Annotated in this window: 143 protein-coding genes and 7 tRNA genes; 65 read left to right on the top strand and 85 right to left on the bottom strand. The window is 44.8% G+C overall.

Annotated elements, in window-relative coordinates; translation table 11 throughout:
- Both NXS09_RS02305 and NXS09_RS02300 read right to left on the bottom strand, forming a co-directional pair.
- A partial coding sequence (locus NXS09_RS02305) for an Ig-like domain-containing protein (RefSeq protein ID WP_259290935.1) occupies positions 1-1,573 on the bottom strand: 1,573 nt, incomplete at its 3' end.
- 29 nt (positions 1,574-1,602) lie between these two features.
- Positions 1,603-2,499, bottom strand: coding sequence for an OmpA family protein (locus NXS09_RS02300; protein ID WP_259290934.1), 897 nt, complete (start codon positions 2,497-2,499; stop codon positions 1,603-1,605).
- Positions 2,500-2,948: 449 nt separating this feature from the next.
- Between NXS09_RS02300 and smc the strand changes: the two genes are divergently transcribed.
- The 3 genes from smc (at position 2,949) to ubiB (ending at position 8,912) form a co-directional block, all read left to right on the top strand.
- Complete coding sequence (gene smc, locus NXS09_RS02295) at positions 2,949-6,443, top strand: chromosome segregation protein SMC (protein ID WP_259290933.1); 3,495 nt, start codon at positions 2,949-2,951, stop codon at positions 6,441-6,443.
- 137 nt (positions 6,444-6,580) lie between these two features.
- Positions 6,581-7,117 carry a DUF2059 domain-containing protein gene (locus NXS09_RS02290; RefSeq protein ID WP_259290932.1) on the top strand — a complete coding sequence of 179 codons (537 nt, stop codon included), beginning with the start codon at positions 6,581-6,583 and terminating at the stop codon, positions 7,115-7,117.
- A gap of 283 nt (positions 7,118-7,400) precedes the next feature.
- Positions 7,401-8,912 carry a ubiquinone biosynthesis regulatory protein kinase UbiB gene (ubiB, locus tag NXS09_RS02285; RefSeq protein WP_259290931.1) on the top strand — a complete coding sequence of 504 codons (1,512 nt, stop codon included), beginning with the start codon at positions 7,401-7,403 and terminating at the stop codon, positions 8,910-8,912.
- A gap of 92 nt (positions 8,913-9,004) precedes the next feature.
- On the opposite strand, the gene secF is transcribed toward ubiB, so the two are convergent.
- From secF to yajC, 3 genes are all read right to left on the bottom strand, one after another.
- A complete protein-coding gene (gene secF / locus NXS09_RS02280; protein WP_259290930.1) occupies positions 9,005-9,940 on the bottom strand; it encodes a protein translocase subunit SecF in 936 nt (311 codons plus the stop codon).
- Positions 9,941-9,945: 5 nt separating this feature from the next.
- Positions 9,946-11,796, bottom strand: a complete 1,851-nt coding sequence (gene secD / locus NXS09_RS02275) for a protein translocase subunit SecD (protein ID WP_259290929.1) — start codon at positions 11,794-11,796, stop codon at positions 9,946-9,948.
- 72 nt (positions 11,797-11,868) lie between these two features.
- Positions 11,869-12,165 carry a preprotein translocase subunit YajC gene (gene yajC, locus NXS09_RS02270; RefSeq protein WP_259290928.1) on the bottom strand — a complete coding sequence of 99 codons (297 nt, stop codon included), beginning with the start codon at positions 12,163-12,165 and terminating at the stop codon, positions 11,869-11,871.
- A gap of 184 nt (positions 12,166-12,349) precedes the next feature.
- On the opposite strand from yajC, the gene NXS09_RS02265 reads away from it, so the two are divergent.
- A complete protein-coding gene (locus NXS09_RS02265; protein WP_259290927.1) occupies positions 12,350-13,399 on the top strand; it encodes a histone deacetylase family protein in 1,050 nt (349 codons plus the stop codon).
- A gap of 64 nt (positions 13,400-13,463) precedes the next feature.
- Here NXS09_RS02265 and NXS09_RS02260 read toward each other — a convergent pair whose 3' ends face one another.
- Entirely contained in the window at positions 13,464-14,120 is a 657-nt protein-coding gene (locus NXS09_RS02260; RefSeq protein WP_259290926.1) for a DedA family protein, read from the bottom strand.
- A gap of 229 nt (positions 14,121-14,349) precedes the next feature.
- Here NXS09_RS02260 and hda point away from each other — a divergent pair, with 229 nt between their 5' ends.
- From hda to cutA, 3 genes are read left to right on the top strand one after another with little or no spacing between them, the layout of a single operon-like run.
- Positions 14,350-15,018 (top strand): DnaA regulatory inactivator Hda, encoded by a 669-nt coding sequence (gene hda, locus NXS09_RS02255; protein WP_259290925.1) that lies wholly within the window; start codon positions 14,350-14,352, stop codon positions 15,016-15,018.
- Positions 15,015-15,683 (top strand): histidinol-phosphatase, encoded by a 669-nt coding sequence (locus NXS09_RS02250; RefSeq protein WP_259290924.1) that lies wholly within the window; start codon positions 15,015-15,017, stop codon positions 15,681-15,683. The genes hda and NXS09_RS02250 overlap by 4 nt, the downstream gene beginning before the upstream one ends.
- A gap of 13 nt (positions 15,684-15,696) precedes the next feature.
- Positions 15,697-16,020: a divalent-cation tolerance protein CutA gene (cutA, locus tag NXS09_RS02245; RefSeq protein ID WP_259290923.1), complete on the top strand. Its 324-nt coding sequence runs from the start codon at positions 15,697-15,699 to the stop codon at positions 16,018-16,020.
- 104 nt (positions 16,021-16,124) lie between these two features.
- Here cutA and NXS09_RS02240 read toward each other — a convergent pair whose 3' ends face one another.
- From NXS09_RS02240 to gloB, 8 genes are all read right to left on the bottom strand, one after another.
- Entirely contained in the window at positions 16,125-16,379 is a 255-nt protein-coding gene (locus NXS09_RS02240) for a hypothetical protein (protein WP_259290922.1), read from the bottom strand.
- A 413-nt stretch (positions 16,380-16,792) separates the two neighbouring features.
- Positions 16,793-17,047, bottom strand: a complete 255-nt coding sequence (locus NXS09_RS02235; RefSeq protein ID WP_259290921.1) for a hypothetical protein — start codon at positions 17,045-17,047, stop codon at positions 16,793-16,795.
- A gap of 230 nt (positions 17,048-17,277) precedes the next feature.
- Entirely contained in the window at positions 17,278-17,532 is a 255-nt protein-coding gene (locus NXS09_RS02230; protein ID WP_259290920.1) for a hypothetical protein, read from the bottom strand.
- Between the two features lie 223 nt (positions 17,533-17,755).
- Positions 17,756-18,472: a hypothetical protein gene (locus NXS09_RS02225; RefSeq protein ID WP_259290919.1), complete on the bottom strand. Its 717-nt coding sequence runs from the start codon at positions 18,470-18,472 to the stop codon at positions 17,756-17,758.
- 445 nt (positions 18,473-18,917) lie between these two features.
- On the bottom strand, positions 18,918-19,742 hold the full coding sequence (gene thiD, locus NXS09_RS02220) for a bifunctional hydroxymethylpyrimidine kinase/phosphomethylpyrimidine kinase (protein WP_259290918.1): 825 nt from the start codon (positions 19,740-19,742) through the stop codon (positions 18,918-18,920).
- 330 nt (positions 19,743-20,072) lie between these two features.
- Complete coding sequence (locus tag NXS09_RS02215; RefSeq protein WP_259290917.1) at positions 20,073-20,903, bottom strand: sulfite exporter TauE/SafE family protein; 831 nt, start codon at positions 20,901-20,903, stop codon at positions 20,073-20,075.
- Between the two features lie 60 nt (positions 20,904-20,963).
- Positions 20,964-21,725 carry a CDP-diacylglycerol--serine O-phosphatidyltransferase gene (pssA, locus tag NXS09_RS02210; RefSeq protein ID WP_259290916.1) on the bottom strand — a complete coding sequence of 254 codons (762 nt, stop codon included), beginning with the start codon at positions 21,723-21,725 and terminating at the stop codon, positions 20,964-20,966.
- Positions 21,726-21,876: 151 nt separating this feature from the next.
- Positions 21,877-22,626: a hydroxyacylglutathione hydrolase gene (gene gloB, locus NXS09_RS02205; protein ID WP_259290956.1), complete on the bottom strand. Its 750-nt coding sequence runs from the start codon at positions 22,624-22,626 to the stop codon at positions 21,877-21,879.
- 195 nt (positions 22,627-22,821) lie between these two features.
- Between gloB and NXS09_RS02200 the strand changes: the two genes are divergently transcribed.
- Positions 22,822-23,505, top strand: coding sequence for an energy-coupling factor ABC transporter permease (locus NXS09_RS02200; protein ID WP_259290915.1), 684 nt, complete (start codon positions 22,822-22,824; stop codon positions 23,503-23,505).
- 39 nt (positions 23,506-23,544) lie between these two features.
- On the opposite strand, the gene scpB is transcribed toward NXS09_RS02200, so the two are convergent.
- The 5 genes from scpB to ptsN form a co-directional block, all read right to left on the bottom strand.
- Positions 23,545-24,162, bottom strand: a complete 618-nt coding sequence (gene scpB, locus NXS09_RS02195) for an SMC-Scp complex subunit ScpB (RefSeq protein ID WP_259290914.1) — start codon at positions 24,160-24,162, stop codon at positions 23,545-23,547.
- Between the two features lie 34 nt (positions 24,163-24,196).
- Positions 24,197-25,138, bottom strand: coding sequence for a ribosome biogenesis GTPase YlqF (gene ylqF, locus NXS09_RS02190; protein ID WP_259290913.1), 942 nt, complete (start codon positions 25,136-25,138; stop codon positions 24,197-24,199).
- A 198-nt stretch (positions 25,139-25,336) separates the two neighbouring features.
- Positions 25,337-26,182 carry an RNase adapter RapZ gene (gene rapZ / locus NXS09_RS02185; protein ID WP_259290912.1) on the bottom strand — a complete coding sequence of 282 codons (846 nt, stop codon included), beginning with the start codon at positions 26,180-26,182 and terminating at the stop codon, positions 25,337-25,339.
- Positions 26,163-27,125 (bottom strand): HPr(Ser) kinase/phosphatase, encoded by a 963-nt coding sequence (hprK, locus tag NXS09_RS02180; protein ID WP_259290911.1) that lies wholly within the window; start codon positions 27,123-27,125, stop codon positions 26,163-26,165. The genes rapZ and hprK overlap by 20 nt, the downstream gene beginning before the upstream one ends.
- Before the next feature lie 2 nt (positions 27,126-27,127).
- The gene (gene ptsN, locus NXS09_RS02175; protein WP_259290910.1) at positions 27,128-27,577 is read right to left on the bottom strand and encodes a PTS IIA-like nitrogen regulatory protein PtsN; all 450 of its coding nucleotides are present in this window, start codon (positions 27,575-27,577) and stop codon (positions 27,128-27,130) included.
- A 526-nt stretch (positions 27,578-28,103) separates the two neighbouring features.
- On the opposite strand from ptsN, the gene NXS09_RS02170 reads away from it, so the two are divergent.
- Positions 28,104-29,168: a 2,3-butanediol dehydrogenase gene (locus NXS09_RS02170; protein WP_259290909.1), complete on the top strand. Its 1,065-nt coding sequence runs from the start codon at positions 28,104-28,106 to the stop codon at positions 29,166-29,168.
- A 250-nt stretch (positions 29,169-29,418) separates the two neighbouring features.
- On the opposite strand, the gene NXS09_RS02165 is transcribed toward NXS09_RS02170, so the two are convergent.
- The 5 genes from NXS09_RS02165 to NXS09_RS02145 form a co-directional block, all read right to left on the bottom strand.
- Complete coding sequence (locus NXS09_RS02165; protein WP_259290908.1) at positions 29,419-30,750, bottom strand: transferrin-binding protein-like solute binding protein; 1,332 nt, start codon at positions 30,748-30,750, stop codon at positions 29,419-29,421.
- A gap of 339 nt (positions 30,751-31,089) precedes the next feature.
- A tRNA-Asp gene (locus NXS09_RS02160) sits at positions 31,090-31,166 on the bottom strand.
- 12 nt (positions 31,167-31,178) lie between these two features.
- Positions 31,179-31,254, bottom strand: a tRNA-Val gene (locus NXS09_RS02155).
- 122 nt (positions 31,255-31,376) lie between these two features.
- A complete protein-coding gene (gene ribA / locus NXS09_RS02150; RefSeq protein ID WP_259290907.1) occupies positions 31,377-31,964 on the bottom strand; it encodes a GTP cyclohydrolase II in 588 nt (195 codons plus the stop codon).
- Positions 31,957-32,646: a hypothetical protein gene (locus tag NXS09_RS02145; RefSeq protein WP_259290906.1), complete on the bottom strand. Its 690-nt coding sequence runs from the start codon at positions 32,644-32,646 to the stop codon at positions 31,957-31,959. Before NXS09_RS02145 ends, ribA begins: the two co-directional genes overlap by 8 nt.
- A gap of 158 nt (positions 32,647-32,804) precedes the next feature.
- Here NXS09_RS02145 and NXS09_RS02140 point away from each other — a divergent pair.
- Positions 32,805-32,889: transfer RNA gene (locus tag NXS09_RS02140), tRNA-Leu, on the top strand.
- A 225-nt stretch (positions 32,890-33,114) separates the two neighbouring features.
- Positions 33,115-34,191, top strand: a complete 1,077-nt coding sequence (locus NXS09_RS02135; protein WP_259290905.1) for an ATP-binding protein — start codon at positions 33,115-33,117, stop codon at positions 34,189-34,191.
- A 71-nt stretch (positions 34,192-34,262) separates the two neighbouring features.
- On the opposite strand, the gene ispD is transcribed toward NXS09_RS02135, so the two are convergent.
- Together ispD and dnaQ are read right to left on the bottom strand one after the other, a co-directional pair.
- The gene (gene ispD / locus NXS09_RS02130) at positions 34,263-34,940 is read right to left on the bottom strand and encodes a 2-C-methyl-D-erythritol 4-phosphate cytidylyltransferase (protein WP_259290904.1); all 678 of its coding nucleotides are present in this window, start codon (positions 34,938-34,940) and stop codon (positions 34,263-34,265) included.
- On the bottom strand, positions 34,937-35,656 hold the full coding sequence (dnaQ, locus tag NXS09_RS02125) for a DNA polymerase III subunit epsilon (protein ID WP_259290903.1): 720 nt from the start codon (positions 35,654-35,656) through the stop codon (positions 34,937-34,939). The genes ispD and dnaQ overlap by 4 nt, the downstream gene beginning before the upstream one ends.
- A 328-nt stretch (positions 35,657-35,984) precedes the next feature.
- Here dnaQ and NXS09_RS02120 point away from each other — a divergent pair, with 328 nt between their 5' ends.
- Positions 35,985-38,159 (top strand): malate synthase G, encoded by a 2,175-nt coding sequence (locus tag NXS09_RS02120; RefSeq protein ID WP_259290902.1) that lies wholly within the window; start codon positions 35,985-35,987, stop codon positions 38,157-38,159.
- 105 nt (positions 38,160-38,264) lie between these two features.
- Here NXS09_RS02120 and rpe read toward each other — a convergent pair whose 3' ends face one another.
- Positions 38,265-38,951, bottom strand: coding sequence for a ribulose-phosphate 3-epimerase (rpe, locus tag NXS09_RS02115; RefSeq protein WP_259290901.1), 687 nt, complete (start codon positions 38,949-38,951; stop codon positions 38,265-38,267).
- 194 nt (positions 38,952-39,145) lie between these two features.
- Here rpe and NXS09_RS02110 point away from each other — a divergent pair, with 194 nt between their 5' ends.
- On the top strand, positions 39,146-39,583 hold the full coding sequence (locus tag NXS09_RS02110) for a Spy/CpxP family protein refolding chaperone (RefSeq protein WP_259290900.1): 438 nt from the start codon (positions 39,146-39,148) through the stop codon (positions 39,581-39,583).
- Between the two features lie 161 nt (positions 39,584-39,744).
- On the opposite strand, the gene NXS09_RS02105 is transcribed toward NXS09_RS02110, so the two are convergent.
- Positions 39,745-40,713, bottom strand: a complete 969-nt coding sequence (locus tag NXS09_RS02105) for a bile acid:sodium symporter family protein (protein WP_259290899.1) — start codon at positions 40,711-40,713, stop codon at positions 39,745-39,747.
- Positions 40,714-40,973: 260 nt separating this feature from the next.
- Between NXS09_RS02105 and NXS09_RS02100 the strand changes: the two genes are divergently transcribed.
- From NXS09_RS02100 to NXS09_RS02080, 5 genes are all read left to right on the top strand, one after another.
- Positions 40,974-41,603: a hypothetical protein gene (locus tag NXS09_RS02100; protein ID WP_259290898.1), complete on the top strand. Its 630-nt coding sequence runs from the start codon at positions 40,974-40,976 to the stop codon at positions 41,601-41,603.
- A 78-nt stretch (positions 41,604-41,681) separates the two neighbouring features.
- Positions 41,682-41,996 carry a hypothetical protein gene (locus NXS09_RS02095; RefSeq protein ID WP_259290897.1) on the top strand — a complete coding sequence of 105 codons (315 nt, stop codon included), beginning with the start codon at positions 41,682-41,684 and terminating at the stop codon, positions 41,994-41,996.
- Between the two features lie 123 nt (positions 41,997-42,119).
- Positions 42,120-43,151 carry a Holliday junction branch migration DNA helicase RuvB gene (gene ruvB / locus NXS09_RS02090; protein ID WP_151051080.1) on the top strand — a complete coding sequence of 344 codons (1,032 nt, stop codon included), beginning with the start codon at positions 42,120-42,122 and terminating at the stop codon, positions 43,149-43,151.
- 230 nt (positions 43,152-43,381) lie between these two features.
- On the top strand, positions 43,382-46,207 hold the full coding sequence (gene uvrA, locus NXS09_RS02085; RefSeq protein ID WP_259290896.1) for an excinuclease ABC subunit UvrA: 2,826 nt from the start codon (positions 43,382-43,384) through the stop codon (positions 46,205-46,207).
- Positions 46,208-46,233: 26 nt separating this feature from the next.
- Entirely contained in the window at positions 46,234-47,055 is an 822-nt protein-coding gene (locus tag NXS09_RS02080) for a hypothetical protein (RefSeq protein WP_259290895.1), read from the top strand.
- 140 nt (positions 47,056-47,195) lie between these two features.
- On the opposite strand, the gene NXS09_RS02075 is transcribed toward NXS09_RS02080, so the two are convergent.
- Positions 47,196-47,318 carry a hypothetical protein gene (locus NXS09_RS02075; protein ID WP_259290894.1) on the bottom strand — a complete coding sequence of 41 codons (123 nt, stop codon included), beginning with the start codon at positions 47,316-47,318 and terminating at the stop codon, positions 47,196-47,198.
- Between the two features lie 413 nt (positions 47,319-47,731).
- Here NXS09_RS02075 and NXS09_RS02070 point away from each other — a divergent pair, with 413 nt between their 5' ends.
- The 4 genes from NXS09_RS02070 to NXS09_RS02055 all read left to right on the top strand — a co-directional run bounded on the left by NXS09_RS02070 (position 47,732) and on the right by NXS09_RS02055 (position 52,234).
- Positions 47,732-47,980, top strand: a complete 249-nt coding sequence (locus NXS09_RS02070) for a hypothetical protein (protein WP_259290893.1) — start codon at positions 47,732-47,734, stop codon at positions 47,978-47,980.
- A 171-nt stretch (positions 47,981-48,151) separates the two neighbouring features.
- Entirely contained in the window at positions 48,152-48,682 is a 531-nt protein-coding gene (locus tag NXS09_RS02065; RefSeq protein ID WP_259290892.1) for an REP-associated tyrosine transposase, read from the top strand.
- Between the two features lie 835 nt (positions 48,683-49,517).
- Entirely contained in the window at positions 49,518-50,777 is a 1,260-nt protein-coding gene (locus NXS09_RS02060; protein ID WP_259290891.1) for an MFS transporter, read from the top strand.
- Between the two features lie 74 nt (positions 50,778-50,851).
- Positions 50,852-52,234, top strand: a complete 1,383-nt coding sequence (locus NXS09_RS02055) for a NarK family nitrate/nitrite MFS transporter (RefSeq protein WP_259290890.1) — start codon at positions 50,852-50,854, stop codon at positions 52,232-52,234.
- 198 nt (positions 52,235-52,432) lie between these two features.
- Here NXS09_RS02055 and rplI read toward each other — a convergent pair whose 3' ends face one another.
- From rplI to rpsF, 4 genes are read right to left on the bottom strand one after another with little or no spacing between them, the layout of a single operon-like run.
- Positions 52,433-52,882: a 50S ribosomal protein L9 gene (gene rplI, locus NXS09_RS02050; RefSeq protein WP_259290889.1), complete on the bottom strand. Its 450-nt coding sequence runs from the start codon at positions 52,880-52,882 to the stop codon at positions 52,433-52,435.
- 17 nt (positions 52,883-52,899) lie between these two features.
- Complete coding sequence (gene rpsR, locus NXS09_RS02045; RefSeq protein WP_054599043.1) at positions 52,900-53,130, bottom strand: 30S ribosomal protein S18; 231 nt, start codon at positions 53,128-53,130, stop codon at positions 52,900-52,902.
- 6 nt (positions 53,131-53,136) lie between these two features.
- Positions 53,137-53,433 (bottom strand): primosomal replication protein N, encoded by a 297-nt coding sequence (gene priB, locus NXS09_RS02040; RefSeq protein WP_151051790.1) that lies wholly within the window; start codon positions 53,431-53,433, stop codon positions 53,137-53,139.
- A 7-nt stretch (positions 53,434-53,440) separates the two neighbouring features.
- Positions 53,441-53,839, bottom strand: coding sequence for a 30S ribosomal protein S6 (rpsF, locus tag NXS09_RS02035; protein ID WP_259290888.1), 399 nt, complete (start codon positions 53,837-53,839; stop codon positions 53,441-53,443).
- A 260-nt stretch (positions 53,840-54,099) separates the two neighbouring features.
- Here rpsF and mutL point away from each other — a divergent pair, with 260 nt between their 5' ends.
- The gene (gene mutL / locus NXS09_RS02030; RefSeq protein WP_259290887.1) at positions 54,100-56,043 is read left to right on the top strand and encodes a DNA mismatch repair endonuclease MutL; all 1,944 of its coding nucleotides are present in this window, start codon (positions 54,100-54,102) and stop codon (positions 56,041-56,043) included.
- A gap of 104 nt (positions 56,044-56,147) precedes the next feature.
- Here mutL and NXS09_RS02025 read toward each other — a convergent pair whose 3' ends face one another.
- Entirely contained in the window at positions 56,148-56,444 is a 297-nt protein-coding gene (locus tag NXS09_RS02025) for a DUF2288 domain-containing protein (RefSeq protein ID WP_259290886.1), read from the bottom strand.
- Positions 56,445-56,816: 372 nt separating this feature from the next.
- On the opposite strand from NXS09_RS02025, the gene NXS09_RS02020 reads away from it, so the two are divergent.
- From NXS09_RS02020 to NXS09_RS02010, 3 genes are all read left to right on the top strand, one after another.
- Positions 56,817-57,572 (top strand): metal ABC transporter ATP-binding protein, encoded by a 756-nt coding sequence (locus tag NXS09_RS02020; protein ID WP_434802991.1) that lies wholly within the window; start codon positions 56,817-56,819, stop codon positions 57,570-57,572.
- Positions 57,573-57,644: 72 nt separating this feature from the next.
- Positions 57,645-58,520 carry a metal ABC transporter permease gene (locus NXS09_RS02015; protein WP_259290954.1) on the top strand — a complete coding sequence of 292 codons (876 nt, stop codon included), beginning with the start codon at positions 57,645-57,647 and terminating at the stop codon, positions 58,518-58,520.
- A 129-nt stretch (positions 58,521-58,649) separates the two neighbouring features.
- Positions 58,650-59,579 carry a metal ABC transporter solute-binding protein, Zn/Mn family gene (locus NXS09_RS02010; RefSeq protein WP_259290885.1) on the top strand — a complete coding sequence of 310 codons (930 nt, stop codon included), beginning with the start codon at positions 58,650-58,652 and terminating at the stop codon, positions 59,577-59,579.
- A gap of 104 nt (positions 59,580-59,683) precedes the next feature.
- Here the strand turns inward: NXS09_RS02010 and NXS09_RS02005 are convergent, their stop codons facing one another.
- Positions 59,684-60,310: a nitroreductase family protein gene (locus NXS09_RS02005; RefSeq protein ID WP_259290884.1), complete on the bottom strand. Its 627-nt coding sequence runs from the start codon at positions 60,308-60,310 to the stop codon at positions 59,684-59,686.
- Between the two features lie 389 nt (positions 60,311-60,699).
- Here NXS09_RS02005 and NXS09_RS02000 point away from each other — a divergent pair, with 389 nt between their 5' ends.
- Positions 60,700-61,608, top strand: coding sequence for a LysR family transcriptional regulator (locus tag NXS09_RS02000; protein WP_259290883.1), 909 nt, complete (start codon positions 60,700-60,702; stop codon positions 61,606-61,608).
- A gap of 127 nt (positions 61,609-61,735) precedes the next feature.
- Here the strand turns inward: NXS09_RS02000 and NXS09_RS01995 are convergent, their stop codons facing one another.
- Positions 61,736-62,596 carry a phosphoribosylaminoimidazolesuccinocarboxamide synthase gene (locus tag NXS09_RS01995; protein WP_259290882.1) on the bottom strand — a complete coding sequence of 287 codons (861 nt, stop codon included), beginning with the start codon at positions 62,594-62,596 and terminating at the stop codon, positions 61,736-61,738.
- Between the two features lie 290 nt (positions 62,597-62,886).
- On the opposite strand from NXS09_RS01995, the gene ppk1 reads away from it, so the two are divergent.
- On the top strand, positions 62,887-64,944 hold the full coding sequence (gene ppk1 / locus NXS09_RS01990) for a polyphosphate kinase 1 (RefSeq protein ID WP_259290953.1): 2,058 nt from the start codon (positions 62,887-62,889) through the stop codon (positions 64,942-64,944).
- 337 nt (positions 64,945-65,281) lie between these two features.
- The gene (locus NXS09_RS01985; RefSeq protein WP_259290881.1) at positions 65,282-66,751 is read left to right on the top strand and encodes an anion permease; all 1,470 of its coding nucleotides are present in this window, start codon (positions 65,282-65,284) and stop codon (positions 66,749-66,751) included.
- Between the two features lie 182 nt (positions 66,752-66,933).
- Here the strand turns inward: NXS09_RS01985 and NXS09_RS01980 are convergent, their stop codons facing one another.
- The 4 genes from NXS09_RS01980 to ampD form a co-directional block, all read right to left on the bottom strand.
- Positions 66,934-68,127 (bottom strand): amino acid aminotransferase, encoded by a 1,194-nt coding sequence (locus NXS09_RS01980; protein ID WP_259290880.1) that lies wholly within the window; start codon positions 68,125-68,127, stop codon positions 66,934-66,936.
- Positions 68,128-68,537: 410 nt separating this feature from the next.
- The gene (locus tag NXS09_RS01975) at positions 68,538-70,403 is read right to left on the bottom strand and encodes an NAD(P)-binding protein (RefSeq protein ID WP_259290879.1); all 1,866 of its coding nucleotides are present in this window, start codon (positions 70,401-70,403) and stop codon (positions 68,538-68,540) included.
- 358 nt (positions 70,404-70,761) lie between these two features.
- Positions 70,762-72,033: a cell division protein ZipA C-terminal FtsZ-binding domain-containing protein gene (locus NXS09_RS01970; RefSeq protein ID WP_259290878.1), complete on the bottom strand. Its 1,272-nt coding sequence runs from the start codon at positions 72,031-72,033 to the stop codon at positions 70,762-70,764.
- A gap of 115 nt (positions 72,034-72,148) precedes the next feature.
- Entirely contained in the window at positions 72,149-72,703 is a 555-nt protein-coding gene (ampD, locus tag NXS09_RS01965) for a 1,6-anhydro-N-acetylmuramyl-L-alanine amidase AmpD (protein WP_259290877.1), read from the bottom strand.
- 235 nt (positions 72,704-72,938) lie between these two features.
- Here ampD and mltG point away from each other — a divergent pair, with 235 nt between their 5' ends.
- On the top strand, positions 72,939-73,934 hold the full coding sequence (gene mltG, locus NXS09_RS01960; RefSeq protein ID WP_259290876.1) for an endolytic transglycosylase MltG: 996 nt from the start codon (positions 72,939-72,941) through the stop codon (positions 73,932-73,934).
- 99 nt (positions 73,935-74,033) lie between these two features.
- Here mltG and tkt read toward each other — a convergent pair whose 3' ends face one another.
- Both tkt and NXS09_RS01950 read right to left on the bottom strand, forming a co-directional pair.
- Complete coding sequence (gene tkt, locus NXS09_RS01955) at positions 74,034-76,025, bottom strand: transketolase (RefSeq protein WP_259290875.1); 1,992 nt, start codon at positions 76,023-76,025, stop codon at positions 74,034-74,036.
- Between the two features lie 224 nt (positions 76,026-76,249).
- Positions 76,250-76,813: an NADPH-dependent FMN reductase gene (locus NXS09_RS01950; protein ID WP_259290874.1), complete on the bottom strand. Its 564-nt coding sequence runs from the start codon at positions 76,811-76,813 to the stop codon at positions 76,250-76,252.
- A gap of 345 nt (positions 76,814-77,158) precedes the next feature.
- Here NXS09_RS01950 and tadA point away from each other — a divergent pair, with 345 nt between their 5' ends.
- Positions 77,159-77,887 carry a tRNA adenosine(34) deaminase TadA gene (tadA, locus tag NXS09_RS01945; RefSeq protein WP_259290873.1) on the top strand — a complete coding sequence of 243 codons (729 nt, stop codon included), beginning with the start codon at positions 77,159-77,161 and terminating at the stop codon, positions 77,885-77,887.
- A 112-nt stretch (positions 77,888-77,999) separates the two neighbouring features.
- Here the strand turns inward: tadA and rnr are convergent, their stop codons facing one another.
- Positions 78,000-80,366, bottom strand: a complete 2,367-nt coding sequence (rnr, locus tag NXS09_RS01940) for a ribonuclease R (RefSeq protein ID WP_259290872.1) — start codon at positions 80,364-80,366, stop codon at positions 78,000-78,002.
- A 74-nt stretch (positions 80,367-80,440) separates the two neighbouring features.
- Between rnr and NXS09_RS01935 the strand changes: the two genes are divergently transcribed.
- The 6 genes from NXS09_RS01935 to NXS09_RS01910 all read left to right on the top strand — a co-directional run bounded on the left by NXS09_RS01935 (position 80,441) and on the right by NXS09_RS01910 (position 86,564).
- Positions 80,441-80,527 (top strand) — tRNA-Leu (locus NXS09_RS01935).
- A gap of 64 nt (positions 80,528-80,591) precedes the next feature.
- Positions 80,592-80,678: transfer RNA gene (locus NXS09_RS01930), tRNA-Leu, on the top strand.
- Positions 80,679-80,829: 151 nt separating this feature from the next.
- On the top strand, positions 80,830-81,453 hold the full coding sequence (locus tag NXS09_RS01925) for an NAD(P)H-hydrate epimerase (protein WP_259290871.1): 624 nt from the start codon (positions 80,830-80,832) through the stop codon (positions 81,451-81,453).
- Between the two features lie 242 nt (positions 81,454-81,695).
- The gene (locus tag NXS09_RS01920) at positions 81,696-83,066 is read left to right on the top strand and encodes a murein hydrolase activator EnvC family protein (protein WP_259290870.1); all 1,371 of its coding nucleotides are present in this window, start codon (positions 81,696-81,698) and stop codon (positions 83,064-83,066) included.
- A 220-nt stretch (positions 83,067-83,286) separates the two neighbouring features.
- The gene (locus tag NXS09_RS01915) at positions 83,287-84,747 is read left to right on the top strand and encodes a S41 family peptidase (protein ID WP_259290869.1); all 1,461 of its coding nucleotides are present in this window, start codon (positions 83,287-83,289) and stop codon (positions 84,745-84,747) included.
- A gap of 782 nt (positions 84,748-85,529) precedes the next feature.
- Positions 85,530-86,564, top strand: coding sequence for a formylglycine-generating enzyme family protein (locus tag NXS09_RS01910; protein WP_259290868.1), 1,035 nt, complete (start codon positions 85,530-85,532; stop codon positions 86,562-86,564).
- A gap of 102 nt (positions 86,565-86,666) precedes the next feature.
- Here the strand turns inward: NXS09_RS01910 and NXS09_RS01905 are convergent, their stop codons facing one another.
- Both NXS09_RS01905 and gloA read right to left on the bottom strand, forming a co-directional pair.
- Positions 86,667-87,299: a thermonuclease family protein gene (locus NXS09_RS01905; protein WP_259290867.1), complete on the bottom strand. Its 633-nt coding sequence runs from the start codon at positions 87,297-87,299 to the stop codon at positions 86,667-86,669.
- 173 nt (positions 87,300-87,472) lie between these two features.
- The gene (gloA, locus tag NXS09_RS01900; protein WP_259290866.1) at positions 87,473-87,886 is read right to left on the bottom strand and encodes a lactoylglutathione lyase; all 414 of its coding nucleotides are present in this window, start codon (positions 87,884-87,886) and stop codon (positions 87,473-87,475) included.
- Positions 87,887-88,372: 486 nt separating this feature from the next.
- Between gloA and waaF the strand changes: the two genes are divergently transcribed.
- Positions 88,373-89,383, top strand: coding sequence for a lipopolysaccharide heptosyltransferase II (waaF, locus tag NXS09_RS01895; RefSeq protein ID WP_259290952.1), 1,011 nt, complete (start codon positions 88,373-88,375; stop codon positions 89,381-89,383).
- An 89-nt stretch (positions 89,384-89,472) separates the two neighbouring features.
- Here waaF and NXS09_RS01890 read toward each other — a convergent pair whose 3' ends face one another.
- From NXS09_RS01890 to NXS09_RS01880, 3 genes are all read right to left on the bottom strand, one after another.
- Entirely contained in the window at positions 89,473-89,814 is a 342-nt protein-coding gene (locus NXS09_RS01890) for a glycine cleavage system H protein (RefSeq protein WP_259290865.1), read from the bottom strand.
- 19 nt (positions 89,815-89,833) lie between these two features.
- A complete protein-coding gene (xseA, locus tag NXS09_RS01885) occupies positions 89,834-91,189 on the bottom strand; it encodes an exodeoxyribonuclease VII large subunit (RefSeq protein WP_259290864.1) in 1,356 nt (451 codons plus the stop codon).
- A gap of 170 nt (positions 91,190-91,359) precedes the next feature.
- Positions 91,360-92,103 (bottom strand): pseudouridine synthase, encoded by a 744-nt coding sequence (locus tag NXS09_RS01880; RefSeq protein ID WP_259290863.1) that lies wholly within the window; start codon positions 92,101-92,103, stop codon positions 91,360-91,362.
- A gap of 155 nt (positions 92,104-92,258) precedes the next feature.
- On the opposite strand from NXS09_RS01880, the gene NXS09_RS01875 reads away from it, so the two are divergent.
- Positions 92,259-93,125 carry a phosphatidylserine decarboxylase gene (locus tag NXS09_RS01875; protein ID WP_259290862.1) on the top strand — a complete coding sequence of 289 codons (867 nt, stop codon included), beginning with the start codon at positions 92,259-92,261 and terminating at the stop codon, positions 93,123-93,125.
- Positions 93,126-93,249: 124 nt separating this feature from the next.
- Here the strand turns inward: NXS09_RS01875 and glyA are convergent, their stop codons facing one another.
- Positions 93,250-94,500, bottom strand: a complete 1,251-nt coding sequence (gene glyA / locus NXS09_RS01870) for a serine hydroxymethyltransferase (RefSeq protein WP_259290861.1) — start codon at positions 94,498-94,500, stop codon at positions 93,250-93,252.
- Between the two features lie 397 nt (positions 94,501-94,897).
- On the opposite strand from glyA, the gene NXS09_RS01865 reads away from it, so the two are divergent.
- Both NXS09_RS01865 and NXS09_RS01860 read left to right on the top strand, forming a co-directional pair.
- Complete coding sequence (locus NXS09_RS01865; protein ID WP_259290860.1) at positions 94,898-95,098, top strand: hypothetical protein; 201 nt, start codon at positions 94,898-94,900, stop codon at positions 95,096-95,098.
- A gap of 276 nt (positions 95,099-95,374) precedes the next feature.
- Positions 95,375-97,597, top strand: a complete 2,223-nt coding sequence (locus NXS09_RS01860; protein WP_259290859.1) for a TonB-dependent hemoglobin/transferrin/lactoferrin family receptor — start codon at positions 95,375-95,377, stop codon at positions 97,595-97,597.
- A 179-nt stretch (positions 97,598-97,776) separates the two neighbouring features.
- On the opposite strand, the gene NXS09_RS01855 is transcribed toward NXS09_RS01860, so the two are convergent.
- From NXS09_RS01855 to NXS09_RS01830, 6 genes are all read right to left on the bottom strand, one after another.
- On the bottom strand, positions 97,777-98,436 hold the full coding sequence (locus tag NXS09_RS01855; RefSeq protein ID WP_259290858.1) for a MarC family protein: 660 nt from the start codon (positions 98,434-98,436) through the stop codon (positions 97,777-97,779).
- A 189-nt stretch (positions 98,437-98,625) separates the two neighbouring features.
- On the bottom strand, positions 98,626-99,732 hold the full coding sequence (gene rodA, locus NXS09_RS01850) for a rod shape-determining protein RodA (protein WP_259290857.1): 1,107 nt from the start codon (positions 99,730-99,732) through the stop codon (positions 98,626-98,628).
- Entirely contained in the window at positions 99,729-101,789 is a 2,061-nt protein-coding gene (gene mrdA / locus NXS09_RS01845) for a penicillin-binding protein 2 (RefSeq protein WP_259290856.1), read from the bottom strand. The genes rodA and mrdA overlap by 4 nt, the downstream gene beginning before the upstream one ends.
- On the bottom strand, positions 101,786-102,289 hold the full coding sequence (gene mreD, locus NXS09_RS01840; protein ID WP_259290855.1) for a rod shape-determining protein MreD: 504 nt from the start codon (positions 102,287-102,289) through the stop codon (positions 101,786-101,788). Before mreD ends, mrdA begins: the two co-directional genes overlap by 4 nt.
- An 8-nt stretch (positions 102,290-102,297) precedes the next feature.
- Positions 102,298-103,176, bottom strand: coding sequence for a rod shape-determining protein MreC (mreC, locus tag NXS09_RS01835; RefSeq protein ID WP_259290854.1), 879 nt, complete (start codon positions 103,174-103,176; stop codon positions 102,298-102,300).
- A gap of 27 nt (positions 103,177-103,203) precedes the next feature.
- Complete coding sequence (locus NXS09_RS01830) at positions 103,204-104,244, bottom strand: rod shape-determining protein (RefSeq protein WP_259290853.1); 1,041 nt, start codon at positions 104,242-104,244, stop codon at positions 103,204-103,206.
- Positions 104,245-104,480: 236 nt separating this feature from the next.
- On the opposite strand from NXS09_RS01830, the gene gatC reads away from it, so the two are divergent.
- From gatC to panC, 9 genes are all read left to right on the top strand, one after another.
- Positions 104,481-104,771: an Asp-tRNA(Asn)/Glu-tRNA(Gln) amidotransferase subunit GatC gene (gatC, locus tag NXS09_RS01825; protein ID WP_259290852.1), complete on the top strand. Its 291-nt coding sequence runs from the start codon at positions 104,481-104,483 to the stop codon at positions 104,769-104,771.
- A gap of 75 nt (positions 104,772-104,846) precedes the next feature.
- The gene (gatA, locus tag NXS09_RS01820) at positions 104,847-106,298 is read left to right on the top strand and encodes an Asp-tRNA(Asn)/Glu-tRNA(Gln) amidotransferase subunit GatA (protein ID WP_259290851.1); all 1,452 of its coding nucleotides are present in this window, start codon (positions 104,847-104,849) and stop codon (positions 106,296-106,298) included.
- Positions 106,299-106,412: 114 nt separating this feature from the next.
- Positions 106,413-107,186, top strand: a complete 774-nt coding sequence (locus NXS09_RS01815) for a DpnI domain-containing protein (protein ID WP_259290951.1) — start codon at positions 106,413-106,415, stop codon at positions 107,184-107,186.
- Positions 107,187-107,361: 175 nt separating this feature from the next.
- A complete protein-coding gene (locus NXS09_RS01810) occupies positions 107,362-109,284 on the top strand; it encodes a 3'-5' exonuclease (RefSeq protein WP_259290850.1) in 1,923 nt (640 codons plus the stop codon).
- 45 nt (positions 109,285-109,329) lie between these two features.
- Entirely contained in the window at positions 109,330-110,757 is a 1,428-nt protein-coding gene (gene gatB, locus NXS09_RS01805; RefSeq protein WP_259290849.1) for an Asp-tRNA(Asn)/Glu-tRNA(Gln) amidotransferase subunit GatB, read from the top strand.
- A gap of 255 nt (positions 110,758-111,012) precedes the next feature.
- Entirely contained in the window at positions 111,013-112,029 is a 1,017-nt protein-coding gene (locus tag NXS09_RS01800) for a CDP-6-deoxy-delta-3,4-glucoseen reductase (RefSeq protein WP_259290848.1), read from the top strand.
- 128 nt (positions 112,030-112,157) lie between these two features.
- Positions 112,158-112,233 (top strand) — tRNA-Thr (locus NXS09_RS01795).
- A 118-nt stretch (positions 112,234-112,351) separates the two neighbouring features.
- Complete coding sequence (gene panB / locus NXS09_RS01790; RefSeq protein WP_259290847.1) at positions 112,352-113,137, top strand: 3-methyl-2-oxobutanoate hydroxymethyltransferase; 786 nt, start codon at positions 112,352-112,354, stop codon at positions 113,135-113,137.
- A 71-nt stretch (positions 113,138-113,208) separates the two neighbouring features.
- Positions 113,209-114,045: a pantoate--beta-alanine ligase gene (panC, locus tag NXS09_RS01785; protein ID WP_259290846.1), complete on the top strand. Its 837-nt coding sequence runs from the start codon at positions 113,209-113,211 to the stop codon at positions 114,043-114,045.
- 174 nt (positions 114,046-114,219) lie between these two features.
- Here panC and NXS09_RS01780 read toward each other — a convergent pair whose 3' ends face one another.
- From NXS09_RS01780 to zwf, 6 genes are all read right to left on the bottom strand, one after another.
- Positions 114,220-115,434, bottom strand: a complete 1,215-nt coding sequence (locus NXS09_RS01780) for a sugar MFS transporter (protein WP_259290845.1) — start codon at positions 115,432-115,434, stop codon at positions 114,220-114,222.
- 361 nt (positions 115,435-115,795) lie between these two features.
- Positions 115,796-117,460 (bottom strand): glucose-6-phosphate isomerase, encoded by a 1,665-nt coding sequence (gene pgi, locus NXS09_RS01775; protein ID WP_259290844.1) that lies wholly within the window; start codon positions 117,458-117,460, stop codon positions 115,796-115,798.
- Positions 117,457-118,311, bottom strand: coding sequence for an SIS domain-containing protein (locus NXS09_RS01770; RefSeq protein WP_259290843.1), 855 nt, complete (start codon positions 118,309-118,311; stop codon positions 117,457-117,459). The genes pgi and NXS09_RS01770 overlap by 4 nt, the downstream gene beginning before the upstream one ends.
- A gap of 243 nt (positions 118,312-118,554) precedes the next feature.
- Positions 118,555-119,604: a glucokinase gene (locus NXS09_RS01765; protein ID WP_259290842.1), complete on the bottom strand. Its 1,050-nt coding sequence runs from the start codon at positions 119,602-119,604 to the stop codon at positions 118,555-118,557.
- The gene (gene pgl, locus NXS09_RS01760) at positions 119,585-120,283 is read right to left on the bottom strand and encodes a 6-phosphogluconolactonase (RefSeq protein WP_259290841.1); all 699 of its coding nucleotides are present in this window, start codon (positions 120,281-120,283) and stop codon (positions 119,585-119,587) included. The genes NXS09_RS01765 and pgl overlap by 20 nt, the downstream gene beginning before the upstream one ends.
- Positions 120,284-120,357: 74 nt before the next feature.
- On the bottom strand, positions 120,358-121,815 hold the full coding sequence (gene zwf, locus NXS09_RS01755; protein ID WP_259290840.1) for a glucose-6-phosphate dehydrogenase: 1,458 nt from the start codon (positions 121,813-121,815) through the stop codon (positions 120,358-120,360).
- A gap of 471 nt (positions 121,816-122,286) precedes the next feature.
- Here zwf and edd point away from each other — a divergent pair, with 471 nt between their 5' ends.
- From edd to NXS09_RS01740, 3 genes are all read left to right on the top strand, one after another.
- The gene (gene edd, locus NXS09_RS01750) at positions 122,287-124,119 is read left to right on the top strand and encodes a phosphogluconate dehydratase (protein ID WP_259290839.1); all 1,833 of its coding nucleotides are present in this window, start codon (positions 122,287-122,289) and stop codon (positions 124,117-124,119) included.
- A gap of 137 nt (positions 124,120-124,256) precedes the next feature.
- Positions 124,257-124,883 (top strand): bifunctional 4-hydroxy-2-oxoglutarate aldolase/2-dehydro-3-deoxy-phosphogluconate aldolase, encoded by a 627-nt coding sequence (locus tag NXS09_RS01745; protein ID WP_259290838.1) that lies wholly within the window; start codon positions 124,257-124,259, stop codon positions 124,881-124,883.
- A 190-nt stretch (positions 124,884-125,073) separates the two neighbouring features.
- On the top strand, positions 125,074-125,949 hold the full coding sequence (locus NXS09_RS01740; RefSeq protein ID WP_259290837.1) for an EamA/RhaT family transporter: 876 nt from the start codon (positions 125,074-125,076) through the stop codon (positions 125,947-125,949).
- An 81-nt stretch (positions 125,950-126,030) separates the two neighbouring features.
- On the opposite strand, the gene NXS09_RS01735 is transcribed toward NXS09_RS01740, so the two are convergent.
- The 4 genes from NXS09_RS01735 to NXS09_RS01720 form a co-directional block, all read right to left on the bottom strand.
- A tRNA-Ser gene (locus NXS09_RS01735) sits at positions 126,031-126,124 on the bottom strand.
- A gap of 295 nt (positions 126,125-126,419) precedes the next feature.
- A complete protein-coding gene (gene icd / locus NXS09_RS01730; protein WP_259290836.1) occupies positions 126,420-127,658 on the bottom strand; it encodes an NADP-dependent isocitrate dehydrogenase in 1,239 nt (412 codons plus the stop codon).
- 366 nt (positions 127,659-128,024) lie between these two features.
- Positions 128,025-130,790, bottom strand: coding sequence for a lactoferrin/transferrin family TonB-dependent receptor (locus tag NXS09_RS01725; RefSeq protein ID WP_259290835.1), 2,766 nt, complete (start codon positions 130,788-130,790; stop codon positions 128,025-128,027).
- Between the two features lie 35 nt (positions 130,791-130,825).
- Positions 130,826-132,625: a transferrin-binding protein-like solute binding protein gene (locus NXS09_RS01720; RefSeq protein WP_259290834.1), complete on the bottom strand. Its 1,800-nt coding sequence runs from the start codon at positions 132,623-132,625 to the stop codon at positions 130,826-130,828.
- 423 nt (positions 132,626-133,048) lie between these two features.
- On the opposite strand from NXS09_RS01720, the gene NXS09_RS01715 reads away from it, so the two are divergent.
- On the top strand, positions 133,049-133,618 hold the full coding sequence (locus NXS09_RS01715; RefSeq protein ID WP_259290833.1) for a cysteine hydrolase family protein: 570 nt from the start codon (positions 133,049-133,051) through the stop codon (positions 133,616-133,618).
- A 125-nt stretch (positions 133,619-133,743) separates the two neighbouring features.
- Here the strand turns inward: NXS09_RS01715 and NXS09_RS01710 are convergent, their stop codons facing one another.
- From NXS09_RS01710 to NXS09_RS01665, 10 genes are all read right to left on the bottom strand, one after another.
- Positions 133,744-135,234, bottom strand: a complete 1,491-nt coding sequence (locus NXS09_RS01710) for a DKNYY domain-containing protein (RefSeq protein WP_259290832.1) — start codon at positions 135,232-135,234, stop codon at positions 133,744-133,746.
- A 188-nt stretch (positions 135,235-135,422) separates the two neighbouring features.
- Positions 135,423-135,782: a hypothetical protein gene (locus tag NXS09_RS01705; RefSeq protein ID WP_259290831.1), complete on the bottom strand. Its 360-nt coding sequence runs from the start codon at positions 135,780-135,782 to the stop codon at positions 135,423-135,425.
- Position 135,783: 1 nt separating this feature from the next.
- Positions 135,784-136,443, bottom strand: coding sequence for a hypothetical protein (locus tag NXS09_RS01700; RefSeq protein ID WP_259290830.1), 660 nt, complete (start codon positions 136,441-136,443; stop codon positions 135,784-135,786).
- A gap of 238 nt (positions 136,444-136,681) precedes the next feature.
- Positions 136,682-137,290, bottom strand: a complete 609-nt coding sequence (locus tag NXS09_RS01695) for a hypothetical protein (protein ID WP_259290829.1) — start codon at positions 137,288-137,290, stop codon at positions 136,682-136,684.
- A 2-nt stretch (positions 137,291-137,292) separates the two neighbouring features.
- On the bottom strand, positions 137,293-138,402 hold the full coding sequence (locus tag NXS09_RS01690; protein WP_259290828.1) for a hypothetical protein: 1,110 nt from the start codon (positions 138,400-138,402) through the stop codon (positions 137,293-137,295).
- 147 nt (positions 138,403-138,549) lie between these two features.
- Positions 138,550-139,263, bottom strand: a complete 714-nt coding sequence (locus NXS09_RS01685) for a PoNi-like cognate immunity protein (protein WP_259290827.1) — start codon at positions 139,261-139,263, stop codon at positions 138,550-138,552.
- Positions 139,264-139,320: 57 nt separating this feature from the next.
- Positions 139,321-140,223, bottom strand: coding sequence for a hypothetical protein (locus NXS09_RS01680; protein WP_259290826.1), 903 nt, complete (start codon positions 140,221-140,223; stop codon positions 139,321-139,323).
- A gap of 83 nt (positions 140,224-140,306) precedes the next feature.
- Positions 140,307-141,875, bottom strand: a complete 1,569-nt coding sequence (locus NXS09_RS01675; protein ID WP_259290825.1) for a DKNYY domain-containing protein — start codon at positions 141,873-141,875, stop codon at positions 140,307-140,309.
- A 102-nt stretch (positions 141,876-141,977) separates the two neighbouring features.
- Positions 141,978-142,400, bottom strand: a complete 423-nt coding sequence (locus tag NXS09_RS01670) for a hypothetical protein (protein WP_259290824.1) — start codon at positions 142,398-142,400, stop codon at positions 141,978-141,980.
- Positions 142,401-142,466: 66 nt separating this feature from the next.
- Complete coding sequence (locus NXS09_RS01665; RefSeq protein ID WP_259290823.1) at positions 142,467-144,050, bottom strand: DKNYY domain-containing protein; 1,584 nt, start codon at positions 144,048-144,050, stop codon at positions 142,467-142,469.
- Between the two features lie 337 nt (positions 144,051-144,387).
- On the opposite strand from NXS09_RS01665, the gene NXS09_RS01660 reads away from it, so the two are divergent.
- Positions 144,388-145,770 (top strand): phosphomannomutase/phosphoglucomutase, encoded by a 1,383-nt coding sequence (locus NXS09_RS01660; RefSeq protein ID WP_259290822.1) that lies wholly within the window; start codon positions 144,388-144,390, stop codon positions 145,768-145,770.
- 83 nt (positions 145,771-145,853) lie between these two features.
- Here the strand turns inward: NXS09_RS01660 and NXS09_RS01655 are convergent, their stop codons facing one another.
- The 5 genes from NXS09_RS01655 to argB all read right to left on the bottom strand — a co-directional run bounded on the left by NXS09_RS01655 (position 145,854) and on the right by argB (position 151,344).
- On the bottom strand, positions 145,854-146,375 hold the full coding sequence (locus tag NXS09_RS01655) for a PqiC family protein (RefSeq protein ID WP_259290821.1): 522 nt from the start codon (positions 146,373-146,375) through the stop codon (positions 145,854-145,856).
- Positions 146,375-148,033 carry an intermembrane transport protein PqiB gene (gene pqiB / locus NXS09_RS01650; protein WP_259290820.1) on the bottom strand — a complete coding sequence of 553 codons (1,659 nt, stop codon included), beginning with the start codon at positions 148,031-148,033 and terminating at the stop codon, positions 146,375-146,377. The genes NXS09_RS01655 and pqiB overlap by 1 nt, the downstream gene beginning before the upstream one ends.
- Positions 148,026-149,351, bottom strand: coding sequence for a paraquat-inducible protein A (locus NXS09_RS01645; protein ID WP_259290819.1), 1,326 nt, complete (start codon positions 149,349-149,351; stop codon positions 148,026-148,028). Before NXS09_RS01645 ends, pqiB begins: the two co-directional genes overlap by 8 nt.
- A gap of 306 nt (positions 149,352-149,657) precedes the next feature.
- Positions 149,658-150,341, bottom strand: a complete 684-nt coding sequence (locus NXS09_RS01640; protein WP_259290818.1) for an SIR2 family NAD-dependent protein deacylase — start codon at positions 150,339-150,341, stop codon at positions 149,658-149,660.
- A 106-nt stretch (positions 150,342-150,447) separates the two neighbouring features.
- The gene (gene argB / locus NXS09_RS01635) at positions 150,448-151,344 is read right to left on the bottom strand and encodes an acetylglutamate kinase (RefSeq protein ID WP_259290817.1); all 897 of its coding nucleotides are present in this window, start codon (positions 151,342-151,344) and stop codon (positions 150,448-150,450) included.
- 303 nt (positions 151,345-151,647) lie between these two features.
- Here argB and NXS09_RS01630 point away from each other — a divergent pair, with 303 nt between their 5' ends.
- Positions 151,648-153,054, top strand: a complete 1,407-nt coding sequence (locus NXS09_RS01630) for an SLC13 family permease (protein ID WP_259290816.1) — start codon at positions 151,648-151,650, stop codon at positions 153,052-153,054.
- A 253-nt stretch (positions 153,055-153,307) separates the two neighbouring features.
- Here NXS09_RS01630 and NXS09_RS01625 read toward each other — a convergent pair whose 3' ends face one another.
- On the bottom strand, positions 153,308-154,219 hold the full coding sequence (locus tag NXS09_RS01625; protein WP_259290815.1) for a LysR family transcriptional regulator: 912 nt from the start codon (positions 154,217-154,219) through the stop codon (positions 153,308-153,310).
- A gap of 295 nt (positions 154,220-154,514) precedes the next feature.
- Here NXS09_RS01625 and NXS09_RS01620 point away from each other — a divergent pair, with 295 nt between their 5' ends.
- The 8 genes from NXS09_RS01620 (at position 154,515) to purF (ending at position 162,049) form a co-directional block, all read left to right on the top strand.
- On the top strand, positions 154,515-154,829 hold the full coding sequence (locus tag NXS09_RS01620; RefSeq protein ID WP_259290950.1) for a DUF485 domain-containing protein: 315 nt from the start codon (positions 154,515-154,517) through the stop codon (positions 154,827-154,829).
- Between the two features lie 2 nt (positions 154,830-154,831).
- On the top strand, positions 154,832-156,511 hold the full coding sequence (locus tag NXS09_RS01615; RefSeq protein WP_259290814.1) for a cation acetate symporter: 1,680 nt from the start codon (positions 154,832-154,834) through the stop codon (positions 156,509-156,511).
- A 103-nt stretch (positions 156,512-156,614) separates the two neighbouring features.
- On the top strand, positions 156,615-156,974 hold the full coding sequence (locus NXS09_RS01610) for a hypothetical protein (protein WP_259290813.1): 360 nt from the start codon (positions 156,615-156,617) through the stop codon (positions 156,972-156,974).
- 3 nt (positions 156,975-156,977) lie between these two features.
- On the top strand, positions 156,978-157,415 hold the full coding sequence (locus NXS09_RS01605; RefSeq protein ID WP_259290812.1) for a protein YgfX: 438 nt from the start codon (positions 156,978-156,980) through the stop codon (positions 157,413-157,415).
- Between the two features lie 76 nt (positions 157,416-157,491).
- Positions 157,492-158,784, top strand: coding sequence for a bifunctional tetrahydrofolate synthase/dihydrofolate synthase (gene folC, locus NXS09_RS01600; RefSeq protein WP_259290811.1), 1,293 nt, complete (start codon positions 157,492-157,494; stop codon positions 158,782-158,784).
- Positions 158,785-158,799: 15 nt separating this feature from the next.
- The gene (locus NXS09_RS01595; RefSeq protein ID WP_259290810.1) at positions 158,800-159,996 is read left to right on the top strand and encodes an SPOR domain-containing protein; all 1,197 of its coding nucleotides are present in this window, start codon (positions 158,800-158,802) and stop codon (positions 159,994-159,996) included.
- Entirely contained in the window at positions 159,996-160,493 is a 498-nt protein-coding gene (locus NXS09_RS01590; RefSeq protein ID WP_259290809.1) for a CvpA family protein, read from the top strand. Before NXS09_RS01595 ends, NXS09_RS01590 begins: the two co-directional genes overlap by 1 nt.
- Before the next feature lie 17 nt (positions 160,494-160,510).
- Entirely contained in the window at positions 160,511-162,049 is a 1,539-nt protein-coding gene (gene purF, locus NXS09_RS01585; protein WP_259290808.1) for an amidophosphoribosyltransferase, read from the top strand.
- An 89-nt stretch (positions 162,050-162,138) separates the two neighbouring features.
- Here the strand turns inward: purF and pgeF are convergent, their stop codons facing one another.
- The 4 genes from pgeF to ccoG form a co-directional block, all read right to left on the bottom strand.
- Entirely contained in the window at positions 162,139-162,927 is a 789-nt protein-coding gene (gene pgeF / locus NXS09_RS01580) for a peptidoglycan editing factor PgeF (protein ID WP_259290807.1), read from the bottom strand.
- A gap of 111 nt (positions 162,928-163,038) precedes the next feature.
- On the bottom strand, positions 163,039-163,692 hold the full coding sequence (locus NXS09_RS01575; protein WP_259290806.1) for a YecA family protein: 654 nt from the start codon (positions 163,690-163,692) through the stop codon (positions 163,039-163,041).
- Positions 163,693-163,765: 73 nt separating this feature from the next.
- Complete coding sequence (locus tag NXS09_RS01570) at positions 163,766-164,326, bottom strand: FixH family protein (protein ID WP_259290805.1); 561 nt, start codon at positions 164,324-164,326, stop codon at positions 163,766-163,768.
- Positions 164,327-164,328: 2 nt separating this feature from the next.
- A complete protein-coding gene (gene ccoG, locus NXS09_RS01565; RefSeq protein ID WP_259290804.1) occupies positions 164,329-165,762 on the bottom strand; it encodes a cytochrome c oxidase accessory protein CcoG in 1,434 nt (477 codons plus the stop codon).
- A 260-nt stretch (positions 165,763-166,022) separates the two neighbouring features.
- Here ccoG and NXS09_RS01560 point away from each other — a divergent pair, with 260 nt between their 5' ends.
- Entirely contained in the window at positions 166,023-167,327 is a 1,305-nt protein-coding gene (locus NXS09_RS01560; protein WP_259290803.1) for an aminotransferase class I/II-fold pyridoxal phosphate-dependent enzyme, read from the top strand.
- Positions 167,328-167,529 lie beyond the last annotated feature (202 nt).

The following is a 167,529-nucleotide window of genomic DNA, read 5'->3' as shown; positions in this document are numbered from 1 at the left end:
TCACTTTGGCATCTACAGTGTAGTCACCGTCAGGCAATTCACCCGGTACGTCTACGCTGAAGCTGCCGTCACCGTTTACGGTGGTGGTAACGGTTTGGGTGGCGCCGTTGGCATCGGTTACCACAACGGTTACTTCCGAACCTTCCGGTGCGTCGGTTTTACCGGTAATGGTCGGGGTATTGTCACCGGTGTTATCCGGGGCATCTACGCTGATGCTCGGACCGGTGGTGTCAACCACATTGCCGTTATTGTCTTCGGCAGTGGCGCTGTTACCGGCTTTGTCGCTTACGCTGGCTTTGGCAGTGTATTCGCCGTCGGCCAACGGATTCGGTACCTCTACGCTGTAGCTACCGTCCGCTTTAACGGTGGTGGTGATGGTTTGGGTCGCACCGGTGCTGTCGGTCACCACAACGGTCACGACTTGGCCTTCTTCCACATCTTGAGTGGTGCCGGTAATGGTCGGGGTGTTGTCACCGGTTAAATCAGGGGCTTCTACGGTAATGGATGCAGTGGTGTCTACCGAACCGTTATCCGTAGCAGTACCTTCATTACCCAACTTATCTTTAACGGTTGCAGTAACGCTATACTCGCCATCAGGTAATGCATTGGGCACATCTACACTATAAGTACCGTCTGCATTTACTACGGTACTAACAGTTTGTTTAGTACCATCAGAAGCGGTAATTTCCAATGTAACAACTTGGCCTTCTTCCACATCTGTAACCGTACCGGTAATAGTCGGAGTGTTATCCGTAATATCATCCGGTGCATCTACCGTAATTTGTGCGGTAGTATCAATACTACCCGGATCTGTTGCAGTCGCAGATTGATTTGAAGGAGTGACAACAGTTGCAGTAGCCGTATATTCGCCGTCGGCCAACGGGTTTAACGGCACGACAGAATATTCACCTGTTTCGCCAACAGTTACGGAAACGGATTGGCTAACACCTTGACTATCTGTTAATACGACAGTCACCACACTATCGGGCGCTACATTACTGGCAACACCTTTAATTTCAGGGGTATTGTCATTGGTATTATCCGGCGCATCTACAGTAATGCTCGGCTCACGATGATTATCACCACCGCCATGACCTCCTGATGCGGCTAATGCACCTATCGGCACTAAAGCCAACAACCAAAATGGATTAAATGCCCATGTAGCGGCGATAATTTCCCCACCCAAAGCTTGTCCTGCCAGAACTTCTTCGGCCAACATGGTAACAGCATCAGAAACTTCGGTACTTTCCGGCACATACGGATAGATGTTACCGTTTTCGTGCTGACCGATAAGCAAACTACTTTTTGAAGCACCGGTTTCATTTGAGTAATAGCCTTCCAAAATCAAATCGGGATTTTCAATATCGGTGCCTTCAAAAGCTATGGTGAGGTCATCACCAACGCGTTTGGTCATAATATTTTCCGGAGCAAATTGTGTTAAATCTTCTACAAACTGATAATTGACATCTGCTTGCGCAGGAATGCGTAATACTTCGCCTGAAGCCGTCTGAAATTTAACCGTTTCAATGGTTTGCTTGGCATTATTAATATTTAAAGTAATATTTCTAGACATTTTATTCACCTTATAATGTTTAATTTAATTTATTGTTTTTCACCATGCAGAATCACATCCACACGACGGTTAGGCTGATCACACGCGATACGCGCTTTACTATTGTTTGGATGTTGAACACGGCAATTGTTCACAACCAATTCGCGCTCCCCTCTACCTTCAGCGCTAATTAACCGTTTATCCAATCCGGTATCTTCAAGTACTTTTTTCACGGTAACCGCACGGTCATATGAAAGTTTTTGATTGTATTCCGGTGATCCGGCGGGATCTGCGTGACCCACCACGGCAATACCGCGAATTAAATCAGGATTTTGTTTGATTTCATTAGAGATATTCGTTAATTCTTGCTTACCTTTCGGCAGCACGCTGGCATAGTCCGACCGGTCGAATTTAAATAGTGCGGAAGCTTGCAAGCTGTATTTTTTCAAAACAACCGCACATTTTTCCGAGCTAACTACACGGGAAAGAGTATGATTTTGACGGGGAATCCCTTGCATTTCCTGCTCTGCTTGTTCAGGAGAAACGGCGCGTAACACAGGATTGCCATTACCATCATCCACTACTTTAAAGAAAGATACGGCTGATTCAGGGAGATTATAATAATCACCTAATTGATGTTTGTTGCGATAGCCGATATCTTGTTTGGTAAATTCCGCATAAAACCGTTGGTTCTGCGCACAAACTGTTTCTTGACGATATGCATTAGGTTGCAGAGAACCTGAATATTGGCCGTTTACATAAATATTAACTGTCGGTCCTTCAACCGCACCCGCCTGACGGTAAATTACAACGGACGAACGATTTTCCGGTACAGCAGTGCTGTAAGCAGCCTGTTGAGTATCTACCCAACTTTCTTTAGGATGCGAAACACAACCCATAGCGGTAAGCGGTAATAACATCCACAATAATTTACGATATTGAAACATGACTCAAAACTCCTGATAATTTAAGACGCATCTGCGTTCAGACGCATTTTTGTTATAAACACAAACATCCCCAGTTATTGCTAAACTTTGACACAATATATTTTCATACGGCATAGTACATTGCAATATTAAGATGATATACGCATTACAAAATCTTTCACACACATGCATACCAACGGTATTTTTTTTCGGATAACAGGTATTTTGTTACAGAACAAAGTTTATTTTTTACTTTCCAGATAAAAAAATTAACTCTTTGAATTTTAATAATTAAATAAAAATAAAATGCAAAAAAATATATTAAAACAATAATTACATTAAAAATTATCTTTTTTGCAACACTATGTTTATAAAAAACGATAAAACAATAATTTTTCTATAACTTCTATAAAACACCAATCAGGTTATTTACGCTAAAATATCGGCTTTCCTTTTATCGCTCCTAAATCATGCGCCTTACCCACATTAAGCTAGCCGGTTTTAAATCTTTCACCGACCCCACCACCATTCATGTACCCGGACAGCTGGTCGCCGTTATCGGCCCCAACGGCTGCGGGAAATCAAACGTTATCGATGCCGTGCGTTGGGTTTTAGGCGAAGCTTCGGCCAAGCAGCTTCGTGGTGAAAGCATGCAAGATGTGATTTTTAACGGCGCAGCCACCCGCCGGCCGGCGCCACGGGCTTCGGTAGAACTGGTTTTTGATAACAGCGACCACAGTCTTCAGGGCGCATGGGGGCAATATGGCGAAGTCAGCATCAAACGCCAGCTCACTCGCCAGGGCGAATCGACTTACTACATCAACAATCAAGTGGTTCGCCGACGGGACATTACCGATTTATTTTTAGGAACAGGGGTAGGCGCAAGGGGTTATGCCGTTATCGAACAAGGCATGATTTCCAGAATTATCGAAGCACGCCCCGAAGAGCTGCGCGCCTATATAGAAGAAGCCGCAGGCGTATCCAAATACAAAGAAAGACGCAAAGAAACAGAAGGCCGTCTGAAAGATACGCGCGAACATCTGCAAAGGCTGGCAGACCTGCAAAGTGAGCTGGCGCGCCAAGTCGAAAAGCTCGAAAAACAGGCCGAAACCGCAGAGCGTTATCAAACACTCAGCCGCCAACTCACCCAACAGCAAGACCTGTTGGATTATGTACAATGGCAGCAATCCCTAACCGCTGCCGATAAAGCAACGGCGCAACACCAAGCTTTCCAACAACAGCAAGATGAAACCGCCGCCCAAATCCAAACCCTAACCGACCGGATTCACGCACTACAGGCCACCGAGCAAGCCCAACAACAAAGCGTGCACAATATCAGCAACCAGCGCGGTGTTTTGCGCGAACAAATCGCCCGTTTGGAAGAACAAATCCGACACCAACAAAACCTACACCAGCGCATCGAACGCGACAAAGCCGCCGCACAGGCACAATTGCAACGGATTCACCAAGAACAACAGCAAATCCGTGCACAACAAGAAGAAACCGACTTTCAAATCGAAGAGAAGCAAACCGAACTGGCCGAACTGGCCATGCTGGTTGCCGAGCATGAAGAACGCCTGCCCGAATTAGAAGAAGCCCAAATCACCTTAAACACCGCCTATCAAAACCAACAAGACGAGCATAACCGGCTCAAGCGCGAACTGGCTTTAAAACAGCAACAACTTAGCCATGCCGAACAAACCCTGCAACAACAGCAAGCCCGACAAGGCCGTCTGAAACAAGAAAGCCAAGCCTTAAACCTACCCGACGAACACGAAACAGCGGCAGCCCAAGAACAGGCTGCCCTATTGCAAAGCCAACAAGAACATTACGAAGAACAAATCTTAATCGCCGAAGAGCAACTCAATACCCAACGGGAATACTTTCAGACGGCCTCACAAGCACAACAGCAATTACAACAACAATATATTACCCTGCAAGCGCAGCAACAGGCACTGGCACAATTGCTCGCCCAAGATGAAACCGCCCAAACCGACTTTTGGCAACACACCAATGCCAATCAGGCACCGCAACTATGGCAACACATTAAAGCGCCGGCCGACTGGCAACACGCGTTAGGTGTGATACTGGCCGAACGCTTGCACGCCCGTGCCGTACCCGAATCATTCACCGCCCCCGCCCCACTACCCGAAGGACGTGCGGCATGGATAAGCGACAAACTCTCAGGCGGCCTGAAAAAAACCCTGCTCGCCCAAGCATTGCTAAATCAAATTCAAGCGCAAGCACCGTTTCAGACGGCCTTACATCATTGGCTGGACGGCGTGTTATGCGCCCCCAATCTTGAGTTTGCCATTCAACACCAAAACGACTTACAAGGCAGCCAAATCTGGCTAACCCCCGAAGGCCATCAAATCGACCGTGTCAGCGTTGTGTTATACGCCCAAGCCGCGCAAGAAAACCTCATCGCACGCAAAACACGCTTAGACGAACTTTCAACCGAACTCGAAACCTTAAACCCCAAACTCAAGGCCGCCGAGCATGACTACACTCAGGCACAAAATGCCTTAAACGCCGCCGAACTACACTATAAAAACCTACATCAACAGCAAAAACAACACAGCCAGCAATACCAATCCGCCCAAAACCGCGCCGCCGAACTGCTTGCCCGCACCAATCAAGGGCAAATCCGCCGCGAACATATCGAGCACGAACTGCTACAACTCGAAGAAGAACAAATCATTCTCGAACAAACTTCAGACGGCCTCAGAGACGATATTGCCACGCTAACCGAAGCAGCCGCAGAGCTGGAACAACAGCAACAAAGTATCGGCGGCAACCGCCAGGCACAACAAGGCCGTCTGAAACAAGCCCAGCTCGCCTTACTCGAAACCAACCGCCAATACGGTTTGGTCGAAGTGGCCGTGCACAAACTGCAGCAACAAAAACAAAACTTCCAACACCAGTTAGCCCAACTCGAACAACAAACACTCGACTGGCAGGAACGCCAATCCGAACTGGCGCTTGCGTATGAAACCGAAGCACAAAACAGCGAACAACACGCCAAACTCGAACACCTTACCGAATCCGTGCACACCCTCGACGAACAATACGCCGCGATACAAGAGCAATTGGCGGCTACCCAAGAAGAAGGCCGCGAGCAATACGCCCGCCAGCAAACCCTATCGGCCAAACTGCCGCAATTACAAGCCGCTACCCAAACCGCACTACTGCAACAACAAGAAGCCTTATTAAACGCCAAACGCTTTCATCAAAACCTAACCGAACGCGAAGCCGATCTCGACGCACTGGCAACACTTGCCGCCGAATCGGGCGGATTAAAGTCGCTCAACAATGATATCGGCAGTCTGTCTCAGCAAATCGAAGCCCTCGGCGCCGTTAACCTTGCCGCCTTACAAGAATTGGAAGAAGCACGCGAGCGCGACGATTATTACCGCAGCCAAAGCGAAGATGTACAAGCCGCTATCGACCTACTCGAAGAAGCCATCGACCAAATCGACAGCAAAACCAAAGCCCGTTTCAAAGAAACGTTTGATGCCGTGAATGAAAAAGTACAAACCTTTTTCCCAACCCTGTTCGGCGGCGGCGAAGCCAAACTACATATGATCGGCGACGACTTACTCAGCGCCGGCGTATCCATTATGGCGCGCCCGCCCGGCAAGAAAAACAGCACCATCCATCTGTTGAGCGGCGGTGAAAAAGCCCTAACCGCCATGAGTTTGGTTTTTGCCCTATTCAGCCTCAATCCCGCCCCGTTCTGCCTCTTAGACGAAGTAGATGCACCGTTGGACGATGCCAATACCGGCCGTTTCTGCAACCTCGTGAAAGAAATGTCGGCACAAACTCAATTCCTCTATATTTCCCATAACCGACTAACTATGGAAATGGCCGAACAGCTTATCGGCGTTACCATGCAGGAAAAAGGGGTTTCCCGAATTGTTGCCGTTGATATCCAACAGGCTTTAAGCATGGCCGAACCGGCTTAAATCCCCAAATCCAATACCAACCTGCTAGAAACCTCTTCCCGTTTATGCAATAATCCAGCCCGATTTTGATTACATATAAAATGCTATATAACTAAATTTAAACTTAATACTTAACCTACAAAAAAGGAAATACGAATATGAAGAATAAACTCATCTTAGCCGCGACTCTATTGCTCGGCGCCACATCCGTATGGGCGGCGGAACCATCTACCGAATCTCTGGAGCGCTTAATGAAAGTGCAACAATTTGATAAAATTATGGATGCCTCTTTTCAAAACATACCTAACACTACTCTTACAGACCCTCGCTATCAAGAAGCCATTCAAAGCGTACCGGCAAACAAACGCGCAGCAATAAAGGCCAAACTGGATCAATACATACGCAATCAGGCGGCCGCCATCAACAATGCGCAAACCCGTGCCGACGGCCGACGCATCGCCATTGACGGTATCCGTAAAATCTATACCCAAGAAGAAGTAGATGCCATGATTGCTTTTTACGGTTCCCCCATAGGCCAGTCGATTAACGCAAAAATGCCGCAATACATGGCAGTCGTTATGTTGTCACTCCCCATTGTTATTGAGCGTAACCTGCAACAATATGACAAACAAAATCAGGCCAAACTCAATCGTGAAATCAATCAGATTATTTGTGGTCGGGATACCTGTAAATAAGAAAACAAATAGAATAAAAAGAATTTTTGAATAAACTTTAAATGCCGTCTGAAAACATTGGGCAAAAACTTAGGGCTATCAAATAGCCCAACCATATTTGTTTGAAACAGACGGCATACCTTACTCATAAAATAGCTTACGGCAATCCTCAATACGCCATCTAAAAATAAGGATATGCCATCCGAACGGAAACAATCTATATTTTCAGACCATTTCACCCTATAACCCAAAGCCCTCATGCTTTATAATCCCCCTTTTCGATACGCCGTCTGAAGACAACATCATGAAATGGCTTAAACGCACCCGCACCATTACCCAAACTGTTTACCGTTACGGACTCACCGATTTATTTGCCGGGCACATCCGTCAAAAATGGCTGCAAGCCCTTATACAGAAAATACCGCAGTCATCACAAACCAAAAATGATCCGCTCCCCGTACGCCTCCGTTTGGCTTTAGAATCTCTGGGACCGATTTTTGTGAAATTCGGCCAAGTGCTTTCCACCCGCCCCGACCTCATTCCCGCGCCATACGCAACGGAATTGGCCAAACTGCAAGACCGTGTACCGCCTTTTGATGCTACACTGGCACGAAATCAAATCGAATCCTCCCTCGGCCAATCCATCGAAACGCTTTATGCCGAATTCGAAACCGAACCGATTGCCAGCGCATCCATCGCCCAAGTGCACAAAGCACGTCTGCATAGTGGCGAGCAAGTAGCCGTTAAAGTTTTACGCCCCAATATATTGCCCGTTATCGAGCAAGACTTGGCTTTATTGCGTTTTGCCGCCGGTTGGGTCGAACGCCTGTTTGCCGACGGCAAACGCCTGAAGCCGCGTGAAGTCGTGGCCGAATTCAATCAATATCTGCACGACGAATTAGACCTCATGCGTGAGGCCGCCAATGCCAGCCAGCTCGGCCGAAATTTCAAAAACAGCGACATGCTGATTGTGCCCAATGTTTATTATGATTACTGCAGCCGCGACGTACTGACTATTGAATGGATGGAAGGTACACCGGTATCCGATATTGCCGCGCTGAAAGCCAAAAATATCGACTTATCAACCCTCGCCCGCTATGGCGTAGAAATCTTTTTTACCCAAGTATTCCGACACGGTTTTTTTCATGCCGATATGCACCCCGGCAATATTTTAGTAGCCGACGATGGCCGCTATATCGCCTTAGATTTCGGCATTGTCGGCAGCCTTACCGATTACGACCGACGCTATCTGGCTATTAACTTTCTGGCCTTTTTCAACCGCGACTACCACCGCGTTGCTATGGCACATATCGAATCGGGCTGGGTACCGCCGGAAACCCGTGCCGAAGAATTGGAGGCCGCCGTACGGACGGTGTGCGAACCGATTTTCAACAAACCCTTATCGCAAATTTCATTCGGTTTGGTATTAATGCGCCTGTTTGAAACCAGTCGCCGTTTTAATGTTGAAATCCAACCTCAATTGGTTTTACTACAAAAAACATTATTGAATATCGAAGGCTTGGGCCGCCAGCTTGATCCCGATTTGGATTTATGGGCAACCGCCAAACCATTCCTAACCCAATGGATGGGCGAACAAATCGGCCCCAAAGCCTTTTGGAACAACCTTAAAAACGAAGCTCCCGATTGGGCGCAAATCCTGCCCGCACTGCCGCGTAAAATCAATATGCTGGTGGATGAAAACCGACAACAGGAAATGCGCGATGCCTATATTCATCTGGTTAAAATCCAACAGCGGCAAAGCCTATGGCTGGCGGTAATTGCCATTGCACTACTCTTGATTGTTTTATTCAAATAATCATTTCAATATAGATAATACGCAAATAACGAGGCCGTCTGAATGATTTCAGACGGCCTCGTTAACAACTAACTTTAAATACATCAAACGGATTACACAACTGCTTCTTCTTTTTGCTTCTGCGGTTTGGCCAGATTTTCACGGCTCAAGCCAAACATCAGCAATAGCGGGCTGGCAACCAATACCGAAGAATAAATACCGAATACGATACCGATAGTGAGCGCAAGTGAAAAGCCGTGCAGTGCCGCACCACCGAAAATCAGCATAGACAATACCATCGCTTCGGTCGAACCGTGGGTAATCACCGTACGGCTCATGGTTGAAGTAATAGCATTATCGATAATCTGCGGAACGGTTTTATTACGCATACTCGGTTTACGGAAGTTTTCACGGATACGGTCGAACACCACCACCGATTCGTTTACCGAATAACCCAACACCGCCAAAATACCAGCCAAGACGGTTAAAGAAAATTCCCATTGGAAAAAGGCAAAAAAGCCGAGAATAATCACCACGTCGTGCATATTGGCAATAATGGCCGAAACAGCAAAACGCCATTCAAAGCGAACCGACAAATAAATAATAATGCCGATTACCACCATACTTAAAGCCAACATACCGCCGGTTACCAACTCATCGCCCACTTGCGGTCCGATAAATTCGACTTGTCGCAAAGAAACATCTGAACGGTCTTGTCTGAGCAAGTTCATTACGCTATTAGACAATTGCGCTGCAGCCACGCCTTCTTTATTCGGCAGACGTATCATAATGTGCCGGTTGGTACCCAATGCCTGTACTTGAACATCGCCCAACTGAAGCGTATCCAATTTTTCCCGCATCTCATTAATATCGGCACTTTGTTCGTACTGCACTTCCATAACCGTACCGCCGGTAAATTCGACGGAAAAATTCAAGCCTTTGGTTACCAAGAAGAAAACAGCGGCAATAAACGTAACCAGTGAAATAAACGTTGTGATTTTTCCGTAGCTCATAAACGGAATATCACGTTTCATTTTAAATAATTCCATATTGCTTACTCCTGACCGGCTGCTTTATTGGCAGGCTTCCAAACCGTACCGATGGAAATGTGTTTGAGTTTACGACGGCGGCCGTACCACAAGTTAACCAATGCACGGGAAACCACAACCGATGAATACATCGAAGTCAGAATACCCAAACAGTGCACCACGGCAAAACCGCGCACGGGGCCCGAGCCGAAAATCAGCAACGCGATACCGGCAATCAGCGAAGTAATATTCGAATCGACAATGGTCGCCCAAGCATGCTGATAACCGACGCTGATGGCCTGCTGCGGCGGAACGCCATCACTCAATTCCTCACGAATCCGTTCGTTAATCAAAACGTTGGAGTCAATCGCCATACCTAACGTTAAAGCTAGGGCGGCAATACCGGGCAGTGTTAATGTGGCTTGCAAGGCCGACAAAATAGCCAATAAGAACAGAATATTGGTGCTCAAGGCGATGGTTGAGAATACGCCCATTAAGCGGTAATAGAACACCATAAACAAGGCAACAATGGCAAAACCCCATAAAGTGGAATTAAAGCCTTTTTCAATATTTTCTTTACCTAAAGACGGGCCGATGGTGCGTTCCTCAACGATTTCCATCGGGGCAGCCAACGAACCGGCACGCAGTAATAATGAAGTATCATTGGCTTCTGCGGTCGACATACTGCCCGAAATCATAACGCGGCCGCCGGTAATGGCCGAACGGATAACCGGTGCGGTGACCACTTCCGCCTTGCCTTGGTCGATTAACACCATCGCCATACGTTTGCCGACATTTTGTGCGGTCAGATCGGCGAAAATACTGCCGCCGGTGCCGTCCAAATTAATATTAACAGCAGGGGCACCCTGCTCGTCAAAACCGGGTTGGGCATCGTTGATATTGTCGCCAGTCAGCTCGACTTGTTTGCTCACTAAAGTCGGCTGCGGCATCTCGCCGGCGGTATAAAGCAGGTCGTAGCCATCCGGCACATTACCGGCCAATGCCGCCTGAATCTGAGAAACATCATCCGATACCATACGCACTTCCAAAGTGGCGGTACGGCCGATAATGTCTTTGGCTTTGGCGGTATCTTGTACACCCGGCAATTGCACCACAATACGCTCGGCACCGGACTGTTGGATAACCGGTTCGGCCACACCCAATTCATTTACACGGTTATGCAAGGTGGTGATGTTTTGTTTCAATGCATCGCTGCGCACTTGATCAAGCAATTGCTGAGAGAGCGTCACCACCAAGTTATTACCTTGTTCGGTTAACGTTGCTTCAGGGAAAAATTCGCGTAATCTCGGTAAGGCTTTTTCCAAATCGGCCGCATCACGAAACGGAACGGTTAGGCTGTTTTGGGTACGGCGGATAGTACCGCTGCGGATTTTCTGACGGCGCAACTCACGGCGGATATCGCCCGAGTAACGCTCGAATGTTTTCTGAATCGCCGCTTCCATATCCACCTGCATGGTGAAATGTACCCCGCCGCGCAAGTCCAAACCCAAAAACATCGGATTGGCATTGATTTTGGCCATCCATGTCGGGCTGTCGGCCAACAGGTTGAGTGCAGTGATATAGCCTTCGCCCAAGGCATTTTCCACCACATCGCGGGCTTTTAATTGCGTTTCGGTGTCTTTGAAACGGATTTTCAAAGAATTATCGACAATAAACATGCCATCGGTCGGAATATTGGCCTTCTGAAGGGCTTCGGCGACACGGGCTTGGGTTTGATCATTGATAATAATAGATTGTCGGTTGGTGGATACCTGTACGGCAGGCGTTTCGCCAAACAGATTAGGCAAGGTATAAATAATGCCTAAAATAATGGTGAAAACAACCAGCAGGTATTTCCAAAGCGGATAGCGGTTCATGGTAAACCTTCACTTACTGTATAAAGACAAACAGCCGCAGCAGAAATGCAGCGGCTCTTAGGGTAGAAATAATTATTCAACTTTGCCGGAAACAGCGTTGCGTTCGACTTCAACTTCCACATTACGGGCGATTTCCACAGTAAAAAACTGCTCGCCCACTTTGTTAATCGTACCTTTGAAACCGGATGACAACAACACTTTATCGCCACGTTTCAATTCAGCAATCATCGCTTGATGAGCTTTGAATTTTTTTTGCTGGGGTCGCATAACCAAGAAATAAAATACCACCAGAATCAGCACCAACGGGGCAAATTGCATTAAAATGTTAGGTTGGGCTGCGGCATCGGCGGCATAAGCAAAATCAATCATATTGTCCATTCCTTATATAATGATCGGGGCAAACTGTTTGGATTGCCGTCGGAAATAAGCTATTCTAAAGGGCGGTGCGGATTTTTCCAAGCAGTTTCCGCCCATGATGCGTCATATTTATAACAAGGCCGTCTGAAAAATACTATCTATATATTGTAAAACAATGATTTGCGGAAAAACGTTTATGAACAGAATAATACGGTATATGCGTTCAAAATTACGCCGTTTTATCGGCAAACGGGCAAAAACTACCTGGATAAGCCATTCTATTTTCACAGAAAGCTTAATCGATATTTCACATCCCGAATCACCGCAACGGATTCCGGCCATTGAAAAAGAGTTAAAAAAACAAGGTATCTGGAAAACCCTGCAAAAAATTCAAGCACCTGAAATAGAAGACAGCCGATTGGCTTTGGTGCATCCGCGCAAATACCTTCGTTTTCTTGAATCCATGCAACCGCGCAAAGGTAAAATCTACCGTTTAGACGACGATACGGTTATGTGCAGCCAATCATTGCTTTCCGCCCGTTATGCCGCCGGAGCGGTGGTCAAAGCGGTAGATATGGTGATGAAAAAAGATGCTTTTCATGCTTTTTGTGCCGTCCGACCGCCCGGCCATCATGCGCAAAGCGATAAGGCCGCCGGATTCTGTCTGCTAAACAATGTAGCCATAGGTGCAATGCACGCTATTTCACGGTTTCGCCTAAAACGGATTGCCGTCATCGATTTCGATGTCCATTTTGGCGATGGTACGGCTGAAATTTTTAAAGACGACCCACGGGTATTGTTTTTAAACTGCTACCAACAAGACTTATACCCGTTCCCACCCCAATGTTGCGACGGCGATAATACACATTGTGTCAATATTGGATTTCCGTCACAAACCGGTAGTAGTGTTTTCCGTGAAGCCATCCGTGCGCATTGGCTGCCCAAACTTAAAGCATTCAAACCCGAATTGGTTTTACTCTCTGCAGGTTTTGACGGCCATGCACGGGATGAAACCGGCCATCTGAATCTGAACGAAGCCGACTATGCATGGCTAACCGATAAAATTATTCAGACGGCCTCAAGTTGTAAAGGCCGGATTGTTTCGGTTTTGGAAGGCGGCTATACCTTAGATTGCCTTGCCAAATCAGCAGCGGCACACCTGCATGTATTGGCCGGATTAGGCCAACCGGAATATGCGCTTCAATATGATCGGCTTTTAAAAGATCAAGAAACCAAAAACAACTAAATAAGATTTGTGTATCAAGAAAGCCGTCTGAAAGTTTCAGACGGCCTATCATATACATTTATATTTAATTATCCGACTCACGCTTGGCCGCACGTTTGGCACGGATAACCTCAATAATGCCGGGCAATACCGAAATCACAATAATGGCACCGAGCACCAAACCAAGATTATTTTTCACCACCGGAATATTGGCGAAAAAATAACCGGCATAAGAAAACAATACCACCCACAATACCGCACCGATAATATTAAAGCGTATAAACCGACCATAGTGCATATTCGCCATGCCGGCCACAAAGGGCGCAAACGTACGCACAATCGGCACAAAGCGGGCGATAATAATGGTTTTACCGCCGTATTTTTCATAAAACTGATGAGTTTTATCCAAATAACTGCGTTTAAAAACTTTAGAATCCGGATTGGCAAAAAGTTTGGCGCCAAAATATTTACCAATCAGAAAATTAGCCGCATCACCCAAAACGGCCGCCAAGGTCAGCAACAAAACCATCACATGAATATTCATTTCACCGATGGCGGCAATACCGCCGGACGCAAACAACAATGAATCGCCCGGCAAGAAAGGGGTTACCACCAAGCCGGTTTCACAAAAAATAATCAGAAATAAAATAGCATAAATCCATGCACCGTATTGAGAAGAAAGTTCGGTAAGATGCTGATCAATATGTAAGATAAAATCAATAATGGCAGAAAAAAATTCCATTAGCGTAAGCTTCCGTATAAGTGGCCAAAGGCCGTCTGAAAAGATATAAACGGCATGATAGCGTAAGTTTGGATGGTTTCCGGCCTGATTGGTTTCCCGTATTTTATTAGGCCGCTATGTTAAGCAAAAGCCTGCATTCTACCAAACAAACAGCCGGCAGTGCGGCTTGATACGCTTTGCCGAAACAACGTACAATGCCGTCTGAAAGACATTAAAACAGCCCATTTCCGTGAACCAGCTTATTTTTGATTTTACTACTCAGGATTATCCTTCTTTCGATAAATTCTTGGGTACGGCCAATGCCGAACTTCTGCACGTTTTGCAACAGCAACACGGGCAGTTTCTTTACGTTTGGGGGCATGAAGGATCGGGTAAAAGCCATTTATTAAAAGCATGGGTGGCACAAGCCGTAGCGGCCGGTAAAAAAGCCGTGTATATCGATGTACCGCAAACACCGCTTTCCGAACAAATTCTCGATGCCGAATATGTGGCCGTCGATCAAATCGACAAGCTCAGCGACAACGACCAAGCACTATTATTCGCCCTATTCAACCGTTTCCGAAACAGCAATCACGGCTTTTTATTACTGAGTGCCGATGTGCCGCCGCAACAACTGGCCATTCGGGAAGATTTACGCACACGGGTGGGCTACTGCCTGATTTATGATGTCAAACCTTTAAGCGACGAAGAAAAAATAGATGCCTTGGTCAGCATGGCTGCCGCACGCCAGTTGGTTATCGCACCGGAAATCTTCCGCTATCTGCTCAACCATTGGCGGCGCGATATAGACAGCCTCATACAAATGCTCGACCACCTAGACAATTACGCCGTATCTATGGGCAAGCGCATCACCCTGCCCCTTTTGCGCCAACTGCTGAAACAACAGGAAACAGAATGAAAAACCTTGCTATCTTTGATTTAGACAACACCCTAATCAACACCGATTCCGATCATTCATGGCCGCAATACCTAATGGAAAAAGGCGTGGTTGATGTTGAGCATACCCGCAAACAAAATGATAAGTTCTATCATGACTATCAAAACGGCTGTTTGGATATTGACGAATTTCTCAAATTCCACCTCGAGCCACTAAGCCGCTTCAACCGTGAAGAACTGGCCGCCATGCACCAAGAATTTACCGAAAAGTTTATCAGCCCGCATATTTCCCCTATGGCAAAAATGCTGGTACAAAGCCATCGCAATGCCGGTGACGAGCTCTTGGTGATTTCCTCCACCAACGAATTTATCATCACCCCGATTTGCCATTTATTCGGCATTGAAAACATTATCGGCACCCAACTGGAAACCGATGCCGACGGCAACTACACCGGTAACTATATCGGCACCCCCAGCCTAAAAGAAGGCAAAATCACCCGCCTAAACGAATGGCTGGCAGCACGCGGTGAAACACAAGCAAGTTATGGCAAAATTTATTTTTACAGCGATTCTAAAAACGATCTGCCTTTACTGCGTATCGTTAGCGACCCGGTTGCCGTCAACCCTGATGAAGTCTTGCAACAGGAAGCCGAAGAAAAAGGCTGGCCTGTATTAAACTTTAAATAAAAGGCCGTCTGAAATGCCGCAATTCAAACCCGTCGTCGTGACCACAACCGTACCGAACCGCGAAGAAGCAGAGCGTATCGGCAGTTTATTACTAACTCAACAACTCGCCGCATGTGTGCAATACGAGCCCATTTTCAGCCAATATGTGTGGGAAGGCAGCTTGTGTAGCGATGAAGAAATCCGCATTGTTATTAAAACCGCACGTTGCCACTATAAAGCCATTGAAAAAATCATTGTGCAAAACCATAGCTATGACTGCCCGCAAATTATTATGCAACCGATAAGCAGAGGCTTTATTCCCTATCTGCGGTGGATGAAAACCCAATTAGGTTTGTAATTTCCCAATCTGTCTTTATAAATATTTTCACTTTTATTCCATGCAAAACAGGCCGTCTGAAAGATTTTCAGACGGCCTGTTTGATTCTTTAATGCTATACCGGATTAACGCGGTTCGGTACGGCCTAAATATTCATAACCACTAATTTCTTTGGTATCGGTGTTGCCGGGATAAACAAATCTAACCACATCATCATCTTTAGTAACCACTACCGGACCGTTATGTGGAACTTGCTCTAAACCGGCAATCGAGCCTGAATCATTAGCATGGTTATATGCCGGCATGTGTGCACCTTTGGCAGATGCAAAAGAAGCGGCGAAAGTAGCTAAAGCAACGAAAGTAAGCATTGTTTTTTTCATGATAATTGTCCTCCATTATGTGTTATTTTTATCGGTTAAAAATCAGGCGGTACTTCAAACTTGCCTGCTGTGTTGTTATCTTTATTCTATAAAAATCTAAGCGATTGATAAATATCATTTTTGTTTAACATCCATTTCCTAATAAGAAACCATGTAGCGGTAGGTCGTTTTATACTCGGATTGGTTGAAAGCATCTATAAAAAACCAAACAAGCTTGTTCTGACCGATTTTGGCAGCCTATCCGGCCGGATGGATATTTGGTTTTTCAGGCGACTTCTATTGCCTCAGCCATACATATCTTCACGGTATTGATATCAATATGGTGATTGGCTATTAAAAATAGCCTCCCCATATAAAACAGGCCGCCTGAAAAATTTTCAGACGGCCTGTTTGCTTTCTAATACGGCACCGGATTAACGCGGTTCGGTACGGCCTAAATATTCATAACCAGCAATTTCTTTGGTATCGGTGTTGCCGGGGAAAACAAATCTAACCACATCATCATCTTTAGTAACCACTACCGGACCGTTGTGTGGAACTTGCTCTAAACCGGCAATCGAGCCTGAATCGTTAGCATGGTTATATGCCGGCATGTGGGCACCTTTAGCAGAAGCGAAAGAAGTAACAAGAGTAGCTAAAGCGGCGAAAGTAAGCATTGTTTTTTTCATGATAATTATCCTCTGGTGTATTTTTTATCAGGTTTTTAATATTCAGCAATGTTTAAACTGCTGTTTGCTTTGTTGATGTGTGTATTGTATAAAACAACCAATAATTGATAAATAGCTATTTTATTGAGTATTCGTTTCTTAATAAGAAATCTTAAGTTGCTATTAAAACAGCAATATAAAAGGCCGTCTGATTTTCAGACGACCTGTTCGTTTTTTAATGTGGTACCGGATTAACGTGGTTCGGTACGGCCTAAATATTCATAACCAGCAATTTCTTTGGTATCGGTGCTACCGGGGAAAACAAATCTAACCATATCATCATCTTTAGTAACCACTACCGGACCGTTGTGTGGAACTTGTTCTAAACCGACAATCGAGCCTGAATCATTAGCATGGTTATATGCCGGCATGTGGGCGCCTTTGGCAGAAGCGAAAGAAGCGGCGAAAGTAGCTAAAGCGGCGAAAGTAAGCATTGTTTTTTTCATGATAATTGTCCTCTGGTGTATTTTTTATTGGGTTTTAATATTCGGCAATTTATAAACTGCCGTTTGCTTTATTGATGTGTGTATTATATAAAACAACCAATAATTAATAAATATCTATTTTATTAAATGTTAGTTTCCTAATAAGAAATCTTAAAACCAATATGGAAACACAATATGACAAGCCGTCTGAAATCTTTCAGACGGCCTGCCAATCAATACTCAGTTAAAGCTTAAAACCACGGGATTTTTTATACTCTATAATGAGTTGATTCATATCCGGTTTAAAAAAATCAATATATTCATCGCTAATACCCCCGCGATAAGCCGGATGTGGACAACATACTACTTGGCATTTTTGAAAAGATTGAAAGCGAAATTTGGGCTTTCTATAACCAAATGATTTTTCTGTATAAGCAGATTGTCGTGCACCCATTAAAGCTTCAAATTGTGGCAATACTGCTTTGTTATTCAAAACTTGAATTAATTTACTACCTACAAAAATGATTAATAAAGGTTCATATTGTCTAATTAAATCCAAAAAATCTTCTTGGTTATCAATTAATTCTTGTTTAGTATGGCGCCCATCCATATTATTATTCTGTTCATCCAACCAATTGGTCTGTAAAATAGACTTCTGAAAATCTTGCTCTAATGGTGAATTTTCATTGTCCAAAGGGTGCCCCCAATGCTTAAACCATTTTTTAATGGCTCTGTCATAAGGCCAACTATCAGCATCTTGGCCATAACGCAGGCGCTTATTTGAAAATGTACATTCGATACTATAATCAATTTTATAGTCGGGATTTTCTATATTGTGCTTTTCATCGGATTTACTCTCCCCCCATTCATAGCCGCAAATCATAAGACCCTGTTTATCGTTAAAGCCGGGGAAAATAGAATGACCTACCCGATGTTCCAGATTTCTCGCTTTATTATTCATACAGATTCCCTTATAAAATAAAAAATAATTTTAACAATAATTAATCATATAAAAATCAAATAGATTAATTCTTATATCATAAAGCCGTTTGTAATCTTTTTCAAACTTTAGTTAGCTTGACTATAGGCACAAAAAAGCCGTCTGAATCCAGACGGCTTAATTTTCAAATATACAAAAAGCAATTAAATAGCTTTAAGTATTAAGCGCCTTTACCGGTCGCATGGTTGCTATCATCAGGTTTAGGGGCGTTAAATGCCCGTTTTGCTGCCTGAAAAATAGTTTGACGTCTGCGGTGTTGCATCATCGTCTCCTTTCATTATTGTTGTCATTAATATCGGATTAAAGCAATATAATGGCATTAGACATTTATTACAAGCCTTGTTTTGATAAAGAATGTTTATTCTTGTATAAAGCAGGCAAGATGCAACAGTTTCAGACTATCGGATTAATCACGATATTGTCGCCAAAAATGAGCCAACGGGCCCGACCCTTTACCGACACGCCATCCTGCACCCGCCTCTATTGCACCGTGTAAATAGGTTTTGGCGGCAGCCACTGCCGTACTCAGGCTGGTACGCTGCGGGCGCAAAGCGGCAATGGCTGCGGCAAGCGTACAACCAGTTCCGTGCGTATTTATTGTATCGACACGGCTGCTGCGAAAACATTGCGGTTCCTGATCATCTGCCAATAGCCAATCGCTTGCTTCTTTGCTGTCGACCCAATGACCGCCTTTTAATAAAACCGCTTCCGCACCTTTTTCCATCAACTGCTGCCCCTGAGCCAGCATTTCCTCTTCGTTTTTTGCAAGCGGATTGCCTGTTAGTTTGGCCAACTCATTAAGATTGGGTGTAATCACATCGGCTAAAGGCAAAAGTTCTTCGCACATTACGGCAACGGTATCTTCCAAAGCCAAATTATCGCCGGATGTTGCCACCAATACGGGGTCAAGTACTAAAAAGCCGTTATTGTTGTATTTGCGCAATGCGGCAGCAACCGTTTTTATCGTTTCAATATCGGGCAACATGCCGATTTTAACGGCATCGATGCGGATATCCGAAAATACCGACTCGCATTGTGCCGCTATGATTTCAGGCGGAACCGTATGCACGGCCTGTACGCCCTGCGTATTTTGAGCGGTAACGGCAGTAATCACGCTGGCACCATATGCGCCAAGTGCGCCAAATGTTTTCAAATCGGCTTGAATGCCGGCACCGCCGCCGGAATCCGAACCGGCAATCGTCAGTGCTCTGGTGATTGGTTTACTGGGCATTGTTTTTCCTCATTAATAAAAAATATATTCTTATCGTCGATATAACTTAGAAAATCCGACTCCGCCGAGTCGAATCATATTACCAACCGCTTTGGTTTACGAAATATAGATATTATTTTTTCATTTTGGTTTCCAATACAGTGTGCCGTGCTTCAAGCGGATATTGATATTAAAAAAATTTATTTTTTAATAGCCACCAGTTAAACAGCCATAACTGGAAATAAAAGATTGACCAATCACTTTAAATTCAATCGAACGCCGTCTGAAAACAAAACACTACCCAATATAAAATTAAATAACAAAAATATCATTGAAACAACAATGATAATTCTAAGGATAGATAATTTTAAACAGCATTCTGAATGCAATTACCAGCAATAACATGGCAAATGCCAGTTTAAGTTTGGCCGGCGGCAATTTATGGGCGGCTTTAACACCGATAGGCGCAAAAATAATGGTTGACGCACTTAAAATCGCCACCGCCGGAAGATACCAGAAGCCCAAAGTTCCCGACGGCAATCCGCCAATGTGCCAGCCCGAATAGAGATACCCCAGTGCACCCGACACTGCAATCGGCCAAGCCAAACCGGCCGAAGTGCCGACTGCTTTATGAATCGGCACATGACAATACAGTAAAAACGGCACCGATAACGAACCGCCGGCGATACCGACCAAGCTCGATATAATGCCGAACAAAACGCCGACAACGCTAAGTCCGACCCTACCCGGCAGACCGCGCGACGATTCCGGCTTGGATGTCGGCCGGGGCCGCATATCCAATAAGGTTTTCACGGCCATAAATATGGCAAAAGCAATAAAAAAAATCTGCAAACTTTTATTGGGGATATATTTCGCCACAGACGAACCGGCCAAAGCGCCGATAATCATACCCGGCGCCATGTGTATCACCACTTTCCAATCTACCGCACCTTTACGTTTTTGCGCCATCAAACTGGAAAACGTGGTGAATACCATAACGGCAAACGAAGTGCCTACGGCCAAATGTTGCGCATGCGCCATCTGATCCAAGCCTTGAAACTGCAATACCCACAGCACTGCCGGTACGACAATCATGCCGCCGCCAATGCCGAGCAAGCCTGCAATAAAGCCGGCAAAAGCACCCACCGCAAGCATGACAAGAATCAGTTGAATATCAAACATAAACGCTCTTTTTAGCTATCGCAACATCAATCGGCCGATAATATTTATCGGCCATCATTTTCAGACGGCCTGCTTATTCCGGCGTTTTTTCAGGCATTTCCATAGATACATCACATAGCCCGACAGGCTGTATGCCAAGAAAAACAGAAACAATGCCAATGAAGGCTCCAAAGTCACTACCGCTAAAACCAACATAAACATAATCATGGTATAAAACGGTACTTTTTTGCGTACATTAACTTCTTTAAAACTCCAAAACGGAATCTGAACCACCATAGAAAGGCCCGCAAATAATGTAATCACAAGGCAGAACCAAGAGGCAAAAGCAATCTCTTCATAGCTATGGTTTACCCAAATCATGCCGACAATCAAGGCGGCTGCCGTGGGGCTGGGGATGCCGATAAACCAACGTTTATCAACCTTGCCGATTAAGGTATTGAACAAGGCCAAGCGTAAAGCGGCACAGGCACAATAAATAAAAGCCACCGAATAACCGAGTTTGCCAAACTGCCATAATTGCCATTTATAGGCAATCAAAGCCGGCGCCACACCGAAGCTGACCATATCGGCCAGGCTGTCGAGCTGTTCGCCGAAAGCACTCTGGCTGTTGGTCCAACGGGCAATCCGGCCGTCCATACCGTCAAGCAGCATCGATATAAAAACAGCAATGGCTGCCGTTTCATAATTCCCGTGCATGGCCTGCGTAATAGCAAAAAATGCCGAAAACAAGGCTGCCAATGTAAACGAATTGGGCAGCAGGTAAATGCTGTTTTGCGCAAATGAGTCTCTGAATCGGGGGGGTGGATTTTGCTGAATAGTCATTATTATTCCGTAAGCCGTTTCAAAAATTGAATCAATCTGAGGCCGATTATAACGCAAGCCGGTGCCATGCCGTAAATCTACGCCTGTATCTATCCGTCCGAATATTGATGTTATTTTTATCTATTTGATTTTTTATAAAAACAGATAAAATTTAGCTCTTGTTTTTCATTTCCCTCATTGCCGCAAATACCTCCACCTCGCTATTTAACGGCTGCCCGTACCAATCGGCTACATTAGCAATAATATCTGCCCTATCGGTTCTTAAGAAAGGATTAACTTTTCTCTCATGCGCCAAAGTCACGGGAAGGGTCGGGATATTGTCGGCTTCGGCAAGAGCGGCGACAACATCGGCATTGTCCGGCTCGACACGGGCGGCAAAACGCAGATTGGACGCCGTGTATTCGTGCGCGGGATAAAACAAAGTTTCCGGCGGCAGGCTGTTATAGCGCTGTAAAGAAGTAAACATCTGCTCTGCCGTACCGGTAAACACCCGGCCGCAACCGGCGGAAAACAAGGTGTCTCCGCAAAAAACATGCAGGCCGTCTGAAAGTTTGAGCAGATAACCGATATGGGTATCGGTATGGCCGGGCGTTTCCCATACTTCGGCCTCATAACCGCCGAAAGTTAAGATGCTTCCGTCGCGAACATATTCATCCGCCTCTTGAATATCGCGGTTTCCATAAACCTTGCATACAGGAAAAGCCTGTTTGAGTTCGGCAATGCCGCCCGTGTGGTCGCGGTGGTGATGGGTTATCCAAATTTGCGTTAAGCTTAAACCGTTCTCTTTGAGAAAATGCAATACGGGCGCGGCTTCACCGGGATCAATACAAACAGCTTGCTGTTCATATATCACAACCCATATATAGTTATCATTAAAAGCATTAACGGGGGTAATACGGATATTTGGCATGTTTATTCCTTTTCAGACGGCCTAAATACCGTCGTTTTTTATCAGTTTATTATATTCAAGATAGAACCAATTTGAGCATTTGTGTTCAGAATGGATAGCAACATCATCATACAGCCAAACCTTTATCGTTATCGGAATAGCTTTACGATATAATCAGGCCGTCTGAAATCAAGTTATCGGATATTAATGAATTTTTTAGCCGAGTGGTTCAACCCTATACTGCTTATCGCGGCTTTATTGGTGTGGATAGGCATATTGGTGCTTACTGCGAAATCTGCCTTCACAACGGCAGCGCATAACCCTATCGCTGTTGTGGTATCGGCGTTCAGCCTAACGGCATTATGGTATCTCAATGCCGGAATAGGCAGCGGCCAACTGGCGGGCATGAGCTACCACTTAATCGGTATTAATTTGGTGGTATTGATGCTGGGTGCGCCTGCCGCTTTGTGGTTGGGCACGCTACTGCTGATTCCCTATATCGGCTTTAACGGCACGGGAAATCTGATTTCATTAGGGCTGAATGCACTGTTTCTATTGCTGCCTGCCGTTTCCATCAATATCTTATTCCGCCGTATCGCCGCCCGCCTACCCGCCAACCTGTTTATTTACATCTTTTTAAACGGCTTTCTCGCTGCCGCAGCAGGTATGCTGCTCACCGGCTTATGTATAGTTTTATTATTGGAAACGGTTGGCGCATTTACCCATGAAATATTATGGACATCCGCTTTTCCGGTTTTCTTTTTGCTCTCGTGGGGCGAAGCTTTTTTAAACGGTATTTTTACTGCTATTTTCGTCGCCTTGAAACCGCAATGGCTGGTAACTTTTGAAGATTCGCGCTATTTACAAAGCCATAATCAAATCTGGAAATAACCTCCAAAAACCATTAAGGCCGTCTGAAACGGATATTTGTTATGACAAAGAATTTTCTTGAGACTCAACCTCTTCAGCCTGTACTTCCGTAGTTTCATCTTGGCTGACACGTTCCGCCGCAATCTCGGGTAAAACCAGTTCGCCCAATTCCGTTAACGGCGGCAGCGACTCCAAACTTTCCAACTGCAAATCGCTTAAAAATACCGAAGTAGTTGCCCATAATGCCGGACGGCCTATTGAATCGCGATGCCCGATTACCTCAATCCAGCCCCTATCCTGCAAGGTCTGCATTACATTTTGCGATACTGCCACCCCGCGTATGCCCTCAATATCGCCCCGCGTAACCGGCTGTTGATACGCAATAATCGCCAGTGTTTCCATTACCGCACGCGAATAACGCGGCGCACGCTGTTCCTGCAAACTGCCAAGCCGCTCGAAGGCCGCTTGCGCGATTTGAAAACGCCAGCCTTCATGAGTGTGCACCAATTGCAAGGCTCGATTTTGCCAGCGGTTTTTCAAAGTGGCCAACACATCAATCAGCTTATCTTGTGACAAAGGCGGCACACACAATTCACGCATGGTTTTCTCGCTCAACGGCTCGGTTTGCGTTAACAAGGCGGCTTCAATCAGTGCATCAGGTAGAATTTTTTCAGTCATGATTTAAATCGTGTGCAATAAGGTTTCAGACGGCCTATTTTTCAGACGGCCTATGTCCTTTTCTTTCTGCTTTACGCGCTTCGCGCAGTGCTTTTAACTCGGCTTCTTTCTGGCGGGCTTTCTTGAGCCACGCTTCCCATTGGTTCGGCGTTTCCAGTGTAATCCTACCGATTTGGCCGTCACGAAAATCGGTTAACACATTTTCAGCGGCTTTCTGATAATTAATACGCCCGCCACTTAAAATGGTTCCGCGTTTTTTGGCCACCCATTCCAACCATTCATTATCGTTCCAATGGCTGGAAGCATCTTTATCGGCCTGATAACGGGCTTGCAATAAAGTAAGATAATGGCGGCGCAAATAATCCAGCAATTCCAATGCCACCTCTTCCTCATCCAATGCATTCCTGCCGACGGCACCGCTGGCCGCCAGATTATAGCCACCCTCCTCGACAATAATTTTCGGCCACAACATACCCGGCGTATCATAAAGCCAGAAGTCGTCCGCCAAAAATAATCGCTGCTCCGCTTTGGTAATTCCCGGTTCATTGCCGGTTTTAGCAGATTTTTTCCCGGTCATGCCGTTAATCAATGTCGATTTACCGACATTCGGAATACCGCAAATCAAAACGCGCAACGGTTTATCAATCCCGCCGCGATTCGGCATCATGGCACGGCAGGCACGGGTAATTTTAGCCGTTGCCGCCTTTTCGGAAGAATCCAGCGCAATGGCCTGCGTATCCGGCAGATTGTTATAGTATGCCAGCCAAACCTCAGTGCGCTCCGGATCGGCAAGGTCTTGCTTATTGAGGATTTTTAATTTCGGCTTGCCACGGGAAAGTTGTGCCAATAGCGGATTTTCACTGGATGCCGGCAATCGGGCATCCAACATTTCCACCACCATATCAATACTTTTAATACGCTCGGCAATGGCTTTTTTCGCCTTATTCATGTGGCCGGGAAACCATTGTATGGCCATATTTATTCCCTTTAAAATTTCAAAAAATAGAAGGCCGTCTGAAAACAACGGCAGCACTCATAATAAAGTAACGAATCAGGCAGCCGATAAAGGCTGCCTGCATAGGTTTGAGATTATAACATATTGTATTTAGATTTAATTTCTTCATGTTTTCAGACGGCCTATTTCAGTATGAAGTAAGGCCGTCTGAAAACACTGTCAAATCCGTGTCAGTTGACGGTGGCGAACCAGCAATTCATATTGCCCTTTCAATCGCTCCGCCAAAGTTTCCACAACATAAACCGAACGGTGCTGCCCGCCCGTACAACCTATGCCGATGGTCACATAACTTTTGCCTTCTACCTGCATTCGCGGCAACCAACGGCTCATAAAACCGCTAATATCATCAATCATTTCCCCCACTTCCGCTTGCGCACTCAAATAGTCTTGAATGGGCTTATCCATGCCGCAGTAAGGGCGTAATTCGGTATCGTAATACGGATTCGGCAAACTACGCATATCAAACAAAAAATCCACATTGGTCGGTACGCCGTATTTAAAGCCGAACGACTCTAAAATCACCAATAAACCCTTGCGTTCGAGTTTCAACCATTTTTGTACGGTATAGCGCAACTTCTGGGCATTCATTTTGGATGTATCGATACAATAGGCCAATTCGCGTAAAGGATACAGCCATTCCATTTCTTTTTGCAGGCTTTCCAAAAGTGTAAACGTTTGGCCTGAAAGCGGATGACTTCGGCGCGTTTCGGAAAAACGGCGTATCAGAACACTTTCTTCCGCTTCTAAAAAGAGGATTTCGACGTTATGCCCTTGATCGCGCAATAATTGAAGTTCATGTTGCGCCTCTTTAATATCAATACGGGAACGGATATCAATACTGATACCCAACTGTTGGTTACCGCTGTTTTCATTATGATATTGCACTAATTTGGGTAGCAAGCTGATAGGCAGATTATCAACACAGTAATAACCCAAATCCTCCAAGAGTTTGAGCGCAACAGATTTTCCCGAACCGGAAAGCCCGCTAATCAACACTATTTTCATGATTGGTTTCGTCTTCTTTCAACATACTTTGGTGACGCTCTAAAAATTCTTTGGTGCTGTCTTTTCCGCGTAACTGCAAAATATAATTACGCACCGCCACCTCCACCAATACCGCCAAGTTGCGGCCAATGGCAACCGGCAGCGTTACCGAACGGACATTCACATCCAAAATAGATTCGGTTTCGGTGCGGATACTTAAACGGTCAAGCCGTTTCATGTATTCATCGTCTGCCGGAACCAAATTAATAATCAATTGTAATATTTTTTTCGGTCTGATAGAAGTTTCACCAAAAATATGGCGGATATTGAGTACGCCCAGCCCCCGCACTTCAAGGAAATCACGCAACATCGGCGGGCAGCGGCCATCTAAAGTTTCCGGCCCGGTGCGGTATAATTCGACCGCATCATCGGCAACCAAACTATGCCCGCGTGAAATCAATTCCAACGCCAATTCGCTTTTACCCAAACCGGATTGGCCGGTAATCAACACACCGATTTCAAATACATCGAGAAACACACCGTGTTTTACCGTAGAAACAGCCAATACCCTTTGCAGATAAATCCGCAACACATCCATCAGATACGGGCTTTCGCGCTTGGAAACCAACAGCGGCACATTATTGGTATGACAATAGTCCCGCAAGACAGGCGGTACCGGTAAATCATTGGCTACAATCGCCAGCGCCATCGGCAAATCGAAAAGCGCATCGAATCCAACAGCGGTTTCCCCAGACTCCATGCGCTGAAGATATTCCACCTCTGCCACACCCAATACCTGCACTTGATTAGGGTGGATAAAATTTAAATGGCCGACCAACGCCAAAGTGGGTTTGTCGGCCTTCACATCAATACGGTTATCTGCACCGGCCGTACCGGCTGCCCAGCCCAGCTGCAATTTACGCTGGTTATCCTGATAAAGACGGCGTACTGAAATACTGGGCATAATTAGTCTTCACTTAGCAGCCGTTGCACTTCTTCGGCGGAAGAAGCCGTCATTAAAGCATCGCGCACGGCTTTTTGAGAAAATCTGCCTGCCAGTTTGGATAGCACTTCCAGATGTTCGTTAGTAGCATTTTCAGGCACCAACAATACAAAAATCAGCGAAACAGGTTTGCCATCAGGTGCATCGAAAGGAATAGGCTCTTTGGTACGGAAAAACGCACCTACCGCCTTTTTAACCGAAGCATGGCGGCCATGCGGAATCGCCACACCCTGCCCCAATCCGGTCGTGCCCAATTTCTCACGGGAAAACAAACAATCAAACACATCGGAACGTGCCAAAGACGCCTCGTTTTCCAACAAAAGGCCGGCTTGTTCAAACACACGTTTTTTACTGCTGACATCCAAATCCAGCACAATATGGGATAAGGGCAAGATTTCGCTAATCAGACTCATATCATTCTCTTCAATTTTTTAAAGCAAAACAGGAAGCGATTGTACCCACTGTTGGGTTAAATCTCAAATTTTTACTTTAGGCTTTACACTTTGATTCTTCACTCTCAACAGCTATTCCGCTATCAGCAAAAAACGGTTGGAATAACCACTCGAAAAATCAACATCTAATTAGCAAAAATATAATTATAACAATCTCTATTTTCAAATATTTTTATATATTAATAATATAAAATTACATTTTTATACTGATAAAAAATCATATATTTTATAAAATATAAAAAACCATTTTTTAAGAAAATAACTATTTGTCTTTAATATTATATTCATAATTTCTTACCGCTCACAAACAATCATCAAGCGACCATTTCTACCCGCTTCGTGATTTCAATATTATGTCATACTAAATTTAAAAGCTATAAATATTAAACAATATTTATATTTTATCTCAATTTATACCAATGAAGGCCTAACGGTTTTAATGAAATCGCTTGTTCTAATCCTCAAACCAAACTACTAGGAGGTTATTATGAAAGCAGCGCGTTTTTATGACAAAGGCGATATTAGAATTGAAGACATTCCGGAACCGACCGTAGAACCCGGCACAGTCGGCATTAAAGTTGCATGGTGCGGCATCTGCGGCACCGACCTGCACGAATTTATGGAAGGGCCCATTTTCATTCCGCCCTGCGGTCATCCGCACCCTATTTCGGGCGAATCCGCCCCCGTCACAATGGGGCATGAGTTTTCGGGGGTCGTTTATGCCGTCGGTGAAGGCGTAGATGATATTAAAGTCGGCCAACATGTGGTGGTAGAACCCTACATCGTTGCCGATGATGTTCCGACCGGACCCGGTGATCATTATAATTTATCTAAAAATATGAACTTTATCGGCCTCGGCGGCCGTGGGGGCGGTTTGTCTGAAAAAATTGCCGTCAAACGCCGTTGGGTACATCCTATCTCGGATAAAATCCCACTGGATCAGGCAGCCTTAATCGAACCGTTGGCCGTTGGCTATCACGCATTTGTACGCAGCGGCGCCAAAGCAGGGGATATTGCGTTAGTCGGCGGCGGCGGCCCGATCGGATTATTGTTGGCAGCTGTGCTCAAAGCCAAAGGTATTACCGTTATCCTTACCGAATTAAGTGCCAAACGCAAAGAAAAAGCCAAAGAAAGCGGTGTGGCTGATTACATTCTAGACCCGTCTGAAGTGGATTTAGCCAAAGAAGTGATGAAAATTACCGAAGATCGCGGTGTTGACGTGGCGTTTGAATGCACCAGTGTGAATAAGGTACTGGATTCTTTGGTCGAACTCACCAAGCCGGCCGGTGTTATCGTTATTGTTTCCATATGGAGTCATCCGGCTACGGTAAACGTACACAGCATGGTAATGAAAGAACTGGATATGCGCGGCACCATCGGCTATGTGAACAACCATCGTGATACCATAAAATTGGTTGAAGACGGTCTCATTAACCTTGAACCGTTTATTACCCAACGTATCAAGCTGGATGAACTGGTTTCTAAAGGATTTGAAACTTTGATTCACAACAACGAATCAGCAGTAAAAATTATTGTAAACCCAAATTTATAACATGATCGGGTATATCGAAACACAATAGCGATATACTCTGATGAAATAAGGCCGTCTGAAATATTTCAGACGGCCGTTTCTATGTTTTTAATGATAAAGTCAGATAAATAGCTTTCATCACTTTTTATTTCAGCGATAAATAAAAACCTGCTAATCATTCATTCCCAAAGAAAGAAAAATCAGCAGGCTTATTTACCATTTTATTTTATTCTAAACAATTAAATTTTAAGCCTATTGTTTAAATTAAAATTTATTGACGTTTGGCACCATAACCGCCTATCAACTGTTGAGTATTATTGCTATCTTTCAAGCCATAAGTACCACCGATTTCCGCAGCCGATGTACCAAAGAATTTACCGTTCAATTCACCACTCATACCATTAACGGTATTGGCACTACCTTTAAAAGTATTGCTATTGGCTTGCCAAGAGGCCAAGCCTTTCATATTGTAATCTTCGGCAGCGGTTGTAACGCGGGCATTGTTTTGCAAATCGTGTAATTGCGATTGGCTGGTTTCAAAACGTAGGCTTTTCTTAGCAAAATCGGCTACTGCTTTCACATCGGCAGTTAATTGGCGACTGGTGCCGCCATTAGCCAAATAAGCAGTGGTTAAGCCGGAATAAGTTGCCGTACCGCTCGCAGGCATTGCTCCTGACGGAGTTTCAATACCGATGGTTTGATACGCATCAAGTATATTATTATCCTTATCAGAATAATGGGCGAAAGTTTGATATTTCCAGCCGATAGCAGACGGATCTCGTAAAACAATGGTTATACCGTTTGTAGTACGCACCGCATAAATACCGTCCCATTTACTGTCTAACACTTTTTTATCTTTATCTTGACGATATGCAACTTCACGACGTACATCAATATCAGCTGCATTCTCTTTTCCTGTAGAAACAGTTTCTTGAGAGTTGATTTTACTGATACGCTCTATACTATTTGGGGAATTTCCAGGATTTTCAAAGTCATCTCTAAAAGTCAAGCCCAACAAACCAAGTGCATCTTGTTTAGAAAGATCTGTAGGCTCACCTAAATCATCTACAGCAACTTCTCTAATCAAAACAGATTGATTGCTTAACAGTTCATTATTGACCGTACGCAATTGCATATTAGGATTAAATTGTTGCGCCTTACCATTAATAGCTTCACTTAAAAATGCTGTCGGCGCAGGAGATGGCTCATTTAGAGCAGGTAAAGGATTGTTATCTACAATATCGTCAGCACCACCGATACTATTATTATCACTTGGATTGTTATTATTATTAAAAGCTTGCGAAGCCGCTATCAAGCTATTTAATTTATCTATGCTTGCTTGTGGCACTAAACTTTTTTGTTCATTAGATAATTTCTGATAATTATTAATTGCATTTTGTAATGCTGCAATATCCTCAGGCTTTAAGCTTTCGGCTGCAGGAAGCGCTTCAATTTGATCAATCACGCCTTTAGAAGCAATCGCATTATCAACCAAATCACTACTTACACCGATGCCGCCACCACCGCCTCCGCCGCCACAAGCGGCCAATACGGCAGAACAAATTACAGTTAATACAATATTTTTAGCAGACATATTTTTCATAATATCCCTTTGTTGACAAGTGAGTAACCCAAATTTAGGCAGGCAGCCTAAATTAACATTTAATTTACAATTAACATCTAATTGTAAATATATACACATTGAAATACAATCATCATTAACAAATATAGTTATATTTTTTTAAGAAATATACCCATTTTGCAACAGATATAATAGATTTAAGCTAAAGTAATGCCGGACAACCCGATTGGTTCATTAATTAACGATTAATCGTATCGGTAATATAAAAATTAGGCCGTCTGAAAACGTTTCAGACGGCCTAATAAGAATGACGCAAATAAAAAAACATCAATCCGAAGATTGATGTTTTTTTAATAAGATTGGCGGAGTGGACGGGGCTCGAACCCGCGACCCCCGGCGTGACAGGCCGGTATTCTGACCAACTGAACTACCACTCCGCACAAAAAACTTGGTGGGTGATGACGGAGTCGAACCGCCGACATTCTGCTTGTAAGGCAGACGCTCTACCAACTGAGCTAATCACCCGCTGCAAGAACGTGATTAAACCAAAATTCCTCATACCATGCAAGCATTTTTATCTATATCAATCTATTTTTTAAGCAAACATATGAAATTTAAAAATTAATTTTTAAAAGCTATTTACCTTATTAAAACAGATGACCGAGCTTTTCCGCTTTGGTATTTAAATACCGCTTGTTTTCGATGTTTTCCCCCACTTGCAGCGGCATACGTTGAACCACATTAATACCTGCATTGGTTAGCGACTCTATTTTTTCAGGATTATTGGTCAGCAGCTTCACTTCTTTCACACCTAAATGGTCGAGGATATGTTTGGCCAAAGTAAAATCACGGGCGTCCACCGGTAGCCCCAAAGCCAGATTGGCTTCAACCGTATCCAAGCCGTTATCTTGCAAATGATAGGCGCGAATCTTATTAATCAAACCGATACCGCGCCCTTCTTGGCGCAGATAAACAATCACGCCGCGCCCTTCTTTTTGCACGGCCTGCATGGCGGCCTGAAGCTGCGGGCCGCAATCACATTTTTGAGAAAATAACGCATCCCCCGTAAGGCATTCCGAATGAACGCGTGCCAAAACTGCTTCTCCGTCGTCAATATCCCCCATCGTTAAAGCAACATGTTCCTGCCCGCTTTCTTCTTCAAAGCCGTGCATAGTAAATACACCCCATTCGGTCGGCAACCGGCAGGAGGCGACAAATTTTAGTGGTTTAGTCATTTTTATCTTCTTGTATATCTTCTTGCGAATCTAATTTTAATAAAGCTTTCAATGGATCGATTAAGGCTAAGGCCAAAGCCACCCAATCGGTTTGCACGCTGTCATCTAATACATCTTTTTCGGCATATTCGACATGCACAATACCCAATACCGTACCGTTTTCGGTAGCAACAGGTAAAGTGAGCTGGCTGTTACAACGTAAATTATGATCACCATGCAAGGCTTCCTGTTCCAGCCAGTAAGGTATATCGGCGGCAATATTCGACCAACCCGTTTGAGCGGTGCGCACGGCTAAAGAAGAATCGCTGTTTTCTTCCGTCACATCCAATTTGGATTCAAGCGCCTTCCCTTGCGCAGTTAAAGACACCAAAGAGGGCTGCTTTTCTTTTTCAGACGGCATCAACAAATAAACCGCCGCACTTTGCGGAGTGGGTTGGGTACGGCTGAATACGGAATCTAACGCCATAAAAACCTGCTTTAGCCATTTTTCATTTTCAGAACCCTGCTCAATATGGTCGGACAATGCCATATCATGGTTTTCATACCACAATACCTGATGTTCTATGGCAGCCTGCCCTGCATTCATCACCGTTTGGGCGGCCAAGTGTGCTATTCTAACCTCTTCTTCAGGCAACCGCATTCCTTGAGTTTGCAGATAATCTTTAATCAGTAAAACAGACATGGCTTCCTCTCTTTATTTTTAAACCCCGTTGAGGCCGCCTGAAACATTCAGACGGCCTCAACGGGGTTTAAATAGGTCTTTTATGTTATTTTTCAAGTAAACAATATTGCATCTTATACAACTTACGGTATAATGCGCTTCTTCAAATTTTAAATTCTGCGGAAGTGGCGAAATTGGTAGACGCACTGGATTTAGGTTCCAGCGCCGCAAGGTGTGAGAGTTCGAGTCTCTCCTTCCGCACCAAATCATAAAAAACAGCCTTTTAAGGCTGTTTTTTTACGCCTGATCAAATATACATTTCTACATTAATCTATATTTATCAATAAATTAAAACCAACTCTTCTTTCATTTCGCACATTACCATTTCTTGGCTTTTATTCTTCATTATCCACTTTTATATATTATTTGTATAATTATACATTAAGCGTATAATCGCATATAAAATCATATAACCGAAGGCAGCCGACGATGAAAGATCCTTTATTTTTCCACCGCAGAGAATATGCCTCTAAACTGATAAACAGCCTGAAAGACGGCATTACCCATGCCTTCACTTTATTCGCACCGCGCCGTATGGGTAAGACACAGTTTTTATTGCAGGATGTATTGCCGCTGGCCGAACAAAACGACTTTAATGTGTTCTACTTTTCATTCATGGACAGCACCAACCCTGCCACCGATTTTCAGACGGCCTTGTATCAATTTGCCCAAAACATTCAAACAGGCAACAAAACCAAAACCTTTTTAAGCAGCATCAGCAAAATTGAAATCATGAGTGTGGGTTTGGAGCGCGAGTCGGACAAGCCCGAAATTCCCCGACTATCCGACTTACTCAACCTCATAGCCGCAGACAACCAGCCCAGCCTGTTATTACTGGATGAAATTCAAGAACTGGCACGTCTGCCCGATACAGACGGCTTAATTAGATCATTCAGAACAGGGCTGGATGTTAACCAAAACAAAATCAAAACCATTTTTACCGGCAGCAGCACCAACGGCCTGCGTGCTATGTTTAACGATAATAAAGCACCGTTTTTCCATTTTGCCCATGCTTTGGATTTTCCACTGCTGGGAAAAGATTTTACCGATTTTCTGGCAGACATTTATCAAAACAGAACGGGAAACAGTATAGATAAAACAGCCTTATACGCATTATTCGAACGTCTATACCATACGCCTATGTATATGCGTGCAATCATTCAAGACATGATTTTAAATCCGTCGGCAAGCTTAGAGGAAGCCGCCGCCGGCAGGATAGAAGAATTGAGGGCAAGCCATAACGAAATGAGTTTATGGCAACAAATGAAACCGCTTGAGCGGGCGATTATCAGAGACATTGCAGCCAATCCCTACACCAGCCCGTACAGCAGCGAAAACCGACGCAAATACGCCGCTATGCTTGGCGTAGCGGCAATCAGCACCAGCAGCACGCAGGGCGCGATCAGGCGGATGGAAAGGCATGATTGGATAAGCAGGGATGCGGGCGGCAGGCTGATTATCAACAGCCCCTTATTTAAAACTTGGATTATGGAAAATATCGAATAAGGCCGTCTGAAAAATACTTAGGTATTGAAAAAAATACTTTTTAATAAAGTTAATAAAGTATCAATATAAGATTAGCGTGCCAATAACAACCGCACAATATATTCGTCTTGCGGCAAAGTCAGTTTCAGATTACGGCTGTCCCCTTCAACCAATAACGGCTGAATACCGAGCATTTCAACCGCCGAAGCTTCATCGGTCACCGCATTTAAATCGGCTTCTGCCAATGCCCGTTTTAATAAGGCCGTCTGAAAAAGCTGCGGCGTTTGTGCCTGCCATAAACCGGCACGCGGTACAGTGGCTTGAATGTGTTTATCCGCCTGCGCCTGTTTTAAGGTATCGGCAACGGGTATCGCCAAAATACCGCCTTCCGGCCGGTTCCCCGCCGCTTTCAGCAACCTATCCAGTGCATCCGGCGGCAAACAGCAGCGCGCGGCATCGTGCACCAAAATATTATCTTCAGCTTGAGCCAAACCTTGAGTCAATAAAGCGTCTATACCGTTACGCACGGTTTGCGCCCGTGTCGCACCGCCGCAATGCAATAAAACCACTTTCTCCGAAGCCGTCTGAAAAAACCGGTCTTCCGGTGCCAATACTACGGCAGTCAAATCAATATCACGGTGTTCGGTAAAAATATCAACGGTATGCTGCAATACGGTTTTTCCATTGATTTCAACATATTGTTTCGGTTTACCCGCGCCAAAACGTGCGCCGACACCCGCCGCCGGAATCAAAGCGATATTGCGTTTCATGCCCCCGCTTCCCCGCGCCATAAACACACACCGCCGACCGCTTTATCCAACGCATCCAAATAAGCTTCATGGGCGGACGATTCTGTTTCGTCGGCCTGAATCACTTTCAAACGCGCGGGGCGTTTTATTTCGGCAACCGCATGAACCTGCTCGGCTTCTTCGCTGCCGCCGTCGGCCATTAAATCAAACTGGCCGCGCGTCATGGCAAGATAAACTTCGCCCAATAATTCGCAGTCGATTAAAGCACCGTGATACACGCGTTTGCTGCGATCCACATCGAAGCGGTTACACAAGGCATCCAAGCTGACTTTCTGACCGGGAAACATTTCCCTTGCCATCGCCAAGGTATCGGTAATGGTGCAACCCAATTCATTGATAGGCGGTAAACCCATGCGGCGGAATTCCATATCGAGAAAGCCGACATCGAACTTGGCATTATGAATAATCAATTCGGCACCACGCAGATAGTCGGCAATTTCTTGGCCGACTTTGGCAAAAACCGGCGCGTTTTTTTCTTCTAATTGTTCAATGGTGATACCGTGTACCGCAGCCGCTTCCGCAGGCATATCGCGTTCGGGGTGAACATAAAGGTGTAGCGAGTTTTCGGTAAACTTGCGGTTAATCATTTCCAAACCGGCAAATTCGACCAAACGGTCGCCGCTATTGGGATAAAGGCCTGTGGTTTCGGTATCGAGAATAATCTGGCGGGTATTCATAATAAACAATCATCAAAAGTATGCCGCATCATACTAAAAGCCAAGCTGCTTTGAAAGCGCAAAACACAAGCCAAACCATCAATCGCAGCAAAATAAGTTTATCGGGCAACCCATCAAGCCTCATCTGCAAAAACGTCTGAAAGAAAAATGTAGTCGAATGAAACCGATTGAAGATTAAAACCTTTTTTCATACAGGCACTAATAAAAAAGACGCGCTCTGGCTATGGATTATTCTCAAAATTAATGGTATTTTCACTCTGGCTTTGTTTCAGTCTATACAGCAAAGCATTTATGAGAAAAAAACAGCTTTACTTTAGGAGAAATCAACATGGCATATGACTACACCCGTGCCGCCGGCTTGCAGGTGGACAACCATCTCTACCAATTCATCGAAACTCAGGTATTGCCCAAACACCCGAAAGTTAAATCCGCCGAATTCTGGCAAGGCTTTACCGAATTGGTACAAACATTCGCCCCCCGCAACCGTGAGTTACTCGACAAACGCGACCAAATCCAATTAAAAATAGACCAATGGCACGAACAAAACCCCGGCCCGGTCAAAGACGAAGCCGCTTATCAGGCATTTTTAAAAGAGCTGGGCTATTTGGTTGACACCCCCGCCGACTTCAAAATATCCACCCAAAACGTCGACCGCGAAGTTGCCGAACAAGCCGGCCCGCAGTTGGTGGTGCCGATTAACAATGCCCGTTATGCCCTCAATGCCGCTAATGCACGCTGGGGCAGCCTTTATGATGCCCTTTACGGCACCGATGCCGTCGACCAAAGCGGCGACTTAGCACCCGGCAAAGCCTACAACCCCAAACGCGGCGATGCCGTTATCGCATTCGCGCGCGATTTTCTCGACAACAGCATTCCGCTCACCAACGGCAGCCACCGCGATGTTATCGCCTATCAGATAGTAGAAGGCCGTCTGAAAGCCAAACTGAAAGACGGCAGCGAAAGCGGCTTGGCCTCGCCTGAATTATTCGCAGGCTACAATGGTTCTGCCGAAGCACCTACTTCTTTATTGTTCCTGCACAACGGCCTGCATTTGGATATCTTAATCGATAAAAACAGCCCCATCGGCAGCCAAGACCCGGCCGGTATTAAAGACATTATTTTAGAAGCCGCACTCAGCACCATTATGGACTGCGAAGATTCCGTAGCCGCTGTCGACGGTGAAGACAAAGCACTGGTTTACGCCAACTGGCTCGGCCTGATGGCAGGCACACTCACCGAAGAAGTCGAAAAAGGCGGCAAAACCTTTACCCGCAAACTAAATCCCGACCGCGAATACACCCGCCCCGACGGCAACGGCACATTCAAGCTGCCCGGCCGTTCGCTGCTGTTTATCCGTAATGTCGGCCATCTGATGACTACCCCCGCAGTGCTCGATTCAAACGGTAACGAAATCCCCGAGGGCATTCTTGATGGCGTGATGACCGCATTAATGGCACCGTTCGACCTCGACCGCCGCGACAATAAAAACAGCCGTTCCGGTTCCGTTTATATTGTGAAGCCCAAAATGCACGGCCCCGAAGAAGTTGCCTTTGCCAACGAACTCTTTACCGCTTTTGAAGACCTATGCAAACTGCCCCGCAACACCCTAAAAATGGGCATTATGGACGAAGAGCGCCGCACCTCCGCCAACTTGGCCGCCTGTATTCATGCCGCCGCTGAGCGTACGGTATTCATTAATACCGGTTTCCTCGACCGTACCGGCGACGAAATGCATACTTCCATGCAGGGCGGTGCGTTTATCCGTAAAGGCGATATGAAATCCAGCAAATGGATTCAGGCATACGAATCCAACAACGTGCAAACCGGCCTGCAATGCGGCCTACCTGGTAAAGCCCAAATCGGTAAAGGCATGTGGGCGATGCCCGATTTAATGGCGGAAATGTTGAAGCAGAAAATCAACCATCCGAAATCCGGCGCTACCACCGCTTGGGTCCCATCGCCGACCGCCGCAACGCTGCATGCCCTGCATTATCATCAAGTGAACGTTTTCGACGTGCAGAAAAAACTGCTTGAGCAAACCGCCGTCGACTATACCGATGATTTGCTGACCATCCCGTTCTCGCCCGACCGCAACTGGTCTGCCGCAGAGATTCAGGAAGAATTGGATAACAACTGCCAAGGCATTCTCGGCTATGTGGTTCGCTGGGTTGAACAAGGCGTCGGCTGTTCCAAAGTGCCCGACATCCACAACATCGGCCTGATGGAAGACCGTGCCACACTGCGGATTTCCAGCCAACATATTGCCAACTGGTTATTGCATAGCGTTGTGAGCGAAGCCCAAGTGCGCGAAACCCTCGAACGCATGGCCGGTATTGTCGACAAACAAAACGAAGGCGATGCGGCGTATGTGCCTATGACCGGACGCTTCGACACCTCCCCCGCCTTCCAAGCCGCCTGCGATTTGGTATTTAAAGGTACCGAACAGCCCAACGGCTACACCGAACCATTGCTGCATCACTGGCGCAGAGTAGCTAAAGGCTAAAAAGCCTTATCCATAAAACTCAGGCCGTCTGAAAACTTTTCAGACGGCCTAAATATTAATTAAGCTTTTGAATTAATTAAAATAGTTCAATTCAATACCAAACCATTACTCTTTCGAAGAAGCGGCCAATTCTTGACGCATAGCATCAATCACAGCTCGATAATCCGGCTTGCCGAAAATAGCAGAACCTGCCACAAACGTATCCGCGCCCGCGCGAGCCACTTCGGCAATATTATCTACTTTAATACCGCCGTCGACTTTCAATGAAATCCGACGACCGCTTTCAGCCGCATACATATCCAATAAATCACGCACCTGCCGGATTTTCACCAAAGACTGCGGAATAAAACTTTGACCGCCGAAACCGGGGTTAACCGTCATTAACAGTATCGTATCCAATTTATCCAGCACATATTCCAACAAATAAACGGGCGTGGCCGGATTCAGCACCAATCCCGCTTTACAGCCGGAATCGCGCACCAAGCTTAAACTGCGGTCGACATGGCGGGTTGCTTCGGGGTGAAAAGTAATCACATCCGCCCCTGCCTTGGCAAACGAAACAATCAGATCATCCACCGGTTCCACCATCAAATGTACATCCATCGGCACCGTGGCATAAGGCTTCAACGCTGCACAAATCATCGGCCCAAACGTTAAATTCGGCACATAATGATTATCCATCACATCAAAGTGAATCAGATCGGCACCCGCCTTAATAACGTTGGTTACTTCCTCGCCCAAACGGGCAAAGTCGGCAGACAATATACTGGGAGCGATGCGGAATTGTTGCACAATTTATCCTTTTCTGAAGTATCCTAACTGCGGCAAAGCAGAAAAAATCTGCAATTCATCTATTGCAATACCATGATATTGCGTCATTTTTTAAAGAAAATTTCATCGTCATTAACGAAAGTTAACCACGATTATACCGCGTTTCACATACATATCCGTTATATTTTGCAAATATTGAAACTTGGGAAAACAATATGCTTATCACAATAACATTCAACCGTATGGTGCAAACCATCACGGTGGTTAGTTATATATTATGCTTGGGTACGTCTTTTGTTTATGCCGCTCCAATGACTTCACGCCTAGACGACTTTCACCCTAATTGTGACATTCGCCCGTTAAATCTGAGCCGCAAACAAAGAAGCGAATTAAGTGCCATACGCAAAGAATATAAAAAAGCGCTAGAGAAATCCATGCGTCGAGACGACCGTATTAATAAAAACCGCCGCCGCGATATTATCCACATATTATCCGACGACCGCTTCAATAAAGAAGATGCCCGCGATTACGTTGAAAAACGTTATCTGACCAGTATGGATTTTGCTGTCGACGAATTATCTATCCAACACCGTTTCTACAAAATGTTGACCCCTCAACAACGGCAATATTGGCTAAGCGCCTGCTTAAAATAAAGCATTTAATACAAATATAATATATCCACCAAACCCTAACATATCCATATTTAAGAGGCCGTCTGAAAATACCGATAATATTCAGACGGCCTTCTTATATTATTAAAGACAATCATTAGGCAATATCGTTCCTCATCCGCCAAAGTGAAATACGCCTTAACCTAACCAATATGCGTTTTTTCAGTCTTTTCCACTTTATCCGTTTTCCCCGTTTTTGCCGCCCAATAAGAAGCCAGCAACGATCCGGAAATATTGTGCCAAACACTAAACACCGCACCCGGTACGGCAGCCAGCGGCGTGAAATAAGCCGAAGCCAATGCTGCCGCCAAACCCGAGTTTTGCATACCCACTTCAATGGATAATGTTTTTTGCGCATCATAAGGCAGCTTGAATAACTTAGCTGTAAAAAAGCCCAATAAATAGCCGATAATATTGTGCAAAATCACCACCCCGAAAATCATCAGCCCGCTTTCCACAATTTTTGCTTTACTCGCCCCCACAACCGCAGCAACAATCAAGACAATCGCCACCACCGACACCAGCGGCAGAATATCCGCAACCGCTTCGGTTTGTTTTCTCAATAGCGTATGCGCCACCACACCCAACACAATCGGCAACAATACGATTTTTAAAATAGACACAAACATCGCACCTGCCGAAATTTCCAACCACTGATGCGCCAATAAATAAAACACCGCCGGCGTTAATATAGGGGCTAGTAACGTTGATACCGATGTTACCGCCACCGAAAGCGCCACATTGCCGCGCGCCAGATAAGTAATCACATTAGAAGACGTACCGCCCGGACACGCCCCCACCAAAATCACCCCGACTGCAATCTCAGCCGGCAATGAAAACGCCACCGCCAATAAATAAGCCGTTATCGGCATAATCACAAATTGGGCAACCACCCCGATTAACACCGCTTTCGGATGCCGCCCTAAAATTTTAAAATCCCCCGGCGCCAGCGTCAGCCCCATGCCAAACATAATCACGCCTAGCAACAATGAAATATGCGGCAAAACCCATTGAAAAGCAGTGGGCGCCATAAAAGCAACGGCAGCAAACAAAGCCGCCCACAAAGCAAAAGTTTGGCCGAAAAAACGGCTGAGTTTCGTTAAAATTTCCATTCCAAATAATCCGAATATTAAACAATAAAATAGGCAAAACCTGCTAACCCACAATACCGCCACAGCAGAATATTAACTGCCGACGTCATATATACCAAAATTAAAAGCTTCATACCATATAAAAATAAAACCGTTTCAGACGGCCCAAACAGCTCATAAAATACAACATTTCCTCTTTAAAATAGCTACCAATCCAACTTAATCTATGGCTGTAAACACCCTTATGTTATTATGCCAATAAAATATAAAGGGGAAATATAATGAACAAATTTAAGCTATTGGCATTACTATTCATCACGCTTTTAACGGCCTGCAACCAACAGCAACAAGCAACTTCTACGCCCGTTCCTGCACAAAAAGAAGTAAAAACACCTTCTTGCTTCAAGCCTTTAGGCATATCAACTACCGAATTAAAGAAAAACATCACAGCCGCACTGCTATCATACGAGCAATCTGCTGACCTTCAAAAATCTACGCTATCCGATAATGATTGCGGACAGGAAGAAACAATAACAACGGATTTTGCCACCATACTTATTTATTCTAATAAAGAAAATCAGGCTACCGCTATTGCTATCGAATTTAATCTGATAAAACCGGAAATCGGCAAGCAAACACCGGAAAGTAAAGCAGCTAATCTAAACAATATTTTTTCAGCCATGCAAACGGTTTTATCTATTAACGGCACAACCGATTTCGAGGAATATGAAACCGGCAAGGCATTACTACAAACTTTTTTTAATACGCTGGATGAATCGAATAAAAATGTTCATGCCGAAATATGGAAAGACTTATACAAAGACGGTGTTCTATACAATGTCTCTATTATAAATAACTTTACTATCGTCATATCAGCCGTTAGAGGGCCCGAACCGAAACAAGAAAGTTAATCTGTTTCAGGCCGTCTGAAAAGCGTTATAATCGCAATCACGAACACACCACACACCCCGTTTCAGACGGCCTAAATTATGAATCAAGAATTACTAAACCAAAAAATAAGCAATAGCGATTACATCCGCCTGATTGCAGACCACAGCAGCCGTTTCAGCGATGCCGAAAACAATCTGCTCAACGAAATCCTAACCCAATTTGAATTCGATGTCGTCCAAGCGCAAGCCTTGGCGCAAGCTGTCGCACAACAAGCGCGCTTCGACCCCAACGCCCTGCATATCGAAGATGACGACGAAGATATTACCGGCGTTTGCCCGCACTGCATCAACCCGCCCGCACCGCCCCTGCGCGACTATATTATGTGGCGGCAGGCAGAACGTACCAACCGCTAAAGGCATGGCAACCGGATACTTTATCGGTTGACGGCACAAGCCATCGATTATATAAACAGAGTATCCCCCAAGCCGCCCGAACACCGTTTCAGACGGCCAAACTTTCCGACGAGCTGTTAAACCATGTTGCAAACCGATAACCTCTCCGCCGCCCAACCGCAGCGCATTATTACCGCCCAAAGCATTTCCACACAGGAAGAGCTGCTTGAACGCGCCCTGCGCCCGAAAACACTCGGCGACTATATCGGCCAGCCCAAAGCCAAAGAACAGCTTGCCATCTTTATCGAAGCCGCCCGCAAACGCGGCGAAGCGCTCGACCACACCCTACTGTTCGGCCCGCCCGGTTTGGGCAAAACCACATTGGCACACATTATCGCCAAAGAATTGGGCGTTAACCTGCGCCAAACCAGCGGCCCCGTGCTCGAACGCGCCGGCGATTTAGCCGCCCTACTCACCAATCTCGAACCGCACGATGTATTGTTTATCGACGAAATCCACCGTCTCAGCCCCGTGGTAGAAGAAATTCTCTATCCCGCCCTCGAAGACTACCAACTGGATATTATGATTGGCGAAGGCCCGGCCGCCCGTTCCGTTAAAATCGACCTGCCGCCGTTTACACTGGTCGGCGCCACCACCCGCGCCGGCATGCTCACCAACCCGCTGCGCGACCGCTTCGGCATTGTGTCGCGTTTGGAATTTTACGAAACCCACGATTTGGCCACTATCGTCAGCCGTTCCGCACAATTGCTGCAACTGGATATGGGCGAAGAAGGCGCGTTGGAAATCGCCCGCCGCAGTCGTGGCACTCCGCGTATTGCCAACCGCCTGTTGCGCCGTGTGCGCGATTATGCCGAAGTGAAAAACCAAGGCGTGATTAATGCCGAAACCGCCGATGCCGCCCTCAGCATGTTGGATGTCGATTCGGTCGGTTTGGATGTGATGGATAGAAAGTTTTTAGAAGCCGTATTATTCAAATTCAGCGGCGGTCCGGTCGGTTTGGAAAACATTGCCGCCGCCATCGGCGAATCCACCGACACCATCGAAGACGTTATCGAACCCTACCTTATCCAACAAGGTTTTTTACAGCGCACTCCGCGCGGGCGCACCGCAACCGAGCGCAGCTATCTGCACTTCGGCTTAAACCCCGATAAATAACATTCAAAAGGGCGGATAATCATCCGCCCTTAGTCTATCCGGCAAAGCCCATTATCAGGCCGTCTGAAAAAATACCCTGCCAGCCCAACGGCATAACGCATGCCGTTTCACCAAACCCTATTAGCAAACCTTTTAACCCCAAGTATTCCCTACCGGCCGGATACGGTACTTTTCAGCCCGTAAAATGTTATAATACACGGTTCCCATTCTATTTCAGACGGCCTTCCGATATGAGTAATAACGATACCATCCGCGTCCGCGGCGCCCGCACCCACAATCTCAAAAACATTGATCTCGATATTCCCCGCCATCAATTGGTGGTGATTACCGGATTATCGGGCAGCGGCAAATCTTCGCTGGCGTTCGACACCCTCTATGCCGAAGGCCAGCGCCGTTATGTGGAAAGCCTTTCTGCCTATGCGCGCCAGTTTTTGCAAATGATGGACAAGCCAGATGTCGATCTGATTGAAGGGCTGTCGCCCGCCATTTCTATCGAACAGAAATCCACCAGCCACAACCCCCGTTCTACCGTCGGCACCGTTACCGAAATCCACGACTATCTGCGCCTGCTTTATGCCCGCGTCGGCACACCCTACTGCCCCGACCACAACCTGCCCTTAGCCAGCCAAACCGTATCACAAATGGTTGATCATGTATTGGCATTGCCCGAAGATACCCGCGTGATGATATTGGCGCCGTCCGTACGCGAGCGCAAAGGCGAATTTGTCGATTTCTTTGCCGACCTGCAAGCGCAAGGCTTTGCCCGCGTGCGCGTAGACGGCGAAGTTTACCAGCTGGACGAGGTGCCCAAACTCGAAAAAAACATCAAACACAATATTGATGTGGTTATCGACCGCGTAAAAGTGAAAGCCGACATCAAACAACGCTTGGCCGAAAGCTTTGAAACCGCCCTGCGGCATGGCGGCGAACGCGCCTTGGCGATGGAAATGGACAGCGGCAAAGAACATTGGTTTTCCGCCCGCTTTGCCTGCCCGGTTTGCTCATACAGCCTGCCCGAACTCGAACCGCGCCTGTTTTCATTTAACAACCCCGTCGGCGCCTGCCCCACTTGCGACGGCTTGGGCAGCATGAACTTTTTCGACCCCGAGCGCGTGGTCGCCCATCCCGAACTATCTTTAGCCGCCGGCGCCATTAAAGGCTGGGATAAGCGCAACCAGTTTTATTTTCAAATGATTCAATCGCTGGCACGCCATTATCAATTTGATGTCAACACCCCGTTTGAAGAACTGCCCGAAAAAATCCAACATATCGTCTTACACGGCTCAGGCAAAGAAAGCATTGATTTCACCTACCTTTCCGAAAAAGGCACTGCCTTTAACCGCAGCCATGCCTTTGAGGGCATTATTCCCAATTTGGAACGCCGCTACCGCGAAACCGATTCCGCCACCGTACGCGAACAACTGGCCGAATACCAAAGCCACCAAGCCTGCCCCAGTTGCGGCGGCGCACGCCTGCGCAAAGAAGCCCGTTATGTTTATGTCGGCCAACAACCACTGCACGAACTTTCCGCATGGCCGCTCACCGAAACCCACCGCTTTTTCGAAACATTAGCATTAGAAGGCAACAAACAGCAGATTGCCGAAAAAATCCTCAAAGAAATCACCGAACGCCTAGGCTTTCTGATTAATGTCGGTCTCGATTACCTCAACCTTTCCCGCAGCGCCGAAACCCTATCCGGCGGCGAAGCCCAGCGTATCCGCCTTGCCAGCCAAATCGGCAGCGGCCTCACCGGTGTGATGTATGTACTCGACGAACCCTCTATCGGCCTACACCAACGCGACAACGACCGCCTACTCGGCACCCTCAAACGCCTGCGCGACTTAGGCAACAGCGTGATAGTGGTCGAACACGACGAAGACGCCATCCGCGAAGCCGATTTTGTGGTCGATATGGGCCCCGGCGCAGGCGAACACGGCGGGCGGGTATTGATTGCCGACACCCCCGACAAAGTCGCCCAATGCAGCGAATCCATTACCGGCCAATACCTCAGCGGCAAAAAAAGCATTGCCGTGCCGTCTGAAAGAACCCCCGTTAACCCCGATCGCATGCTCGTACTCAAAGGCGCACGCGGCAACAATCTGAAAAACGTTACCCTAGAGCTACCGCTAGGGCTGATTACCTGCATCACCGGCGTATCCGGCAGCGGCAAATCCACCCTGATTAACGACACGCTGGCCAAAATCACCGCCCGCGAACTCAACCGTGCCCACGAAGACCCCGCACCCTACGACGACATCACCGGCCTCGAACACCTCGACAAAGTGATTAATGTCGACCAATCCCCCATCGGCCGCACCCCGCGCTCCAACCCCGCCACCTACACCGGCCTGTTCACCCCCATCCGCGAACTGTTCGCCGGCGTCCCCCTCTCGCGCGAACGCGGCTACAACGTCGGCCGCTTCTCGTTCAACGTAAAAGGCGGCCGCTGCGAAGCCTGCCAAGGCGACGGCGTGATTAAAGTGGAAATGCACTTTCTGCCCGATGTTTATGTACCCTGCGAAGTCTGCCACGGCAAACGCTACAACCGCGAAACCCTCGAAGTGCAATACAAAGGCAAAAACATCAGCCAAGTGCTCGATATGACCGTTGCCGAAGCCCGCGAATTCTTCGACGCCGTACCCACCGTATCGCGCAAACTGCAAACCCTGATGGACGTCGGCTTAGGCTATATCCGCCTCGGCCAATCCGCCACCACCCTGTCCGGCGGCGAAGCCCAACGCGTCAAACTCGCCCTCGAACTCTCCAAACGCGACACCGGCCGCACCCTCTATATCCTAGACGAACCCACCACCGGCCTACACTTCGCCGATATTGCCTTATTGCTCGATGTAATAGGCCGTCTGAAAGGCAAAGGCAACTCGATTGTGATTATCGAACACAATCTTGACGTGATTAAGACCGCTGACTATATTGTCGATTTAGGGCCAGAAGGCGGCGATGGAGGGGGTAGGATTATTGCGCAAGGGGCGCCGGAGGAAGTGGTTAAGGTTGAGGAAAGTTATACTGGGAAGTATTTGAAAGAAATTTTTATTTGATAATAGTAGAAATCGTAGGTTAAAAGATGTATATACCAACAAATGAATCCAAAAAAACTAAACTTCATCCTGATATTGAAAAAATAAAAATTGGCGAAAAAGATTCTTCAGGCAATATAATTATCGATGTTCTTGCAAAACAAAATGAATTTGCAATCTATGAAATAGATACGATACATATCCAAAATCGGATTAAAGTACTCATTAGTGGTCATACAGATATTAGTGAAAATAAATTAATTGATAGATTTAATAAAATAAAAATGAAATACATAGAAGCAAAAGGAGTTTTGCTACATACAACTAATTTTGAAAAAAATAAGCAACTGATAGCACATACATTATCTGCTCAACTAAATAGTGATTCAGTAGATAATAAATTATTTGATACATTAATTGAAAATATACAAAATGAGCATGAAACCGCTTTACGAAATCGTGTATGTTATTTGCTTCCTAGTATGATATCCACTATATTATTCTTCATAAAATGTATATATATAATCGAAGAAAGATTATTACCAACTACAACCTGGACTATTTGCTCCTCTCTTTTAGCTGCTTCGTTAGGAGGATGTACAAGTATGGTAATAAGCTCTAAGGAATTAAATTTTCAAGAATATAAACAATGGTATTCATATATATATGTTGGATCGGAACGATTGATTTTTTCAATTCTTACCGGCGCAATTTCTTTTATCGTAATTAAATCAGGTTTAATAAGTTCAAATATTCTATCGGAAAGTTATTGGACATTTATAATGATACTTGTTATTGCAGGTTTCTCAGAAAGATTAATACCAAGTATTCTAACTAAATCAGAATCTAGCATTTCTATTAATACTTAAACAAACTATATCCTATATAAGGAACACATTACCTGAATCTACCTTTCTAAACATCAAAGCCGTCTGAAATCTTTCTTTCAGACGGCCTTTTTTCTATCTATATACTTTATTATCCATTCATTAAATCAATATCACACCATTCAATGAAAACCCAACAACCGCGTGCGTGGCTGCGCCACACACCCTACCACAAAACCAACCATGCGTAGGGTGTGTGCGATACGCACGCACGCGTTGCTTAAATCCACTTTGCTAAATATCAAAGCCGTCTGAATACTTCCTTTCAGACGGCCTTATTTCTGCCCATATACTTTTTATTATTCATTCATTAAATCAATATCACACCTCTCAATCACAATCCCAACAACCGCGTGCGTGGCTGCGCCACACACCCTACCGCAAAACCAATCATGCGTAGCAAGCCGTAGCCTGCATCAAACCCATGCGTAGGGTGTGTGCGGTACGCACGCACGCGTTGCTTGAATCCACTCTGCTAAATATCAAAGCCGTCTGAAATCTTTCTTTCAGACGGCCTCATCAATCAATTACTCATGTAGGTCGGATTCTCGAATCCGACATTGACAATATCATCACAATGCTTAAACATTTTCATCATACCAACCCTTTTGTCGGATACAAGTATCCGACCTACGCTTGCTGTATTTGATATTGTTTGATGTTTTTAAAATTAAAAAGCCGGATAGATAGCGCTATGTGTAGGGGCGGATTGCATATCCGCCCGCTGTTTGGCAGCGCACCATCAATAAAATACAACCGCGATAATGTGACTTTGGCATGTGTGGCAAAGGATTGTATTGCCAATGTGCAAACACGGGCGGATATGCAATCCGCCCCTACCAAAGGCCGTCTTAAAACTTTCTTTCAGACGGCCCCATCAATCAATTACTCATGTAGCAAGCCGTAGCCTGCATAAAACCCTAAACCCATGCGTAGGGTGTGTGCGGTACGCACGCACGCGTTGCTTGAATCCACTTTGCTAAATATCAAAGCCGTCTGAAATCTTTCTTTCAGACGGCCTTCCTGTTAATAAATACCTTTGTTATGATTACTATAAATAATAAATATCGGGAAATAAATGTCTTACTATCGCCGCAACTATCTTGCCGGCGGCACGTTTTTCTTTACGGTTAAACTTGCCGATCCGAAGTCGCGTTTATTGGTCGAATATATTCATCTTTTGCGTGAAGCCTATGCTTTCGTACAAAAACGGTATCCGTTTGAAACAGCAGCCATCTGCGTATTGCCCAACCATATCCATGCCATTTGGACTTTACCCGATGGCGAATATGATTATTCTTTACGCTGGCGGTTAATCAAAACCCGATTTTCCAACCATTTCACCAAACAAGATAATTTATCTGCCAGTAAACAACGGCGGCATGAAAAAGGTATTTGGCAACGCCGTTTTTATGAACATACTATACGCAATGAAACGGATTACCAACGTTGCGTAGATTATGTGCATTTTAATCCGGTTAAACATGGTATTTCGACGAATGTAAAAGATTGGCCGTTTTCGTCTTTTCACCATTATGTAAACAACGGCCTGCTTCCGCCAGATTGGGGCGGCACACGGGAAACATTAATAATGCATTTTGCCGAATAGTCTATTTAAGCTGTTATCGGCTTAGCAAGCCGTAGCCTGCATAAAACCCTAAACTCCATCTGTAGGGTGTGTGCGGTACGCACGCACGCGTTGCTTGAATCCACCTCGCTAAATATCAAAGCCGTCTGAATGCTTCCTTTCAGACGGCCTTATTGCTATCTATATACTTTTTATCCATTCATCAATATCACACCATTCAACCACAATCCCAACAACCGCGTGCGTGGCTTTGCCACACACCCTACCACAAAATCAACCATGCGTAGGGTGTAATGCGGTACGCACGCACGCGTTGCTTGAATCTATCTTGCTAATATCAAAGCCGTCTGAACACTTTCTTTCAGACGGCCTTATTGCTATCTATATACTTTATTATCCATTCATTAAATCAATCTCACACCGCTCAACCACACCCCCCAACAACCGCGTGCGTGGCTTTGCCACACACCCTACCGCAAAACCAATTATCTCTACATGCGTAGGGTGTGTGCGGTACGCACGCACGCGTTGCTTGAATACACCTCGCTAAATATCAAGGCCGTCTGAAAACTTCCTTTCAGACGGCCTTTGTTCTATCCGGCTTATGGCTTGATTAACCATAAAGAACTATTCCCCACCCTTTTCTGCTTACTTCCCCTTATGCCAATGCTTTTGCCAAAGCATGCTTTAAGCGAATGCGCGGCGCTGCACAAACAGATAAGTTAACGGTATATCGCTGACTTATCCGTATCAACGATGGTTTTAAATCAAAAAGCTTAAAGCCCGATGTTTTAGGTTGTTCCGATAATCGGCAATTTTCTACCTAATATTATTGATAAAAAGAAAGGGCACTCAAATGGCTTCCGAAACCTACAAACGCTACTCGGTGCTGTTTGCCAGCACACTCTCTTTTACCGTCTGTTTTATGGTTTGGATGATGCTGGCAGTGGTCGGCATTAAAGTTCAGCAGGAAATGGGCTTTAACCAAACCCAATACGGTATTCTGGTTGCGCTGCCGGTATTATCCGGTGCGTTGATACGCGTACCGCTCGGTATTCTGACCGACAAATACGGCGGCCGTATCGTGATGTTTGCGCTGATGCTCATCACGGTTCCGTCTATTTTCCTGATGCGTTATGCCACCCATTATTGGCACTTTCTTGCCATCGGTTTATTGATGGGTTTGGCCGGCGGCTCTTTCTCGGTCGGTACGCCTTATGTGGCGCGTTGGTTTCCGAAAAAGCAACAGGGCTTGGCGATGGGGATATTTGGTGCCGGTAATGCCGGCTCAGCGCTCAATAAATTTTTAGCCGCATGGTTGATTACCACTTATGCCACATGGGAAATCGTGCCGACGGTTTATTCCGCCATTATGTTGGCCACCGCGTTAATTTTTTGGTTTACCAGTTATAGCGACCCCAAACACTTGGTGCCTTCCAGCGTTAAATTGCGCGAACAGCTGGCTTTACTCGCCGATCCGGGCGTATTGCGTTATAGCCAATATTATTCGGTCGTATTCGGCGGCTATGTTGCTTTGGCTTTGTGGATGACCAAATATTATGTCGGCGAATACGGCATGAGTTTGCAAATGGCTGCTTTTCTGGCCGCCTGCTATTCGCTGCCGGGCGGCGTATTGCGGGCGTTTGGCGGTTATCTTTCTGATAAATTCGGTGCTTATAAAGTGACTTGGGCGGTGATGTGGATATGCTGGGTGTGCTTCTTCCTGCTCTCTTATCCGCAAACCAATTTAGCCATTCAAACCAAAACCGGCGTGCTGGATATGCACATCGGCCTCAATGTGGTTTTCTTTACTATTCTGATGTTTATCGTAGGTGTTGCTACGGCCGTGGGCAAAGCTTCGGTATTTAAATTCGTAGCCGACGACTACCCTACCAATATCGGTGCCGTTTCCGGCATTGTCGGTTTGGCCGGCGGCTTGGGCGGGTTCTTATTGCCGATTATGTTCGGTGCGCTGGAAGACTGGACCGGTATCCGCTCCACCGCCTTTATGCTGCTATACGGCACCGTATGCGTTTCGCTTATTTGGATGCATTTTTCTTTCAAAGCCAAGCGAAACAGCGATCTATCTATACAACAAGCGGCTGATCGACCCTAATAAACAAGCCGTCCGAACGCTCAATAATTAACTTTATATCATTTGAAAACTGCTATTTTTACGGAGTACAAACCATGGCCTATCTAATTGAAAACTGGCAGCCGGAAGACAAAACATTCTGGCAGCAAACCGGTAGAAAAGTGGCGACCCGCAATTTGTGGATATCCATTCCGGCACTCTTACTGGCTTTTGCCATCTGGCAGGTGTGGAGCGTGGCAGTGGTTAATCTGCCCAATATCGGTTTTAAATACACTTCAAACCAATTATTCTGGCTGGCCGCCCTGCCCGCCTTATCGGGCGCAACCCTGCGGATTTTCTATTCGTTTATGGTGCCGATTTTCGGCGGCCGCAAATGGACGGCGCTATCTACCGCCAGCCTGCTGCTTCCGGCTATCGGCTTGGGCTTCGCCGTACAAAACCCCAATACCAGCTACATCACCATGATGATATTGGCGCTATTGTGCGGCTTTGGCGGCGGCAACTTCTCTTCCAGTATGGCCAATATCAGCTTTTTCTATCCCAAAGCCGAAAAAGGCACGGCATTGGGTTTAAATGCGGGTTTGGGTAATCTGGGCGTATCCGTCGTACAATTTATCGTGCCGTTGGTGATTACCGCCGGCGTATTCGGCGCACTCGGCGGCGAACCGCAAACATGGGCGAAAGACGGAGTAACCAAACAAATGTGGCTACAAAATGCGGGCTTTATCTGGGTGCCGTTTATTATTCTTTCCACCCTTGCCGCATGGTTCGGCATGAACGACTTGGCCAGCGCCAAAGCCAGTTTTAAAGATCAGGCCGTTATTTTCACCCGTAAACACAACTGGATTATGTGTATTCTTTATTTGGGTACTTTCGGCTCGTTTATCGGTTTTGCCGCCGGTTTTCCGTTGTTGATTAAAAGCCAGTTTGTCGGCATCGATCCGGTAAAATATGCGTTTTACGGCCCCTTTGTCGGCGCAGTGGCACGCCCGTTCGGCGGCTGGATTTCCGATAAAATCAAAAGCGGCGCCTTGATTACCCAAATCGTTTTTATCGGCATGATTATTGCCGTGGCCGGGGTTATCTTTTTCTTACCCAGTGAAAATAGTCAGGGCAGTTTCTGGGGCTTCTTCGTTTGCTTTTTGGCCTTATTCGCCCTAACCGGCATTGGCAATGGCTCAACCTTTATGCAGGTTCCGGTTATTTTCCTCAATATGCACCAAAAATTTGCCGAAGAGGGTAAAGTCAGCTTGGAGCAGGCAAGATTGGATGCAACCAAAGAAGGCGCAGCAGTGATTGGTTTTACTGCCGCCTTTGCGGCCTACGGTGGTTTCTTTATTCCGAAAAGCTATGGCACTTCAATCGACCTCACCGGAAGCGTAAACGCCGCCCTCATCGGTTTTATTATCTTTTATGCGGTTTGTGTGCTGTTAAACTGGTGGTATTACGCCCGCAAAAATGCCGAAGCCAAATGTTAAACAACCCGCGCCAGGCTTAAAAACAAGCCGTCTGAAATCCTGTTGCTATTCAGACGGCTTATATTTCAGAATCAGTAGTTTAGATGACATATCCTTGTTTATTGCTTTTATATTATTCCTCAAACACACATACAACTAAAGGCCGTCTGAAACATTTCAGACGGCCTTTAACATTAATGCTTTTACGAAACAGCCTGATTATTCGGCAGGCACCACGTTAACATTAATTTTAGCAACTGCATCGGTATGCAAAGCCACTTCTACTTCATATTCGCCAACTGCTTTTAACGGGCCGTTGGGCAGGCGTACATTGGATTTAACCGCTTCAATACCGCTTTCCACAATAGCTGCTGCGATATCGGCATTGGTAACGGAACCGAACAGGCGGCCGTCCACGCCGGCTTTTTGAGCCACGGTGATGGTTTGTCCGTCCAATTTTTGTTGGCGTGCTTGCGCATCGGCCAAGATTTCGGCTTGTTTGGCTTCCAATTCGGCACGGCGTGCTTCGAATTCTTTCATATTGGCTTCAGTGGCGCGTTTGGCTTTTCCTGAAGGAATCAGGAAGTTGCGGGCATAACCGTTTTTAACGGTTACGATATCGCCCAAATTGCCCAAGCCACCGATTTTTTCTAACAGAATAATTTGCATGGTTTTATCTCCGTTAATTATTTATGTTGGTCGGTGTAAGGCAGCAAAGCCAAGAAACGGGCACGTTTTACGGCAACGGCCAATTGGCGTTGGTAATGTGCTTTAGTGCCGGTGATGCGTGCCGGAATGATTTTGCCGTTTTCAGAAATGAAGTCTTTCAACAAGTCTACTTGTTTGTAATCGACTTCTTGGATTTTTTCAGCCGTAAAACGGCAGAATTTTCTACGTTTGAATGATTGACGAGCCATTGTCGTTTAACCTTTATATTCTTTAATGTTCTGTATCCGCAACATCGGATTCCGATAACGTTGGCTTCTTTGTGCCAAGAAACCGCTGGCTTCTATTTGAACGCCTTCGCGATGTTGCCAATTAAGCGCTTCCTTACCAATCAGTTTGGCGGGTAGTTCGAACTTCACCAAACATTTCTGCCCGTTTTCTTCCTGCCAAGATTCATGTTGCAACATGATTTCTAAAACCGGAATGCCTGCGGGCGTGTATCTTAATGCTTTGCACTCGATAATTCGGGCGGTAAGGGAAAAAAGATTGTTCAATCTTTAATTACGCTTCGCTGGTTTCTGATTCTGTTTTTGCTGCTTCTGTTTTTGCAGCCGAATTGCTTTCAAGCAGATTTTTAGACTTTTCGTCTTTCATCATCGGAGAAGCTTCGGTAACAGCATGTTTGGTTTTGATGGTCAGATGACGCAATACGGCATCGTTAAAGCGGAAAGCGGTTTCCAGCTCTTCAACCACTTCGGGCGTGGTTTCGATGTTCATCAAAACATAATGGGCTTTGTGGATTTTGTTGATCGGGTAAGCCAATTGGCGGCGGCCCCAATCTTCCAAACGGTGAATAGTGCCTTTTGCTTCGGCAATCATGGTTTTATAACGTTCAACCATAGCGGGCACTTGCTCGCTTTGATCCGGGTGAACGATAAACACGATCTCATAATGACGCATGTTATCTCCTTGCGGTTTTAAGCAGCCTTTTACCATGCGAAGTAAAAGGCAAGGTTGGAAAACGGGAAATTATAACGGGTTTGCGGCGGCAAAGCAATCGAATAAGTTCGCTTACCTTATTTATTGATTAAAACAAATATTCAAACAACCTTACCAAACACACACGACCAAACCGCCATTTCAGACGGCCTGTGGTTTATAATAAGCGCCACTGTTTTTAAAAACAGTCCTATTTCATTGAAACTTCGGAAAATATCATAATGAACCGTATTGCCGCCCTGCCTGATCATCTTGTCAACCAAATTGCCGCCGGAGAGGTGGTTGAACGCCCGGCCAATGCCTTAAAGGAAATTGTTGAAAATAGCATTGATGCGGGGGCGACTGCGATTGATGTCGAGCTTGGCGGCGGCGGTATCCGCCTGATTAGGGTTTGCGACAACGGCAGCGGTATTCATGCCGATGATGTGGATCTCGCCCTACATCGCCATGCCACCAGCAAAATCCAATCGTTGAGAGATTTGGAACGCGTTGCCAGCATGGGCTTTCGTGGGGAGGGTTTGGCCAGTATCGCATCGGTCAGCCGCCTCACCCTCACCAGCCGCACCGCGGAAAGTGCGCATGCCCATCAGGTGAAAGCGGAAGACGGCAAACTCAGTGCCAGCGGCGCGGCCGCCCATCCGGTCGGTACCACGGTTGAAGTGGCCGAATTGTTTTTCAATACACCGGCACGGCGCAAGTTTTTAAAATCCGAAAACACCGAATACGCCCATTGCGCCACCATGCTCGAACGCCTTGCCCTGGCGCATCCGCATATTGCTTTTTCACTCACGCGCGACGGGAAAAGTGTTTTCAAATTACCCGTTCAAAGTTTAAACGAACGCATTGCCGCTATTTTAGGCGATGATTTTCAGACGGCCTCTTTGCCGGTGGACAGCGGTGAGGGAATTATCCGGCTAAGCGGTGCTATTGCCAAACCGACGTTTACCAAAGGCAAAAACGACAAACAATATTGTTTTGTGAACCATCGTTTTGTACGCGACAAGGTGATTCTGCATGCCGTCAAACAGGCTTATCGCGATGTATTGCACAATGCGCTCACGCCTGCTTTCGTGCTGTTTCTCGACCTGCCGCCCGAAGCGGTTGATGTAAACGTACACCCGACCAAAACCGAAATCCGTTTCCGCGACAGCCAAGCCGTGCACCAATTGGTTTTCCATACCTTAAACAAAGCATTGGCCGACACTCGTGCCGACCAAACCGAAAGCGTGAGCAATGCCGGCAGCGTATTGCATGAAATGCTAGGGGTACAAACACCTTCCGAACCGCATCAAACGCCTTCTGCCAGCCCCACACATACGGCGGCAGGCTTCGGCACAAACCGTTTGAACGACCACGGCAAATCCACCCCTGCGCCCTATTCCGCCGCCCGACCACCGCAACAACGCACACTTTCACTGCGGGAAAGCCAAGCGGCTTTAAATACTTATGCCGAGTTATACCGCAGTACGGATACCCCTAAAGAAGATATCGAGCTGGCCCAATTCGAGCAGGCCAGATTGGGCAATGACAGGCCGTCTGAAAACCATAGCGTCGATACCGTGCCGCAAACTGCCGAATTGCCACCGCTAGGCTTTGCTATTGCCCAGCTTTTAGGCATTTATATCCTTGCCCAAGCCCAAGACAGCCTGCTGTTGGTTGATATGCACGCCGCAGCGGAACGGGTGAACTATGAAAAAATGAAAAAACAACGCGAAGCACTCGGCAGCTTAAAAAGCCAACGCCTACTGATTCCGGTTACCTTTAACGCTTCGCATGAGGAAATGGCCGCCTTTAACGACCATAACGAAGCATTACGCGATTTCGGCCTTGAATTGTCGGACATGGGCAACAACACCCTAGCCGTCCGCACCGTGCCGGCGATGTTGGGTAAAAGCGATGTAGCCGAACTTGCCCGCGACATGCTCAAAGAAATCGCCCAAACCGGCAACACCCAAACGGTTGAAGCGCGTGAGAATCAGATTTTATCCACTATGGCCTGTCACGGCTCCATACGCGCCGGACGCCAGCTCACCATGCCCGAAATGAACGCCCTGTTGCGCGATATGGAAAACACACCGCGCAGCAACCAATGCAACCACGGACGGCCGACTTGGGTGAAGCTGACATTAAAAGAGTTAGACGCTTTATTTTTACGCGGGCAATAAGCCAATCATAAAGGGGCATTTGTTTTGCCCCTTTATGATTTATCTTAAATAGTATTTTTGTGATAAGGCCGTCTGAAACACCCTAATCATAAAATGTAGATACATCAATCACGGCAGGGCTGTATCAGTACCCACGGCGCAACCACCACCGCCCACATTTCCTGATTATCCGCCAAAAACCGCCGCGCCTGATCCTCGCTGACCAAACCGAATTTTCCCGCATCCATCAACGTTTTCAGTTCAACCGCATTGTCTTCAGACATCAGGTGTGCAGTCGCAATCAAATCCAATCCGGCATCCACATAAACTGCGGCACCGCGTGCGAAATGCGGCTGGAGTTCCTGCCATGAAATACGCGCCGTTTCTAAATTCAGCTTATCGTTCAACACATCATTATTCATGTGGCTTCACTCTATTCGGTGTTAAAAGATAATATTGTACCGCAATGCCCCTATTCTGCCGCAACCCCATATTCCACATACTTCATATTGTTATCCATTAATGAAACCGAATCAAAATCAAAGCCATAATATTTTGATTAAAACGAAATCTGCATATTGCGGACTATGCCTTTCAGACGGCCTATTGATACGTTGTTATGATTGGTTTTACAAACATAATGTTATACAGTATCATCGACACTTTACCGCTATTCCAACGGCTCCTGAGGCCGTCTGAAACATTAATATTTAAATAAATACGATAATGAACTCCATTTTATTGACCGGCCTATTCCAGCGCCTATTACTTGCCTGCGCCGCACTCATATTATTATGGGGTGTTTATTTTTGGGCGACGGCAACATGAGCATTGTGGTTGACAACCTCACCGTCAGTTACCGCCGCCGACCTGCCGTACACCATCTGGACACCGAGTTTTCCGATGGTTGCATGTGTGCCGTTTTCGGCCCCAACGGCGCCGGTAAATCCACCTTATTAAAAGCGCTGATGGGCTTATTAAAAGCAGATACCGGTAATATCCGCCACGTCGGTCTAAAACGCAGCGACATCGCCTATCTTCCGCAGCAATCCGATGTTGACCGCAGCCAGCCGATTACTGTTTTTGAACTGGCTGCTTTGGGCTTATGGTATGAAATCGGCTTTTTCGGCCGGGTAAATGCCAAACAGCGCGAACGGGTGATGCAGGCTTTAGAACGCGTCGGCATGGCTGAAACCGCCAACCGCCAGATTGCCCATCTTTCCAACGGGCAGTTCCAACGGGTTTTATTCGCCAGAATGCTGGCACAAGATGCCAAATTTTTATTGCTCGACGAACCGTTTAACGCCATTGATGCCGGCACCACCCATGCCCTGCTCGAAGTATTACACGGCTGCCATCAAGCCGGACAATCGGTCATCGCGGTCTTGCACGACTATGATCAGGTTCGCGCTTATTTTCCCGAAACGCTGCTGATTGCCCGCAAAAAAATTGCCGAAGGCGCAACCGAAAGCGTTTTAACCGAAGAAAATATGCAACAAGCCAATGCCGTGATGCAGCAACACGAAATAGAAGCATGGTGTACAGACTAAAATAACCCGCCTTTAGCCAAAGGCCGTCTGAAAAAGAATGATAATTCAGACGGCCCAACCGAAACCGCCTACCTGAATATGTACGAATTACTTGTCGAACCCTTTGCCGAATTTGATTTTATGCGCTATGCGCTCGCCTCGGTGATTTTCTTATCATTGAGCGCGGCGCCTGTCGGCGTATTTTTGGTGATGCGGCGTATGAGCCTGATAGGCGATGCCCTCAGCCATTCGGTATTGCCCGGCGCAGCAGTAGGCTATATGTTTGCCGGATTGAGTATGCCCGCTATGGGCGCGGGCGGTTTTGCCGCCGGTATGATTATGGCGCTGCTGGCCGGCTTGGTTAGCCGCTTTACGACATTGAAAGAAGATGCCAACTTTGCTGCTTTTTACCTATGCAGTTTAGCCATCGGCGTGGTTTTGGTCAGCAAAAACGGTAGTAGCGTCGATTTGCTGCACCTGCTGTTCGGCTCGGTTTTGGCGGTTGACCTGCCCGCCCTGCAAATGATTGCCGTTTGCGCCAGCATTACCCTGATTATATTGGCGGTTATCTACCGGCCGTTGGTGTTGGAAAGTATCGACCCTTTGTTTTTACGGGCGGTAAACGGTAAAGGCGGCTTCTGGCATGTGCTGTTTTTGATTCTGGTGGTAATGAATCTGGTAGCCGGTTTTCAGGCGCTGGGTACATTAATGTCGGTCGGCTTAATGATGCTGCCTGCTATCAGTGTTCGCCTATGGGTGAAAAATATGGGTGCATTGCTGCTGTTTTCGGTGGTGACCGCGCTCATCTGCGGTACCGGAGGATTATTGTTTTCCTATTATGTTGAAATCCCTTCCGGCCCTTCGATTATTTTATGGTGCGGTGTGTTTTATCTTTTTTCGGTTATCTTCGGCCTTGAAGGCGGTGTGATTTCCAAATGGCTGAAACATAAAAAACACCTTGCCGTATGAAGATGATGATTGTGTATTGATACTTTATTGCCGTTCAGACGGCCTATCCCTAAACCGATAGTCAGCAATACATATATTATGTTGTTTAACTTACCTAATCTTGTTATGTTATATCACAAGGAGACTATTATGAAACATTGGAAAATCGGTGTTATTACTGCGTTGTTATCCGGCAGCCTTTATGCGGCTCCCCTGCCTGTTGTGACCAGTTTCAGCATTCTGGGCGACGTGGCTCACCAAATCGGCGGTAATCGTGTAAACGTTCAAAGCTTGGTCGGCCCTGATCAAGACACGCATGCCTACCACTTAACCAGCGGCGATATTAGAAAAATCCGCAATGCCAAACTGGTATTATTGAACGGTTTGGGTTTGGAAGGTGCCGATGTGCAACGTGCCGTTCAACAAAGCCGCGTTCCTTATGCCGAAGCCACCGCAGGTATTACTGCATTAAAAGCCGATGACGACGATCATGACCACGATGACGACCATGACGATGATCATGATGATCATGACGAGCACGGTCATCACCATCATGGCGAATTCGACCCGCATGTTTGGTCTGACCCGGTATTAATGCAAACCTATGCCCGCAATGTTGCCAATGCATTGATTAAAGCCGACCCGCAAGGCAGAACTTACTATCAACAACGTTTGAACAATTATGAAAACCAGTTGAAACAGCTTCATGCCGAAGCACAAAGATCATTCAATGCCATCCCGCAAGCCCGGCGCAAAGTATTAACCGGACACGAAGCCTTTGCCTATATGAGTAAACGCTACAATATCAACTTTATCGCACCGCAAGGCGTCAGCACTTCGGACGAACCGTCTGCCAAAGAAGTGGCTGCCATTATCCGTCAAATCAAACGCGACGGTATTAAAGCCATCTTTACCGAAAATATTAAAGATACCCGTATGGTTGACCGTATTGCCAGAGAAACCGGCGTCAAACCCAGCGGCAAACTCTATTCCGACGCATTAAGCAAAAATGCGCAAGCCGATACATACGTTAAAATGTTCCGCCATAACGTGCGTGCGTTAAGCAATGCTATGAAATAATATATTGCAAAATCATCAGGCCGTCTGAATGTTCAGACGGCCTGATTTTTATAACTGCCGTTTATAGAGATTGTCTTTTGAAAACAACAATAAGCCCATATCCGTTAAACGGTTTCACTTACTTTATTAGAACCGAAAACTTTAAAGCGATGATCTAAAGAATCTAATTTTTTATCCCCCGCTGGCTCGGCTATGCCGCCAAAAACCATTTGGGCGTATAGCTTCCATGAATCGGGAATCGACCACTCGGCAGCCACATGTTCGTCAATAATCGGATTATAGTGCTGCAAATTGGCACCGGCTCCGGCAGACGCCAGTTTCACCCATACTGCATATTGAACCATGGCGTTGGTTTGTGCCGACCAAGTCGGGAATAAATCCGCATAAGCCGGAAAATTGGTTTGTAAATTCCGAACGGCACTCAGATCTTCAAAAAATAAAACCGTAGCGGCAGCTTCTTTAAATTTATTAACCTCTTGTCTTTTTTGCCCGAATTGATCACAGGCAACAATAGAAGTCAGCGCCTCTTTGGCCAGCTCCCATAATTTTTCATGTTCCTCTCCGAACAACACAACAACACGGGTAGACTGGCAATTAAATACCGACGGCGCATGCAGCACGGTATGGCTGATCATTTCGGTAATTTTTTCTTGGTCTAATGGTAGGTTTTTGTCCAATGCATAAACCGAACGGCGGATAGCTTCGGCATGTTGTAGTTCTTGACAAGGCATGATGTTCTTCCTCAGAATTAAGTTATTTTGAATAATTATTAAAGACGTTTTCCTAACTAAATAGAAACTACATTATTGTTATAGATACGGCTGCATTCCTTATGAGTCATGATTTTCTATAAAATACCTAAAAATACTTATTTAGATAACGGTTAAAATCTGGCAATATAGAAAACATGGAAAATTTCTGTAGAGTCGCATAACATTATGTCTAGCAACTTTTATCTAACGCTTCATAAGGAAACAGACGGAAATAAAATAAATAGTCATTTATTTAACTATATCTAATTTTATATTTTTAAATACCCATTTCAGCTGTATAGTATATAACTTTCTCTTTTATTAATATATAGGTACTTCTTTAAAGAAACCTTTCCCGAAAAGAAACCATGGATACCTTATTCAGTTTAAAAGTATTCCGTCAGGTCATACAAAGCGGTAGTTTTACCCGTGCGGCCGACCAACTCAATATTTCCACGGCGATGGCCAGTAAACACGTTAACCATCTGGAAAAAACCGTGCAGGCAAAGCTGTTGCACCGTAACAGCCGTAATCTGCACCTTACCGAAGCCGGCGAAGAATATTATCAACAAAGTGCCTACGCACTTGATATGCTGGAAGCCGCCGCCCGAAAAGCGGCCAGCGGTAACAACAAACCGCAAGGCACCCTTAAAATTACCATGCCGCAATGGTTTGCCAACAAACGCTTCAGCAACTGGTTGGAAGAATACCGCCAACGTTACCCGCAAGTAACCCTGAATTTAGACCTGAGCAACCACCATATCGATTTGATTGCCGAAGGTTTTGATTTGGCCTTGCGCGTTTCCAACACCCCCAATCCTTCGCTGATTGTCAAACCGTTAACCGATATCGAATTTATTATGGTTGCCTCTCCGGATTATCTGCGCCACCACGGCGTACCACAAACACCGGAAGAAGTCACAAACCACCCGGCCATATTGCCTTCTTATGTAGACGTTTCCAACGTGCAAATCAAAGACAAAGACGGCAATACACATGATTTTTCCCTTGATCCGGTAGTATTGAGCAGCAGTACCTTGATGACCGGCAGCCTGATACGTTCAGGTGTCGGTATCGGCTACCAGCCCTTGTGGTGCGTGGAAGACGATTTAAATTCAGGTAAGCTCGTACGCCTGTTCCCTGATTACCAATCACGCATTATCCGCCTATATGCCGCCTATGTGGACAGAACGTTTTTAAGTGCCAAAGTGCGCAGCTTTATCGATTTCCTCGAAGAAAAAACAACCTCTCCGGGCAACCGTCCTAAAGCTTTTTAAAGTGTTTTTTTAATACTTTCAAACAAATGGTTTTAACAACCTGCCCAACAATAAAGGCCGTCTGAAATAATTTCAGACGGCCTTTATTGTTCAATTATGTCTGCACGGCACTTCAGTATTCAATCGATTAACGTGTCAGCAGGCTTAATGCTTCCTGATACTTCTCAACGGTTTTCCGAATCACCTCTTCCGGCACTTTCGGCGCAGGTGCTTGTTTATTCCAACCGCTTTGTTCCAACCAGTCGCGCACAAACTGTTTATCAAAAGAAGGCGGATTGGTGCCGACACGGTATTGGTCTGCCGGCCAAAAACGGCTTGAATCCGGCGTTAACACTTCGTCCATCAACGTCAGCGTACCGTCTTCATCAATACCGAACTCGAATTTGGTATCGCAAATAATGATGCCGCGTATTTTGGCATATTCGGCCGCTTCGGTGTACAACCGAATGGCTTTATCGCGCACTTGGGCAGCCAATTCTTTGCCGATAATTTTTTCGCAGGTTTCAAAACTGATGTTTTCATCGTGATCCCCCACTTCGGCCTTGGTAGACGGTGTGAAAATCACTTCCGGCAGTTGTTGCGCCTCCTGCATGCCTTCCGGTAGCGGAATACCGCACACCGCACCTGTTTTTTGATACTCTTTCCAACCGCTGCCTGCCAGATAACCGCGCACAATCGCTTCTACTTTTACCGGTGTGAGTTTTTTGGCTACTACCGCGCGCTTTTCGAGTGCTTTGGCTTCTGCTTCGGGCAATACATCGTAAACCGTATCGCCGGTAAAATGATTCGGCATAATATGTGCCAGTTTGCCAAACCAAAAATTAGAAATTTGTGTGAGTATTTCGCCTTTTCCCGGAATAGGATCATCGAGAATAACGTCGAATGCGGAAAGCCGGTCGGAAGCCACCATCAACATACGCTTATCGTCTATTTCATAAAGATCGCGGACTTTGCCGGAATAAATTTTTTTCAAACTGATTGAAGACATGGTTTTCTCTTTATCGGAGGTTTTGGATCGGAAAGTATTATTTTAACGGAAATCCCCCTCAAGCGTGCAGATTGTTCACAATCATCAGGTAATCAAGCAACCCGATACCAATCTTTTCCACATTGTTTTTTGTTGTTCGCAAGCTTATATTAATGAACAATGTCTGAATCAAGCCGTCTGAAAATGTTCAGACGGCCTAAACATACCGATTTATCCGTTCACGGGCAAAACACGTTATACTTTAGTCATGACCCTATTTTGCCATTGTTTTCTTCAAGGAACCCGCCATGATGCCCGAACAAAACCGTTTACTTTGCCGAGAATTAAGCCTACTCGCATTTAACCGCCGTGTTTTGGCACAAGCACAAGATACACGCGTACCGTTGTTGGAACGTTTGCGTTTTTTATGTATCGTATCATCCAATTTAGATGAGTTTTTTGAAGTGCGCATGGCTTATCTCAAACGCGAGATGAAGCAAAATCCCAATACTCTGCTTGATAACGGTAAAACACCGGCCGAAACCATTGCCAAAGCGCAACAGGAAGCCCATGCACTGATACGCGAACAATATGCTTTATTCAACGAAGTTTTACAACCGGCGCTAAGTAAAGAAGGCATTCATTTCTATCGTCGCCAAAACTGGACGACCCAACAGCGGGAATGGATCGAGGATTATTTCGACCGCGAACTTCTGCAAATCCTCACCCCCATCGGTTTGGATCCCTCCCACCCCTTCCCCCGCCCACTGAATAAATCCCTTAATTTTGCCGTCGAACTGCTTGGCAATGATGCATTTGGCAGAGCTTCGGGGATGGCGATTGTGCAGGCACCGCGTATTTTGCCGCGCGTGATTAAACTACCGCCTGAAATCTGCAATGGCGAAAGTGGTTTTGTATTCCTTTCCTCTATCCTGCATGAATATGTAGACAAACTTTTTCCGGGCATGGAAGTAAAAGGCTGCCACCAATTCCGTGTAACCCGCGACAGCGACCTAACCGTTGATGAAGAAGACCTGAAAAACCTGCGTACCGCGATTCAAAGCGAGCTGAAAGACCGCGAATACGGCGACGGCGTGCGTCTGGAAGTGGCAGAAACCTGCCCGCCGCATATTTATGAATTTCTGCTCGGCCATTTCAAACTGGATATATCCGAAATGTATCAAGTGAAAGGGCCGGTGAATCTGGTGCGCTTGATGTCGGTGCCCGATATGGTCGACCGCCCCGATTTAAAGTTTCCGCCCCGCACGGCGGGGTTGCCGAAAAGCGTTAGAAAAGGCAAACCGATTATCGAAACCGTTACATCAGCTCCTTTATTGCTGCATCATCCTTATCAGTCGTTTGAGCCCGTTGTCCGCTTTATTCAAGAGGCCGCCATCGATCCCGATGTGGTCGCCATTAAAATGACAATCTACCGCACCGGCAGCAATTCGGAGTTGGTTAAAGCATTGCTACACGCCACTCAGGTAGGAAAAATCGTAACCGTAGTCGTAGAATTAATGGCACGTTTCGACGAAGCTAACAACCTGAATTGGGCGCAGCAACTGGAAAATGCCGGTGCCCATGTGGTTTACGGCGTATTCGGCTATAAAGTTCACGCCAAGATGGCGCTGGTTATCCGCCGTGAAAACGGTGTTCTCAAACGTTACGCACATTTGGGCACAGGCAATTATCACCAAGGCACCTCCCGTATCTACACCGATTTCGGGCTGATTACCGCCGATGAAGAGATTACCGCCGATGTAAACACCCTGTTTATGGAAATCACCGGTTTAGGGCAACCCGGACGTTTAAACAAACTGTATCAAAGCCCGTTTACCCTGCACCCGATGATTATGGACAGCATCGAGCGGGAACGGCTCCATGCCGAATCCGGCCGCCCTGCATGGATTATCGCCAAGATGAATTCGTTAATCGAACCCAGTGTTATCGAAGCACTATATGCCGCCAGCGCCGCAGGTGTACAAATCGATTTAATCGTACGGGGTATGTGCGCCCTACGCCCCGAAGTACCCGGCTTATCAGACAATATCCGGGTGCGTTCGATTATCGGCCGCCAATTGGAACATGCCCGCGTATATTATTTCTACAACGACGGTGAAGAAGATACCTATATTTCCAGTGCCGACTGGATGGGGCGTAATTTCTTCCGCCGCATCGAAACCTGCACCCCCATCGAGCAGCCTGATTTAAAAGCCCGTATCATCCATGAAGGCCTGACTTTGGCCCTGCAAGATAACCGGCAGGCATGGCTGATGCGCCCCGATGGCAGTTATGTCCGTGCCGAACCGGATCAAGACGGTAGCGAACAAAGCCTACAAGACGAGCTTTGGGCGGAATACGGCATTTAATACACCGGCCTTCCTATCTGCATTATAAAAAGCCGTCTGAAACTTTTCAGACGGCTTTTTATAATAATTTTTATCTATAACCAAAAAGTTTATTCTTTTATTAACTTTCTATTTGATTCACATCTATTCTTACTAAACCAACTATTTCCCCCACCACTGCCTATTGTAAAACAAAACACTCATCCTTAGAAAATATAAGGTTATAAAATACATTACCGATATTAAATTTTTAAGTGGAACAAATATACGACCGTCCATATCTAAAAGTATCATCAGGCAGACAATGATTTCCGTCCACTGCGAATCATTTATATATTTATAAATAAGGATAACCAGAATGGAAAATAAGCTCGGCTTCAAACCTATACCGGCGGCAATAGCTGTTGTATTGGCATTATTGATTTGGTTTGCTATCCCCGTGCCCGAGGGGGTGACACCGCAGGCATGGCATCTTTTGGCAATGTTTATCGGCGTGATAGCCGCCATTATCGGTAAGGCTATGCCGATTGGCGCATTATCTATTGTGGCCATTATGCTGGTTGCGGTCACCGGCGTAACCTCCGACAACCCGGGCAGTGCCATTCAAGATGCCCTGAGTAGTTTTTCCAGTTCGCTGATTTGGTTGATTGGTATTTCCATCATGATTTCACGCGGCATTTTAAAAACCGGTTTGGGCGCACGCATCGGCTACTTATTTATTTCGCTTTTCGGTAAAAAAACACTCGGTATCGGCTACAGCTTGGCTTTATCCGAACTGATATTGGCTCCGGTTACTCCGAGTAATACCGCCCGCGGCGGCGGCATTATCCATCCGGTAATGAAAGCCATTGCCTCTAGTTACGACTCCGATCCGGAAAAAGGTACGCAAGGCCGTATCGGCCGCTACCTTGCTCTAGTCAACTACCATAGCAACCCGATTACTTCGGCCATGTTTATTACCGCAACCGCCCCTAACCCGCTGGTTGTGGATATTGTCGCCAAAGCCACCAATTCTAATATCCATCTGAGCTGGGGCACTTGGGCTTTGGCTATGTTACTGCCGGGTTTAGCCGCTATCTTTTTAATGCCGTTGGTTTTATATTTCATTTATCCGCCTGAAATCAAAGAAACCCCCAATGCCGCACAATTTGCCAAAGAGCGCCTGAGCGAATTAGGCAGCATGAACCGCGGTGAAAAAATTATGCTGGGTATTTTTGCTTTATTGCTGATTTTATGGGCAGGTATTCCGGCTATGCTATTGGGTGACGGTTGGCGTGTGGATGCCACAACCACGGCATTTATCGGCCTTGCATTATTATTGCTGTCGGGCGTGTTGTCATGGGATGATATTTTGAAAGAAAAAAGTGCATGGGATACCATCACTTGGTTTGCCGCTTTGGTGATGATGGCAACATTCTTAAACAAACTCGGCCTGATTACATGGTTTTCCGGTGTATTGGAAAGCAATATTCAGCAACTCGGTTTAGGCTGGGTAGGTGCATCCACTCTACTCTTGTTGGCCTATATGTATGCGCATTATATGTTTGCCAGTACCACCGCCCATATTACCGCCATGATGGGGGCTTTCTATACTGCGGGTATCGCACTGGGCGCCCCGCCCATGTTGTTTGCCCTGATAATGGCGGCGGCTTCCAGCATTATGATGACCCTAACCCATTACGCTACGGGTACCTCACCGGTGATTTTCGGTTCGGGCTACACCACATTAGGCGAATGGTGGAAAGCCGGATTTGTAATGAGTGTGGTGGATTTACTGATATTTATCTTTATCGGCGGCGTTTGGTGGAAAGTGCTCGGTTATTGGTAATGCAAACCTTACATAGCCAATTCAGACGGCCTTTCCCGTCTAGCCCGAACTGGTTAAATGTAATATTTAAATGAGGCCGTCTGAAAAATATCGGCTTGATATTATCAAAAAAATCCTCTGATTCTTACTTCATCAATCTAAAGTAAAGAATCGGAGGATTTTAATTGATACAGCAAGTATATTTATAATACTTTCACAATGCTTTCGCACAAATAACGGATATTGTCTTCAGTAATACCTGCCACATTAATGCGGCCGGAACGTACGGCATAGATGGCAAATTCGTCTTTCAGGCGGTCGACCTGTTCGGGCGTTAAACCTGAGAATGAGAACATACCGTTTTGTTTCACAATAAAATCAAAATCCTGCTTAGCACCGTATTCTTTCAACATATCCACGAATTTTTGGCGCATTTCTTTAATGCGGCTGCGCATTTCATCCAATTCGGCAATCCACTGCGCTTTCAGTGCTTCGTCTTTCAACACCAAAGCAATAGTATTGCCACCGTGTGAAGCCGGATTTGAATAAAGGGTACGGATAATGATTTTTACCTGACTAAATGCACGGTTAGCCGTTTCTTCATCCGCAGCCACTAAAGTAAACGCACCGACACGTTCGTTATACATACCGAAGTTTTTAGAATAAGAGCTGGCCACCAATAATTCTTTTTTCACTTTGGCAAATGCACGCAAGCCGTAAGCATCTTCTTCCAAACCGTTGGCAAAACCCTGATAAGCGAAGTCAAACAAAGGCAACCAACCTTTTTCGGCAGACATTTTCGCCAATGTATCCCATTGTTCGGGAGTCGGATCAATACCGGTCGGGTTATGACAGCAACCGTGCAACAAGACTACATCGCCCTCACCTGCTTGGCTTAAATCTTCAATCAAACCGTCCCAATCTAAGCCGTGGCTATTTTTATCGTAATAACGGTAATCGCGGATATTCACGCCTACTGCTTTAAAAATGGCATTATGGTTTGGCCAAGTCGGTCCGGAAATCCAAATATTTTTACTTTCAGTTTGGCGTTTGATAAATTCGGCAGCCACGCGCAAAGCACCTGTTCCACCCAAACTTTGTGCGGTTTTGGCACGTTTATTGGCAATGATTTCGCTATCGGCACCAAACAACAGTTTTTGTGTTTGCGCGTTGTATTCGGCCACACCGTCGATGGTTAGATAATTTTTGGTATCTTCCGTTTCCAGCAGGCGTTTTTCCGCCTCTTTCACGGCTTTCACAATCGGGGTTTTGCCTTGGGCATCTTTATAAACACCGATACCCAAATTCACTTTTCCGGAACGGGTATCGGCTTTAAATGCTTCACCTAAGCCTAAAATGGGGTCTGCGGGTGCGGCTTCGATTTTATCGAAAAACATGCTTATACCTTTCTCAATTATTTTAAATAAACATAACAGGTTATTTACAATTTCTATATCTTACGCTGATTAACAGAAGATGAAAACAACCCTTATCATGAAATTCATAGGTAAATATTCAAATTGATACAAACCGCTATGCTTTTAGCCTTTTCACTGTTTTTTCATAGTCAATCCAATGACCACACTTACCTATCTATTTAAATGAACACTTCGCTAAAATAAAATGAAATAACAAATAAATAATGTTTTAAAGCAACAATCGACAGCTCTTAAAACATTACGTTTCACCTTTTCAGACGGCCTCTGCATCACAATCAAATATATGTTGCTCATAAAACAATCCGCTCACCCCGTTTGTATCAAACAAAACAGATGAGCGGATTACTTATTACCAAGAATTGTTAACCTTATGCTAAAGCCTCACCAACGGCACGATGTGCTTGGTCAATGGCACCATGAACATAAGGCATCCAACCGGAATCAGAACCGGCCATAAAAATATTACCAACTGGCTTTTGCATGGTTCCGGTTGCTTTTTCGGTGCTTTGATCCGAATCCCATAAGCCGGTTTGCTCATAGCTATAACCATGTGCCCAACGGTTAAGGGTTACCGACACCAATACATCATCCAAGTTTTCTCCGGCTACCTGATAAATACTGCGAAGCTGATCGAGCATTTGCTGTTTTAAATTGTCGAAATTCTGCTGATAAAGTGCCATTCGACCTTTTTTATACATTTCACGCGCAGTTTTTCCGGAAAAGTCAGTCGCAATATGCACCATATGGATAATCATAGGTTCATCTGCCGTTTGCGGAAACTGATACCCACCCATGCTGACAGGGTCATCCAATTTAACCAAGCAATATGGCGCATCGGGCGCATAAAGGGAATGTACCCCGAGTTTTTGGAATGCTTGTGAGTTTTTCACCGCTGCTTTGCCATACACCATCGGTATTTTCACATTGGTTGTTGCCGCATTTTTCTGGGCTTCGGGCATTTGCGGTATTACTCTCGCCGCCAATGCGCTATGCCCTGCAAAAATCGCCTGTTTGGCCTGAACCTGTTTAAGATTACCGCCATCACGGGGTAGATAGGCAACAGCAACGCCCTCATCATTATTCTCAAGCAATAAAGCCGTGCTGTTTAAGCGGATACGTATTTTATTTTCCGGCACATCCAATTTGCTGTAATCGAATTTAGCCAACACAATATCTTCCATCGTATCGCCTGTTGCGACGGCAGGAATCATTCTGCGCACCAACATACGCGCAATAGAAGCATTGCCGTCGGGGAAATGATAGATATAAGGCTCTTCTTCGTATTCTTCCGTTTCCAAGCCCAAATTCTGCACACCGGGATAGCCGTCATCCAAGGCCTCTTGTACGGAAATGGCATTAATCGCATGCCCCCAATATTCCGAACTGATATTTTTAAGGTATTTCAACGCACCTTCGGGCAATTTAACGTAATTTTTTAAGAAATCATAATAGCTGGTGTTTTCTGCAAATTCCTTACGTCCGCTTTTGGTTTTGCCTTTAAGGTAGTCGGCCGGCTCGGCATAAAGTGCCATTAATGCCTGTTTGTCTTCTTCCGGTAAAGGAAATTTTTCAATCACAGCCAACGTATCTTCTTCATCCACCACAGGAATACCGCTTACCACAGCATCTTTGCCGAATGCAGCCTGATTAAAAAACACCCCTTCTTTTAGTTTACGCGTTTGCTCGTATAAATCTTGATGAAAATATTGTTCGAATTTGGTGTAGTCAATGCCCAAATCTTCCAGCAATGCCAAAGATTCTTCCGAATATTCGGATTTAGGCGAATCAATCGATTCACTGCCTGCATAAGAAATCAATAAACGACCATCTACCGTAAATTCATTACGCTGCGCATGGCCGCCAAAATCTTCGTGATTATCCAACAATAAAATTTTGGCATCGGGGCGTTGCTTTTGATAGAGATAAGCGGCTGTCAATCCGCTTATGCCGGCACCGACCACCACCAAGTCATATTGCTCCTCAGCTTTGCCCGGTAGCTGATACCCTTTTCCTTGCAGCGCAACACTATGCGCGGCTGTTCGTGCACCATCTGTATCACCGCGCAAACCAAGCAGGGCGGGCGGATAATAATCGGCATTAACCGCTACCGTACCCGAACCTGAATGATTCGGTGAAAAAAGCCGATAAACTTTGTCACAACCACCCAACATTAATGCACCGGCAACGGCTGTCGTACCTTTAAGGAAAGTACGACGTGAGAAAAGACATTTCATATTATGTTCCTAATTTTATTTTAATACGCAGGTAATGCTTTTCGTGATCCAACACCCTAAAATCATAGTTTGAATAAATGTATTGAATCTCTTTCCAAACAGCATATTCTATCAAATAACTAAAATAATAATAAATAATATTATTATAATCAAATAAAATATTTGTTTCCAACGCAAGCAAATGCTATACGATGATTTCCGGTTATTTGACTTGATTACGCTATTTATATAAAAAATAAAAAGTCGAATCCTATTTTTATTAGGATCCGACTTTTTGATAATTAGCCAATGTAATCGGTTTGTTACAGTATATCCGATTTCAGACGGGCTTTATCCCTATTTATAATGTTTTCAGCCATTATGAAAATAAACGTTTGGCCAGCTCGCCTGCCGGTTCGATACCGACTTTCTTCATTTCTTCCTGACGCGCCAAGACATAGCTGCGTACGTCTTTCAGCCATTGGGTAGAAAGTTCTTCCAATTTATCGTTGACCAAATCCAAGCCCAAGGTGCTGGAAAGTTTAACGGCCAAATCCATAAAGCGGTCGAATTGTTTTCCGCCTGCGGGCACATGGGTAATGTCGAACAACATACTAAAACCGCGATAGGCTTGGCTGGAAAGCAGGCTTGATGTAAACGGTGAATTATCGAGTGTTACGATACTGAATAAGGTTTCCCCATTATCATCCGACAAATGGAATGCACCATCGACACCCAATTCAAAACCTAAGTTTTCAACAGCCGAGCGCAATTCCAAACCGCTAACCGTACCGCGTGAAACCAAATGCATGGCAATGGTTTGATCCACACGGGCACAAAGTTCGTCGAGCGGGCGGGCGACATTCAGGAAGGTTTCGATATCGGTCAACATTAAGCCGCCGTCCATTTTTTCGGCAAAACGATTGATTTGTTCGCCGAATTGTTCAAGCTCCTGAACCGTAGCCAAGCCGCTTCTGCTAATGGCCTGAAGGCCGATAATAAAGCCTTGATAATAAACACTCGGAATCGGCTCGGCAATTTGGAAACGGTCGTCCATCGTACAGCCGGCAATTTGAAAACGGTGGCGGCTGGAAAGGCGTGGAATAGCATGCAACTCTTGCGGCTCGCTCAATGAGATATAAGCCATATAGTCGAAACGGGGATCGAACCACGGCAATTCGAGTTTGGTCAGATCTTTTAAATCCAATAGCAGCTTGCGTTTGCCATAAAGCTTGGTTTGTGAAAATACCGGCGCATCCATCCGTTTGAAGTTATATTCGGTATCGGCCTCTTTAATCTCAGGCTCGATAACGGTTTCAGTGAAATCGTCTTCCATTTCGATTTCGACATCGGGTTTGGCAGCCGCAACTTCGGAAACCTTAGCGGCAAACAAATCGTTTTTGCCTTGAAAGGCCGTATCTTCCGAAATATCTTTTTGGCGCAGCGGCCGTATCGGGCTACCATGCTGATCTGATGATTGGCCGTCGCGTACAAAATCGGTTTTGCTGTTTAACAGCGCATCTTTATCGGCATGGCCGAATTGGGCACGCACTTGTTGGCGGTATTTGTTTTCTTGGTACATGTTGTAAACGATAATGCCGAGAATGATGGCAAGACCCAAAACAACAATAATCAGTATTGTTTCACTCATAATAATTTATGAATCCGTATTAAGTTAGTCGGACGGTGTATTCTCTTTGGATTATAACGAAATTTGGCCGGTTATGGCAGAGTTGATACGACTTGAACCATGATTTTTTTAATCTTTAACAGCGTACCACCGGAATACCATACGCATATATACGCTGCCAATCGAAAAAATGGCCCGGATCACTTTTCCTACCCGGTGCGATATCTTGATGACCGGTAACAGCTTCAATCGGATAATGGCGAGCAATTTCTTGCAGCAAAGTTGTTAGGCTTTGATATTGCGCATCGGTAAAAGGTTCGAAATCACAACCCTCCATTTCAATGCCAATCGAATAAAGATTGCATTTTTCACGACCGCGAAACGATGAAACACCGGCATGATAGGCCATATCGTCACATGAAACGAATTGCACGGTTCCGCCGTTTCGATCAATAAAAAAATGGCTGGATACGCGCAATTCGTGAATCACACCGAAAAAAGGGTGTGCTTCAGGATTAATGGTATTGGTAAACAATTTTTCTACCGCACCGTTCCCATATTCAAAAGGCGGCAAAGAAATATTATGTATTACCACCAATGAAACCCGTTCGTTTTCCGGTCGGGCACTGAAATTAGGCGAATCCACCCGTTGCGCAGGCACCCACCAGCCCTGTTGCCATTTTTTTCCCATAAGCTTTTCTTTATATTACGTTTCAGACGGCCTCATTATTAAATAATACTTTATAATGCACCGTCTGCCTGATAGTATTGAGCAATCATGACTGCTTATTCCATCAAAAAACCTTTTATCCGGAAATAAGCCGTAAATGTGGTTATCAGGTAATAATTTAACCGTATTGCCACCGTCGGCAGCCGTTTTTCCGGCTGTACCGGCCGATTGAAATTGTAATAGAACGAATCCTACCATGTTGAAAAAATTGTTTAAATGGCTTGCCGGCCTCTTTATCGTACTGGTTGCCGTTTGGGCGGTTTTATTGTTTATCCCCAAAGACAACGATAAATCTTTCCGCCTCAAAGTAGAAAAAAATCAAGGTATGTCTTCCGTTAGCCGTACTTTGGATGAAAATAACGTGATATACAGCCGCCATGCCCTAATGGCTACGGCTTATCTTTTCGGCGTACACAACCGCCTGCACACGGGCTCATACCGCCTGCCGAAGCAGGTTTCCGCATGGCAGATTCTGCAACGGCTGCGCAGCGGCCGCCCCGACTCGGTAACCGTCCGCATTGTGGAAGGCATGCGTTTTGCCCAAATGCGCAATATCATTAACCAAACCGACGATATCGAGCATGAAACCAAAGGCTGGAGTGATGAAAAACTGCTGCAAACCATCGACCCCGATGCCGTAAGTACCAACCCTGAGGGTTTGTTTTTCCCCGACAGTTATGATATCGATGCCGATAGCAGCGATTTGCAAATCTACCGCACCGCTTACCGTACCATGCAAAAAAATTTACAAGCCGCATGGGATGAAAGACAAAGCGGGCTACCGTATAAAAATCCGTATGAACTGCTGATTATGGCCAGCCTGATTGAAAAAGAAACCGCTCATGAAGACGATCGCCGCCATGTATCGTCTGTTTTTGTCAACCGCCTCGCCATCGGTATGCGCCTGCAAACAGACCCGAGTATTATCTACGGCATGGGCGACAAGTATAAAGGCCGTATCCGCCGCTCGGATTTACGCCGCGATACACCCTACAACACCTACACCCGCAGCGGTCTAACCCCTACCCCGATTGCACTACCCGGCAAAGCTGCTTTAGAGGCTGCCGCCCACCCTTCGGCTGAAAAATATTTATATTTTGTTTCCAAAATGGATGGTACGGGATTAAGCCAATTCAGCCATACTTTGGATGAACACAATGCCGCCGTGCGAAAATATATTTTAAAAAAATAAACCCATCCACCATATTGCAGATTAATAATGAATGAACAAATAAAGCCGTCTGAAAGATTTCAGACGGCCTCTACTATAATATTATAAAATGCCCTAATATTATTTTTCTAATACGGTTTTCACTGTATTTACAACATGTTCAATTGTGAAACCGAACTCTTTAAACAGTAATTCGGCAGGCGCCGACTCACCAAAGCGATCAAGGCCGACAACAGCGCCGTTTAAGCCGGTATATTTATACCAGCCGTCTGAAACCCCTGCTTCAACGGCAATACGCGGTAAATTTTTCGGTAAAACACTTTCACGATACGCCGCATCTTGTTTATCGAACACATTGGTTGACGGCATGGAAACCACGTTTACAAAAATATCCTGCTCCGCCAATACCGTTTGCGCATTCAATGCCAGCTCTACTTCCGAACCGGTGGCCATAATCACCGCCTGCGCATCACCTTCCGTTGCTTTGCTCACCACATAACCGCCACGCTTGATATCGGCCAGTTGCGCTTCGTTGCGTTGGATAAACGGCAGGCTTTGGCGGCTGAAAATCAGGCAGCTCGGATGATCAACTGCTTTCACCGCTTCAGCCCAAGCAACCAACGATTCAACCGTATCGCAAGGACGCCATACGGCCATATTCGGAATCAGGCGCAAGGTAGCGGTTTGTTCTACCGGTTGGTGGGTCGGGCCGTCTTCACCCAAACCAATGGAATCATGGGTGAACACAAAAATCGGATTAATTTTCATCAGTGCCGACATACGCAAGGCATTGCGGGCATACTCGCTAAACATCAAAAACGTTGCGCCAAACGGTTTCAAACCGCCATGCAAAGTCATGCCGTTCATCATCGCAGCCATACCGAACTCACGCACGCCGTAATGGATATAATTGCCACCTTGTTCACGGCTTACCGATACACTACCAGACCAATCAGTTAGGTTAGACGGCGTTAAATCAGCGGAACCGCCGACAAACTCAGGCAATACTTTCGCCAAAATCTCAATGCTGTTTTGACTGGCTTTGCGGGTAGCAATCTTTTCCGCTTTAGCGTTGACTTCTTTCAAGGCCGTCTGAACATATTCATCAAAGTTTTCCGGCAAGGCTTTGTTCATGCGGCGGACAAATTCGGCGGCTTCTTGCGGGAATTTGGCTTTATATTCGGCAAATAGCTTGTTCCATTCGTTTTCCAACTTGGCGCCTTTTTCTTTGGCATTCCAAGCATCATATATTTCTTGAGGTACTTCAAACGGGCCATAATTCCAACCTAAGTGCTTACGGGTCGCTTCCAATTCTTCTGCACCTAAAGGCGAGCCATGGGTTTTATGGCTGCCCTCTTTATTGGCAGAACCTTTGCCGATTAAGGTTTTACAGCAAATAATAGACGGCTTGCCGGTTTCGGCACGCGCCGCTTCAATCGCTGCTTTCAAAGCGGCTGTATCATGACCGTTGACATCCGGCACCACATGCCAGCCGTAGCTTTCAAAACGCTGCGGGATATTTTCGGTAAACCAGCCGTCCACTTTGCCGTCGATAGAAATATTATTATCATCATACAAAAGAATCAGTTTACCCAATCCCAGCGTACCGGCCAGCGAACAGGCTTCGTGAGAAACCCCTTCCATCAGGCAGCCGTCGCCTAAGAATACATAGGTATAGTGATCGACAATATTCAAGCCATCTTTATTAAACTCGGCCGCCAACAGTTTTTCGGCCAACGCCATACCCACCGCATTAGCCACCCCCTGCCCCAACGGGCCGGTAGTGGTTTCCACACCATCGGTATAACCATATTCGGGATGACCGGGGGTTTTGCTATGCAATTGGCGGAAGTTTTTTAAGTCGTCAATCGAAACGTTATAGCCTGTTAAATGTAACAAGCTGTATAAAATCATCGAGGCGTGCCCGTTTGACAAAACAAAACGGTCACGGTTATAGAATTTGGGATTGGCCGGATTATGGTTTAAAAATTCGTGCCACAACACTTCGGCCATATCAGCCATGCCCATCGGCGCACCCGGGTGGCCGGAATTGGCTTTTTGGACTGCATCGGCAGAAAGAAAACGGATAGCATTTGCCAGTTGAGAAGCCATGAGAATACCTTTGTTTCTTTTAGAATGGGAACGGTTGGATTATCACCTGATTCGACTGTTGTTTCAAGGCAGCTTCACATCCCTTAATATTTTACCAAGGCCGTCTGAAAATATTTGATTGTTTGAAATCCACTCTTCACATCTATTATCCGGCGATAGACAAATAAAGAATAAGCAATGAAAAAACCCACTATATAGTGGGTTTACTGTTTATCAATTTCTGTTTATGAATGTTTTTCTACCAACTCAACAAAACGTGTGACATAGTCTTGTAAAAACTGACGGGTTTTTTCTACATTCAGATTACCTTCATCATCGAAATAAGTCGGTGAGTTGCCCAAGAAAATTTCAGGTTGGCCGACTCTCGGCATATCAAAATAAGATAAAGCAAGCCGTAAATTCTTTTGGCTGCTGTATCCGCCCATTTTGCCGACGGAGTGGCTGATAACACCATTCGGTTTATTTTTCCAAGCCACATCACTATTGGGTTTCGAACCGATATCAACCGCATTTTTCAAGCAGGCGGGAATGCTGCGGTTATTTTCAGGAGTGACAAAGAAAATACCATCCGATGCTTTGATGGTTTCTCTAAACTCTGTGTATTCCGGAGGCAGCGTCACATCTGTGACTTCCGGATCATCATAATCGAAATTGTATAAGGGCAAGTGGCGAATCTCAACGATTTTGACATCCCAATCTTTGGGAAACATAGGAATAATGTTGTTTGCAATTTTTCTAGCAAAAGAGCCTTTGCGCAGGCTACCGACCAATATACTTATTTTTTTCATTTTAATAATCCATTTCTCGAAGTAAAAATTTGGGTGTGTTGAAAATCAGCATTATCCACCTTAGAAGAAAGATATATGCTGACAAGTATCGTCCATTCTATTACAAACGATAATTATTATCAATATTTATAAAAGATTCAAAAATTGATAACTAAGCAACAATTATTTTAAAAATCAATTTAAAGAAGACAAATCCACCAAATCAAACACCCAACCCTATCCGCAATATAAAGAATTTTATTTGTAAAAAGCATTCTGCCATTCAAACTATTCATAATATGGCTGAACACACCCACATAGATTACAATAGTTTTCCTTATCTTTCAGACGGCCTATATCACATTTATGCAGCTTACCCATCCGCCTCTTACTGAAAAAGTGCTTGAAACTTTACAGTCTATCGGTATTTATACACTGGCTGATTTACAAGAACATAGTGCGGTAACGGCTTTTTTATTACTCAAAGCAGCCGGACTGACCATTACCCGCAGCACTTTATGGCAATTGGCTGCCATACAGCACAATATCCGTTTGCAAGATTTAGGGCCGTCTGAAAAAACCGCTTTATTAGAAGGTGTTCGGCAACATCCGCCGGTTGCTATTTTCCCGCCCGTGCAGGAAATGGAATATTTTATGAAACTGGCTTTACAACAGGCCCAAGAATCCGCCCGAATCGGTGAAGTACCGGTGGGTGCCGTTGTGGTGAAAAACAGGCAGCCGATTGCTGCTGCTCATAATAGCTGCGTGAGCGGCTGCGATATCAGCCGCCATGCCGAAATTTCAGCCCTAGCCCAAGCCGGCCATAAACTACAAAACTACCGTCTCGACGGTTGCGATGTGTATGTGACCCTCGAACCCTGCACCATGTGCGCAAGTGCATTGATTCAAGCACGCGTCCGCCGTGTGATTTATGGTGCCAAAGAGCCGAAAACCGGTGCTGCCGGCAGCATTATCAATCTATTTGCCGACCGCCGTCTGAACAGCCATACAGCTATAAAGGGCGGTATTCTGGCAGACAAAAGCCAAGATATATTGCAAAAATTTTTCCATAACAAACGCTCGGTATCGACTTAAATTCATAACCATATTTTCTTGCTTATAGCCTAATCATCTTGTTATCAAAAAAAAACCGAACCATTAAAAATGGCTCGGTTTTTATCGGTTTATTCCAACCGGCAATCAAACATCAATGTTTTTTCTTGCCTCTATGTTTAGCTTTGGCCGCAGATTTGCCGCCGTGTTTGACTTCACTGCTTTTACCTTTGCCTTTGGTTTTGTCTTTAGCCGCCGCATGATTATGGCTATGATTACCTTTGGCAGATTTAGCGGCCTTATCACTCGGTTTTTTACCGCGCTTATTGGATTTTTCACCACCGCTGATTAATGTTAAATCAATCTTACTGGTATCCAAATCGGCACGGGCGACTTTCACAACAACCCGATCGCCCATACCAAAGCGTACGCCGCTGCGCTCACCTTCTATGGCCATGATTTCGGGGCGGAAATTGAAATAATCTTCCCCCAAGTCGCTGATATGCACCATGCCCTCGATATGAATATCGTCAAGGGTTACGAAAATACCGAAATTGGCCATACCCGAAATACGCCCGCCGAAGACTTCGCCAACCTTATCGCGCATATAATAGGTTTTCAGCCAATTTTCTACATCGCGGCTGGCATCATCGGCACGGCGCTCGCAGAAAGAGGTATGCACGCCCAAAGCCTGCCAAGATTTCGGCGTATATTTTTTATGCTTTAAAACCGCCTTAATCGCGCGGTGTACCGTTAAATCGGGGTAACGCCGAATGGGTGAGGTAAAGTGTGTGTAAGCCTCATAAGCCAAACCGAAGTGGCCTTTATTATCCGGTTCGTAAACCGCCTGCTGCATCGAGCGCAACATCATTACCTGCAACAACTCGGAATCAGGGCGGCTGCTGAATTGCTCGGCCAGCTTGGCATAGTCTTTAGGCGAGGGATTATCACCTCCGCCCAAGTGCAAACCCAACAAACCGAGCTGTTCGCGCAAGGTAGCCAGCTTTTCAGGTGTCGGCCCCAAGTGATTGCGGAATAAAGCCGTATGTTTGTTTTTCAATAAAAATTCAGCGGCACACACATTCGCGGCCAACATACACTCTTCAATCAACTTATGCGCATCATTGCGGACAACCGGCACAATGCGTTCGATTTTGCCGTTATCATCAAATATCATCTGAGTTTCAAGGCTTTCAAATTCGACCGCACCACGCTGATGGCGTTTTTTCTGCAAAATTTTAAACAGTTTATATAAGGTTTCGATTTGCTGTTTGTGCGGATAATCGCCGCCTTTTTCCAGCCATTCCCACACTTGCGTATAGGTTAACCGCGCTTTAGAGCGCATAACGGCCGGATAGAATTTATATTCTTTAATATTGCCCGCATAAGTTACCACCATATCGCACACCATACATAAGCGTTCGACATCGGGATTCAACGAACAAATGCCGTTGGATAAACGTTCCGGCAGCATCGGAATCACTCTGCGCGGGAAATAAACACTGGTTGCCCGCTCTTGCGCGTCTTTATCAATGGCATCATCCGGCCGAACATAATGGCTCACATCGGCAATCGCCACCACCAAACGATAGTTGCGACCGATTTTTTCGGCATACACCGCATCATCGAAGTCGCGGGCGGTTTCACCGTCTATCGTTACCAATGGCAAATCACGCAAATCAACCCGGTCTTCATCCCAATCTTTAGCCTGAACATGGTCGGGAATATTCTCAGCCGCCTGCATACAGGCCTCGCTGAAAATATACGGCAATTGGTGTTTGCGTACCGCAATTTCGATTTCCATACCGCTGTCGGCATAGTCGCCCAATACTTCAATCAGTTTGGCCACGGCCGGACGGTGTGCATCGGGATAGCTGACAATTTCGGCCACCACAACCTGACCGGATTGCGGATTCATTTCGGTTAAACTGGCAGGTTCCAATATGATGCTTTGCGTTAAACGCTGGTCTTCAGGATCCAATATCGCCACACCGCGCTCGATATAGTATCTGCCGACCACCTGCTTTTGCGCGCGCTCGACAATATCCAGCACCTGCCCCTCACGCCGCCCTCTGCGGTCAACCCCGCCGGGGCGTACGGTCACAATATCGCCATGCATCAACCCACGCATCTGCCGTTCATATAAAACAAAATCACCCTCACCGATAGGAGTGAGGGGGACGGCGAAACCAAAACCATCTCTATGGGCTTCGATACGGCATTTTACCAATGCCAATTTATCTGCCACACATACCGCACCACGGCGGTTAATTAAAACTTGGCCGTCTCTGGCCATTGCCTTGATACGGCGTTCAAAAAATTCATATTCGTCATTAGAAATCGAAAGCTTTTGCGCCAATGCGCCCATTTTTAAAGGCACACCTTCTTGTTCTAAAATATCAATCACCCACTCTCTACTGGGCAACGGATTTTCGTAGCGCTGACGCTCTCTTTCCAGAAAAGGATCTTTCTCTCTTAAATTGAGAAACTTAGTATTTTTGTTCATCTCTATGATTGACAATCTTTCATTTAAATATATAATTCACGTCTCTTTATGAAGTTGATACTTTAGCGTAAAGCATTGATTAAAGCAAAGCCCAGGTGGCGGAATTGGTAGACGCGCCAGCTTCAGGTGCTGGTATCCTCACGGGTGTGGAAGTTCGAGTCTTCTCCTGGGCACCATTTAATCAAATCCCATTGATTTTACCTGTTTTTATTATTCTTTCAACATATTTCAAATGGCATTGCCCAGGTGGCGGAATTGGTAGACGCGCCAGCTTCAGGTGCTGGTATCCTCACGGGTGTGGAAGTTCGAGTCTTCTCCTGGGCACCAGCAGATATTTCCGGTTTGATACCGGATTTTTTATTGCCTGAAATTACCTTATTTATTCATTAACGACTATAAAATCTATTACAATCAAGAGGCCGTCTGAAAGCGTTCAGACGGCCTCTAATCCATTGTAGCCTATAAAAAGGAGAATACCGTGAAAGTCTATACCGCCGACGAAATGCGCCGTTACGAAAAAGCCGCCGTTGAAGCAGGCACCAGCTTGGAACAACTCATGGAAAATGCAGGTCAACGTGCAGCCGCCGAACTACTTACCCGCCGCCCGCAGGCCGGGCGGGTATTGATTGTTTGCGGCAAAGGCAATAACGGCGGCGACGGCTTGGTTATGGCACGGGTTTTGCAAAAAAATCATTGGCAAGTGGATATTGTCTTTATATTGAGTGAAAAGCTTTCCGAGCTGGCCCAATTAAACCGCAACCGCCTAGCAGGCCTACCGGATATCCGTTTTCTCAGCCCCGATAGATTGGCTGAAACACTCGACAATACGGATTACGACATCATTATAGAAGGCATTTTCGGCACCGGTTTTTCCGGCGCCCTACCCGACCAAGTAGCATCCGCCTGCCGTTTACTCAATCATTCAGACGGCCTGAAAATAGCCTTGGATATCCCCACCGGTTTAAACGGCGACACCGGTGAAGCAGATAAAGACACATTCCATGCCGACATTACCTACACCTTCGCCGCTTATAAACCCGCCCATCAAAGCGAGGCAGGTAAAGCCCTATGTGGTAAAATCGTATGCATTGATATTTTATAGAAGCTAAAACAGGTTTATATCCGAATAAAAATAACACAATCCGGTTTATGCCATTGTTTTTAATCACCAAGCCGTATTTGTTATCTTTCCTGTTACCATCAATCAGGCCGTCTGAAACCGATTTCAGACGGCCTATCTTCATCCCCTTTCGGCAGCAATAGGAACCATATTTGCTAAGGTGCTGGAATAGTTAAAGTTATTTGCTATAATTGCGGCTTTCATAAACCATCGCCCAACCCACCATGCCGTTCAAACCGCTGCTGCTTGCCTGCCTACTCTGCCTATCTGCCTCATCTTGGGCAGCCACACAAAACAACACGGCTGAAGCTGCCGGCGATTTGCGCGAAATCAGACAAGCCATTAGTGCCGCCCAAACCGAATTAAAACAAAAACAAGCCGCTCAGAAAAACGCACGCGCCACCCTTGAACGCACCCGTGCCGCGCTGGCCAAAGCACAAAAAGAACTGGCCGACATCAACCGCCGCCAGCGCAATACTTGGCAAAAACTGCAAAAACTGCAAAACGAATTAAACCATCTCAAAACCGAAGTAACCGGAACCAAAGCACAAGTTGCCCGCCTTTTGGCCGGGCAATACCGCAACCAACAGCCCAATGCCGTCGCCCTCTTCCTCAAAAATGCCGAACCCGGCCAAAAAGCCCGTTATCTGCAATACAGCCGCTATATCAATACGGCCAACGAACAAGTTATCAACAACTTAATCCGACAACAAAACGAGCTGCAACAACAAGAAAAAGCCATTGATGCCGAGCTGGCACGCCTCAAAAAAATCAAAGCCCAAAAACAAGCCGCACTGGCCAAACTCGGCCGCAGCCGTTCTGCCGCCCAAAAAGAAAGTAACAGGCTTTCCGCCCAAATCAACAGTCAAACCAAACGCATCAGCAATCTTCGTGCCGACGAACAGCGCTTAAACAAACTCTTGGCCGATGTTGCCAAACGCCGTGCCGAACAACGCAGGCAGGAAGCCGCATCGCGGAAAAAAGCCGCTGAAGCGCGCTTGGCCGCAGCCGAAAAAGCGCGCCAATCATCCGCCTCAAAACCTGCACAAAAAAATACTCGTGTACAAAATCAAACCGCCCCTAAAAACCGTTCCAATACCGCCAAGAAAAATACGCCGAAAAGCAATCCGACACCTAGCACACCCCGTTCCACACTCACGGCGGAAGACCGTGCTTTACAACCCACCGCAACCGCCGACACTAATCAAGGCGGCTTCAGCCGCATGCAGGGACGTTTGCGCCGTCCGGTCGGCGGCAGCATTACCGGGCGGTTCGGCCAATCCCGCCCCGGCGGCGGCACATGGAAAGGCGTCTTTTTCGCCACATCGGGCGCAGCGGTTCGCAGCATAGCGGCCGGAACCGTAGCCTATGCCGGTTTTCTCGAAGGCTATGGAAATACCGTTGTTGTCGACCACGGTGATGATTATGTTAGCGTTTATTCCGGCTTAAACAGCCTTTCCGTCGGCAGCGGCAGCCATATCGGCTCAGGGCAGACCATCGGCTCCAGCGGCAGCCTGCCCTCAGGGGAAAAAGGGCTTTACTTAGAAATACGCTACCGCCGCCAACCGATGAACCCTTTATCATGGATACGTTAAAAGTAGTATTTGAAATACCGGCAATTGCCACAATTTAATATTAAAGCAGTATGTTACACAACCAACCATTTATTGCCGAAAACCGTTGTAAAACATACCCTGATTAGCATTTTTTTACGCCTTCGATATTGCCCGAAACCGATAAATCACATAAAGTTTCGCTATTATTTAAAAAGTACGTCCGGATACCCGACGACACAGCAGAAAGAGAAAACACAAGATGTCTAAAGCCACTTTGAAAAAAGTTACCCTCTACACACTTGGTGCCATCAGTGGTGTTGCACTAAGCCTCAGCGTACAAAGCTACGCTGCGAATGAGAAACAAGACGATGCTTTGCCCGTACAATCCATCCGCACTATGGCGGAAGTATACGGACAGATTAAAGCCAATTATTATCAAGATAAAAAAGACGAAGACCTCATCGAAGGCGCCATGAAAGGCATGGTTGCCGGTTTGGATCCCCATTCCGAATTCATGAATAAAAAAGACTATGCCGATCTGAAAGAGTCCACCAGCGGCGAATTCGGCGGCTTGGGTATGGAAGTCGGCGCCGAAGACGGTTTCGTAAAAGTAATCTCACCGATTGAAGATACCCCTGCCGAACGCGCGGGCGTACAAAGCGGCGACTTCATCGTGAAGATTGACGGCGTTTCCACACGCGGCATGACCGTTAACGAAGCCGTGAAAAAAATGCGCGGCAAACCCGGCACCGATATCGTGCTGACACTTTCCAGAAAAGACGCCAGCAGCCCGATTACCGTGAAAATCACCCGTGCCATTATTAAAGTACAAAGCGTGCGCAACTACCTGCTCGAGCCCGACTACGGCTATATCCGTATCAGCCAATTCCAAGAGCGTACCGTTCCGGCTTTAAACGAAGCAGCCAAAAAATTAGTGCAAGAAAACAAAGGCGTGCCGCTAAAAGGCTTGATACTTGACTTGCGCGACGACCCCGGCGGCCTGCTTAACGGCGCAGTTGGTGTTTCAGCCGCATTTTTGCCGCATGATGCCACCGTTGTCAGCACCAAAGGCCGCGACGGTAAAGAAAATATGAATCTGAAAGCCACCCCTGATGATTATATGTTTTCATCATCAGGCAAAGACCCGTTGGCCGGCTTGCCTCCCGAATTAAAAAGCATCCCTTTATCGGTATTGATTAACTCAGGTTCAGCCTCTGCTTCCGAGATCGTTGCCGGCGCACTGCAAGACCACCGCCGTGCCGTGATTGTCGGTACCCGAAGCTTTGGTAAAGGCTCGGTACAAACCGTATTACCTCTATCCGGCGGCAGCGCGGTTAAACTGACCACCGCCCTGTATTACACACCGAAAGACCGCTCGATTCAGGCGCAAGGTATTGTTCCCGATGTGGAAGTGAAAGACAAAGACCGCCTGTTTGAAAGCCATGAAGCAGATTTAATCGGCCATATCGGCAACCCGCTCGGTGGCGAGGATATTACCAGCAAAGACTATGTGGCGACAGAAAATAACCGTGCCACCGAACCAACACCAAAAACAGAGAAAAAACCCGAAGATTTATCTTCTCGCCGTATTCCGAATCCTGAAAAAGACGAACAGCTGAAAAAAGCTTTGGATTTGGTGAAGTCACCCGGCGAATGGCAAAAATCACTCGGTTTGGCAGCAAAAAAACCGGTGCCGAAAAAAGAAGATAGCGACAGCTAATCGAAGTAAGAAAGCATTGCCTTAACCGGTAATCATCACAGCAAACAGGCCGTCTGAAACATTATCTTTCAGACGGCCTCATCTATCCATAACCCATGCAGGTCGGATTCTCAAATCCGACATTAACACCATGCCAACCGTTTTTCGGATACCAGTATCCGACCTACACTTGTTTTCAGAAGGCCTGTAGGAGCGGATTATATATCCGCCCGCTCCTGCCCATCGACAATGCAACCCTCTACCGCACATACCCAAACCAGACAATCGCGGCTATATTTTACCCATAGCGCAATTCCAACAACGGGCGGATATGCAATCCGCCCCTACAAACATTTCTTAATAACAAAAGGCTGTCTGAAACCTTATCTTTCAGACGGCCTTATCTATCTATAACCCATGCAGGTCGGATTCTCAAATCCGACATTAACACCATGCCAACCGTTTTGTCGGATACCAGCATCCGACCTACGCTTGTTTTCAGACGGCCTGTAGGGGCGGATTATATATCCGCCCGCTCCTGCCGATCGACAATGCAACCCTCTACCGCATATGCCAAAGCCACGCAATCGCGGTTATATTTTACCCATAGCACAATTCCAACAACGGGCGGATATTTAATCCGCCCCTACAAACAACCTTAAACTACCGGCTTTACTTTTACCGTATAGACAGCCCTAAATCATTTTTATATGATTAAACCCACCCATTTGATTAATCACCCATATAAAGCGGGAAACATAAAACACCTTACCGTATTTTAAGCAACGACTTTAGGAGGCCGTATGAAACGCACCCCTTTTATATCCCATACAACCGCACTAACCATACTTGCCATCAGCATCATTAGTTTATCTGCCTGCTCCGAAGCCACCAATTCCGCCATGACACCCGTAAACGCCAATGCCAGCTCGGCCGGACAAAACCGAACATCTAGCGACCATCCGCCCACATTTGCCAAGCCCGACACCACACCGTTCAGCCCGCAAACTGCTCCGCAATCGGCACAAGCCGTACAAAATATGGTGAGCATTCCCGCCGGTACTTACACCATCGGCCGCAATAACGGCCCCGCTATCGAAAAACCGGCGCATCAGGTTACCCTACCGGCTTTTAAAATCGACCGTACCGAAGTAACCAATGCCGCTTTTGCCGAATATCTCAACGCCATGAATATTGCCGTTAACAAAAACTTTGAAGGCGGATATGCCACCCGCGACGACTTACCGCCGGAAAGCGTCCGCCTGATCATGGAAGAAACACGCAGCAGCGGCCTTTATCCCATTATTGCCTTAGATGATCCGCAAGCCCGCATCGGCTATCAAAACGGTAAATTTGTTGTAAACGAAGGCTATGCCAACCATCCCGTTACCGAATCGACATGGGCGGGGGCACGCGCCTATTGCGAATGGCGCGGCGGCCACTTACCGAGCGAAGTGGAATGGGAAGCCGCCGCACGCGGCCAAGATGCCCGTTTATATCCTTGGGGCAATAGCACGCCGAACAGCAGCCGCGTATTCGTATCCGGGCGTACCGGCTTTACCAGCGAAGTAGGCAGCCGTCCGGCAGGCGCATCGCCGTTCGGCGCATTGGATATGAGCGGCTCCGAAGCGGAATGGACATCCTCATTATTGCGCCCCTACCCCTACAATGCCGACGACGGACGCGAATCCGCCGACAGCCTTGACGACCGTGTTACCCGTGGCGGCGATTATATGTATGATGCCAATGCCGACACATTAACCGCCACCCACCGCAACGGCTTTTCTAATCTGCCATATCGTGGGCATCGTCATATCGGCTTTCGTTGTGCAGGTTAATCAGTTGTTGAAATATTAAATATAATCAATTGATAAAAATATATTCATTGCACTACGCCTCATGAGTGCAATGAATATATTGATAAAGTGGTCAATAAGCTGCTAACGGTTTTTCTTATTATTTTCACGCCCTGATTTATTCCCTGCCGATTCCTGCTTTTCCCGTTCCCGACGGCGAAAATCCCACGGTGCTTGCGGATTTCGTTGCCGCCATAATCCTTTTTTATGATAGCGCGCATTCATTTCGGCTGCGGCATAAAGCGCATAACCCGTTTCACTCTGTTGGCGTTTGGCAATCGATACATAATGCCAAGCATGCCCTTGCTCTATTTGTGCGAGATTCAAATCACGGTCGTTTAAACGTATTTGGGCCACTTCCCGTTTATAACGGTCGCGATCAAACACCCAAACCTCAACCGTTTTTCCATAAGCCAAAGCATTTAATGCATCCCGCGCCGCCTTGCCGTGCGCCTGCTGAGACTCCGGAGCATCAATATAGGCCAACCGAATCTTGTGCCTGAGGCCGTCTGAATCGACAACCCAAACCGTATCACCATCGGATACCTTTACCACCTTGCCCGAATATTGTTGAATATTTTGCGACTTTTCTTGAAAAATGCCGACAGATTCGGCTATTTGCCGACCTTTTGACAACCACTCAGCCCAATCCTCCGCCTTGGCTAAAAAAGACATTCCCGCTAAAACACATAAAATAATCAAACCACGCTTTTTCATGAATACCTTCTAAAAACCTTATTGACTATTAACGATATAAGGGCGGATTGCATATCCGCCCGGGCCGATGCCGAAACAACGGGCGGATATTTAATCCGCCCCTACTTATGGCCTTAATAGGCCGTCTGAAAAACCTTTCAGACGGCCTATTTATATAAACCACGACAAATAATTTAAGATTGATAATGAACCGAATCGCTGCCACTACCTTTTTGAATAAATTCGATTTTGTAGCCGTCCGGATCTTCAACAAAAGCAATCACGGTTGTGCCATGCATCATCGGCCCGGCTTCGCGGGTAACCTTACCACCTTTTTGTTTCACTTTTTCGCAAGCGGCATAAGCATCGTCTACTTCAATGGCGATATGGCCGAATGCATTGCCCAAATCATAGCCATCGGTATCCCAGTTATGCGTCAGCTCAAGTACGGTCGTATCGGATTCTTCACCGTAGCCGACAAAAGCCAAAGTAAACTTGCCATCGGGATAATCTTTTTTTCTGAGCAGTTTCATGCCCAAAACATCTTGGTAAAATGCCAATGATTTATCCAGATTGCCGACACGCAACATGGTATGAAGCATTCTCATAGTGTGTTCCTTTCATAAATATCATCTTTTTCATTCATATAAGGCATAGTGGTTTAGGCAGAATGCCTAATTTTGTTTGGCTGTATTTTATCATAATCGGGCTGCTAACCCTGCTTATCAAGAAGCCGTCTGAAATCTTTCAGACGGCCTGTTCAATCAATAATCATCAATGTAGGGGCGGATTATATATCCGCCCGTGTCTGCCTATTCGACAATGTAACCCTCTACCGCATATGCCAACCCCACGCAATCACGGTTATATTTTGCCGATGGCACAATCCCAAACAACGGGCGGATATATAATCCGCCCCTACACATGGTAATAATTGGTTGCCGTATTTGTATTTCCAATATTCAAGGCCGTCTGAAAGATTTCAGACGGCTGGCAATCAATCCATGCTGAAAAGCTATCGCATACCGATGATTCTTTTTACGGATATACCGATTTAACGGTAAAATGGCGTGAATAAAATTCTACAAACCACCATGCCTAAAAAAATTCTGATTATTTCCCCCAGCTGGATTGGCGACTGCGTGATGACGCAACCGCTATACCGTCGTCTTCACGAACTGTATCCCGGCTCTACCATTGATGTTTTCGCCCCTAAATGGTCGATGGCCGTTTTTGAACGTATGCCTGAGATTCATGAGGTGTTTGAAAACCCGTTCGGGCATGGTGCGTTGGAACTGCGTAAACGGATTCAAACCGGCAGGGCTTTGGGGAAACGTGGTTATGATTGGGTGATTGTGTTGCCCGGTTCGCTGAAATCGGCTCTGATTGCCTCGGCAACCGGTATCAAACGGCGGACGGGCTATGTGGGCGAATCCCGCTATCTGCTGCTAAATGATATTCGCAAACTCGATAAGGCGGCTTTGCCGTTGATGGTTGACCGCTACACGGCGCTGGCCTATCCCACTCAAGCCGATTTTAACGGGCATTCCGATAACCCCCTTTTCCAAATCGACCCGGCCAGCCGACAGGCGGCATTAAATCAACACGGCTTGCACACCGACAAACCGATATTGGCATTCTGCCCGGGCGCGGAATACGGCCCGGCGAAACGCTGGCCGGCGGTACATTTTGCCGAACTCGCGCGCCGATATGCTGATCGCGGTTGGCAGATTTGGTTGTTCGGTTCGCAAAAAGATTTTCCGATTGCCGAAGAAATCAATAGCCTTTCAGACGGCCAATGTATTAATTTATGCGGCAAAACCAGTTTATCGGAAGCGGTTGATTTATTATCCTGCGCCGATACGGTGGTGTGTAACGACAGCGGCCTGATGCACCTTGCGGCCGCCTTGGGTCGAAAACTGGTGGCGGTATACGGTTCGTCCAGCGCCGACCATACGCCGCCGTTGAGCGATACTGCCAAAATCGTCAGCCTGAATCTCGATTGCTCGCCGTGCTTCAAACGCGAATGCCCGTTGGGGCACACCGATTGCTTAAATAAACTCACGCCGGATATCGTTCAAGAAGCGATGCAATCCATTGATTAAACATATAACTCGGGCAAGAAAAGGGACAAAATAATAAGGATTCCCAAGACAAAAACGCGCTAAAAAGCGCGTTTTTGTCGATTTTGGTTTCAGACGGCCTTGTAACGTGGGTCGGCTTGCAAAGCGGCTATTAAATCGGACTTATAGGGTTTAAGGGATTCCAGCTTATCCACCGCCTCGGCCACCCATTGACAGGCTTGTCGGTATTCGGCGGCAGGCAGGTGATAAAAGGGCATTACTCCGCCAATAAAACAACCGACAAAACGACCTGCATAGTCTTTATCGGAATTAGGGGTATACGGCCAAGTTTCCTCAAACAATGGCTCCAGATAATCGTACAAATCCAAAACAGCCGCACGGCTTAAATCAACTATGGTAAAAGTTTTATTTTCGGCATCGTAGCTTATGGTTAATCCAAAAGGAACACTCATTTCTTATCTTCTCAAACATCTAAGAATAATCAAACAAATCAGGTTGTTTGTGTTCGCTGGTTACGCGAACATCGGCTTCCCCGTCGGCAAAGGTAATGTGCAGTTTCTGCCCCTGTTTCAACACATGGGCATTGCGTATCACTTGCCCGCGGCTGTTTTTCACCACGCTGAAACCGCGTTCCAAAATATGTTGCGGCGACACCGCTTCAAGCAATACCGCCTGTTTTTCTAAACGTTGGCGGCGGTTATCCAACAAAGTTTGCCGGTTTTGTTTTAAGGCCGTCTGAAACAGCAAAACGTCACGGCGTGCGGCGGCGATATCGGGCTTCAGATAAGCCAGTGCCTGACGGCTGCGCACCCATTGCTGTGCATGAAAGCGGTAGCGGTTCGACATGCCTGTATGCAATAACTGTTTCAACGCCGCCACCTGATTGCGCTGCTCGGCCAATTTCTGCTGCGGATGCCTGATTTGGCGGGCCAGCCAATCCAATTTTTGGCTGGCATCGTAATAACGTTGCGCCAATACCGTTTTCAGACGGCCTTGGGCGTGTTCCAATTTGCGGATGGATTCCATACGGTCGGGGCTGACTAACTCCGCCGCCCCCGTCGGCGTCGGCGCGCGGACATCGGCCACAAAGTCGGCCAAGGTAAAATCCGTTTCATGCCCCACCCCGCTCACCACCGGAATGCTGCAAGCCTCAATCGCCCGCACCACCGGCTCTTCGTTAAACGCCCATAAATCTTCAATACTGCCGCCGCCGCGACACACAATCAGCACATCCGTTTCCGCCCTATCTGAGGCCGTCTGAATCGCCTGCGCAATCTGATGTTCGCTGCCTGCTCCCTGAACCGGCGTCGGATACACAATCACCGGAATATCCGGCGCACGGCGTTTTAAGGTGGATACCACATCGCGCAATGCCGCAGCCGCCAAACTGGTGACAATACCGATACGGCGCGGATGTTCGGGCAAAGCTTTTTTACGCTCGGCGGCAAAAACACCCTCGGCCTGCAACTTGGCTTTTAATTTCTCATACGCCTCGTATAGCTGTCCCAAGCCTTTCAGGCGCACATCGCTTACCGTAATCTGAAATTCGCCGCGCGCCTCATAAATGCCGATTCTGCCCGTTAACTCGATATGGTCGCCCTCTTTCAAAGGTGCGGCCAACTTTGCCGCCGTTCCTTTAAATAAAGCGCAACGCACTTGGGCGCGGTTGTCTTTCAAGGAAAAATAATAATGGCCGCTGGCGGCGCGGGTGAGGTTCGACACTTCGCCCGCCACCCATAAGCCGAATAAATTCTCTTCCAATAAACTTCTGGCCAAAGCATTCAATTCGGAAACGGAAACGGCGGCAGGGGCAAACAATTCGGACATGGCGGATTAACTATATTTGGAAAAAACAAGATTATATATGGAATAACACGACAACCAACACAGTTTCAGACGGCCTTTTTCTAGCGTATAGGCCGTCTGAAACCTCATTATCCATATTTGCAGATAACAATCGTTGCTGAAATCGATATCACCAGTAGGCCGTCTGAAATTTAAAATTTTTCATTCGGGGCAAGATAACGCCATTTCCCCGGCGGTAGTTTGCCCAATTTGACTTTACCGATGCGGATGCGTTTCAAACCGACCACGCGCAGCCCGACCAACTCGCACATGCGGCGGATTTGGCGTTTTTTACCCTGTTGCAACACAAAGCGCAATTGATCTTCATTTTGCCATTCCACTTTGGCCGGTTTGAGTTTTTCACCGTCCAAACTCAAGCCGTGGTTCAGCAAACGTAAACCTTCGTCGCTCAGTTTACCGCGTACACGAACGAGATATTCTTTATCACGGGTACTGTCTTCACCGATAAGTTGCTTGGCCACACGCCCGTCTTGCGTCAACACCAGCAGGCCGACCGAATCGATATCGAGCCGCCCCGCCGGCGCCAATCCGTAACGGTGCGACTCGTGAAAACGAATCCGGCTGGTATCGCCCGACCAATGGTTTTCCGGCGTAATCAGTTCGGCGGCAGACTGATAGCCTTTTTCCGCCTGCGCGCTCACATAACCGACCGGCTTGTTCAATAAAACCGTTACCCGTTGCGCTTGTTTTTCATGGGCTTGTTTATCAAGGTCGATACGGTCTGCTGCGGTCACTTTCTGACCGAGCACAGCCGTTTGGCCGTTTACTTTCACCCAGCCCTGTTCGATATAGCTGTCGGCCTCGCGGCGGGAGCACAAGCCGAGTTCGGCCATTCTTTTGGATAAGCGGACGGTTTCTTGCGGTTTATCAGACATGATGTTTTCAGACGGCCTTAAGATTGATGGGACAAGGCTGTCATTATAGCCCATAAGCGGCGGTTAACGCTTTTCAGACGGCCTTTTCCTTTTCTCGCAAGTATCGGCTATAATCGAAACGTCCGTCTGTTACTAACTACAATAAGGAAATATTTATGTCCGGTTTTTACCCACATCCGATTATTGCCCGAGAAGGCTGGCCTTTTATTATAGGCGGATTGGTTGTCAGTATTTTATTAACGATTTTTGCTTGCTGGTGGTCGCTGCCGTTTTGGATTTTTACCATTTTCGCCTTACAGTTTTTCCGCGACCCCGGCCGCGATGCGCCGCAAGATAAAGATGCCGTATTAAGCCCGGTCGATGGTCGTATTGTGGTGGTAGAAAAAGCAACCGACCCCTACCGCCAAGTCGAAGCCTTGAAAATCAGTATTTTTATGAATGTGTTTAACGTTCATTCCCAACGCTCGCCGATTGACGGCACGGTAACCGCCGTTGAATACAATCCGGGTAAATTCGTGAATGCCGCTTTAGACAAAGCCAGCACCGAAAACGAACGCAATGCCGTATTGGCTACCACCGTAAGCGGCCGTGAATTAACCTTCGTTCAAGTTGCCGGGTTGGTGGCACGTCGGATTTTATGCTATACCCAAGTCGGCGATTCCCTACGCCGTGGCGAACGTTACGGCTTTATCCGCTTCGGTTCGCGCGTAGATGTTTATCTGCCCACCGATGCCCGTGCCGAAGTCGCCATTGGCGATAAAGTCAGCGGTACCAGCACCATTATCGCCCGTTTACCGCTCACGGCACCGAGTGAAAACGCTGATGCCAATGCGGATACTTCCGCTGCACAACAAGCCGAAGAAACCGTTACGCCGGTAGCCGATAACGTAAACGCGACAACAACCCAGCTCGATACAGCGGCAACAGAAAGCACGGCTAAGGTTGAGGTTAGCCAAACCGATATCGAAGCTTCCGCCGAGAAAGTCCGCCAAGCAGTGGAAAACGAATTTTCCAAAGATTAAAGTTTGGCTGAAACAAAACAACCGCCGTTTTTCACAACGGCGGTTGTTTTATTCATTTGATAAATAAAGGCCGTCTGAAAATGTTTTCAGACGGCCTTTGGTTTAATTTATCCGATATTAAATCTTACGCACCATAAACCGGATATTTTGTGCACAACGCCGTAGCGGCTTTGGCAACGCGTTGCAAGGTTGCATCGTCGTTCGGGTTTTCCACCACATCAGCCAACAGATTAGCCAATTCACGGGCATCGCTTTCTTTGAAGCCGCGCGTAGTAATCGCCGCCGTGCCGACACGGATACCTGAAGTCACAAATGGTTTTTCAGGGTCGTTCGGAATTGCGTTTTTATTGATGGTAATGTGTGCTTTACCCAAAGCTTCTTCGGCAGCTTTACCGGTAATGTTTTTAGCACGCAAATCCACCAAGAAAACATGGCTTTCGGTGCGGCCGGAAATAATGCGCAAACCGCGTTTTACCAACTCCTCAGCCATGGCTGCCGCATTGATTTTCACCTGTTTGGCGTATTCTTTAAACTCAGGTTCCAAGGCTTCTTTAAACGCTACCGCTTTCGCCGCAATCACATGCATCAGCGGGCCGCCTTGCAGACTTGGGAAAATCGCCGAATTCAAGGCTTTTTCATGAGTATTGTCACGGCACAAAATCACGCCGCCGCGCGGGCCGCGTAAGGTTTTATGGGTGGTGGTGGTCACAAAATCGGCAAACGGCACGGGATTCGGATATTCGCCGCCCGCAACCAAACCGGCATAGTGCGCCATATCCACAAACAGATAAGCACCCACTTTATCGGCGATTTCACGGAATTTCGCCCAGTCGATTTCCAAAGCATAAGCAGAAGCACCGGCCACAATCATTTTAGGTTTGTGTTCCAATGCCAAACGCTCTACTTCGGCATAATCCAATACTTCGTTTTCATCCAAACCATAAGTAATCGCGTTATACAGTTTGCCGGAAATATTCACTGATGCGCCATGCGTTAAATGGCCGCCGTGTGCCAAGCTCATACCCAAAATAGTATCGCCCGGTTTCAATACCGAAGCATAAACCGCTTGGTTGGCTTGCGAACCGGAATGCGGCTGCACATTGGCATATTCCGCACCGAATAATTTTTTCACGCGGTCAATCGCCAGTTGCTCGGCAATATCCACATATTCGCAGCCGCCATAATAACGTTTGGCCGGATAGCCTTCGGCATATTTATTGGTCAATTGGCTGCCTTGAGCTTCCATAACGGCGCAGCTAACATAGTTTTCAGAGGCAATCAGCTCAACGTGGTCTTGTTGGCGCTGCACTTCTTTGGCGATGGCTGAAGCCAGTTCGGGATCGTATTTCTCAATGGTAACGCTTTTTGAAAACATGGTCTGAAATCCTTGCAATGTTGAAAAAATAGGCGGGAAATGTTGGCTATTGTAACTGAATTTAGCGCGATAGCGGATGAAAAAATCCGATATTGTCAACAAAATTAACTCATATAGCAGGGCGCAATATATAAAGCCGCCTGAAACTTTTCAGACGACCTTATATATAAAAACCAAATATCAAAAACAGTCACACAAACTACCCCGATTTTATCCATTCAAATAAATTCAATATTATTTATATTTAATATCATAATAATTTCAAAAGTTACATATCTTCCATCGAACACTTGAAAGATACCGTCGGGAATAGAAACCCAACTCACTTATGACATTTGCTTTATCCTTTTATAAATAAATCAAAAAACAACCGGCCAAGATGTAAAAGGAAAATGTTATGAATAAAACCGTTGTGATTATTGCCGCATTACTTATCGGTGGGCTGTATTACATTCAGGAAAATCCTGAAATAAAACAAAACATTAGTCAAACTTTCAGCCGCAAAAACTTATTGGAAGCCAAATTTAAAGACCCGGTAAAACAAAAAGAATATGAAGAAAATAGAACATCTTTATTTTTTTCAGATTCAAAACATTAATCATAAATTAATTATAACAAAACCATAAAACATGCCCGATGAATTTTATAATTCATCGGGCATGTTTTATATCATGATTTTTGATAAGTCTTATTCTGTTAACCACACATTAACATACCTTATAAAAAACCATTACTATGAAAAAATACTTTTATCATATTGCTACATTTTATCAAAGTTACTATGATAATCATTCTTAATTGTAAAATTAGCTTTTATTTATTTATATATTATTAACCATTTATAGAGTTTATTCAATCAAGAGAAAACCAAATCATGACTAAACAATCTTTATTGGCATGCACCATTGCAGCCCTCTTCCCTGCCATACCGTTAACGGCATGGGGTGCGCCTAACGATGAAAATACCGACAACAACGCCGAGTTGGATACAGTTGTCGTAACTGCCAGCAGATACGAGCAAACACTAGATAAGGCAGCGCCTAACGTATCCGTTATTTCACGCAGAACGATGGACAGTGCGGCGGCGCATAACCTAGACGACCTTATGATGTACGAACCCGGTGTCAGTGTTACTACCGATAACACCCGTAGAGGTAACGGTTCGATCAATATCCGTGGTATTGAAGGCAACCGCATTTTGATGATGGTCGACGGTATCCGTATTCCGGAATCTTATGGCGGCGGCAATGGCGGCGGCGGTACGATTACAGGCCGTGATTTGGTTGAAACCGACACCCTCAAGCAGGTTGATATTGTTAAAGGCCCTTATTCTGCCTTATACGGAAGCGATGCATTAGGCGGCGTGGTCAATATGAGTACTTATTCGCCTTCTGATTTTGTCGATGCCGACAAACCGGTATATTTTGGTGTAAAACAAAGTTATCACAGCAGCGACCGCAGCTATGGCACCACGGCGACGATTGCCGGCCATACCGATGTGGCCGAAGGTTTATTAATGTATACCAACCGCAACGGTCATGAATACAAAAACCGCGGTAGTTTAGATATACTTGGCGGCCGCCGTTCCAAAAACAACCCTCAAGATATGCACAGCAATAATATCTTGGCCAAAGGCAGTATCGGCAACGAACAACACCGTATAGAAATGCTATGGGAGCGGTTTTCACGCAAAAACGATACCAACGTACTCAATGCGATGGGTTCCTCTGCCCGAGGACCGAGAGTTACCAACACGTCGGAATATTTCGCCCGCGACCGTGCCCGCCGCCAACGTTTAGAATTAGGCTATCGTTACATCGGACAAGGGGGTAGCTTACAAGAAGCCGCTGTTCAACTGTATCATCAAAAACTAACAGCCGAAGATGATGCCGTAATCAGTGAAAGCACTTCTATGAATAACAATATTGTTTCGGCATCCACCCGCTATTCCGACTATGGCTTTAATCAAACCACCAAAGGCATTAATACCCGAACCATATGGGGCTTAAACACCGGTGGAATTGAACACCTTATTGTTGCCGGTGCGGAATACAAGCAAACCAATACCGCCCGTCCACGCGACAGCTTAACGGTTAATGCCGACGGTTCTACCACTAAAATCTACGCAGGTAGCCTGTTCCCCAATAAAACATTCCCCGACAGCCGTCGTAAAACCTTTAGTATCTATGCGCAAGACAGCTTGACTTTCAGTAACGGTATCACACTGACTCCTGCTTTGCGTTATGAAAAAGAAACCTTAACGCCGCAAATTGATCAGGCTTATCTAAATGCCGAACCACAAGAATTACCTCAAAAATTCAACGACCATGCATTTACGCCGAGTCTGCGCCTAAGTGTACCGTTCAATCAAAACTGGACAGGATTTGCCTCTTATTCGCGCGGTTTCCGTACACCTCCGTTCGACAGCGCCACCATGTCGTTTAGTAATAATGCCTTTGGTTACCGTATTATTCCGAACCACAACCTGAAATCTGAACGCTCCGACAGTGTTGAACTTGGTATGAAATTCCGTCATGAGCGCGGTAATGCCCAAATCACCGCTTTCTATAACCGCTATAAAGACTTTATTAATACACGGTTGGCAAGAATTGATAATAGCGGCCCACGCGCCATTCAAATCTTCCAATATGAAAATCTCGATAAAGTACGGACACATGGTATAGAAGCGTCCGGACAACTCAAATTAACCGAAAACTGGCGCTTAAACGGCGGTATCGCTTGGATGCGCGGTAAAGATGGCGACGGTAATAGTTTAGACACCGCCTATCCGTTAAACGGTGTGATTGGCTTGGATTATGTTCAAGATAAATGGGGCATCGGTAGCAAGCTGCGTTGGGCTAAAGCACAAAAACGTGTTAGCAGTGAAAACCGCTTCAAAACACCGGGCTACGGTGTATGGGATGCCGCTGCGTGGTACAAACCCAATAAAAATATCGAATTGGGTTTGAATGTTTACAATATCGGCAATAAAAAATATTGGCAACATGCCGATATGGCCGGTAGAGCCAACCAAGATGTCGATATTTATACCCAACCGGGTCGTAATGTCGCCGCATCTTTACGCGTATCTTTCTAAGCTTTAAATTATTCAGGCAGCCGCAAGGCTGCCTGAATAATAATAACCGTATTTGTCTTATCTGCTATACAAACAATTAACTATGGGTTGCAGCTAAAAACCCGAATCAAATTATTCCGAACATCAATCCTTTCAATCCCATCATCTATCGAATCTTTTCAAGATTAACCAAATCCTCTTTATACGTTCAATTGCGGAAACAAAGCTTTCAATCCGGCCACAATAATTTCAACCGAAACGGCAGCCAACAACATCCCCATTATACGATTAAGAATGATTACTCCCGTATCCCCTAATTTTTGGCTAACCCTTGCCGCTGCCAACAAAATAATATAACAAATCAGGCTGATAAAAAGTCCGGCAATTAAAATTAATATCGTATCACGATAATCTTTAGCAGCAGATGCATAAATAATCACGGTAGAAATCCCACCCGGCCCCACCGTTATCGGAATAGCCAGCGGCACCACTGCAATAGCACCGATATTATGGTTACTGCGATTGGATACTTCCACATCTTTACCTTCTTCCGGCAATGCTTCGGGCTTGGCAGGATTATTGCCGCCATTCATTAACGAAATAGCAATCAACAATACCAAAATACCGCCGCCCACCTGAAACGCGCCGACACTGATACCGAACAGCTTGAGAATCGTACTGCCTGTCAGCGTAAAAGCAGTAATGGCGATCATTACGGCAATAGAAGCATTTTTTGCAACTTTACGGCGCTCGCGCGTACTTAAATTTTGTGTCATTTCAAGATAAATGGACAATCCGCCCAAAGGGTTAATCAATACCATAAATGCCAAAATGATCTTGCCGATTTCCATGCCTATCATGTGCTTATACCTTGTATTATTTCATTCTCTTTGATTCGTACGGCAAATACTGCTGCCAAATTTCAAAGCAATTACCTATATTCATCTATTTAATTAAAGTTATCTATTATATGATTTATATAGAATGTTTCAGACGGCCTTATATGAATAGAGGCCGTCTGAAACATTCCATTCAATAGCATTAACAGCTTAAGCCCGCTGATTGCCGATACCCATCAACAAAGCCAATATCATCATAATAGATAAAGTAGCCGTACCGCCATAGCTTACTAGCGGCAACGGTACGCCGACCACGGGAAGAATACCGCTCACCATACCCATATTCACAAATGCATAACAGAAAAACGTCATGGTTAATGCGCCGGCCAACGTTCTGTTGTATAAGGTTTGCGCCTTGCCTGCAATATAAAGCCCGCGCCCGAGAATCAGCAGATAAACAGCCAATAATAACCCGTTACCGATAAGACCGAACTCTTCCCCGAAAACGGCAAAAATAAAGTCGGTCGTTGATTCGGGAATATAGTCCAAATGGGTTTGCGTACCATTCAGCCAGCCTTTACCCCAAAGCCCGCCGGAACCGATGGCAATCATCGATTGCAAAATATGATAGCCGGCACCTAGCGGATCTTTAGTCGGGTCGAGCAGGGTCAACACGCGGGTTTTTTGATAATCGTGCATACCGTAATTCCAAAGCAACGGCAATGCGGCAAAAAAACCAATCAATGAGGCAAAAATAACTTTCCACGGCAAACCGGCAAAGAAAATCACAAAAATACCGGAAGCCATAATCAAAGTTGCCGTACCCAAATCGGGCTGCTTCAAAATCAGCGCGCCCGGTACCATCACCAAAACCAAAGCACCGATATAGTGATACCACCGCAACGACATTTCATATTTTTGAAAATACCACGCCACCATCATCGGCAACGCGATTTTCATGATTTCAGACGGCTGTATCCGGCCGATACCGATATTCAGCCAACGTGTCGAACCGTTTACCGTGACCCCGAAAAATTCCACACCCAACAATAATACGACACCTATCGCATACACCGGCGGGGCAAGGGCAGACAATGTTTGCGGACGGGCGCGAGCCACAAACCAAAGCAATATAAATGCCAATACCGTGTGCACGGTTTTATTCTGCAATTGGCCGATTTGCTGCCCGTCTGCCGAATACAGTAAAAACAGGCTCATAATATAAACCGCCAACATGGCATAAAACAGCCAAGGATCCATAGGCGCCCAAACAATACGTTTGATTCTGCCTAAAAAAGTCTCTTCATTTATATTCATCGTACCGCTCCGGAAGCCGCCCGAATACCTGCAATATTGTCATAAGCCTGCTTGAATACCGAAGTTTCAGAACGGACAACAGGCGCGCTGGCGGCTGTTTGCTGCATATCCTCATGCTCTTTGCTTTTTAACAACGGCTCTTTAGGTACGGGGCCTGCTAGCTGCCCTGCTTTTAAAGTCAGCAGATAATAATCAGTCAGCGCACGGGCCAATGGCGCCGCACTGGCCCCCCAACCGCCGTTTTCCAATAAAACGGCAATCGCAATCTGAGGCTTTTCAAGCGGCGCAAACGAAATAAACCATGCATGGTCACGGTGCTGCTCGGCCAATGCCGCCGCATTATAGCTGGCACCCTGTTTAATTTGTACCACCTGCGCCGTACCGGTTTTACCGCCCATCGTATATTGCAAACCATATCCTATACGGTGCGCCGTTCCGCCCGGTTTTAACACTTTCGACATCGCTTGTTTGATATATTCAAAATTATCGTATTTAAACGGAATTCTGCGCTCCGGCTCAGGGTCGATTAAGGTAATTTCACGTCGGTCGTGATCCAATAATTCTTTAACCAAATGTGGCCGGTAAACCACACCGTCATTCGCCAATGAAGCGGTAGCTTGCGCCATTTGCAAAGGCGTATAAGCGTTATACCCCTGCCCGATGCTCACCGATACCATTTCCGCCGGCTGCCACTCACGCGACCTTGGGTTTTTAGCCTTAGCAAAGCGCTTGGCTTTCCACTCTCTTGAGGGCAATACCCCTCTATATTCGTGCGGCAAATCAATGCCGGTTTGCGCACCCAACCCGAACTGCGCCAAATACGGCGATACTTTATCGATACCGAGCTCATAACCCAAGCGGTAGAAGAAAGTATCCGACGACACTTGAATAGCCTTGCTTAAATTGGCCGAACCATGCCCCCTACGCACCGAATCACGGAATAAGTGGCGGGAACCCGGAATACTCCAAGCACCCGGCGCGGGCACAATGGTATTTTGATCGATTTTGCCGCTTTCCAATAAAGCCATGCCCATAAACGGCTTAAAGGTAGAGCCCGGCGGATAAAGACCTTGTGTTACTCGGTTAATCAGCGGGCGCTCCCAATTCTCATTCAAACCTTTCCATGATTCGGTATCGATGCCGTCGATAAATAAATTCGGATCAAACGAAGGCTTAGACACAAATGCCAATACCCCGCCGGTTTGCGGGTTCAACGCCACCATCGCGCCACGCCTATCACCCATTAAACGGTCTGCCTCTTGTTGCAGGCGGATATCCATAGCCAACCGTAGAGTTTTGCCCGTTTTGGCCGGCACGCTTTTTAAAACGCGTACTATATTGCCATAAGCGTCTTTTTCGACCTCCTGATAACCCGGCACCCCATGAAGCTGGCGCTCATAAAACCGCTCCAGGCCCGATTTGCCGATATGGGTGCTGCCCCGATAAAGTGCCGAAGCATTTTCTGTTTCCAATCTTTTTTGATCACTATCGCTAATGCGGCCGATATAACCTAAAACGTGTGCCATTAATTCGGGATAAGGGTATGAACGGAACGTGCGTGCATTAATCTCCACCCCTTTAAAACGGTAGAGTTGCGCAGCCAAGCTTGCCGCTTCATCAGGGTTCAGTTTTAACTTTAAGGGAATATTTTCATAAGAACGAAATTCGACACGGAATTTTTTAAAACGCCTCATGTCGCCTTCGGTAATATCAACATATTGGCGTAGTGCTTCTATCGTATCATCCAGCTTTCCTTCAATTTTACTGGGTACGATTTCAAGAGAATAAGCAGGATAGTTGTGTGCCAATACCACACCGTTTACGTCTACGATTTCTCCGCGTATCGGTGCGGTAGGCACTAATGAAATACGGTTGGTATTGGCCCGCACCACATATTCATCATGTTTGACAATTTGCAGATAAACAAAACGACCCAATAACAACAAAAAGAAAATCACAATGAATACGAACGCCACCACCAACCGCAAGATAAAATCCCGTTCGCGATCAGCAACAACCTGATCATATCCGTTGTTTAAATAGCTATTGTTATTCATCGGCGTAATAGACGTGAATTAAGGATAACCAGCATAATCTTACTCAACAGCGGCCACAACAGCGCACCGATAAACGGCGCAATAAACACTTGCCAACCGGTAAAACGGTGGTCATACATCAAACGCACCAACGATAAAACCACTTGGTTGCACAATAAAGCCGCCCAAATAGCCATCGCCTGTACGCCGTAACTGAACAACATAATCCGCTGCTGCCGCTGCTGGACGAAAAACACCATCACCATATACGATAAAGCATGTTGCCCAAGCGGTGCGGCCGTTCCCACATCAACCAACAATCCGGCAATGAAAGCGGTACCTACACCCACCATTTGCGGTCGGTATAGTGCCCAATAAAGCAAAATCAATGCCGTAAATTCAGGTAGCCAGAAAAAAGTATGGAACGAGAACGGAATAAAGTCCAGCAACATGGCAAGCACGAAGCCGGATACGGTGATGTGTTTGGGAACACGCTTATGAAAATCTTCAAGTTCGGTCATAACTCAGACTAAGGCCGTTTTGCTTGGGCTAAATCAGGCGCCGGCGATAATTGTTCAGGTCGTTTTTTCTGCGGCAATACCAATACATATTTGCTGTTGCGAAACCCTGATAAAGGTGCCAAGGTAACACGGTAATAAGGCGTTCCTGCCGCACGGAATACCTGAAGCACTTTGGCAACGGGAATGCCTTCCGGATAAATACTGTCCAATCCCGATGTCACCAAAACATCATCCGGCCGCAAATCCGCATCGGCGGGGAAATAACGCAAATTAATCGAGCCACCGCTGCCATAAAGCAAACTACGCACACCGGTACGCTCTACCATAATCGGAATCACCGTTTTACTATTGGTAATCAGCGTCAGCTCCGCACTCAACGGGTGAACTTGCGTAATCTGGCCGATTAAACCATTCTGATCCACTGCGGCATCACCCACCTTAAACCCGCTTACTTCGCCTTTGTTTAAAATCAATCTATCCGAAAGCGGATCGCGGCCATTTGAAATCACCGTCGCCATCCCTGCAATACGGATACCGCTTTGTTGCAAACCCTGTAATCTTTTTAACTCAACCAGTTCGTTTTGTTGGATACCTGCTTGTGCCAATAATAATTTCAGACGGCCGTTTTCTTCATTCAACCGTTTGCTTTCGGCCACCAAATCAATTTGCGATTGTGCCAACTCACTAATATAACGATAAAAATATACGGGCTGATTGGCAATCCATTGCAGGGGATACAACGCAGTTGCCGTATAGCCTTTGATTTTCTGAACAGCCGAATAACGGCTGTCGAGCATCATCAAAGCCACGCTGACTATAGAAAGAATAATCAGCTTGCTGGAAGATTTCATACCCTTACGGGAAAAATTCAAAGGCTGTTCAGACATATTGAAACGGCATTCCGAAATAATAAATTAGGGATTCGCCACAAAAATCGAGTTCAGTTTGCCAATCATATCTAAAGCTTTGCCCGATCCCCGTGCCACACAAGTCAGCGGATCTTCCGCTATCATCACCGGCAATCCGGTTTCTTCGGCCAACAAGCGGTCAAGCCCTTTGAGCAATGCGCCGCCACCGGTTAACACCAGCCCGCGCTCCGCAATATCCGCACCCAATTCGGGCGGTGTTTGTTCCAATGCGTTTTTAACCGATTGCACAATCTGATTCAAAGGCTCGGTCAATGCTTCCAAAACTTCATTCGAGCTAATGGTAAACGCACGCGGAATACCTTCTGCCAAATTGCGGCCTTTCACTTCGATTTCATTAACTTCCATACCGGGGAAAGCCGAACCGATTTTTGTTTTAATTTCTTCAGCCGTCGCTTCACCGATCAACATACCGTAATTGCGGCGAACATAATTGATAATGCTGTCATCAAACGCATCGCCGCCAACACGAATAGAATGTGAGTAAACCACGCCGCTTAAAGAAATCACACCCACTTCGGTTGTACCGCCGCCGATATCGACCACCATACAACCCGTCGCTTCCTCAATCGGCAAACCCGCACCGATTGCCGCCGCCATCGGTTCTTCAATCAAATTCACAGAAGAAGCGCCCGCAGCAGAAGCCGAATCACGAATCGCTTTACGCTCTACCTGAGTCGAACCGCAAGGCACGCAAATCACAATACGCGGCGGCGCGGCAAAACGGCTGTTGTTTACTTTTTTAATAAACTGTTTCAGCATTTTTTCGGTGACATTAAAATCAGCAATCACACCGTCTTTCATCGGACGGATGGCTTGAATGGTGCCCGGCGTACGCCCCAGCATTTTTTTGGCTTCAGTGCCCACCGCCAAAATGGCACTTTTACCTTGAGCGGCATCCGTCTGCATCGCCACCACTGAAGGTTCATCTAAAACAATACCTTTATTACGGATATAAATCAACGTATTGGCGGTACCCAAGTCAATAGCGAGATCATTTGAAAAATAGCGTGTTAAAAAGCGAAACATAAAATATTTCCCGAACCTTTAAAATCTTGTTAAAACGACAGAAAAAACAGCAATTTGTTTCTTCAGACGGCCTTCCCGCCGGAAAGCGGTATCAATCCGCTGAAATCTGCATGTAGAATACATTTAGAATAACAGCGTTTTCAGTTATAATTCTCTACCCAACGGAACAATAATCAGATAAACGTGTAATAATACCTTAGTTTCGATGTTTACTGAATTAAATTTAAGGATTTTTTATGGCTCTGACCTTAAGTGATGTAGAAAAAATTGCCAAGCTCTCCCGCCTGAGTTTGACAGAAGAAGAAAAACGGCAAAACCTACAAGAATTAAATGATATTTTCGCTCTGGTCGAAAAAATGCAAACCGTGAATACCGACGGCATAGAACCGATGGCGCACCCGCATGAAGCCGCTTTACGCCTACGCGAAGACCGTGTTACCGAAACCGACCATGCGGCAGAATACCAAGCCGTCGCCCCCGAAGTACGCAACCGCTTATATATTGTTCCGCAAGTAATCGAAGAATAAAATTTCAGACGGCCCCTATTATATATTCAAACTTATATAAGGCCGTCTGAATCATATGCCGTCTGAAAGAAGCCCATGACCCAATATACATTGAAACAAGCCAGCGAAATGCTGCAAGCCAAACAAATTTCCGCCACCGAATTGGCACAAGAATACTTAACCGCCATTGATGAGCGCAATCCCGCTATCAACGGCTATATCACTTTAGATAAAGACCTCACCCTTGCCGAAGCCCAAGCGGCCGATGCGCGTATCGCTTCCGGCAACGCCACCGCCCTAACCGGCATACCCATCGCCTATAAAGATATTTTCTGCCAACAAGGCTGGCGCAGCGCCTGTTCCAGCAAAATGCTTGATAGCTTCGTTTCCCCCTACACCGCCACCGTAGTACAAAACCTATTAAACGAAGGCATGGTCACCCTAGGCCGCACCAATATGGACGAATTCGCCATGGGCTCCACCAATGAAACTTCATTCTACGGCGCAACCAAAAACCCGTGGAATACAGAAAACGTACCCGGCGGCTCTTCCGGCGGTTCCGCCGCCGTTGTCGCCGCCCGCCTTGCTCCCGCGGCTTTAGGCTCCGACACCGGCGGCTCTATCCGCCAACCTGCCTCACACTGCGGCATTACCGGCATTAAACCAACCTATGGCATCGTATCCCGTTTCGGCATGGTCGCCTACGCATCCAGCTTCGACCAAGCCGGCCCGATGGCACAAACCGCCGAAGATTGCGCCATTCTGCTGAATGCCATGGCCAGCTTCGACGAACGCGATTCCACCAGTTTGGAACGCAGCAAAGAAGACTACACCCGCGATTTAAACCAACCCTTAAAAGGCTTAAAAGTCGGCCTGCCTAAAGAATATTTCGGCGAAGGCATGAGCGCAGATGTACAAAAAACCATTCAGACGACCATCAACCTACTCAAAGCACAAGGTGCAGAAATGGTGGAAGTTAGCCTGCCGCAAACCGAATTATCCATTCCCGCCTATTATGTACTTGCCTCCGCCGAAGCCAGCACCAACCTTTCCCGCTACGACGGCGTACGCTACGGCCACCGCGCCGCCCAATTCGGTGATTTAGAAGAAATGTACAGCAATACCCGTGCCGAAGGTTTCGGCAGCGAAGTCAAACGCCGCATTATGATTGGCACTTATGTACTCAGCCACGGCTATTATGATGCCTACTACCTGAAAGCCCAAAAATTACGCCGCTTGGTTGCCAACGATTTTCAATCGGCCTTACAGCAATGCGACATTATCCTTGCGCCAACCGCGCCAACTGCCGCACCGAAATTAGGCAGCGATATCAACGACCCGGTACAAATGTATCTTTCCGATATTTATACCATTGCCGTTAACCTAGCCGGTTTACCCGCCATGACCCTACCCGCAGGCTTCTCTTCAGACGGCCTACCAATCGGTGTGCAGTTGATTGGCAATTATTTTGCCGAAGCAAAGATTTTGGGCGTGGCGCATCAGATGCAGTTGAATAGTGATTGGCATAGTAAGCAGCCTACGAGATAAAAAATCATAAGCTGCTTAAAAAACTAAAAAATGACCGTTAAATATCATTTTAGGAAATCCTATACAGGTGCGAATTATGCCAATATCCAAACCCATAAAAGAAACCGCCTCAAAATGAACCTTCACTTTGATACCCATTTGGCTAAAGGCTATAAAAATCCATCTCAAATTGTACGCGTCTTAACGGAAAATTGGATGGCAATAAATATGTATTGTCCAAATTGCGGTTGCAGCCATATAAAAAAAGCACCCAATAATCGCCCTGTACAGGATTTTCTATGCCCTCAATGCAATGAACAATTTGAATTAAAAAGTAAAAATGGAAAATCCATAGGAAAAAAGATTGATGATGGTGCATATCACACGATGATTGAGCGAATTCAATCAAATGATAATCCTAATTTCTTTTTCTTGATGTATAAAAAAGCAGATTATTCTGTTCAACAATTGATATTGGTACCAAAACATTTTATGACTGTCGATATGATTATTCGCCGTAAGCCTTTATCGGAAACAGCTAACCGTAAAGGTTGGATCGGCTGTCAGATAGACATGAGCAGGTTGCCTGAAAGTGGCAAAATTTTATTGATTGATCAGGCCAAAGTCATTGAACCTGAGCAGGTACATCAGCAATGGCAATCTAATCTTTTTTTACGCAATCAGAAAGCTACCAGTAAAGGCTGGCTATTAGCAATCATAAAGTGCATTGAGCAACTTCCTGAGAAATTTGATTTAAAGCAGCTATATAAGTTTGAGGAACAATTAGCTATCCAATTTCCCAATAACCAACATATTAAAGATAAAATCCGCCAGCAGCTTCAAATTCTACGCGACCAAAATATAATTGAATTCTCTGCACGCGGGCATTATCGGAAGCTTCAACCTTAAAAGTATTGTAAATACAAAATATTATTAATATTAAGAAGATGGTTAATTTAATTATTTAAGCATTAAAAATACCCATATTTTTTTATTATAAGTAATTTTTAGATATCTAAAATTTGAAAATAGAAATGATATCTAGAAGTATGATAAATATATATTTAAAAGTATAAGTAAAATTATGGCGCAATTTGTACCAGAGCTAACGCAAGCCGTCCTGAATAATATGGCTACGGCAGGGGAAAGAAAAGTAGCTAAATTTCTCAGCGAGTATTTAGATGATGATTGTATCGTTTGGTGTAATGTACCAATGGGAAACAAACGGCTTTACGCCGATTTTTTAGTGTTGTTCCCAAATAAAGGGTTATTGTGCATAGAGGTTAAAGACTGGCATTTAAAAATTCTACGCAGAATGACTAAAACAGAGTGTGAATTAGAAATTGATGGCCATCGAAAACGTGAAAAACACCCTATGGAACAAGCGAGAAGCTATGTACACACCATCACAAACTTATTATCCTCGGAAAAGCGTTTACAGCAACAAGATGGTGATTACCAAGGGCGTTTAATCCTTCCCTATACACAAGCTGTTATTTTTACGCAGTTTACACATAGTGAAATTAGCAATTTATCTACAGATAAAGCACGTTTAGATATATTAATGCCAATCAAAAATACACTTTATAAAGATGATTTAAAAAGCGGGCAAAGCAAAGAAAAAGTATTGACCAGATTATGGGACACATTTCAATATGATTTTGAATATACACTCAACCGAGAAGAAATTGACTTAATTCGCTGGCATTTATTCCCTGAAATCCGTTTAAATCTACCGGAACAACAAGAACTATTTAATGAACAAAAAGAATTATCTGAACCCCTTCAATTAGAAGAAGCCATACCTCCTAAACCTATTATTGCGCCCGATATCATTAAAATTATGGATATTCAGCAAGAACAGCTTGCACGCAGCATGGGTGGTGGCCATAGGGTTATTCATGGCGTAGCAGGTTCAGGCAAAACTTTAATATTATTGATGCGTAGTCAATACTTAGCCAAACAGGCTAAAAAGCCTATTTTGATACTATGCTTCAATATTGCACTAGCAGCTAAATTACGCACATTCATTGCAGATAAAAAGCTGACTGATAAAATTAAAGTTCACCATTTCCATGGATGGTGTAGTTATCTTTGCAAAGAATATAATTTAGATATTGCACAAAAATATCAAAGGCTACCCCACTACGAACAATTTGTACAAACAGCAATTGATGCAATGCAAGATGGCCGGCTACCAGAAAATATTTATGAAGCAGTATTGATTGATGAGGGCCATGATTTTGATGCTGACTGGTTACGCTTGGCAACCTATACTTTAGATAAACAAAGTAACTACTTACTTTTATTATATGATGATGCACAATCTATTTATAAAAACAATAAGAATTTAGGTTTTAGCTTGGCCAGCGTTGGTATTAAGGCACAAGGGCGTACAACTATTTTACGACTCAATTACCGCAACACTAAAGAAATTATTGGATTTGCTTATTTATTTGCACAAAATAAAATGCGCCCGCGTATTAGCAATGATGAAAACCAAATTCCTTTGGTTGAACCAGAGGCAGCTGGCCTTAATGGTGTTTCGCCATATATAAAACAATGTGCATCATGGCAAGATGAACTTGCTTATTTAGAACGCTGCTTAGATAAATGGTTATTGGAAGACAAAATTCCTCTGCAAGATATTGCCATTATTTGTTATCGAAAAGAACAATGTGATGAGGTTTCTGAATTATTAAAACGCAAAAAAATAAAATATTGTGCCTTACAAAATAGTACTATTCGTAAAAAATATAATCCGAATGACGAAGCGGTAACTGTTTGCACAATGCATAGTAGTAAAGGTTTGGAATTTCAGCGGGTAATGCTGATGGGCATTTACTCCCTCGAAAACAAAAGTAAAGCACAAGAAACTGAATATACCCGTTTACTTTATGTAGCTATGACGCGTGCACAATCTTATTTAATGATTACTTTATCCGGAACCAATATATACAGCCAAAGATTGCTTGAAAGTTATTATCAATTTAAAAATAATAATTAATCAGGCCGTCTGAAACATATTTTTTATTAAAAAGAAAGACCCCTTATGACCTGGGAAACTGTAATCGGACTGGAAATCCACGTCCAATTAAACACTAAATCCAAAATTTTCAGCGGTGCGTCTACCGCTTTCGGTGCCGAGCCGAACGCGCACGCCAGTGTGGTGGAATGTGCCCTACCCGGCGTGCTGCCGGTATTGAATCGCGAAGTGGTTGAAAAGGCCATTAAACTTGGTCTGGCAATGGATGCGACCATTAATCAGAAAAACGTGTTCGACCGCAAAAACTACTTCTATCCTGATTTACCGAAAGGCTATCAAATCAGCCAGCTAGACCTGCCGATTGTAGAGCATGGTAAGCTGGAAATCGTGGTGGGCGACGAAGTTAAAACCATTAATGTGACCCGTGCCCACATGGAAGAAGATGCGGGCAAATCGGTGCATGAAGGTTTGAACGGCGCGACGGGTATCGACCTCAACCGTGCCGGTACGCCTTTATTAGAAGTGGTATCCGAGCCGGAAATGCGTTCGGCAGCCGAAGCGGTAGCCTATGCGAAAGCCCTACATGGCTTAGTGACTTGGCTGGATATTTGCGACGGCAATATGGCCGAAGGTTCGTTCCGTATTGATGCCAACGTTTCCGTGCGACCCAAAGGCCAAGAAGAATTCGGTACCCGCCGTGAGATTAAAAACCTCAATTCATTCCGCTTTTTAGAGCAGGCAATTAATTATGAAGTGGAAAGCCAGATTGAAATCATTGAAGACGGCGGCAAAGTACAGCAAGCCACCATGCTTTTTGATCCTGATAAAGGCGAAACCCGTGTGATGCGCTTAAAAGAAGATGCGCATGACTACCGCTATTTCCCCGACCCCGACCTATTGCCGGTTATTATTTCCGACGAACAGTTAGCCAAAGCGCGTGACAATATGCCCGAATTGCCGTCTGAAATGGCACAGCGTTTTGTATCCGATTACGGTGTTAGCGAATATGATGCACGCCTGCTTACTGCTTCCCGCGGGCAAGCTGCTTTCTTTGAAACAGCGGCCCAAGCCAGCAAACAAGGTAAATTGGTGGCCAACTGGATGAATGGCGAACTGGCAGCCACTTTAAACAAAGAAGGCCTAAGCCTGTCTGAAAGCCCGATTCAAGCCGGCCGTTTAGCCGGATTGGTTGCCAAAATTGCCGACGGTACTTTGAGCAACAAACTGGCCAAACAAGTATTCGAAGCCATGTGGGGCAGTGATTTGAATGCCGAAGCCATTATCGAACGCGACGGCTTGAAACAAATGACCGACAGCGGCGCTATTGAGAAAATCATTGATGAAGTTTTGGCAGCCAATACCAAATCGGTAGAAGAGTATAAATCCGGTAAAGAAAAAGCCTTTAATGCTTTAGTGGGGCAAGTGATGAAAGCCAGCAAAGGCAAAGCCAATCCTCAGCAAGTGCAGGAACTGTTAAAAGCCAAACTGGCTTAACAGACTATACCAATCTGATTTTAAATGATTTTTATACAATAGGCCGTCTGAATATTTCAGACGGCCTATATAAAATACAGTTATTACTTTTTAAACTAAACACATATTATCCGCCATCACCTTATTTTTTCATTGCAAAAAATCGATATAGCGGTTAAAAAAACATTACTGTAAAACAAATATACAAGGCCGAAGCGGTAAAATATTAATTTTTTCAGACGGCCTATCCCATTACCAAAACAACCGAAGCTTATTATGTCGTATACCGTTACCCTCACACCCGATCAAACCACCTTTACCGTTTCAGAAGACGAACCTATCCTCCATGCAGCCAAACGGCAAGGGCTAAACCTACCCCATTCGTGTCAAAGCGGTATATGCGGGCAATGCAAAGCCAAACTGGTGAGCGGCGAAGTTTCCGGGGGGAAATATGCCGAACTGGCTTTAAGCTCGGAAGAAGCGGCGCAAGGCAAAATCCTGATGTGTTGCGCCATTCCCCAAAGCGATATTACCTTAACCGTACCCGGTTATAACGGCGCTTCCGCTCCCCCTGTTAAAACATTCCCTGCCCGTGTTGCATCCGTTGAATACATACACGATGCCGCTATCCTCACCCTAGCGCTTCCCAAAGCACCGCCGTTTGTTTTTTGGGCGGGGCAATATATTGATATTTTATTAAAAAACGGGGAAAGCCGTAGCTACTCCATCGCCAATAGTCCTGACAGCGCGGCCACCCTAGAACTTCATATCAGAAAACGTGAAAACGGTTTATTTTCCAATATGCTGTTCGGTGAGAATGCCGTTGTTAAAGAAAAAGCCATTATGCGTATACGCGGCCCGCTAGGTACATTTACTTTGAAAGAAGAAAGCGACAAACCGATTATCCTGATGGCTACCGGCACAGGATTCGCCCCGATACACAGTATCCTGCAACACTTAATCTACAACAACAGCAAACGCCCTGTACACCTTTATTGGGGCGGCCGCCAAGAAGCCGATTTATACCGTTTGAAAGAAGCCGCCAATATCGTTTCCCTGCTTCCGCAATCAAGCTTTACCCCCGTATTATCCCAACCCAATACCGATTGGCAGGGTGCACGCGGTTATATTCAGGATTATGTGGTTGCCGACCACCCCGATTTATCGGCATACGAAGTTTATGCCTGCGGTTCGCTGCCCATGATTCAATCGTCGCAACAACAATTTATACGGCATCACAACCTCCCCGAAGATGCCTTCTTCTCAGATGCGTTTTCACCTGCCGTATCATAATGCGTAATATTGCAAAACAGTTAAAAAATAAATCTATTTTCAAAACAATAACTTTATTTATTTTTTATACAACAAAAAGGAAAACGCTTGCCAAATTATATAAAAACAATCATAATGCGCACTTCTTCGCCGGTATAGCTCAGTTGGTAGAGCAGCTGACTTGTAATCAGAAGGTCCCGAGTTCGACTCTTGGTGCCGGCACCAGATAAAAAACAGCCTGACCGAACCGGTCGGGCTGTTTTACTTTGCAAATTGAAATTTATTCGGACGCCCCCATTATTAAGCGCACTTAAACTCAAGGCCGTCTGAAACGGAAAATGCTATGGTTACCATCAATACGCTACAAAAAATGAAAGCGGAAGGCGAAAAAATCGCTATGCTGACCGCCTACGAAGCCAGTTTCGCCTCTTTAATGGACCAAGCCGGTGTGGATGCCATTCTTGTCGGCGATTCGCTAGGAATGACCGTACAAGGCCAAAGCTCCACCCTACCCGTTTCCCTACGCGATATGTGCTACCACACCGCCGCCGTGGCCCGTGGCACGAAAAATGCCATGATTGTGAGTGACCTGCCTTTCGGCGCTTATCAGCAAAGCAAAGAACAGGCTTTTGCCGCTGCTGCCGAGCTGATGGCCGCAGGCGCCCATATGGTCAAATTGGAAGGCGGCGTATGGATGGCGGAAACCACCGAGTTTTTGCAATTGCGCGGTATTCCGGTTTGCGCCCATATCGGCCTGACCCCGCAATCGGTACACGCCTTCGGTGGCTACAAAGTGCAAGGCAAAGGCGACAAAGCCCAAGCACTTTTAAACGACGCCAAAGCACATGATCAAGCCGGCGCTTCGATTATTTTAATGGAATGCGTGCCCGCCGAACTCGGCAAACAAGTTACCGAAACCGTACACAGCCCCACTATCGGTATCGGCGCCGGCGTGGATTGCGACGGACAAGTCTTGGTGATGCACGATATGTTGGGCGTATTTCCCGGCAAAACCGCCAAATTTGTGAAAAACTTTATGGAAGGCCAAAGCAGTATCCAAGCTGCCGTTGCCGCTTATGTGGCTGCCGTTAAAAACAAAAGCTTTCCCGCTCCAGAACATACTTTTTAATAATGCTTTCATCTAAGGCCGTCTGAAACTTTTTCAGACGGCCTGATACCGTAAACAAGGACACACCGACCATGCAAATCATCCATACCGTACAAGCATTACGCGAATGGCGCAAAACTGCAGGCAAGGTTGCTTTTGTTCCCACCATGGGCAACCTACACGAAGGCCATCTGGCTTTGGTGCGCGAAGCCGGCAAACATGCCGACCAAGTGGTAGTGAGCATTTTTGTAAACCGCCTCCAATTCGGGCAAGGCGAAGATTTCAGCCAATATCCGCGCACCCTGCAACAAGATGCCGATAAATTAAGCAAAGAAAATGTCGCGGTTATTTTCGCGCCGGATGAAAAAGAGCTTTATCCCCATGTTGAGCAGCGTTATAACGTCGAACCGCCCAGCCTTCAAAATGAATTATGCGGAAAATTCCGCCCCGGCCATTTCCGCGGCGTGGCTACAGTGGTAAGCAAACTTTTTAATATTGTCGAACCCGATACCGCCTGCTTCGGCAAAAAAGACTATCAGCAATTGGCCATTATTAAAGGCTTGGTGGAAGATTTAAATTTTAATATCGATATTGTGCCTGTCGATACTGGCCGCGCTTCAGACGGCCTCGCCCTTTCCAGCCGCAACCAATACCTCAGCGAAGCAGAACGTGCCGAAGCACCACGCCTATACCGCGAACTAACGGCTATTGCCGAAGCATTACGACAAGGCAATCTGGCCTATGCCGAACTGGAAAATGCTGCCATACGGAATTTAACGGCAGCCGGTTGGACGGTTGACTATGTGGAAGTGCGCCATGCCGAAAGCTTGAAAATCGCCCATGCCGGCGATAAAGATTTGGTAGTATTGGCAGCCGCCCGATTAGGTAACACCCGCCTGATTGACAATATAGAAGTACACTTGAGTTAACGCTTATATCTTTTGCACGATATAAATAAAGGCCGTCTGAAAAAAATTCAGACGGCCTTAAGCTTATCAAAACAACTTAAATAACATATTTCAAATTAGATAAGGCTTGATAACACCATAATCCATACATTTGCCGCACTACTCCGTAACAGGAAGCAGCACGGCTTTGTTAGCTTAATCTATTTTATAGCCTTTGGTTGCAAAGAATACGATGTAAACGTAGCACAAAGCAGATACGAAGAACGATACCAGCAAGCCGATATGGTCTGCGAAAAAGCCTTGAACCACCGGAACAATTGCACCGCCGACAATAGCCGTACACAAAATACCCGAAGCTTCACCGGTAAATTTACCCAAGCCTTTGGTCGCCAAAGAGAAGATGGTCGGGAACATAATCGAATTGAAGAAACCGATAGCCAATAGCGACCACATAGAGATAGCACCGCCGCCGGATAGAATCGCAATCACAATCAACACCACGGCAACCGTTGCATTAAAGGCCAAATATTTATTCGGGGCAAATTTGTTCATCATCACCGAACCGAGGAAACGGCCTACCATTGCACCACCCCAATAGAAAGACAAGTATTTCGCACCGGTAGAATGGTTCAAATTAGCGGTTAACTCCATCACATTCACTAAAAGCGAACCAATAGACACTTCGGCACCGACATAACAGAAAATACCGACCGCACCCAATACCAAATGTTTATACTGCCATACACTGGTTTTACCATCGTGTTTGTGCTCGGTTTCTTCTTCGGCAATTTTGCGCGCATCAGGCAATCTGATCATTTTGACAAATACAGCCAATAAAATCAGCACGCCGGCCAAGCCCAAATAAGGAATCTGAACGGAAGAAACCTGTTCGGCAGTGGTAGCAACTTGCCCCGCATCGGCCAAAATCAATATTGAACCGAAAATAGGTGCAATGGTGGTACCCAAAGAGTTAAAAGCCTGCACCAAAGTCAGTGTAGCCGATTCTTTACCCGGTTTTGATAATAAAGTTACATAAGGATTACCGGCTACTTGTAGCAAAGTAACACCACCGGCCAGAATAAATAACGCACATAAGAAAATCGGATAAGACGCACTACCTGCCGCAGGATAAAACAAGATACAACCGAACGCAGTCAGTAAAAAGCCGCCGATAACGCCGCCTTTATAACCGATTTTTTCAACCAATTTACCCATCGGAATAGATAAGATGGCATAGGCAGTGAAGAAACAGAACTGAATCAACATCGCCTGAACATACGTTAAATCGAAAATAGCTTTTAAGTGGGGAATGAGAATATCATTTAATGCAGTGATAAAACCCATCATGAAAAACAGCGCGGTCAATACCGACAGCGCGCTATTATTATTTCGCTGTGACTGCGTAGACATATGTATTTGCCCTTTATCTCAAGTTTACTTGATTGTAATAAAATTTAAATTTACTACATCGTGAAATTAACCTACATAACTCCTAGACCGTATCTTACTGATATTGTTAAGTTTTGCAACTGTTATTTTATTACAAAATATTAATATATAAATTATATAGCCTTTAGAACATCTATTTAATTGAATATAAGTGATAAATAAATCACAATGAATAACTTTAACAATCAGATAAAGTTTTGTAAGATGAGTTTCAGACGGCCTCTGCTATTAACATTAAAGCTTGATAATTCAAGCTTTAATGATTCATTGGCATAAGGCCGGATAATATATATGAATAACCAGTGCTTTTGCCTGACCAGGCTTAATCACATTGCCCGGGCTTATCGCAGTTAGCGTTACGATATAAACGAATTAATCGCTCCGTTGAGCTATCGTGTTCTTGTACGGCGGTTTCACCTGTCAGCTCGCGTAAAATGGTTTTAGCCAATTGCTTGCCCAACTCGACACCCCATTGATCAAAGCTATTAATATCCCAAATCGTGCCTTGTACAAAGGTTTTGTGCTCGTATAAAGCAATCAGGCTACCCATATTGCGCGGATTGATTTTGTTCATCAAAATCAAATTGCTGGGGCGGTTGCCCGAGAAAGTTTTATGCGGTACCAATGCTTCGATTTTTGTATTATCCATTCCCTGCGCTTCCAGCTCTGCGCGTACTTCATCGGGCGTTTTCCCCCGCATAAACGCTTCAGCCTGCGCAAACACGTTAGCCAACAAGATTTCATGATGACCGGGCAGATTACTGCGTTTTTGCAATGATGCAATCAAATCAATCGGGGTAATGTGCGTGCCCTGATGCAATAATTGGAAGAAAGCGTGTTGGCCGTTGATGCCGGTCTCACCCCAAATAATCGGCGCAGTTTCATGTGTTATCGGTTGTCCATCCAAAGTTACTTGCTTGCCGTTACTCTCCATATCCAATTGCTGGATAAATTTAGGCAGGCGGTGTAGGTGTTGGTCGTACGGCGCAATAATATGGCTGCCGCCACCATAATAATTAATGTACCAAATACCGATAAGCGCCAATAAAACCGGCATATTTTGTTCTAATGGCGAATTATAGAAATGCTGATCCATCAGGTGCGCACCATTGAGCATTTCAATAAAGTTTTCTTCGCCCAAATACAGCATAATCGGCAAACCAATGGCAGACCATAAACTATAACGTCCGCCTACCCAATCCCAAAACTCAAACATATTGGCCGGATTAATACCGAAATCGGCCACGGCTTTCTGATTGGTAGAAACGGCGACAAAATGTTTTGCCACCGCCGATTCTTCGTCGGCATGTTGTAGAAACCATTCGCGCGCGGTTAGCGCATTAGTCAGCGTTTCCTGCGTGGTAAATGTTTTGGAAGCAATAATAAATAATGTGGTTTCAGGGTGAACCTGCTCCAATACATCGCGTAATTGCGAACCATCCACATTAGACACAAAATGCATATGCAAACGCGGATGACCATAAGGTTTCAAGGCGGTACACATCATCAACGGCCCCAAATCGGAGCCGCCGATACCGATATTGACCACATCGGTTATTACCTGATTGGTATAGCCCAACCATTCGCCGCTGCGCACCTCATGAGCAAATTCGCCCATCCGTTGCAACACACGGTTTACAGCCGGCATCACATCTTCACCATCCACATAAATCGGCGCATTGGTGCGGTTGCGTAGTGCAACATGCAAAACGGCACGGTTTTCGGTGGTATTGATTTTTTCACCATGAAACATCTGCTTAATACGTTCCGGCACCCCGGCTTCTTTAGCCAGTTTCATTAATAAGGCCAATGTTTCATCGGTAATACGGTTTTTGGAATAGTCCAGCGTTAGCCCGCCAACTTCCAACCAATAACGTTGGGCACGCTCCGGGTCTTGTTTGAATAACTCACGCATATGCAGGCTTTTGGTTGCATCAAAATGCTTCCACAATTCCCGCCAGCTCGGTAAATCCTGCAAATGTTTCATGATTCGTCCTTGTTATATTCGAGATGTTTGTTGTGAATACTGCGTTTACCTTTTTGCAATTGCAAGCTGGCGGTTTCACCCAAATGCAATGCCAAGCCGATGGTTAAGATATCAATCACGGCCAATTGCAACAGGCGGGAAATCATCGGTGTATACAGTTCGCTATTTTCCGAAGACGAAATACTTAACACGCAATCGGTCAGTTGCGCCAATGGCGAATCAGGACGGGTAATCGCAATCACCGAAGCCCCGTTTTCTTTAGCCACGCTTACGGCATCCAACAATTCAATAGAAGAACCGGAATTGGAAATCACAACCAACACATCGTCTTTACTCAATACTGCAGCGGCCATTAATTGGATATGGGTATCGACATAAGCTACGGTTGAAATCCCGAAACGGAAAAATTTATGCTGGGCATCTTGCGCCACAATGCCCGAATTACCCATTCCGTAAAACTCAATCCGCCGCGCATTGCTGAGCATCATTACCGCACGCTCTAAATCGGCTTCTTTCAAAAAGCGGCGCGCCCCTAAAATCGAAGCAGCGGCATTACCCAACACTTTTTCGACGACTACACCCATGTTGTCATCGGCGTTCAATTCTTCATGCACATAAGGCATGCCGTCATGACCGATACTGGCCGACAATGCCAATTTAAATTCAGGCAGCCCTTTATACCCCAAGCTGCGGCAAAAACGGATAACAGTCGGCTGGCTCACGGAAGCACGTTCGGCGATCTCTGCCACTGCGGCATGTACAAACCATTTCGGTTCGGCCAATGCGGACTCTGCCACTTTGCGCTCTGCACCTGACAGATCAGACAATGATTCACTGATTTTGCTTAACATGATTCCATATCCTTTTTCAAAAGCCGGTTCATCCGACTTGTAAACAGTTATCAGGCTTCAGCCCAATTTATTTAATATTATATAGCCCATAAACCTGATAAATGCCTAACCATCATTCTTAGCAATCTTAAATATTCAGCAATCTATCAGGTTGTGTAATACCCAATATACTACCTGATATTCATACCCTGCTAACAATATTTCATTCGCAATCGAATGTTTTGAGTAAATTCAAACCGGCTATTAGCAGCTTTCCTGCGTCCCGCCCAAAGCGGCAGTATTATTGCAGGTACCTTGCAAATGGTTTGACAATGCCACCGCAGCACCGACAATACCGGGGTATTTCCCTAAAACGATATACACAGGAATAGCTGCCAAATAAGCATCAAAACGGCCTTTACTTTCAAAACGGGTGCGGAAAGGCGAATGTTTGAAATAATCGATAAATCGCGGAATAATGCCGCCACACAAATAAACACCGCCGCTCGCACCCAAAGTCAGCGCCAGATTGGATGCCGCCGTGCCCAACATGGCACAGAAAATATCCAAGGTTAGCCGGCAAAGCGGGGAAGAACCGCTTAATGCTTGCGCACTGATTTCAGACGGCCGCAATTTTTGCCGTTTAATGCCTTCTTTGGCCGAAAGTGCTTCATGAATCAGGGTTAAACCCGCACCGCTCAAAAAACGTTCGGCAGACACATGGCCGTATTTTTTGCGGGCATATTGCCAAATCATAATTTCAGCATCGTCAAACGGCGAAAAGCTTACATGCCCGCCCTCACCGGCCAAAGGCACCCACCCTGAATTGCTGGGTATCAACCCGCTCACACCTAAGCCCGTTCCCGGCCCGATAACGGCTTTCGGGGCGTTTTTTACCTGATGCGAACCACCGACTTGAACCAGCTCGTCATCCGACAAACGGGTAATCGCCAAAGCTTGTGCGGTGAAATCATTCAACAAAATCAAGGTTTCCAAGCCCAAAGCCTGACGTGTGGTTTCAATCGAAAACGCCCAATGGTGATTGGTCATCTGCACCCAATCCCCCAATACCGGATTGGCAATGGCAATGGCGGCATGGCTGATTTTCGGATCGCCGGCAAGTTTTAAATAAGCGCGAGCCGCATCCACCACCGTATCGTAATCATTACAAGGCAAAACCTCGACCTGTTCGATTTTTTGCGGCGCCGTTTCCAACGCAAAGCGGGCATTGGTGCCGCCAATGTCGGCCACCAAGCGCGGCCATTCTACCGTTTTTGCTTGAACGGCTGCTGTTTTAATCTGAGTAGTGGACATGGCAGTTTACCTTTTCGTGATTGAGAACATAACTTATCGGAAATTGTTTAGACGGCGCAACGGCGGCCTGTTCAAATATATTTTTTTTGTCGCCGCCCTGAATGGCTAAAAATACCGCAGGTGTTTCGGCAATAGCGTTCAGCGTCATGCTGATGCGCTCGTGTGCGGCGGTGACCGGGGTGGTATGCAGCAAAGGAATCTCGTTTTTCTCATCCAAGCCTTGATCCAATTGCGGCGCTTGCGGAAACAACGATGCGGTATGCCCGTCGCCTCCCATACCCAACACCAACACATCACGGCGGCGGTAATGTTTCAAGGCCGTCTGAACCACGGCTTCGGGTTGCAACGCTTCTGCTTTCAAGTCTGCTTCAACCAACGGAAGCCAACCGGCGGCTTTCGCTTTGTTTTGCAAAAGATATTGGTGAACCAATGCCGTATTGCTATCGGCGTGATCCGTCGGCACTATGCGCTCATCCACCAGCGTGATATAAACGCGCGGCCAATCCAAATCTTTTTGCGACAGCGCTTCAAAAAACGCAATCGGCGAGCGTCCGCCCGATACTGCCAAAACCGCGTGCTCCTGTTGTGCCAATACGGTGTGCAACTTTTCGGCAACCGCATCGGCTAACGCTTCGGCGGCAACAGCGGCATTTTTATGTTGATGCCATTCGTAAGCCATAAATCACCTTTTCTTTCTATTTCTTGGTTTTCAGACGGCCTATAATATATTAAGGTCGTCTGAAAACCTCTTGATTACTGCTCTTCGTGCCACTTATCACCGTTGCGCGCCAACAGTTCGCGGGCGGCTTCAGGCCCCCATGAATAGGCGGGATAACCATGCAGCGTCGTTTTATTTTCCGCCCAGCTTTCCATAATCGGCATTACCCACGCCCATGCTGCTTCCAATTCGTCGCGGCGGTTAAACAACGCCAGCTTGCCGTTAATCACATCCAACAACAGCCGCTCATACGCTTCGGCACGCCGCCCTTCTAAGGCTTCGGCCATATTCACACTTAACGCCGCTTGGCTGACATGATTGCCGCTGCCGGGCATTTTCAATTGGGTATACAAACGGATAGATTCAGTTGGTTGCAATTCGATTACCAAACGGTTGGGGGCTTTTTGGCTGCTGTCAAAAATATGATTGGATACGTCACGAAAATTCAATACGATTTCAGCCACTTTGCCAGCCATATGTTTGCCGGTACGCAAATAAAACGGCACGCCGGCCCAGCGCTGATTGTTAATCTCTGCTTTTAACGCCACATAGGTTTCCGTACGGCTGCCTTCGGGAATATTATGTTCCTGCAAATAGCCGTTAACCGTTTTGCCGTCTTTTTGCGCTTTCGTGTACTGAGCGCGTATCACATTCTCGGCCACATCAGTCGCAGTCAGCGGTTTTAACGACTGAATCAATTTGAGCTTTTCATCACGCACCGCATCGGCATCCAAGCTGGCGGGCGGTTCCATCGCCGTCATGCACAACATCTGTATCAAATGGTTTTGCACCATATCGCGTAAAGCGCCGGTGATATCATAAAACTCACCGCGCTCTTCCACACCCAATTCTTCCGCGATGGTCAGCTGTACGCTTTTAATATATTTGTTGTTCCACAAAGGCTCGAACACCACATTGGCAAAACGCAATGCCAATAAATTCTGCAACGACTCCTTGCCTAAATAATGGTCGATTCGGTAAATCTGATCTTCTTTAAAAAAGCGGGCGACGCCGTTATTGATTTCTTGCGAAGATTGCAAATCGGTACCCAACGGCTTTTCCAACACAACGCGCACATTTTCCGCATTCAACCCTACCGCTGCCAATTGTTCGCAGGTAGGCTCAAAAAACTTCGGTGCCGTAGAGAGATAAATCACAATATTGTCGGTTTCCCGACGCGCTTTTACCTTATCCGCCAACACTTTAAAATCTTCAGGACGGTTCACATTCAGCGAAACATAGGCAATCCGTTTGATAAACGAAGCCCAATCCGCCTCGTTAAAATTCTTTTTAATGTGGATTTTCGAATCGGTTTCCACTTTGGCCAAAAAGCCCGCCGTATCGAAATCACTGCGGCTCACCCCCAAAATACGCCCTTCGGGATGCAATAATCCGGCCACATGCGCCTGATAAAGATTAGGCAGAAGCTTACGCATCGCCAAATCGCCGGTAGCACCGAACAATACAAAATCAAAATTTATCTGCTTATCCATTCTTAGTCTTTCATTCCGGCCCGTACTTTTCACAATGCGAACAAACGCCCGTTGTATGGTTGTTTATCGTGTAGATGACGATATAAACGTTTGCCAAAGGCAGAAACTTTTATAAGGCGGCTACTTAAATCAGTAGTAATCCTACACAGCACTACAGTTTTTGTCTATGCCGTTTTAAATAAAAATTCAACTTAAGTAAATGTAATATAAAAACGTGCCTTGAAAAATAAATTATTTTTCTATCGATATTGCTTCTTTGTTTATTTCACTTTTTGTAATTTAATTACAAAACAAAGTAAATAGATTATAATGAATAAAAAAATGTTCAGACGGCCTCATCTGCTTTTAACCATAAAAACCAGCCAAAACAAAAAATAACATTATAAAACCGGCCTGTTTTCAGCAATATTTCCGAACGGTTTAAGCCGCCGATATCACCGTCGAACGCCATACTAGAAAGGCACAAACACCATGACCACCCCCATTCACCCTACCCTTGCCGCCATCACGCAGCGGATTATCGAGCGCAGCCACCCAAGCCGTGAAACTTATTTGGCACGCATCCGCGCTTTGCAACACAAAGGCCGTGTCGAACGCGACCAATTAGGCTGTTCCAACCTCGCGCACGGCTATGCCGCTATGCCGCAAACCATCAAAATCGAAATGCTCAAACACAGCACGCCGAACTTAGGCATCATCACTGCCTACAACGATATGGTATCCGCCCACCAACCGTTCTTACAATTCCCCGATTGGATTAAAGACGAAGCACAGCAGCACGGCGCCACCGCCCAAGTTGCCGGTGGCACCCCCGCCATGTGCGACGGTATCACCCAAGGCTACGAAGGCATGGAGCTTTCCCTATTTTCGCGCGATGTGATTGCCATGAGCACGGCTATCGGCCTTTCGCATCAAATGTTTGACGGCGCACTCTACTTCGGCGTATGCGACAAAATCGTTCCCGGCCTGATGATCGGCGCCTTAAGCTGCGGCCATCTTCCCGGTATTTTCGTACCGGCAGGGCCGATGCAAAGCGGTATCGGCAATAAAGAAAAAGCCCGCACCCGCCAATTGTTTGCCGAAGGCAAAGTAGGACGCGATGCTTTGCTGGAAAGCGAAATGAAGTCTTATCACAGCCCCGGCACCTGCACTTTCTACGGCACCGCCAATTCCAACCAAATGATGATGGAAATGCTGGGCGTACACCTGCCGGCCGCTGCGTTTTTCCACCCCTACACGCCGATGCGCGAAGCCTTAACCCGATATGCCGCCGCCCATTTGGTTCAAGGTATTCAAAACGGTACCGCCAAACCGCTCGGTGAAATGTTGGATGAAAAATCGTTTGTGAACGCGCTTATCGGCTTAATGGCAACCGGCGGTTCGACCAACCACACCATGCACTTGGTTGCTATGGCGCGTGCAGCGGGCATTGTTTTAACGTGGGATGATTTTGATGAAATTTCATCTATTATTCCGCTACTTATCCGTGTTTACCCCAACGGACAGGCCGATATCAACCATTTTGCCGCCGTTGGCGGACTGCCGTTCGTTATCCGCGAATTGCGCAATAACGGCTTACTGCACGATGATGTCGAAACCGTGATGGGGTACGGCATGGCCGCCTATACCCAAGAACCGTTTTTGGTTGACGGAAAATTGCAATGGCAAGATGCCGTAGAAACCAGCCGCGATGAAGAAATCTTACGCCCGTTCTCAAAACCATTCTCACCCGATGGCGGCCTGCGTCTGATGAAAGGCAATATTGGACGTGGTGTGATTAAAGTATCGGCCGTACGCGAACATTGCCGCATTATCGAAGCGCCTGCGATTGTGTTTAACGACCAACGCGAAGTGCTGGCCGCATTTGAACGCGGCGAATTGGAACGCGATTTTATTTGTGTTGTCCGTTTCCAAGGCCCGCGTGCCAATGGTATGCCCGAACTGCACAAACTCACCCCACCGCTCGGTATTCTGCAAGACCGCGGCTTTAAGGTTGCACTGGTAACGGACGGCCGTATGTCGGGAGCGTCCGGCAAAGTACCCGCATCGATACACATGTCGCCCGAAGCCTTACTCGGCGGCGGTATCGGTAAAATCCGTACGGGCGATATGATTCGTTTCGACTCGGTGAGCGGGGAATTAACCGCACTGGTCGACGAAGCCGAATGGAACGCCCGCGATATTCCCGAACCGTATTTAAGCAAAAATACCCACGGCATCGGCAGAGAATTGTTTGCGGGCTTCCGTGGCATCACCAGCAGCGCCGAAACGGGCGCCATGAGCTTTGGCGGTGACTTTGCCTGATAAGTTTTCAGACGACCTTTCACCTTAGCCGTTACTCATATTAAAGGCCGTCTGAAAAATATCTTTCGGCTTGAAATCATGAAACAAAGATTCAATTTATTTTCAGACGGCCTATCGTCTGAAACATGGAGCAACACATGAACGCACATGATATTTTAAGTGCCGGTGCGGTAATCCCGGTGATGGCGATTGACGATATTGATACCGCCGTTGATCTGGCGCATGCGCTGGTTGAAGGCGGTATTCCGACCCTTGAAATCACCCTACGCACCGAACACGGGCTTGAAGCGATAAAACGGATTAAAAAAGAAGTCCCCAACGCCATTGTCGGCGCCGGCACGGTGATCAACGGCGAACAGCTTAAAGCCGTTGAAGATGCAGGAGCGGTATTCGCCATCAGCCCCGGCTTCAATATCCGTTTTGCCGAAGCTGCGGTAAAAAGCAATATTACCGTGATTCCCGGCATTGCCACACCGGGCGAATTGATGCTGGCATTAGAATATGGCATCAACACCATGAAGCTTTTTCCGGCAGAAGTAGTCGGCGGTAGAAAAATGTTGAAAGCGCTATACGGCCCGTTTCCGCAAGTGAAATTCTGCCCTACCGGCGGCATCAAACTAGAAACTGCGCCCGACTATTTAAAATTGCCGAATGTATTGTGCGTCGGCGGTTCATGGCTGACACCCAAACAAGCGGTAAAAGATAAAGACTGGGATATCATCACCCGTTTGGCCAAAGAAGCTTCGGCCTTAAGGCAAAGCTAATCAAACTGAGGCATATCACGCACTAAAGGCCGTCTGAAAACTAATGCTTATCTTAATAGCAGGCATAGTTTTCAGACGGCCTGATTTATATAGTGCCATTGTATTTAAAGCAAATGCCGCCCTTATGCCTCACTTTCTTGGCAAGGCTTCGACGGTTTCACTATATAATCGGCTTTTTGCCTGAGAAATCATGATTTATCTGATTGCCAGTATCTGTTTCAGCGTTGCCGTATCCATCTTGCTTAAAATTGCCCGCTCCAAAAGTATCGATATCGAGCAAGCAGTCGGCATCAATTATATTGTTGCCGTTGCATTGTGCATGCTGCTTTTAAAACCCAATCTTCAGGCTTGGCAAACATACCTGCCCACTTGGTGGCTGTTTGCCGCGCTCGGTGTTTTGCTGCCATCGGTTTTTATTATTATGGGGCGTGCGGTGGAACATACCGGCATTGTGAAATCCGATGCCGCACAACGCTTATCGCTTTTCTTGCCGATTGCGGCCTCTTTTCTTATCTTCAGTGAAAAACTCTCACAAGGCCGTATTATCGGCTTGGCTTTGGCCTTTACCGCCTTGGTCTGCCTATTATGGAAAGCCCCATCGGGCAGTAAGAAGAAATCAGGCGGTTCCGGTGTGCTATGGTTAATCGGCGTATGGTGCGGCTATGGCGTGATTGATATTTTATTCAAACAGCTCGCTAAAAACGGAGCGGCTTTTTCGGCAAACCTACTGATTGTGTTTTGTCTCGCAGGCATTTTGATGTTCGGCTATTTGTTTGCCAAATCGGTGAAATGGACGGCGGCAGGCATACTCGGCGGCTTAGTATTAGGCACCTTGAATTTCGCCAATATCTATACTTATGTACGCGCCCATCAGGTGATGAGCGATAACCCGACCTTGGTATTCGCCGGTATGAATATCGGGGTAATTGTTTGCGGCACTTTAATCGGCGCTTGGTTTTTTAAAGAAAAAATCAGCAATGTGAATGCGGCAGGCATCGCCATTGCTATATGCGCATTGGCCTGCTTGTTTTATTGGCACATTATTTCAGGCTGGTTGGGTTTATAAAGCGATCCATAAAATAGATTCAGATATTTCAAATCAATAATAAAAAATCCCAAGCTGTTATCGCTTGGGATTTTTTATATTTGGCGGAGCAGGAGGGATTCGAACCCTCGATCCAGGTTTTAGCCCAGATGCACCCTTAGCAGGGGTGTGCCTTCAGCCTCTCAGCCACTACTCCGTAAAGAGAAACGAACTATAATCAAGTATGTTATAGGTGTCAAGCTAATTTCAGGCTTTCCGGCAGATTCAAAATTAAGATACTGAATTTCATTTGAATTCATTTTGGGCGTTTCTCATATCAAAATCCGGGCTAAATGAAAACATCTTCTGCTAGCAAATCATGTTTGATTTTTCTTTTGTTTATTTTTACTATCCCATCTTTCAGACGGCCTAAAGTGCTTTTCTATATTATATTCATGCACAAAAAAACCGTGCATTCCGCACGGTTTTTCAAATCACAAGCAAAATGACGATTACATGCGCTCAATCATAGCTTGGCCGAAGGCAGAGCATGATACTTCGTTCGCACCTTCCATCAAGCGGGCAAAGTCATAAGTCACTTGTTTGTCGCCAATGGCTTTTTCCATCGCTTTAATCACTAAGTCGGCCGCTTCTTTCCAACCCAAATGACGCAACATCATTTCGGCAGACAGAATCAATGAACCGGGGTTCACTTTATCTTGTCCGGCATATTTCGGTGCAGTACCGTGAGTTGCTTCAAAAATAGCATATTGGTCGGAAATATTGGCACCCGGAGCAATACCGATACCGCCTACTTGGGCTGCCAATGCGTCGGAAACATAGTCACCGTTCAAGTTCAAAGTAGCGATAACGTCATATTCGGCCGGACGCAATACGATTTGTTGCAAGAAGGCATCGGCAATCGCATCTTTCACGATAATTTCTTTACCGGTTTTCGGGTTTTTGAATTTGCACCATGGGCCGCCGTCGATCAATTCGGCACCGAATTCATTTTGTGCTACGGCATAACCCCAGTCACGGAAAGCACCTTCGGTAAACTTCATAATGTTACCTTTGTGTACCAAAGTTACGCTGTCACGGTCATTGTCAATCGCGTATTGGATAGCTGCGCGTACCAAGCGGGTAGTACCTTCTTTAGAAACCGGTTTGATACCGATACCTGAAGTAGCCGGGAAGCGGATTTTTTTCACGCCCATTTCATTTTGCAGGAAGTCAATGATTTTTTTAGCATTGTCAGTTTCGGCTTCCCATTCGATACCAGCATAAATATCTTCGGTGTTTTCACGGAAAATCACCATATTGGTTTTGCTCGGATCTTTCAAAGGTGAAGGCACACCTTCAAAGTAGCGAACCGGACGTACACATTGGTATAAGTCCAACTCTTGACGCAATGCTACGTTCAAAGAACGGATACCGCCGCCAACAGGCGTGGTCATCGGGCCTTTGATAGATACGGAATATTCTTTTAAAGCTTCCAGCGTATCTTCCGGCAGCCATACATTGTCACCGTAAACGCGGGTTGCTTTTTCACCGGCATAAACTTCCATCCAATGAATTTTTTTCTCCCCCCCGTAAGCCTTTTCAACGGCTGCATCAATAACCGCTTTCATCACCGGGGTGATGTCTACGCCGATACCGTCGCCTTCGATAAAGGGAATAATCGGATTATTGGGAACGGCTTGACCCGGAACAATTTTTTGGCCCTCTGCCGGTACTTTAATATGACTCATGGTGTCTCCTGTTTAATAAACTTTTTTCTTGACGGATAATCAGAACAGATTGAACGATATCCATGCGGCAACGTCAAAAAAGACAAGTGCAACATAGCTTAAACAAACTATTCTTCATTTATTTTACAAATGCATCAACACGGCCGAACAAGGTTATCTTATCCCACCATAAAGACGCACATCGCATCTACCGATTATGCTTGATTTTTGTCTCTTGCGCCAGCGTTAAACATGAGCAAATTGGTTTAACCGGCATAAATAATAAAAATAAAAAACCCCCTACTTCAGAATAAATTTTTGAAGCAGAAGGCTTTTCAATAACATAATCAATCAACACGCCAACTCAATTAGGATAAACCTCAAAGGTTAGAACTTCATTTCTAACGATAATGCTACGTTTCTACCCGGTGCGGCATAGCGCGCATAGCTACCGACATCGGTTTGACGGTTAACCGCACCGATAGCAGATTGGCGTACAGATTCCCATTGACTATAACGGCGGTTTGCCAAATTATAAATACCGGCACGCAATGTAAACTTGTCTTTCAAGGTAACATAACCACTTAAGTCAAAGGTGTACCAAGATTTGGTTGCTTTATTAGTCGCACTTTCGTTATAAGTACGATAGCCTAAAATATAAATACCTTTCAACTCATCCGGATTTTTAGGTTTTGAGTAAGTGACGGTAGAGTTAATCCCCCATTTACCACTCGGATGATCATAACCTAATCCCAATACATAACGTGACGGTTGAATCGCATCTAACAAAGGGCTGTAAACGTTTTGGAAATAGTTATGGGCCAACTCTGCTTTTTTCAGCTTGATACGGTTGTAAGCAATTGTGCTGTAAAAGCCTTCCGGAATCTTGTCATAAACACCATTCCAGTCGATTTTGCCGATAATATTAATACCATCCAAACGAACATTATGAATATTGCGGTATCCCATACCCCGCTCGCTACGGGCGAATCCGGGCGCATCAATACTGATTGAACTGAGGCCAATCAAATTTTTATAATGATTTCTGAAGTAGCTGGCTTCTAACATTCCCCAGTCGCCTCTCAAATGAACACCCCATTCATTATTCAATGCTTTTTCAGGTTTAAACTTGCCGACATAGTTCGCACCATCGTCTCTACCTTTTTGAAAACCATCGATACGGATACCAAACAGCTCTTGAAAACTCGGCACTCGGAAACCACTTGATATGCGGTGAGAAAAACTTAAAGAGTTGGTTGGTTTAAATACTAAGCCACTGTTCCATGAAAAGTTTTTAAACGTACCTTGCGCAGTCCATGTATCATCCGTCGTCATTTTATGATAGTCATAACGTGCACCTAAGCCCCAATCGAAATATTGGCCCAAAGACATATGGTCACGCAATGAAACATAATAGTTGTGGCCTTTAATTTCACGGGGATCACATCCAATCACACCCACAGTTACACCGTCGTACCGACACAATTGGCTTTGATACATGGTGGTAGGCGGAATCCGATAAATATAAGGATTTGTTTGCGTTCCTCGGCCATCAATAAATTCAGGAATGGCCTGAGCATTTTCAATAAAAAAGTCTTTACGCTGCAAAATCGATTTAAAACGATCAAAGCCCAACCCCAATTGCACATTATGCTGTGTTTTTGAAAAGTCGAACCGTTTATCTGCACTCAATTGGAACATATTATGTTCTTCTTCATAAACGCTGCGTTCAGATTCATAAAACGACCAAGGTTTATCCAAGCTGGCACGGCAAGTTGGGTCAACCGTTGGATAAATCGAACAATGACGGCGTTGGCGATGGCTATCCAAAGAAATATCCTGACGGTCAAAACTTAAATGCAGTCTATCCACCCATCCATCTCTATCAGGATTCTGATAACGGTATTCTAAGCCTTTGCGTGATCTACGGTGCCGCTCATCAAAATAACGTAAGCGTGAATATTGCATACCCGATGCAATAAATTCCCCCTCCGGCACAGCAAATGCACTAAACATGCTATCACCTTGAGCATAAACGCCTTTGGTAAAACCGGTCGGGAAAATATTTCTATTTTCTTGGAAATAAGAAGCCGGCCAATATTTCTCAAAAGTCATATCACGAATATCGTAACGTTGTTTACTGTTCTCATACACGCCGCCAACGTAATGACGATCTGAGAAATTATATCCGCCTTTTAATAACCAAGAACGGCTTTGATAATCCATCGGATCATGTATCACCCGTTGGTTACCAGTATATTCATCGGCCGAAACTCTTTCTTTGATGGTATCGGCTAAGTTACTACTTGCCAAAGGCCGTGCAGCCGAACAATTAGCCGGGTCCGGGCAGTCTCCTTCTAAAATAAACCATGAGTTATTGCCGGGTGTGATATTACCGCTTTGACGTTCTATTTCAGTACTATAATTGGCAGCATCATGGTGTACTTTGGTTTCCGCACCATCACGATGGGTAAAGATAGCAAGCCCTTCCCAACCATTCAGACGGCCTGCGGCTGCAACAGAATGAACCCACTGACGGTTTTTACTGCTATACGAATTTTTAGTATCAAGCCCCCAGTTTTGGCCTTCTTTAATAATATCGTCAGGCTCTTTGGTTCTAAAACTTACCGAACCCCCCAAAGAACCACTACCTTGTTCGGCAGAGTTCGCACCTTTATTAATTTCAACAGATTGAATATTTTCATATTCAATTTCGTTTATTGCACCACTACTCGCACTCGTACGGTCAACCGTATAAGACTGTATTTGCGGCAATCCGTCTACATGCAATCCGACCCGGTTTCTATCCACACCGCGGATAGAAAAACCACTACTTGCACCACGCCCTTGTTCCACTACGGCAATACCCGGATCATAACGGGTTAAGTCACGAATATTTAATACCTGCTCTTTATCTAAAGTATCGCTATTTTTAACGACCTTACCCAAACCGGTTACTTCATTGTCTCTACGCCCTGCTCTTTTCTTGGCTTTAACCAACACATCGTCCAATTGCACCTGAGTATTCTCAGTAGCCTCTGCACTTGGTTGATCTGCCGCCAATACAGAAGTAGATAACAACGTACCGGACAACACGGCCACACACACAGTTTTAGGCTTGAAGGGGAATATATTTTTATATTGATTTGTCATTTATAGGCACCCAATAACAAGGTAATAGGTTTGTTTTAACGATTAGGAACTTGTTTTTTCGCGCCAAAGCTTCCCACTACGCCATCCTCTCCGGCATTATTACTATGAATAATGCCGCCAAGCTCGGAAGCACTCGGGCCATAAAATCCGCCTCTAACATCCGCATTACTAATATTGGCACGCACTTGGTTAGCCGAACTTTGCGGGTCGAAAATAAATCCACTCGGATCCGTTTTAGCTACACCACTGAATCCATTACCATTAATTTGACCATTAATCGTAAAAGTAGGCGAAACACGGTTTTCTGCCGTTAATGTGCCGTTAATTTCTTTTTTAGCGAAATCAACATCAAATACAGCTCTACTACCACCCTCCTCATTATTAGGCGACTCACTCCAAACAAAACCGGCTTTACTGATAATACGTCCCTGCCATGTACCTTGATAACGAACATTGCCTTCAGTCGGTACTTGCGCCAACGGTGTTCTGTCGCCTTGCAAGAAGAACATTACAGAATCTCTATCCGTACCAATCTGATAAGAACCGAATTTGAGATAATCTAAATTGCTACAACATGCCAAGATGGATAATGTCCGGCCATCTGCCAAATCATATTTCAACGACTCCATAAACGGCTTATCTTCCGATGGCATTGCTTCTGTAGGCAATAATGAGAAAACTTGCCCATTCACAACCAGTTGACGAGCATCACCGAAATTATCGGCTTTCGATAAGGTCAAATCGCCGGCCTTCATCACAAAAGCATCTAAAATAGTTTCTGTTTCTTCCTGATCTTGTTTTTCACGCTGTGCACCAAAAACACCAAATAAAGAGCTGTCTCGAGCTAAAAACTTACCAGCCAACTCTTCTGCATCAGGGCCAAAGAAACCACCTTCCAAATCTGCATCTTTGCCAAAATACAAATCAGTTTTATCTTCTGCCAACGCTTCACCACGGAAACGGTTACCCACAAGATTCGCTTTAACGCTATAACGCTTGGTTTGCTCTTGCTCCTGATCTCTTCTCAAACGATGGTTTTTATACAGAGAGCCAGTAAGCGTTTTATTCGCAAAATCCACTTCAAATTCACTGGAGTGACCCACTTTTACAGGTTTACCCGCATGAAGCTCACCTTCCGCCACATCATTATTAATCGGATCATCGGCAGAAGTCGCACCAAAATAGTCACCCGGGCCTGAGTTATTATCGAAAGTAAAGTCACCACTATCCCGACCTTGTTTTGCATCGGTTACAAAATCCCACATCCCTTTATAAAGTGCTTTAGAAGTAACAGGAAATGCTTGAGAAGGTTGAATACCTTTATAGAAAACATACCCCAACGGCCCTGTAATAAATTTTAGCGGACCATTATCTTCATCGAAATTATTATCCCGATAACTTAATACCATCGCATACCCGGTACGGATATATTTCAGGTTGCCACGCTTGTGCGACTCGCCAAAATTATTATTAGAATCAAAAAAATAATCATAAGTATCATCAGCAATCTTCCGCAACTCTTCCGCATGAGGAATCTCTAAATCGCCACCGATAGCAACAATTTGTTCTTCACTCAGAAGAGCAGACTCTTCAATATTACGGGGATGTCTGTTTCTACGAGGAATCGCAATTTCCACTCCCAAACCCGGCTGCATAAAAGCAGAAATTTCCTCCTCAGAGCGCGGAGGAGTCTCTTCATCTTTAAATTCTGGTCCCGGCGCTTCTAATTGAGGTGTTTCGATATCATCGAAACCAAAATCTCCCTTATTGGTTGCACATGCCGTTAAAAATAAAGAAATAAAAATCATTATTCTATTTTTTTTTAAAATAAACATTTGATACTCATTATTTGTTGTTAATAATAATTATTATATTTTATCAAATAGGGCATGTTTGTAAATATAGCGCCGTTGAAAAAATTCAGTGATTTACTTTATATAGATTGATTTTTCTAAAAATTTTTAATTTATAAATATTATTTTATAAATAAAGTTAATATAACATTAAATATTAAATAATTTATTCCAAATTAACGGTTGATAAAAAAATTATTTTTATTACAATGGATTATTGACACATTAATCATGTAGCCCATTCAAACTAGAAAATATGCATTTAAAATATTAACCATTGTTTTATAAAATCTGAATATTTCTGAAGCATATAAAAATGCCATTGCTTTATTTTTTTAACTAAGTAAATAAAATATAGCTTAACTTTTCTAAATAATTTATTTTAAAGCAGCAGAAAGTATAAAAATGAATAATTTGAGAGCAAACAATACAGCTTTAATACTCATTGACATCCAAAAAGCATTTGACAACGAAGCATTTTGGGGCGGCAACAGAAACAACCGCCATGCAGAAGAAAATTGTGCCCGCATATTAGCGAAATGGCGAGAACTTAAATTACCGATTTTTCATATTAATCATAGTTCGCAAAATCCAGATTCTTTACTGCACAAATCAAATCCCGGTTTTGAAATTAAAGATTTAGTTAAACCATTCGCAGACGAACCGGTTATCACCAAAGAAGTGAATAGTGCTTTTATTGGCACCAATCTCAAAGCCCAGTTAGATAATCAAGGAATTACCCATCTTGTTATCGTTGGGCTGACTACTAATCATTGCGTATCCACCACCACAAGAATGTCCGGTAATTATGGCTATAACACTTATTTAATATCCGATGCTACGGCAACCTTCGACATTATCGGCATCAATGGTGAACATTTTGATGCCGAAATTGTTCATCAAATCACCCTCGCAAATCTCAATAAAGAATTTGCTACCATCATCAATACAGACAAACTCTTGGAAATAATATAAATCTATACAAGTAACCATTGATCAAATAACAAATACTTAGGCCGTCTGAAACCTTTTCAGACGGCCTAAATATATTCTCAAGATATTTTATTTTTCATGTTTCTATCAAACAATAAACTAAAATATTACTCAGTTCCTTTTAACTTATCCCTTTTATATTCTTCTGTTTTCCGGCGCAAATATCGCCGTTCTCTTTTTGCCAAATATCCTAATACTATAAACGCCAAAATAATAAGCCATTCATATTTAGTAGCATAATAAGCCGTAGCATCATATATTGTTCTGGCTTCCACTAATTCTTTGTATTTAACTTTTGTAAGCTTTTGGCTTTGCACCAAATTTCTTAATTCATCGAAATTAGGGTTATTCTGTAAAATTTCATCAGCTATTTGTTTGTTGTGGATTTTATAAATTTTTTCGTCAAAACCTTCATCTTCACCACGTTGATTAAAATAAAAATAGTTATTTCCATTTTGCCAAATGGTTGCTGCTGAAACGCTCCCCAAATTTTGCCAACGGCCTATTAAACCCTCATCTAACTCATTAATAAAAGTGGAATGATAATGTATCCCTGATTTAAGAGATCGCCGTATAGATACCTTATGCATCTTAGCATCTACAAAAAGTGTTTTCTTTCCATCCGAAAAAACCAAAGGTGAAATTTCTTCAAACACTCCTTGAGCAAAAACATTATCCCCTGCTCTCTCGATAGATTTCGAATAGCGGTTATAAAAATAAATGCCGTTATCGCTTAAAAATAGTGTTTGATAGGTGTGTTCATCATATTTGCTAATAGGCGTATAAGGTGCGTTTTTATTATCAAATGGCTTATTTTCTAAATAAACCATTCCGTCTTTAGGGTTGATAAGATACAGCTCAGTAGTTAAATGATTTGTATCGAGTGCATAAATTTCATCATTATATTGCAGTGGCAGCTTCTCATTTTTAAAATAAACATTCTTTCCGTCAGTAGAATAGACACTACTGTTGGATACACTATGCCCCGCTGTTTCTGCAATGGGTTTTAATGTTTGCCAATTAGCATCTTTCATTAGAAGCCCATCATAATAGGTTCTAGTACCATTGGTTACGATGCCTTTTGTGATATTGGGCAATACTCTGTAAGGCATCTCGCTTTGAGGCAAAGCCACAATATTATGGATTTCAAAAGGTCTTTTATCGATATTAAAAATTTTGTTTAGCGTAATATCCCAGATCTCATCCCACCATGCCAAATCAGGATTAGGATATCTATAATAAGAGCAATAATAGGTTAAGTTTCCATCTGAATAATAGGAATGAGCAATAGCATGCGTTTTGGTTGGGTCCAAATGAGGCAGAATATTCTCGCCACAATAAACATGATTTTTATCTAAAGCGATATGCCTGTTCCAAATTTCATCATTTAAAGGACGAAATGTCACTCTATCTACTTGCAATAGTTTATATCGTTTTACAAAATAAATATCACCTTTGTATTCTGTATAATGCCCAAAAATCTTTTTCCCTTGAATATATTCTTGCGGTTTTAACAAGAAAGAATACACAAAAAACAATAGGCAAACGATGAAAAAGAGAAGTATTGTAATTCTTAGGGTAGGCTTCTGTGTTTTCATGTTAGTTTAGGTGTTTTATTTTTCAATTTTTTCTTCTTTATTTACAGCTACGGATTTTTGGTACATTAAATTTAGATATTCAAATACTCTATCAAAAAAGCCAAATTGCAAATTTTAACGAATGTACCACTATCTATATTTATTTTTTGAATCTTTAAGCTTATGTTCTTTTGCTTTTAGTGAAATTACTATGCTTCCCACTCTCCATTCTGAAAGTCGTATTTTGCATATTCCCCAGTATCTGTGAATTCGGAAGCTATCATACCTACTTCAAAAATCGAGTCTTCATTAAAACTTGCTGTAACAAATAGTGCTTCTTTGGTTAATAGGGCTGTTCCAAGATCCTCATTTAAATGAGAAAAATGCAATCCAAAATCATCTTCATTTGATATTTCATATTTATATTGCAGCAATCTTTCTTTTAGATTTTGATATTGCTTTGATGTGAATGGCACTAAATTTTCTTTGTTTTCAAAAAAGTTTTCGTCTTTTAATTTCTCTTCGTTTTCTTTTGTTTCAACCCTATATAGTGAAATATCATAACTCATCTTATTTCCCTTTATTTTTTAATGATACATAAATGAAAATGCCAAAGCCAAATAAGGCGATTCCAATTAGTAAGACAGTGAAACTTTCTAATAAATAAAATATATCTTGAAAAGCTCGACTTCCACTTAAATAGAGAAGTTTATTCGAGTAAAACATTTTACTTTCACTGGGGTTGTTTCTATTAACGAAAACTAAAAAATCTTTTTCTTTAATGATTTCAGATAGCTTTTCTCTTTCATATACAGAACCTAACCATAATGAATTTGACCATTTTATAGGTTCTTTTTCTGTTTGTTCATACGCTTTCCCTTTTAGAGAATAGGCGTATTTTATGGTAACGTAAGTATAACGAGGTCGCCGTCCTCCATAATGTAGTTTAGCATCTGTAATTTGGTATTCGGTTAGTTGTTCATAGTTAGGATGAAATAATTGGAAATCTTTGATTTTCAAATAAGGGGAAATGGAAATCAAAAATGCGATGAGAAGATAAGAAATTACAACGGAAACTAAAAAACGTTTTTTACTTTTATCTTTCCCCATTAAAAACAGAAGACTTCCTCCAACAACGCCATAAATAATCCACCTAATAGGATTTCCAATAAATACCAAAATAAGAAATAGTATTCCTAAGATAATAATGAGTTGAATATCTTTTTTCATTGGTTGTCTTCTTTTGTTTTTATCCTTTTTTATTATTTTCTAAGAAAAAAATCAGTCGTATTGTTGCTAAGTTTTACAAATTAACCTACATTTTAACCTACATTGATTGAAGCGAATTATTTATCCTATTTCTGTTTTTCCGAAACTCTTTTAATTTTTTAATAAAAGCAAAACCATTTATTGCCTTATCTTTATTTTTTGGGGTGATTACTATGGCTTATCAAAATTTTTAGGACTTTTATTTATCTATATTCTGATTCAATATTGGAATATTTCTTTCTATTTTCAAAACACTATCATACTTATCAAATTCAGGATAAGGTTCATAGAGGTTTGATATATCAAAGGGTTCTTTACTTTCGTAGTCCATTGTCTTTTGGTTAATTGAATCATACACTCTATAATTTACATTTCCTTCTTCATCAAAAACAAAGTGAATGCGAGAATCTTCTTCCTCTACATCTTCCGATGAAAAATCATAAAACCAAACTTCTCTAAGAAAAAGCTGATCTTCCTGTTTTTCTGCTTTTCTAAAATGATAACTTAAATATTTTCTACATGAATTATCTATAAAATTAACCCCAATATGAGGTTTGCCCATTGAAATAGTAACATACGCATAAGGATATTGTGAGTTTTCATTAAATGCACAAAAGTCATACAACAAGCCATTGGTATGATGGTGTTTTGCTACATCTTTTGAAGATAACTCTCCTTTCTCTACTTTTTTTGAATACTTTGTTTTATCTAATACTTTATTCCAAAGATCCCATCTCCTAACTGTTAACTTTTCATCATTGAACCTTCTTGCAGAATGCCAATATGCTATAAATCTTATTTTACTCATTTTTAACCTTTTACCTTTCGATTTAAAATAATTAATTTTTTATTTTTAGCACCTTGCTCTGTTCTTAGATAAAAAATAACGGTGTAATTATTTTCGGCTGTTTTATGTAATTCTGTGATAATCAAATCCTCATCATCCATTGGTATAAGCTCATCGGTAAGTAGGTTTTTATAACCTTTTTTGCCTTTGTTACCATAAAAGAACTCTAAAAGTTTTCCTTCCCTTATCACAAACCAACCATTGCCAAACTCTTTAACAAAACGAATGGCAAAAGTATTTTCTGCTATCTTTTCAGGCTTAAATGTTGCGTAAATATCATCTTTTATATCTATTAGTTCGCTAACTTCACTCTCTCCATTTTTTGAAACCCTCTCTAAAAAAATCTTTCCTTTTTTAGTCGATATTAGCTGTGAATCTTCTGTAAAAGAGAGGTGTAGTATTTCTCTAAAGAATGGAACTTTTAAGGTTAATTTTCTCTCCTGTATAACATTTGCTTTTATATCTATTTGTCTATGGATAGCACCTTTAGGGGTGTATGCTAATAGATGAATTTCATCACTACCGACATATATTTTATTATCTTTAGGAAGTGGGATTTTAGAATTATGGTCTTTTTTAACCTTTCCATCTTTAAACTCAACCGCACGCATTTTATCCGGTTTATTGTCATCCCAAGTATTTGACCAATTATCATGTAAAATTGAGTAGTTCCCCAATATTCCTGCAAAAGTACCTACAAACGGTCTTTTGCGTTTAGGATACTCATAATTTTCTCTATTAAAAACTGGAATACAAATATCTAAATCCTTATCAGGATCGTAGGGTTGAACATAGACAAAAATATGCTCATCAGGGGATTTAAAAAAATTAGGTAAAATACCTTCTTCCTCAACAAAGCTTTGCATTTGCCCATTTTTATCTATTAAGGTGTATACCAAGGTGGTATATTCATCCCCCATTTCATAAATATCGGTCGCTAAAAGTGTTTTTTCTCCCAAGCAAATCCCGCTCTTTGCAGAGAGATCAAAATCAACTTCTAAAGTGGTTAAAATGCCAAAATCACTCTTTTTAACCGTCGTTTTAAATGGGTTTATTTCTTTAAGATTATTCATACTCAATTTTCTTGTTAATTTACTGGTTTGCTATTTATTATTTCTACTTTAAAAAACAAATTGTGATATTGTTTTTTGTAAATGATTACATATTTCACAAAAGAGCGGTTGAATTATTGTTAAATGTTCTCTTAATTCCATAATCTTTTATTTAAAATGTACCATATCATAAGGATAGTATTGTTGGTCTTTCAAAATGCTATCGTCTAAATTTAAGATTTTAACTAATGCACCACTTTCAAAACTCCAATAACCGAAAAACGTATTTGCTTTACTTTTGTGGTTATCATACCAATAAGTGAGTTTCATACTGTTATACCAATCTTTTTCTAAGTGGTTTTTTAGCGTAGTAATATCTTTGTTTTCTATTAATTTCTTAAAAAAACCAAAGTGTTTTGGATAGGTTAAATCATTAAATATCGTCCTATTTGATATTTTTGCTTGAATAATATATTCCAATAAATAATCACGTCTTTTACTATTGTCTAACACTGTAACAATACGCTGATAATTTTCTATTTCTAAATTTAATAAAATTCCTAAAGACAGCATCCATAGCACTAAAACATAATTATCAAAATGAATATTGTCAGTAGGTGTGTCGCCTTTGTCTTTCCAACCTTTTTCAAATTTCTCAATAACAGATAAAAACTCATTTTTTAGTTTATCTAACTGATATCCCGATGCGTATTTTGCAATAAGCAAATGTAGTGACGTTGTAAAAATCTTTCTTTGAACAGACGCAACCCTATCAGGATTTGTTCTCCCTACCCGAATTCCTTCTTCAAAATAATCAATATCATCAGTGTGTGTTTCTATATATTGATTAAAATATTTCTCATCTTTAATATTTATTCTCATTTTTTTATATTTTTATTCTCTTAAAAAGCGGTCAGATTATCATTAAATTTTACAAATCTATAAATCAAATTCAATCGTAGGATTTTCTTTTTTTAGTTTTGCTTTACATTGTTCTACGATTTCCTCTTTTGGATAGGGGATTATTTGATTAGGAAACTGATTTATTTTAAGAGTCATCAACTCATTATCAGGGGTATAATCTACCAATCCTAAGTCTTTTCTAATGAATAACCACATTAAAATTTCAATAGCAAAAATAAAATAGTCTGAACTTGTAAAATCCGGACTAAACTCATTCCCGTTTTTATCTGTTTTTACATATTCATCGGAATTATTGATATGAAAATCGGATAATTTATCAACCAATTTGTTTAATAAATTACTATCATTAGTATCCCAATTATCGAGTACTTCTTTGTAAATTTTCAAATCAGAAGGATAATACAATTTCTCTCTATCCAACTCTATTTTTTGCCATTTGCAAAACAATTCCAACATAAACCAACTATGAATAGGTTTACTCACTCCGCCTTTGTAGTGTTTGCTATTTATATTTTTAAGTAGAAAATTACCATATTCGATAGCCTTTTCTCTCCAACCTAAATAAAGCATTTGCCCTAAAACTTTGACTGCTTTATGCAAAGGAACAGCTGAATCATAGGTTTCAACCAATTTACCTATAAAAAAATCCCAATTATTGCTTTCGATACTAAAAAGTGTACTTTTCGCTAAATAATTGTAGTCTACACTATCATTGTTTATATAGTGATTAATAAAGTTCCAATGATTCCATACCGAAAGCCTATCAAAAGCAAGAGAGGGGACGCCCCTGCCTTTTTCATTCTCTAAATATAAGTTCAGATTTTGCAGAGGTTGCTCTCTTTTTGATTCTCTTAGCTCTGTCAGTTGATATTCTTTTTTTTGTTTTGTATATACTAATGATTTAGTTAAATTTTTCATTTTGATTTTTTATTCCTTTTTATTCTGTTTAAAAGCGGTTGGATTGTTGCTAAATTTTGCAAATTATTCACTTTTTAGCATTTTTAGTTTTTTCTTTGCTCTTTGCTCTTTTTCTTTTTGCGAAGTCTGTAAAAATTAGCGGCAATTCCACATACAATGATTAACGCAAAAAGATAGGGGAATATAGGTCGATAAAGCACTGTTTTGGCTTTGGCTATGGCTATGGTGTTATATTCCGCTAGTTTAATTTCGTCATTGTCTTCTAAGCGATGAATGAGTTGGCTTGGGGAAAGTCCGCTATCCTTATTGTGTAAAGTATTTTCCGCAATTTGTTTATTTTTAAACTCATAAATGGTGTGACGAAATCCTTGGCTTTCTCCATATTCATCAAAGTAGAAATAACGCTCTCCATTTTGCCAAATAGTGCCACTATTTATTTCACCTAATTTTATCCATTCGCCCTTTAAATCCCCGTCTAATTCATTGATGGAGGTTGTGATAGACGCCAATCTTCCGCCGCCTCTTCTCGCAGAACCACTTGACCAAGTTTCATAAGCATCAATAAATAGGGTTTTAGTTCCATTTGAGAAAACCAAGGGGGCGATTTCAGTATAGTTTTGATTATAAAAAATATTGTCACCCAATCTTTCTATTTGATTTTCATTGTGTTCTAAAACTGCCAAATTTGTAAAAATATTGTCGCCTAAGCTTTCTATGTGTTCTCCCCTTGCGTTGTAAAAATAGATACCATTTTTACTTAAAAATAAGGCGTGATAAGCGTGGCCTGCGTATCGGCTTAAGAGGGTATAGGGGGCATTTTGTTGCTCAAGTGCTCTATCTTCCATATAGACCATGCCGTTCATTGGGTTAAAAAGATATTCCTTTCTAAATCGAGTAGTATTGGGGTTAAAAGAATACAGCTGTTCGTTGTATTTCAAAGGTAATAGCTGGTTTTTATAATAAACGTGTTCGCCGTCGGTAAAATAAAAATAACTTTGCCTATGGCTACCGTCTTCTGTTTGCTCTTTGACTTCCGTTAGCGTTTGCCAATTAGCATCTTTCATCACATTGCCTTGGTAATAAACAAAATGTTCATCAGTGATAATGGTATTGTGCAGATTAGGGATAGCATGATAGGGGGTGTTACTTTTGGATAATTTGCTGAAAGGATAGAACTCCGTTTGAGTTTTTGGAACATCAAAAAATTGGAATTGAATTTCTTCCCAAATCACCTGCCACCAAACTCTGTTGTCTTCATCAATGGTGTTGCTTTGACAATAATAGGTGGCGTTTCCATCAGAGTAATAATTATTGCCTAATGCAACGGTTTTTTGAGGGTCTAAATCAGGCAGTATTTGATTACCACAATAGACGTGATTTTTATCTAAAGCGATATGGTTATCTTCCCGCTTATCGCTAATGGCTCGAAATGTAGCAATATCGGCATCGGGAAGTTTATATTGATGGGAAAGGTAGATTTCCCCTTCGTATTGTGAAAAATTGTCGAATAATTCTTTATCGTCTGCTATTACTCCATTGTTATTAAATGATTTTATTAATAGAATAAACAGTACAATAGCAATACTCCAAATGAATATTGCTAAGGCATAACTAATTGGTTTTTTAATGGGGGATGTAGGTTTTTCTTTCATTTGTTTATTTTTTGATAATAACTAAAATTTATCAATCTCCCAAATCATATATTTTACCTACTGCCTGACCGATGATGTCTATATAGGTTTTGGTATCAACTATCAATTTCTCCAATTTGAACCCAAAAGATATACATACATACAAAAAATACCTGTAATAACTAACAATAGTAAAGAAATAACAAGTAGTATTTTTGCTAATGTATTTTCTTTATCTTTTAAGGATAAGATAGATAATCCTAATGGAATTAGAAAGAGTATTGGAAAAAATATAACAATAATTTCAGGTAAAATGAATATCCACCCTACTAACAATAGGATAGGGGTGATGATTAGCATTGCTGTTAGTATGCTTTTTTTATTTTTTAGAAATAAAAACGATAATAATATTGAAATGATGAATAGAATGAAAAAATTATCGTAGAAAGATATCCCTCTATCTTCAAAAACAGATAGGATATTTTTGAGAATAGCGAGAATAGTTGCTATTGAAACGATATTAAAAATTTTACTTTTATTTTCCATAGTATGATATTTAAAATATAATGATTTTGTGTTTATTCTATCAAGCTGTCGTTGTTGTTTGCATTTTTACAACTTTTTCCGTTTTTTTCTATGCCCTGATATCGTTATTATCACAATGCCTAAGAACATAAAGACCATAATATAATTAAAATTGATATATTTCTTCAAAAAATAAGCCATTTTATCAGGTGTGGAAAAGGCTTCTAACTTTTCATTAAATTTAACAGGGATTAAATCTCCTTTCTCTAACAATTCTTTTGCTTTATTTTCTTCATGACTACTTTGTAATAACTCTTTGGCTATTTGTTCGTTTTTAATTTCATAAATAATGTTTCTAATGATTTCAGCACTTTCTCCTCGTTGTAAATCACTGATTTTCTCACTAATCAATCTCTTTAAATCATACTCGTCAAAATAAAAATAACGACTGCCATTTTTCCAAACACTTCCATTTCTTGTTTCTCCTATTGGCTCCCAATTGTTATTTAATCCTGCGTCTAATTCGCCGATAAAAGTGGCATAATAGGTTGTTCCAATGCCACCATTTTTATAAGCATGGTAGTGTTCTTCTTTGGTGCTTATAAAAAGTGTTCGTTTGCCATCTGAAAAAACCAAAGGGGCGATTTCTTTAAAATGTTGATTAAGGAATAAATTATCCCCCGCTCTTTTTACCTTTTTACTTTCATCATCATAAAAATAAATTCCATCATTACTTGAAAATAAACCATGATAAACATTATCGTTATAACTACTGGTAGGCGAATAGGGGGCATGGTCTTTATCAAAGGCAAAATCAGCTATATACACCATGCCGTCTTTGGGGTTAAGGATATACTCCTTTCCAGCATAAAAACCACTCATAGCAATAGAATAAATTTCATCGTTATAAGGCAAAGCTAATTTTTGATTTGTGTGATAAATATGTCTGCCGTCGGAAAAATATTGCCTACTTTCAGCAATCATACCATTACTTCTTATCATTCTTAATTGAAATAAACTTTGCCAATTGGCATCTTCCATTAAAAGGCCATCGTAATAAACCTGTTGGCCATTCGTCAGTACCTTAAATGTTGGAACAGAGGCAATATTAATGTTTCCTTTTATTATAGGAATTACATCAATAGTGGCTAAAAAATAAGGGGAATCACTTTTAGGCAATTTCACAAAAGGATAAACTTGATTTGGCGTTTGCTCATAGTTAAAAAGTGAATGCAAAATGATTTCAGGCACTTCTTTCCACCAAGGCAAAGATTCATTTCTAATATAACCTCCCCCACTATAATAAGTGGTATTTCCATCAGAATAATATCCACTGCCTAAGGCAACGGTTTTTTTAGGATCTAAATCAGGTAATATCTGGTAGCCTGCATAAACATGGTTTTTATCTACTGCAATATGTTTATCACCATTTTCTTTATCTAAAAGTCGAAAAGTCGCAATGTCCACATCGTGTACTCGCCAATAATCCGCATAAATTTCACCTTGGTATTTGTAGAAAACGCCAAATAAATTTTCCCCTGCCTGTCGTGGATTTACAGATTCCGACGGAAATGCCAGTATCCGCACAAAAACAAACATGGACACAAATACAGGAATAAGCAGAAGTAGCTTTTTCCAAAATAACGACGATTTGTTTTCTTGTACTATCATTTATTATTTATTCCATTTCTCAAAATAGCGCATTTTTCATGCAGACTATAAATCAAAATATTATAAATTACGCCAAAACAATAGTATTTTTTGAAAAAACTACTCATTTCGACTTAATAAAACAACGAAAAATTTTATAGGGTATGTTTATTTAATCTCCGTAAACCATGACTTATACAATGCTCAAAAAAGGTTAACCCTCCCCTTTAACCTATGGTGATATGTTACAATTTTAAAAATATTTCCCCATTTAATTATATTAAATTCGCATAAAAATCATACACTTTATTTAAAACACATATGATTTTGAATGCACTATCAAACAAAGGAATTCTTTATGGCAAATATTGCATCGGATATTTTTAAGGCTTATGACATTAGAGGAATTGTCGGCAAAACCCTCACTAATGAAGCAGCATATCTCATTGGTAAAGCGGTTGCCGCAAAAGCGGTTAAACAAGGTATCTCTAAAATTGCGGTTGGTCGCGACGGTCGTTTGAGCGGGCCGGAATTAATGGCTGAAATCTGCCGTGGTTTAACCGAAAGCGGCATCAATGTATTGAATGTCGGCATGGTCGCCACACCGATGCTCTACTTTGCCGCGGTGCAAGAATGTGACGGCAGCGGTGTGATGATTACCGGCAGCCACAATCCGCCCGACTATAACGGCTTTAAAATGATGCTTGGCGGCGATACCTTGGCAGGAGAAGCCATTCAGGAATTATTGGCCATTATCCAGCAAGACCGGTTTGTTTCAGACGGCCAGCAAGGTACGGTTACCGAACAGAATATTGCCGAACAATATCAAAATTATATTACCAGCCATATCAAACTGAAACGCCCGATGAATATCGTTATTGATGCGGGCAACGGTGTGGCCGGAGCGTTTGCCGGCAATCTTTACCGCTCACTCGGTTGCCGCGTAACCGAGCTATTCTGCGACGTGGACGGTCATTTTCCCAACCATCACCCTGATCCGGCCAAGCCTGAAAACCTGCAAGATATTATTCGTGAATTGAAAAACAGCGATGCCGAAATCGGCCTTGCTTTCGATGGCGACGGCGACCGTTTGGGCGTAGTCACCAAAGAAGGCAATATTATCTACCCCGACCGCCAATTAATGCTGTTTGCCCAAGATGTCCTCAGCCGCAATGCCGGCGCCAAAGTGATTTTTGATGTGAAATCCACCCGCTTGCTGGCGCCTTGGATCAAGCAACATGGCGGCCAGCCGATTATGGAAAAAACCGGTCATAGCTTTATCAAGTCTTCGATGAAAAAAAATCAGGCGCTGTTGGCCGGAGAAATGAGCGGCCATACATTCTTTAAGGAACGCTGGTTTGGCTTTGACGACGGCCTTTATGCCGGCTGCCGTTTATTGGAAATCTTATCGGCAAGCGACAATCCTTCCGCCGTACTCAATGCACTGCCGCAAAATATTTCCACGCCCGAAATCAATATCAAACTGCCTGAAGGTAGCAACGGCCATAAAATTATTGAAGAACTGTCCCAAACGGCAAAATTCGAAGGCGTTTCCGAAATCATCACGATTGACGGCATGCGAGCAGAGTTTTCAGACGGCTTCGGCTTAATGCGTGCTTCCAATACTACACCTGTTTTGGTATTGCGCTTTGAGGCAGACGGTGAAGAAGCCATTAAACGGATTCAAAACCAATTCAAAGCCGTGATTGAAAGCCACCCTGCTCTGCATTGGCCGTTATAATCCGACATAGCAATCACACTATTGATATATGCTAAAGAGGCCGTCTGAAAATATTTTCAGACGGCCTCTTCATTTATTTAACATTAATAAAGCATAGCACCTGCCGCTTTATCCAAACCTTGGTTTAATGATTCCACCATCGCGGTATAACCATCACCATTTTGCACCGTTTCCACATGGAACGGACGGCTCTGCCCGTCCGGCCACAAGGCATAGCCGCTCACTAAAGTTTTACCGGCAAAGCTGCCTTGAAAAGCTTCTATATAAACTTTCATCACCTGCATACTGCTGCTGCGGCTTGCCGGTACGAAAGTATAACGACTACTCAAACGGTTGAGTTTATTACTCAAGCCCGAAGCCAAGGCATCATCCAATGATCCCGCCCACAAATGATTACGGGCAAAATTCACATGATAGGCATCGGTTTGATATACCAAACCGCCATTATTTAAAGGCTCGGCCAACAAGACTTTTACGGCAATTTCACTACGACCGTTGCCCGGATGTTGGTACTGGCTGTCCGGCAAGGTGAAATATTGCGTGGGGGTGGTTGTGCTGCATGCACTTAATGCGGCCAAAGCACCGACTAACAATAATTTACGCATCAACGGCTTCCTTTCGGTATCGGGTCTTTAACATTGCTGTTGAAAATGAATGAATTGGGTTTCTCTTTTAATTGGTTTAAAACAGGTTGTGCATCTTTCAGCGTTTTATCGATGCTGTTCAACGTGCTTTGTACATCACCATATAAAGGCGATTGCGGTGAAACCCCTTTCAAGGTTTGGCGCAGTTCGCTCAATGTTTGATTCAACTCTTGAGGAACATTTTGCGTTTGCGGCTTATTGATTAAAGCATTCGCTGATTTTAAGGTTGCTTTTAGCTCACCCAACGAACTATTCAACTCGCCAACGGTTTTTTCCAACGGTAATTTATTGAACTTCTCAAGCAAATTGCCCAGTTGTGCCTGCAATTGATCCAAGCCGCCGTTACGGGTGGCAATCACAACGTTACCGTTATAACGGGCAAACGGCTTGAGCTTACTACCGGAATCCGGCGTATCGTCCAGCTCAATCATCTTGCTGCCGGTAATCAGATTATTACTGGCAATCACTGCAGTCAGCCCTTTGTTTAAGGCCGTCTGAAAATGACTCTGCCAATATTGTTTACTTTGTGCATCGGCATTGATTTCCATACGCTCCGGTTCAATACGGATACGCACCGGAATCCAACCGTTTTCAAACAGTTTCAAACTGTCGCCGTCGGCAAAATAAGGAACTTCTGCCACCGCACCAATATTCAGGCCTTTATATTCAACAGGTGCACCCGGCGCCAAACCGCGTACACTTTGTTTGAAGAAGGCCGTGTAATACAGCGAGCGTTCGGTCGGCAGATTATCAATATCGGAACGGCTATTATATAGTTCGAACGTATCACCGTTAACAGCCGGATCACCTTTATTGCCATTGGGCGATGCAAACACAATCGCACCGGAAAGCAATGCCGGAATCGGTGCCGACCTAATATGTACCCCGCTGCCGGTGGTTTCGATATTAATACCGTTTTGCAACCAGAACTGACTGTTTTGACCGACTAATTTATCATTAGGGCTTTCGATAAAAATGGTGTAGCTCACCGTTTGATCTTTTGGTGTAAATTCGGCACTTTCCACGACGCCGACACTGAAATCTTCATATAAAACCGGACTACCCACGCCCAACATTTTATCATTCATGCCAATCAGTTTGAGGCGCAACCCGTTTTGGCCGATGGCCGTCATTGGCGGAATATCCAACACCTTAAACTCATATTTCGTTTCTTCGCTCTTGCCCGGTGTAAACGCAATATAAGCACCGGAAACCAAAGTATTCAGACCAGATATACCGCTTTCATCGAAGCGCGGTTTCACTACCCAAAACTGGGTGTCTTCACGCATCATGTCTTTGGCATCGGCCGTTAGCCTAACGGTAACTTCCACACCTTCACGGTCTTCCTGCAAACGGATACGCTTCACCCGTCCGACTTCGACGCTCAACACTTTCACCACGGTATTATTCACCTCAATACCGTCGGCACTGTCCATCAGTAGGGTTACTTCCGGCCCCGTGTTTTGGATTTCCTTCATCAACAGCCAGCCGCCGGCAATCAGTGCAATCAAAGGCACCAGCCAGATAATGGAATTAAAAATATTGGTTTTTTTCACCACAGCAGGAACAGGTCTATATTCAAGCTGCTTATTAGGTTGTTGTTTATTATCGTTACTCATATGTATATGTTGTATCGGGCACGTTTTCAGACGGCCTATTGGTTATTGTTTCAGAATGATAAAACTTATCCCATAATAATCGCGGATCAAAGAAATAGGCGGAAAGCATGGTTAATATCACCACCAAACAGAAATAAATCGCCGCCTGTCCCGGCACGACCCGTGCCACATGCGAATGGAAAGAGCTCATTAAAATAATGATGACAAAAATATCAATCATCGACCATTTACCGACCGCATCGGTAAAATGATAAATTTTCATCATGGTTTTGCCACTGGCCGGCAAGCCGTAATGTGCACTTAGGTTTAATACAATCAATAAAACGATTTTCGCACCCGGCACCAAAATACTGGCACTGAAAATAATGGCGGCAATCAATTTGTCGCCCTCTTCCCACATATAAACAATGCCGTTAAAAATCGTATTGGCCTGCACAACCGTCGGATTGGAAGAAATCATAATCGGCAACAAATTAGCCGGAATATACAATATCATTGCGGCCAGTAAAAACGCCGTCGACATACTCAAACTTTTCGGGCGCCGGATATATAAATCCGCCCCGCACACGCCACAGGTTGTTTCCGTTTTTTCCCTGAAATACAGGCAGCGGCTGCAACATACACATTTTTCCGGTGATTTACCCATGGCATTACGGCCCAAAATCAGATTGATTTTATAATAAACCCAATGTTCCGGAATCGATACGGAAGTCCGAATCAGCACCAATGCCAATGCAAACATCAGATAAAAAGCCGCACCGAGCGATACTTCCGCCACCGACGACAGTTTGATATAGGCAACCAAGGTCGAAATAAAAAAAACATCGACCATAATAAAATGGCGCAGCCGTACCAAGGTACGCGTTGCATAGCTTAATCCCGGAAACGCCTTGTCAAACAACAATGCCAGATAAACATACAAACAACACAATAAAAAAATCAATGGCGAACCGAAAGTTAAAATAAACATTACCTCGGCTAAAAAGCCGAAATCCAATACAATCAACTGCCTCATCATAGACGGCAGCGACAATATGGAAGTAATCCCGCCTAACGTAACGGTAATAAACGTCATACTGTACACAAACGCCATTAAAATCAAAGATGCGGTTGCATAAGCCAAAGGAGCGATATAAGGATTTTTACCGATACCGACAATTCTATGGTCGCATCTCGGGCAATGTACTTCCTGCCCTTTTTTCAAGCGCGGCAACGATATGCGCTGCCCGCACTCGGGGCAATCCACCGTATGCGCAGGTAAATCGGCATTCAGACTGGGCGGATAAGCCCGCCATCGGTAATGATTGATAAATTTCACTTTTTTCAGACGGCCTCACAAACAAGCCAAAGATAAAACACGCCTAACAGTCGCATAAATAGCATAAAAACACAAGTTTTTTCACAAAATTGCCGTACACATCTATCAGCGGGATAAATTCAAGCAAATGCCTACTCAAACAAAAGACTGTTAGGAAAATCAAAAGTTTATCTGTATTTTCCGGCTAGCCGGCCATGCTAATCAATATCAACTGATAGTGTGCATAACTCATACCAAATGAAATAGTTTATCAAATAACAAAGCATTCGGACGGCTTAAAATATTTAGAAACCCCGACAAACAGAACTACTGCGCACGCCGAATCAATTCTTCTACCAAAGCCGGTACGCCGTCTTTCGCTTTTTTCGGCACCACTTCCACCATACGCCCTGCCTGGCGCGGATTGGGATCGACCAAATAACATTCTGCCTGCGGCGGTGCAAATTCCAATAACGAAGCCGCCGGATAAACCTGTAATGATGTGCCGACCACCATCACGATATCGGCATCCCGCATCTGTTCCACCGCCTGCGGAAAAGCAGGCACTTCTTCGCCGAACCAAACAATATGGGGGCGGAGCGCATGACCTTTGCCGTCGGTATCTTCACGCGTCAAATCGCCCGTCCACTCCAATATTTCGTTTTCATCAACACAACTGCGCACTTTATTCAATTCGCCATGCAAATGCAGCACATGACTGCTGCCGGCACGCTCGTGCAAATTATCGACATTTTGCGTAATAATCTGCACGCGGTAATAACTTTCCAAACGAACCAATGCTTTATGAGCGGCATTCGGTACGGCCTCATTGGCCTGCTTACGCCGCATATTGTAAAAGTCCAATACCAAATCAGGATTGCGCGTAAATGCTTCAGGCGTACAAACATCGGCAACTTTATAGCCTTCCCACAAACCGCCCGCATCACGAAATGTTTTTAAACCGCTATCGGCACTGATACCGGCACCGCTGAGCACCACACATTTTTTCATTGCTTAACCTCATATTCAAATAATGGCATTGTTTTCTTTTGATGAAGGCCGTCTGAAAATGTTTCAGACGGCCTTCATCATGCCATACTGCTTCAAATAGAATCCATTAATGTTCTGCAACCTCTTGGCCCAGAATCATCGAGCCGATACCCGAATCGGTAAAGATTTCCAATAACAACGCATTCGGCACTCTACCATCGATAATATGTGTTGCACGAACGCCGTTCACTGCTGCTTCCACTGCCGAGCTGATTTTCGGCAACATGCCGCCGTATAGCGTGCCGTCGTCCACCAACTCATCAATACGTTTCGGTGTTAGATTGGTCAACAGATTGCCTTCTTTATCCATCACCCCGGTAATATTGGTCATCATCAATAATTTTTCGGCATTCAACTCTTCAGCCAGTTTTCCCGCTACCACATCGGCATTAATATTGAACGCTTCACCGTTGTGCCCTACACCGATAGGCGCCACCACCGGAATACAGCCATAGCCGATAATGCCTTTAATCAGAGAGCAATCAATACTTTCCACCACCCCTACTTGGCCGATATCCACACCATCCCGTTCCGGCGTATTGATAAACAGTTTTTTGGCTTTGATAAAATGGCCGTCTTTGCCAGTTACCCCCACCGCTTTACCGCCGTGTAAGTTGAGCAGTGAGACAATTTCTTTATTGACATGGCCGCCCAACACCATCTCGACAATATCCATGGTTTCTTCGTCGGTTACGCGCATTCCCTGCACAAATGTACCCTCTTTGCCGACCTTATTGAGCATTTCATTAATCTGCGGCCCGCCGCCGTGTACAATCACCGGATTGATACCGACCAGCTTCAGCAATACCACATCTTTAGCAAATCCCTCTTTCAAGAAAGGATCGGTCATGGCATTACCGCCGTATTTAATCACGATGGTTTTACCCGAAAAACGGCGGATATAAGGCAATGCCTCGGATAAAATACCGGCTTTTTCAGCCGGTGAAATATGTTTATTGCCCATCTCATTTCCCTAGAATTATTCGCATGTTTCAGACGGCCTATGGTAAATCATAGGCATAGCAAATACAACCGGCTAAGCATCATTCAAACCATATATACAGCCTGATACGCAGCATTTCAGACGGCCTTATCTTTCATACCTGCAACCTACCGAAAATATATACGAAAAAATACTGTTTATTTACATATTCTTTACAGCTACATCGGGTTACACTTATACTGCCGACGCGATGGAATAATCGCGTATTAATCTACCGTAAAGCAACCGCTGCTTTACTTTGACCAACCCGACAGGACCGACAGTATGAATACTGACAACCAAAACCGCCCGGAAAACGTCGAGCTGCTTAGTGCACAAGCGCCGATTACCGATTTCCGCGGGCTGATTATCACAATCATTGCCGCCGTCGTATGTTTCGGCATCTACCACATACTGCCCTACGAACCCGATGCCAATAAAGGCATTGCCGTATTGCTGTTTGTAGCCATTATGTGGTTTACCGAAGCCGTTCATATTACCGTTACCGCTTTAATGGTGCCCATCTTAGCCGCCTTGCTCGGCTTTCCCGATATGAACATTAAGACGGCTATGAGCAGCTTTGCCGACCCGACCATCTATATTTTCTTCGGTGGCTTCGCATTGGCTACCGCATTGCATATGCAACGGCTTGACCGCAAAATTGCCGTATGGTTACTGAGCCTTTCCGGCGGCAATATGAAAGCAGCCGTATTGATGCTGTTTATCGTTACCGCATTCTTATCCATGTGGATCAGCAATACCGCCACCGCCGCCATGATGATGCCCTTGGCTTTGGGTATGATGGATCACTTAGACAGAGAAAAAGAACGCAAAACCTTTGTGTTTGTTTTGCTCGGTATCGCTTATTGCGCCAGCATAGGCGGTTTAGGTACTATTGTTGGTTCGCCGCCTAACGCCATCGCTGCCAAAGCTTTGGAGTTAGACTTTTTCGGCTGGATGAAAATGGGCATGCCGATGATGCTGCTGATTATGCCGCTGATGCTGTTGGCCTTATATGTTATTTTAAAACCGAATTTAAGCGAGCGCGTAGAAGTAAAAAGCGAGCATATCCCTTGGACATTACACCGTATTATCGCTATGCTGATTTTTATCGCGGCCGCTGTTTCATGGATATTCAGTTCAAAAATTAAAGCCGCATTCGATATTCCCAACCCCGATACTGTTATCGCCCTCACTGCCGCTGTTGCCGTAGTGGTTTTCGGTGTCGCCCGCTGGCGCGAAGTGGCGCGCAATACCGACTGGGGCGTATTGATGTTGTTCGGCGGCGGTATTGCCCTAAGCAATCTGCTTAAAGTTTCCGGCGCATCTTTGGCGCTCGGCCAGCAAATTGCCACCGCTTTCGTGTTAACCCACCCCTTAGTGGTCATCTTTGCCGTAGCTGCCTTTATTATCTTCCTCACCGAATTCACCAGTAATACCGCTTCTGCCGCGCTATTGGTGCCTATCTTTGCCAGTATTGCCACCCAAATGGGTTTGCCGAAAGAAGTTTTGGTATTCGTTATCGGTATCGGTGCTTCCTGTGCCTTTATGCTGCCGGTGGCCACTCCACCGAATGCCATTGTGTTCGGCACCGGCCTGATTATGCAGAAAGAGATGATGCGCGTAGGTGTATTATTAAATATTTTGTGTGTGATATTGGTTGCGTTGTGGGCTTATACTTTTTATATATAAAACATAACAATCATCCGAAATATTTTAATGATTAGTACTTGATAAAAAAGCCGTCTGAAATTCAGACGGCTTTTTTTGATTTCGTTAAAATTTATTTTTCATCACAAAACCGAAGATTGAATCCAACAATAGATACCGCCTTTCTTATCTATATCTATCATGATAGCAAAATTAAAAAGCCTCAAATGCAATATATTTCCTAGCACCTAAAGCTTTTTAATATTATAGATATGGCATATAAAATATAGGCTTATTATTGTATTTCTTTTTCTAGATTATCCGCAGTCATCTTCCAAATATCTTGTACACTCTCTTTTAACAAACTCAATACAGGATCAGTGTCTGACTCATTCAAATAAATAAAATGCAGCGGCAATGCTTGGCGGTATTCATCCAAAATCACAATGGGTTTTCCATCTGCCTGAGCCGATTGGGCTTTTTGTTCCGGCACCATGGCAATACCGGCTCCATCACAAACCAAATCAATAATGGTTTGCGGATAATCACAAATAATCTGATGTTTAGGTGAGATTTTATATTTACGCCAGAATTGCTGCATATGTTTGCGGCTACCCGATACACCCGACATTTCAATCCAAGCATATTGCGCCAAACTTTCAGGCAGTCCGGCACGAATCGCTTGTTCATCGTCGGCATGGCAAATTAACGAATAGTGAATATCACCGAGAAAAATACTCATTAAACTACGCTGCATCACCGGACCGAGAAAAAAACCGCCGTGTAGTTTTCTATCTAATACCCGTTGTTCGATTTCACCACTCATACCATACTGGATATGCAGCAAAATATCCGGATCCTGCTCGAGAATATGGGCAGTTAAACGGGTAATTTTATCGGGTGAAACCGGATGAATCAGGCCGATATCGGCATGGGTAACATAATGCTCCCCCAATGTTTTGGCAAAACACTCCAATTTATGATGATGTTGTAGCAATACTTCAGCTTCCGGCAGAAAAACCTCTCCTGCAGAAGTCAATACCATACCGCTGGTCGTACGTTTAAATAAAGTAATATCCAAGCGCTTTTCCAAGGCCTTGATTTGTGCCGATACAGCCGGTTGGGACAAATGTAAACGTTCCGCCGCTTGAGTAAGGTTGCCTATATAAGCAACTTCGGTAAATGTTTTTAGTTGTGTGTAATCCATTGCTCTATTTTTCCCTAAGCGGTTTTTTATTACTGTATAAACAATTTGTGCGAGTTATCGCTAAAGGCCTAAAATTGCCTACAGCCATAATCTTTCTCTTTCAATTTTTAACATATTTACAGCTTTTTAGAAAGCTTATTTTAAAAAAATATTTGTTTTAAAATCAATAATTTTATATATAACCATCAAAAAAATGGATGGCATCCATAAAAAAATAAAATTAGCCATTGAAACTTTTTTTAATTTAAATCATCTTCGCTTAGACCTCAAAGGTTTTGTAAAGGAGAAGAAAAAAATGGATAAGCAAACAGCACAAAAAGTGCTCCAACATCCAAAATTCAAGCAAATGGCCAAATTGAAAGCCATGATTGGCTGGGGATTTTCCGCCGTTATTTTCATAATGTACGTTACTTACATCTGGCTGATCGGAACCCAACCCGAGCTATTCGGTGAACCGGTATCCGATGGCAGTGTCACCACATGGGGTATATACGCCGGTATATTTGTGATCGTACTTTCATTCATTACCACCGGGATTTATGTCAGCATTGCCAACGGCAAGCTTGAATCAATGACCCGTGATGTTGTACATGAAGTTCAGGGAGAATAAGCATGAATCAAAAATTATTTATCACCGCTTTAACCCTCCTTGCTTCCGGCAGTGTTTGGGCCGATGCTTTTACCGGCGAAGTGGAAAAACAACCGTTAAACGTTGCCGCGATTATTATGTTTGTGATTTTCGTCAGCGGTACGCTGTTCATTACCAAATGGGCGGCCAAACAAAACAAATCAACCAAAGACTTCTATACCGCCGGTGGCGGTATTTCCGGTTTCCAAAACGGATTGGCGATTGCTGGTGATTATATGTCTGCCGCATCGTTTCTAGGTATTTCCGCTATGGTGTACACCACCGGCTACGACGGACTGATCTACTCTACCGGTTTCTTGGTGGGTTGGCCGATTGTATTGTTCCTGATTGCGGAACGTCTGCGTAACCTCGGTAAATTTACCTTTTCCGATGTGGTTGCCTACCGCTTAAAACAAGGCCCTGTACGCGTATTTGCCGCCAGCGGCTCACTCTTGGTTGTCTTGCTGTATTTGATTGCCCAAGTTGTCGGTGCGGGTAAACTGATTCAATTGCTGTTCGGTATGAACTACACTTCCGCAGTAATTATTGTCGGCGTATTGATGGTGGCTTATGTGTTGTTCGGCGGTATGCTGGCTACTACATGGGTTCAAATTATTAAAGCGGTTCTACTGCTTTCCGGTGCTACTTTTATGGCATTCATGATTATCAAAGCCAGCGGTTTCAGCTTTGAAAACATGTTCCAAACCGCTACGGAAATCCACGACAACGGAACGGCCATTATGGCGCCCGGGGGATTGGTCTCCAACCCTGTTGACGCACTGTCTCTAGGCTTGGCATTGATGTTCGGTACCGCAGGTTTACCACATATTCTGATGCGCTTCTTCACCGTACCCGATGCCAAAGAAGCACGCAAATCGGTTTTCGTAGCCACCGGCTTCATCGGTTATTTCTACCTGTTAACTTTTATTATTGGTTTCGGTGCGATTATTTTTGTTACCAAAGACAATCCGCAATTTTTCACCACCATGGTTAGAGACGGCAAATCCGTTGTCGAAATGATCGGCGGCAGCAATATGGCGGCTATTCACTTATCCGGTGCATTGGGTGGTAACTTGTTCTTAGGCTTTATTTCAGCCGTTGCCTTTGCTACTATTTTGGCGGTGGTTGCCGGCCTGACCCTTTCCGGCGCATCAGCAGTAAGCCACGACTTATACTCTTCCGTTATCCGTCAGGGTAAAGCCACTCAAGAAGAAGAAATGCGCGTATCCCGCATGGCTACTGTAGCATTGGGTATTCTTGCCATCATTTTGGGTATTGCCTTTGAAAGACAAAACGTAGCATTTATGGTGGGCTTGGCATTTGCACTTGCCGCTTCTGCCAACTTCCCAATCCTTGCTCTGTCAATGTTCTGGAAAGGCCTGACCACACGCGGTGCGGTTCTCGGCGGTTTCTTAGGTTTGATCGTAGCCGCCGTACTGATTGTGCTTGGCCCGACCGTTTGGGTATCTGTATTGCATCATGAAGAAGCCATCTTCCCGTATAGAAATCCTGCGCTGTTCTCTATTCCATTGGCCTTTATCGCAGCATGGTTCTTCTCGATTACCGACAAATCTGAGCAAGCCGAACTGGATAAAGCAGGTTTTGAAGCACAATATGTACGTTCTATGACCGGTATCGGTGCATCCGATGCCAGCGATCACTAAACGTTAATATTTGAATCAATAGGCCGTCTGAAAACCATTTTCAGACGGCCTTAATTTTGGGTACAATGCCGGATAAATCCTGCCCCTGAAACAAGGAATTTTTATGTATTTTGTAGACCGCACTGCCGTTGTACTCAAACCAACCGCTAAATTTTTAGCCTGGCTGAAAAGCACCGATGACGACATGCCCGATTTAACACTCGAACAGTTGCGTACCAACTGTTCGGTTTTTCTGGTTCCTCAATTTGACGAGCCGGAAGCCGTTGTTACCTATTTCGACGACCGCTACCGTGAAATTTTCGAAGCCGAAATCGCCGGTTGGGACATCCCCAAAAAACAATGGCCGCAAGACATGAGCTTGAAAGCATTTTGGGAATATTTTGAAATCGAAATCCACGATATGGTATTGGATATGGAAGAAGCCGATATGGTTATCAGCCCCGTATTCGATAATATGATGTAACCCATGCAGGCTTTTCAGACGGCCCTTAAACCATCGCGTATTGCCCTTGTCATCACGGCCGTATTGCATCTATGGGCATTGTTAACCTGTATTTTTGCGTTTTACGGTTGGATGCGGATTATCGGATTGGTTTTATTATCGGCCAGTCTGATATGGGCATGGCGGAAACAAACCCTGAAACAACCTGAAGCCATACACCAAATTGCTGTTAGCAGACTCGGACAGGCTGCCGTATTTATCGGCGAAGAACAAATTGCTTTTGATGCTGTTCTTTGCGATAGCAGTCTGATTTCCCGTTATGCCTTATTTTTAAAATGGCATTTAGGTGACCGTATACTTTGGCAATTTATCCTGCCCGACATGACCGATAAAGAAAGCTACCGCCGCCTGCTTGTGTGGGCACGTTGGGGACAACCTTTATCCACTAGGCCGTCTGAATAAAATACTATCAATCAGCATACTTTAAAAAACCACAACCGCCCCTATCTGCCCACTGCTTCCGACAGACACCATCATTATGAAAACACTTAACGACTGGCTTTCACATCTTGAAACCGCACACAGCAACGGCTTAATCGATATGGGTTTATCCCGTGTCGGCGAAGTTAAAAACAAAATGAACCTTCAGCCGCAATGCCCCGTAATTGCCGTGGCCGGTACCAACGGCAAAGGTTCTGTTTGTGCGTTTCTATCGCAAATTTACCATCAGGCCGGTTTTAAAGTCGGCACGTTAACCAGCCCGCATTTATTAAAATTCAACGAACGTATCGCCATCAATACCGAACCTGTTTCCGACGAAGCCATCACGGCCTCATTCGAACGAATCGAAGCGGCACGCGGCGATATTTCGCTGACTTACTTTGAATTCAACACCCTTGCCGCTGTTGATATTTTTATGCACGAACAGGTCGACCTGATGATTCTCGAAGTCGGCTTGGGCGGCCGTTTGGATGCCGTGAATATTTTTGATGCCGATTGTGCCATCGTTACCAGTATTGATTTGGATCACCAATCCTTTTTGGGCAATACCATAGAAGAAGTTGCCTACGAAAAAGCCGGTATTTTCCGTGCAGGCAAACCGGCTATCTGCGGTCAAAATCCACCGCCCGAATCATTGCGCCGCCATGCCGAAGAAGTAGGCGCTGTTTTACTGGTTAGCAAACACGATTTCAGCTTCACCCGATTAGAGCAACAACAATGGTCGTTCCGCTTTCATCCGCAAACATCCGGCTCATTATTTTCAGACGGCCTCACACGCAACCGCAACGCCCTACCGATTCCCGCCCTGCGCGGTGCCTATCAACTCGGCAATGCCGCTTGTGCATTAGCCGCTATCGAATGCATGAACGATAAGCTACCTATTGATATCGGTTCTATCAAGCGCGGGCTTCTACTCACCAGCAACCCCGGCCGTTTTCAAGTATTGCCCGGACGACCGCTGGTCATTCTTGATGTCGGCCATAATCCTCACGCAGCCAAAGCGTTAAAACAAGGCTTAACCACCCTACCTTTCGCCAACAAACGCACGGCCGTTTTCAGCATGTTGGCCGACAAAGATATAGATAGCGTATTGGATATTGTTAAGGGTCAATTCGACCAATGGTATATTGCCCCCCTGCATCTGCCGCGCGGCATGACTAACAACGAACTGGAACAAAAATTATCGGCACACGGTATCGAAAATGTAACGACTTTTGATAATATTCAAAATGCTTATCAAGCCGCTTTGGCGGCATCCTCGGAAAATGATAGAATCACCGTTTTCGGTTCATTCCACACCGTTGCCGAAGTAATGGCAACGTTGCAATAAGGCTTTCAATTTAATATGGCAAACCACCGCAACCGCTTCCAAAGTTTAAGCGAATACGAACAATTAAAACGTAAAAACCGCCGCAGGCTGGTCGGCGCTTCCGTTTTGGTGATATGTGCAGGCTTTCTACTGGCCAAAGTATTGAACCAAAGCAGCGACAATACCGCCGCAGAGACCATCAGTATCCGTAAAGCCGACGGTTCCGTTCAGACGGCCTCATCACCCGAAACGCAACACATTACCATTACCAACCATGCCGCATCGGCCGACGATGCATCCGATTTATCCCCCGCCGCCGTTTTAGAACCCGCACCGGAAGACACCCAAACCATCGAATTGGACAATCCGCTCCTCCATCCTGCTCCGGCACCGGAATCATCCAAACCCGAAACCGTATCCGCTTTAGAAACCCAGCCCGTATCGCCCGATACTACCGCTTCCCATAATCAAGACAGCACTACGGAAGCAATAAAACCCATCCCGAATGCAGCTTCCGCCACACCGGAAACAAAGCCAACCGAAACAAAAACAGCGGTCAAAAAAGCAGATACGCCCCAACCTGAAGAAACTGCTCCGCCGCCGGTTGTCGTCATTAACAATAAAGTCGAACCCGAATCCGAAGCCGAACGGAAAGCTGCCGCACAAAAAGCACAACGGGAAAAGGCAGAAAACGAACGTTTGAAACAACAGGCCATACAACGCCAACAAGCCGAAAAGCAAAAAGCCGAAGCTGAAAAAGAACGGCAAGCAACAGAAGCGAAAAAACAAGCTGAACAACGTCAGGCCGAACAAAAAGCGCAGCGCTTAAAAGCCCAAAAACAAGCACAAGAAAAAGCAGCTGCACAAAAACGCGCAGCAGAAGCCGCACGGAAAAAACAAGAAGCCGCCAACCGTAAGGCAGCCGAAGATGCTTTAAACAACAAATCGGCCGACATTGCCGATAAAGTCGATCCTCAAGCCATTTTGGAAGCAAAAGCTTCCGCCAAGGCCAGCATTCAGCTCGGCGCATTCAGCAGCCGTCAACAGGCTCGGCAAATGCAACAAAAACTCGCCGATAAAGGTATCAGCTCTTATATCACCGAAGCCGATACCGGCAAAGGCAAAACCTTTCGTGTCCGTACCGGCAGCTATCCGACCAGAGAAGCGGCAGGTAAAGCTTTGGATTCCATCCATAAAAAAGGCTTTGACGGCATTATTATCGGACAATCCTAATGGCCATGTTTGATATTTTGGCTTTCGGCCTCATTTTAATATCCGTCATCATTTCCATGATGCGCGGAATGATTGCCGAAATCACCTCGTTATTGATTTGGATTGTGGCATTTATTGTTGCCAAACTTTATGCCGTGCCCTTTGCTGAAATGGCCTTTTCAACCGTCGAACCGCAGGCATTCGGTGTCGCCATCGCCTTTATCGTTCTCTTTATTGCATCATGGCTGGTACAACATTTATTACGCTCGCTACTCACTTCGGCTGTTAAAGCTGTCGGACTGGGCGGCATTAACCGTTTGCTCGGCGGTATTGTCGGCGCACTAAAAGGCATTATATTGGTTACCTTGGTCGTTATCGTTTGCTTATTTACCGACCTTCCCCAAAGCGAAGGTTGGCAGCAATCTTTCAGCGCAGTTTATTTTGAAGCACTGGCCAGAGTGGCCGTTCCCTATTTATCGTCTGTACTCACGGACCAAATACACTATCCAACCCCTTAAATCCCGGAGAATAAATAATGTGTGGCGTATTAGGTATGGTAGCCTCCCAACCCGTTAATCAAAGCCTTTACGACGGCCTGCAAATGCTGCAACACCGCGGCCAAGATGCGGCCGGTATCGTAACCGTAGAAGGCAGCGTGTTCCACATGCACAAAGGCAAAGGCATGGTGCGCGATGTTTTCCGCACCCGTAATATGCGCAACCTACCCGGACACGCAGGTATTGCCCATGTCCGCTACCCGACCGCAGGTGATGCTGCCAGCACGGCAGAAGCCCAGCCCTTTTATGTCAGCTCGCCTTTCGGGATCGTTTTAGCCCACAACGGCAACCTGACCAACACCACCGAACTATACGAAAACGTATGCAATAAACACCTACGCCATATCAATACCCGTTCCGATTCGGAAATATTGCTGAATGTCTTGGCACATGAATTACGCCGCGAAGTAACCGACAACGATTCGTTCCTACTGACTATAGACAATATTTTCAATGCCGTTTCCCAACTGCACAAACGGGTACGCGGCGCCTACGGCGTTGTGGCCATGATTGCCGGATACGGCCTGTTGGCATTCCGTGATCCGTTCGGTATCCGCCCATTGGTTTTAGGTTCGCAAACTGATGAAAACGGCCATAAATCCTATGCCGTTGCTTCGGAATCGGTTGCATTCAACGGCATTGCCTATGATATTGAGCGTGATATTGCACCGGGTGAAGCGGTATTCATCGGTCTAGACGGCCAATTTTTCTCACGCAAATGCGGCGGCAACGACCAACCCAGCCCCTGTCTGTTCGAATATGTGTATTTTGCCCGTCCGGACTCCGTTATCGACAACGTATCCGTGTATCAGTCGCGCCTCAATATGGGCATTACTTTGGCGGAAAAAGTGAAACGCGAACTGCCGATTGACGATATCGATGTGGTGATGCCGATTCCCGACACCAGCCGCCCCAGCGCCATGGAACTGGCGCACCATCTGGGCAAGCCCTACCGCGAAGGCTTAATCAAAAACCGTTATATCGGCCGCACCTTTATTATGCCCGGTCAGGCCACGCGTAAAAAATCGGTACGTCAGAAACTCAGCCCGATGGAAACCGAATTTAAGGGTAAAAGTGTGCTATTGGTTGATGATTCCATCGTACGCGGCACAACCAGCCGTGAAATTGTCGAGATGGTACGCGCATCAGGTGCACGCAAAGTTTATTTTGCCTCTGCCGCCCCGGAAGTACGCTTCCCCAATGTTTATGGTATCGACATGCCGACCCGTGAAGAATTAATCGCCAATAACCGCACCACCGAAGAAATTGCTCAAGAGATCGGTGCCGATGGCTGCGTATTCCAAGAATTATCAGAGTTGGAACAAGTCATTAAAGATCTGAATCCGAATATCACTGCTTTTGATACTTCCTGCTTCAGCGGCATTTATCTCACCGGTGATATTGATGAAGCCTACCTGCAAAAATTATCTGACGATAAAGCCTCTTTGCATAAAGTCACTACCGGACAAATCCATACCTCTATCGGTATTGACAATAATTCAGAAGAAGATGACTAAATACGGATTAATCTGAAACAATAAAACCGGATAATGTCCTATTATCCGGTTTTATTATGTGAAGGCCGTCTGAAAAGGCAATGCGGCTTTTATCCGTTATCATTATCCAACCAAATAATACTGGCCATACGTCCCGTTGTTTTATCACGGCGATATGAAAAAAAGGTATCACGCCCCAATACGGTGCAGTCCTCACCGCCATAAATCATGGTCACACCTTCGCGCTGTAAACTCATTCTCGCCAAAGCATAAATATCGGCCAGATATTTACCACCGCCTATCGGTTCAAACGCATTTGCCATCGAGGGGTTTTGTGCATAAAAAACATCATATACATCCTGCCCCACTTCAAAAGCTTCCGGGCCAATCGCCGGGCCGAAATAAACCATAATGTCTTCCAGCGGCACTGCCATTGCGGTAATGGTGTTTTTCAACACTCCGCCTGCCAAACCGCGCCAACCGGCATGGGCGGCCGCCACCACACTACCGGTACGATCACAAAATAACACCGGCAAGCAATCTGCCGTTAAAACGGCACATGCTGCAGCTGCGGTACTGTCTACGGATGCATCGGCATCAGGCACGCTTCCGATATGAGATGCCGCCTCAACCACAACCGTACCGTGTACTTGATTGAGATAAACAACGGGTACATGGATTTGTTGTTGAATCAGCATACGGTTTTGCCGCACATGTTCGGGGTTATCCCCTACATGGGCACCGAGATTCAAACTTTTGTAACCGCCTTCACTCACGCCTCCCAGACGGGTCGTAATTAATGTTTTTACATTCGGCGGCGCCGGCCATTCGGCATGGAAGAATGATGTCTGCCGGTTTTTAATACCGGCTGCAACATTCAAATCAAACAAATGATCCATCTCTATTTCTTCCTTTCCGCTTTCAGACGGCCTTTTACATCAGGTATGGCTATTCATTCATCCAAACCAAATTCTAGAAACCCATACTTAAAATGAGGCAATATGATTTCATTATTGCGCCTTACCGCAACAGGTTTTGTATTTTTTACCGCTGCCGCACGGACAAGGATCATTGCGCCCGACTTTTTCTTCCGTTCTGCGTATAGTAGCCGGTTTGTTTTTAATGCTGTGCCAATAGTAATAAATATCTAACAATACATGCGGTAGTTCCGACTCCAACTCGGTCAGCTCTTTATCGGTCAGATGTAGCAGTATTTCACCGTTTTCTTCTTCATCATAAATACCGCCCAATGCCATAATCGGGTAAAACAAATCTTCAAACTCTTCATCGTTCACCGCTTCAAACCAATCGGTCGGCACTACATCCAAAGCATAAAGATAGGCATTGCACCATGTATGGAAATCGGAATGGCCCGCTTCATCTTCATAAAGCCATAAATCGGGTAACATGCGTTCGGCAAATTTTTCCCGCATATCCATCACCAAAGCCAGCACCAACGATTCGATTTCTTTTTGTTCGGTCGGTTTAAATAGCTCTTCATCCCCCATCACTTCCGGCAACCATTCCCCGGTTTTTAATTCGTCGGGGCCGGTTAGCAAAGCCATCATGTAAGCTTGTACTTCATCGCAACGCATGGCGGCAGTGGTTTCAGCCTTATGATCCAGCAATGCGGATAACCGACTGCGGGAAGATTCGTCAAACATGGATATTCCTTTTCAACAAAGCCTGCAAAATAATGATTTTACAGCTTGTCATAATATGTCGATCTAATTTTTACTATTTATTATCCGATTTCGATGCGGCAGCCCATTGCTGCTTGGCCTTTAAATTCACCGCATTGCCCTGGTTAACCACCCATTTGTCTTCTACCCGCCATTTACCATCGGTATCTTCTACCCGTACATACCAATGCTGGGTCGGCGGCAGGGTTTTAAAAACCGCCCTATATTCGGTTTTATCACCCGAATTCGGCATCTCCGAATCCGCTATCAATTTAACGGTTTGATCGTATGACTGTTTAGCCGGATGCATAAAAACCAGATTTAAGCTTTCATCACGATTAAAATCGCCGCTCACAAAAACTTTAGCCGCATTTTTATCCGGATTGATGAGAACTTGCGCGTCAATATCTCTTTTCGCTGCTTCTTCATCGCGATGCAGTTCAATATTGATATGCTTGCCATCTTCATAATAATCATCACTCACCAAGTCCGCAGAATTGGTTTGGGCAAGGTAATAGGTGAAAATAGCGGCCACCACCACAATCGCGGGGCCTGCCATCAGAAACCAAGGCCAAGGTTCTTTATACCAAACTTTGGATTGTTCAGAACGGTTCAATTTTATTCTCCGATAAATGATGCTTTTTCAACGATTGTATTGATTTCATCGCTGTCGGTTTCACGATAAGTAAAGTGAAACTCGATCGGATGACTGCCTTTATCGGCGTATTCGGGAATCGTCGATACTTGAACCGGAATAGTCATAGTATCTCTAGGCGGTACTTTCAGGCCGTCTGAAGGCAGGCCGGTCAACATAATTTCATCGAAACCGGTCACTTCGGCCGTTAATATCTGTTCCCGTTCGCTATCATTGATAATGCGCAAATTATAGGCATTTTCCAACCAGCCGCGGTTATTTTCACGCAACATCACACCACGGTCTTTAATAATATCGACTTCCAATGTCTGCCGGAGTGCAATACTGGTAATCATGGCAATTACCGCCACCAGCAATACCGCACCATAACCCAACACCCGCGGACGCAATAAGCGTTTTTTAATATCCGCATCGGTATATTCGTGCTCCAATACGCTTTCCGTAGTATAACGGATAAGGCCGCGCGGATAGCTCATCTTATCCATGATTTCATCACAGGCATCAATACAAGCGGCACAACCGATACATTGATATTGCAAACCGTCGCGGATATCGATACCGACCGGGCAAACCTGTACACACATCGTACAATTGATACAATCGCCTAGCGGTAAATCATCTTTCTTGGCATTTTTCTTACGCGCACCACGCGGTTCGCCGCGCTCTTCATCATAAGAAATAATCAAAGTATCCTTATCAAACATAGCACTTTGGAAACGTGCATAAGGACACATATATTTACATACCTGTTCACGCATTTGATGGGCAAACAGCCAAGTCATAAAACCATAAAACGCCGCTGCAAACAATGAACCGCCACCAACTTGAAAGGTAAACAATGCCGGCACAAACTCACGAATCGGCGTAAACCAACCGGCGAAAGTAATCCCTGTCCATGCACAGACAGCAAAAATAATCAGATATTTAGTGAGCTTAATACGGATTTTACGGAAATTCCAAGGCTCTTTATCCAGTTTCAAGCGCTTGTTACGGTCGCCTTCTACAAAATGGTCGATCCATAACATAATTTCGGTATAAATTGTTTGCGGACACGAATAACCGCACCACAAACGCCCTGCTATGGTAGTCCACCAAAACAAACCGAACGCCGAAATAATCAGCAGCATGGTTAAATAAATCAAATCGCCCGCACCAAGCGACAAGCCGAAAATATAAAAATGCCGCTCGGGAATATCAAACAAAACCGCCTGCCGACCGCTCCAGTTAAACCAAGGAATCACATAAAAAACAAACTGTGTGGCCAAAATAGCCAATATTCTAAGATTAGCAAAACGGCCTTTTGCTCTCTTCGGATGAATCCGCTTGGCACTTTGGTAGAGGTGGATAACCTGCTCTTTAGGCTGCTTGGGTGTTTTGTCTGTCTTATCGTTAGACATCACAGTGTTCCTTACTTAATTTTTTATATTATTTTTAATAGTAGATAATTATAACAGCTTCACGGTTTTCAGACGGCCTTATCACACTTCAAGATAAGGCCGTCTGAAATATTTACCATACCATCCATTTTATTCGTTCCGCTTTAATTCAGATTCGATTTCATCAAGAAAACCAAATCTAAATATATTTCCGCAACACTTGCCAATTACTTTAAAATCCATTAAATTAATTTGCATTAGTACAAAATGGATTTTGTATTGTGGAATTAAAACCCAAAGGCCGCACGGCTGTCAATATCGCCCAATCTATCAGCGGCCTGATACGTGAAGAAGTGTGGTCTGCAGGCCACCGCCTGCCGACCGTGCGTCAATTAGCATCGGAACTCGGCGTGAATCCGAATACGGTATCAGCCGCATATAAACAATTAAGAGATGCCGGTATTATCAGCACCGATGGCAGACGGGGTAGCTTCGTTCCCGAAAAAACCGAAATTCTACATACCGAAAGTGTGGTGCCGAACGGCCTAATCGATTTGGCCTCAGGTAATATAGACAAACGGCTTCTGCCCGAACTGCCTCCTGATTTGCTAAATGGATACCATCTTGCCACCGATGTCGGCAATCATGGCGACAATCCCGAACTAATGGCTTTTATCCGAAACTGGCTGACAGATAATGTCGGCATTCGCGATAAAGAGCTTATGCTGCTTTCCGGCAGTTTGGATATTATCGAGCGGGCACTCAACCAACGCTGCATACCCGGCGACCGTGTATTGGTAGAAACCCCGTGTTGGCTGCCGCTCTTAGCTTTATTGGAAAACCTACGTTTGAAAGCAGTACCCGTAGAAATGGATGAAGACGGCGCCATTATTGCAAGCCAAATAGATTTCAGTCGTATTGCCGCCGCCGTACTCACCGCACGCGCGCATAGCCCAACCGGTATTTGCTACAGCAAAACCCGTTGGCAGGCATGGCAGAAAGCTCTCGCGCGCCACAACACACTATTGATTGTCGATGACCACTGGGGGCCGCTCAGCCGCCACCCGTTTCATGGCATGGACGGTTTCCAAAACGAATGGATTTACAGCACATCCACCAGTAAATTTCTCGGTACAGATGCCCGTATTGCCATTGCCACAGGAAACGGCAACACTTTGAAAGCCATGAAAAAGCGCTTCTCACTCGGCCCTCGTTGGATAAGCAAACTATTGCAACATATTACCCTAAAACTATGGCAGCAACTCGGTTCAGACGGCCTCAATGCCATATCGGAAAGCTATCAAACCCGACGCGAACACCTGATCAACTGCCTGCTACAACACGGTATCGATATTCCCGGCAAACACGGCGAAGGCCAGCATATCTGGCTGCCTGTTCGCAACGAATCACAAGCCGTTCAGTTTTTAGCCGCCCGCGGTTGGGCCGTACAAAGCGGTGCTTCTTTCAACCTTACCAAACAACCGGCTGTACGGATTACCATCGGCAATCTCGATTTTGAAGATTGCGCCGTCTTGGCAGACGATATTGCCTACACATTAAATGCAGCCGGCAAAGCCTTTTATTAAAACCCTGTCGAATTTGGCGTAATAAGCAAAAAAAACCATATCGAAACCGAAGAATTAAATCATATCAAGCCGCTTATTTTTTGATAAAATAGCCGCTTTAACGAATGGAATATTGGAATCGGAGCCTATATACCCTGTTCCATTTATTCCCAACCCCGACAGTTCGGCTGTTCGACAGGCCGTCTGAAAACTTAAGGAGTCT

This window comes from Neisseria montereyensis (genome assembly GCF_024834045.1).
GTDB classification, from domain to species: domain Bacteria; phylum Pseudomonadota; class Gammaproteobacteria; order Burkholderiales; family Neisseriaceae; genus Neisseria; species Neisseria montereyensis.
Note: the sequence above shows the minus strand (reverse complement) of the source record. Positions and strands in the feature narration are given on the sequence as shown.

What these genes read in the sequence shown, in the direction of transcription:
- NXS09_RS02300 (WP_259290934.1), bottom strand. Translation starts at nt 2,499, where the DNA reads ATGTTTCAATATCGTAAATTATTGTGGATGTTATTACCGCTTACCGCT.
- smc (WP_259290933.1), top strand. Translation starts at nt 2,949, where the DNA reads ATGCGCCTTACCCACATTAAGCTAGCCGGTTTTAAATCTTTCACCGAC.
- NXS09_RS02290 (WP_259290932.1), top strand. Translation starts at nt 6,581, where the DNA reads ATGAAGAATAAACTCATCTTAGCCGCGACTCTATTGCTCGGCGCCACA.
- ubiB (WP_259290931.1), top strand. Translation starts at nt 7,401, where the DNA reads ATGAAATGGCTTAAACGCACCCGCACCATTACCCAAACTGTTTACCGT.
- secF (WP_259290930.1), bottom strand. Translation starts at nt 9,940, where the DNA reads ATGGAATTATTTAAAATGAAACGTGATATTCCGTTTATGAGCTACGGA.
- secD (WP_259290929.1), bottom strand. Translation starts at nt 11,796, where the DNA reads ATGAACCGCTATCCGCTTTGGAAATACCTGCTGGTTGTTTTCACCATT.
- yajC (WP_259290928.1), bottom strand. Translation starts at nt 12,165, where the DNA reads ATGATTGATTTTGCTTATGCCGCCGATGCCGCAGCCCAACCTAACATT.
- NXS09_RS02265 (WP_259290927.1), top strand. Translation starts at nt 12,350, where the DNA reads ATGAACAGAATAATACGGTATATGCGTTCAAAATTACGCCGTTTTATC.
- NXS09_RS02260 (WP_259290926.1), bottom strand. Translation starts at nt 14,120, where the DNA reads ATGGAATTTTTTTCTGCCATTATTGATTTTATCTTACATATTGATCAG.
- NXS09_RS02250 (WP_259290924.1), top strand. Translation starts at nt 15,015, where the DNA reads ATGAAAAACCTTGCTATCTTTGATTTAGACAACACCCTAATCAACACC.
- cutA (WP_259290923.1), top strand. Translation starts at nt 15,697, where the DNA reads ATGCCGCAATTCAAACCCGTCGTCGTGACCACAACCGTACCGAACCGC.
- NXS09_RS02240 (WP_259290922.1), bottom strand. Translation starts at nt 16,379, where the DNA reads ATGAAAAAAACAATGCTTACTTTCGTTGCTTTAGCTACTTTCGCCGCT.
- NXS09_RS02235 (WP_259290921.1), bottom strand. Translation starts at nt 17,047, where the DNA reads ATGAAAAAAACAATGCTTACTTTCGCCGCTTTAGCTACTCTTGTTACT.
- NXS09_RS02230 (WP_259290920.1), bottom strand. Translation starts at nt 17,532, where the DNA reads ATGAAAAAAACAATGCTTACTTTCGCCGCTTTAGCTACTTTCGCCGCT.
- NXS09_RS02225 (WP_259290919.1), bottom strand. Translation starts at nt 18,472, where the DNA reads ATGAATAATAAAGCGAGAAATCTGGAACATCGGGTAGGTCATTCTATT.
- thiD (WP_259290918.1), bottom strand. Translation starts at nt 19,742, where the DNA reads ATGCCCAGTAAACCAATCACCAGAGCACTGACGATTGCCGGTTCGGAT.
- NXS09_RS02215 (WP_259290917.1), bottom strand. Translation starts at nt 20,903, where the DNA reads ATGTTTGATATTCAACTGATTCTTGTCATGCTTGCGGTGGGTGCTTTT.
- pssA (WP_259290916.1), bottom strand. Translation starts at nt 21,725, where the DNA reads ATGACTATTCAGCAAAATCCACCCCCCCGATTCAGAGACTCATTTGCG.
- NXS09_RS02200 (WP_259290915.1), top strand. Translation starts at nt 22,822, where the DNA reads ATGAATTTTTTAGCCGAGTGGTTCAACCCTATACTGCTTATCGCGGCT.
- scpB (WP_259290914.1), bottom strand. Translation starts at nt 24,162, where the DNA reads ATGACTGAAAAAATTCTACCTGATGCACTGATTGAAGCCGCCTTGTTA.
- ylqF (WP_259290913.1), bottom strand. Translation starts at nt 25,138, where the DNA reads ATGGCCATACAATGGTTTCCCGGCCACATGAATAAGGCGAAAAAAGCC.
- rapZ (WP_259290912.1), bottom strand. Translation starts at nt 26,182, where the DNA reads ATGAAAATAGTGTTGATTAGCGGGCTTTCCGGTTCGGGAAAATCTGTT.
- hprK (WP_259290911.1), bottom strand. Translation starts at nt 27,125, where the DNA reads ATGCCCAGTATTTCAGTACGCCGTCTTTATCAGGATAACCAGCGTAAA.
- ptsN (WP_259290910.1), bottom strand. Translation starts at nt 27,577, where the DNA reads ATGAGTCTGATTAGCGAAATCTTGCCCTTATCCCATATTGTGCTGGAT.
- NXS09_RS02170 (WP_259290909.1), top strand. Translation starts at nt 28,104, where the DNA reads ATGAAAGCAGCGCGTTTTTATGACAAAGGCGATATTAGAATTGAAGAC.
- NXS09_RS02165 (WP_259290908.1), bottom strand. Translation starts at nt 30,750, where the DNA reads ATGAAAAATATGTCTGCTAAAAATATTGTATTAACTGTAATTTGTTCT.
- ribA (WP_259290907.1), bottom strand. Translation starts at nt 31,964, where the DNA reads ATGACTAAACCACTAAAATTTGTCGCCTCCTGCCGGTTGCCGACCGAA.
- NXS09_RS02145 (WP_259290906.1), bottom strand. Translation starts at nt 32,646, where the DNA reads ATGTCTGTTTTACTGATTAAAGATTATCTGCAAACTCAAGGAATGCGG.
- NXS09_RS02135 (WP_259290905.1), top strand. Translation starts at nt 33,115, where the DNA reads ATGAAAGATCCTTTATTTTTCCACCGCAGAGAATATGCCTCTAAACTG.
- ispD (WP_259290904.1), bottom strand. Translation starts at nt 34,940, where the DNA reads ATGAAACGCAATATCGCTTTGATTCCGGCGGCGGGTGTCGGCGCACGT.
- dnaQ (WP_259290903.1), bottom strand. Translation starts at nt 35,656, where the DNA reads ATGAATACCCGCCAGATTATTCTCGATACCGAAACCACAGGCCTTTAT.
- NXS09_RS02120 (WP_259290902.1), top strand. Translation starts at nt 35,985, where the DNA reads ATGGCATATGACTACACCCGTGCCGCCGGCTTGCAGGTGGACAACCAT.
- NXS09_RS02110 (WP_259290900.1), top strand. Translation starts at nt 39,146, where the DNA reads ATGCTTATCACAATAACATTCAACCGTATGGTGCAAACCATCACGGTG.
- NXS09_RS02105 (WP_259290899.1), bottom strand. Translation starts at nt 40,713, where the DNA reads ATGGAAATTTTAACGAAACTCAGCCGTTTTTTCGGCCAAACTTTTGCT.
- NXS09_RS02100 (WP_259290898.1), top strand. Translation starts at nt 40,974, where the DNA reads ATGAACAAATTTAAGCTATTGGCATTACTATTCATCACGCTTTTAACG.
- NXS09_RS02095 (WP_259290897.1), top strand. Translation starts at nt 41,682, where the DNA reads ATGAATCAAGAATTACTAAACCAAAAAATAAGCAATAGCGATTACATC.
- ruvB (WP_151051080.1), top strand. Translation starts at nt 42,120, where the DNA reads ATGTTGCAAACCGATAACCTCTCCGCCGCCCAACCGCAGCGCATTATT.
- uvrA (WP_259290896.1), top strand. Translation starts at nt 43,382, where the DNA reads ATGAGTAATAACGATACCATCCGCGTCCGCGGCGCCCGCACCCACAAT.
- NXS09_RS02080 (WP_259290895.1), top strand. Translation starts at nt 46,234, where the DNA reads ATGTATATACCAACAAATGAATCCAAAAAAACTAAACTTCATCCTGAT.
- NXS09_RS02070 (WP_259290893.1), top strand. Translation starts at nt 47,732, where the DNA reads ATGTTTTTAAAATTAAAAAGCCGGATAGATAGCGCTATGTGTAGGGGC.
- NXS09_RS02065 (WP_259290892.1), top strand. Translation starts at nt 48,152, where the DNA reads ATGTCTTACTATCGCCGCAACTATCTTGCCGGCGGCACGTTTTTCTTT.
- NXS09_RS02060 (WP_259290891.1), top strand. Translation starts at nt 49,518, where the DNA reads ATGGCTTCCGAAACCTACAAACGCTACTCGGTGCTGTTTGCCAGCACA.
- NXS09_RS02055 (WP_259290890.1), top strand. Translation starts at nt 50,852, where the DNA reads ATGGCCTATCTAATTGAAAACTGGCAGCCGGAAGACAAAACATTCTGG.
- rplI (WP_259290889.1), bottom strand. Translation starts at nt 52,882, where the DNA reads ATGCAAATTATTCTGTTAGAAAAAATCGGTGGCTTGGGCAATTTGGGC.
- rpsR (WP_054599043.1), bottom strand. Translation starts at nt 53,130, where the DNA reads ATGGCTCGTCAATCATTCAAACGTAGAAAATTCTGCCGTTTTACGGCT.
- rpsF (WP_259290888.1), bottom strand. Translation starts at nt 53,839, where the DNA reads ATGCGTCATTATGAGATCGTGTTTATCGTTCACCCGGATCAAAGCGAG.
- mutL (WP_259290887.1), top strand. Translation starts at nt 54,100, where the DNA reads ATGAACCGTATTGCCGCCCTGCCTGATCATCTTGTCAACCAAATTGCC.
- NXS09_RS02025 (WP_259290886.1), bottom strand. Translation starts at nt 56,444, where the DNA reads ATGAATAATGATGTGTTGAACGATAAGCTGAATTTAGAAACGGCGCGT.
- NXS09_RS02020 (WP_434802991.1), top strand. Translation starts at nt 56,817, where the DNA reads ATGGGGTGTTTATTTTTGGGCGACGGCAACATGAGCATTGTGGTTGAC.
- NXS09_RS02010 (WP_259290885.1), top strand. Translation starts at nt 58,650, where the DNA reads ATGAAACATTGGAAAATCGGTGTTATTACTGCGTTGTTATCCGGCAGC.
- NXS09_RS02005 (WP_259290884.1), bottom strand. Translation starts at nt 60,310, where the DNA reads ATGCCTTGTCAAGAACTACAACATGCCGAAGCTATCCGCCGTTCGGTT.
- NXS09_RS02000 (WP_259290883.1), top strand. Translation starts at nt 60,700, where the DNA reads ATGGATACCTTATTCAGTTTAAAAGTATTCCGTCAGGTCATACAAAGC.
- NXS09_RS01995 (WP_259290882.1), bottom strand. Translation starts at nt 62,596, where the DNA reads ATGTCTTCAATCAGTTTGAAAAAAATTTATTCCGGCAAAGTCCGCGAT.
- ppk1 (WP_259290953.1), top strand. Translation starts at nt 62,887, where the DNA reads ATGCCCGAACAAAACCGTTTACTTTGCCGAGAATTAAGCCTACTCGCA.
- NXS09_RS01985 (WP_259290881.1), top strand. Translation starts at nt 65,282, where the DNA reads ATGGAAAATAAGCTCGGCTTCAAACCTATACCGGCGGCAATAGCTGTT.
- NXS09_RS01980 (WP_259290880.1), bottom strand. Translation starts at nt 68,127, where the DNA reads ATGTTTTTCGATAAAATCGAAGCCGCACCCGCAGACCCCATTTTAGGC.
- NXS09_RS01975 (WP_259290879.1), bottom strand. Translation starts at nt 70,403, where the DNA reads ATGAAATGTCTTTTCTCACGTCGTACTTTCCTTAAAGGTACGACAGCC.
- NXS09_RS01970 (WP_259290878.1), bottom strand. Translation starts at nt 72,033, where the DNA reads ATGAGTGAAACAATACTGATTATTGTTGTTTTGGGTCTTGCCATCATT.
- ampD (WP_259290877.1), bottom strand. Translation starts at nt 72,703, where the DNA reads ATGGGAAAAAAATGGCAACAGGGCTGGTGGGTGCCTGCGCAACGGGTG.
- mltG (WP_259290876.1), top strand. Translation starts at nt 72,939, where the DNA reads ATGTTGAAAAAATTGTTTAAATGGCTTGCCGGCCTCTTTATCGTACTG.
- tkt (WP_259290875.1), bottom strand. Translation starts at nt 76,025, where the DNA reads ATGGCTTCTCAACTGGCAAATGCTATCCGTTTTCTTTCTGCCGATGCA.
- NXS09_RS01950 (WP_259290874.1), bottom strand. Translation starts at nt 76,813, where the DNA reads ATGAAAAAAATAAGTATATTGGTCGGTAGCCTGCGCAAAGGCTCTTTT.
- tadA (WP_259290873.1), top strand. Translation starts at nt 77,159, where the DNA reads ATGCAGCTTACCCATCCGCCTCTTACTGAAAAAGTGCTTGAAACTTTA.
- NXS09_RS01920 (WP_259290870.1), top strand. Translation starts at nt 81,696, where the DNA reads ATGCCGTTCAAACCGCTGCTGCTTGCCTGCCTACTCTGCCTATCTGCC.
- NXS09_RS01915 (WP_259290869.1), top strand. Translation starts at nt 83,287, where the DNA reads ATGTCTAAAGCCACTTTGAAAAAAGTTACCCTCTACACACTTGGTGCC.
- NXS09_RS01910 (WP_259290868.1), top strand. Translation starts at nt 85,530, where the DNA reads ATGAAACGCACCCCTTTTATATCCCATACAACCGCACTAACCATACTT.
- NXS09_RS01905 (WP_259290867.1), bottom strand. Translation starts at nt 87,299, where the DNA reads ATGAAAAAGCGTGGTTTGATTATTTTATGTGTTTTAGCGGGAATGTCT.
- gloA (WP_259290866.1), bottom strand. Translation starts at nt 87,886, where the DNA reads ATGAGAATGCTTCATACCATGTTGCGTGTCGGCAATCTGGATAAATCA.
- waaF (WP_259290952.1), top strand. Translation starts at nt 88,373, where the DNA reads ATGCCTAAAAAAATTCTGATTATTTCCCCCAGCTGGATTGGCGACTGC.
- NXS09_RS01890 (WP_259290865.1), bottom strand. Translation starts at nt 89,814, where the DNA reads ATGAGTGTTCCTTTTGGATTAACCATAAGCTACGATGCCGAAAATAAA.
- xseA (WP_259290864.1), bottom strand. Translation starts at nt 91,189, where the DNA reads ATGTCCGAATTGTTTGCCCCTGCCGCCGTTTCCGTTTCCGAATTGAAT.
- NXS09_RS01880 (WP_259290863.1), bottom strand. Translation starts at nt 92,103, where the DNA reads ATGTCTGATAAACCGCAAGAAACCGTCCGCTTATCCAAAAGAATGGCC.
- NXS09_RS01875 (WP_259290862.1), top strand. Translation starts at nt 92,259, where the DNA reads ATGTCCGGTTTTTACCCACATCCGATTATTGCCCGAGAAGGCTGGCCT.
- glyA (WP_259290861.1), bottom strand. Translation starts at nt 94,500, where the DNA reads ATGTTTTCAAAAAGCGTTACCATTGAGAAATACGATCCCGAACTGGCT.
- NXS09_RS01865 (WP_259290860.1), top strand. Translation starts at nt 94,898, where the DNA reads ATGAATAAAACCGTTGTGATTATTGCCGCATTACTTATCGGTGGGCTG.
- NXS09_RS01860 (WP_259290859.1), top strand. Translation starts at nt 95,375, where the DNA reads ATGACTAAACAATCTTTATTGGCATGCACCATTGCAGCCCTCTTCCCT.
- NXS09_RS01855 (WP_259290858.1), bottom strand. Translation starts at nt 98,436, where the DNA reads ATGATAGGCATGGAAATCGGCAAGATCATTTTGGCATTTATGGTATTG.
- rodA (WP_259290857.1), bottom strand. Translation starts at nt 99,732, where the DNA reads ATGAATATAAATGAAGAGACTTTTTTAGGCAGAATCAAACGTATTGTT.
- mrdA (WP_259290856.1), bottom strand. Translation starts at nt 101,789, where the DNA reads ATGAATAACAATAGCTATTTAAACAACGGATATGATCAGGTTGTTGCT.
- mreD (WP_259290855.1), bottom strand. Translation starts at nt 102,289, where the DNA reads ATGACCGAACTTGAAGATTTTCATAAGCGTGTTCCCAAACACATCACC.
- mreC (WP_259290854.1), bottom strand. Translation starts at nt 103,176, where the DNA reads ATGTCTGAACAGCCTTTGAATTTTTCCCGTAAGGGTATGAAATCTTCC.
- NXS09_RS01830 (WP_259290853.1), bottom strand. Translation starts at nt 104,244, where the DNA reads ATGTTTCGCTTTTTAACACGCTATTTTTCAAATGATCTCGCTATTGAC.
- gatC (WP_259290852.1), top strand. Translation starts at nt 104,481, where the DNA reads ATGGCTCTGACCTTAAGTGATGTAGAAAAAATTGCCAAGCTCTCCCGC.
- gatA (WP_259290851.1), top strand. Translation starts at nt 104,847, where the DNA reads ATGACCCAATATACATTGAAACAAGCCAGCGAAATGCTGCAAGCCAAA.
- NXS09_RS01815 (WP_259290951.1), top strand. Translation starts at nt 106,413, where the DNA reads ATGAACCTTCACTTTGATACCCATTTGGCTAAAGGCTATAAAAATCCA.
- NXS09_RS01810 (WP_259290850.1), top strand. Translation starts at nt 107,362, where the DNA reads ATGGCGCAATTTGTACCAGAGCTAACGCAAGCCGTCCTGAATAATATG.
- gatB (WP_259290849.1), top strand. Translation starts at nt 109,330, where the DNA reads ATGACCTGGGAAACTGTAATCGGACTGGAAATCCACGTCCAATTAAAC.
- NXS09_RS01800 (WP_259290848.1), top strand. Translation starts at nt 111,013, where the DNA reads ATGTCGTATACCGTTACCCTCACACCCGATCAAACCACCTTTACCGTT.
- panB (WP_259290847.1), top strand. Translation starts at nt 112,352, where the DNA reads ATGGTTACCATCAATACGCTACAAAAAATGAAAGCGGAAGGCGAAAAA.
- panC (WP_259290846.1), top strand. Translation starts at nt 113,209, where the DNA reads ATGCAAATCATCCATACCGTACAAGCATTACGCGAATGGCGCAAAACT.
- NXS09_RS01780 (WP_259290845.1), bottom strand. Translation starts at nt 115,434, where the DNA reads ATGTCTACGCAGTCACAGCGAAATAATAATAGCGCGCTGTCGGTATTG.
- pgi (WP_259290844.1), bottom strand. Translation starts at nt 117,460, where the DNA reads ATGAAACATTTGCAGGATTTACCGAGCTGGCGGGAATTGTGGAAGCAT.
- NXS09_RS01770 (WP_259290843.1), bottom strand. Translation starts at nt 118,311, where the DNA reads ATGTTAAGCAAAATCAGTGAATCATTGTCTGATCTGTCAGGTGCAGAG.
- NXS09_RS01765 (WP_259290842.1), bottom strand. Translation starts at nt 119,604, where the DNA reads ATGTCCACTACTCAGATTAAAACAGCAGCCGTTCAAGCAAAAACGGTA.
- pgl (WP_259290841.1), bottom strand. Translation starts at nt 120,283, where the DNA reads ATGGCTTACGAATGGCATCAACATAAAAATGCCGCTGTTGCCGCCGAA.
- zwf (WP_259290840.1), bottom strand. Translation starts at nt 121,815, where the DNA reads ATGGATAAGCAGATAAATTTTGATTTTGTATTGTTCGGTGCTACCGGC.
- edd (WP_259290839.1), top strand. Translation starts at nt 122,287, where the DNA reads ATGACCACCCCCATTCACCCTACCCTTGCCGCCATCACGCAGCGGATT.
- NXS09_RS01745 (WP_259290838.1), top strand. Translation starts at nt 124,257, where the DNA reads ATGAACGCACATGATATTTTAAGTGCCGGTGCGGTAATCCCGGTGATG.
- NXS09_RS01740 (WP_259290837.1), top strand. Translation starts at nt 125,074, where the DNA reads ATGATTTATCTGATTGCCAGTATCTGTTTCAGCGTTGCCGTATCCATC.
- icd (WP_259290836.1), bottom strand. Translation starts at nt 127,658, where the DNA reads ATGAGTCATATTAAAGTACCGGCAGAGGGCCAAAAAATTGTTCCGGGT.
- NXS09_RS01725 (WP_259290835.1), bottom strand. Translation starts at nt 130,790, where the DNA reads ATGACAAATCAATATAAAAATATATTCCCCTTCAAGCCTAAAACTGTG.
- NXS09_RS01720 (WP_259290834.1), bottom strand. Translation starts at nt 132,625, where the DNA reads ATGTTTATTTTAAAAAAAAATAGAATAATGATTTTTATTTCTTTATTT.
- NXS09_RS01715 (WP_259290833.1), top strand. Translation starts at nt 133,049, where the DNA reads ATGAATAATTTGAGAGCAAACAATACAGCTTTAATACTCATTGACATC.
- NXS09_RS01710 (WP_259290832.1), bottom strand. Translation starts at nt 135,234, where the DNA reads ATGAAAACACAGAAGCCTACCCTAAGAATTACAATACTTCTCTTTTTC.
- NXS09_RS01705 (WP_259290831.1), bottom strand. Translation starts at nt 135,782, where the DNA reads ATGAGTTATGATATTTCACTATATAGGGTTGAAACAAAAGAAAACGAA.
- NXS09_RS01700 (WP_259290830.1), bottom strand. Translation starts at nt 136,443, where the DNA reads ATGAAAAAAGATATTCAACTCATTATTATCTTAGGAATACTATTTCTT.
- NXS09_RS01695 (WP_259290829.1), bottom strand. Translation starts at nt 137,290, where the DNA reads ATGAGTAAAATAAGATTTATAGCATATTGGCATTCTGCAAGAAGGTTC.
- NXS09_RS01690 (WP_259290828.1), bottom strand. Translation starts at nt 138,402, where the DNA reads ATGAATAATCTTAAAGAAATAAACCCATTTAAAACGACGGTTAAAAAG.
- NXS09_RS01685 (WP_259290827.1), bottom strand. Translation starts at nt 139,263, where the DNA reads ATGAGAATAAATATTAAAGATGAGAAATATTTTAATCAATATATAGAA.
- NXS09_RS01680 (WP_259290826.1), bottom strand. Translation starts at nt 140,223, where the DNA reads ATGAAAAATTTAACTAAATCATTAGTATATACAAAACAAAAAAAAGAA.
- NXS09_RS01675 (WP_259290825.1), bottom strand. Translation starts at nt 141,875, where the DNA reads ATGAAAGAAAAACCTACATCCCCCATTAAAAAACCAATTAGTTATGCC.
- NXS09_RS01670 (WP_259290824.1), bottom strand. Translation starts at nt 142,400, where the DNA reads ATGGAAAATAAAAGTAAAATTTTTAATATCGTTTCAATAGCAACTATT.
- NXS09_RS01665 (WP_259290823.1), bottom strand. Translation starts at nt 144,050, where the DNA reads ATGATAGTACAAGAAAACAAATCGTCGTTATTTTGGAAAAAGCTACTT.
- NXS09_RS01660 (WP_259290822.1), top strand. Translation starts at nt 144,388, where the DNA reads ATGGCAAATATTGCATCGGATATTTTTAAGGCTTATGACATTAGAGGA.
- NXS09_RS01655 (WP_259290821.1), bottom strand. Translation starts at nt 146,375, where the DNA reads ATGCGTAAATTATTGTTAGTCGGTGCTTTGGCCGCATTAAGTGCATGC.
- pqiB (WP_259290820.1), bottom strand. Translation starts at nt 148,033, where the DNA reads ATGAGTAACGATAATAAACAACAACCTAATAAGCAGCTTGAATATAGA.
- NXS09_RS01640 (WP_259290818.1), bottom strand. Translation starts at nt 150,341, where the DNA reads ATGAAAAAATGTGTGGTGCTCAGCGGTGCCGGTATCAGTGCCGATAGC.
- argB (WP_259290817.1), bottom strand. Translation starts at nt 151,344, where the DNA reads ATGGGCAATAAACATATTTCACCGGCTGAAAAAGCCGGTATTTTATCC.
- NXS09_RS01630 (WP_259290816.1), top strand. Translation starts at nt 151,648, where the DNA reads ATGAATACTGACAACCAAAACCGCCCGGAAAACGTCGAGCTGCTTAGT.
- NXS09_RS01625 (WP_259290815.1), bottom strand. Translation starts at nt 154,219, where the DNA reads ATGGATTACACACAACTAAAAACATTTACCGAAGTTGCTTATATAGGC.
- NXS09_RS01620 (WP_259290950.1), top strand. Translation starts at nt 154,515, where the DNA reads ATGGATAAGCAAACAGCACAAAAAGTGCTCCAACATCCAAAATTCAAG.
- NXS09_RS01615 (WP_259290814.1), top strand. Translation starts at nt 154,832, where the DNA reads ATGAATCAAAAATTATTTATCACCGCTTTAACCCTCCTTGCTTCCGGC.
- NXS09_RS01610 (WP_259290813.1), top strand. Translation starts at nt 156,615, where the DNA reads ATGTATTTTGTAGACCGCACTGCCGTTGTACTCAAACCAACCGCTAAA.
- NXS09_RS01605 (WP_259290812.1), top strand. Translation starts at nt 156,978, where the DNA reads ATGCAGGCTTTTCAGACGGCCCTTAAACCATCGCGTATTGCCCTTGTC.
- folC (WP_259290811.1), top strand. Translation starts at nt 157,492, where the DNA reads ATGAAAACACTTAACGACTGGCTTTCACATCTTGAAACCGCACACAGC.
- NXS09_RS01595 (WP_259290810.1), top strand. Translation starts at nt 158,800, where the DNA reads ATGGCAAACCACCGCAACCGCTTCCAAAGTTTAAGCGAATACGAACAA.
- NXS09_RS01590 (WP_259290809.1), top strand. Translation starts at nt 159,996, where the DNA reads ATGGCCATGTTTGATATTTTGGCTTTCGGCCTCATTTTAATATCCGTC.
- purF (WP_259290808.1), top strand. Translation starts at nt 160,511, where the DNA reads ATGTGTGGCGTATTAGGTATGGTAGCCTCCCAACCCGTTAATCAAAGC.
- pgeF (WP_259290807.1), bottom strand. Translation starts at nt 162,927, where the DNA reads ATGGATCATTTGTTTGATTTGAATGTTGCAGCCGGTATTAAAAACCGG.
- NXS09_RS01575 (WP_259290806.1), bottom strand. Translation starts at nt 163,692, where the DNA reads ATGTTTGACGAATCTTCCCGCAGTCGGTTATCCGCATTGCTGGATCAT.
- ccoG (WP_259290804.1), bottom strand. Translation starts at nt 165,762, where the DNA reads ATGTCTAACGATAAGACAGACAAAACACCCAAGCAGCCTAAAGAGCAG.